Annotated in this window: 235 protein-coding genes, 3 pseudogenes and 3 riboswitches (1 of these 241 cut by a window edge); of the genes and pseudogenes, 69 read left to right on the top strand and 169 right to left on the bottom strand. The window is 50.6% G+C overall.

What is annotated here, in order from left to right; all coding sequences use genetic code 11:
- The 3 genes from ETR37_RS01575 to ETR37_RS01565 all read right to left on the bottom strand — a co-directional run.
- Positions 1–679: the 5' portion of a DUF2268 domain-containing putative Zn-dependent protease gene (locus ETR37_RS01575; RefSeq protein ID WP_129446819.1), read on the bottom strand. The gene continues 122 nt to the left of window position 1, outside the view; 679 of the gene's 801 nt are visible here — the first part of the coding sequence; its start codon is at positions 677–679; the stop codon falls past the left edge of the window.
- Between the two features lie 144 nt (positions 680–823).
- Positions 824–2,062 (bottom strand): beta-ketoacyl-ACP synthase II, encoded by a 1,239-nt coding sequence (gene fabF, locus ETR37_RS01570; protein ID WP_015374148.1) that lies wholly within the window; start codon positions 2,060–2,062, stop codon positions 824–826.
- 42 nt (positions 2,063–2,104) lie between these two features.
- Positions 2,105–3,037 carry a beta-ketoacyl-ACP synthase III gene (locus ETR37_RS01565; RefSeq protein WP_011230305.1) on the bottom strand — a complete coding sequence of 311 codons (933 nt, stop codon included), beginning with the start codon at positions 3,035–3,037 and terminating at the stop codon, positions 2,105–2,107.
- Between the two features lie 254 nt (positions 3,038–3,291).
- On the opposite strand from ETR37_RS01565, the gene ETR37_RS01560 reads away from it, so the two are divergent.
- Positions 3,292–3,540, top strand: coding sequence for a hypothetical protein (locus ETR37_RS01560; protein WP_015374147.1), 249 nt, complete (start codon positions 3,292–3,294; stop codon positions 3,538–3,540).
- 164 nt (positions 3,541–3,704) lie between these two features.
- Here the strand turns inward: ETR37_RS01560 and ETR37_RS01555 are convergent, their stop codons facing one another.
- The gene (locus ETR37_RS01555; protein WP_020753723.1) at positions 3,705–4,445 is read right to left on the bottom strand and encodes an alpha/beta fold hydrolase; all 741 of its coding nucleotides are present in this window, start codon (positions 4,443–4,445) and stop codon (positions 3,705–3,707) included.
- Between the two features lie 133 nt (positions 4,446–4,578).
- Here ETR37_RS01555 and ETR37_RS01550 point away from each other — a divergent pair, with 133 nt between their 5' ends.
- Complete coding sequence (locus tag ETR37_RS01550) at positions 4,579–4,767, top strand: YjzD family protein (RefSeq protein WP_011230302.1); 189 nt, start codon at positions 4,579–4,581, stop codon at positions 4,765–4,767.
- A gap of 307 nt (positions 4,768–5,074) precedes the next feature.
- Here ETR37_RS01550 and clpB read toward each other — a convergent pair whose 3' ends face one another.
- The 9 genes from clpB to argC all read right to left on the bottom strand — a co-directional run bounded on the left by clpB (position 5,075) and on the right by argC (position 17,590).
- Positions 5,075–7,669, bottom strand: a complete 2,595-nt coding sequence (gene clpB / locus ETR37_RS01545) for an ATP-dependent chaperone ClpB (RefSeq protein ID WP_033006384.1) — start codon at positions 7,667–7,669, stop codon at positions 5,075–5,077.
- Between the two features lie 107 nt (positions 7,670–7,776).
- Complete coding sequence (locus tag ETR37_RS01540; protein WP_011230299.1) at positions 7,777–7,956, bottom strand: YjzC family protein; 180 nt, start codon at positions 7,954–7,956, stop codon at positions 7,777–7,779.
- Positions 7,957–8,140: 184 nt separating this feature from the next.
- Positions 8,141–9,079 (bottom strand): ornithine carbamoyltransferase, encoded by a 939-nt coding sequence (argF, locus tag ETR37_RS01535; protein WP_129446818.1) that lies wholly within the window; start codon positions 9,077–9,079, stop codon positions 8,141–8,143.
- A complete protein-coding gene (locus tag ETR37_RS01530; RefSeq protein ID WP_129446817.1) occupies positions 9,076–12,204 on the bottom strand; it encodes a carbamoyl-phosphate synthase (glutamine-hydrolyzing) large subunit in 3,129 nt (1,042 codons plus the stop codon). The genes argF and ETR37_RS01530 overlap by 4 nt, the downstream gene beginning before the upstream one ends.
- Positions 12,197–13,261 (bottom strand): carbamoyl phosphate synthase small subunit, encoded by a 1,065-nt coding sequence (locus tag ETR37_RS01525; RefSeq protein WP_129446816.1) that lies wholly within the window; start codon positions 13,259–13,261, stop codon positions 12,197–12,199. The genes ETR37_RS01530 and ETR37_RS01525 overlap by 8 nt, the downstream gene beginning before the upstream one ends.
- Positions 13,262–13,349: 88 nt before the next feature.
- Positions 13,350–14,510: an acetylornithine transaminase gene (locus tag ETR37_RS01520; RefSeq protein ID WP_081132240.1), complete on the bottom strand. Its 1,161-nt coding sequence runs from the start codon at positions 14,508–14,510 to the stop codon at positions 13,350–13,352.
- 3 nt (positions 14,511–14,513) lie between these two features.
- Complete coding sequence (argB, locus tag ETR37_RS01515; RefSeq protein ID WP_129446815.1) at positions 14,514–15,293, bottom strand: acetylglutamate kinase; 780 nt, start codon at positions 15,291–15,293, stop codon at positions 14,514–14,516.
- A gap of 12 nt (positions 15,294–15,305) precedes the next feature.
- A complete protein-coding gene (gene argJ / locus ETR37_RS01510; RefSeq protein WP_129446814.1) occupies positions 15,306–16,538 on the bottom strand; it encodes a bifunctional ornithine acetyltransferase/N-acetylglutamate synthase in 1,233 nt (410 codons plus the stop codon).
- A 17-nt stretch (positions 16,539–16,555) separates the two neighbouring features.
- Positions 16,556–17,590, bottom strand: coding sequence for an N-acetyl-gamma-glutamyl-phosphate reductase (argC, locus tag ETR37_RS01505; RefSeq protein ID WP_129446813.1), 1,035 nt, complete (start codon positions 17,588–17,590; stop codon positions 16,556–16,558).
- Between the two features lie 323 nt (positions 17,591–17,913).
- Between argC and ETR37_RS01500 the strand changes: the two genes are divergently transcribed.
- Positions 17,914–18,600 carry a Crp/Fnr family transcriptional regulator gene (locus ETR37_RS01500; RefSeq protein ID WP_129446812.1) on the top strand — a complete coding sequence of 229 codons (687 nt, stop codon included), beginning with the start codon at positions 17,914–17,916 and terminating at the stop codon, positions 18,598–18,600.
- 566 nt (positions 18,601–19,166) lie between these two features.
- On the opposite strand, the gene ETR37_RS01495 is transcribed toward ETR37_RS01500, so the two are convergent.
- The 7 genes from ETR37_RS01495 to ETR37_RS01465 form a co-directional block, all read right to left on the bottom strand.
- Positions 19,167–19,421: a hypothetical protein gene (locus tag ETR37_RS01495; RefSeq protein WP_060787888.1), complete on the bottom strand. Its 255-nt coding sequence runs from the start codon at positions 19,419–19,421 to the stop codon at positions 19,167–19,169.
- Between the two features lie 114 nt (positions 19,422–19,535).
- The gene (locus ETR37_RS01490; RefSeq protein WP_020279624.1) at positions 19,536–20,270 is read right to left on the bottom strand and encodes a DUF6426 family protein; all 735 of its coding nucleotides are present in this window, start codon (positions 20,268–20,270) and stop codon (positions 19,536–19,538) included.
- Positions 20,271–21,059: 789 nt separating this feature from the next.
- Positions 21,060–21,788, bottom strand: coding sequence for a YwiC-like family protein (locus tag ETR37_RS01485; RefSeq protein ID WP_129446811.1), 729 nt, complete (start codon positions 21,786–21,788; stop codon positions 21,060–21,062).
- Between the two features lie 5 nt (positions 21,789–21,793).
- A complete protein-coding gene (gene moaD / locus ETR37_RS01480) occupies positions 21,794–22,024 on the bottom strand; it encodes a molybdopterin converting factor subunit 1 (protein ID WP_060787886.1) in 231 nt (76 codons plus the stop codon).
- Positions 22,021–22,488: a molybdenum cofactor biosynthesis protein MoaE gene (locus ETR37_RS01475; protein WP_015374131.1), complete on the bottom strand. Its 468-nt coding sequence runs from the start codon at positions 22,486–22,488 to the stop codon at positions 22,021–22,023. Before ETR37_RS01475 ends, moaD begins: the two co-directional genes overlap by 4 nt.
- Complete coding sequence (gene mobB / locus ETR37_RS01470) at positions 22,485–22,985, bottom strand: molybdopterin-guanine dinucleotide biosynthesis protein B (protein ID WP_015374130.1); 501 nt, start codon at positions 22,983–22,985, stop codon at positions 22,485–22,487. The genes ETR37_RS01475 and mobB overlap by 4 nt, the downstream gene beginning before the upstream one ends.
- Positions 22,982–24,241 carry a molybdopterin molybdotransferase MoeA gene (locus ETR37_RS01465; RefSeq protein WP_129446810.1) on the bottom strand — a complete coding sequence of 420 codons (1,260 nt, stop codon included), beginning with the start codon at positions 24,239–24,241 and terminating at the stop codon, positions 22,982–22,984. Before ETR37_RS01465 ends, mobB begins: the two co-directional genes overlap by 4 nt.
- A gap of 564 nt (positions 24,242–24,805) precedes the next feature.
- Here ETR37_RS01465 and ric point away from each other — a divergent pair.
- On the top strand, positions 24,806–25,513 hold the full coding sequence (gene ric / locus ETR37_RS01460; RefSeq protein WP_129446809.1) for an iron-sulfur cluster repair di-iron protein: 708 nt from the start codon (positions 24,806–24,808) through the stop codon (positions 25,511–25,513).
- 86 nt (positions 25,514–25,599) lie between these two features.
- Here ric and moaA read toward each other — a convergent pair whose 3' ends face one another.
- A complete protein-coding gene (moaA, locus tag ETR37_RS01455; protein ID WP_033004605.1) occupies positions 25,600–26,625 on the bottom strand; it encodes a GTP 3',8-cyclase MoaA in 1,026 nt (341 codons plus the stop codon).
- Between the two features lie 54 nt (positions 26,626–26,679).
- The gene (modB, locus tag ETR37_RS01450) at positions 26,680–27,342 is read right to left on the bottom strand and encodes a molybdate ABC transporter permease subunit (protein WP_020753617.1); all 663 of its coding nucleotides are present in this window, start codon (positions 27,340–27,342) and stop codon (positions 26,680–26,682) included.
- Between the two features lie 229 nt (positions 27,343–27,571).
- Between modB and ETR37_RS01445 the strand changes: the two genes are divergently transcribed.
- Positions 27,572–28,270, top strand: coding sequence for a Crp/Fnr family transcriptional regulator (locus tag ETR37_RS01445; protein ID WP_015374125.1), 699 nt, complete (start codon positions 27,572–27,574; stop codon positions 28,268–28,270).
- Here the strand turns inward: ETR37_RS01445 and ETR37_RS19695 are convergent.
- The 5 genes from ETR37_RS19695 to ETR37_RS01420 form a co-directional block, all read right to left on the bottom strand.
- The gene (locus ETR37_RS19695) at positions 28,210–28,695 is read right to left on the bottom strand and encodes a hypothetical protein (RefSeq protein WP_223810875.1); all 486 of its coding nucleotides are present in this window, start codon (positions 28,693–28,695) and stop codon (positions 28,210–28,212) included. The genes ETR37_RS01445 and ETR37_RS19695 overlap by 61 nt on opposite strands.
- 243 nt (positions 28,696–28,938) lie before the next feature.
- Complete coding sequence (locus ETR37_RS01435; RefSeq protein WP_033004612.1) at positions 28,939–30,114, bottom strand: MFS transporter; 1,176 nt, start codon at positions 30,112–30,114, stop codon at positions 28,939–28,941.
- 279 nt (positions 30,115–30,393) lie between these two features.
- Positions 30,394–31,473, bottom strand: a complete 1,080-nt coding sequence (locus ETR37_RS01430; RefSeq protein WP_033004615.1) for an ABC transporter permease — start codon at positions 31,471–31,473, stop codon at positions 30,394–30,396.
- Positions 31,460–32,416, bottom strand: coding sequence for an ABC transporter ATP-binding protein (locus ETR37_RS01425; RefSeq protein ID WP_129446808.1), 957 nt, complete (start codon positions 32,414–32,416; stop codon positions 31,460–31,462). Before ETR37_RS01425 ends, ETR37_RS01430 begins: the two co-directional genes overlap by 14 nt.
- Before the next feature lie 2 nt (positions 32,417–32,418).
- The gene (locus ETR37_RS01420) at positions 32,419–33,585 is read right to left on the bottom strand and encodes a COG1470 family protein (protein WP_129446807.1); all 1,167 of its coding nucleotides are present in this window, start codon (positions 33,583–33,585) and stop codon (positions 32,419–32,421) included.
- Positions 33,586–33,719: 134 nt separating this feature from the next.
- On the opposite strand from ETR37_RS01420, the gene ETR37_RS01415 reads away from it, so the two are divergent.
- Together ETR37_RS01415 and ETR37_RS01410 are read left to right on the top strand one after the other, a co-directional pair.
- A complete protein-coding gene (locus ETR37_RS01415) occupies positions 33,720–34,301 on the top strand; it encodes a sigma-70 family RNA polymerase sigma factor (RefSeq protein WP_015374119.1) in 582 nt (193 codons plus the stop codon).
- The gene (locus ETR37_RS01410; protein ID WP_205728134.1) at positions 34,291–35,040 is read left to right on the top strand and encodes an anti-sigma factor; all 750 of its coding nucleotides are present in this window, start codon (positions 34,291–34,293) and stop codon (positions 35,038–35,040) included. The genes ETR37_RS01415 and ETR37_RS01410 overlap by 11 nt, the downstream gene beginning before the upstream one ends.
- A gap of 360 nt (positions 35,041–35,400) precedes the next feature.
- Here ETR37_RS01410 and ETR37_RS01405 read toward each other — a convergent pair whose 3' ends face one another.
- From ETR37_RS01405 to ETR37_RS01360, 10 genes and pseudogenes are all read right to left on the bottom strand, one after another.
- Positions 35,401–36,519, bottom strand: coding sequence for a TIGR04053 family radical SAM/SPASM domain-containing protein (locus tag ETR37_RS01405; RefSeq protein WP_033004621.1), 1,119 nt, complete (start codon positions 36,517–36,519; stop codon positions 35,401–35,403).
- Positions 36,520–36,714: 195 nt separating this feature from the next.
- Complete coding sequence (locus ETR37_RS01400; protein WP_033004622.1) at positions 36,715–37,356, bottom strand: ABC transporter ATP-binding protein; 642 nt, start codon at positions 37,354–37,356, stop codon at positions 36,715–36,717.
- A gap of 15 nt (positions 37,357–37,371) precedes the next feature.
- Positions 37,372–38,865: a hypothetical protein gene (locus ETR37_RS01395; protein WP_020753630.1), complete on the bottom strand. Its 1,494-nt coding sequence runs from the start codon at positions 38,863–38,865 to the stop codon at positions 37,372–37,374.
- A complete protein-coding gene (locus ETR37_RS01390; RefSeq protein WP_020753631.1) occupies positions 38,858–39,637 on the bottom strand; it encodes a hypothetical protein in 780 nt (259 codons plus the stop codon). Before ETR37_RS01390 ends, ETR37_RS01395 begins: the two co-directional genes overlap by 8 nt.
- Positions 39,638–39,718: 81 nt before the next feature.
- Positions 39,719–40,096: a hypothetical protein gene (locus ETR37_RS01385; protein WP_020753632.1), complete on the bottom strand. Its 378-nt coding sequence runs from the start codon at positions 40,094–40,096 to the stop codon at positions 39,719–39,721.
- Positions 40,097–40,365: 269 nt separating this feature from the next.
- Positions 40,366–40,561, bottom strand: a pseudogene (locus ETR37_RS01380) (hypothetical protein); the annotation flags it as partial.
- 110 nt (positions 40,562–40,671) lie between these two features.
- Positions 40,672–41,040: a hypothetical protein gene (locus ETR37_RS01375; protein ID WP_033024870.1), complete on the bottom strand. Its 369-nt coding sequence runs from the start codon at positions 41,038–41,040 to the stop codon at positions 40,672–40,674.
- 19 nt (positions 41,041–41,059) lie between these two features.
- Positions 41,060–41,710, bottom strand: coding sequence for an ABC transporter ATP-binding protein (locus ETR37_RS01370; protein WP_033004627.1), 651 nt, complete (start codon positions 41,708–41,710; stop codon positions 41,060–41,062).
- A 19-nt stretch (positions 41,711–41,729) separates the two neighbouring features.
- Positions 41,730–43,712: a hypothetical protein gene (locus ETR37_RS01365; protein WP_060787874.1), complete on the bottom strand. Its 1,983-nt coding sequence runs from the start codon at positions 43,710–43,712 to the stop codon at positions 41,730–41,732.
- A 98-nt stretch (positions 43,713–43,810) separates the two neighbouring features.
- Positions 43,811–44,182 (bottom strand): lactococcin 972 family bacteriocin, encoded by a 372-nt coding sequence (locus tag ETR37_RS01360; protein ID WP_020753638.1) that lies wholly within the window; start codon positions 44,180–44,182, stop codon positions 43,811–43,813.
- 355 nt (positions 44,183–44,537) lie between these two features.
- Between ETR37_RS01360 and ETR37_RS01355 the strand changes: the two genes are divergently transcribed.
- Positions 44,538–45,140, top strand: a complete 603-nt coding sequence (locus ETR37_RS01355; protein ID WP_081823161.1) for a response regulator transcription factor — start codon at positions 44,538–44,540, stop codon at positions 45,138–45,140.
- 108 nt (positions 45,141–45,248) lie between these two features.
- Here ETR37_RS01355 and ETR37_RS01350 read toward each other — a convergent pair whose 3' ends face one another.
- A complete protein-coding gene (locus ETR37_RS01350) occupies positions 45,249–45,830 on the bottom strand; it encodes a molybdenum cofactor guanylyltransferase (protein ID WP_020753641.1) in 582 nt (193 codons plus the stop codon).
- A gap of 104 nt (positions 45,831–45,934) precedes the next feature.
- A complete protein-coding gene (locus ETR37_RS01345; RefSeq protein WP_011230264.1) occupies positions 45,935–46,168 on the bottom strand; it encodes a DUF2249 domain-containing protein in 234 nt (77 codons plus the stop codon).
- Positions 46,169–46,297: 129 nt separating this feature from the next.
- On the opposite strand from ETR37_RS01345, the gene ETR37_RS19025 reads away from it, so the two are divergent.
- Both ETR37_RS19025 and ETR37_RS01335 read left to right on the top strand, forming a co-directional pair.
- Positions 46,298–46,465, top strand: coding sequence for a hypothetical protein (locus ETR37_RS19025; protein WP_011230263.1), 168 nt, complete (start codon positions 46,298–46,300; stop codon positions 46,463–46,465).
- Positions 46,466–46,893: 428 nt separating this feature from the next.
- Positions 46,894–47,550: a hypothetical protein gene (locus ETR37_RS01335; protein ID WP_129446805.1), complete on the top strand. Its 657-nt coding sequence runs from the start codon at positions 46,894–46,896 to the stop codon at positions 47,548–47,550.
- 328 nt (positions 47,551–47,878) lie between these two features.
- On the opposite strand, the gene ETR37_RS01330 is transcribed toward ETR37_RS01335, so the two are convergent.
- A complete protein-coding gene (locus tag ETR37_RS01330; protein WP_129446804.1) occupies positions 47,879–50,242 on the bottom strand; it encodes a nitric-oxide reductase large subunit in 2,364 nt (787 codons plus the stop codon).
- A 232-nt stretch (positions 50,243–50,474) separates the two neighbouring features.
- On the opposite strand from ETR37_RS01330, the gene ETR37_RS01325 reads away from it, so the two are divergent.
- The 6 genes from ETR37_RS01325 (at position 50,475) to ETR37_RS01300 (ending at position 54,202) form a co-directional block, all read left to right on the top strand.
- A complete protein-coding gene (locus tag ETR37_RS01325; protein ID WP_033005433.1) occupies positions 50,475–51,167 on the top strand; it encodes a Crp/Fnr family transcriptional regulator in 693 nt (230 codons plus the stop codon).
- A gap of 75 nt (positions 51,168–51,242) precedes the next feature.
- Entirely contained in the window at positions 51,243–51,476 is a 234-nt protein-coding gene (locus ETR37_RS01320; protein ID WP_033005431.1) for a DUF2249 domain-containing protein, read from the top strand.
- 3 nt (positions 51,477–51,479) lie between these two features.
- Positions 51,480–51,689 carry a DUF2249 domain-containing protein gene (locus ETR37_RS01315; RefSeq protein WP_013146125.1) on the top strand — a complete coding sequence of 70 codons (210 nt, stop codon included), beginning with the start codon at positions 51,480–51,482 and terminating at the stop codon, positions 51,687–51,689.
- Positions 51,686–52,936 (top strand): hypothetical protein, encoded by a 1,251-nt coding sequence (locus ETR37_RS01310; protein WP_015374111.1) that lies wholly within the window; start codon positions 51,686–51,688, stop codon positions 52,934–52,936. Before ETR37_RS01315 ends, ETR37_RS01310 begins: the two co-directional genes overlap by 4 nt.
- A 22-nt stretch (positions 52,937–52,958) precedes the next feature.
- Positions 52,959–53,261 carry a metal-sulfur cluster assembly factor gene (locus ETR37_RS01305; RefSeq protein ID WP_015374110.1) on the top strand — a complete coding sequence of 101 codons (303 nt, stop codon included), beginning with the start codon at positions 52,959–52,961 and terminating at the stop codon, positions 53,259–53,261.
- A gap of 191 nt (positions 53,262–53,452) precedes the next feature.
- Positions 53,453–54,202 (top strand): Fic family protein, encoded by a 750-nt coding sequence (locus ETR37_RS01300; RefSeq protein ID WP_033005429.1) that lies wholly within the window; start codon positions 53,453–53,455, stop codon positions 54,200–54,202.
- An 80-nt stretch (positions 54,203–54,282) separates the two neighbouring features.
- Here the strand turns inward: ETR37_RS01300 and ETR37_RS01295 are convergent, their stop codons facing one another.
- The 4 genes from ETR37_RS01295 to ETR37_RS01280 all read right to left on the bottom strand — a co-directional run bounded on the left by ETR37_RS01295 (position 54,283) and on the right by ETR37_RS01280 (position 58,190).
- A complete protein-coding gene (locus ETR37_RS01295; RefSeq protein ID WP_015374108.1) occupies positions 54,283–54,528 on the bottom strand; it encodes a hypothetical protein in 246 nt (81 codons plus the stop codon).
- A 206-nt stretch (positions 54,529–54,734) separates the two neighbouring features.
- Positions 54,735–56,861: a heavy metal translocating P-type ATPase gene (locus ETR37_RS01290; RefSeq protein ID WP_129446803.1), complete on the bottom strand. Its 2,127-nt coding sequence runs from the start codon at positions 56,859–56,861 to the stop codon at positions 54,735–54,737.
- Positions 56,851–57,222 carry an ArsR/SmtB family transcription factor gene (locus ETR37_RS01285; RefSeq protein WP_033005425.1) on the bottom strand — a complete coding sequence of 124 codons (372 nt, stop codon included), beginning with the start codon at positions 57,220–57,222 and terminating at the stop codon, positions 56,851–56,853. The genes ETR37_RS01290 and ETR37_RS01285 overlap by 11 nt, the downstream gene beginning before the upstream one ends.
- Positions 57,223–57,422: 200 nt before the next feature.
- Entirely contained in the window at positions 57,423–58,190 is a 768-nt protein-coding gene (locus tag ETR37_RS01280) for an alpha/beta fold hydrolase (RefSeq protein WP_033005422.1), read from the bottom strand.
- A gap of 116 nt (positions 58,191–58,306) precedes the next feature.
- Between ETR37_RS01280 and ETR37_RS01275 the strand changes: the two genes are divergently transcribed.
- The 4 genes from ETR37_RS01275 (at position 58,307) to ETR37_RS01265 (ending at position 60,723) form a co-directional block, all read left to right on the top strand.
- Positions 58,307–59,113, top strand: coding sequence for a Cof-type HAD-IIB family hydrolase (locus ETR37_RS01275; RefSeq protein ID WP_129446802.1), 807 nt, complete (start codon positions 58,307–58,309; stop codon positions 59,111–59,113).
- 215 nt (positions 59,114–59,328) lie between these two features.
- Positions 59,329–59,481 carry a hypothetical protein gene (locus ETR37_RS19020; protein WP_015374103.1) on the top strand — a complete coding sequence of 51 codons (153 nt, stop codon included), beginning with the start codon at positions 59,329–59,331 and terminating at the stop codon, positions 59,479–59,481.
- A 2-nt stretch (positions 59,482–59,483) separates the two neighbouring features.
- Complete coding sequence (locus ETR37_RS01270; RefSeq protein WP_015374102.1) at positions 59,484–59,684, top strand: DUF3813 domain-containing protein; 201 nt, start codon at positions 59,484–59,486, stop codon at positions 59,682–59,684.
- Between the two features lie 175 nt (positions 59,685–59,859).
- Positions 59,860–60,723: a DegV family protein gene (locus tag ETR37_RS01265; RefSeq protein ID WP_081212623.1), complete on the top strand. Its 864-nt coding sequence runs from the start codon at positions 59,860–59,862 to the stop codon at positions 60,721–60,723.
- A gap of 56 nt (positions 60,724–60,779) precedes the next feature.
- On the opposite strand, the gene ETR37_RS01260 is transcribed toward ETR37_RS01265, so the two are convergent.
- Positions 60,780–61,172 (bottom strand): Fic family protein, encoded by a 393-nt coding sequence (locus ETR37_RS01260; RefSeq protein WP_020754817.1) that lies wholly within the window; start codon positions 61,170–61,172, stop codon positions 60,780–60,782.
- A 319-nt stretch (positions 61,173–61,491) separates the two neighbouring features.
- Between ETR37_RS01260 and ETR37_RS01255 the strand changes: the two genes are divergently transcribed.
- On the top strand, positions 61,492–61,623 hold the full coding sequence (locus ETR37_RS01255) for a DUF3941 domain-containing protein (RefSeq protein ID WP_008879040.1): 132 nt from the start codon (positions 61,492–61,494) through the stop codon (positions 61,621–61,623).
- Positions 61,624–61,675: 52 nt separating this feature from the next.
- Here ETR37_RS01255 and ETR37_RS01250 read toward each other — a convergent pair whose 3' ends face one another.
- Genes ETR37_RS01250 through ETR37_RS01225 form a run of 6 tightly spaced genes read right to left on the bottom strand, consistent with a single transcriptional unit; the run spans position 61,676 to position 67,310 of the window.
- The gene (locus ETR37_RS01250) at positions 61,676–62,953 is read right to left on the bottom strand and encodes a TRAP transporter large permease (RefSeq protein ID WP_015374099.1); all 1,278 of its coding nucleotides are present in this window, start codon (positions 62,951–62,953) and stop codon (positions 61,676–61,678) included.
- On the bottom strand, positions 62,950–63,447 hold the full coding sequence (locus ETR37_RS01245) for a TRAP transporter small permease (protein ID WP_015374098.1): 498 nt from the start codon (positions 63,445–63,447) through the stop codon (positions 62,950–62,952). Before ETR37_RS01245 ends, ETR37_RS01250 begins: the two co-directional genes overlap by 4 nt.
- A 54-nt stretch (positions 63,448–63,501) precedes the next feature.
- Positions 63,502–64,542, bottom strand: coding sequence for a TRAP transporter substrate-binding protein (locus ETR37_RS01240; protein ID WP_033005420.1), 1,041 nt, complete (start codon positions 64,540–64,542; stop codon positions 63,502–63,504).
- Positions 64,539–65,438 carry a hydroxymethylglutaryl-CoA lyase gene (locus ETR37_RS01235; RefSeq protein ID WP_015374095.1) on the bottom strand — a complete coding sequence of 300 codons (900 nt, stop codon included), beginning with the start codon at positions 65,436–65,438 and terminating at the stop codon, positions 64,539–64,541. Before ETR37_RS01235 ends, ETR37_RS01240 begins: the two co-directional genes overlap by 4 nt.
- A gap of 2 nt (positions 65,439–65,440) precedes the next feature.
- Positions 65,441–66,643 (bottom strand): CaiB/BaiF CoA transferase family protein, encoded by a 1,203-nt coding sequence (locus ETR37_RS01230; protein ID WP_015374094.1) that lies wholly within the window; start codon positions 66,641–66,643, stop codon positions 65,441–65,443.
- Between the two features lie 7 nt (positions 66,644–66,650).
- Positions 66,651–67,310 carry a GntR family transcriptional regulator gene (locus ETR37_RS01225; RefSeq protein ID WP_015374093.1) on the bottom strand — a complete coding sequence of 220 codons (660 nt, stop codon included), beginning with the start codon at positions 67,308–67,310 and terminating at the stop codon, positions 66,651–66,653.
- A gap of 288 nt (positions 67,311–67,598) precedes the next feature.
- Here ETR37_RS01225 and ETR37_RS01220 point away from each other — a divergent pair, with 288 nt between their 5' ends.
- From ETR37_RS01220 to ETR37_RS01215, 3 genes are all read left to right on the top strand, one after another.
- Complete coding sequence (locus ETR37_RS01220) at positions 67,599–68,090, top strand: YajQ family cyclic di-GMP-binding protein (RefSeq protein ID WP_033005418.1); 492 nt, start codon at positions 67,599–67,601, stop codon at positions 68,088–68,090.
- Between the two features lie 70 nt (positions 68,091–68,160).
- On the top strand, positions 68,161–68,481 hold the full coding sequence (locus tag ETR37_RS19015) for a hypothetical protein (protein WP_015374091.1): 321 nt from the start codon (positions 68,161–68,163) through the stop codon (positions 68,479–68,481).
- On the top strand, positions 68,402–68,815 hold the full coding sequence (locus ETR37_RS01215) for a peptidase (protein WP_240673863.1): 414 nt from the start codon (positions 68,402–68,404) through the stop codon (positions 68,813–68,815). The genes ETR37_RS19015 and ETR37_RS01215 overlap by 80 nt, the downstream gene beginning before the upstream one ends.
- A 576-nt stretch (positions 68,816–69,391) precedes the next feature.
- Here the strand turns inward: ETR37_RS01215 and ETR37_RS01210 are convergent.
- From ETR37_RS01210 to ETR37_RS01200, 3 genes are read right to left on the bottom strand one after another with little or no spacing between them, the layout of a single operon-like run.
- On the bottom strand, positions 69,392–70,102 hold the full coding sequence (locus tag ETR37_RS01210) for a B3/B4 domain-containing protein (protein ID WP_060787862.1): 711 nt from the start codon (positions 70,100–70,102) through the stop codon (positions 69,392–69,394).
- 19 nt (positions 70,103–70,121) lie between these two features.
- A complete protein-coding gene (locus ETR37_RS01205) occupies positions 70,122–70,763 on the bottom strand; it encodes a LysE family translocator (RefSeq protein WP_129446801.1) in 642 nt (213 codons plus the stop codon).
- A gap of 26 nt (positions 70,764–70,789) precedes the next feature.
- Positions 70,790–71,398, bottom strand: coding sequence for an FMN-binding negative transcriptional regulator (locus ETR37_RS01200; protein ID WP_129446800.1), 609 nt, complete (start codon positions 71,396–71,398; stop codon positions 70,790–70,792).
- 120 nt (positions 71,399–71,518) lie between these two features.
- Between ETR37_RS01200 and pdxR the strand changes: the two genes are divergently transcribed.
- From pdxR to ETR37_RS01180, 4 genes are all read left to right on the top strand, one after another.
- A complete protein-coding gene (gene pdxR, locus ETR37_RS01195; RefSeq protein ID WP_129446799.1) occupies positions 71,519–72,898 on the top strand; it encodes a MocR-like pyridoxine biosynthesis transcription factor PdxR in 1,380 nt (459 codons plus the stop codon).
- 165 nt (positions 72,899–73,063) lie between these two features.
- Positions 73,064–73,789, top strand: a complete 726-nt coding sequence (locus tag ETR37_RS01190; RefSeq protein WP_129446798.1) for an ABC transporter ATP-binding protein — start codon at positions 73,064–73,066, stop codon at positions 73,787–73,789.
- Positions 73,790–73,793: 4 nt separating this feature from the next.
- The gene (locus tag ETR37_RS01185; protein ID WP_240673862.1) at positions 73,794–74,573 is read left to right on the top strand and encodes an ABC transporter permease; all 780 of its coding nucleotides are present in this window, start codon (positions 73,794–73,796) and stop codon (positions 74,571–74,573) included.
- Positions 74,574–74,932: 359 nt separating this feature from the next.
- Positions 74,933–75,436 (top strand): DUF1572 domain-containing protein, encoded by a 504-nt coding sequence (locus ETR37_RS01180; protein ID WP_060787859.1) that lies wholly within the window; start codon positions 74,933–74,935, stop codon positions 75,434–75,436.
- Positions 75,437–75,563: 127 nt separating this feature from the next.
- On the opposite strand, the gene ETR37_RS01175 is transcribed toward ETR37_RS01180, so the two are convergent.
- From ETR37_RS01175 to ETR37_RS19010, 7 genes are all read right to left on the bottom strand, one after another.
- On the bottom strand, positions 75,564–75,881 hold the full coding sequence (locus ETR37_RS01175) for a hypothetical protein (RefSeq protein ID WP_015374082.1): 318 nt from the start codon (positions 75,879–75,881) through the stop codon (positions 75,564–75,566).
- A 425-nt stretch (positions 75,882–76,306) separates the two neighbouring features.
- Entirely contained in the window at positions 76,307–77,380 is a 1,074-nt protein-coding gene (locus ETR37_RS01170) for an ABC transporter substrate-binding protein (RefSeq protein ID WP_015374081.1), read from the bottom strand.
- Positions 77,381–78,184: an ABC transporter permease gene (locus tag ETR37_RS01165; RefSeq protein ID WP_015374080.1), complete on the bottom strand. Its 804-nt coding sequence runs from the start codon at positions 78,182–78,184 to the stop codon at positions 77,381–77,383.
- Positions 78,181–78,990: an ABC transporter permease gene (locus ETR37_RS01160; protein ID WP_011230227.1), complete on the bottom strand. Its 810-nt coding sequence runs from the start codon at positions 78,988–78,990 to the stop codon at positions 78,181–78,183. The genes ETR37_RS01165 and ETR37_RS01160 overlap by 4 nt, the downstream gene beginning before the upstream one ends.
- Positions 78,987–80,048 (bottom strand): ABC transporter ATP-binding protein, encoded by a 1,062-nt coding sequence (locus ETR37_RS01155; protein WP_041470407.1) that lies wholly within the window; start codon positions 80,046–80,048, stop codon positions 78,987–78,989. The genes ETR37_RS01160 and ETR37_RS01155 overlap by 4 nt, the downstream gene beginning before the upstream one ends.
- Positions 80,049–80,170: 122 nt before the next feature.
- Positions 80,171–80,821: an ABC transporter ATP-binding protein gene (locus tag ETR37_RS01150; RefSeq protein ID WP_011230225.1), complete on the bottom strand. Its 651-nt coding sequence runs from the start codon at positions 80,819–80,821 to the stop codon at positions 80,171–80,173.
- Between the two features lie 191 nt (positions 80,822–81,012).
- Positions 81,013–81,183 carry a hypothetical protein gene (locus ETR37_RS19010; RefSeq protein ID WP_015374078.1) on the bottom strand — a complete coding sequence of 57 codons (171 nt, stop codon included), beginning with the start codon at positions 81,181–81,183 and terminating at the stop codon, positions 81,013–81,015.
- A gap of 307 nt (positions 81,184–81,490) precedes the next feature.
- Positions 81,491–81,593, top strand: a riboswitch (SAM riboswitch).
- 71 nt (positions 81,594–81,664) lie between these two features.
- On the opposite strand from ETR37_RS19010, the gene ETR37_RS01145 reads away from it, so the two are divergent.
- Complete coding sequence (locus ETR37_RS01145) at positions 81,665–83,512, top strand: bifunctional homocysteine S-methyltransferase/methylenetetrahydrofolate reductase (protein ID WP_129446796.1); 1,848 nt, start codon at positions 81,665–81,667, stop codon at positions 83,510–83,512.
- A complete protein-coding gene (metH, locus tag ETR37_RS01140) occupies positions 83,505–86,915 on the top strand; it encodes a methionine synthase (protein WP_129446795.1) in 3,411 nt (1,136 codons plus the stop codon). The genes ETR37_RS01145 and metH overlap by 8 nt, the downstream gene beginning before the upstream one ends.
- A gap of 147 nt (positions 86,916–87,062) precedes the next feature.
- Here the strand turns inward: metH and ETR37_RS01135 are convergent, their stop codons facing one another.
- Both ETR37_RS01135 and ETR37_RS01130 read right to left on the bottom strand, forming a co-directional pair.
- Complete coding sequence (locus tag ETR37_RS01135) at positions 87,063–87,482, bottom strand: type II toxin-antitoxin system VapC family toxin (protein ID WP_020754586.1); 420 nt, start codon at positions 87,480–87,482, stop codon at positions 87,063–87,065.
- A 24-nt stretch (positions 87,483–87,506) separates the two neighbouring features.
- Positions 87,507–87,800 (bottom strand): AbrB/MazE/SpoVT family DNA-binding domain-containing protein, encoded by a 294-nt coding sequence (locus ETR37_RS01130; protein WP_033005228.1) that lies wholly within the window; start codon positions 87,798–87,800, stop codon positions 87,507–87,509.
- Positions 87,801–88,030: 230 nt separating this feature from the next.
- On the opposite strand from ETR37_RS01130, the gene ETR37_RS01125 reads away from it, so the two are divergent.
- The 4 genes from ETR37_RS01125 (at position 88,031) to ETR37_RS01110 (ending at position 90,676) form a co-directional block, all read left to right on the top strand.
- Positions 88,031–88,894: an SDR family oxidoreductase gene (locus ETR37_RS01125; RefSeq protein WP_129446794.1), complete on the top strand. Its 864-nt coding sequence runs from the start codon at positions 88,031–88,033 to the stop codon at positions 88,892–88,894.
- A gap of 259 nt (positions 88,895–89,153) precedes the next feature.
- Positions 89,154–89,555 (top strand): sialidase family protein, encoded by a 402-nt coding sequence (locus ETR37_RS01120; RefSeq protein ID WP_129446793.1) that lies wholly within the window; start codon positions 89,154–89,156, stop codon positions 89,553–89,555.
- Positions 89,556–89,669: 114 nt separating this feature from the next.
- The gene (locus ETR37_RS01115; protein WP_129446792.1) at positions 89,670–90,191 is read left to right on the top strand and encodes a response regulator; all 522 of its coding nucleotides are present in this window, start codon (positions 89,670–89,672) and stop codon (positions 90,189–90,191) included.
- Positions 90,192–90,271: 80 nt separating this feature from the next.
- The gene (locus ETR37_RS01110; RefSeq protein ID WP_240673861.1) at positions 90,272–90,676 is read left to right on the top strand and encodes a sensor histidine kinase; all 405 of its coding nucleotides are present in this window, start codon (positions 90,272–90,274) and stop codon (positions 90,674–90,676) included.
- Between the two features lie 296 nt (positions 90,677–90,972).
- Here the strand turns inward: ETR37_RS01110 and ETR37_RS01105 are convergent, their stop codons facing one another.
- The 6 genes from ETR37_RS01105 to ETR37_RS01080 form a co-directional block, all read right to left on the bottom strand.
- Positions 90,973–92,316, bottom strand: a complete 1,344-nt coding sequence (locus ETR37_RS01105) for an MFS transporter (protein WP_129446790.1) — start codon at positions 92,314–92,316, stop codon at positions 90,973–90,975.
- 25 nt (positions 92,317–92,341) lie between these two features.
- Entirely contained in the window at positions 92,342–93,259 is a 918-nt protein-coding gene (locus tag ETR37_RS01100) for an NAD(P)-dependent oxidoreductase (RefSeq protein ID WP_129446789.1), read from the bottom strand.
- A 27-nt stretch (positions 93,260–93,286) separates the two neighbouring features.
- Positions 93,287–94,012 carry a 4-carboxy-4-hydroxy-2-oxoadipate aldolase/oxaloacetate decarboxylase gene (locus tag ETR37_RS01095; RefSeq protein WP_013146170.1) on the bottom strand — a complete coding sequence of 242 codons (726 nt, stop codon included), beginning with the start codon at positions 94,010–94,012 and terminating at the stop codon, positions 93,287–93,289.
- Positions 94,012–94,740 (bottom strand): PIG-L deacetylase family protein, encoded by a 729-nt coding sequence (locus ETR37_RS01090; RefSeq protein WP_025950997.1) that lies wholly within the window; start codon positions 94,738–94,740, stop codon positions 94,012–94,014. The genes ETR37_RS01095 and ETR37_RS01090 overlap by 1 nt, the downstream gene beginning before the upstream one ends.
- A gap of 49 nt (positions 94,741–94,789) precedes the next feature.
- Positions 94,790–95,695, bottom strand: a complete 906-nt coding sequence (locus ETR37_RS01085; protein WP_020754598.1) for a DUF6282 family protein — start codon at positions 95,693–95,695, stop codon at positions 94,790–94,792.
- Between the two features lie 582 nt (positions 95,696–96,277).
- Positions 96,278–96,928, bottom strand: a complete 651-nt coding sequence (locus ETR37_RS01080; RefSeq protein WP_013146173.1) for a GntR family transcriptional regulator — start codon at positions 96,926–96,928, stop codon at positions 96,278–96,280.
- A gap of 210 nt (positions 96,929–97,138) precedes the next feature.
- Between ETR37_RS01080 and ETR37_RS01075 the strand changes: the two genes are divergently transcribed.
- Positions 97,139–98,110, top strand: coding sequence for a catechol 2,3-dioxygenase (locus tag ETR37_RS01075; RefSeq protein WP_013146174.1), 972 nt, complete (start codon positions 97,139–97,141; stop codon positions 98,108–98,110).
- Between the two features lie 67 nt (positions 98,111–98,177).
- Here the strand turns inward: ETR37_RS01075 and ETR37_RS01070 are convergent, their stop codons facing one another.
- The 13 genes from ETR37_RS01070 to ETR37_RS01010 form a co-directional block, all read right to left on the bottom strand.
- A complete protein-coding gene (locus ETR37_RS01070) occupies positions 98,178–98,516 on the bottom strand; it encodes an antibiotic biosynthesis monooxygenase (RefSeq protein WP_013146175.1) in 339 nt (112 codons plus the stop codon).
- Between the two features lie 35 nt (positions 98,517–98,551).
- Positions 98,552–98,920: a hypothetical protein gene (locus ETR37_RS01065; protein ID WP_013146176.1), complete on the bottom strand. Its 369-nt coding sequence runs from the start codon at positions 98,918–98,920 to the stop codon at positions 98,552–98,554.
- A gap of 4 nt (positions 98,921–98,924) precedes the next feature.
- A complete protein-coding gene (locus tag ETR37_RS01060) occupies positions 98,925–99,620 on the bottom strand; it encodes an O-methyltransferase (RefSeq protein WP_050572307.1) in 696 nt (231 codons plus the stop codon).
- Positions 99,621–99,684: 64 nt separating this feature from the next.
- On the bottom strand, positions 99,685–100,956 hold the full coding sequence (locus ETR37_RS01055; RefSeq protein WP_129446788.1) for a sensor histidine kinase: 1,272 nt from the start codon (positions 100,954–100,956) through the stop codon (positions 99,685–99,687).
- Positions 100,957–100,965: 9 nt separating this feature from the next.
- The gene (locus ETR37_RS01050; RefSeq protein WP_020755058.1) at positions 100,966–101,643 is read right to left on the bottom strand and encodes a response regulator transcription factor; all 678 of its coding nucleotides are present in this window, start codon (positions 101,641–101,643) and stop codon (positions 100,966–100,968) included.
- A 142-nt stretch (positions 101,644–101,785) separates the two neighbouring features.
- Positions 101,786–102,955 carry an ABC transporter permease gene (locus ETR37_RS01045; protein WP_013146180.1) on the bottom strand — a complete coding sequence of 390 codons (1,170 nt, stop codon included), beginning with the start codon at positions 102,953–102,955 and terminating at the stop codon, positions 101,786–101,788.
- A complete protein-coding gene (locus ETR37_RS01040; protein WP_013146181.1) occupies positions 102,933–103,637 on the bottom strand; it encodes an ABC transporter ATP-binding protein in 705 nt (234 codons plus the stop codon). Before ETR37_RS01040 ends, ETR37_RS01045 begins: the two co-directional genes overlap by 23 nt.
- 19 nt (positions 103,638–103,656) lie before the next feature.
- Positions 103,657–104,622, bottom strand: coding sequence for an efflux RND transporter periplasmic adaptor subunit (locus ETR37_RS01035; RefSeq protein ID WP_020755055.1), 966 nt, complete (start codon positions 104,620–104,622; stop codon positions 103,657–103,659).
- 199 nt (positions 104,623–104,821) lie between these two features.
- Positions 104,822–105,841, bottom strand: coding sequence for a LacI family DNA-binding transcriptional regulator (locus ETR37_RS01030; protein WP_129446787.1), 1,020 nt, complete (start codon positions 105,839–105,841; stop codon positions 104,822–104,824).
- A gap of 18 nt (positions 105,842–105,859) precedes the next feature.
- Positions 105,860–107,395 carry an alpha-amylase family glycosyl hydrolase gene (locus tag ETR37_RS01025; protein ID WP_129446786.1) on the bottom strand — a complete coding sequence of 512 codons (1,536 nt, stop codon included), beginning with the start codon at positions 107,393–107,395 and terminating at the stop codon, positions 105,860–105,862.
- Positions 107,396–107,466: 71 nt separating this feature from the next.
- Positions 107,467–108,309, bottom strand: coding sequence for a sugar ABC transporter permease (locus ETR37_RS01020; protein WP_033005605.1), 843 nt, complete (start codon positions 108,307–108,309; stop codon positions 107,467–107,469).
- Positions 108,309–109,589, bottom strand: a complete 1,281-nt coding sequence (locus ETR37_RS01015) for a carbohydrate ABC transporter permease (RefSeq protein WP_033005602.1) — start codon at positions 109,587–109,589, stop codon at positions 108,309–108,311. Before ETR37_RS01015 ends, ETR37_RS01020 begins: the two co-directional genes overlap by 1 nt.
- A gap of 69 nt (positions 109,590–109,658) precedes the next feature.
- Positions 109,659–110,933, bottom strand: coding sequence for a sugar ABC transporter substrate-binding protein (locus ETR37_RS01010; protein WP_014195041.1), 1,275 nt, complete (start codon positions 110,931–110,933; stop codon positions 109,659–109,661).
- A gap of 244 nt (positions 110,934–111,177) precedes the next feature.
- Between ETR37_RS01010 and ETR37_RS01005 the strand changes: the two genes are divergently transcribed.
- On the top strand, positions 111,178–112,944 hold the full coding sequence (locus tag ETR37_RS01005) for an alpha-glycosidase (RefSeq protein WP_015374067.1): 1,767 nt from the start codon (positions 111,178–111,180) through the stop codon (positions 112,942–112,944).
- 115 nt (positions 112,945–113,059) lie between these two features.
- On the opposite strand, the gene ETR37_RS01000 is transcribed toward ETR37_RS01005, so the two are convergent.
- Positions 113,060–113,920: a helix-turn-helix transcriptional regulator gene (locus tag ETR37_RS01000; RefSeq protein WP_015374066.1), complete on the bottom strand. Its 861-nt coding sequence runs from the start codon at positions 113,918–113,920 to the stop codon at positions 113,060–113,062.
- A 126-nt stretch (positions 113,921–114,046) separates the two neighbouring features.
- Here ETR37_RS01000 and ETR37_RS00995 point away from each other — a divergent pair, with 126 nt between their 5' ends.
- Positions 114,047–115,399, top strand: coding sequence for an MATE family efflux transporter (locus ETR37_RS00995; RefSeq protein WP_015374065.1), 1,353 nt, complete (start codon positions 114,047–114,049; stop codon positions 115,397–115,399).
- Positions 115,400–115,439: 40 nt separating this feature from the next.
- On the opposite strand, the gene asnB is transcribed toward ETR37_RS00995, so the two are convergent.
- Entirely contained in the window at positions 115,440–117,287 is a 1,848-nt protein-coding gene (asnB, locus tag ETR37_RS00990) for an asparagine synthase (glutamine-hydrolyzing) (protein WP_063192137.1), read from the bottom strand.
- A 242-nt stretch (positions 117,288–117,529) separates the two neighbouring features.
- On the opposite strand from asnB, the gene ETR37_RS00980 reads away from it, so the two are divergent.
- Complete coding sequence (locus ETR37_RS00980; protein WP_013146192.1) at positions 117,530–118,078, top strand: DUF2777 domain-containing protein; 549 nt, start codon at positions 117,530–117,532, stop codon at positions 118,076–118,078.
- Between the two features lie 153 nt (positions 118,079–118,231).
- Here ETR37_RS00980 and ETR37_RS00975 read toward each other — a convergent pair whose 3' ends face one another.
- The 3 genes from ETR37_RS00975 to ETR37_RS00965 form a co-directional block, all read right to left on the bottom strand.
- Positions 118,232–121,075, bottom strand: a complete 2,844-nt coding sequence (locus ETR37_RS00975) for an EAL domain-containing protein (protein ID WP_129446785.1) — start codon at positions 121,073–121,075, stop codon at positions 118,232–118,234.
- 123 nt (positions 121,076–121,198) lie between these two features.
- Entirely contained in the window at positions 121,199–121,552 is a 354-nt protein-coding gene (locus tag ETR37_RS00970) for a YisL family protein (RefSeq protein ID WP_041470644.1), read from the bottom strand.
- Between the two features lie 145 nt (positions 121,553–121,697).
- Positions 121,698–122,600: a fumarylacetoacetate hydrolase family protein gene (locus ETR37_RS00965; protein ID WP_129446784.1), complete on the bottom strand. Its 903-nt coding sequence runs from the start codon at positions 122,598–122,600 to the stop codon at positions 121,698–121,700.
- 313 nt (positions 122,601–122,913) lie between these two features.
- On the opposite strand from ETR37_RS00965, the gene ETR37_RS00960 reads away from it, so the two are divergent.
- The gene (locus ETR37_RS00960) at positions 122,914–123,084 is read left to right on the top strand and encodes an aspartyl-phosphate phosphatase Spo0E family protein (protein ID WP_025038859.1); all 171 of its coding nucleotides are present in this window, start codon (positions 122,914–122,916) and stop codon (positions 123,082–123,084) included.
- 10 nt (positions 123,085–123,094) lie between these two features.
- Here ETR37_RS00960 and ETR37_RS00955 read toward each other — a convergent pair whose 3' ends face one another.
- The 3 genes and pseudogenes from ETR37_RS00955 to ETR37_RS00945 all read right to left on the bottom strand — a co-directional run bounded on the left by ETR37_RS00955 (position 123,095) and on the right by ETR37_RS00945 (position 126,433).
- Complete coding sequence (locus ETR37_RS00955) at positions 123,095–124,261, bottom strand: DUF418 domain-containing protein (RefSeq protein WP_020755039.1); 1,167 nt, start codon at positions 124,259–124,261, stop codon at positions 123,095–123,097.
- Positions 124,262–124,398: 137 nt separating this feature from the next.
- Positions 124,399–125,996 (bottom strand): annotated as a pseudogene (locus ETR37_RS00950) (fatty acid--CoA ligase).
- Between the two features lie 212 nt (positions 125,997–126,208).
- On the bottom strand, positions 126,209–126,433 hold the full coding sequence (locus tag ETR37_RS00945; RefSeq protein WP_013146199.1) for a spore germination protein: 225 nt from the start codon (positions 126,431–126,433) through the stop codon (positions 126,209–126,211).
- A gap of 150 nt (positions 126,434–126,583) precedes the next feature.
- Between ETR37_RS00945 and ETR37_RS00940 the strand changes: the two genes are divergently transcribed.
- The 7 genes from ETR37_RS00940 (at position 126,584) to ETR37_RS00910 (ending at position 128,818) form a co-directional block, all read left to right on the top strand.
- Positions 126,584–126,808, top strand: coding sequence for a spore germination protein (locus ETR37_RS00940; RefSeq protein WP_013523084.1), 225 nt, complete (start codon positions 126,584–126,586; stop codon positions 126,806–126,808).
- A gap of 70 nt (positions 126,809–126,878) precedes the next feature.
- On the top strand, positions 126,879–127,100 hold the full coding sequence (locus ETR37_RS00935; protein ID WP_011230193.1) for a spore germination protein: 222 nt from the start codon (positions 126,879–126,881) through the stop codon (positions 127,098–127,100).
- 15 nt (positions 127,101–127,115) lie between these two features.
- Entirely contained in the window at positions 127,116–127,328 is a 213-nt protein-coding gene (locus tag ETR37_RS00930) for a spore germination protein GerPB (protein ID WP_011230192.1), read from the top strand.
- A gap of 83 nt (positions 127,329–127,411) precedes the next feature.
- Positions 127,412–128,008, top strand: a complete 597-nt coding sequence (gene gerPC / locus ETR37_RS00925; protein ID WP_011230191.1) for a spore germination protein GerPC — start codon at positions 127,412–127,414, stop codon at positions 128,006–128,008.
- Positions 128,009–128,010: 2 nt separating this feature from the next.
- Complete coding sequence (locus ETR37_RS00920) at positions 128,011–128,202, top strand: hypothetical protein (RefSeq protein WP_013146202.1); 192 nt, start codon at positions 128,011–128,013, stop codon at positions 128,200–128,202.
- A complete protein-coding gene (locus ETR37_RS00915) occupies positions 128,199–128,597 on the top strand; it encodes a spore germination protein GerPE (protein ID WP_063192134.1) in 399 nt (132 codons plus the stop codon). Before ETR37_RS00920 ends, ETR37_RS00915 begins: the two co-directional genes overlap by 4 nt.
- On the top strand, positions 128,597–128,818 hold the full coding sequence (locus tag ETR37_RS00910) for a spore germination protein (RefSeq protein ID WP_011230188.1): 222 nt from the start codon (positions 128,597–128,599) through the stop codon (positions 128,816–128,818). Before ETR37_RS00915 ends, ETR37_RS00910 begins: the two co-directional genes overlap by 1 nt.
- Before the next feature lie 232 nt (positions 128,819–129,050).
- On the opposite strand, the gene ETR37_RS00905 is transcribed toward ETR37_RS00910, so the two are convergent.
- The 9 genes from ETR37_RS00905 to aceA form a co-directional block, all read right to left on the bottom strand.
- Entirely contained in the window at positions 129,051–132,395 is a 3,345-nt protein-coding gene (locus ETR37_RS00905) for an SbcC/MukB-like Walker B domain-containing protein (RefSeq protein ID WP_129446783.1), read from the bottom strand.
- Positions 132,392–133,570 carry an exonuclease SbcCD subunit D gene (locus ETR37_RS00900; protein WP_011230186.1) on the bottom strand — a complete coding sequence of 393 codons (1,179 nt, stop codon included), beginning with the start codon at positions 133,568–133,570 and terminating at the stop codon, positions 132,392–132,394. Before ETR37_RS00900 ends, ETR37_RS00905 begins: the two co-directional genes overlap by 4 nt.
- Before the next feature lie 20 nt (positions 133,571–133,590).
- On the bottom strand, positions 133,591–137,319 hold the full coding sequence (gene addA, locus ETR37_RS00895) for a helicase-exonuclease AddAB subunit AddA (protein ID WP_129446782.1): 3,729 nt from the start codon (positions 137,317–137,319) through the stop codon (positions 133,591–133,593).
- Positions 137,320–140,823 (bottom strand): helicase-exonuclease AddAB subunit AddB, encoded by a 3,504-nt coding sequence (gene addB / locus ETR37_RS00890; RefSeq protein ID WP_278248157.1) that lies wholly within the window; start codon positions 140,821–140,823, stop codon positions 137,320–137,322.
- A 256-nt stretch (positions 140,824–141,079) separates the two neighbouring features.
- Positions 141,080–141,628 (bottom strand): signal peptidase I, encoded by a 549-nt coding sequence (gene lepB / locus ETR37_RS00885; protein ID WP_011230183.1) that lies wholly within the window; start codon positions 141,626–141,628, stop codon positions 141,080–141,082.
- Complete coding sequence (locus tag ETR37_RS00880) at positions 141,625–142,248, bottom strand: TVP38/TMEM64 family protein (protein WP_013146210.1); 624 nt, start codon at positions 142,246–142,248, stop codon at positions 141,625–141,627. Before ETR37_RS00880 ends, lepB begins: the two co-directional genes overlap by 4 nt.
- Positions 142,249–142,350: 102 nt before the next feature.
- Positions 142,351–142,884, bottom strand: a complete 534-nt coding sequence (locus tag ETR37_RS00875) for a competence protein ComK (protein ID WP_013146211.1) — start codon at positions 142,882–142,884, stop codon at positions 142,351–142,353.
- 120 nt (positions 142,885–143,004) lie between these two features.
- On the bottom strand, positions 143,005–143,199 hold the full coding sequence (locus ETR37_RS00870; RefSeq protein WP_013146212.1) for a hypothetical protein: 195 nt from the start codon (positions 143,197–143,199) through the stop codon (positions 143,005–143,007).
- Between the two features lie 106 nt (positions 143,200–143,305).
- Positions 143,306–144,592 carry an isocitrate lyase gene (gene aceA, locus ETR37_RS00865; RefSeq protein WP_033005585.1) on the bottom strand — a complete coding sequence of 429 codons (1,287 nt, stop codon included), beginning with the start codon at positions 144,590–144,592 and terminating at the stop codon, positions 143,306–143,308.
- 193 nt (positions 144,593–144,785) lie between these two features.
- On the opposite strand from aceA, the gene ETR37_RS00860 reads away from it, so the two are divergent.
- Complete coding sequence (locus tag ETR37_RS00860; RefSeq protein ID WP_013523073.1) at positions 144,786–145,376, top strand: SCO family protein; 591 nt, start codon at positions 144,786–144,788, stop codon at positions 145,374–145,376.
- A 63-nt stretch (positions 145,377–145,439) separates the two neighbouring features.
- Here ETR37_RS00860 and ETR37_RS00855 read toward each other — a convergent pair whose 3' ends face one another.
- A complete protein-coding gene (locus ETR37_RS00855; RefSeq protein WP_060788462.1) occupies positions 145,440–145,745 on the bottom strand; it encodes an AzlD domain-containing protein in 306 nt (101 codons plus the stop codon).
- Positions 145,738–146,454, bottom strand: coding sequence for an AzlC family ABC transporter permease (locus ETR37_RS00850; protein ID WP_020755018.1), 717 nt, complete (start codon positions 146,452–146,454; stop codon positions 145,738–145,740). Before ETR37_RS00850 ends, ETR37_RS00855 begins: the two co-directional genes overlap by 8 nt.
- A 303-nt stretch (positions 146,455–146,757) precedes the next feature.
- Here ETR37_RS00850 and dat point away from each other — a divergent pair, with 303 nt between their 5' ends.
- Positions 146,758–147,621, top strand: a complete 864-nt coding sequence (dat, locus tag ETR37_RS00845) for a D-amino-acid transaminase (RefSeq protein ID WP_033006388.1) — start codon at positions 146,758–146,760, stop codon at positions 147,619–147,621.
- 56 nt (positions 147,622–147,677) lie between these two features.
- On the opposite strand, the gene ETR37_RS00840 is transcribed toward dat, so the two are convergent.
- The 5 genes from ETR37_RS00840 to ETR37_RS00820 all read right to left on the bottom strand — a co-directional run bounded on the left by ETR37_RS00840 (position 147,678) and on the right by ETR37_RS00820 (position 153,111).
- Complete coding sequence (locus ETR37_RS00840) at positions 147,678–148,475, bottom strand: ABC transporter ATP-binding protein (protein ID WP_013146218.1); 798 nt, start codon at positions 148,473–148,475, stop codon at positions 147,678–147,680.
- Positions 148,441–149,433, bottom strand: coding sequence for an ABC transporter permease (locus tag ETR37_RS00835; RefSeq protein WP_033006390.1), 993 nt, complete (start codon positions 149,431–149,433; stop codon positions 148,441–148,443). Before ETR37_RS00835 ends, ETR37_RS00840 begins: the two co-directional genes overlap by 35 nt.
- Before the next feature lie 127 nt (positions 149,434–149,560).
- Positions 149,561–150,568, bottom strand: coding sequence for an ABC transporter substrate-binding protein (locus ETR37_RS00830; protein ID WP_129446781.1), 1,008 nt, complete (start codon positions 150,566–150,568; stop codon positions 149,561–149,563).
- A gap of 127 nt (positions 150,569–150,695) precedes the next feature.
- Positions 150,696–152,240: a fatty acid--CoA ligase family protein gene (locus ETR37_RS00825; protein WP_060788460.1), complete on the bottom strand. Its 1,545-nt coding sequence runs from the start codon at positions 152,238–152,240 to the stop codon at positions 150,696–150,698.
- Between the two features lie 136 nt (positions 152,241–152,376).
- A complete protein-coding gene (locus ETR37_RS00820; protein ID WP_033005982.1) occupies positions 152,377–153,111 on the bottom strand; it encodes an MBL fold metallo-hydrolase in 735 nt (244 codons plus the stop codon).
- A gap of 151 nt (positions 153,112–153,262) precedes the next feature.
- Here ETR37_RS00820 and yhfH point away from each other — a divergent pair, with 151 nt between their 5' ends.
- Positions 153,263–153,400 carry a protein YhfH gene (gene yhfH / locus ETR37_RS00815; protein WP_013146223.1) on the top strand — a complete coding sequence of 46 codons (138 nt, stop codon included), beginning with the start codon at positions 153,263–153,265 and terminating at the stop codon, positions 153,398–153,400.
- Between the two features lie 344 nt (positions 153,401–153,744).
- On the opposite strand, the gene ETR37_RS00810 is transcribed toward yhfH, so the two are convergent.
- The 9 genes from ETR37_RS00810 to ETR37_RS00770 all read right to left on the bottom strand — a co-directional run bounded on the left by ETR37_RS00810 (position 153,745) and on the right by ETR37_RS00770 (position 163,064).
- Complete coding sequence (locus ETR37_RS00810) at positions 153,745–154,788, bottom strand: YhgE/Pip family protein (protein WP_081132741.1); 1,044 nt, start codon at positions 154,786–154,788, stop codon at positions 153,745–153,747.
- Positions 154,764–154,961: a YhgE/Pip domain-containing protein gene (locus tag ETR37_RS00805; protein ID WP_122983941.1), complete on the bottom strand. Its 198-nt coding sequence runs from the start codon at positions 154,959–154,961 to the stop codon at positions 154,764–154,766. Before ETR37_RS00805 ends, ETR37_RS00810 begins: the two co-directional genes overlap by 25 nt.
- Positions 154,962–155,033: 72 nt before the next feature.
- Complete coding sequence (locus ETR37_RS00800; RefSeq protein WP_011230167.1) at positions 155,034–155,606, bottom strand: TetR/AcrR family transcriptional regulator; 573 nt, start codon at positions 155,604–155,606, stop codon at positions 155,034–155,036.
- Positions 155,607–155,924: 318 nt separating this feature from the next.
- Entirely contained in the window at positions 155,925–157,364 is a 1,440-nt protein-coding gene (gene hemY, locus ETR37_RS00795) for a protoporphyrinogen oxidase (RefSeq protein ID WP_014195002.1), read from the bottom strand.
- Positions 157,357–158,307, bottom strand: coding sequence for a ferrochelatase (gene hemH, locus ETR37_RS00790; RefSeq protein WP_020755633.1), 951 nt, complete (start codon positions 158,305–158,307; stop codon positions 157,357–157,359). The genes hemY and hemH overlap by 8 nt, the downstream gene beginning before the upstream one ends.
- A gap of 16 nt (positions 158,308–158,323) precedes the next feature.
- Positions 158,324–159,361 carry a uroporphyrinogen decarboxylase gene (hemE, locus tag ETR37_RS00785; protein WP_025038854.1) on the bottom strand — a complete coding sequence of 346 codons (1,038 nt, stop codon included), beginning with the start codon at positions 159,359–159,361 and terminating at the stop codon, positions 158,324–158,326.
- Between the two features lie 204 nt (positions 159,362–159,565).
- Complete coding sequence (locus ETR37_RS00780) at positions 159,566–160,966, bottom strand: hypothetical protein (protein ID WP_060788459.1); 1,401 nt, start codon at positions 160,964–160,966, stop codon at positions 159,566–159,568.
- 149 nt (positions 160,967–161,115) lie between these two features.
- Positions 161,116–162,330 carry an ABC transporter permease gene (locus ETR37_RS00775; protein ID WP_129446779.1) on the bottom strand — a complete coding sequence of 405 codons (1,215 nt, stop codon included), beginning with the start codon at positions 162,328–162,330 and terminating at the stop codon, positions 161,116–161,118.
- Positions 162,327–163,064, bottom strand: a complete 738-nt coding sequence (locus tag ETR37_RS00770) for an ABC transporter ATP-binding protein (protein WP_015374041.1) — start codon at positions 163,062–163,064, stop codon at positions 162,327–162,329. The genes ETR37_RS00775 and ETR37_RS00770 overlap by 4 nt, the downstream gene beginning before the upstream one ends.
- Positions 163,065–163,529: 465 nt before the next feature.
- On the opposite strand from ETR37_RS00770, the gene ETR37_RS00765 reads away from it, so the two are divergent.
- Positions 163,530–163,952: an HIT family protein gene (locus tag ETR37_RS00765; protein WP_014194996.1), complete on the top strand. Its 423-nt coding sequence runs from the start codon at positions 163,530–163,532 to the stop codon at positions 163,950–163,952.
- A gap of 76 nt (positions 163,953–164,028) precedes the next feature.
- On the opposite strand, the gene ETR37_RS00760 is transcribed toward ETR37_RS00765, so the two are convergent.
- On the bottom strand, positions 164,029–164,874 hold the full coding sequence (locus ETR37_RS00760) for a peptidylprolyl isomerase (RefSeq protein ID WP_033006718.1): 846 nt from the start codon (positions 164,872–164,874) through the stop codon (positions 164,029–164,031).
- Between the two features lie 255 nt (positions 164,875–165,129).
- Between ETR37_RS00760 and ETR37_RS00755 the strand changes: the two genes are divergently transcribed.
- Entirely contained in the window at positions 165,130–165,219 is a 90-nt protein-coding gene (locus tag ETR37_RS00755) for a YjcZ family sporulation protein (RefSeq protein WP_021322511.1), read from the top strand.
- A gap of 142 nt (positions 165,220–165,361) precedes the next feature.
- On the opposite strand, the gene ETR37_RS00750 is transcribed toward ETR37_RS00755, so the two are convergent.
- Positions 165,362–165,541, bottom strand: coding sequence for a hypothetical protein (locus tag ETR37_RS00750; protein WP_011230158.1), 180 nt, complete (start codon positions 165,539–165,541; stop codon positions 165,362–165,364).
- A 191-nt stretch (positions 165,542–165,732) separates the two neighbouring features.
- Between ETR37_RS00750 and ETR37_RS00745 the strand changes: the two genes are divergently transcribed.
- Positions 165,733–166,074, top strand: a complete 342-nt coding sequence (locus ETR37_RS00745; RefSeq protein ID WP_011230157.1) for a YhaI family protein — start codon at positions 165,733–165,735, stop codon at positions 166,072–166,074.
- Here the strand turns inward: ETR37_RS00745 and ETR37_RS00740 are convergent.
- On the bottom strand, positions 166,067–166,672 hold the full coding sequence (locus ETR37_RS00740; RefSeq protein ID WP_011230156.1) for an HTH-type transcriptional regulator Hpr: 606 nt from the start codon (positions 166,670–166,672) through the stop codon (positions 166,067–166,069). The two genes, ETR37_RS00745 and ETR37_RS00740, sit on opposite strands and share 8 nt — an antisense overlap.
- Before the next feature lie 154 nt (positions 166,673–166,826).
- Between ETR37_RS00740 and yhzF the strand changes: the two genes are divergently transcribed.
- The gene (gene yhzF / locus ETR37_RS20765) at positions 166,827–167,015 is read left to right on the top strand and encodes a membrane protein YhzF (RefSeq protein WP_013146234.1); all 189 of its coding nucleotides are present in this window, start codon (positions 166,827–166,829) and stop codon (positions 167,013–167,015) included.
- Positions 167,016–167,367: 352 nt separating this feature from the next.
- Here the strand turns inward: yhzF and ETR37_RS00730 are convergent, their stop codons facing one another.
- From ETR37_RS00730 to ETR37_RS00700, 7 genes are all read right to left on the bottom strand, one after another.
- Complete coding sequence (locus ETR37_RS00730; RefSeq protein ID WP_033005728.1) at positions 167,368–167,892, bottom strand: tryptophan transporter; 525 nt, start codon at positions 167,890–167,892, stop codon at positions 167,368–167,370.
- Between the two features lie 95 nt (positions 167,893–167,987).
- Entirely contained in the window at positions 167,988–169,070 is a 1,083-nt protein-coding gene (gene serC / locus ETR37_RS00725; protein ID WP_033024819.1) for a 3-phosphoserine/phosphohydroxythreonine transaminase, read from the bottom strand.
- A 129-nt stretch (positions 169,071–169,199) separates the two neighbouring features.
- Entirely contained in the window at positions 169,200–169,388 is a 189-nt protein-coding gene (locus ETR37_RS00720; RefSeq protein WP_011230152.1) for a sporulation YhaL family protein, read from the bottom strand.
- A gap of 111 nt (positions 169,389–169,499) precedes the next feature.
- Positions 169,500–169,628, bottom strand: a complete 129-nt coding sequence (locus ETR37_RS00715) for a hypothetical protein (RefSeq protein WP_013523055.1) — start codon at positions 169,626–169,628, stop codon at positions 169,500–169,502.
- Positions 169,629–169,654: 26 nt separating this feature from the next.
- Positions 169,655–170,632, bottom strand: coding sequence for a 3'-5' exoribonuclease YhaM (yhaM, locus tag ETR37_RS00710; RefSeq protein ID WP_033005724.1), 978 nt, complete (start codon positions 170,630–170,632; stop codon positions 169,655–169,657).
- A gap of 118 nt (positions 170,633–170,750) precedes the next feature.
- Positions 170,751–171,980, bottom strand: a complete 1,230-nt coding sequence (locus tag ETR37_RS00705) for an ABC transporter permease (protein ID WP_129446778.1) — start codon at positions 171,978–171,980, stop codon at positions 170,751–170,753.
- Positions 171,973–172,872 carry an ABC transporter ATP-binding protein gene (locus tag ETR37_RS00700; protein ID WP_060788464.1) on the bottom strand — a complete coding sequence of 300 codons (900 nt, stop codon included), beginning with the start codon at positions 172,870–172,872 and terminating at the stop codon, positions 171,973–171,975. The genes ETR37_RS00705 and ETR37_RS00700 overlap by 8 nt, the downstream gene beginning before the upstream one ends.
- Before the next feature lie 149 nt (positions 172,873–173,021).
- On the opposite strand from ETR37_RS00700, the gene ETR37_RS00695 reads away from it, so the two are divergent.
- Positions 173,022–173,207 carry a YhzD family protein gene (locus tag ETR37_RS00695; protein ID WP_015374028.1) on the top strand — a complete coding sequence of 62 codons (186 nt, stop codon included), beginning with the start codon at positions 173,022–173,024 and terminating at the stop codon, positions 173,205–173,207.
- A 37-nt stretch (positions 173,208–173,244) separates the two neighbouring features.
- On the opposite strand, the gene ETR37_RS00690 is transcribed toward ETR37_RS00695, so the two are convergent.
- The 4 genes from ETR37_RS00690 to ETR37_RS00670 all read right to left on the bottom strand — a co-directional run bounded on the left by ETR37_RS00690 (position 173,245) and on the right by ETR37_RS00670 (position 177,526).
- The gene (locus ETR37_RS00690; protein WP_129446777.1) at positions 173,245–174,750 is read right to left on the bottom strand and encodes a coproporphyrinogen III oxidase; all 1,506 of its coding nucleotides are present in this window, start codon (positions 174,748–174,750) and stop codon (positions 173,245–173,247) included.
- A 214-nt stretch (positions 174,751–174,964) separates the two neighbouring features.
- Positions 174,965–175,828 carry a Cof-type HAD-IIB family hydrolase gene (locus tag ETR37_RS00680; RefSeq protein ID WP_015374026.1) on the bottom strand — a complete coding sequence of 288 codons (864 nt, stop codon included), beginning with the start codon at positions 175,826–175,828 and terminating at the stop codon, positions 174,965–174,967.
- A 133-nt stretch (positions 175,829–175,961) separates the two neighbouring features.
- Positions 175,962–176,321: a YlbF/YmcA family competence regulator gene (locus tag ETR37_RS00675; RefSeq protein ID WP_013146245.1), complete on the bottom strand. Its 360-nt coding sequence runs from the start codon at positions 176,319–176,321 to the stop codon at positions 175,962–175,964.
- 71 nt (positions 176,322–176,392) lie between these two features.
- Positions 176,393–177,526, bottom strand: coding sequence for a DUF445 domain-containing protein (locus ETR37_RS00670; RefSeq protein ID WP_015374025.1), 1,134 nt, complete (start codon positions 177,524–177,526; stop codon positions 176,393–176,395).
- A gap of 126 nt (positions 177,527–177,652) precedes the next feature.
- On the opposite strand from ETR37_RS00670, the gene ETR37_RS00665 reads away from it, so the two are divergent.
- The 4 genes from ETR37_RS00665 to ETR37_RS00650 are packed head-to-tail and all read left to right on the top strand — an operon-like array spanning position 177,653 to position 182,309.
- Positions 177,653–178,729, top strand: coding sequence for a YheC/YheD family endospore coat-associated protein (locus ETR37_RS00665; RefSeq protein ID WP_015374024.1), 1,077 nt, complete (start codon positions 177,653–177,655; stop codon positions 178,727–178,729).
- Between the two features lie 6 nt (positions 178,730–178,735).
- Entirely contained in the window at positions 178,736–179,803 is a 1,068-nt protein-coding gene (locus tag ETR37_RS00660; RefSeq protein ID WP_129446776.1) for a YheC/YheD family endospore coat-associated protein, read from the top strand.
- Entirely contained in the window at positions 179,800–181,149 is a 1,350-nt protein-coding gene (locus ETR37_RS00655) for a YheC/YheD family endospore coat-associated protein (RefSeq protein WP_015374022.1), read from the top strand. Before ETR37_RS00660 ends, ETR37_RS00655 begins: the two co-directional genes overlap by 4 nt.
- Entirely contained in the window at positions 181,143–182,309 is a 1,167-nt protein-coding gene (locus ETR37_RS00650) for a YheC/YheD family endospore coat-associated protein (protein WP_081132734.1), read from the top strand. The genes ETR37_RS00655 and ETR37_RS00650 overlap by 7 nt, the downstream gene beginning before the upstream one ends.
- Here the strand turns inward: ETR37_RS00650 and ETR37_RS00645 are convergent.
- Entirely contained in the window at positions 182,269–182,670 is a 402-nt protein-coding gene (locus tag ETR37_RS00645; RefSeq protein ID WP_011230138.1) for a hypothetical protein, read from the bottom strand. The genes ETR37_RS00650 and ETR37_RS00645 overlap by 41 nt on opposite strands.
- A 115-nt stretch (positions 182,671–182,785) precedes the next feature.
- On the opposite strand from ETR37_RS00645, the gene ETR37_RS00640 reads away from it, so the two are divergent.
- The 3 genes from ETR37_RS00640 to ETR37_RS00630 all read left to right on the top strand — a co-directional run bounded on the left by ETR37_RS00640 (position 182,786) and on the right by ETR37_RS00630 (position 185,345).
- Positions 182,786–182,974, top strand: coding sequence for a hypothetical protein (locus tag ETR37_RS00640; protein WP_015374020.1), 189 nt, complete (start codon positions 182,786–182,788; stop codon positions 182,972–182,974).
- Positions 182,975–183,213: 239 nt separating this feature from the next.
- Positions 183,214–184,104, top strand: coding sequence for a PucR family transcriptional regulator (locus ETR37_RS00635; protein WP_041470640.1), 891 nt, complete (start codon positions 183,214–183,216; stop codon positions 184,102–184,104).
- A 128-nt stretch (positions 184,105–184,232) separates the two neighbouring features.
- A complete protein-coding gene (locus tag ETR37_RS00630) occupies positions 184,233–185,345 on the top strand; it encodes an ABC transporter ATP-binding protein (RefSeq protein WP_013146253.1) in 1,113 nt (370 codons plus the stop codon).
- 85 nt (positions 185,346–185,430) lie between these two features.
- Here ETR37_RS00630 and ETR37_RS00625 read toward each other — a convergent pair whose 3' ends face one another.
- Positions 185,431–185,673, bottom strand: a complete 243-nt coding sequence (locus ETR37_RS00625; RefSeq protein ID WP_081132733.1) for a hypothetical protein — start codon at positions 185,671–185,673, stop codon at positions 185,431–185,433.
- Positions 185,674–185,962: 289 nt separating this feature from the next.
- On the opposite strand from ETR37_RS00625, the gene ETR37_RS00620 reads away from it, so the two are divergent.
- Positions 185,963–186,175 (top strand): alpha/beta-type small acid-soluble spore protein, encoded by a 213-nt coding sequence (locus ETR37_RS00620; RefSeq protein ID WP_011230133.1) that lies wholly within the window; start codon positions 185,963–185,965, stop codon positions 186,173–186,175.
- Positions 186,176–186,259: 84 nt separating this feature from the next.
- Here the strand turns inward: ETR37_RS00620 and ETR37_RS00615 are convergent, their stop codons facing one another.
- The 10 genes from ETR37_RS00615 to tenA form a co-directional block, all read right to left on the bottom strand.
- On the bottom strand, positions 186,260–187,531 hold the full coding sequence (locus ETR37_RS00615) for a hemolysin family protein (RefSeq protein WP_015374018.1): 1,272 nt from the start codon (positions 187,529–187,531) through the stop codon (positions 186,260–186,262).
- A gap of 561 nt (positions 187,532–188,092) precedes the next feature.
- Positions 188,093–189,118, bottom strand: coding sequence for a thiazole biosynthesis adenylyltransferase ThiF (locus ETR37_RS00610; RefSeq protein ID WP_015374017.1), 1,026 nt, complete (start codon positions 189,116–189,118; stop codon positions 188,093–188,095).
- On the bottom strand, positions 189,115–189,882 hold the full coding sequence (locus tag ETR37_RS00605; RefSeq protein WP_013146257.1) for a thiazole synthase: 768 nt from the start codon (positions 189,880–189,882) through the stop codon (positions 189,115–189,117). Before ETR37_RS00605 ends, ETR37_RS00610 begins: the two co-directional genes overlap by 4 nt.
- 1 nt (position 189,883) lies before the next feature.
- Positions 189,884–190,087, bottom strand: coding sequence for a sulfur carrier protein ThiS (thiS, locus tag ETR37_RS00600; RefSeq protein WP_020755221.1), 204 nt, complete (start codon positions 190,085–190,087; stop codon positions 189,884–189,886).
- Positions 190,084–191,217, bottom strand: a complete 1,134-nt coding sequence (gene thiO / locus ETR37_RS00595; protein ID WP_129446775.1) for a glycine oxidase ThiO — start codon at positions 191,215–191,217, stop codon at positions 190,084–190,086. Before thiO ends, thiS begins: the two co-directional genes overlap by 4 nt.
- Before the next feature lie 3 nt (positions 191,218–191,220).
- The gene (gene tenI / locus ETR37_RS00590) at positions 191,221–191,826 is read right to left on the bottom strand and encodes a thiazole tautomerase TenI (protein ID WP_013146260.1); all 606 of its coding nucleotides are present in this window, start codon (positions 191,824–191,826) and stop codon (positions 191,221–191,223) included.
- 16 nt (positions 191,827–191,842) lie between these two features.
- Entirely contained in the window at positions 191,843–192,625 is a 783-nt protein-coding gene (locus ETR37_RS00585) for an energy-coupling factor transporter transmembrane component T family protein (RefSeq protein ID WP_015374014.1), read from the bottom strand.
- Positions 192,622–194,076 carry an ABC transporter ATP-binding protein gene (locus tag ETR37_RS00580; protein WP_081132728.1) on the bottom strand — a complete coding sequence of 485 codons (1,455 nt, stop codon included), beginning with the start codon at positions 194,074–194,076 and terminating at the stop codon, positions 192,622–192,624. Before ETR37_RS00580 ends, ETR37_RS00585 begins: the two co-directional genes overlap by 4 nt.
- Positions 194,077–194,090: 14 nt before the next feature.
- Positions 194,091–194,681, bottom strand: coding sequence for an ECF transporter S component (locus ETR37_RS00575; RefSeq protein WP_033005720.1), 591 nt, complete (start codon positions 194,679–194,681; stop codon positions 194,091–194,093).
- A gap of 23 nt (positions 194,682–194,704) precedes the next feature.
- Positions 194,705–195,388, bottom strand: a complete 684-nt coding sequence (gene tenA, locus ETR37_RS00570) for a thiaminase II (RefSeq protein ID WP_033005719.1) — start codon at positions 195,386–195,388, stop codon at positions 194,705–194,707.
- A gap of 106 nt (positions 195,389–195,494) precedes the next feature.
- Positions 195,495–195,602: riboswitch (TPP riboswitch) on the bottom strand.
- A gap of 142 nt (positions 195,603–195,744) precedes the next feature.
- Between tenA and ETR37_RS00565 the strand changes: the two genes are divergently transcribed.
- Positions 195,745–196,929, top strand: a complete 1,185-nt coding sequence (locus ETR37_RS00565) for a class I SAM-dependent rRNA methyltransferase (RefSeq protein ID WP_033005731.1) — start codon at positions 195,745–195,747, stop codon at positions 196,927–196,929.
- Positions 196,930–196,992: 63 nt separating this feature from the next.
- Here the strand turns inward: ETR37_RS00565 and ETR37_RS00560 are convergent, their stop codons facing one another.
- From ETR37_RS00560 to ETR37_RS00530, 6 genes are all read right to left on the bottom strand, one after another.
- Entirely contained in the window at positions 196,993–198,198 is a 1,206-nt protein-coding gene (locus ETR37_RS00560) for an MFS transporter (RefSeq protein WP_129446774.1), read from the bottom strand.
- Positions 198,199–198,817: 619 nt separating this feature from the next.
- Positions 198,818–199,354: a YfiT family bacillithiol transferase gene (locus ETR37_RS00550; protein ID WP_015374008.1), complete on the bottom strand. Its 537-nt coding sequence runs from the start codon at positions 199,352–199,354 to the stop codon at positions 198,818–198,820.
- 55 nt (positions 199,355–199,409) lie between these two features.
- On the bottom strand, positions 199,410–201,077 hold the full coding sequence (locus ETR37_RS00545; RefSeq protein WP_129446773.1) for a glycoside hydrolase family 13 protein: 1,668 nt from the start codon (positions 201,075–201,077) through the stop codon (positions 199,410–199,412).
- Positions 201,078–201,210: 133 nt separating this feature from the next.
- On the bottom strand, positions 201,211–202,134 hold the full coding sequence (locus tag ETR37_RS00540; protein WP_015374006.1) for a ketopantoate reductase family protein: 924 nt from the start codon (positions 202,132–202,134) through the stop codon (positions 201,211–201,213).
- A gap of 153 nt (positions 202,135–202,287) precedes the next feature.
- Positions 202,288–202,491 (bottom strand): YbdD/YjiX family protein, encoded by a 204-nt coding sequence (locus ETR37_RS00535; protein ID WP_011230117.1) that lies wholly within the window; start codon positions 202,489–202,491, stop codon positions 202,288–202,290.
- A complete protein-coding gene (locus ETR37_RS00530; RefSeq protein WP_081133094.1) occupies positions 202,484–204,559 on the bottom strand; it encodes a carbon starvation CstA family protein in 2,076 nt (691 codons plus the stop codon). The genes ETR37_RS00535 and ETR37_RS00530 overlap by 8 nt, the downstream gene beginning before the upstream one ends.
- A 301-nt stretch (positions 204,560–204,860) precedes the next feature.
- Between ETR37_RS00530 and ETR37_RS00525 the strand changes: the two genes are divergently transcribed.
- Positions 204,861–205,325: a hypothetical protein gene (locus ETR37_RS00525; RefSeq protein WP_033005688.1), complete on the top strand. Its 465-nt coding sequence runs from the start codon at positions 204,861–204,863 to the stop codon at positions 205,323–205,325.
- 24 nt (positions 205,326–205,349) lie between these two features.
- On the opposite strand, the gene ETR37_RS00520 is transcribed toward ETR37_RS00525, so the two are convergent.
- From ETR37_RS00520 to ETR37_RS00490, 8 genes and pseudogenes are all read right to left on the bottom strand, one after another.
- Positions 205,350–206,042, bottom strand: coding sequence for a TerC family protein (locus ETR37_RS00520; protein ID WP_020755169.1), 693 nt, complete (start codon positions 206,040–206,042; stop codon positions 205,350–205,352).
- A gap of 14 nt (positions 206,043–206,056) precedes the next feature.
- Positions 206,057–206,329, bottom strand: coding sequence for a YkvA family protein (locus ETR37_RS00515; protein ID WP_053414427.1), 273 nt, complete (start codon positions 206,327–206,329; stop codon positions 206,057–206,059).
- A gap of 333 nt (positions 206,330–206,662) precedes the next feature.
- Positions 206,663–206,983, bottom strand: a complete 321-nt coding sequence (locus ETR37_RS00510) for a DMT family transporter (protein WP_013523018.1) — start codon at positions 206,981–206,983, stop codon at positions 206,663–206,665.
- 58 nt (positions 206,984–207,041) lie between these two features.
- Positions 207,042–207,145: riboswitch (guanidine-I (ykkC/yxkD leader) on the bottom strand.
- A gap of 108 nt (positions 207,146–207,253) precedes the next feature.
- Complete coding sequence (locus ETR37_RS00505) at positions 207,254–207,544, bottom strand: hypothetical protein (RefSeq protein ID WP_081133095.1); 291 nt, start codon at positions 207,542–207,544, stop codon at positions 207,254–207,256.
- Between the two features lie 83 nt (positions 207,545–207,627).
- Positions 207,628–207,729, bottom strand: a complete 102-nt coding sequence (gene cydS, locus ETR37_RS20760; protein ID WP_396231578.1) for a cytochrome bd oxidase small subunit CydS family protein — start codon at positions 207,727–207,729, stop codon at positions 207,628–207,630.
- A complete protein-coding gene (locus ETR37_RS00500) occupies positions 207,729–208,757 on the bottom strand; it encodes a cytochrome d ubiquinol oxidase subunit II (RefSeq protein WP_081133096.1) in 1,029 nt (342 codons plus the stop codon). The genes cydS and ETR37_RS00500 overlap by 1 nt, the downstream gene beginning before the upstream one ends.
- On the bottom strand, positions 208,754–210,091 hold the full coding sequence (locus ETR37_RS00495) for a cytochrome ubiquinol oxidase subunit I (RefSeq protein ID WP_129446772.1): 1,338 nt from the start codon (positions 210,089–210,091) through the stop codon (positions 208,754–208,756). The genes ETR37_RS00500 and ETR37_RS00495 overlap by 4 nt, the downstream gene beginning before the upstream one ends.
- Before the next feature lie 283 nt (positions 210,092–210,374).
- Positions 210,375–211,013 (bottom strand): annotated as a pseudogene (locus tag ETR37_RS00490) (SpoVR family protein); the annotation flags it as partial.
- A gap of 223 nt (positions 211,014–211,236) precedes the next feature.
- Between ETR37_RS00490 and ETR37_RS00485 the strand changes: the two are divergent.
- Complete coding sequence (locus ETR37_RS00485) at positions 211,237–211,461, top strand: hypothetical protein (RefSeq protein WP_061912284.1); 225 nt, start codon at positions 211,237–211,239, stop codon at positions 211,459–211,461.
- A gap of 141 nt (positions 211,462–211,602) precedes the next feature.
- Here the strand turns inward: ETR37_RS00485 and ETR37_RS00480 are convergent, their stop codons facing one another.
- From ETR37_RS00480 to ETR37_RS19005, 6 genes are all read right to left on the bottom strand, one after another.
- Complete coding sequence (locus ETR37_RS00480; protein WP_061912285.1) at positions 211,603–212,643, bottom strand: type II toxin-antitoxin system PemK/MazF family toxin; 1,041 nt, start codon at positions 212,641–212,643, stop codon at positions 211,603–211,605.
- Between the two features lie 253 nt (positions 212,644–212,896).
- Entirely contained in the window at positions 212,897–214,711 is a 1,815-nt protein-coding gene (locus ETR37_RS00475; RefSeq protein ID WP_061912286.1) for an ATP-dependent helicase, read from the bottom strand.
- A 2-nt stretch (positions 214,712–214,713) separates the two neighbouring features.
- Positions 214,714–216,687 (bottom strand): AAA family ATPase, encoded by a 1,974-nt coding sequence (locus ETR37_RS00470; protein ID WP_061912287.1) that lies wholly within the window; start codon positions 216,685–216,687, stop codon positions 214,714–214,716.
- 937 nt (positions 216,688–217,624) lie between these two features.
- Positions 217,625–219,145 (bottom strand): recombinase family protein, encoded by a 1,521-nt coding sequence (locus ETR37_RS00465; RefSeq protein ID WP_129446771.1) that lies wholly within the window; start codon positions 219,143–219,145, stop codon positions 217,625–217,627.
- The gene (locus ETR37_RS00460) at positions 219,132–220,643 is read right to left on the bottom strand and encodes a recombinase family protein (protein WP_011230103.1); all 1,512 of its coding nucleotides are present in this window, start codon (positions 220,641–220,643) and stop codon (positions 219,132–219,134) included. The genes ETR37_RS00465 and ETR37_RS00460 overlap by 14 nt, the downstream gene beginning before the upstream one ends.
- Complete coding sequence (locus tag ETR37_RS19005) at positions 220,640–220,804, bottom strand: hypothetical protein (protein ID WP_011230102.1); 165 nt, start codon at positions 220,802–220,804, stop codon at positions 220,640–220,642. Before ETR37_RS19005 ends, ETR37_RS00460 begins: the two co-directional genes overlap by 4 nt.
- 164 nt (positions 220,805–220,968) lie before the next feature.
- Between ETR37_RS19005 and ETR37_RS00455 the strand changes: the two genes are divergently transcribed.
- The gene (locus ETR37_RS00455) at positions 220,969–221,316 is read left to right on the top strand and encodes a helix-turn-helix domain-containing protein (protein ID WP_020753785.1); all 348 of its coding nucleotides are present in this window, start codon (positions 220,969–220,971) and stop codon (positions 221,314–221,316) included.
- Positions 221,317–221,403: 87 nt separating this feature from the next.
- Here the strand turns inward: ETR37_RS00455 and ETR37_RS00450 are convergent, their stop codons facing one another.
- The gene (locus ETR37_RS00450) at positions 221,404–221,646 is read right to left on the bottom strand and encodes a hypothetical protein (RefSeq protein WP_025038995.1); all 243 of its coding nucleotides are present in this window, start codon (positions 221,644–221,646) and stop codon (positions 221,404–221,406) included.
- Positions 221,647–221,777: 131 nt separating this feature from the next.
- On the opposite strand from ETR37_RS00450, the gene ETR37_RS00445 reads away from it, so the two are divergent.
- The 3 genes from ETR37_RS00445 to recJ are packed head-to-tail and all read left to right on the top strand — an operon-like array spanning position 221,778 to position 225,293.
- Positions 221,778–223,235: a recombinase family protein gene (locus ETR37_RS00445; RefSeq protein ID WP_025038996.1), complete on the top strand. Its 1,458-nt coding sequence runs from the start codon at positions 221,778–221,780 to the stop codon at positions 223,233–223,235.
- A gap of 14 nt (positions 223,236–223,249) precedes the next feature.
- Entirely contained in the window at positions 223,250–223,651 is a 402-nt protein-coding gene (locus tag ETR37_RS00440) for a hypothetical protein (protein WP_025038997.1), read from the top strand.
- Positions 223,632–225,293, top strand: a complete 1,662-nt coding sequence (gene recJ, locus ETR37_RS00435) for a single-stranded-DNA-specific exonuclease RecJ (RefSeq protein ID WP_025038998.1) — start codon at positions 223,632–223,634, stop codon at positions 225,291–225,293. Before ETR37_RS00440 ends, recJ begins: the two co-directional genes overlap by 20 nt.
- A gap of 229 nt (positions 225,294–225,522) precedes the next feature.
- Here the strand turns inward: recJ and ETR37_RS00430 are convergent, their stop codons facing one another.
- From ETR37_RS00430 to ETR37_RS00400, 7 genes are all read right to left on the bottom strand, one after another.
- On the bottom strand, positions 225,523–226,014 hold the full coding sequence (locus ETR37_RS00430; RefSeq protein WP_011230097.1) for a GNAT family N-acetyltransferase: 492 nt from the start codon (positions 226,012–226,014) through the stop codon (positions 225,523–225,525).
- Positions 226,015–226,141: 127 nt separating this feature from the next.
- Complete coding sequence (locus ETR37_RS00425) at positions 226,142–226,936, bottom strand: arsenite methyltransferase (RefSeq protein ID WP_011230096.1); 795 nt, start codon at positions 226,934–226,936, stop codon at positions 226,142–226,144.
- Positions 226,937–226,949: 13 nt separating this feature from the next.
- The gene (locus tag ETR37_RS00420; RefSeq protein ID WP_129446770.1) at positions 226,950–227,816 is read right to left on the bottom strand and encodes a permease; all 867 of its coding nucleotides are present in this window, start codon (positions 227,814–227,816) and stop codon (positions 226,950–226,952) included.
- Positions 227,817–227,891: 75 nt separating this feature from the next.
- The gene (locus ETR37_RS00415; protein WP_129446769.1) at positions 227,892–228,338 is read right to left on the bottom strand and encodes a MarR family winged helix-turn-helix transcriptional regulator; all 447 of its coding nucleotides are present in this window, start codon (positions 228,336–228,338) and stop codon (positions 227,892–227,894) included.
- 148 nt (positions 228,339–228,486) lie between these two features.
- Positions 228,487–228,909, bottom strand: coding sequence for an arsenate reductase (thioredoxin) (gene arsC, locus ETR37_RS00410; protein ID WP_011230093.1), 423 nt, complete (start codon positions 228,907–228,909; stop codon positions 228,487–228,489).
- Positions 228,910–228,929: 20 nt separating this feature from the next.
- Entirely contained in the window at positions 228,930–229,991 is a 1,062-nt protein-coding gene (gene arsB, locus ETR37_RS00405; RefSeq protein ID WP_020279843.1) for an ACR3 family arsenite efflux transporter, read from the bottom strand.
- A gap of 39 nt (positions 229,992–230,030) precedes the next feature.
- A complete protein-coding gene (locus ETR37_RS00400; protein ID WP_020753779.1) occupies positions 230,031–230,378 on the bottom strand; it encodes an ArsR/SmtB family transcription factor in 348 nt (115 codons plus the stop codon).
- Positions 230,379–230,686 lie beyond the last annotated feature (308 nt).

The following is a 230,686-nucleotide window of genomic DNA, read 5'->3' as shown; positions in this document are numbered from 1 at the left end:
CGGCATAGCCCCCCATTTTCGGATGCCATCCAAGTCCGTACAAAATGCGGGAAGTATGCGGATGCGAAACGGGCAAATGTTTATTCGGGACTATATAGCGCCGCCAAAACCGTTCCATCTCCCGATCGGTGTAATACTTCGTCCATCCCGCACACTGTTCGGCGCCGACTGTCTCGGCGACGGCATGCTCCGCCAATCCTTCCATCACGACGGCATCCAGCAACGTCGCATCTTCGCCTTCGTTCGGCAACTGCTTGAGACGGCATACATGGTTGTATTCATGTGCCACCAACGCGGCGATCTCCTTGTTGCTATGATCTGGAAGCAAGAAGAAAAACAGCTTATCGGCAAACGCCACCCCGCCTTTTCCTTGAAACTCGCGCGCAAGCTTCCAGTTTTCGTCATCGGCCGGCAGCAAACATACCGGAACGTCTGGCCCCTTCCATATCCCCCGTTGCCGTTCATACAAACGGCCAAGACGTTCCCAAAGACGGCGCTCTTTCATCTCCGGCAAAAGCCGCTCGGCCTGTCGAGTGCTTCGGTACATGCCATACAGCCGTAAATAGCTGTAAATCTCACGCGCCGGCATCTTGCCAAAAAGCGGCGCCAACCGTGCGCACAACCGGAGCGGATCGCCTTCATCCTCTTCCAGCCATCGATCGGTCGGAAGCAATCCCATCGCTTTTCCCTCCTTTTCTCTTACGTTATGTCGGCAGGGAAAAGACGGTGAAACAAAACAAAAAAGAGAGCCTGACGCTGAACCGAACCCGCCGTTAGTCACGCGTTTTCAGCTCTGCTCAACCAAGGCTCTCCTTTTCATCCATTACACATATTTTTTAAAAATCAATGTCGCATTATGGCCGCCAAATCCAAATGAGTTGCTTAAGACCGCACGCACGTCTTGCTTGCGCGCTTCATTCGGCACATAGTCGAGGTCGCATTCCGGATCCGGTGTTTCGTAGTTGATCGTCGGCGGAATGATGCCGTCGCGGATCGCCAGCACGGAGAAAATCGCTTCCACCGCACCGGTCGCCCCGAGCAAATGCCCGGTCATCGACTTCGTCGAGCTGACAGCGAGCTTATAGGCATGATCGCCGAATACTTCTTTGATCGCCGCCGTCTCATACTTATCATTGTACTCGGTGCTCGTGCCGTGGGCGTTGATGTAATCGATCTCCTCCGGCTTCAGGCCAGCGTCTTGAAGCGCCTGGCGCATCGCCCGCACGCCGCCTTCGCCGCCCGGCGCCGGCGCGGTGATATGGTACGCATCAGCGGTCGCACCGTAACCGACAATTTCGGCGTAAATCTTCGCGCCGCGGCGCAACGCGTGCTCCAATTCCTCAAGAACAACGATGCCTGCTCCCTCACCCATGACGAAACCGTCGCGGTTTTTGTCAAATGGGCGGCTCGCCGTTTTTGGATCTGGATTGGTTGAAAGAGCCGTATTGGCGCAAAAACCGGCGAACGACATTTTCGTAATCGGCGCTTCCGTCCCGCCGGTGATCATGACATCGGCGTCGCCGCGCTGAATGACTTTAAACGCATCACCGATCGAGTTCGCCCCGGTCGCGCAAGCGGTCACCGTGCACGAATTGATCCCTTTCGCTCCGAGGATGATCGATACTTGCCCAGCGGCCATATCCGGGATCATCATTGGCACGAAAAACGGGCTCACTCGGCGATAACCGCGCTGCTGGAAAATCTCAAACTGCTGTTCAAACGTCTCCATGCCGCCGATGCCAGAACCAATCCAGACGCCGACCCGTTCAGCGTTGCTTTCATGAATGTCGAGATTGGCATCTTTGACCGCCATGAGCGCCGCCGCGACGGCGAATTGGGTAAATCGGTCCATCTTCCGCGCCTCGCGGCGGTCGATAAACAGCGACGGATCGAAGTCTTTCACTTCCGCCGCCACTTTCGCCGGAAAGTCGTCCGGATTGACGCGAGTGACAATGTCGATGCCGGACTGGCCGGCGATGATGTTTTTCCACGTCGTTTCTGCGTCATTCCCAAGCGGGGTGACGGCGCCTATGCCTGTCACGACGACTCGTCTTTTTTCCATCGTTTCCGTCTCTCCTTTTTTATTTCGATAATATACGTGCCGTTAACGGCCCCAGCGCAAAGCGATCGCGCCCCACGTCAGCCCGCCGCCGAAGCCGACCATAATGATGAGATCATCGTCATGGATTTTGCCCGCTTCCAACTCTTCTACAAGCGAAATCGGAATAGATGCGGCCGACGTGTTGCCATATCGACGGATGGTTGTCGATATTTTCTCTTCTGGCAGCTCGAGCCGCTGTCTGGCCGCTTCGACGATGCGAATGTTCGCTTGATGCGGAATGAGAAAGTCGACATCGTCTTTCGTGAGCCCGGCTTTTTCAAGCACACGCACGCTTGATTCTCCCATTTGCCGGACGGCGAACTTGAATACTTCACGGCCGTTCATGACGATATATTCGTCTTTGTATAAATGTTTTCCTCCTGTTCCGTCAGCTCCCAACTCGAAAGATAAAATCCCGCGCCCGGGCGACACCGGACCCATGACGACCGCTCCGGCGCCGTCGCCGAACAGCACCGCCGTGTTGCGGTCGGTCCAATCGGTGATTTTCGATAGTTTGTCTGCCCCCACTACTAATATATACTTGTAGGCGCCTGTGTCAATAAATTGGGCGGCCGTGACCATCCCGTACATAAACCCCGCGCAGGCAGCGCTAATATCAAGCGCAGCGGCGTTGACGGCGCCAAGCCGCTCTTGCAGCATGCAAGCGACCGACGGAAACGGACGGTCCGGGGTGACAGTGGCAACTAAAATGAGATCAATGTCCTTCGCCTCCATGCCAGCGTCTTGAAGCGCCCTTTTGGCGGCAAAATACGCCATATCGGACGTATCAATGTCATCCGCGGCGATGCGGCGCTCCTCGATCCCGGTGCGCGTTCGGATCCATTCATCCGATGTATCCATCATTTTTTCCAAATCAAAGTTGGTCAACACTTTCTCCGGCACATAGCGGCCGACCCCGATAATTCCTGCTCCCATATGGTCCATCTCCTCTTTCCCAAAATGGCGAAAAAATGCTCACGCTGACAACCAAACTTGAATGTACAATCAGTATACATCACCAATTATTATTACTTGGTACTAATTTTAGCCGAAAGAGCGTGGATGCGCAATAGAAAACGAAAGTTGAACGAGCGCTTTCCGTTCCCCTAAGGCATTTGTCCAAACCGCTTTTTCCTTTCTGCCATACAATACAAATACGAGCAACCATCGCATGAAAGGGAGGATCGCCCATGGCCAACGGCGAAGCGCAACAACGTCGCGAACGGCAAGACCATTTTTCCCGTCTAATGTTCGGATCTTTTCCTTCTCGCGCAACCGGCGAGCGCGAAGATCAAGGGAGCGGGGCAGAACCGCCTTTACTGCCGAACATCGATTTCATGAAGCTGTTTGAAAACGTCAATACGCTAGCCGACTCATGGCAACAATTAAAACCGCTCGTGAAAAAGATCACCTCGCTCGTCGACTTATTGAAAAAATAGCAGGGGCTGATCCAAAAAAGCGGTAATACCCCTATCTGAGGCAACATGGAAAAATAGACCACCTTGAAAACCCGGTACAACCAAGGGGTCAGAGGTGGTCTTTTCAATACTTGGGTGAAATTTCATCAAAAAGGAGCTTTTGAGTCAGCTCCTGCCCTTATCGTTTACGGGAGTTCATTGTATTGGCAGAAAAATTGCCCGATTTGCCGAGCCAGTTGGCGCCGTTTCTCCGGCAGCTCGTAAACGACGCGCACCCGGTTGTTTGTCGTTTTCATCCATTGTTCATATTTACGGCTATGCAAGGCGGATGGATACGGGCTCACTCCGGCCAGCTGCCAAATCGTCACCGGAACGTCATGAGGACTGAGAAAGAGGGACGGAACAGCCTCCGGCACCTCTTCTTCTTTCAAGCCATAGGCAGTCGCGATTTCCCTCACCATCCGCCGGTACACGAATGGATGTTCTTGTTCATAGTCAAGCTGGGCGCGTACGTCAAGGCAAGGGTTGATCATGGCGACGGCGCGGATTTGACTTGGCATGGCGCCAAGCAGTTGCAAGGCAACGAGCGCGCCCATTCCTTCGGCAACGATATAGATGCGCTGGTTCACAATTTCGCTTTTCAACACCGAGTAAATGAGCTGGCGCGCCAGCCGGACCGCTTTCGGACTTCCCCAATGCCGGCCGTACAAATGGGACGAAAAGACCGTATACCCACGTTTCAACCAATCTCCCAGCCATTGGCGCCGCCCCGGATGTTCGAGCCAAAAACTCGTCTGTTCGTTCACAAAATGGTCGCCGTCGCCCATTAAAAAAAGGGCAAACCCATTTGGGCGCTCCGGCACGTGAACGATGCACCATTGCTCATCGAGTTGAAAAAACCGCCGTTGTCCTGCCATCGTTTCCATTCACCCTTGTTTGGCAATGCATAATGGTACAGTATACGATATGCGCGGCCAAAAAAAACGTCCGGGTATATGCCTACGCGACAAATTGTGATAAGATAAGAAAAGGAATGACGAGAAGATGGGAGGAACAAAGATGCGCTTGTTTTGGACGTTTTTTTGGACGTTTTTGCTCGTGCAAATGGCAACGTACGTCATGGGCTCGATGCAAGGGATCGGCTATAACTTCGCAACCGGTGCTTTGCTTGGCGTCATCGTGACGATCTTAGTCTTCGTGATTGCAGCCCTGATTCCGGACGAGCCGGCCGGGGATCACCATCATTGATCATTCGCTTCATAAGACAACGCCTTGGGGTGAAAGTCCCAAGGCGTTGTTTTTTGTCATCTTTAACCGAGAATCCTCCCACTTCAACACCTATATATAGATGCAATTTGAAGCTTTAACATTTGTAGCTTTTACCGAGNNCTTTTCCATCAAGGATATGTTAAACTTTTTCGTTGCATCTATATAGGTGTCAATGGAGGAGCATTCCATCCCTATTGATCTAGACTTGTGTTTTCCGTCCATGCTCAAACAATGCGACCAACCCGGCAGACAGGAAGCACGTCTCTCCGCGTCGGCGGCGCCCCCTTCAGCTCGTTTGCGCCGACGGACGAATGATGATCTGCCCGTTGTCAACATCGACCGTGACGGTGCTGTAATCTTTCACCCGCCCAGCGATCAGCTCTTTCGCAAGCGGCGTTTCGATTTGCTTTTGCATAAACCGTTTGAGCGGGCGGGCGCCGTATACTGGGTCGAAGCCCGCTTCGGCGATGTATTGCTTCGCCGCTTCGGTCAGCACGAGTTCGATATGCCGATCGGCCAAACGGGCCGACAGCTCGCGGGCGAACTTTTCGACGATGCCTTTCACTTCATTCATCGACAATGGTTTAAACAAGACGATATCGTCGATCCGGTTTAAAAATTCTGGGCGGAAATGGGCGCGCAGTTGGTCAAACACTTGTTTGCGCGTTTCTTCATCGATGTCGCCCTGTTTGTTTTCCAACAACAGCGGCGATCCGATGTTCGATGTCATAATGACGACCGTGTTTTTAAAGTCGACCGTCCGCCCTTGCGAATCGGTGAGCCGTCCGTCATCCAGCAGCTGCAGCAGGATGTTGAACACGTCCGGATGAGCTTTTTCGATTTCATCGAACAACAGAACGGAATACGGCTTGCGCCGCACTGCCTCGGTCAGCTGGCCGCCTTCCTCATAGCCGACATAGCCAGGCGGCGCTCCGATCAAGCGGGAGACGGCGTGTTTTTCCATATACTCGGACATGTCAAGACGGATGAGCTGCTCCTCGCTGTCAAACAGCGCCTCGGCGAGCGCTTTGGCCAGCTCCGTTTTGCCGACGCCGGTCGGTCCGAGGAACAAAAACGATCCGATCGGGCGGTTCGGGTCTTTCATGCCGGCCCGCGCCCGCAAGACGGCGTCAGCGACAAGCTCGACCGCTTCGTCTTGACCGATGACCCGTCTATGCAGCAATTCATGAAGGCGAAGCAGCTTTTCTCTCTCTCCCTCGACGAGGCGGGTGAGCGGAATGCCCGTCCAGCGTGACACGATTTCGGCAATCTCTTCTTCCGTCACTTCCTCGCGCAGCAATTTCCCTTCACTTTGCTCACTGATTTCTTGCTCGAGCTGTTTGAGTTGCTTTTCCAACTGCGGAATGCGGCCATGGCGAAGCTCCGCCGCCTTGTTTAAATCATACTCGTTTTCCGCCTCTTCCAGTTCGCGTTTTGCCCGCTCGAGCGCCTCGCGCAAACGGCGGACGCGGTCAAGCGCCTCTTTTTCTTTTTGCCATTGCGCTTTCATGGCGTTCGCCTTTTCACGCAAATCGGCAAGTTCTTTTTGCAATGCCGCAAGCCGCTCGCGGCTCGCTTCGTCCGTTTCTTTGCTTAAGGCCGCCTCTTCAATTTCAAGCTGCATGACGCGGCGCATCACTTCGTCCAGCTCCGACGGCATCGATTCCATTTCCGTCCGGATCGTCGCGCACGCTTCATCGACCAAATCGATCGCTTTGTCAGGCAAAAAGCGGTCAGAGATGTAACGGTCGGACAAAACGGCGGCCGCGACGAGCGCGCGATCGTGGATTTTCACTCCATGGTGCACTTCATACCGTTCTTTCAATCCGCGCAAAATCGAAATCGTGTCCTCGACACTCGGCTCTTGGACAAGCACTTGTTGGAAGCGGCGCTCGAGCGCCGGGTCTTTTTCGATGTATTGCCGGTACTCATCAAGCGTCGTCGCCCCAATGCAGCGCAACTCGCCGCGGGCAAGCATCGGCTTGAGCATATTGCCGGCGTCCATCGCCCCTTCCGCTCTGCCGGCGCCGACGATTGTATGCAGTTCGTCAATAAATAAAATGATGCGGCCGTCGCTTTTTTTGATTTCATTGAGCACCGCTTTCAGCCGTTCTTCAAATTCACCTCGAAACTTTGCTCCGGCGACGAGCGCGCTCATATCAAGAGCGAAAATCGTTTTGTCTTTCAGCCCTTCCGGGACGTCTTTGCGCACGATGCGTTGAGCGAGCCCTTCGACAATAGCGGTCTTCCCGACGCCCGGCTCGCCGATCAACACCGGGTTGTTTTTCGTCTTCCGCGACAAAATGCGGATGATGCGGCGAATTTCACTGTCGCGGCCGATGACCGGGTCGATTTTTCCCGCTTTCGCTTCCGCGACAAGGTCGCGCCCGTATTTTGCCAACGCTTCATAGGTTGCTTCCGGATGTGGACTCGTCACGCGTTGATTCCCCCTTACTTTTCTCACTGCCGCTAATAGTGCTTCCTTCGTCAGTCCAAACGACGCCAGCTGCCGAGCGAACGGCTCGGCGCCATGAGGCAACGCGAGCAGCACATGTTCGACCGATATGTACTCGTCTTGCATTCGCTTCGCTTCGTTTTCCGCCTCCTCAAGCAGCCGCGCTAAGGCGGGCGCAACATACAGCTGCCCGTCCGCCCCATGCACTTCAGGCTTTTGGCGAAGCTGGTCTTGCAGCCAGCGGATCGCCTGAGCGCGGTCGGCGCCGCAAAGGGCAAACAGCCGCGGCGCCAAGCCATCTTCTTGCTCGAGGAGCGCCAGCAGAAGATGTTCGACATCAAGCTGTTGATGATGCCGCTCTTTGGCGAGCGACTGCGCCGCCATAAGTGCCTCTTGCAGTTTTTCCGTCAAACGGCTTGCGTCCATGCCGTCCCCTCCATTTGACCTTCTTTGACCATAAATCATTATAGCGGATCGCAAAGCGCACGGCAAATGAAAAGCCACTCCATGCTTGGAATGGCTTTTGTTCTGCTTCACGGTTTGCGCAAATACGTCCAATGTCGATTATGGTTCGACGTTTCTGGAAACGTATCGCCGGCTTTCAGTTTCAGCTTTTTCGGGTGCTTTACATTGTCGCCCGTTTCGCCGATTTCAATATACACGCCGTTGTTCGGCGCTTTATCGCCTGGTTTGAAATGGCGCGGTTGGCCCATTTGTTTCATCCCCCTTGCTTCGATTGCATTTGTTATCATGCCCGGTTTCATCGCTGTTCATAAGAAGGAAAATGATGGAGGATCGCAAACGGAACGCCAAGCTGTTCACAACGAAAAGGAGCTCTCCCCTCGAAATCCTTTTCAAAGTGAAAAAGGAACTCCCGAAACGGGAATTCCCCCTTTGCTATAAAACGGACAACAAAATCGCTTTTTGCGCATGAAGCCGGTTGCCGGCCTGCTCAAAGACGACCGAGTTCGGACCGTCCATGACGCCGGCCGTCACTTCTTCGCCGCGGTGGGCCGGCAGACAATGCAAAAAGAGATAATCCGGTTTTGCCGCTTTGACGAGCTCTTCGTTGACTTGATACGGCTGAAACACTTGCAGCCGCTCAGCACTTTCGCTTTCTTGGCCCATGCTCGTCCAGACATCCGTATAAATCGCATCCGCCCCCGCCACCGCTACAAGCGGGTCGTGCGTCACCACAACGGTTGCCCCGGTTTTCTCGCCGATCTGGCGCGCTGCCTCGACATATTCTGCCTTCGGCTCATAGCCTGGCGGACAGGCGATGGCGACATTCATGCCAACTTTCGCCGCGGCCACAAGCAAGGCGTTGGCGACGTTGTTGCCGTCGCCGACATAGGCGAGCTTGACGCCTTGGAACGTTTTTTTCGCCTCGTAAATCGTCAGCAAATCCGCCAGCGCCTGGCAGGGATGATCGTCGTCCGTCAAGCCGTTGATGACCGGAACGGACGCATACTCGGCCAATTCCTCGACTTTTTGATGGGCAAACGTCCGAATCATAATGACATCGACGTATTGCGACAAGACGCGCGCGGTATCCGCAATCGTTTCACCGCGGCCAAGCTGCAAATCGTTGCCGTTTAAATACATCGCCTGGCCGCCAAGCTGGATCATGCCGACTTCAAACGACACGCGCGTGCGCGTTGAGGGCTTTTCAAAAATCATCGCCATTGTTTTGCCGGAAAGCGGCGTATACGATACACCGGCTTTTTGTTTCGCTTTTAAATCGGCTGCTAGCGCCAACAAGTCCAAAATTTCTTCTGTCGAGAAATCAAGAAGCGTTAAAAAGTCTCTCCCTTTTAATGACATCACTGCATTCATGCGATCACCGCCTGTTCTGCCTGTTTTTTCTTTTCCAACCAGCCATGGATCGGCTGCACGTCAAGATGATCGACATCGAGCGCCTGCAAGAAGAGCTTCAATGTCTCACGTTCCGTGAAGACGAGCAATTGTCGGGACAACGCAGTCATTCGTTTGTTTGCCGCGTCTTCCTCTTTGCCCAAGTTGATCACCGCGAGCGCCGTGTCGCGCTTCACCCAATCGGCAAACGGGACATCTGGCACGATCACAAGCTGTTTCGCTTCGATTTCCGCGGCCAGCGTCTCATCGATGCCGCCAATCACATACATTTCATTGGCGTTTGCTTTCTTTCGCAAGTACGCGTAAAACGCTTTGTACGCCGCTTCTTCCTTCGTCGCTGCGATGCTGATGCCTTCACCGGTCGATTTCATCTCCGGTCCAACCATCGGGTCAACCCCCGGCAGCTTATGGCTCGAAAAGACCGGATACTTTAACACGGCGTACGGCATGACCGCCAATCCGCGAGCTTTTTCGTCAACGATGTCGACGAGTGATTTCCCAAGCAATAACTTTGTCGCAATTTGCGCCAGCGGCACGCCGGTCGTTTTGCTGACGATCGGCACCGTCCGGCTCGCGCGCGGGTTCACTTCAAGGACGTATACATTGCCGTCCGCAATGACGTATTGAATGTTCATGATTCCTTTAAAGCCAAGTTTTTTCGCAATCCGGCCCGCATAGTCGATGATTTTCGCTTTTTCTTCGTCTGTGAGCGTCTGCGCCGGCAGCCAAGCATAGCTGTCGCCGGAGTGGACGCCGGCTTTTTCGACATGTTCAATGATGACCGGCAGCACGATGTCTATTCCATCCGTCACAATGTCCGCTTCCGCTTCTTTCCCATCCAAGTACGCGTCAATTAAAATCGGATACGTTAACTCGCCTTGCTCCACCAATGCCGCAAGCTGGACTTCATCGCGGACGATGAACATGCCGCGGCCGCCGATGACATACGACGGGCGAAGCAGCACCGGATAGCCGATTTCGGCCGCTTTGGCGGCGAGCTCCTCAGCGTCGTTCGCCATTAGGCCAGGCACGTGCGGAATGTCAAGCTCTTCAAGCAACTGATAAAAGCGGTCGCGGTCTTCGAGCTGGTCGATCATATCATAGGTGACGCCAAGCAGCGGCACACCGGCTTCTTCAAGACCTTTGACCAAATTGATCGCCGTCTGTCCGCCAAACTGAACGATGACATGCTTGATTTGTTCCGCTTCAATGACATCGAGGACGCTCTCTAACGTAAGCGGCTCAAAGTACAGGCGGTCGGCGACGGCAAAGTCGGTGCTCACGGTTTCCGGATTGTTGTTGATCATCACCGTTTCATAGCCTTCTTTTTGCAAGGCGAACACGCTATGAACGGAGCTGTAGTCAAACTCAATGCCTTGGCCGATGCGAATAGGTCCGGCTCCAATGATCAGCACTTTCTCCTTGCCGCTCGCTTTCTTCCGCTCGTCTTCGCCGAAATAGGTCGAGTAGTAATAATCCGTTTCCGAATGAAATTCGGCCGCGCACGTGTCGACCATTTTGTATGACGGCACGATGCCAAGTTCCTTCCGCTTGTTGCGCACCTCAAGCTCCGTCACGCCCCACGTTTCGGCCAAAAAGGCGTCGCTTGCCCCTTTTTCTTTCAAGAAGCGCAACGTCGGCTCATCGATCGTATCAATCGTGGTGGCTGCCGCTTGTTTTTCGAGCGCCACGAGCCGTTCGAACGAAGCAAGGAAAAAGCGGTCGATTTTCGTCCATTCGTGAATCGCTTCGACCGCCACCCCGCGGCGGAGCAGTTCCAAAATCGCGAAAAAGCGGCGGTCGTCTTTGTCGACAAGCAGCTGTTTCAGCTCGTCATCCGTTTTCGCCGAAAGCTCTGGCAAAAACAGTCCGTTGTTTTTGCCTTCGAGCGACTGCACCGCTTTTTGGAACGCCCGCTCCATATTGCGGTCGATCGCCATCACTTCCCCGGTCGCTTTCATTTGCGTACCGAGCTTCCGGTCCGCGTGCGGGAACTTGTCAAACGGCAAGCGCGGGAACTTGACGACGACGTAGTCCAAGGCCGGCTCGAAGCTGGCGTACGTCGTTTTCGTCACCGGATTGACGAGTTCCGCGAGCGTATAGCCGACCGCCAGCTTCGCCGCAATGCGGGCGATCGGGTAGCCGGTCGCTTTGGACGCGAGCGCTGACGAGCGGCTGACGCGCGGGTTGACTTCGATTAAGTAATATTGTTTGCTGTTCGGATCAAGGGCGAACTGAATGTTGCAGCCGCCGATGATCCCTAAGGCGGAAATAATTTTCACTGCTGAAGAACGAAGCATTTGGTACTCCTCATCGGTCAACGTCTGCGACGGTGCGACGACGATCGAATCGCCCGTATGGATGCCGACTGGATCGACGTTTTCCATATTGCAAACCGTGATGCACGTATTCGACTGGTCGCGCATCACTTCGTATTCAATTTCTTTAAACCCAGCGACGCTCCGTTCGATCAAACATTGGCGGATCGGGCTTTCGGCCAGCCCTTTCTCCACGAGCGCGAGAAACTGCTCCATGTTTTCGGCAATGCCGCCGCCCGTCCCGCCGAGCGTATACGCGGGACGAATAATGATCGGAAAACCGATTTGTTCGGCAAACGCGACCGCTTCCTCGACGCTTGTAACAATTTCGCTCTCCGGCACTGGTTCGCCAAGCTCATGCATTAACGCGCGGAACGCTTCGCGGTCTTCCCCGCGCTGAATGGCTTCAATCGGTGTTCCGAGCAGTCTCACCCCGTATTTTTCGAGCACGCCGGCTTCATGAAGCGCAAACGCCAAGTTGAGCCCGGTCTGGCCGCCGAACGTGGCGAGCAGCCCATCCGGGCGTTCTTTGGCGATGACCGCTTCGACCGCCTCGACGGTGAGCGGTTCAAAATACACGGCATCGGCATGAACTTCATCGGTCATGATCGTCGCCGGATTGTTGTTCACTAAAATGACGCGATATCCTTCTTCCTTTAAGGCGATGCACGCTTGTGTGCCGGAATAATCAAACTCGGCGGCCTGGCCGATGACAATCGGCCCCGACCCGATCAGGAGAATCGACTGAAGCGAAGAATCTTTAGGCATACACGTTCTCTCCCTTGAACACGGTTTGCAAAAATTCGTCGAAAATATAGCCGGTATCTTGCGGCCCCGGATGCGCCTCCGGGTGATATTGCACCGACAAAATCGGTTTATGGCGATGAACGATGCCTTCGATCGAGCCGTCGTTGACGTTGATGAAGCGGATGTCAAACGGCTTGCCCGCCAAGCTTTCCTCTTTGACGACGTAACTATGATTTTGCGATGTCATCATTACTTTTTGCTTCCCGGCGTCCCACACCGGCTGATTGGCGCCGCGGTGCCCGAAGCGGAGTTTTTCCGTATCCGCCCCGTACGCTAAGGCGACAAGCTGATGGCCAAGGCAAATCGCAAGCGTCGGATACCGGTCGATAAGCTGACGGATAGCGGGAAGCTGATGGCTTAACTGTTTCGGATCGCCTGGGCCGTTCGAGAGGACAAGCCCGTCCGGTTTCAGCGCGTCAATCGCTTCCGGCGCCGTATCATGCGGCACGACCGTCACCCGGCAGCCGCGTGCAAGGAGCGACTGCAAAATCGACTTTTTATAGCCGAAATCGATGAGCACCAAATGCGGCCCGGCTTCGCCGTATGTTTCGATCGTTTTCGTTGACACCGCGCGCACTGGAAACGCCGCTTCCTCATCCGCAACTGCTGGAATGGGCGACAAACTTAATTCCGCCATCATCGTCCCAGCGGTGCGGATTTCTTTCACAAGGGCGCGCGTGTCCACGTGCGCAAGAAGCGGAATGTTCCAATGCTGCAAGTATTCTGCCAAGCTGTATTTCGCCCCATAATGAAATCCTGTGCTGCTCGCTTCGTAGACGACGACCGCTTCGACGTGCGGCCGCTTGCTTTCAAAATCGTCTTCATTAATGCCATAATTGCCGATCAGCGGGTACGTAAAAACGATGATTTGGTTTTTATACGACGGGTCGGTCAACACTTCTTGATAACCGGTCATGCCGGTGAAAAAAACGATCTCCCCGCTCACCTTTTCTTTAAGCGGAGCGGCGAGCTCGCCGCTGAACGTTTTTCCGCTCGCCACATGCAAGTACGCTTTCATTGGCGCCACCTCATCGTTTGAGTTTTTATAACCGTTTAAGAATTTTTATGCATGAACAGGAATAAAAATTAAGCCGTCGGCCGTCCGTTTACAAGACGGCTGAGGCGTTGGCGTTGTTCAACACGTTTGTTAAAATGTCCACCGCTTCATCGATTTCCGCTTTCGTCACGACAAGCGGCGGCAGCAGGCGGATCACCTTCGGCCCCGCCGAGAGGACAAGCAAGCCGTTTTCATGAATCAATGGCAACAGCGGTGCGACGTCCGTTTGGCACTCGACCCCGACAAGCAGCCCGAGCCCGCGCACGTCCTTGACGATGTCAAGCGGGGCGAGCGCCTCGTTTAACCGTCCGAGCAAGTAGCTCCCCTTTTCTTGCACCTCTTGCAAAAACGCCGGATCGAACACCACTTCTAACGTCGCCTTGGCAGCGGCCATCGCGATCGGGTTGCCGCCAAACGTCGACCCGTGCACGCCAGGCCCAAACGACTCTTTCAAAAACGCTTTGCCGATCATCGCACCAACCGGAATGCCGCTTCCAAGTCCTTTCGCCACGGTGATGATGTCGGGCTCCACGCCGAAATGCTGGTAAGCAAACGGCTTTCCGGTCCGGCCGATGCCGGTTTGCACTTCGTCGATGATCAGGAGCGCCCCGTACTGTTGACACAGCTCCGACGCTATTTGCAAAAACGCCGGATCCACCGGGCGGACCCCCCCTTCCCCTTGGACGACCTCAAGCATCACCGCGGCCACTTCTTCGTTCATTGCCTGCTTGAGAGCGTCGACATCATTCAGCGGCAAGTGAATGAATTCCGGAAGCAGCGGACCAAAACCGCTATGCACTTTCTCCTGCCCGGTCGCGGCCATGGTCGCGAACGTCCGGCCGTGAAACGACTGGCGGAACGTAATGACTTTGTGTCTCCCGGTATGTTTGCGCGCCAGCTTCAGCGCCGCCTCGTTCGCTTCCGCCCCGCTGTTGCAGAAAAAAACATAATCGCCGGCGCTGTGGGCGACAAGCAAGGAGGCGACCTCTTCTTGAATCGGGATCGTAAACAAGTTCGAGACGTGCCAATATTGATTCAGCTGTTGTTCAATGCCCTTTTGGACATGCGGATGGCGATGGCCGAGATTGCAGACGGCAATGCCGGAGACAAAGTCGAGATATTGTTTTCCATTCACATCGGTCACAACCGTCCCTTCCGCGGCTTGGACGGCGATATTCCAACGGTTGTAAGTCGGAAATAGCGCGCTCATTATTTAGTAGACCCCCACTTCGTTTTCTTTCCGAATCGTTGTCCCATACCATGTTCCGTTCTGGTAAAACGTCGTTTTGCCGCTGACGATCATCACCTCGGGCAGCGCATCGGACAGGGCGGACAGCGCCGCTTTCACTTTCGGAATCATCCCGCCCGTGATGACGCCGTCTTCGATCAGTCGTTCAATCGTTTCCGCCGTCGCCTCGGCCACGAGCGCGCCGTCTCGCAAAATTCCGGGCACGTTCGTCACAAACGCGAGCTGGCTGGCGCCAATGGCGGCCGCGACCGCCCCAGCCGCCGTGTCGGCGTTAATGTTGTATGTTTGCCCGTTTTGGTCGATGCCAAGCGGCGAAACGACCGGAATGTAGCCCGCCTCAAGCAGCGTGCGCAAAAGACGGGAGCGAACCGTTTTCACACGGCCGACATAGCCAAGTTTAGCAACGTCAATCGGTTCCGCTTCGAGCAGCCCCCCGTCCACGCCGGAAACGCCGACCGCCGGCAAGCCGTTCTGCCTGAGCATCGCCACAAGCTGTTTGTTCACTTTGCCGGAGAGCACCATTTCCACAACGGCAAGCACCTCTTTCGTCGTTTTCCGCAAGCCGTTGACAAACTCGCTCGGCACCGCCAGTTTTTTCAACATTTGCCCGATTTCCGGCCCGCCGCCGTGGACGATGACGACATCCATCCCTTGTTCCCGAATCGTTCTCACGCTGGCAAAAAAGGCGGGAGACAGCTCATCGAGCACGCTGCCGCCGCATTTGATGACAACCGTTTTCCCCATGGTTCTCTCTCCTTACGTCCGATAGCTGGCGTTGATTTTCACATAACCGTACGTCAAGTCGCAGCCCCACGCGACGCCGAAGCCATCGCCCAAGTGCAAATCCACCTCAATGACGACCGTCTCTTGTTGCAAATACGCCGTCGCTTCTTCTTCCGAGAACGGTTGCGGCTCGCTTCCTTTCAGCATCACAATCGGCCCGATCGTGACATCAACATTGTCCGGATCAACGTCAGCGTCCGCATAGCCGATCGCGCCGATGATCCGCCCCCAGTTGGCATCCGCGCCGTAAACGGCCGTTTTCACTAAGTTGGAGCCAACGATTTGCTTCGCGACTTTTTTCGCCTCATCGTCCGTTTTCGCACCGCGCACGCGCACTTCAATGAGCTTCGTCGCCCCCTCGCCGTCTCTGGCGATTTGCTTCGCCAAGTCTTCGCACGTTTTCCGCAGCGCCTCGTAAAAGTTCCCCCAATCCGGATGATTCGGCGTCAGCTCATCATTTCCAGCAAGACCGCTTGCCATCACCACAACCATGTCATTCGTCGACGTATCGCCATCGACCGTAATTTGGTTAAATGAAACGTCCGTAGCCGCTCGCAGCGCCGCGTGCAACACCGTCGATGAAATATTCGCATCGGTCGTAATGAACGCGAGCATCGTCGCCATGTTCGGATGGATCATCCCCGATCCTTTCGCCGCCCCGCCGACGGTGACCGTTTTCCCATCGACGGTCGTTTGGTAACAGGCGCGCTTCATCACCGTATCCGTCGTTAAAATCGCCGTTTGAAACGCCTCCGCATCCGCCATCGTCGCCCCTGGAACAAGCTTTTCGATGCCCGCGCGAATTTTTTCCATCGGCAAATATTCCCCGATCACGCCCGTTGAAGCGACAGCCACATGGTGCAGCGCCAGGCCAAACTGTTTCGCGCACAGCTCGCGCATTTCATAGGCGTCCTTGAGCCCCTGCTCGCCGGTGCAGGCGTTCGCGCATGCGCTGTTGACGATGACCGCCTGCAATTTTTGTTCTACAGCGAGGCTCGCCTGCGTCACTTTGAGCGGCGCCGCCTGGAAATGGCTTTGCGTATACACCGCCGCCGCCGAAGCCGGCACGTCGCATAGAATAACCCCTAAATCGTTTTTCGAATAGCGCAGCCCGGCGTGCACCCCAGCCGCTTGAAATCCCTTCGGCGTGACGACCGTTCCATCGGCGACCACCGTTACTTGCGCCGTTTGTTTCGTTGCTGTCATTGTTCGTTCCCCTTCCCTCACGGATAGATCGGCAAGGAGTGGAGGCCCTCAGCCTCATCCCACCCCATCATCAAATTGAAGTTTTGCACCGCCTGCCCGGCAGCGCCTTTCATCAAGTTGTCGATCACCGACACGACCGTCACCCGTCCCGTCCGTTCATCGTAGGCGAGGCCGATGTCGCAATAATTTGAGCCGTACACTTCTTTTGTCGCTGGAAACTGTCCAAGTTGACGGATGCGGACAAACGGCGAACCTTCATAACTTGTTTTATATAAATCTACCAAGTCGTTTGGCGAAATCGGTTGTTTCGCCTTCGCATAGATCGTCGCCATAATGCCCCGTGTCATCGGAATCAAATGGGTGCTGAACGTAATCGGCTCCATCGCTTCATTCCACGTTTGCAGCGTTTGCTCAATTTCCGGAATGTGCTGATGGACGTTCACTTTATAAATTTTCACGTTTTCGTTCACTTCGGAAAAATGCGTCCCAAGCCCTGCTTTCCGCCCCGCGCCCGATACGCCGGACTTGGCGTCAACGATGATCGAGTCTTCCTTAATCAATCCTTCTTTGACAAGCGGCGCCAAGCCAAGCAGCGTCGCCGTCGGATAACAGCCCGGGTTGGATAGGAGCACGGCCTCGCGCACCGCCTCCCGATTCCACTCGGTCAGCCCGTACACCGCCTTTTGCAAATATTCCGCTGGCGCCGCCTCGCGTCCGTACCATTGTTCGTACACCGCTCCGTCTTTCAAACGGAAATCCCCGGATAAATCGATCACTTTCACTCCCCGATCGACAAGCGCCGGCGCCCACTCCCCGGACACCCCGGGCGGCGTGGCGAAAAAGACCGCATCGTAACGGGAAAGCGCCTCGATTTCAAGTTTATGCAACACCGCACCATCGACCGAACCGACGTGCGGGAAACTTTCCGATACATGAACCCCGTCCTGCGACGACGAGAAAACGTCGCAGCGGCTCACATGCGGATGCCCGTGCAACAAGCGGAACAACTCCGCGCCGCTGTACCCCGTCGCCCCGATAATGGCTACGTTCATCATGTTCCCCCTCACCCGTATGCCTCATGTAGTTCTCATTATAATACTGTATAAAAATAAAATCAAATGTATATTTAATAATTTTCGAGGATTTTTTTCTTGCCCCTCCCTCCGTCTATGAGAAACGAATACCGATTTGTCCCGGCAGCCAAGGTGCATCCTTGACTCCATCGCCCTCATGTCCTCGGGATGCAAAGACTTTCACAAACGATTCCATCGATGTTCAACAAGTTTTCAATCTTTCCACTATCCTTATATTGACTTCCCTCTTTTTTCCTGTACACTTTTATATAGCGATACATTTTACGTAAGGTTGTGATCGGATGAACGAGATTGAATCTCGTGAATGGCAGAAGTGGCTTACACCGCTTGGGCGCGATCTTCGCCTTGAGAAGGGAACGTACTTGTTTCAAGAAGGGGAAAAAGCAGACGATATTTACTATATCCAATCGGGGAAAATCCAAATCAGCAAAATGGATATGGACGGACGGGAGCTCGCGCTGCGCATTTGCAGCGAGGGCGATTTGATCGGCGAGCTGACGCTGTTTTGCCCTGGCGCCCGCTACATGCTGACGGCGAAAGCGCTCGAAGACAGCGTCGTTTCCGCCATTCCGCGCGAAAGGCTCGAACAAGAGCTCGCCAACAATCCGACGCTGGCGATCGAGTTGATGAAGTGGATGAGCCTCCATTTCCGCAAAACGCAGACGAAATTCCGCGACCTCATTTTGCACGGCAAAAAAGGAGCGCTCTATTCAACGCTCATCCGTCTGTGCAACAGCTACGGCGTGATGAAGGAAGACGGCATTTTGATCGACGTGCCGCTGACGAACCAAGAGCTCGCCAACTTTTGCGGCACCTCCCGTGAAGTCGTCAACCGCATGCTCGGCGATTTGCGGAAAAAAGGCGTCATCTCCGTGGAAAAAGGAAAAATTTGCGTCCACAACTTGCAATATTTGCGCGACGAAATCGCCTGCGAAGGCTGCCCGCCCGAGCTGTGCCGCATTGACTGACGGGCAAGTGCGGCAAAAAAAGGAGCTGACCGAAAAGAGCGGTAATGTTCCTATTTAGGGCGACATGGAAAAACAGGCCACCACGAAAAACCCGGTAAAACCAAGGGTTTCAGAGGTGGTCTCTTTCACATACTTCGGTTAAATTTCACCAAAAAGGGGGCTTTTGAGTCAGCCCCTTTTGCTCTTTTCGGAGCAATCATTCACACCGCACCTTACTTCACCATATCCCGATCCATCCAACTCAGACGGCCATCGTCTCCAGTGAACTACCCACCACCTACGCTTCGCTGAGAGGTGGGGGCTTCAAGCGACTTGTGTGCGTTCGCCGAACGGTAAGCCACACACAAGAACCCTTTACGCTTCCCTTCGTTCGGAAGGTGTCCGTTCTAACCATATTCTATCCTATTCGTTGGCTAACGCCAACCGACATTCATCTCCCACCTACTCACTGAGTTACACCCTTCGCGTTCCTTGCGGTGGGAGACTTCTTTCGAAAAGATGTTAAAAAAGATAACAAAAAATGCGCAAATACAGACCTCTCGTTGCCCTGCAGGCAAATACGATGTTTACTGATGATGATTGTTAAGAAAAGAAAACAAGCCCACAAACAAAAAAATCCCCCCCATCGTTTTATAAGTGCTTATATATTCTTTTAACATTTGCAAATATTCTTGAGAATCCACAGATCCCCCCATGGATCGAACCCAGGATGAAGCAGAACGACTCCCTAATTCAGGACTATTTAACATCAACCACAATCCGATGAGAGAAAGAACGAGTGAAACAAACTTCATTTTGTTTGGGCTTTTTAAAATATTCATTTTGCATCCTCCTTTTTATAACTATCCGTTATGCTTAAACGAAACACAAAAACAGAAGCAAGTTCCATCAGGAAACTTGCTTCAATATTACTATAAATAACAGAACACAGAACATTACTCATAGTAATAAAAACATACCCCTACAGGCTTAGCGGCATATCCATACCCTACTTTAGAATCCCATCCAATAAGTGGGTCGTACCAAACTTCAAAGTTATAAACTTTGTAATACGGTCTAGCTATTATGGTATAGGTTTTTCCTGCTGGAACTTGAATTTGATAAGTGTCTGTAACTTCATAAGATTTTGTTACGTTAAATCCCAACGCTGCCGAAACTGTTTCAGCGCTTATATTTGTGTTCGATGACCATGTGGCAGAAACCCCTTGTTTTATAGACATGGTAGCTGTTGATGGTCCTTTAAAAGTAGATTGTCTTATTATTTCTGTTCCACATGCTTCACTAGTAGTAATGTTTTTTAGATAATAACCCGTTCCTAATTGTGGAGTCACCACAGGACGATCCCCTGGAAGGGATGACTCTTGTGCTTGAGTGTATGCGATTGAAACCCCAACTAGTTTTTTCCCTTTTGGTCCAGGAACAGAAGTTTCTAATCTTTTAAGAAATTCTAGGTCTGTTATTTCAATCACCTTGTTCCCGCTTTGAGATACGATCACACTCGATTCTTTCGCTCTATCTAAAAACCCATTTACTGTCACATTCGTCTTGCTACTGAGTGAACATCCTGCATTTGAAGTCCCTTCTTCGGCAGAAGCGATGATACTGCCACCCAGCAACAGACCGAAAACTAACGAAAAAGAAAGGATTGATTTGAGAAGATCTTTTATCATTATAACCTCTCTCCAATTACAAAAATGATGTCCTCCAAAAGCAACCAAGCAACGCGATCTGCCCACTATCTCTAAAGGGCTGGTGATTTAGCGCAAAATATGGCTGATTCCTGCTCTCTTTCAATTCGAAAAACGCGGCCGAATCGGCTTTCTTTTCTGATGAAATGCCATCGATTTGCAGGCCATTCTCGTTTTTCACCATCCTTCTAAGCGCGAAACATTTTGACGGCAACTATTCGCCCCCTTTTTTTAACCTTTATTTTACAATTAGATTATATTTCGCCTTTACTAAAATTATCAATAAAAATTTGAATTGTTTGTTTCTTTGTCGCATAAAGTAAGATTTTTAAGCTTTATCGAGTTGTTTTTTGGCTCATCACCAAATTTTGTGATTTAGTGACAAAAGAGAAAGCACTGACGAGATCCTGGCCATAATGTTAGCGGTGAAATCAACATTAAGGAAGTCTCGTAAGGGCTTTCGACACCACTAGGATTGCCAGAATATTGAAAACAATTGATTTCCCACTCATGTTGAGTGACTTCCACGCGAACCACTGGGAAGCCGAACACTTAGCGAATGTCTACTTGAAGTGAATCGACATGTTCTAATTTTTATTTATTTGAGAACGAGCATAGAAGAAGAGGTAGGCTTTTGAAACGACCCTTTGCAAAACCGTTACAAGGAATTCATGCCCATTTCACATCATGCTTGTGCAGTGAAAAAGCAATACCGCCTAACCAAAAGAAAAAACCCCAAACGGTCATGGATGCCTCCCGTTTGGGGTTCGCTCAAGAGTAGAGCACGATCATCGCGATGAAAAAGTACGCCGCGTTGGCGATTTCCAGCATGCCGAGTTTCATGATCGGCAGCGACTTGCCGTATAAGTAGACGGCGCGAATGACGCTCGGGGCGTAGGCCAAAACAGCGAACGGCTCGCCGATGGCGATGAGGCCGACGATCAACAAGGCGTGGTAGCCCCATGACAGCCATTTGTACCGTTCATTTTTCTTTTCCCGAATCATCGTCTTGACGTAAAACGTGCTGCCGATGAAAAAGAGGAAGGAAAACAGGGCGAGTTCAAACGCTTTGATCGTCAACGCCCCGCGTCCGGCGTAAAAGGCGGCGAGGCCGCCGATGCAAAACGCCGCGATGGCGGCTGCATCATTCCAAAAGGCGCGCTCATTCTTTTTCTTGCTGTAGTAGGTGTTTACTAGGAAAAACGGGATCATCGCCAATCCGAAGAGAACAAGGGTCGGCCGCTGCCAAAGGGAAACGGCCAGGGCCGGCGCGGCGATGGCGCCATAGCGAACGGCAGCGGGCACGTACGGCTCTTTCCGCTTCGTTTTCACCGCCATCAAGAGCGGATACGTTGCCAAATAGAGCGCAAGCCAGGCGACAAAGAGCGGCGCGTGAATCCGCGAAAGCCCACCGGCGTACGCTCCGAGCCAAAACGGGATGATGAGCATCGCCCAGGCGCCGTGTTGTTTTGGCATCACCCATTTGCTTTTGTTCGCCATCCGTCTCATCCTCCGCTTACCGGTGGAATAAAGGCGACCGTGTCGCCGGCGTGAAGCGGCGCTTCGTCGCGGACATACTCCTCGTTAACCGCTGTCATGACGCGCCCGAGCGAGACGCCATAGCGCTCTTCCACTTCGTCTTTCAGTTGTTTCACCGTTTCCGGAACGTGCGGCCACATCACTTCCCGCTCACCGATTTGTTCGCCTAAATGCGCGAAAAATAAAAGGCGGATCATTCCTCTTTCACCTCCGGTTTTCCGGACGGATACGCCGTTGTTTCAAGCTGGTCGCCCACCCAGGCGCTTCCGTCCTCCCATTGCTCTTTTTTCCAAATCGGCACGATTTGTTTGATCCGCTCAATGGCATAGCGGTTCGCCTCATACGCTTCGGCGCGGTGCGGCGAGGAAACAGCGATGACGACGGCGATGTCGCCGATCTTAAGCCGCCCGATCCGGTGGGTGATGGCGGTTTTCGCCCCTGGCCATTTCTCCGCAATTTCCGCCCCGATTTGCGCGAGCATTTTCTCGGCCATCGACACATACGCCTCATATTGCAAAAAGAGCGTCCGCTTGCCGTTCGTCCATTCGCGCACCGTGCCGGCAAAGACAGCGACCGCCCCCGCTTCCGGACGCATCACTTTTTTCATCACATCCTCGACCGAAATCGGCCGGTCGGTAATGACAAACAACGGTTCTGTCATGTTCGCGTTCTCACCTCATTTATGAGCCATGGAATATATTCATCATCGTCCGCCAGCAAAAACACCGGGTGTGACAGCGGTTCGGGAAGCGGCTCCCAGGCGATGACGGCGCGGATGTCGGCGAGGTGCTGGAGCGACGCCCAATCTTTCGCGGAGCGCACAAGCACGACTTTCGGATGCCGCTCTTGTTTGTAGCCTTCAACCAACACGAGATCGAGCTGAAGCGGCGCATAAAGCGCCAACACGTCATCCAGCCGCCATAGCGGACGGCGGAGATGCAGCTGCAACAGCCCGCCACCTTCGACCGCTGTCGCCGACGCCCCCGCCCGCTCGTGGCGGACGGAATCGACGCCTTCGGGCCGCGCGGGTTCGCCGCCATGGCCGTGATGCTTCACCGTCCCGACGCGCCATCCTTCCCGGACCGCGGCCGCCACCCATTTTTCCATCAACGTCGTCTTGCCGCTATGTTTATAGCCGACGACTTGCCAGACGTTCATTCGCTTGATCCCTCATCGTCATTCAAAAGCCACACGTCGACCTCATCGCCGGCCGCAAACCCCCGCGTTCCGCCCGGCAGCACCATTAAGGCGTTCGCTGCCGCGAGCGAAGTGACGATGTTCGATTTGTCCATGCCGACCGGCTTCACGACAAGCCGACCGTCAACCGCCTCGACCCGGCTGCGCACGAAGCGGGTGAACGGGTTCGGCTTCGGAAACTCGGCGCCAAGGGTGGCTTTCGCTTTTTTCAAATACGGCTTGGCCGAAAACAGCCGCGTGCGCACGACCGGGCGGACGAACAGCTCATACCCGACGTAGCACGCCGACGGGTTTCCGGATAGACCGAACAGCAGCTTGCCATCAATCTCGGCGACGGTCGTCACGCTCCCCGGGCGCATGGCGATTTTGTTAAACAACACGTTCGCTCCGAGCCGCTTGTAAATGGCGGGCAAATAATCGAAATCCCCGACCGAGACGCCGCCGGTCGTAATGAGCATGTCCACTTGATCGAGCGCCTGGCGCACAGCGTGAAAACACGCATCGAGGTCGTCGGCCAACTGGCCGAAATAAATCGGCTCGGCGCCGCTTTTGAACACCTGCGCCTCGATCATGTAGGCGTTGCTGTTGCGGATTTTTCCCGGCACAAGCGGTTCAGAGACGTCGAGCAGTTCGCTGCCGGTCGCAAAAATGCCAATCCGGGGCTTTTTCGCCACCTTCACTTCGGCGTAGCCGAACGTCGCCAAGAGCGCCGCCACCCCGGGATTGATGCGCGTCCCTTTTTCGATAAGCGGCTGCCCTTTTTTCGCGTCTTCCCCTTGAAATGAAATGTTGTCGCCAGGGCGGAACGAGCGCTTAATCGACATATACGTTTTTCCATCCCGCTCGTACTGTTTGGCGAGCTCGAGCATGACGACGGCATCGCACCCGTCGGGAATTTGCGCTCCGGTCATCAGGCGCACCGCTTGAAACGGGCCGACCGGCTGCTTCGCCACTTGCCCGGCGCCAATCGTTTCGATCACTTCAAACTCGACCGGATGGTCAAGTCCCGCTCCTTCCGAATCCGCGGCGCGAATGGCAAATCCGTCATACGGCGAGCGGTCAAACGGCGGCACGTCATGATCGGCGCGCAAATCTTCGGCCAAATAGCGGCCGTACGACTGGCGAAGCGGCACGATCTCCTCTTCTCCTCTCCCAGCGTAACGCATCACCCGGGTGATGGCTTCCGCTACGGGAATGGGGGTTCGTCTTTCGACCAACGGTGTTCTCCCCTTTCTTTCCCTCATTCACTTCACTAAGCCCATTTTATCGTTTTATCACAATGATTTCCAATCTTGCAGCTGCTTAATGGTTTTGTCCAATTTTTCATCAACGACGCTGGCATCATCAATATGTTGCAAAATCATCTTTTTCTTCCTCCCAGCGGCTTGCCTTGGCCAGCAGCCACATGCTGACTCCTCCTCTTTTTTCGGCCGTTCACATCTTCTATGCAGCACATTCACAATTTATAGGCTCTTCACCACAACATGTACTTGACAAGCAATACGGTTTCCTGCACAAAGATGTGCAAAAATCACTGATTTGTTGATTTTCCCTCACAAGCGTAAATAGAGTATGTTCAGAAAAAATCAAGTACCACTTTTGGTGAAGAGCCAATTTATATCGTCCGTTTTATTGTACAGGAAAGAAGGGAGCCACTGTTGTGATGTTCATCACATTTCCTTAGTTGTCCACTTTTTCGTTTGTGTGAGATGTGTCACAACGTTGGCGTCCAAAACAAGGTATGCTGAAGCTGTAACGATTTGGTGATGGAGGGATCCGAAATGGAACAGCAGTTTACCGAACAATCGTTGATTGGTGATATTGTCACGGTCTTTCCGAAAGCAGCGGATTTGTTTAAAGCGCGGCGGATTGATTTTTGCTGCGGCGGGCAGCGCCCGTTAAAAGAGGCCATCGAAGAGCGCGGACTGGACGGCGAAGCGCTCCTTCACCAGCTGAACACCTTGTATAACGAAGCGCAAAACAAGCCAACCGGAAACTGGAGTGAAGCGCCGCTAGCCGACTTGATCGAGCATATCATCAACACGCACCACCGCTATTTGAACGAGGAACTGCCGCAACTCAGCCCGTATGTCACGAAAGTGTTGCGCGTGCACGGCATGCACCATCCGCATCTTTCCCGCGTGCATAAACTGTTTCATGAGTTAAAAACAGAACTCGAGCAGCATCTCATTAAAGAGGAAACGGGAGCGTTCCCGCTCATTTTGCAATTTGCCGACAACCCGTCGCCGGAAAACCGGGAGGCGGTCGAGCAGGCCGTTCGTGAACTCGTCCATGAGCATGACGCCGCTGGCGATCTCATCAAAGACATTCGCGACATCACCAACGACTTCACCCCGCCGGAAGACGCGTGCGGCACGTACCGGCTCGTCTACAACCGACTCGCGGCGCTCGAAGACGATTTGTTTACCCACATCCATTTGGAAAACAACATCCTCTTCCCGCGCGTGTTGGCGGCGGTGAAGGTTTAAAGGAAGAAAGACGCCGATTCGCACTTCCGAAAACATAAACCAAAAACGGGATCGCTTCTTCTACGGAAAGAGCGCTCCCGTTTTTTTCACCCTCCAATATACGACATTTCAATTTTCGGCCGTTGTTTCGCCGTCTCCGCCGTCCGTTCTTCCGAATAGCGGTCCGTCCGCCGGTTCCAGACGGCTGTAATGAGCTCCTTCAGCTCCTCTTTCCCTGCCCCGGCGCGCAGTTTGTCTTTCAACGACACGCCTTTCGAGGCAAATAAACACGTATACAGCTTTCCGTCTGCGGAAATGCGCGCTCGTGTGCAGCTTTGACAAAACGCTTCCGTCACCGAGGCGATAAAGCCGACTTCCACGTCCGTGCCGACGTAGCGGTAGCGGCTCGCCACCTCCCCGAAGTACTCGTGTTCGACCGGCTCGAGCGGATGCATCGCGTTGATTTGCTCGTACATCTCTTTTTTCGTCACGACATGGGAGTAATCCCAGCCGTTCGTCGTGCCGACATCCATGAATTCAATAAAGCGGAGCGGGATGCCCAAGTCTTTAAAATAAGCCGCCATCGGCACGATTTGTGAATCGTTCCATCCTTTTTTGACCACCATGTTCACTTTGACGCCAAGCCCCGCCTCGCGCGCTGCTTCAATGCCTTTCAACACCGGAGCGACGCCGACGCCGATGCCGTTCATTTTGCGGAAAATGTCATCATCAAGCGCATCCAAGCTGACGTTAACGCGCTTCAACCCAGCCGCTTTCAGCCGTTTCGCCCATTTCACCAAATGGATGCCGTTCGTCGTAAGGGCAACGTCCCGCAAGCCGGGAATCATGGACAGCCGCTCAATGAGCGCATCGAGGTCGCGCCGAAGCAGCGGCTCGCCGCCAGTCAGGCGGATTTTTTCAACGCCAAGCTCGACGAAACATTCCGCTAAAAGCGCCATTTCCTCAACCGTCAACAGCTGGTCTTCCGCCAAAAAGCGAAAATTCGGCCCGAACACTTCAGCGGGCATGCAGTAGACGCAGCGAAAATTGCATTGGTCGATGACCGACAGCCGCAAATCACGAAGCGGGCGGGCGAGGCGGTCGGTGATCTTCATCCGGTCGCGCTCTTCCATGGCGCTCCCTCCTTTCCCTTTCATGGGCCGCGTGATATTCCAACGGCCTTCTCCTTATCGCTGCCAACGGCCTAGTTTCGCCGCACAGGACAATAAACTAAATGACAATCCAATCGTGACCGCCACCCATGCCCACGCCAGCTCCATCCGCCCCGACTCCATCGCCATATAGACGGCAGTCGGAATCGTCTGCGTTTTTCCCGGGATGTTTCCGGCAAACATGAGCGTTGCGCCGAACTCCCCGAGGCTGCGGGCAAACGACAGCACCGCTCCGGAGAATAACGCGTGTTTGGCCAGCGGCAGCGAAATATGCCAAAACACTTGGCGCTCGTTCGCCCCGTCGATGCGCGCCGCTCCTTCAATGGCGGGGTCGACGGCCTCCAGCCCCGCTTTGGCCGCCTGATACATGAGCGGAAACGACACAACAACCGCCGCCATCACCGCCGCGCCGGGCGTAAACAATATCGTTGTGTGAAACCACCTTTCCACCAGCTGTCCGATTAGGCTATGACGCCCAAACAAGACAACGAGCAAAAACCCGACGACCGACGGCGGCAATACAAGCGGCAGCATAAACACCGTCTCCACCACTGTCTTGCCGCGAAACCGGCGGCGCGCCATCCACCTTGCTGCCGCTGTTCCAAGGATTGCGACGATCACGCCGGCAAGAAGCGATACGTTTATCGATAACCAAACCGGTGACCAAAACTCTTCCATCGACGAACCTCTCTCTGTTCCGTCTCCCTTTTACCATACGAAAACAAACAGTAGAATGCTGTGATGCTATGCTACTCACATTGTAACATAGAAAANNGAAAAAGGAAAAACCAATTTAGAAAAAATTGTGACGCCTCTCAGAGAAAGTCGCAACCGGTGATTTTTTTCACTCTCTCTCGCTGTGATGATTTTTACAATAGAAATAGCTGAATGAATGGAGGTGCTATCAATGGAAGCTGCAGTGAATGGATATTTTCCCCATTTACGTTCTTTGTTGCAATCGTCGAAAAAAGTGATTCCACTTCGCAAGCACTCCTTTTTGTTCCAAGAAGGGATGCCGGCCAATGAGCTGTACTTGATTCTTTCCGGCAAAGTGCAAGTGAGCAAAATTTGTCCGGACGGAAAAGAAATGTGCTTCCGCATTTGCGGAAGCGGGGAAATCGTTGGTGAATTGACGCTGTTTACGAACGATGCACGCTACTTGTTGACGGCCAAGGTAATAGAGCCAGGCGAAGCGGCAGTCATAAACAAAGAGGAACTGGAACAGCAGCTGCTGATCAATCCGCCCCTTACCCTTGAATATATGCGCTGGATCAGCAAGCATGCCCGGCGGACACAGACAAAGTTTCGCGATTTGATCATGAACGGCAAAAAAGGAGCGCTTTACTCGACGCTCATTCGCCTTTGCAACAGTTATGGCGTCCCGCTTGAGGACGGAAGCATTTTTATTGATGTCACATTGAAAAACCAAGATTTAGCCAACTTTTGCGGCACGACGCGCGAAAGCGTCAATCGGATGCTCAACGCCTTAAAACAGGAAGGGATTATCTCGATGAAGCGGGGGAAAATTACGGTTCATGATTTAAACTATTTGAAAGCGGAAATCCAATGTGAAGATTGCCCGGCGGATATTTGCTGCATTGAGTGAGCAAAACGCCAAGGACAACAAAACGGATCGAGCCGTCTCAGGACACTGATGAAAAAAGCGCCCGACCGGCCGTTGTTCTCGGCACGCCGGACGCTCTTTTTTTCTTGTCGGTTGTGATGCGAATCACTTCTGTTTCTTTTCACCGCCGTATAATGCGTTTTCCCTTTGTCAATTTCAATGTCAGTGATTTGCGCCGTCATTTCAATGCGGACGTCATGCGGACCGATCCGCTCCATTTTTAACGACACCGGCGCTTGGTTGACGCCTTGGTGGGCGGCTAACACGTTTTCAGCAGACCGTTGCGCAGAGGCCGTTGTTCCATTTTTATGTTCCGCCTTTGCCTCTCCTCCTCCCCCGTTGCTGCATGCGGCCAAAAGCGAAGCGGCCAACGCGACGGACAATAACGAAGACATCCTTTGTTTCATCGTTCTCCCCCCTTAGATGATTTGATTTACACCTTTAACGTACGGCATTTTCACTTCTTCCCTGGTGATTTGTATCACCAACAGACAGCCATGTTTGAATGATTTGTGAAATAATGAGCAATATATTTTAATCATGTAACAATAGTGAAACGCATACTCACATTGAATAACAGAAAAACACGCCCAAATAAAAAAAGAGGCTAAAAGCGAACAAGCTTTCAGCCTCTCTATACGGTATTCCATTCAAGAAGCGAACCGCTTCGCCGGTTCGCCGGCTTTTTTGCCAAATACGAGCCGGTTCAGCAAGAAGCAAATAAGGGTAAACAAGCTAAGGAGCAGAAAACCGAGCACGTACGAACCTGTTGCATCTTTCATGATCCCCATGACAATCGGCGGAAAAAAGCCGCCAAGTCCGCCCCAGGCCCCGACAAGGCCGGTGACGGCGCCCGTTTCGGCTGGGAACAGCTGCGGCACGAGTTTGAACACCGCACCGTTGCCCAGCCCAGACATCACGGCCACAAACAAACAAGCCGCTGTCATCACCCAAATATTTTCCATTCCAAACGCGATCACCAACGCGCCGATTGTCATTCCAGCGTAGACGAACGTCAACACCCGTTCAGCGCCGATTTTATCGCCAAGATAGCCGCCGACTGGCCGCGCAAGCGTAGCGAGTACAGTAAACCCAGCCGCGCGCATCCCAGCATCCACCGGCGTCAACCCATACAAGTCAACGAGCAGCGACGGCAAGTAAATGCCAAAAGCGACAAACGCCCCGAACGTAACGAAGTAAAAGAGCGACAACGTCCACGTATGTTTATATTTCAATACCGACAGCGATTCACGCACCGTTTTTTGTTGTTTCGGTTTCGGCATATCCGGTGTGAAAAACCAAACGAGAACGAGCATGACGACAACCGGAATGATCATCCTCCAAAAAGCCCAAGGCACACCAAACGCTGCGGCAATCGATGGAACGGAAAACGCAGCAACCGCCGTGCCGAAGTTGCCCATCGCGTTAATCCCAAGCGCCGTCCCTTGCTTTTCCGGCGGAGTCAAGCGGGAAACGAACGTCACCGAAATGGCGAACGACGTTCCGGCCATGCCGATGAAAAACGCCCAAAACAGAAGCATCGCATACGAATCTGCAAACCCTGCGCCAACAAGCGGAATGACAAGAAACAAGAGCAGCAGCGAAAACAGCCTGCGCCCGCCGATCTGGTCCGTCCAAATGCCAAGCGGCAAACGCATGATCGAGCCAAGCAGCACCGGAATGGCGACCAAAATGCTTTTTTGCGTCGATGTCAGCCCGTACATTTGTTGAAACGTACTCGCAAGCGGCGAAAACACGGCCCACACAGCGAATGAAAACATCATGGCGAACGTCGTAATCGGCAGCAGCGCCTTTTGTTTATTCATGAAAAGCCCCTCCCAAACTTTCAAAATTTGTGACGTTGTTTGTACTTCCATCATACGCAGGAGAAGGAAACGGATTTGTGAGGTTGATCACATTCTTGCCTGTTGTCACCATTTTGCCACAAGCGTTGTCACGGTTTTGTCACATCCAAAAAAAGAAAAAGCCCGTCCCCAAAAGGAACGGACACGATTTGGCAGAACGTTTTTCACATACGAACGATAAGAAACGCTGTTGGGCGCACACATCTCTTCCGCCCCGTCTACGGCAAACAACTTGTTTTCTCACCCACTCGCCCGTATCTCCTGCCTCATAAACAACCAATACGCGATCGCAAAGCAGATGAGAGTGGCGGCAATGAGCGCGGTCGCCTGCGGCCAAATAAGCAGCAAACTTTGCGAGAATGGCAAGGGGGCCGCAACAGCGCCGGCCGTTTGCTCCACCGTGACGATCCCTAGCGTTCGGACGTCCGGCGAAAGCAAGGCGGTTGTTGATTCATTGAACAAGTAGCTCGGCGACAATCTCATGAGACCAAGCACCAACTCTTGACGGCCGACCGCCTGCTCGACGGACGTAATGGCGTCAGACTGCAAAAACGGTTTCGCAAACACTTCCACAATCATCGAGTAGAAGAGATTGAAAAACAGCCAAACGGCCATCGACGACAACGCGGATGTCGCCGCCTGGCGGAAGACAACAGAAAACAAAATGCCGAGATTCAGCCAAAAGGCGATATACACAAGACATAACAACAAAAAGCATATGATGCGGGCAAATTCCTCGAACGTGGGTGGAATGCCCAAGATCAAAATGCCCAATGCCGTCACAAGCAGACCGAGAGAGAAAAACAACACAGCGTTCAATAAAAGAGCCGCGACAAACTTGCCATTGATCACATAATCGCGCGGAATCGGCTGGGCCATGAGCCGGCTTAACGTCCCCCGGCTCCGCTCCGAATTGATGGCGTCAAATCCAAGAGCGATGCCGAGCAGCGGCCCGAGAAAGCTGACAAACGTCAGAAACGAAGGCAACGTTCCGTCCGAGACGGTGAATAATTTTAGAAACAAGTAGGCGCCTTTCGCGATTTCCTTGGCCTCTTCCGAGGAATCCAACGCGTCCCGGATCGTCGTCATCGCCGTATACAGCGAGCCGAAGCAAGTGAGCAAGATGAGGGCGATTAAAATGATCATGCGCCAACTCGTCAAATAATCGGCCAGTTCTTTTTTGACCATGGCCGAAAAGGCGCTGTTTGCCCCTCTTGCCCGTTTCTTCTCATCAAGCGCACCCGCCTTCAGCCGTTCGCTCCATCTTTTCACATATGAAAAAACATCGTTTGCCCATCGTCCTTCGTTACTCGCCCTCACGTACATCCCTCCCTTCAAAATAGCGGTGATAAATCTCATCAAGTCCAAAATCCCGCCGGCTGAGATGGAACAGCGAAGATCCGGCTTCGATGATCGTCTGGCTGATGGCGGCGCTCACATCCGTTTGGCAATACACATCCCATCCATTTTCCGTTTGCTCGACTTTGTTGACGCCCGGAATCGCCTCGATTTTGGACCGTAAGGAAGCGTCAAGCGGTGAAGCGACCACATGGATGACATAGGCATCCTGCAAAAACAGCTGTTGCGCCAGGCGCTCGATATTCCCTTCGGCCAACAACCGGCCGCCCACGAACAAGCCGACCCGGTCGCAAATTTGCTGCACATGGTGCAATTGGTGCGAGGACAATAGAACGGTGATGCCTTCATGGCGGCTCAAATTGCGGATCAGGCGAAGCAGCTCTCGCACTCCCTCAGGATCGATGCCCAACGTCGGCTCATCCAAAATGATCACTTCCGGCCGTTTCATCAACACATCGGCCAAACCGAGCCGCTGCCGCATCCCGCGTGAATATGTTCCCGCTTTTTTATGGGCGGCATCGGTCAACTTCACCTTCTCAAGCAGCTCCCACGCCCGCTTTTCCGCCTCGGCGCGGGGAATGCCGTTTAACGCCGCCGTATACAACAAGTTCTCCAAGCCTGTCATGTGATGGTAAAAGCCGACATCATCCGGCAAGTACCCGACTTTCCGTTTCACCTCAATCGGGTTTCGCACCGGATCGATCCCGCATACCCTCACCGAACCGGACGTCGGTTCGGTGAGCCCGAGCATCATCAAAATCGTCGTCGTTTTCCCCGCCCCGTTCGGGCCAAGGAGGCCAAAAATTTCCCCTTTTTGAATCGAAAGCGTCAAATGGTCAACTGCTCGGTGGTCGCCATACGTTTTGCACAAATTGTCAAGCTCGATGACGGCGGGTGCTGCCATGCTTACCTCCTCCCGTATGTTTTGATCAAATAGTACAGCCCTCCAGCCACCCCTGCAATGATCAACAGGGCGACAATCCCCCAAAGCGTTGACGTTTTGACAGAGACGCGGAACGCCGCCTCCGCCGACGTTTCCGCCGTTTGCGCCTGGAAGTTGACGACATAATCCCCAGCGATCGCTTCATCCGACGCTTTCACTTTCGCCTTGACTGTTTTGGAATCACCCGGGTCCAGCTGGGCGATCGTGCTTTGATCGAATTCCACTTCCCAATCAGGCGGAGCGTCAGCCGTCATATTGATGTTCAAAAGCGGGGCGCTTCCGGTGTTTTTGACGACAAGATCGATCACCCGTTCATGCCCCGCCGTCACATCGGTGCTTAAGTTTCCTGACGGCGTCGTCAGTTTGAGCGCATACGTGCCCGTAATGACCGCTTCTAACGTCAGCTCAGCCGACGTATCGCTCGTTTGCGCTTTGATCGGGATTTTGTACGTGCCCGCTTTCACATTTTCCGGCGGTTTGATCTCTATGGTAATGTCTCTTGATTCATTCGGCTCGAGTTTCACCGACGTAACGGAATTGCCTTCCGATTTGAACGTGACTTGCCAACCTTTTTCCGCCGCCGAACTTAACGCGTAATTTTGCGTCTTGGCGGTTCGGTTTTTCAGCGTGACATCATACGTGAAGCTCGAATCCGCGTGCCCCTCGAGGTTCGTTTGTTCCGACGTCAGTTCCGTTTTAAACGATCCTTGTTCCGTCACGCGGACAAGCAAGGGCAATTTGGAGACGCCGCTTTCCCCTTTCGCGACAAGGGAAAAACGATAATCCCCTTTGTCGGCATCCAGCGGCACGGTCACTTCCAACGTGACCTGTTCTTCTTTTCCGCCTCGGACGGACAGCTGCTCAATCGTTCTCCCCTCAGCGGTAATCGAAGTCGACCATCCTTTCGGCAGGTGGTCAAACGAGAAGGTGACGTTTTCAATGTTGGAACCGTTGTTGATGACATTGACCGTATAGTCGATTGTTTCCCCCGGCGTCACGGAAAGCCCGGTGTATGGCGTGAAGAGAACAACACCGCTTGCCGCCGCTGCCGGGCGGATCGGAAGAAGAAGCGAAAAGAGCGTCAAGATCATGGCGAACATCATGATGACCCTGCTTCGCACGACGTTCACTCCCTCCTTCTGTTTTCACTTCGTATACGCCAGAAATGGATCAATGGATTTGTTTTGCAGGAGAAAAATGAAATTGTAGAATAGATGCAGTAGGGGCAACAATTCCATCAAGCATGTGTCGGGAGGTGGGCAAGATGGAAGATCGACGGGAAGACATGGAACTGCTCGAGAAGATCGCCGAAGGCTCGCGCGCCGCCTTTGACCGTTTTTACGAAAAATACGCTCCGATGGTCTATCATATCGCTCTTCGAATCGTCGGCAACGAGGTGGAGGCGGAAGATGTCAGCCACGATGTGTTTCTCGAAATCTTGCAAAAACCGCACCAATTTGATCCGAAGCGGGGAAGCGTTCAAGCCTTTCTTGCCGTGAAAACGAAAAGCCGGTCGCTCGACCGCCTGCGCAAGAAACGGGATTTGCTAGTGAGCCGCCTTGAGGAAGCGGCTTTAAAAGAAAAGGGGGCGGAATTCTACTTTCTCCGCCAACTGGAACAACAAGTCATCCTCGATGCGTTAGCCCATCTCCCCGAGGAGCAGCGGCAAGCGATCATTCACTTTTACTTTCACGGGGAAACCCAGCGGGAAATCGCCGCCGCGATGAACAAACCGTTAGGCTCCGTCAAGTCGCTCATCCGCTACGGCTTGCGCAATTTGCGGAAACAAAAAGAGTTGTTCCACTGGATGGAAGCTGGCAGAGGTGAAGAACAGCATGAAGCATAGCCATATTTCGGAAGCAAAAATCGTGGACTGGCTGTTAGGGATGCTGCCAGAACAAGAAAAAGAAGACGTGTCCAACCATCTTAAGTACTGCCTTGAATGCCAACGCCTGCTTGAAGCGTGGAAAGACATGGGGCTTAAAGAGGCAGCCCAATATGAAGCATCGCCCCTTTCTCACAAAGAGCGAATTTGGGCACAAGCGGAAGCGCAAAGACAAACAGCGCGCGCGCAGCGAAAGGTCCGCATCGCTTCGGGATGGATCGGCGCCGCTTTGGCCGTCTTCCTTTTCGCCTTGTGCCTTTCCGCTTCGAACGACGGGCCGACCGCTTCCCATGGCGGATCGGATGAGCCATATCGATACCAGATTGTCAAACAACATACCGACATTCCAATTGAGCGAATCATCCGTAATCCCAAAACGAAACAAATTCCGATTGAACCATCGGCGCTCTTTCAACAGATGGACGGCACGATTTGGCTCAATAACGATACGAAGGAAATGCTGATGGAAATTGAAGGGTTGCCGCCGTTTGCGACTCGCGATTATCAATTGTGGATCATTTACACCAACAACGAGGTCAAAGGGGAGCTGTTGACGATCCGCCACGGAGCGGCGCGCATTTTGATCACCGGCGAGGATGTCAAACAGTTCAAGCAAATTAAAGCGAGCCTCGAACCAAAGGGAGGAAGCGCGGCGCCGACCGGGCCGGAGACATTTATTGTCGATTTGGACCACGAATGATATTTCAACATTGAACGCTCTCCCACCTACGCTTGAGCTTTGAGGTGGGAGATTCTTGGGAACACCCGCCCCACAGCAGGCTGTCCACCAAGCCATCCCCGTGCGTCCCACGTTTCTTTACCCCTTCTGTTCTGTGGAAGCAAGAGGAAGAGTGACGGCAAATCCCGATTCATCCCCCACTTACGCTCACGCGTGGAAGTGGGGGATCTTCTCGGTTCAGGATGATAAAAACGGGGAAGGGCGCCTGCTCCTTCCCCGTATGTTTTGGACACATCACCAACGTCCGCCGCATGCGCCCGGGCAACCGTCTCACGAACGCCGCAGCGCCGTCATTTTAAGCGGCCGTTTTTCACCGCTCTCTTACCGTTGGCTTCGCTCTTTTGTCCGCAGCGCCTTTGGAATGTAAACACAATACGGCTCGCTTTCCAAATAGTCTCCCGTCACCGCGTACGCCCGCGAGCGTGAGCCGCCGCACACATATCGGAACTCGCAGACGCCGCATTTTCCTTTATATTTGTCCGGATTGCGCAAGTCTTGGAAAATCGGCGAGTGTCGGTAAATGTCCGCCAGCGGCGTTTCCCGGACGTTCCCTGCCTTCACCGGCAGCAGCCCGCTTGGGTAGACATCGCCGATATGGGAGATAAAAACAAAGCCGTTGCCGTCGTTTACTCCTTTCGGCGCGCGGCCGAGCCCGTCGACTTGTCCGGTTAAGCCTTTGTTCAACACGTCTTCGTAACGGATGCCGCCTTTTGCCGCTTTTCCTTCACGCATTTTCGCCTGCAGCACGACGCGGCGGTAATGCTGACCCGCCGTTGTTTTGATGTCAAACGGGACGCGCTTGCTCGTCTCATACAGCCAGCGGAACACCCGCTCATGCTCGATGGGGGAAATCATATCCTCCTCTTTTCCCCTGCCTGTCGGCACAAGGAAAAAGACGCTCCAAAGGACGCATTTCAGCTTCTCCACCAACGCCGCCATCTCGTCAAGCACATGAACGTTGTATCGCGAAATGACGGTGTTGATTTGCACGGGAATGTCGAGCTCATGCAAGTAGTGAATCGCACGGATCGTCAAATCAAACGAGCCGCTCACGCCGCGGAAATGGTCGTGAATCTCGGCGTTTGGCCCGTCAAGGCTAAACGCCCAGCGCGACAGGCCGACCTCTTTTGCTTTGCGGATCGCCTCTTTCGTCACGTTCGGCGTCGCGCTCGGCGTCATGGACACGCGCAATCCTTTATCGATCGCATATTTCGCTAAATCGTACACATCCGGGCGCATGAGCGGATCGCCGCCCGTAAAGACGAGCATCGGCTGATCCATCTCGTAAATCTCATCGATCAGTTTTTTCCCTTCCTCAAACGTCAACTCGCGCGGATCGCGATGGTATTGCGCTTCGGCGCGGCAATGAAGGCACTTGAGTTGACAAGCTCTCGTCAATTCCCAAATCACAATAAACGGATTTTCATTAAAATCGCGCATGGCGGCCCCCTCCTTGGCCTCCATTGTACCGCAACATTCAGGCGCGTTATGTGATATGGATCACATTTAGACCTCAACGCTAATTCCATCTTATCTTTCGATTAGCTCAACTGAAACTCCGAAACTGTGGTCAGCCAAAATGGAGGAGACCTTTATTTCAATTTATATATGAATGTGAGCTTATAACATCGCGTTCTACTTTTTTACTTTTTCAAGTCTGAAACGATTGATTCTGTACACTTCATCACAAAGAACATCAATATCCTCTTGATTATGGCTAGTGAGCAAAATCGTCCTCCCTTCTTCCTTGAATTTCCGAAGCAAGTTTCGGATATTTTCAACGCTGTCAGCATCTAAAGCATTGAATGGTTCATCTAAAATAAGCGTTTGTTGATCCTCCATAATGGCTTGAGCAATAGCAAGCTTTTGTTTCATTCCAAGTGAGTAATGTTTGACCTTTTGCGTCGATTCTGGATCTAAACCGACCAACCTCATCGTTTGCTTTATTTTGTCATCACTGATTTTGTTTCGAATGAGAGCCAATGCTTTTAGATTATCAAACCCTGTCTTTCCCGCTATATATCCAGGCCGATCAATGATAATTCCAAAATCACTGGGAAATCGTTTATTGACCCCCAACTCTTCCCCGTCCACGATCACCCTACCGTGATTAGGGAATAGAAATCCACATATGAGTTTGAATAAGACAGACTTTCCTGAACCGTTAGGACCAATAATTCCATAAATTTTCCCCTTTTCCACTGCAAAATTCACGTTTTCAAAAATCGTTGCTCCTTTAAATGATTTACTGACTTGATCTAACAGGATATGCGGCAACTTACTCACTCCTTTTTAGAAATCGAGATCTTGTTTGGAAAAGACATACAGCAAGAAAACAATGGCGAAAACATTCCATAAGAATAGAACGGTGCTGATGCGGTAAATCGAATCATTTGTCAATAAATACGCCATGCTATTCAATCCAGATGGAATAATCCCCCAGTTATTAAAACCCGGGAACATAAAAAATGAAAGTATAGCGATCCCTACGAAACTATAAAATGTTTCTTTGCTCAGCCAAGAGATCAGAAACACAAATAGGACATAAAACGAAACTTGAAGGTAGCCGTTGACCAAAAAATGATAAAACATATCAAGCAATGTAACTGAACGGTCAATAGAAACATGGAAATCAAAAGAAAAACGTTTCAACGACAAAATGAACAAAGCGAGCAATGCTAAAGCGAATAAATATAATCCAATGTATAGCATGATCTTATGATACCACGCCCAAAACCATCGGCTGATCGACTGATAACGTACTAACTTGTAATACCCCATTTCCGACAATTCCGTCTGCAAATGCAATTGGACCAAATAGATGACCCCAAAATAAAGAACCCAATAACATAAAAACGACTTGAAATAAAACGCTTGTTTGGAACCGCCTATAAACATGAAAAGAAACTGGTCCCAAACAGTTTGTCCCACGTTCTCTCGCATTCCAGACCATAATGCTAGAACAACCAAGACAATAAAAGCGGTATATTTCCAATTGTACCCTTTCACATTCAAATCCAGTCGATTGACAATCCATATGAGCAGGATCATCCATCCTATAACCACCGAAAACGATCCCCATATATTGCTGAACTGAGCAACCCCCGAATGCAAAATCAAGTAATGGCACAAATTAAACAGGGAATGAGGAGAAAGAAGTTTAAATGACACTACGCCATACACCCATATGAACACCGCAACAAACACGACAATGTCCTTGTTTTTCCACTTTACATAAAGGATGGCCAAAACAAGGTGAATACAGCTGACACTGAAAACAAGCAAAGCTAAATGCAACACCAACGCTAAAATGGGACTGTTTATAAATTTTTGCAATATTTGCGTTTCGCTTAGAGAAGCATTCAGCCTACTAAACGGACTCCAGCCAGCAAAAGAAGGGGCGCCGATTGACAAAACGAGGCTCACTGCTCCCCAAACGATTATCGATATGCTGGCACTTTGCATCAATCGAACTAGTGTCGCATACACCCAACTTCGATAAGAACCCAACCGTATCAAAACTGCATAATCAAAATCAGACATCATAATTGAAATAGAACGGTATAGAAAGACCGGCAAGATAAAATATAAGATAAGGTAAATATCACCAAAAAACTTATGCAACAAATCCCATTTATTCAACAATAATTTTGTTTGCAACGAAGCAACATACATATGCTCTTTAGCACTTAATCCATATATGTAAATCACTACTCCGAAGAGAATCCATTTGAATGCCAATAGTTCATCCACAAAATCCTTCCATTTGTTTACTACCCTAGTCATGGTGCTTATGCAACCTTTCCTTTAAATAGAACATCAATACCATCACCACAAAACATAAGAAGAGGAATGGCACGAATACTGTCCATAAAGGTTGTTGCGATATACTGAAAGGAAAAATCGTAAAGGTAGGGGAAAATTGGTCATACCCCAAAACTTGAGTAATAAAGTTTCCCAACAAGTAATAAACAAATGGAATGGAAAGCGCTATAAAAGGCTTCTCCAAAATCATGACGAGCAATAATCCCATTGTCGCATACATCATTCCATTCAGCCCTACCCATAGTGAGTAAAGAACTCCATATGGCAGCGTGCCAAGGACAAGCAACTGCTCAAACGTTGTATAAGGGATAGGATTCCCATTAGTTGGATAGAAACGAACAATTCCTAAATAAGGTTCAATATACATAGAAAATATAAAAGGGACGAATACGATCAAAAAGGCAATCAAAAAAGATAGAATCGCATTGACGATCAATTTGCTCAAGAAGTAAGTCGTCAAAGGGATGCGGATACGTACATATGGGATAAAATGGTTTTTTTGTTCACTTGGGAAGGAAATCGAATACACAAGAACCATGATAATGGGAAACAACAGCGGCACAAAATTCGAATTCAAGCGGAGAAAAAGATCCAATTGCCTATAGTAAACGTAGCCATCCTTGATTAGCATAAATTGGATGACAGGCAGAACCAACACCAATGCAGCCCAAACAATGCACTGACGCCACGTAAAGACTCTCACAAATTCCACTTTCACTTGATGCCCCAACATGCTTTACACCCTTTCCCAAGCTTGTTTTCATGTTCAAAGAGAATGGACCATCCAAACGGTTTGGTCCATTCTCATGATAAATCAATTGCTTCTCCACTCCCCTTTTACCCTGACATCTACTAATTGAGTAAGATCCGAGCTAAACTCCACTCTCGCATCCTTGCCTGCTTTGATCGAATTAGGCAGTTTGAATGGTCCCCCAACCGTTTCGATACGGACCCAAGGTCCAGTTCCTCCGCTATAAGAATACACTCTTGCATCCAGTGCTTTCCCCAGTATCGATACTTTCAAATCTGCTGACGCGCCGGTAGTCGACTTCGTTTGCTGAGGAGTAAACGCATTATCATTGAATCTTGGAACAATCACGTCATAATCATCATACGTCGTTCCCGCCTGAGCTACTCCTCCTGCGGCCAGAAGCCCTGCTGCTAAAGCAAGCACGGCAAATTTCTTCTTCATTGAGCATCATCCTCCTCATTATTTCAGAGATCACCGGCCGGCTTCACCCTTACTGTACCAAAATAACATTAAAAAAACATCCGTATTTTCCGCAAATTTCATGGCGGAAAATACCTATTTTTGAAATTTCGTTTACAGAGATTGATCGATATTGTAAAATTTTAACGAATGAAGTTGAGAGAAATGGCCTCATGGATCAAAACAGCACATCACTTATCCCCTGTAAAACTCCATGTTTCACCGCAACGTGTGTTCCAACCAAATCAGTGTTCGACATCCAGCAGCACCAGGATATCCGTTTGGCGGCGGAATTCATCGACAAGCGACGGGTGGCTGAACGATATACAATTCATCGGCGACCGGATCAAGCGCCGCGACCGACCAAGTGAAAAACGGAGCTCCTTCGTATAGCGCAAACGCCTTTGGCCGCCAGATAAAAGACACAAAGTAATTAAAAACGTTCACAAATGAAAAAGGGGCTGATCCAAAACTCTCTCGTGTTCTGGGTCAGCCCTATTGCCATGAAAAAGCAGCTCAACCACGTCCTTTTTCAAACTTGAGAAATGAGCACCTTCTCATCTTTTGATCAGTTCAACCGGAACCCCGAAACTGTGATTGGTCAAAATGGAAGAAACAGCATCCCGTTCCTTTTTTGTATGATAAACAATGTGAATAAGCGCTTCATCCGCTTGATCTCCGCACGGTGCCCCCACTCTCACGCTGACGCCCTCTCCGATGTTCTCTAAGCGAGCGACAAGATCCCGGTGCTGACTCAATGCACGTTTCACTTCGGATTGGCTCGGCAGCTTTCCGCATTCAGGTCGAGAGAATTCTTGTTTGCCCGGAAACGGGATAAGCGACAACCCTATCCCTCCTCCTGCCACCAAAAGCCCTCCGCCCAACACTACGGCAATGCCAATGGCCCACCATCTTTTTTTCGTCATCTTGATTTGCCCTCCCTCCTTAACCATGACGAATCCCTTTTAGCGCGTGCATGGCATGAGCAGCTTGCATCATTTTCTCATCATGAGTGGCGACGATAACCGTTCTTCCTTGCTTCGCCAATAATTGAAGCAGCTCGATGACGCGATCACCGTTGGCCTCATCAAGAGAGGCCGTCGGCTCATCAGCAAAAATGACTTGTGCATCTTTATAGAGAGCGCGGGCAATGGCCAAACGTCGCTTTTCACCTCCGCTTAGCCGAGCGGCCAATTCTCGTTCTCTTCCATCCAATCCCGTTTCCGATAACACTTTGCGCACCTTCTCCTTGTCGCCAACGACTTTCGAACGAAACAAACTCGAAGCCATTGTGACATTAAACGCAACCGATTCTTCCTCAATGATTCCGTAATCTTGGAGAACGAATGCCGCATGGTGTTTCCAAAACAGACGGCGTTGCTTCGCTCCCCAATTGGTTGTGTCGACACCATCCATCAATACCCGTCCGCTTGTCGGCCGCAAAAGCAAGCCAAGCACATGGAGAAGCGTCGTTTTGCCCGCTCCGCTTGGACCGACAAGCGCCGTCAAAGCTCCAGGGGAGCATACGACACTTTCGTTCTCCATAATCGTTCGCTCATTAATCATCATCGTCACTTGATCGGCCTCAATTCTCATGGAGCCTTCCTCCTTCTTTCTACAACTGGCGCAGGGAGTTTTTCGCAAACACCCAAGCTGCCGCGCCAATATGTATGAACGGCAAAGCAAGCAGTACAAGCGCCCCTGTTAAACCGACTGGCAACCAGCTGTTTGTTCCTTGAAATAGCATGATCACCATGACCATGATCCCCCCTAAAAACCACTCTTTCACGATTCGCCCGCGCAACACCGCCCACCAAGATGCCCCAGCAAGGCGAAGAGGAAAATCGCGTTTTGCTTTTAACACAGCCATAATAAACGCACTAATGGCGGAGGCAATAGCCAAGGCCGCTAAAAGACCAACAATCGATCCAATTCTAAGCCACACGAAATAGGCATAAAGCTGCGCGCGCAAAATTCCTTCCTCCGCCATATAGTTGACGCGGATCCGGTTCTGAAGGCCGCGTTCAGATACGAGTTTCTGTGTTTCCTCTAGTCCGACAAAACTCAACTCCGACGAAGAAGCGACAGAGATCAAAAAGTTGTCATTGAATAATGAATGGACATGAGGGGCAACCAACAATAACACCTCCTTCGGCCGGGCAAACTCAAGCTGTCCGCCAAAGCGGACAAATGGAAAAGGGGACGATCCGGTCAAACGACACATCTTGACCTCATGCCATATGGCTTGAGCCTGTTGCTGGTTTCTTACATATAACGGGATGGAGAGTTCGACAAATTGTCTCACGTCCTTTGGAATCTGTTCCAGCGCAAGAGGAACCAAAGATAGCCCTTTGTTCTTTTTGCGAACGATATCCAACCATCGCTCATTCACGATAACCATGTAACGATACGGCGCAATGGTCATGCCATCGATGGCGAAATCGTCTTCCGTCCACGCTTTCGATAACACTACGCGATCGTCGGCCTCCGCTTGTCGAACCATGTCCCCCACCGATGGTTGCAACATCTGAAACAACTGCTCGATTTCCGCTCCCCCCGCTCTTCCTGGACGGGACGGGAACACCAACACCGCTTGATCAGCCAACGACTTCCACATGATTTGTTCCTGTGCTGTTTTTCTAGCATTCGTATAAGCTGAAACCGCCGGTGAGACAGCGGAAAGGACGAAAGCAAATACAGCGAGTTTCAATACAGCCGAACTTCTGGCCAAACGCTTGACAGCAGGTTCGCGCATCGCCAACATCTCTGGATTCGGCCATGAGGCAACAGAAAAAATCAACGCGCAAGCCATTGTCAAAGAGATCACCATCGCCTCAGCCAAAAGCAACACTTTACTATAGTAAGGCACGAATCCCCATCCATAGACAAAGCCGACATAAAGAGCGGCCAAGACGTCCAATATAGCGGCGGCCAAAACCATAGCCAGCAAAAAGTGGCTGAAATCCTCGCATTGGATGCGCGACGTCGGAACTCCCGCCAACACACGCAACGCGCGCCCTTTCGCTTTGACCGCCAGCCAGTATAAAGCTAATGACACCATCAGCGCCGAAACAGCCAACAGCGCCACACCAAAATCGCTTTGCACGATCAAAAATTGGAGAATGGTCAACAGAGTCTCTTCGTTCCACTTCTGATCGACCCGATGCGACGCCAGCCAATGTTTCAACTCGTCTATATGATCGGTTTTCCCTGTCACCAAATAATCGCCATTGGCAAACGAATGGGCCAACGCGCGGCGATCGCGGATCTCCGCATCTGGCTCATGGCCAAAGCGCTGAATTCTCTTTGGAAAATCCCCTTTCTCCCCCACTTGAACAAAGATCTGTCCCGACTGATCCCCCCGTAAATCTGGCGCGATTTTCATCAATCCTAGTTCCCATCGATCGCTCATCGCCCCCAACTGTTGAAACACATCTTCCTGACGCAAATCAGACTGGCTAAAATCCAATGTCACTTTCGCTTTCACATCCAGCTGTTCCGGAAAAAAGCGGTCATGGACATCCGAAACAACAATCGCTACGAAAGCTAAGAGAAGAAACTGCACAGCGGAAACAGCGACCACGATTTTTTTATGCATGAGCCTCATTCCTTCCCTAATCCATCATCCCCCGGAAGAGAAAGATCCCATCCCGCTCGGGAAGGGGTGAAAGAAAAGCTTCCAGTCAAACAGATTCATTATTTGCAAATTCTATAGTAATAGGCGTCATCAGACCATGGGAAATTTAGAGCCCCTTTCTCAGCAGCAGAGGTCAATCCTGCAGGGGTATCGACACTTCTTAACATCTCACCATTGTATACAACTGTTGAACCGTGGCACGAAGTTGGATGATAGTAATAGGAGCGAACCATAGCATTCCAGAAGCCATATGTCCATTTTCCTCCCTCACTTGGATATTGGACGGTAGGACCTGGATGCAGCCACGCTCCAGCTTGATTTGGGTTTGCCAAGCCAAAAGCGATGATGGAAAGCACCAACACACCAGCCAATGCCATGACCTTTCGCAACAATACATGGACGGTTTTAGGCGAAGCAAGAATCCCAAACATCAGTAATCCTCCTTTTTATACTTCATGCTTTGATCCAAAATACATCACCAATGATTCAGAACACAGGAATTAGCCGGCCGGCTTCACCCTTACTGTACCAAAATAACATTGAAAAAAACATCCGTATTTTCCGCAAATTTCATGGCGGAAAATACCTATTTTTTGAAATTTCATTTACAGAGATTGATCGATATTGTAAAATTTTAACGAATGAAGTTGAGAGAAATGTCCTCATGGATCAAAACAGCACATCACATCACTCATCCCCTGTAAAACTCCATGTTTTACCGCAACGTGTGTTCCAACCAAATGCGTCGCTGCTCGCTGCGTTTTACGAGGGGAGGGGGAAGAGACAATGGTGAAAATCAACATTTTGATCATAGGGGATCATGGCCTTGTCATGGATAGCATCCGTCAGCTTTTGGAACGCGAGCCCGACTTGGAAGTAGTGGGAGCCGTCTTCTCTCCAGCCGAACTAGAGAAGGAGATCGCTCACTTCCAGCCTGATATCATTGTCATCGATGCTCCGAACCAAAGGCAGAACAACCTCATTTGGACAAAGAACATCTCATCACGATTCCCTGCAAGCAAAGTGGTCATGTTATCGGGGGATGCCAGCGCAGAATATGTACATGCCGTCCATGAGGCAGGCGCCTATGCTTTTGTATCCAAATGCGATTCTGCCGAAACCCTGATTCACGCCATTCGGGAAAGCTATCGCGGGGTGAAATCGTTTCCGGCCGATCTTGCTTTCTATGATGGTTCGCCCTTGACCGACATGGAATTGGCCGTTCTCGATCTCATTGCTAGAGACAAAACAAACAGCGAAATCGGCGAACAACTGAACATCAGTAAACGAACCGTGGAACACCACGTGTCTTCCATTTTGCGAAAACTTCACGTCAAATCGCGGGCGGGAGCAGTCGGAAAAGCGTTTAGGCTCGGATTGCTTGAGTAACCCTGTTTAGTGGTGGGCGATTCAGGCAGCTGAACCATTCCATGGTCAAGGATGGCTCTTCTGATTGAAAAAAGTGTATGCTGTGTCTGCTTCGGCCACAATCCCCCTTCACCGGTACTCTTCCTCCGTATTGACATTGCGCCATACGGTTTCATCCGCGGCAAGCTGTTGGGCGTCAACATAGCGGACGCGGGCGCGGTCAAGGAGCGCCGCCATCCTCCGTTCGCCGTCATCAAGCAGTTCAGCAATCACGAGGCTGATCCGCCGGTGGTATAAGGCGACCAATGGCTCGGGGCGGCCGCCATGGAGCGGGACGATGGCATCAACCATCGGATCGATATGAGAAGCAAGCCGCTCTGTCACTTCCCTCCGCATGTACGGCATGTCGCACGGCAAGACGAATACCCAGTCGGCTCGGCTCTGTTCCATGACGGTGTAAAGGCCGGCCAGCGGCCCAGAACCACGGTAACGCTCCACATCAAGCAGCACCGGGATGTCCGTTTGCCGGCGGAATTCATCGACAAGCGACGGGTGGCTGACGATGTACAATTCATCCGCGATCGGATCGAGCGCCGCGACCGACCAAGTGAAAAACGGAGCTCCTTCGTGCAGCGCAAACGCCTTCGGCCGCCCGAACCGGCGCGACTGGCCGCCGGCGAGCACCGCTCCGGCAATCGTTTGTTTCATCATGCTTCCCCTTTCCGGACATCCATCGTTTGTTTTTACCGTACCATACCAACCGGCGAAAAAAAAGATTTCCGCCTGCAGACGGAAATCCCAATGGAGCGGATGATTTATTTTTTGCCGATGGCGACCCGCCAGACGTCCGGCCCTTCCTCTAAGTACTCCCATGTAAACTGATCCGGACGCTCCATCATAAATTGGTATTGCAACGGACGCGGATCATGGTCATTGACAAGCTCCATTACTTCCCCCGGCTTCAAATTGTCAAACAGCCGAAAAATTGCCGGATGGCGATCCCGCGGCGGATAGTCCGGGGCGTGGATTTTGGCAGCAAATTGGTTCATAACATTGGCCTCCTTTGTAGTATAATGAATTATATACTTTATCATAACCGCTTGAGCCTTGGGCGGTAGTGACGAGCGTCACAGCCCGAAGGTGAACATGTTCAATCCCCATGAAAGGAGAAATGGCGGTTGGAAGAGCTTGTTGGCTTTTGCGCGCAATGCGGCAAGCCGATCCATTGTCTGCATGGTTTTTTAAACGGCGTCGTCAGCCGAGAAACAGAGACGTTGTACTGCTTTCCATGCCATGACAAGCAAAAGGAAACCGAACACACCACGCCGGACAAATGCCACAAGTGATTGAAAACGTTCACAAACGAAAGGGGGCTGACCCAAAAATCCGCTAAAAAGCGGACTTTTGGAGCCAGCTCTTTCTTTATTAAGTAAGCCGTGTATTGATCATGAACGATTCTGAATCAAACCCTTTTATTTATAATTTTCGTCAAAACAATGCCGCTGCCGGGATTAACATGACCGTACGGGCTAAAACGCACTCCTTTTCCTGGACGGATACAAAGCGACAATGACACAAAACGTTATGTTCAAATTTCTACGAATCATTTATAATATGAATGGGGAACGATTGTCCTCATTTGTTCTGCGCTACAATCCCATCCCTTTCCTCAACCACTTACTCTACACGCTCGTTTCCCCAGTCCTCAAAAGAAAGGAGCGATTCATCATCACCCACTTTTCCATGGCTACTATATAAGAAGGGAGGATTTTCCTTGGAAGCGATATTGAACCAAATTTTGGACAAGCTCCAAATGATCGAACATGAAGTAAGCGATATCAAAACAAACATGGCAACGAAACAGGAACTCGAAGAAGTAAAGCAAAACTTCTCAACAGAGCTTGAGGATATTAAAGCCAACATGGCAACGAAACGAGAACTTGAAGAAGTGAGGAATCGTTTCACAAAAGAGTTCGAAGATATTAGAACCAACATGGCCACTAAACAAGAACTCGAAGAAGTGAAGCATAGTTTCACAAAAGAGATCGAAGACATCAAAGCCAACATGGCTACCAAGCAGGAGCTTGAAGACATCAAAGCCAACATGGCTACCAAGCAAGAACTTGAAGACATCAAAGCCAACATGGCTACCAAGCAGGAGCTTGAAGACATCAAAGCCAACATGGCTACCAAACAGGAGCTTGAGGACGTAAAGAACAACCTAATGAAAGAATTAGATCATGTCAAAGCCAATATGGTCACAAAGCAAGAATTTGTTTTCCTCCAACAAGCAGTGCTTGAAACAAATGAAATCGTTAAGAAAATAGAACAAAACATGGAAAAGCACGAACGGATTTTAGATCTTCTTTCTAGGCGTTCGATTGAACACGAAGCAGCAATTTCCAGCATTCGTCTTATAAAGACAACATGAGCAAGGAGGAAGCATCTCTCCTTGCCTTTCTGAGGTGCGGCCGCCTTTATAGTAAAGGAAGAAACATCTCCATCGGAATGCGTTCGACCATTTCGTAAACTACATGAGCCATATGATCCAGTGGAATGATATCGCCTGGCAACGTGAGATGATTCATGGTACACTCTTCAAAAATTATGATGATGTTTCATAAACGAATCGCTCCTTTTCCGGCGATAGCGGTTATGATAACTCTATTCTGCCAGAAAACGAACGATTCTCTTCTATTTTCGTGTAAAAACGGGCTAATCCCAAAACGCATTCGCGTTTTGGGTCAGCCCCGTTTTGGTTATTCTTCCTCCGCCAAATTCGCCGCCGGCAGCTCTTCCCCTTCGCCGTGCGTTGGCTTGCGCAAATGGAACAGCACCTTGATGGCGAAAACAAGCAACGCAACGACGCCGATCAAAAAGATCGTATCCGGAACGAAGCGGACAAGCAGCAAATTTTGTACGACGTCTTGTTGCAAGAACGAAGGCGAACGGGACGCCCAATAGCCGTGTTCAAACGCTTCTTTGATTTGCAGCACCCCCACCGGGAGAAGCGTGATGAGAACCATGCCAGCCAGGCCGATGTTCAGCATCCAGCAAGAGAATTTCAGCCATTTGTCGTTCCATGCTTCCGGTTTGACGATGTTGCGCAGCGAGTAAAGGAGCACGGCGATCGCAAACATGCCATACACGCCCATCATCGCCGCATGGCCGTGGGTCGGCGTTAAGAATTGCCCATGTTCAAAGTAGCTGACCGCCGGCAAATTGATGAGAAAGCCGAACACCCCGGCGCCGACCAAGTTCCAGATCGCTGTGGAGATCAAAAACCAGAATGTTGCTTTATACGGGAAGTTGACTCCGCCGTCGCGCATCATTTTGTATTGCTCGTACGCTTCCAAAATAAGGAGCGTGAGCGGAATCACTTCGAGCGCCGAGAACACCGCGCCAAGGGCGATCCAGATTTCCGGTGAACCGTTGTAGTAATAGTGGTGGCCGATGCCGATCACACCGCTGCCTAGTAAAATCGTAAATTGGAAATAGAGAGCCCGGACGGTCGATGTTTTCGTCACAAGCCGCATTTGAACGAGCAAGAACCCGATGACGACAACGGCGAACACTTCAAAAATGCCTTCCACCCATAAGTGGATGATCCACCAGCGCCAAAAGTCCGCCATCGTAAAGTTTGTGTCCGGTTGGATAAAGAACGCGAAGATGTAAAAGAACGGGACGGCGATGGCCGAATAAAACAGCAAGTGAATGAGCCCGCCTTTGTCGCTTTCTTGCTTCAGCCCTCGTTTGACGCCGCGGAAGACGATGAACAGCCAAAGCAGCATGCCCACGACTAAAATGATTTGCCAAACGCGGCCGAGCTCGATATATTCCCAACCTTGATGGCCAAGCAGGAACCATTCGTTTCCTAAGTAGCCGTTGACGCCGAGCCATTGGCCGATCATGCTGCCGCCGACAAGCACGACAAGCGCCCAGAAGAGCAGATCGACAAGCAATCCTTGCTTTTTCGGTTCTTGTCCGCCGACAAGCGGGGCAATGAAAATCCCCATGCCAAGCCATGCGGTGGCAATCCAGAAAATCGCCAGCTGCAAGTGATACCCTTTGGCAATGTTAAACGGCAACAGGTCATGGATCCATTTGATGCCAAAGAAACTGTCCGGTTCCGTATAGTAGTGGGCGAGCAGCGCCCCGAACATCGCTTGCACGAAAAAGAGCGCGGCGACGACAACGAAATATTTGCCCGCTTTCACTTGCGACGGAGTAAGCGGCTGCCGCCGTAAATCGATGACCGGAAACTTTCCTTCTGTATACGCTTCTTGCATGCTTAGTTGATAACGGTGGAAGACGTACAAAATGATCCCGATAAACAAAATCAAAATCGTGACGCTCGCGCCGCTCCACCATACCGCGGAAAATGACATCGTATTGCCGGCGTCCTCATAGTACGGCCAGTTGTTCGTATAGGTGATGTGGTCGCCAAGTCTTGGCGTGCTTGACAGCCAAGCGGTCCAGAAGAAAAAGTCGGCAATTTGCTTGATTTGGTCGCCGTCCGCGACCCAAGCACGGCCTGATTTTGGCATGTCGCTTTCTTTGATCAATCCTTTTTTCAATCCCCAACCGTCGCCATTGGTGAACACGTCGCGGTAATAGTCGCGCACTTTTTCCAACCCGTATACTTGCGCATCTGTCAGGACGAGAACATCCGTAACCGGGTTGTAGCGATTTTTTCGCATTTCCTTGATGACTTGTTCGCGGATGATCGTTTTCTCATCGGCGGTTAAATCGGCAAACGGTTCGTGATACCGCTCTTTTGCTTTGTAATCTTGCATGCCTTCCGTATAAATTTTCAACGCTTCCGCCGTATAGTCCGGCCCCATATACGACCCATGGCCAAGCACTGTGCCATAATCCATCAATCCGTATTTTTGGAAGACGGCTTGCCCACCGATGATCGTTTCTTTTGTCATCAACACTTCGCCGCTTTCACTGCGCACCTCCTTCGGCCTTGGCGCCATTTCTTTAAAAATCCAATACCCGCCGACAAGCAGGACGGTAAAGCTGATCACAATAGTGAAAATGAGAATCGATTTGAGAAAACTGTTGGTCGTTTGCCGCCCCGGCCGCATGTTGGGGCGAACGGATCGATGAACTTCCATATGAGACAACCTCCTTCTCGTTTGTTCGCCCCCATTGTAGCGTGCTGAACCGAGGACGGTTTGTGAGCTGGGGCAAATGTCTGTTATGATTTATATCACAGCTTTATGGCGTGGGAATGTATACAATGAAGGCAGAAAAGGCCAAACGACGCGGATGTTCAAAAAGAGAAAAGCATTGATGTTCCGTTGTCAGCTGTCACACGTTTGTCACATTTCCAAAGGAGAGAACGCCATGGCGAACCATTGGATGAAAGACCGCTTAAAAGCTGTTCCGTTGTTTCGTGAACTGTCCGATTACGAGCTTGATTCGCTGGTTGCCATTTCCCACGTGCGCGTTTACAAGCCGCGGACGTTCGTCTTTATGCAAGGCGATCCGCTCGAGCGAGTCTATTTCATTCATTCCGGCACGGTAAAAATTTATAAAACGGACTTCAGCGGGAAAGAGCAAATCATCTCGATTTTGCAGACGGGAGAAATGTTTCCGCATGCCGGCTTTTTCTTAAAAGGCACCTATCCGGCCCACGCCGAAGTGGTCGAGGAAGCGACATTGATCGCGATCCCGATCCACGATTTCGAACAAGTGCTGATGGCGAGCCCTGAACTTTGCATAAAACTGTTCCGCGTCATGGGCGAAAAAATCGTCGACTTGCAAAACCGGCTTGAGGCGCAAGTGCTCCATAATACGTACGAACAAATCGTGCTGCTTTTGTTGCGGTTGACGCGCACGAACGCCGTCAAGCAAGGGAAATGGCATCGGCTCACCGCCCATGTGACGAACCGCGAGCTGGCCAACATGATCGGCACCGCCCGGGAAACGGTGAGCCGCACGTTGAGCCAGCTGAAACGGAAAGGGCTGATTGACGTCGACGAACACGGCTTTTATTTGATCGACCAGGAAGGATTGGAAAAAGAAATCTTTTTCTAACGTCCATGTGTGAGCCATATCACAACATCAAACATTGAAAATGATTATCATAATAGTCAAAAAGGAGGAGGGCACATGGCTGTCACAATTGAACTCGATGTGCGCGAAGATTTGCGGCAGAAACGGGAGCCGTTTGAAAAAATTATGAACGCCATTAAGCCGCTCAAACCGGGCGATACGTTCATTTTGCACGCTCCATTCAAGCCGCTGCCGCTGTTTCCGATTATGAAAGCGAAAGGATTTACGTACGAGGCCGAACAAATCGAAAAAAAACATTGGAAAGTAACGTTTGTGAAGCAGGGGGGATGACCGATGATCCTCGATAACCGCGGACTCGAGCCGCCGCAGCCGATGATGCGGACGCTCGCTGCCCTCGCGAAGCTGAATCCTGGGGAGACGCTGACGATCATTAACGACCGCCGCCCGATGTTTTTGTACGAGCAGCTTGATGAGCTCGGCTACCGGCACGAGACGGTCGCACGCGAAGACGGCAGTTTTGAAATCCGCATTACGAAAGGATGAGCAACGTGTTTCCTACTCGCACGGGGACAGAAACAGACGTCCGTCTTCCGTTCTCGTTTATCATGTTCGCCGTGTTGGCGTTCGCCGCGTCGCAGCTTATGTTGCTTGGAGCGATTCCCTCACTTAGCAGCGGCGCGTTCCGGTTGCCGTTCGTGTGGGCGGCGGCCCACCTGGCGTTGCTTGGCTTTGCGTTGATGACGGCCATGGGGGCGATGTATCAGCTCGTTCCGGTCGCCTTTTTGACGCCGATTTGGAGCGAGCGGCTCGGCTTTTGGCAATTTGCAGTGACAGCGGCCGGCATTGTCGCATTTGCCGTAAGCCTGGCGGCGGCGCCAAACCGGGCGTTTCTTCCCAGCTTGTTGCTTTTGCTTGGCATCATCCTATTCGTCTGGCAAATGGCGATGACGTTAAGAAAACAAGAAACGAAAAACGTCATGACCCTCTTTGTCGCCACATCGCTGTTGTTTTTGCTGCTGACGGCGGCGGCCGGAGGGCTCTTGGCGTTTCACTTTTTCGCCGCCAAAGGCGCTAACAGTCATGAAGTGGTGTTCGGGCTGCATGTGCTGTTTGGGCTGTGCGGCTGGTTCACACTGCTCATCATAGGCTTTTCGTACAAAATGGCGCCGATGTTCTCGCTCGCCCACGGCTTTTCGCTGCGGCCGGCGCGTTACGTCTATGCGCTGTACATCAGCGGGATTGCGGTGGCGTTCGCCAGCTTATTCTTGCGAAGCCACGCATGGCTTGCAGCCGGTGCAGCCTTGCTCATGAGCGGATTCGTTGTTTTCGCCTGGCATATCCGCGCCATTTTGCAAAAGCGGATGAAAAAAACGCTTGACCGCCCGTTCCGCTTTTCGCTTTCGGCCATCGTCATCGGCCTTGCGCTGCACGTTGCCGCCTTTGCCGCCATCGTTGTCGGCAGCGGACGGCTGCTTGGCATCATTGTTTATCTATTCATTGTTGGCTGGATCCTGTTTAGCATCATCGGCTATTTGCTCAAAATCGTGCCGTTTTTATGGTGGACGCATCGCTACAGCGAAAAAGTCGGCCAACAAAACGTGCCGACGTTAAAGCAAATGATGAATGAGCGAGCCGTCACCGTCCAATGCCGCCTATGGCTCATCGCCCTCGCGCTGGCGGCTGTGGCGCTTGCTGTCGCGAGCGTGCCGCTGTTCGCCATCACTCAAGTGCTGTTGGCTGGATTAAGCGTTGCTTTTGCCGGAACGATTTTAACGGTCTTCCGAAAGTAAGCGAATGAGGAGGAAAAGAACGATGGATGTCCGCAAACTTGCCATTCAACAGCTGAAAACGGTCCTTGATCCGGAGCTCGGCATTAACGTCGTCGATTTAGGGTTAATTTATGACTTAAAAATCGAAGATGGGCATATCAATGTCCTGATGACGCTCACGACCCCAGGCTGCCCGCTTCACGACTCGATCGCCCGCGGCGTCAAACGGGCGCTCGAACAAATCGACGGCATCCGCGACGTGCGCGTCCAAGTGACATGGAACCCGCCTTGGACGCCGGAACGGATGAGCGAAGAAGCGCTCCGTCAGCTTGGGCATTTTTCCTGAAACGGTCCACTTTTCCATCCCTTTTCGCCGTTCGCCCGTGTTGGGCGGACGGTTGTTTCATTGTCCTGCAACTGCTGAACACTCCCCGCCCTTTATTTTCTGTATCATATAGAAAAAACGAGAGCCATCGCTTGGCTATTTAAAGGAAAAACGAATCGAGGCCGCGAATCATATACCAAGAGGTGAGAGCGATGTTTGCTAAAATCGACGAGCTGAAACAACGGTTGGATGCGTTGCGCCCTTTGCCTCCAGGGTTGGTGAAAAACTTGCGGGAATCATTTCGGATCGAATGGACATACCATTCTAACGCCATCGAAGGCAATACGTTAACCTTGTTAGAAACAAAGCTAGTCGTAGAAGAAGGGATTACCATTGGCGGGAAACGGCTTAAGGAACATTTGGAAGCGATTAACCATGCGGAGGCGATTGACTTTATTGAAGAGTTAGTCGCAAACAAAGAACATTTGACCGAGCACGTGTTGAAACAGGTCCATTATTTAGTATTAAAGAGCATTGACAATGAAAATGCCGGGAAATATCGAACATACAATGTGCGCATTTCCGGCAGCTCGTACACCCCCCCTCACTTTTTGCATGTACAAGATGAAATGAATCGATTGTTTTCTTGGTATGAAACGAATCAATATGCTCTTCATCCAATCGAACTGGCGGCTCGTTTCCATTTTCAGCTCGTATCCATTCATCCATTTGCTGACGGAAATGGACGAACTGCCCGCTTAATGATGAATTTCATTTTAATGCAGCATGGCTATCCGCCCGCTATTGTGAAAGCAAACCCAGAACAGCGCCGGAAGTATTACGAAACGCTGGAAAAAGCGAGCGTCGAGGGTGAGGTTACTCCGTTCATTCAACTGATCGCCGCATGTGTCGAAGAAAGCTTGCGCCACTATTTGTACGCGTTAGGGATGGAAGACGAATGAAACAGTACAAGAAAAAGACACGGAAGTGGACATGATTCCGTGTCTTTCTTGCTCCAATTCTAAGGTTGGCATTTGATCGGCTATTCAAGCAACACGTTCCACAACCACGCCATCAAAGGAACGATGACAAAAAAAGCGAAGGCGATGTATCCGACATATCGAATCCACCGGGGAAATCCTCGCCAATCGAGGGCTTCCCGCTTCATCGCCCCTCCCGCAGCGATCCGATCCAACTCTTCGGTCGGCGAAAACACCCGGTCGTCCACCCGTTGAACCTCTTCTATCCGTTGCGTTTCATGCCTCTCTTCTTCTCGAGATCCCTTCATGACGCCCCCTCTTCCCTATGATTTTCCTAAACAGAACAAAACATCTAACAACCGCCATCCCAAACATCCAACCGAATCCGCTTTGCTGTTTTCCTCTGCATTATACCGTCTCTCGTTGTCAGAAAGCACCACTATTTTCCACGAAGGAGGACAAATCCCCCAGAGGGGCGGAAAACGGTCCGTTCCCCGTTGCCCGGAGCCCCCGTTCATTCCTTCACCCGCAGCAGGCGCATGCTGTTGAATGTCACGAGCAGCGTCGCGCCCATATCGGCGAACACCGCGAGCCAAAGGGTGAGCCAGCCCGGGACGGCGGCCACGAGTGCCAGCACTTTAAGCCCTAAGGCGACGGCGATGTTTTGCCGGATGACGGCAAGCGTTCGGCGCCCAAGGTGGACGGTGTACGGCAGCTGGCGCAAATCATCGGCCATGAGCACAACATCGGCCGTTTCCAAGGCGGCATCCGTCCCCGCCCCGCCCATTGCCACACCAATATCGGCCGCGGCCAAGGCAGGGGCGTCATTCACCCCGTCACCGACCATGGCGGTTATGCCGCAGCGCTGTTTCAACTCGCGGATCGCCGAAAGCTTCTGTTCCGGAAGCAGCCCGGCGCGAATATCGGATACGCCCGCTTGGCGGCCAATGGCCTGTGCGGTTTGCTCGTGGTCGCCCGTCACCATCACCACTTCCGCCACTCCAAGGCGCCGCAGCGCGGCGACCGTTTCCGGTGCGGACGGCCGCAGTTGATCGGCCGCGGCGATAAGACCCAACAGCCGATCGGCCGTGCCGACGGCCATCACGGTTTTTCCTTCGTCTCGGAAGGCAGAGATTTGCTTTTCCGCTTCATCGGGCAACTTCCCGATCAAACTGGTGAACAAGGCCGGGCTGCCGATATAATACGTTTCGTTTCCGACAGCGGCCTTGACTCCTTTTCCGGTCAACGACTGAAACGCATCAACTGACGCGTCAAGAAACGGCGCTCCTTCCTCTTCCGCTTTGCGGATGATGGCCGAAGCCAAAGGGTGCTGCGACCGTTTTTCGATGGCGGCGGCGATAGCCAACAGCTGTTCACGTGTCCCTTCATATACGACGACATTGGTCACGGCTGGTTTCCCTTCCGTCAACGTCCCCGTTTTATCCAAGGCCACCGCCCGCAGCCGTCCGATTTGTTCGAGATATACCCCGCCTTTGATGAGCACGCCGCGCCGGGCCGCGTTGCCGATGGCCGTCACAATCGCCACCGGCGTTGAGATGACGAGCGCGCACGGGCAGCCGATGACAAGAACGGCAAGACCGCGGTAAATCCAATCAAGCCACTCCCCACCCATCACGAGCGGCGGCACAAGAGCGATCAGAAGCGCGGTCACGATCACAAACGGCGTATAATAGCGGGCAAACCGGTCGACAAACGCTTGCATCGGAGCCCGCTCCGCTTGCGCCTCTTCCACAAGATCAATCATTTTCGCCAATGTCGTCTCGTCCGCCCGCTTTGTCACTTCAACTTCGAGGAATCCTTCTCCATTCAGCGTCCCGGCAAACACTGCGTCTCCCACTGTTTTTTCCACCGGCAGACTTTCGCCGGTGATCGCCGCTTCATTCACTGTCGAGGCGCCGCTTATGACAATGCCGTCCAAAGCGATTTTTCCACCCGGCTTGACGATCATGACATCCCCGACGCGAACGTCTTCGACCGGAACGGTCATTTCCTCGGGGCCGCGACGAATGATCGCTTCAACGGGCGCCATCTCCATCAACGAAGCGATCGACCGCCGCGCGTTCTCCATCGAATAGCGCTCGAGCGCTTCACTGATGGCGAACAAAATGACAACAACCGCCCCTTCCTGCCATTCCCCGATCGCCGTTGCACCGAGAATGGCGATCGTCATTAACGTTTTCATATCAAACTGCCAGCTGACCAAATTCCGGAGCCCCGTCCAAAACAGTGAGTAGCCGCCGATCACGATCGCCGCCAAATACATAGCGACCGCCAGCATCCCCTTGTCTGCCGCATCCGCCGCAACGCCAAACAGAAGCAGTGCCACAGAGGCGAAGACATTTCGATTTTCTTTTCGCTTCCAAAACGGCTCTCGCTGAACCGTGCGCTCTCGTTCTTCACGAATGGTCAACTGTTCAAACGCTCCTGCCTGCTCAAGTTCATCAATCGTCGCCTCGCCCCAAACGGTGAGCTTGGCGGCGCCGAAATTCACTTTCGCCTCTTTCACGCCGGGCAAGGATTTCACGTTTTGCTCAAACTTAGCTGCGCAGTTTGTGCACGTCAGTCCTTGCACGCGGTATGTTTTGGCCTCAAGCCGATCCAATGTTTGTTCATTCCCCACGGCCGTCCCCCTCTTTCCGATGGGCGAGCGCGACAAGCAGCAGCTCGCGAATATGGTCGTCATCCAGCGAGTAAAAGGCCAGTTTCCCCTCTTTTCGATATTTCACAATTCCTTGCTTATACAAAATGCGCAAATGATGTGATGCCGTCGCCACTGTCGCCCCAATCACGTTTGCGAGGTCACAGACGCACAGCTCCTCTTCACCGCAAAGCGCATACACGATCTTCGCCCGGTTTTCATCGGCAAGCGCCTTAAAAAAAGGGACAATCTCGGCAATTGGTTCATCGCGAAGCCGCCGCTGAACCCGCTCGACCTTCTCGTCGTCATAACAGTAAACGTCGCACACATCATGACGGTGCATTCCTTCTCGCTCCTTGTCAATATTCAAATATTCATTTGAATATAGAATAGCATATCTCCCCCTTATATTCAAATATTCATTTGAATAAAAAATGTGCTCAAACGAAAAATCCGCCTTTTTTGTTTAAAAGGCGGATTCCCTCTTGTGAAGCACGCTTTAGCTGACCACAAACATGTTCGTTTCCTCATTGCCGATTTTGCTTACACATGCTCGCGAAACCAGCGCACCGTCTCCAAAAACGCTTCACGCGTCACTTTATGGCCGGCGTGCGGGTCGGCGATGAATTGCAGCCGGTCTTCGTTTCCTTCATAAAGTGGTTTAATTTGCTTGTAAAACTCATATGTATAAGCATACGGGACGACTTGGTCGGCTTTCCCGTGCCAGATGAACAACGGCCGCCCGGCGAGTGTTTCCGGCTGCTTGGATAAATCGTAGCGGGCGAGCTTTTCTTTTTCGAGCGCAAGCAGCGTCGGCGGCATCGGGATGTCAATCTGACGCCGTTTCGCTTCTTCCATCATCGCGTCAAAAAAGGCGCTGTAGTTCGGGCAGCCCATAAGCGCCACCGCCGCCTTCACCCATGGATACACAGCGAGCGCGCCAAACGTGACGATGCCGCCCATCGATGTCCCAGCGAGCCCGATCCGTTCAGGATCCGCCAATCCGTGGCTGACAAGGTCGTTTTTCATCTCCTCGATTTCGGTGATCGTGCGCACGACAATGTCCCAAAACGACAGCTGCAATTTTCGTTCGCTCAAGCCTTCGTCCCGCTCGCCGTGAAACAGCGCGTCGGGAAGCACAGCGCGGTAGCCCGCCTCCGCAAGCAAGTAGCCGAAATGCAAATTATGTTCTTTGGCGCTCGTAAAGCCGTGGATAAAGAAAATCAGCGGCAGCCGTTCGCCCCGCTTTTCCGGCTTGACAACGTGAAGAACCGGCACGCCGGCCAACTGTTCCTGTTCAATGATCACCATGGTTGCACAAACCCCTTTTCTTTTTCCATCGCTGTATAGTGTACCATATGGACAGTGATTTTGGAAAAGAGTTACACTATGTAGTGTAAAGAATAACGAGGGCAAAGGAGTCGGACATGAAGCCGTATTTAATCGCGTTGGATTTGGATGGAACGTTGCTCAAAGAGGATAAAACGATTTCTCCATTTACCAAAGACGTCATCCGCCGCGCCATCGACGCTGGCCATTTTGTTGTCATCGCCACCGGCCGCCCGTACCGGGCAAGCCGTATGTATTACGAGGAACTCGAGCTTACAACGCCGATCGTCAACTTCAACGGCGCGTTTGTCCACCATCCGCGCCAGCCGTCGTGGGGCATGCACCATTACCCGCTGCCGCTTGCGGTCGTCAAAGACATTGTTGAAATCAGCGAATCCTATGGAATCAAGAATATGATGGCCGAAGTGTTAGACAATGTTTATTTTCATCAACACGACGACGTCTTGCTTGACATCGTCCGCCTTGGCAACCCGACCGTGGAAATCGGTGATTTGCGCCGCTCGCTCGGCAAAGATCCGACGAGCGTGCTCGTGTACACAGACGATGATCATATCGAGCCGATTCAATCACACTTAGCGAATGTGTACGCCAACGTCATCCACCAACGGCGTTGGAGCGAACCGTGGCATGTCATTGAAATCATCCGCCATGGCGTCCATAAGGCCGCGGGCTTAAAACAAGTCGCCAACTACTTCGGCATCCCAAAGGAGCGCGTCATCGCTTTTGGCGATGAAGACAACGATTTCGAAATGATCGATTGGGCCGGGCTGGGCGTCGCCATGGGCAACGCTATCGAGTCATTGAAAACGGTCGCTGACGATGTGACGAAAAGCAACGAAGAAGACGGTATCGGCTTGTATTTACAAGATCTTCTAGGCCTGTAGCCCTGCCGCCCCCCTTGCTACGGGAGGCTTCTCGCGCCTCCCAACCACTTCTTTCCGCTTTTGCATTGATTTTTTCCTGTCGTGTCAAGCAGATTTCCGCTTTCAGAGCGACGAACGGCGGTTTGTAACGAATTTCCTTACTACTGTTCCCTGGCGGCGGTTACACTATACGTGACGCAACGCGCGTCTTCAACTTTTTAAAGGGGGAATCGGTCATGGGCAAACGAAACAAATCGAAGCGTTTCGTCCAGCAAAGCGTCGATGCAGTCGAACGGCATGACAAGCGAATCCCTTATCACCTGACGTACGCCGAGGCGGAAGCGCGCAAAGCGGAAAAAGCGGTGGAAACGTCGCTTGGAGGGGCATAACGATGGGCAACCGTCTGTTTCAAGAGGCGCGCAAAGCAGTCGCACAGGCGAAACAAGCCAAAAGCGGCGAGATCGACATGAGCGTCGAGCGCGCTGTTGCCATCGCCAAAAACGCCTTGTCATCCGCGTACGCGCATTCCAACACGGCAGAAAAAGCGCAGTTGCGTCAATTTCAAGCTGAGCTTGATGAGCTCACTCAATAACAGCTGCGGGCTTCCCGCAGCTCTTTTTTCTCTCGTCCCCGATTTTCCGTTGTATTCTGAGCTGAAAACCGCTACACTGAACATAGAAACATGAATCGCCGTTCACCTGCGGAAACGGTTCGTTCATCTGATAGAGCCGTGGGGAACACGAAAGGAGAAAAGAGGAGGACGAAAGATGTCCATTCAAATCATCACCGACAGCGGCGCGGATTTGCCTCAATCGTACATTCGCGAGCATCAAATCGCCTTTTTGCCGCTTGTCGTTCATTGGAACGGCCAAGATTACGAAGACGGCATCACAATCGAGCCGAAGCAAGTATATGACGCCATGCGCCAGGGGCATACGGTGAAAACGGCACAGCCAAGCCCGCTGGCGATGAAGGAGCTGTTTTTGCCATACGCCAAAGAAAACCGGCCATGCCTTTACATCGCCTTTTCATCGAAATTATCCGGTACATACCAGACAGCGATAGCGGTGCGCAGCGAGCTGCTTGATGAATATCCAGAATTTCGCCTGACAATCATCGACTCGAAATGCGCTTCGCTCGGCCAAGGGCTCGCCGTCATGAAAGCGGTCGAGCTGGCGGAGCAAAACACGCCGTACAACTTGCTTTGTGAAACGATCGAGGCGTATTGCCGCCATATGGAGCACATTTTCACCGTTGACAACTTGGACTACCTCGCGCGCGGCGGCCGCATCAGCAAAACCGCCGCGGCCTTCGGAGGCTTGCTCAACATCAAGCCGCTTCTCCATGTCGAAGACGGCGCGCTTATCCCGCTTGAGAAGCTGCGCGGGCGGAAAAAAGTGTTGAAACGAATGGTCGAGTTGATGGGCGAGCGCGGCGATGACCTGCAAAAGCAAACGATCGGCATCAGCCACGCGGATGATGAAGAAACGGCGCTTGAGCTGAAGCGGATGATCGAAGAAACACACGGCTGCACGCGCTTTTTCCTCTCCGACATCGGCAGCGCCATCGGCGCCCACGCCGGACCGGGGACGATTGCCCTCTTTTTTCTGAACAAATATATTGAGATCTGACGCCTTTTCCGCCGGACAAAACAAAGGCGCCTGCCCAACACAGGCGCCTGCCCTCATCACCGAAGTTGATCAAGAAGGTTGTAGTAGTAGTACGTTTTGGAACGCATCCGTCCATCCGAGAAAATGAGTTGCTGCTCCTCAAACCGATTCAAATAGCGCCGAACCGTTGCTTCCGGCAAACCGGTCAACGCCGCCATCATGTTCGCGGTGAAAATTGGATGCTGGAACATGACATGGACAACGGTTCGAATATGATGGCGGTTCACAAGCGCGCTTGCCTTTTCCAACTCTTCTTCATACAAATCGTTTACTTTTTGGACCAAGCGAACATTTTGTTTCGCCTGCAAATGGACACATTGCAGGAAAAATTGAATCCATTGCGTCCAGTCTCCTGTGTAGCGGGTATCATTCAAGTAGCGGTAATACTTGTGCTTATCCCGTTCCAGCACATCGCTGACAAAAAAGAAAACGCATTTGATTCACGACATCTTCGCTAAGCGGAAGCTTGAAGGGGACAAACGGGTTTCGTTTCATTTTCTATTGCCCTTTATGAACATTTTTATTAAAAAATGATCGTTAAATATCTATATTTACCCAATTACGTACATTTATCTCTATTTTTGCACTTAATTATACTCTGTGGCGAACCATTTGTGAAGAAAAATTCTCCATTTTCTTTCCACAAACTACCTTCCCCTATTTCCATATAGTTCATTTCCATTTGCCGCATACTAATGATGGACGATCAAAGCAAAGGGAGGACGACCGATGCCAAACACAAGCGACAATGACAAAAAAGCGCGCGACAACCAAGCGAAGCGCCATGAGAAAAACATGATGCGCGAAAAAAACCGCGAAGCCGGGAAGTTCGCGTATTCGAAGAAGACGGATCATTTATAAATCACAACAAAAGCTGCCTATCTTTAAATGTAGGCAGCTTCAGCTATTTTGCCTATTTCACACGGTCTATCAGGATCGTTGTCAATTCCGGAAAAATGGCCAGCACAACGATAAACAGCATCATAATGAGAGCGTAAGGCACTACGCCTTTTACGATCTCGGCAATCGTATTCGTTTTGTCCAGTCCTTTCAAAACAAACAAGTTCAGCCCTACCGGCGGTGTAATAAGGGCTAATTCCATATTGACGACCATAACGACCGCAAACCAAATGGGGTCAAACCCTAAAGCTGTGATGATAGGATACAAAATAGGCAGTGTAATCACAAGGATTGATATAGTTTCAAGAAAACAGCCTAAAATAAGCAGCACAATATTCACTAAAACGAAAATGGCCCAAGGAGATACTTGTTGTGAAGTGGCAAATTGCGTAATGGTCTGCGGAATTTGCAATATAGTCATGATGTACCCAAGAAGCATAGCTCCGACAATAATCATTAAAATCATTGCATTCGTTTTGACAGTTGATAAGACAATTGTTTTAATATTAGAAGTCGTGAAGTTTTTATATACGAAAATGGAAATCAAAATACTGGCCATAGCCCCAATGGCAGCAGCTTCCGTAGGGGTAAAGATTCCTGTATAGATTCCTCCTATGACAATGATGGGCAGTATAAGTCCCCATATGGCCTTTTTCGACGCTTCGAATCTCTCTACCCATGTCGCTGGCTTTTCCTTTATGTGGCACGTCTTCCATGAAGCATAGATCATGAATATTATCGTTAATAATATTCCTGGGATAATTCCGGCAACAAACAGTTTCCCAATCGATTCTCCTGTCACGGAACCGTATATAATCATCGGCACGCTTGGAGGAATGAGAATGCCTAATGTTCCCCCGGCAGCCAACAGGCCAAGAACTGTTCTTTTATCATATCCCCGCTTCGTCATTTCCGGAAGCGCGACCGCCCCAACAGTCACAGCAGTGGCAACACTCGAACCGGAAATCGCCGCAAAAATAGCACAGCAGAACAATGTGGCAATTGCTAGTCCTCCAGGAAGATGCCGAAACCATTTACTTGCCATTTCATATAAATCGCGCCCAACGCCGCTCACTACTAAAACTTGGCTCATCAAAACGTACATCGGCAAGGCGGTCAATGTAAAATCATCCAATGATTTGTAAGAAATGATCGGAATTTGTGAAAAAGAAAACGTCCCGCCATTGAACAGATACATGCCGCCAACTGCCAATAAGCCGAGCGCAAACGCGACAGGCAGTCCGATCAATAGCAGTACAGCCATTCCACCAAGGAAAAACGCCGCATTCATAAATGCCCATCCCCCTTTTGCGCTTCTCCGTCTACGATTTGCAATATAAAAGCAATACAAAGAAGTAAACCGCCAATCGGGAGAAACATTTCTGGAAGATACATAGGAATCCTCAATAATGATGATGAAGTTGTCCCTAGTTGATATGTGTTGACAACATGTTCGACACTGTAAATCGTAAAAATAAGACTGAAAATGAATCCACATACATTCGAGGCATACGCCAATATTTTTTGCACCTTGCTCGGCACAAGATTGATTAGTAAATCAACTGTAATATGGGAATATGTTCTCAACGTATAGGCAGAACCGAGAAAACAGCTCCCAATAATGGCGTATATGCATAATTCCGTAGCCCAAGTAGTCGGACGGTTAAACACCGACCTAGCGATAACGTCAAACGTTGTCATGCCTGTGGTTAATATGATCAATATTCCCGCTATCGCCCCGCCTGCTTGGATCAAACGATCTAAGAAATGATATAACCTCCTCATCCTTGACCTCCTTAACCAATAAGGGAGGGAGCCTTCCCTCCCCGTCTTCCCTACTCACTGGATGTTTTCCACTATATCGAGCAACTCTTTGCCTAAATCCCCAGCTCGCTCGATATACACTTCCCTTGCTGGTTGGGCGGCCTTTTTCCATTTTGGAAGATCCGATTCGGGAACAACGTACACTTCCATCCCTTTTTCTGCTAATTCTTTGGCCGTTCGTTCATCTTCCTCTTTCGCTTTCGCCCTAATCCATTGCTCCGTTTGCTGTGCAGTCTCCGTTAAGAGATGTTTCGTTTTTTCAGGAAGCCGATCCCAAAAGTTTTTATTGACCGCAAGGATGAACTCCAAGTAGGAATAATTGTTTATCGTTAAATACTTAGCGACCTCATCGTAATGCCGTTGAAGCATCGCTGTCGTCCCTGATGTCGCTCCATCAATTGTTTTTCTTTGCAGCGCTGTATAGACTTCCCCTGCTCCCAAAAATACCGGCGATGCCCCATAAGCTTTGATCATTTCCGATGGAATGTCGCCAATGCTGCGTATTTTCAATCCTTTAAAGTCTTCAGGTGACTTAAGCGGTCTGACGTTGTTGGCAAATTGTGCATAGCCATAATCGGCATACATGAGAACTTTTACCCCTTTTTCCTCCATCGCCTTGTTCAACTTTTCTCTCAACTCTCCAGACAGCGCTTTGCCAGCTGTTTCATGGTTAGGAAAAGCGTACGGGACATCAAAAATCCCCATTGCTGGAACTGTAGAAGCCCACAGTGTTGAGGAGTTGACCCCCATCTCCACCCCGCCGGTTAGTATGGCTTGGTTCATCTCTTTATCACTCAACAATTGCCCAGCAGGATATACTTGAATCTTCACCTTGCCTCCTGATTTTTCTGTCACCGTTTTGGCGAAATTTTCGACGCCAATGGAAATATGATGATCTTGCGGAAGATTGTAAGCCAGCCTGATGGTGACAGGTTCATATCCATTTTCCTCACCTTTATTCGGTTGTGGTTCCGCTGTGGAAGAACTTTTGCCGCATGCGCTTAACAGAATGGAAGCAGTCAATAAAGCTCCCACAAACAACGCTCGTTTTCTCACTTGCACTTCCCCCTTTTTTCTACTTGTCTTATTCTCCCTAATGGTTGATTGGATGTAAGACTAGCAGCGAAGTCAGCCGCCGCCAGCAATTTTTCAAAATCAATGTCTGTTCTAACCCCCATTCGTTCAAGCATATAAACCAAATCTTCGGTTGCTAAATTGCCCGCCGCTCCTGGGGCGAAAGGACATCCCCCTATGCCGCTGACAGACGTTTCAAATATGTTCACACCCGCTTCCAATGCCGCATAAGCATTGGCCAATCCCAGCCCCCTTGTATCATGGAGATGAATCGCAATAGGAATGGATGGCACCACCTGCATCACTTCAGCGAGCAGTTGTTTAACTTGTTTAGGAGTTGCGATTCCAATCGTATCGGCGATCCCAATCCGATCAACCCCGACTTCCGCCGCGCGTTCCACCAAGGATATAACTTTTGCTGGAGCTACTTCTCCCTCATAAGGACAACCAAAACTTACCGCTATGGAAAAACAGATTTTTATATTCAATGCCTTGCTTTCTTGAACAATCGTTTTGAACTGCCCGAAATTTTCGTCGATGCTCATCCCAATGTTTTTGCAATTGAATGTTTCGGTGGCGGCTGTTACCCAGTTCACCTCAGACACGTTTGTTTGTTTCGCCCGCTCGAATCCTTTTTGATTTGGAATCAATGCCACAAACTCAATTTCACCAAACGTTTCACATTGCTTTATGACTTGCTCAGCATCGGCCATTTGCGGAACTTTTCGGGGATGAACAAAAGAGGTGGCTTCAATTTTCTTCACATTGGAGTCAACAAGCATTTCAATCAGCCTTTTCTTTTTCTCAGTGGGAACGATAGCCGGTTCGTTTTGCAATCCGTCCCTAGGACTTACATCAATAATCTGGACGTCCGCCAAATTTAAATCACCCCTTCCTTTTTCAATTGTGTGAGTTGGTCATGAGAATAACCGAGCATCCTTACATACACTTCTTCATTGTGCTCTCCCAGCTTCGGTCCGACCCACTTCATTTGCCCTGGAGTGTCAGACAATTTTGGAACAATGCCGGGGAACAGGCACTCCGTCCCGTCCTCTAGTTTTACCGGCAATAACATGCCTCTCTCTTTATACTGAATATCATTCACAATATCTCGAATACTATAAATAGGTCCTGCCGGAACGGATGCTTCATCGAGGGCGTTTAGCACTTCTTCCAACGTGTGCTGTTTCGTCCATGCTTCTATTGCTTGATCAATCAACTCAGCATGTTCTGCTCTTCCTTGGTTGTTAGCGTATTGAGGATGATCAGCAAGGTCACGACGCCCAATTGTTTTCATGAGACGCTGGAATATATTATCGCTGTTTCCCCCGATAACAACATGCTTTCCATCTTTGCATTCATACGTATTCGATGGCGCCACACCCGGGAGAGTGCTGCCCGTCCTCTCCCTTACAACACCGCTTAACACATACTCTGGCAATGCGCCTTCCAATAGACTGAACACTGATTCGTAAAGGGCGACATCAATCAGCTGACCTTTTCTTTCTTTATCTTCTTGTCTGACACGCAACGCCATTAACGTTCCGATCACGGCATACAACCCTGCAACGAGGTCTCCAATCGCGATTCCCACCCTTACCGGGGGACGGTCTGGATAACCCGTCAAATATCGCAATCCTCCTATCGCCTCAGCCACACTTCCAAATCCGGCCTTATCCCGGTAAGGTCCAGTTTGGCCATACCCGGATATCCTTGTCATAATGATAGACGGGTTTATTTTCTTTAACTCTTCATAACCCAACCCCCATTTTTCGAGCGTTCCCGGTTTAAAGTTTTCCAGCACGACATCAACTTTCGGGATGAGCTCTCTAATGATCTGTTGGCCTTCCGTTTTCCTTAAATTCACTGTAATCGATTTTTTATTTCTGGCTTGTACATACCACCAAATCGAAGAGTGGCCGTACATAATCCGCCAGCTTCTCAGCGGATCTCCCGATACCGGTTCTTCAACTTTAATCACTTCTGCGCCAAATTCAGCCATGATTTTCCCCGCAAACGGCGCCGCTACAAAATTCCCCATTTCCAATACTGTTATGCCTTCTAGAGGCAATGTCTTGGACACCCTTTTTTCACTTCCTCCCTTGGTAAATGCTTATATAATACTTGTAATCGCTTTCAATATGTTTTTCCATGCATTCCCTTGCTTTGTCTGCATCTCCTCTTTCAATGGCTTCGAATATTTGAATATGTTCTTGAATAGCTGATTTCATCCGCAACATATTTTGTTTTAAGATAGCAACTCTGTACAAACTGTTTATGCCGCGGATTTGTTCGATCATCCTAATTAAAAACGGATTTCGACTAGCTTCTACGATCCCCTCATGGAATTTTGTATTCATCTCGAGAATTTCTTTTAGCCCCAACGGTTGTGCATCTATGCCAATGAGCTGTCTCCTAAGATCTTCAATTTGGTTTTTCGTTATTCTCTGTGCAGCATAGTAGGCGGCAAGTGGTTCAAGCACCACCCTGCATTCATAAAGATACTGGAAGTTTTCAATATCAGGGCTGAATACCGCCACCCCTCCCCCCTTATTCACGGTGACAAGCCCCTCTTTTTCGAGCATGCGGATCGCTTCGCGAATAGGACTTCGGCTTACTTGAATTTGTTTCGCTATTTTTTCCTCTACGAGTCTTTCCCCTGGGGCAAATCCTCCTGTAATAATTTCCTCACGTAAATATTCATACACTTGCTTTTTCAACGTTTCTTTTTTCACTATTTGCTGTTTCAACGTTAACCACCTTCATTTTCGTCGACTGTATACAGGACATGCTCAATGTTGAGCCGATTGGCTCTGTTGTCATCATATTTATGAAACAAGGGAAAAAATTATGACATTGATTTTTATAACGAAAAAGACCATAACTCAGATATACTGCTTCATCCGACACATAAGTAAAACCGCCCATTGCTTCGAACTTCTGCTTAAAGGGGAGTCTGCCTTCTCCCTTGCTTATAGTTGCCTTCCCACCCATCATTTTCTATAATGAAAGTACATCACACGCCCGGGAGGTTGCTTATGTCCAAAGAAAGTTCGTTCGATATCGTATCGAAAGTCGATTTGGCGGAAGTGGCGAACGCCATCAACATCGCCATGAAAGAAATCAAAACACGCTACGACTTCAAAGGAAGCAAAAGCGACATTTCGCTCGAGAAAGACGAACTCGTTCTCATCTCCGACGACGAGTTTAAGCTTGAGCAGCTGAAAGATGTGCTCATCGGCAAGCTCATTAAGCGCGGAGTGGCGACGAAAAACATCCAATACGGCAAAATCGAGCCGGCCGCAGGCGGCACGGTGCGCCAGCGCGCCAAGCTCGTCCAAGGGATCGACAAAGAGAATGCGAAAAAGATCAACACGATCATCAAAAACACCGGCTTGAAAGTGAAAAGCCAAGTGCAAGACGACCAAATCCGCATCAGCGGAAAAAGCAAAGACGACTTGCAAAAGGTGATCGCCGCCATTCGCGAAGCCGATTTGCCGATTGACGTGCAGTTTGTGAACTACCGCTGAAACAGGCAGAAGCGCGCTGCCTGTTTTTTCATCATATAGAAGAGTGATGTTTATAGGGGAGGAAGCAAGTGTGTCTGATTGGGGGATGGTTGTTTCGTTTCTTCTCGGCTTTTCCCTTCAATGGGCGTCCAAAAAATTGGAAAGATGGAACGCAGCCTTATACGTCCGGCTATTCGCTGCATTGATTGGAGCGGTTTGGGCATGGTGCGGTTTTGTTCAAGGCGGATTGCTGCAGTCTGTTGCGATGTTCGGCGCGTTTTGGCTCAGTTGTGAAGTCATCCCGCTGCCAAAACGAAACCGCGTGCCAACATATGACATCATGGCCGAACTGCAAGCGAAAGGAGCAAAAGAAAATTCTTGTTCCGCGCGAAAAAACGCGAGCGTTGCTTGATATCGGCTTCTCGGCCTTATTCATCGGCATCGCCATTCCGTATTTTTGGATTGGCTCTCCATCTCCCGTTGTGGAGCTGTTTCTCTTATACGGCATTTTATCGATGACGGCGGGACTTTTCAAACGGATGGCGCTTTTTCGTTCGCTCCGCCTGTTTTATGACCAACACGACCATGCGCTCTATCTCATCTCTTCCGTTGAGGTGAAGCGATATCCATTGGATCAGTGCGTTGACATCCAAATGCATACAGCCCCGGATATTTTGCAGCTATTCCATCTGTTTCACTTGTTCTCCCCTCATGCCGACTATACCGTCAACATAGGAAAAACGTAGAAACTGTCGTTTCCAGGGGAGCGAGTGTATCTCAATCCTGGATCGCTGGCATCAATGAACATTCTTCCAAAACCGTTGTCTTCACAGAAAGTGATTCGCATCCAGCCGTTTTATCATCCAAGCAATTGGAAGCGGCTGCTTGGAAAAGTGTATTTCTCCGCGGGCCGATGTATTGGCGCATTCATTCGCTCCGCACAACCGAAATCGGATGGAGCACTAAAAAACTTCGATTATGGTGGCGCGACTGTTGGCGCGAATCACTTCCTGATTTTGTGAAAGAGTGGCTGCATATATAGATGCAACGAAATCGTTTCACATATCTTTGACGGAAGACCGAACAACAACCTGGAAACAGCGTTGTTCGGTCACCCGACAGCCGGGTGCAATGACCGGCAAAAGCGATAAATGTTAAACAGACAACCATCATCAGACGCCAACCATTCTTCCGACCAGAACATCGGCAACAGTGATCACCAGCGCCGCTCCGACAATCGGCCTCACAAGGCGCATCGCCTCCCCTTCCCCGCCGGGGCGGCCGATGCAGAAGCAACCAGAGCAAAGCGGCTGAAGCGATCCTTAATCTATTATCGGTATTTCCGAATGACGGGCATCCAATAGGTGCTTCTTCACTGTACCGCCAAGATGGCGTTGTATTAAACAGGCCAGTTCCTCTAACGCTTGATGAAGCGCTTCATGCCTTGTGTCATCTATTGATTCCATGCAAAGAAAGGCGCGCTTCGTCTGTTCGGTGAGCATCGTCCGTTGGGCTTCCCGCCAATTCCAGCAGCGGCATATGACTCCCATGTCATCTTTATACACGATTTCCCCTTCATACGGTGGGTCGTTTTCCTCTCCTCCCAACGGGATGAATGGTTCATTGCCATCCGCCAGCGCCAGCCGGATGTCGCCGACAAATGTGTCGATATCCTCTCCACCACATGGAAGCCCGTAGCGCAATGAAATACAGTTATAGATATCCACAAGCGGGTTGATCGTTGGAATGTGATGGCCGTTTTTCACTCTTTTCAACAGCGCTTCAACCGAACAACGCGCCCCTTTTTTTGTTCTGAATCGTCGAAATGCCTCTCGCCAAACACTGATGACGGGGTTGCGGCTCAACTCTTCAAACTCTAGGAATTTCCGTGCCTCTTTCTCCGCCTCCCGCAGCATTTGTTCGTAAACACTGGCATTCTTGATGCTGTTGTCAATCCCTTGGGCAACGACCACACCGATTTTGGCATGGGGAAATATGGCCCAAACATCGTCTTCAACAACAAAACGTGTCATCATTCACTCCTCCATTTCCTTACGGTTTCGAAGGGTTCGCCAATGCGGAGAATAGTCCTAACAAGATATAACAACAGCCCGCCACCCGGTTCATCACCTTCACACTTCCTTTCTTGGCAGCCAGCCGTTTTCGGATGCCCGCGGCCAACATGGCATACAAGCTGTCATTCAGCAAGGCGAGAACAACAAATATCTCCCCCAAAAGCAAAAATTGACCAGCCACCGATCCAGCAGAAGGCGAAATAAATTGGGGAAAAAAGGCAAGAAAAAAGAGCGCTGTTTTTGGATTGGTCACTTCGACAAATAGAGATTCGTAAAACACTTGCGCCAATGTTTTCTCCTTGGCCTTCGTGTTCGGGATTTCCTCATCCTTGGTGGAAGCAAAAAATAACGTTTTGCCTCCCAAATAGATAAGATAAACGGCTCCTAAATATTTGATCATCGTAAAGGCAGCCGCCGATGTCATCAAAATCGCGGAAACGCCCACGGCTCCAAGGATAACATGGACAGCGCCCCCAAAAGCTACGCCGAGCACCGATACAACCCCTGCTTTCGTTCCTTGGCTCATGCTCCTAGCCATGATGTACAATACTGCCGGTCCGGGGACGATGAGCAGCGCCATGGCTGCCACTATAAACACACCGATCGCCGCAAGATCCATCACATCTCACTCCTTCATTTTCTATTTCACTGCTGTTGCTTTTTCATCAGGAAAACGATTCGCTTTTCGTTTTCAAATGGCATTTGCTCGAGCTGCTTGATGATCCGTTCTTGTCGGTGTGCAGGATGGTTTTGGCTCAACTTGGCTTTTCCTTCGATTCGTTTGATGATGATTTTGAAAGCTTGAATTCCTTTGTTCATGCCGGACAGCATCCTAGAATCGACCTCTGACAGCTGGTAACGGCTGCCCGGTGCTTCGTATTTTTCTACCATATCGTGCAGCGACTGCATGATTTCTTCTTCATCGTCGATCAACTCCACGTTCCCATACACATGGACGGCCACATAATTCCATGTTGGCACCGCCTGGTTCGTTTCATACCAAGAAGGAGAAATATAACAATGCGGACCGTGGAAAATCGCCAAGACCGTCTGATGTTGAATGTCGTTCCATTGCGGATTCGAACGGGCAAAATGGCCGTACAAACACGTTTTCTCTCGATCGAGCAACAGCGGCAAATGGGTGGCAAACAGCTCCCCTTGATGCATCGACACCAAGGTGGCAAAACTGTTCTCCTCGATCACCTCATAGACGACAGACATATCGTTGATGACAAAATGCTTCGGAATATACATCAGTCCTCTCCCCCCATCTTTTCAATTACAGCATTCCATTGTTCACAATGTATAATATAATCAAAACTGACATAAAAAAAGTGACAATAACAAAAAAATAAACATGTCAGGAGGATGAACATGAAGACGATCATTTTTGACTTGAAGGACGGCTCGCCTAAATACAAGCAAATCTACGAAAAATTGAAATCATTGATTGAACAAGGCGACATTCGAGCTAATGAGCCGCTTCCTTCCATTCGCCAACTCGCCGAATCATTAAATGTCAGCCGGAACACAACTTTAATGGCTTACGAACAACTGGTAGCGGAAGGATATATTCGCGCGGAAAAACGAAAAGGGTATTTTGCCAATGAAGTGGAACCTCTTTTCATTCCAAAAGCCCGCATTTCTGCACGCCAATCGGCAAGGGAAGCAACAACGTCCGTTGTTGTCGATTTTCGCGCCGATACCGTCGATGCCGATCATTTCCCCGTTAAAGCATGGAGAAGAATTTCCAATCAAGTATTGGCGGCCAAAGGATGTTTTCGCTATGGGGATCCGTTTGGGGAATTATGCTTGCGCAAACAAATCTCCATCTATCTTCTCGAATCCCGCGGGGTGATCACAGAGCCAAACGCCATCATCATTGGAAGCAGCACACAGCAAATGCTTCTCTCCCTTGGCCATATTCTAAAAGATGAGTTCAACAGCGTGATCGTCGAAGACCCTGGCTATGACGGCGCCAGAGAAGCGTTTTTGTTTCACCGCTTTCAGCTGGAAACGGTGCCTGTTTCCGAAACCGGCATCGATCTTTCGCCGCTCGAGAACAGGCGATCGCGGCTCATCTATGTCACCCCTTCGCATCAAAGCCCCATGGGAGTCAGCATGCCGATCCAGCAGCGGCACAGGCTCATTCAATGGGTGAACAACGTCGATGGCTATATTATCGAGGACGATTACGACAGCGAATTCCGTTACACGCAAAAGCCGTTTCCTGCTCTTTCCTCCATTGATTCGTCAAGAGTCATTTATCTGGGCAATTTCTCAAAATCGTTTCTGCCTGGGATTCGCTTAAGTTACATGGTGTTGCCGCCGTCGCTTTTGGACCGTTATCAGCAGCGGTTTCGCCTTTTCGAAAGCACTGCGTCCATCCTCAGCCAATTGGCGATGGCCAAATTTATGGAGGAGGGGGAATGGGGCCGCCATATTAAACGCATGCGCCTCGTGTATAGACGAAAAATGGAGCACTTAACATCACTGCTGCGAAAAGCATTTGGAGATATGATCTCCATTATTGGCGAACAGTCCGGTTTATACGTGTTAATCAAAGTTCAGTCGGATTGTACAGAAGAACAGTTGCTTCAGCGCGCCCTATCGTGTGGGGTAAAAGTGTATCCCACTTCGCGCTATTTTGTGAACCAACAGCCGGACCAACCCATGATCAAGATCGGTTTTAGCGGCTTGTCGCTCGAGGATATTGAGCTTGGAGTCCAACTGCTCAAAAAAGCGTGGTGTTGACGACGACTTCAAGGAAAACGACCCTCTTTTTACACAAGCTCCCGGAGTCCCTGTCTTGGCGTGTATTTTTGATCGGTTTCTAATGTCACGTTAATTTTAAATATTTACTTTTTTTCTTTTTTTGTATAATGCAATTAAATACAGGAAAAGAAAGGGTAGAAAAAAATGATCACCGTGCAAGACGTAAACAAAATCTATCCGCCAAACCGCCAAGTATTACATGATGTCTCTCTCGAACTGGTTGAAGGGGATCGGCTTATTCTGTTAGGGCCGAATGGAGCCGGAAAAACTACTTTAATAAGGTGCATCATCGGGCTTACCGCACCAGACAGCGGCAGCATCTATGTCAATGGAGTGGATGTTGTCCGCCATCCAGATGAAGCACGCGAGTCGATTGCGGTCGTATTTGAAGAAGCTGACAACTCCTATTCCTATTTAACTGTTTTGGAAAATCTCTTATACTTCGGCTTGCTGAACAAATGGAGTCGTGCTGAAGCAAAACGAAGAGCCGAACGAATGATGGCCGTGTTGAATCTAACCCCATACGCTGAGCGTCTTACCCAAACCCTTTCACGCGGGATGAAACAAAAACTGGCATTTGCGATCGCCTTAATGAAAGGAGCGCCGTTTTTGTTCCTTGATGAGCCGACTCTTGGCCTTGATGTGGAGTCGCAGCATCATATCCGAACCATGTTAACGGAAGAAAGCCAATGGTGGAAAGCCGTTCTCATCACCACCCATGACATTCCTTTTGCCCACGCCGTTGGAAATAAGTTTGTCTTTATCCAAGACGGAAAAATCGTTTGGAGCGGCACAAAAGAACATTTTTCCACTCCAGCCGACCTTGAAACTCATTTTTTGGCCGCTGTTCGTTCCAACCTATCCGTCTAAGGAGGTGAGTCGGTTGTCCCCGCAAATTTTGAATGTCGTATGGGCGTCCTTTTTGAAAAAAAGGGCAGAGTATCGCCGGTATTGGTTCGATTTTACCGTTGGACTTATCATTAAATTTGTCTTTTTTCTCGGCACGCTGTACGCAAGCCCGATACAGACCGGAAAAGAAGCGACGGTCAAACTGTTCGGTTTCAGCCTTTGGTACTTAAGCGCTCATTTGATCTCGAAGCTCGGCAACACGGTGATCGAAGAAGCGTATCTCGGCACCGCCGAGCAAGTGCTTTCCACCAAGACTGCTCCATGGAAAATTTTGATCGGCGTAGTGATCGCTGAAATCGCGTTATCGTCCATGTGGGTGACGCTCTTTTTCATTTGTGCGGCTTTGATGATCGGATTTTCCGAAATTCTCTCGGGAATCGCATCCATGATAACGGAGATCGTCATCTTTGGCGGCGTCAGCCTCATCGGGATGACGGGAATCGGCGTGTTCATTTTAGGGCTGTCCCTTCGCTTAAAGCAAGTGGGAGCCGTTACCGAGGTGCTGCTTTATTATTTATTGATCTTCTCAGGATTTTTTCTATCTTCGAATGTATTGCCGACAGCGTTTCATATTCTCAACTGCTTTTCTCCTCTTTCTTGGGCCGTGCAAGGAGTGAATGAAGGATGGCCCGTATTCTTTCCTGCTCTCGGTATCTCGCTATTCTGGCTGGCCATGGGCTCATTGGTCTTGAAGCAACAATGGCATTGGGCGAGAAAAAATGGAAAAATCGGAAGCTACGTCTAAAAGAGTGGACGTTATCCCTCACCTTTTGCACCCTTTCGGCGAAAATCGAGAGGATGTTTTCGCGACCATGCCGAATGAATCCTCGGCACTCAGGGAAAGCAAAGGAGTTTTCATAACACGGACATCTTGCGCGAAGAGAGCTCTCTTTATTCCGACGCCGGCTGCGAACATCAGTTGATCAACACGGGCAAAGAAGCGTGCCGCTATGATCAGATTATTCACTCGCCTGCTTCGAAAACATGACCCATAGTCATGTCCGCCCAAGGCGTTGCTTTTTTTTTTTTTGCCGTCACATAGAAAGAAATCACCGCATCGACGGCGAATAAAAGAGATGGCATTTCTTTGACGGAGGTGTGTGAATGAACATCGGCCAAGAATATTTGCGAGTGGTGCGCGCGCGCTTTCTCGACATGAAAAAGACCGCCGAACGGGCTATGGACCAATGTTCGGAGGAACAGCTGTTCCATTGCTTTCATGAGGAGACAAACAGCATCGCCATCATTGTCAAACATATGAGCGGAAATATGGTGTCGCGCTGGACAGACTTTTTGTCATCGGATGGGGAAAAACCGGACCGAAACCGCGATGATGAGTTTATTAACGACTTCCATACGCGCAAAGAAGTCATGGATTGCTGGGAAAAGGGGTGGTCTGCTTTCTTTCAGACGCTGAACGAACTGCAAGAAACGGATTTGTTGCGGACGGTCACGATCCGCGGCGAACCCCATTCCGTCATCGAAGCCATTGAGCGGCAAATGTACCATTATTCGTATCATATCGGGCAAATCGTCTATATCGCGAAACAGCTGAACACAAACAACTGGAAAACACTGACCATACCAAGAAATCGAAAAACAACATAGGCAACTCCTTACTCGAATCATCTTGCAAACGCCATCCACCCCTCGGAACCGTCAGCCGATAAAGGTGGATGGCTTCTTTTTGTTGCTTGTTGTTCCTTCCCAATCCTATCGCTTATCGGGATCACGGTCAGCGCCTTGAAAGTTTCACAATACCGACCAACAAACAAACCATCCCCGCTCCCCACGCCATCCCCGCCTTGCCAAGAAGGAGGGAGATTTCTTCGGATGCCTGCGCATGGGTAAGATCAAAGGAAATCGCCTTCAGCGCAAATGAAACAGCCAGAGACAGCAACAAGAAATGGGCCAATATCCACAGAAACACTCGCCCTTCTCGATTCCTTCGCCAAAGAAAAACGATTGTCACAACCGCGATCAACATCACAACCGAAAAGCCGCCGATGAGCATATCCATCACATTTTCTTCCATAGGCAAATGATTGGGCAACGTTCCCACCTCCTCTTTTTCATCATATCATGTCTTTCTATTCTTCTTCCCTGCGTCCGATCCCTTCTTGTATGTGAAGCCGCCCATGGGCTTCTTCGTTCCCGCGTGCTAGGGAAGCGGCGCAACCCTTTACGCAAACGACAAGCAGGCGCCCATCTCCCTATTACAGAGGGCGGCGCCTGCTCTGATTGTATAGATGCAATGTAAAGCTTTAACTTTACCGGTCATTGCATCCGATTGTCGAGTGACCGAACAACGCCGCTTAAAGACCCAGGAATGGGTCTGTGAAGCGAGTCGTTGTTCGGTCTTCCGTCACGCTAAAGCGTGACGGAGGCAAGCCTGTGGCTTGTGCCTTCGACAGTCAAAAATGGATAAGCCACTTTTTCGTCAAGGATATGTGAAACGATTTCGTTGCATCTATATGGTTACTTTTGCTGCATCTTAAACTCCAAAAACAGCTCGTTGTAGTAGGCGAGCATGTGTTTTCCTAAGTTTTCGTACACTTCGAGATGCCCTGCTGAATCCAAATCGGGGTAAAAGCGCCGATCGCCCGCGATGTCTTTTGGCAAATAGCGAAGCGCCTTTTTATTCGGCGTCGAATAGCCGACATACTCGGCGTTTTGCGCCGCGTGTTTCGGGTCGAGCATAAAGTTGATGAACGCGTGCGCTCCTTCGATGTTTTTCGCTGTTTTCGGAATGACCATGTTGTCAAACCATAAGTTGGAGCCTTCTTTCGGCACGACATAGTCGAGCTTATCGTTTTCGGCAATGATTTCGGCCGCGTCGCCTGACCAGACGACGCCGATGGCCGCTTCCTCGTCGGCGAGAAGCAGCTTGATTTCATCGCCGACAATCGCCTTCACGTTCGGCATAAGCCGGTCGAGCTTCCGCTTCGCTTCTTGCAAATGGGCTTTGTTCGTGTCATTCAGCGAATAGCCGAGGCTGTTCAACGCCATCCCCATCACTTCCCGCGCCCCGTCGACAAGCAAAATTTGATTGCGCAAGCTTGGATCCCATAAGTCGTTCCAGCTCGTCATTCTTTTGCCGCCAAGCATCTCGCGGTTGTAGACGATGCCGACCGTTCCCCAAAAATACGGCACTGAATACCGGTTGTGCGGGTCAAACGGCAAGTTGAGAAACCGCGGTTCGATATATTGCAAATTGGGAAGCTTTCGGTGATCAAGCGGCAGAAGCAGCTTTTCCTCGATCATTTTGCTGATGGCGTAATCGGACGGAACGGCGACATCAAACGTCGCCCCGCCTTGGGCGATTTTCGCCATCATCGCCTCGTTGGAATCGAACGTTTGGTAAATCACTTTCCACCCTGTCTCTTTTTCAAACTCTCGAATGAGCGCAGGGTCGATGTAATCGCCCCAGTTGTAAACGGTCACCGTTTTGCCTCCGCCGTACCCTTCCGCTTCGTTCAACCGGTGGGTGATGAACATGAGGACGAACGCCGCGATAAACACGGCCGCAAACCCTTGGACAAGCCGTTTCACCTACTTTCGCCCCCCTATCCCGTACATTCGGCCGCCTTTTTGGCTGAGCACATAATAACCGATGACAAGCAGCATCGTAAATAAAAATAACAGCGTCGACAGGGCGTTAATGGACAGCGAAATGCCTTGGCGCGCCCGCGAATAAATTTCCACCGACAGCGTCGAGAATCCATTTCCCGTGACAAAAAACGTCACGGCGAAGTCATCGAGCGAATACGTAAGCGCCATGAAAAAGCCCGCCCATATGCTTGGCGCCAAAAACGGCAGCACGACGCTTGACAGCACTTGCCAAGGCCCTGCTCCTAAATCTCTAGCCGCATCAATCAGCGTCGGGCTCATTTCCTCGAGTTTCGGCAGCACCATCAACACGACAATCGGCACGCTAAAAGCGATATGGGACAACAGCACAGATGTAAACCCTAGTTGAATGCCAGCGATCGTAAACAACAGCAAAAACGAAGCGCCGATGATGACGTCTGGGCTGACGATCAGCACGTTGTTGAGAGCGAGAAGAGCGTTTTTCGTTCGCTGCCGCTTGACATAGTAAATGGCGAGCGCCCCGATGACCCCAAGTATGGTCGCGACCGCCGCCGACAGCAGCGCGATGACGATTGTATTCAAAACGATGATGAGCAAGCGGTCGTCGGACAGCACGTCGCGGTACCACTTCAACGTGAACGATTGAAAATCGTGCATCGTCCCGCCGCTGTTGAACGAATAATACATCAAATACACAATCGGCGTATACATCACGGCAAACACGGCTAACAGGTACACACGTCCCCACCAATGCGTCCGTTTCATCGGCTTCCCTCTTTTCTTCCACTTCCTGTCAGGCCGACGATGACCGCCATCGCGATCATTAACACAACAGCGATCGTCGCCCCCATTCCCCAGTTTTGGGTGACAAGAAAATGCTGTTCAATGGCGGTGCCGAGCGTAATGACGCGGTTGCCAGCGACAAGGCGCGTAATCATAAACAACGACAACGACGGGATGAACACCGCTTGGCAGCCGGCCTTCACCCCACTAAGCGTGAGCGGGAAAACGACGCGGCGGAACGTCGTCCACGCTGAAGCGCCTAAATCGCGGGCGGCATCGACAAGCGATGGCGGCAGCTCCTCCAGCGCGTTGAAAATCGGCAGCACCATAAACGGAATAAAAATGTACACCGACACAAACACAAAACTGAAATCGGTAAACAACAGCTGCCGCGCTCCAATGCCAAGCGTCTGCAACAGGGCGTTGGCCAGCCCGTACGTGCCGAGCAGCCCTAAAAACGCATACACCTTCAGCAGCAAATTCACCCACATCGGCAAGATGAGCAACAACAGCCATAACTGCTTGTGCCTCGTCTTTGTCAGCCAATAGGCGGTCGGATAGCCAATCAACAGCGACACAAGAGTAATCAAAAACGCGTACCAAAACGAATACGCCATCATTTTTAAATAAATGGGCGTCAACACGTTTTCATAATTCGCCACCGTCCAATGTCCGTCTATATCCAAAAACGATTCATATAATAAAAAGACGATCGGAGCGATGACAAACAACACCAACCAAATGCCATAAGGGATTAAATACCAGTTTCGCCACGCCCGTTCCGTCATGCGCCCTCATCCTCCCTTTCGACTCGCATGACGTGAATCGCTTCCGGTTCAAAACGGAGGCCGACCGTTTCCCCGACTTCCGCCTTTTTCGTCGAATGGACAAGCCATTCGTTGCCGTTTTCATCATAGCCGCAAATTTCGTAATGGACGCCGCGGAATAAGAGCGAATCGACGCGGATGACGATCTGCCCGTCTTCCGGCGCTGCGAGTTCCAAATCTTCCGGGCGGATGACGACATCAACCGGTTCGTTCGGGGCAAAGCCGCGGTCAACGCAAACAAACCGCTTGCCCGCGAATTCGACGAGGAAATCGTCGATCATGCGCCCCGACAAAATGTTCGATTCCCCGATGAAATCGGCGACGAATCGGTTGATGGGCTCGTCGTAAATGTCTTTCGGCGTCCCGAACTGCTGAATTTTCCCTTTATTCAGAACAAAAATGTAATCGGACATCGCCAACGCTTCTTCTTGATCATGCGTGACAAAAATGAACGTAATCCCTAAGCGGCGCTGCAGTTCGCGAAGTTCATACTGCATTTCCGTGCGCAGCTTCAAATCCAAGGCCGATAGCGGCTCATCCAAGAGCAACACTTCTGGCTCATTCACAATCGCCCGCGCAATCGCGACGCGCTGACGCTGGCCGCCGGACATCTCTTGAATGCGGCGGCGCTCATAGCCTTCCAAGTTGACAAACCGGAGCGCTTCGCTCACTTTTTGGCGGATGTCCGCTTCTTTCATCTTTTTCACGCGCAAGCCAAATGCCACGTTTTCAAACACATCGAGGTGAGGAAACAACGCATAGTCTTGAAAGACAGTGTTGACTTGCCGTTTGTTCGGCGGGACGTTTTGAATCGGCTTCCCGTGGAAATAAATCGTTCCTTCCGTCGGTTCGATAAACCCGGCAATCAGCCGCAAAATCGTCGTCTTCCCGCACCCTGACGGGCCAAGCAGCGTATAAAACTTCCCGCGCTCCATCGCAAAACTGACGTCATCCAATACGACCGTTCCGTCGTATTCCTTCGTCACTCGCTCGAAGCGGATGATCTCTTCCCCGTTCACTTCCAGCCCCCCGTCTTCTTGATGTTCACTATTCCTAATTAGAACATAGGAGAGTGGAAAGTGCAACGGAAAAATCCTTGATCACACGTATGAAAACTGAATTTTTCCTGAAGATCCCGCCGTCATTTTTCTATTTTATCTTCATTGTTTGGACGTGTAAGCGAGATTATGCGGGAGCCAGGGAAGCGCTCTTGATGAACGTGAGAAGCAATGAGATAAGCATGTTGACGGTCGCCTTGAATCCACTCCGCCAACCGATCGCGACTTAGCCTATCAAGGGAATTGAACGGTTCATCCATCAAATACAATTCGACCGGGCGGGCTAAAGCAATCGCAATATGCAGTTTTTGTTTTGTTCCTAATGAATACTGATCCACCGGGAGCGGGAGCATCTCCTCCATTCCAAGCAGACTGCATAATTCGTTCGCTTTGCGGACGTACTGTTGATCCAGCTTCCATAAAAGCCGGAAACATTCGATATTTTCATAACCCGTCAATTTTGAAAACATGACAGTCTCGGATGTCACATAAGACAAATGAGCGCGCATGTCGGGAAGCTGAATCGGATTGCCTTTATAAAAGGCTTGATAATGCAGCTCTCCTTTATCGAGCAATCCCGAAATAATATGCAAAAGAGTCGTTTTCCCCACTCCATTGGGGCCGGTGAGAAGCACGGTCTCCCCTGAAAAAATGGAAAATGAGAATTGCTGAAAAATCGTGGCTCCCCCATCATAGCGATACGTCAAGTTTTGCAATGAAAATAACGGTTCCATCTATTTCTTCCCCTTTTCCTGCTTGGCTCTTCACCAAAAGTTGTACTTGATTTTTTCTGAACTCTATTTACGCTTGTAAGGGAAAATCAACAAATCAGTGATTTTTTCAAATCTTTGTGCAGGAAGCTGTATTGCTTGTCAAGTACATGTTGTGGTGAAGAGCCAAAACTTTTTTCAAAAACATTCTGTGTCTATCTCATCCTTCGCACTAAACGAGAATAAACCCCGCCGTAAAGCAGCACCAATACAATAAATCCTATTTTGATGGGCATGCTGGCCGCTTTTAGGCGAAAAGCAACTCCAATCAACACAACAAGCGGCAGGCTAATCAGAATAAAATACGGCCACGACCATTGTTTCACCCACTTCACTCCTGTCTGCGATGCGGTTTCTAGTAAATTCCTTGTTAATATCATCCATTTTAATCATACACCTTGACTCTAAAAAAAAAGAGAAATCGTTCGACAATTTTGTCTTTTTTACATATTTCGACATATTTCATGCTATTGAAATGAAACAGAGATGCTTTTAAGAGCTTGGTACAAGGTAAGCGTTGATCCGAGAAATTCTTTTTTGAAATTTCCTTGCTTCACCGTATTGAATAATTTCGAAAAATACATTAAATTATATAGTAATCATCAAAACGCTGCCGAACAATTGCATACGACATTCTTATCAAGAGAGGGGGAGGGACTGGCCCGGTGAACCCTCAGCAACCTGGCCCGCGGCCAAGGTGCTAAATCCAGACAGGCGGAAGCCTGGAAGATAAGAAGAAGCGAATGAAAAGTCTTCTTCTTATAGAAGGCTTTTTTCTTTTACTACGGAGAAACGGGGGAATCGAACGTGGGATTGCTGGATGAGTTGAAAGAGCGCATTCTCATCGCCGACGGGGCGATGGGAACGCTTTTATATTCGCACGGCATTGACCGTTGTTTTGAAGAATTGAATCTATCCAATCCAGATGAAATCGTCCATATTCATGAAGCGTATATCGCCGCGGGCGCCGACGTCATTCAGACGAATACATACGGCGCCAACTATGTGAAACTCGCCCGCTACGGCCTTGAAGATGAGGTGCCGGCCATCAACCGCGCGGCGGTGCGGCTCGCCAGGCAAGCGGCGAACGGGCGGGCGTACGTGCTCGGGACGATCGGGGGGCTACGCACGTTAAACAAAAGCGTCGTCACGCTCGAAGAAGTGAAACGGACGTTTCGCGAGCAGCTGTTTGTGCTGCTGGCTGAAGGGGTTGATGGCGTGCTGTTCGAGACGTATTACGATTTGGAAGAGTTGGAGACGGTGCTTGCCATCGCCCGCAAAGAAACGGATTTGCCGATCATCGCCCATGTGTCGCTCCATGAAGTCGGCGTTTTGCAAGACGGCACGCCGCTCGCGGACGCCCTTGCCCGCCTAGAGGCGCTCGGAGCCGATGTCGTCGGACTGAACTGTCGTCTCGGTCCATATCATATGCTTCGGTCGCTCGAGGAAGTGCCGCTGCCGAAGCAGGCGTTTTTGTCGGCGTATCCGAACGCCAGCCTCCCGGATTACCGCGATGGCCGGCTTGTCTATGAGACGAACGCGGAATATTTTGAAGAGGCGGCCAAAGCGTTCCGCGATCAAGGGGTGCGCTTGATCGGCGGGTGCTGCGGCACGACGCCGAAACATATTGAGGCAATGGCAAAGGCGCTCGCCGACCGGACGCCGGTGACGGAAAAAACGGTGAAGCGGCGCACGGCATCTGTATCGGTGCAAGCCGATCGGCCCGCGCCGACTCCGCTTCCCGAGCTCGCCCGCACGCGCCGCTCGGTCATTGTCGAACTCGATCCGCCGAAGCAACTCGGCATTGACAAGTTTCTCGCTGGGGCGAAAGCGCTCCATGACGCTGGCATCGACGCGCTGACGTTAGCTGACAACTCACTTGCCACGCCGCGCATCAGCAACGCCGCTGTCGCCACGATCATCAAGGAGCGGCTCGGCGTCCGCCCGCTTGTGCATATTACATGCCGCGATCGCAATTTGATCGGCTTGCAGTCGCATTTGATGGGCTTGCATACGCTCGGCATCACCGATGTGCTCGCCATTACCGGCGACCCGTCGAAAATCGGCGACTTCCCAGGAGCAACGTCGGTGTATGATTTATCATCGTTCGATTTGATCCGCTTGATCCGCCAGTTTAACGAAGGGCTGTCGTACTCGGGCAAACCGCTTGGGCAAAAAACGAACTTCTCGATCGGCGCTGCGTTCAACCCGAACGTCCGCCATTTGGATAAAGCAGTTGAGCGAATGGAGAAAAAAATTCAATGCGGCGCCCACTATTTCTTGACCCAGCCGATTTACTCGGAAGAGAAAATCGTTGAAGTGCACGAAGCGACCAAGCATCTTGACACACCGATTTACATCGGCATTATGCCGCTTGTGAGCGCGCGCAACGCCGACTTTTTGCATCATGAAGTGCCGGGCATTACGCTCTCTGACGAGATTCGCGCCCGCATGGCCGCCTGCAGCGGTGACCCGGTGCAAGCAGCCAAGGAAGGCATCGCTATCGCCAAATCGCTCATTGACGCTGCGTTTGATTTGTTTAACGGCATTTATTTGATCACGCCGTTCTTGCGCTACGACATGACGGTCGAGCTCGTCCGCTACATTCACGAAAAAGAAGCGGCCGCCAAAGAAAGGAAGGTTGTTCATGGCTAACGTCACCTTAGAACAGCAACTGCAAAGAAAAATTCTTGTCATCGATGGCGCCATGGGCACGATGATCCAAAGCGCCAACCTATCGGCCGCCGACTTTGGCGGCGAGGCGTATGAAGGGTGCAACGAATATTTGACCCTCACCGCCCCGCATGTCATCCGCCGCATTCATGAAGCGTACCTAGAAGCCGGTGCTGATATCATTGAAACGAACACGTTCGGAGCGACACGCATCGTGCTTGACGAATATGGCCTCGGTCATTTGGCGCTTGAGCTGAACATCGAAGCGGCCAAACTCGCCAAACAAACGGCTGAGTCGTTCTCCACCCCGGACTGGCCGCGCTTTGTCGCTGGTTCGATGGGGCCGACGACGAAAACGTTGTCGGTGACAGGCGGCGCGACCTTTGAGGAACTCGTCGCCGCCTACGAAGAACAAGCGCGCGGGCTGCTGTTGGGCGGCGTCGATCTTCTGTTGCTGGAGACGTGCCAAGATACGCTGAATGTCAAAGCCGGTTTTCTCGGCATTTCGAAGGCGTTTGAAGCGGTCGGTCGCCGCGTGCCGCTCATGATTTCCGGCACGATCGAACCGATGGGCACGACACTCGCCGGGCAGGCGATCGATGCGTTTTTCATCTCGGTGCGCCATATGAAGCCGATCGCCGTCGGCTTAAACTGCGCGACAGGCCCCGAGTTTATGACCGACCATTTGCGCACGCTCGCCTCGCTCGCTGACACGGCGGTCAGCTGCTACCCGAACGCCGGTCTGCCGGATGAGGAAGGCCGCTATCATGAAACGCCGGAGATGTTGGCAGAGAAAATCCGCCGCTTTGCCGAAAAGGGATGGATCAACATCGTCGGCGGGTGTTGCGGCACGACGCCGGATCATATCCGCGCCATTGCCGAAGCGGTGCGTGATCTCCCGCCGCGGGCGATTCCGTCTTCGTTTGATGTCCACGCCGTTTCCGGCATCGAGGCGCTCATCTATGATGAAACGATGCGTCCGCTCTTTGTCGGCGAGCGGACAAACGTGATCGGCTCGCGCAAATTCAAGCGCCTCATCGCCGAAGGGAAATACGAAGAAGCGGCGGAAATCGCCCGCGCCCAAGTGAAAAACGGCGCCCATGTCATCGACATTTGCCTCGCCGACCCAGACCGCGACGAACTCCATGACATGGAGCAGTTCGTCCGCGAAGTCGTGAAAAAAGTGAAAGTGCCGCTTGTCATCGATTCGACCGACGAGCGCGTCATTGAACGCGCCCTCACCTATTCGCAAGGAAAAGCGATCATTAACTCGATCAACTTGGAAGACGGCGAGGAGCGGTTTGCAAAAGTCGTGCCGCTGCTTCATCAATACGGCGCCGCCGTCGTCGTCGGCACGATCGATGAACAGGGAATGGCGGTCACCGCCGAACGGAAGTTGGAAATCGCCTTGCGTTCGTATGACTTGCTGGTGAACCGCTACGGCGTCCCCGAGCGCGACATCATTTTCGACCCGCTCGTCTTCCCGGTCGGCACCGGCGATGAGCAATACATCGGCGCGGCGAAAGAAACCATTGAGGGCATCCGCCTCATTAAAGAGCGGCTGCCTCATTGCTTGACGATGCTTGGCATCAGCAACGTCTCGTTCGGCTTGCCGCCGGCCGGGCGCGAGGTGCTCAACTCCGTCTTTTTGTACCATTGCACGCAAGCCGGGCTCGATTACGCCATCGTCAACACCGAGAAATTGGAGCGGTTCGCCTCGATTCCGGAAGAGGAAGTGCGAATGGCTGAGGCGCTTCTTTTTGACACAAACGACGAAACATTAAACGCCTTTATCGAATTTTACCGAAGCAAAATCACCGCCGCCAAACCGGCGCAGACGAACTTGAGCTTGGAAGAGCGGCTCGCCCGCTACGTTATTGAAGGGTCGAAAGACGGGCTCATTCCCGATTTGGAAAAGGCGCTTGAGACCTACTCCGATCCGCTGTCCATCATCAACGGTCCGCTCATGGCCGGCATGGATGAAGTCGGGCGGCTGTTCAACAACAACCAGCTTATCGTCGCTGAAGTATTGCAAAGCGCGGAAGTGATGAAAGCAGCGGTCGCCTTTTTAGAGCCGTATATGGAAAAGAAAGAAGGAAGCACAAAAGGAAAAGTCATTCTCGCCACCGTCAAAGGCGATGTGCATGACATCGGCAAAAACTTGGTCGACATCATTTTAAGCAACAACGGCTACGAGGTGATCGACCTCGGCATTAAAGTCGCTCCGCAGCAACTCATTGAAGCGGTGCGCGAACATCAGCCGGACATCATCGGGTTGTCGGGCTTGCTTGTGAAATCGGCTCAACAGATGGTCGTCACCGCCCAAGACTTGCGCCAAGCGGGCATCTCGACCCCGATTTTAGTCGGCGGCGCCGCCTTGACGCGCAAATTTACCGAAAACAAAATCGCGCCCGAATACGACGGCATCGTCTTGTACGCAAAAGACGCCATGGACGGGCTCGCCCTTGCCAACCAAATCCAGCAGGGCGAGATTGACTACAAGAAAAAAGAAACGGCCGAAAGCGAGCCAACGCGGCAAACGACGGTGGTCACAGCGGTCAAATCGAACGTCTCGACCGACGTTCCCGTCTACATCCCAGCCGATCTCGAGCGCCACGTGCTGCGAAACGTGCCGCTTGACCACATTTTGCCGTACGTCAACTGGCAAATGGTGCTCGGCCACCACCTCGGCTTGAAAGGAAAAGTGAAACGGTTGCTTGAAGAGAAAGACGAAAAAGCGTTGGCGTTAAAAGCGGTCATCGACGAACTCGTCCACGAAGCGAAAGAGCGCCGCTGGATTCAGCCTGCCGGCGTCTACCGCTTCTTCCCGGCGCAAAGCGACGGCAACCGGGTTTACATTTACGATCCGACTGACGGCAAAACAGTGCTCGAGATGTTCGACTTTCCGCGCCAGCCGCGGGCGCCGCATCTTTGCCTCGCCGATTATTTGAAATCGAAAGAAAGCGGCGAAATGGATTACGTCGGTTTGTTCGCCGTCACCGCCGGGCATGGCGTCCGCGAACTCGCCCAGCGCTGGAAGGAAGAAGGCGAATTTTTGAAAAGCCATGCCATCCAAGCGTTGGCGCTCGAGATTGCCGAAGGGTTCGCTGAACGAATCCATCAAATTATGCGCGACCGCTGGGGCTTCCCGGACGACCCGGATTTCACGATGGAAGAGCGCTTTGCCGCCAAATACCAAGGCCAGCGCTACTCGTTCGGCTACCCGGCCTGTCCGAACTTGGAAGACCAAGAGAAACTGTTCCGTCTGCTTCATCCAGAAGACATCGGCATCCGTCTCACCGACGGCTATATGATGGAACCCGAAGCATCGGTTTCGGCGATCGTCTTCGCCCATCCAGAGGCACGGTATTTCAATGTGTTATAAGCAAAATGAGAAACGAGCTGGGCTATGTGAACCAGCTCGTTTGCTTTTTTTACGCACCTTGGCGTTTCCCGTTTTGCAGCAAAAAAAGACGGGGATTGGCGCTCTGGGAAAATCGCGATGTTTGTTCAAGTGTCAACCATCATTGATTCAAATGATGGATTCAGGCATATAGCATTCCACGCCAAGCCGACGAAAATCTTTTTCGTTCCAGGTGATGATCCCTTGGATGGATGCAGTGTGCTGCGCCAGCGCCGAAAGATACGCGTCAGCAAAATCGACACTGCAACGGGCGTAATCGTCCAATGCCTTTCCAACAACTTCTTTGTCTATCGTCTTAATACAAGAAGCCTCCATGATTTGCTTCAGCTTACTTGCGATTTCTCCTTTCGTATACCCGTACCGTTTCGACTCGAGCACCCAGCAGCATTCCGCCACGACAAGAGGATGCAATAGAAACGCAAATTCACCGTTGACCGCCTTTTCAAATACCCGATAGGCAACCAAAGATTGTTCTTCATCGTCATTGGTTAAAAAACGAATGATGATGTTCGTATCTAAAATATACACCTTTCATCCTCTTCTCCCTATCATCTACTCCACGTCTTTTTCCCTCTTGGACATCCGTTCCTCTTTCGCCTGTTTGCGAATATCCTCCCATGTCATCGGACGACTGTCCCCCCTAGGCGGCATGGTGCCGAACAAAGATAGCAACGCATCTTTCTTTTTCACCTTTAACGTCACCTCTTGATTTTCCCCATAAACAAACGCGACTTGGTCTCCCGGTTCTGCCCCAAGCACTTCTCTGATCTTCATTGGAATCGTCACTTGATGTTTCGAAGAAAGTGTGGAGTAATACGTATACGTTTCATGTGAGGATGGCTTCATCACAAATCCTCCTTCCCTCTTTGCTAATCATTTTATCTTTGCTTAATCAAAAAGTAAAGATTGTCTAATCCCCCAAGACTTCTATGGCAAGAAACGAAAAAACAGAAGAGAAAAACATGTTCCCCAAATTTCCAGATCTATTGAACAGCACGGTCCATCCCCTCTTCACACATAATTCCCCTCCTCCGTCCCATACTAACGATGACAATACATGCTAAGGAGGAACAAACATGGTCACAAAGCAACAAACGACGCTGCCCCCGCAGCACCAGACGCGCCAGCCCGGCCTGCAAACGGAGATGAACCCGCAGCCGGTCACCATCAAAGACACCTATAAAGGAAGCGGCAAGCTCGAAAACAGAGTCGCCATCATCAGCGGCGGCGACAGCGGCATCGGCCGGGCGGTCGCGGTCCATTTTGCCAAGGAAGGAGCCGATGTGGCGATCATCTATCTCAACGAACATGAAGACGCCAAAGAAACGAAACGGCTTGTCGAACAGGAAGGAAGACGGTGCCTGGCGATGGCGGGAGACATCGGGGATGAAGCGTTTTGCAAAGAAGCGGTGAAACAGACGATCGAAGCGTTCGGCAAGCTCGATATCGTCGTCAATAACGCCGCTGAACAGCACCCGCAGCCGAACTTTCTCAACATCACCGCCGCGCAGCTGGAAAAAACGTTTCGCACGAACGTATTCGGCTGCTTTTTCCTAACGAAAGCGGCGCTCCCGCACTTAAAGAACGGAAGCGCCATTATCAACACCGCTTCGGTCACCGCCTACGAAGGAAACGAACAGCTCATCGACTACTCGGCGACAAAAGGGGCGATCGTCGCCTTCACCCGCTCGCTCGCCAAAGCGCTCGTCGGCCAAGGCATTCGCGTCAATGGCGTCGCCCCAGGCCCGATTTGGACGCCGCTCATCCCGTCGACGTTCAAAAGCGAGCAAGTCGCCACATTCGGCGCCAACACCCCGATGAAACGTCCCGGCCAACCGTGCGAAGTCGCCCCGTGCTACGTCTTTTTGGCGAGCGACGAATCGTCGTATATGACCGGGCAAATGCTTCATGTAAATGGCGGCAAGTTCATCAGCGATTGACCGCAGCCACCGCTGTTGCCAATCATTTTTAACAAAATCGCGTTACCTTTTCTCACAAAAATATGGCGTGATTGTAAAAAAACGAGTACGATAAAGCTACGATGTTCCTCTACTTCTTTACAAGGTGCCCCTCTTCTCTCCGTCCACTCCGGAATGGGGTGGATTTTTTTTTCACGTTAAAGGTTCACTAAAGGTAGATCGTTTATCATCATAACTGTAAGGCGGCCGCTTACAACCATAATCTCAAGGAGGTATCACCATGCTCAACAAAGTATTATCTATGAAGACAGCCAAAACGAAAGCCGTCGCGATCACGCTCGGCACAGCACTTGTCACCTCGTTAGGAGCGGTAACAGGCTTTGCTGCAAATTCAATGAACACTTTACAGATTAAAGAAGAAAACGGAGTGAGAAGCTATTCAACAGACGACGGGAAAACTTGGACCCATACAGCACCTAAAGGGGCAACAATCAAAGGCGAAGATGGCAAAATAACCATTACCAACGGAGCCCCTCCGGAGGATGGAAAAGGAAATCAAATGTTGATCAAAGTGGAAGGAGGCATCAAGTACTATTCGACGGATGGAGGCAAGAGTTGGAGCCAAAATGCGCCTAAAGGGGTGACGGTGAACAACGATGGTTCTGTAGTGAAGAAAAATTAACCATCATGCGATTATGGAAAATACAGAGGAATCAGTTATTCCTTGACACATAGGGGCTTATCAACGCTCCTATGTGTCTTCGTTGGATCGGTCATCTGGCAAGGAGGCACACCCATGAGGATATTATTGGTTGAAGATGAAAAATATATAGCAGAAGCTGTCGCTCAAGTCTTAAAAAAGAACAACTACAGCGTCGATTTGGCATATGACGGCGAAAGCGGGCTGGATTGCGGGCTTTCAGGCATTTATGACATTATGATTCTTGATATCATGCTTCCGAAAATGGATGGCATCCGTGTACTTAAAGAGTGGCGCAAACACGGAATTGAAACGCCTGTTATATTATTAACTGCAAGAGGCGCCATCGAGGACAAGGTGCGCGGCCTTGACAGCGGTGCGGATGACTACTTGGCCAAACCTTTTCATATGGATGAATTGCTGGCCCGCTTGCGTGCATTGGCACGAAGAAAAACGGAATTGTTGATGCATGACGGTGCATTCCAATATGGAGATCTTGAATTGAATCCACACACCCTTCAGCTGAAATGCGGAAATCAGAAGACTTTCTTGACATTAAAGGAAGCTCAATTACTGGAGTTGTTGATAAAAAGGAACGGAATGACCTATTGTCTCTAGCACAAATGGAAGATATAAGTTTCGAAATAAAAAAAATTCCATTCAATATAAGCAACGCGATTCATGATGTGATATTGTCCATGGAAGCTGCCGTGACTGACAAACATATTCAGCTCACGTGTTCCATTGAACCTGACGTCATGATAAAAAGTGATCCAGAAAGAATCAAACAGGTGATCGCCATTTTATTTGAGAATGCCATCAAATATACAAATGAAAACGGGAAGATCGATCTATCTCTCATGAAATCAAAACGTCATATTGTATTTTCCATAAAAAACACCGGGAAAGGGATCGGGAAACAAGACTTGCCAAGGATATTTGACAGATTTTATCGCGCCGATCCTTCTAGAACGCAAGAAACAGACGGCTATGGGTTAGGTCTGTCCATTGCAAAAGCCATCATAGAGAGGCTGGGCGGAGAAATTCGAGCGGAAAGCGTAGAAAATGAATATGCCGCTTTTACATTGACACTTGGACTTTAGTGTATGGAGCACACCTTGTCAACAAGAGAATGCGTCCCATCTTCTTCAACTGCTTGAAGGATAGCAGAATGGGGGACGTTGTTGACGGCTTTTCCTTGACAGCGTCCCCCTCATTCCGTTTTGTCGTAAAACGATGAAACAGCACACGAACATCATGAATTCATAAGACTGATCGCGAAAAAGGGAAACATCACCAGAATCGATGGATAGAACCTGAAAATGCCTCCGCGGCTCCCCCTCTGTTTTAAGCAGTCAATAGTTCGGGGAATGCCACTGCATGTTTTCTATTCACCATCTCATGTGAAGAGCGTTTCCACCTCTTGCCCAGCAATCGCTATGTCTCGTTTTTTCTTGCGCACGCAAAGAACAGCCAAAGAAGCGATAACGCCTGGCAGCGCAAAAGCAACAAAGCACATGAAAATGGGGGCTTTCATTCCTAGCAGCACCCCGCCAAGCGTCGGGCCAACCATTCCTCCTAAGCGACCGACGCCATTGGCCAATCCAATGCCCGTAGAGCGGACATGGGCGGGATAATATTGCGAGACAAATGCATTCAACAAACTTTGCGTCCCCATTGTACAAACACCAGCTACCGCAATAAGCACATAGAGCCAAACTGTGCTCCCTTTCATTCCCATTAACGACAAGCAAATTGCGCCCACGATATACAAAGCCGCAATAAGCGGTTTGGAGCTTGCCATGCGATCGGCCATTCCACCAATGATCAACGTCCCGATCAAAGCGCCGCCGTTTAGAAAAATGGCAAATACCAAGCTAGAAACAAGCGGGTAACCGGCCGCTTCCATCAATTTCGGCAACCATGTATTCAATCCATAAATCATGAGAAGTCCCATAAAGTAGATGAGGCAAAACAAAATGGTCGTGACCGCTAAACCGTTTTGAAACAAACCGATAAACGGCACCTTTTCCTCTTTAAATGTTTGCTCGCCCACATCCGGAAGCGATTCATGGCTGTATGATTCATCGATTTTCCGTAGCACCTTCTCCAATTCCTCTCTTCTTCCACTCCGAAGCAAAAACTGAGGCGATTCCGGTAGCGCTTTCAACATAAACGGAACAATGACTAACGGAATGAAAGCGAACCATAAGACTGGACGCCATCCAATGTTGGGCAAACATACGACTGCAACAAGTGGCGCCAGGATCCCGCCTATTTGATTCCCGCATAACGCCAACGTAATCGACCGATTTTTATTCTTTTGCGGCATATATTCCGTTAACAGGGAAATGACGGCAGGCAACGCTCCCCCAAACCCGATTCCAGCCAAAAAGCGGCACCATGAGAACAAGGTCGGTTCTTGGGCAAAACCGGAAAGAGTTGTAGCAACACTAAAAAGCACGATCGATGCAACGATCAGCGGTTTTCGTCCAAAGCGATCTGCAAGCGCACTGAGCAAAATGGATCCAAACAGCATGCCAAACAATCCATAGCTGCCGATCACCCCAGCCTGAACAGGACTGAGCCCCCACTCTTTCGATAAAACAGGAACGACAGAACCATAGACGACTAAGTCATACCCCTCAAATGAAATCGTAAACAGCCCCCATAGCAACAAAACGGCATGAAAACGGTTAAAATGACGCGTATTGAGAAACGCCTGTACAGCCCCTTGATTCATCGTCTTCCTCTCCCCCATTGAAGAATCAATTTTGATAGTCGTCCGTCTTTTTTCTATTTTTTCCTTCCAACATCTCCAGCAATGCATCATAATGTTGCGGAAGATGGCCATTCCACAGCTCACGTATTCGGTGGTCGGCTAGCCATTGCAATTTTGCCGCCACGGCCTCAGACATCGTCGCATCAATGCCCAGCATGCCGAGCGTGGCCATCACTTCGCTCATTTCTGCCACCCGTCGCTCCGCATGAATAGCGGTGCGCGGCAGCAGCAAATCCGCTGTTTCTTGCAGCGGCCGTGCGGTTATCGATTCATTTAGAGAAGCCAGCACCGTCTCCTCAACCCCATATATTCGGCTTGCATGCAGCGTCTCAAGCAACAATGCCGAAACCCCTTTCATAAAAATGCTGCGAAACATTTTTATGGCTGACGAACTTCCAGGAGTTTCGCCAATGAATGTGACATTCATCCCCCATCCATTGGCTTCTTCTGCAAACCCGAGCGCCTTCGATCCGCTGACATAGATTGGCACTTTATGCTTTTTCAGAGGAACAGCGTCCATCACTGCCGCATCGATAAATGAGGTTCCTGTTTCGGCAATGCGTGCCGCCACTCGCTCCATTGTCATCGGAGAAGCCGCGTTCATATCAATGTAACAATGATCAGTATGCAAAAAGGGCTGAATGTTTTCCGCGATCATTTCCGCGACTTTCGCACTGGCCGTGCAAAAAAGATGTGTTGTGTTTTCGCAAAGTTCCTTCAAGGAAGCCGTGAGCGGGATGCCGAGCGCCGCTGCCCGCTCGCGGATCATAGCTCCATATAAAGGATGGTCGCTGTTTATGTCATAGGCGAAAATAGAGGTGATCTTCTTTTCTTCCAGCAGCCCGCTTGACATGGCAAAAGCCGCTTCTCCAAATCCAATAAATCCAATCGATGGTGCTATCATTTTCCATCTCCCCATCGTTCAAAACGTTTATGTCGCCTTGATTCCAAAAGAATGCCGTTTTTGAAACGCTTCCTCGTTCTCGTAGTACACCACATTTTCTCTTTGCAATGTTGCTCGCAAATGGTAAAAATCTAAGCTCAACTCGCCTTTTTCAATTTTCTGCTTTGTTTCCGCTTCTTTGTCAACGCGTTTTTTTGCCGCCTCCAATGATGAAGCCGCCTCATCTTTGCGAATCACTACCACTCCATCATCGTCCGCCATGATGAGATCCCCTGGGTGGACGAGCACGCCAGCGCATACGGCGGGAGCGTTCACCCAACCGCCCCTCGCTTTTGTAGTGCCTTCCGGATGAACAGCTTTCGACCAAACTGGAAAGCCGAGTTCACGAATTTGTTTTACGTCGCGAATGCCAGCATCGATAATAAGCCCTTGTACGCCCCTCTTCATTAACGCACGCACAATAAGCTCACCAATCATCCCATGAATTCCTTCGCCAATCGTTGCGACGACAAGTACGTCTCCAGGCTGACACACTTCAATGGCGGCATGGATCATTAAATTATCTCCCGCGTAGCAAACGGCGGTCACTGCTGGCCCGCATATCGATATCCCCTGTTGAATCGGCTTCAGTTCAGGAGAAAGCAGCCCTTGCTTTCCTTGCGCTTCATACACGGTTGACACATCGTAATGTTTCAGTTCCTCGATGATTGACAAAGCTGGACGTTGAATGTTGCGAATGATGTATTTTTCCATCAGATAAGCTCACCCCCTACAAGAGGGAAAAAACGGCTAAACGCTTCCGCGTATTGATATTGTTGATTGCCCGAGCACCGGCGTGCATGGTTGCCGCGTAAAGCTGCTTTAGCTGCATAATAGTCAATTAAATGTTTTTGCGCCTTGAAACAATTCATCGCTGCATATTTTTGTTCATACGTATCGGTAATATCAACGATCACTTCCGGCTTGAAATCACTAATCTCCGATTGGTGCGGTTCAAAGCCAAACAGTTTCGGTTGCTTGATTTTCGGCAAATCGACATCGCGCACCCCAGCCGATGTCGCCAACACGGACGCTTCAAACACAAAACGAGAAACGGTTTCATGGTCGGGATTGAACGCATCACGCGGCCCATGTGTTAAAATCACATTCGGGCGAACCTCACGAATTTTCCTTACTAATTGCAACGTCCGCTCCGGCGTGATGGTCATATGATAATCTTCGTAATCCCAAATCTCGTAATCCTTCACTCCCAAGCATTCTGCCGCGGCTTCGATTTCACTTCGGCGCACCGCTTTAACGTTTTCAAGAGTCTGTCCTTCCACCTTCCATAAGTCGTTTGATTCACCACGCGCTCCATAGCTCAAAATCACAAGCGACACATTGGCTCCAGCCTTTACATATTTCGCAATCGTCCCGCCGCCTCGCCAGACAAAATCAGCAGCATGGGCGCTGACGACTAATAGGTTTGTGTGTTGATCCATGGCTTCTCCTCCTATCGAACACTTATTCTCTTTCTATAACCGGTTGCGCTTACACTTTCGAAGCGACTTCTTCCACGAGAATGGCTGTATTGATGACAGTCATTCGTTTGACTTCGTCCGGTGTAAAGCCGCCATGCTCAATGAGTTGACGAACAAACTCCAGCAGCCCTTCATCCGGGTAGACGTTGCTCGGCTGGCCTAAGTCGGTGGATAAAATGCAATGTTTGGAACCAACATACCGAATTTCCGCAAATACCGACTCCCACGTCGTCTTTCCTGATGCCGGTGTTGTAAAACAATGTTCCATGATCGCTCCCATCTCAGCAAGCTCTTTTTGTTCCTCTTTGGACAAAGCGATCGATGGAAAGTTTGGATGAGTGATGACGATTTTCCGCACACCGACCGCACGAGCCTCTTTCACCAGTTCATAAATTTCCTGTTTGCCCACATGTCCCGTCGCCAAAATCAAATCGTATTTTGCCATCACTTCCAAACAGTCGTACACTTCTTTTTTCAAACGATGGTTTTCATCTAAAATTCGAATGGTTGGCAACGCCTTTCCTTGCGCCTCAAATTCTAGACGCAACTTCGCCCAATGTGGCAATTTCACAGGAGGGCTGTTGATGAAATGTTCTTGTTCGTTCGCAGCGTCAAACGTCGGCATCCACACGATTTTCGCTCCGTCTCTTGCCGCCATTTCCACCGCAACAGCGTTTAACCCTCCAACTGTATTGTTTAGGCAGATTGCTCCAACCGCTTGAAATCCGGGAAACTGGCGATTGACCAAAGCTGCTCGTTCAGCGGTGCAGAAATAATGGGACTTAATGCCGTATCCCTTCATGCCAAGCCGTTGAAGCCGTGCCGCCATCTCAAAATCATCCAGTTTTCTCGGCAACACGTCAGGTCCGGTATGAACATGAAGATCATATGCATCCTTCAGCAACTCTTCATACAAACAGCATCCCTCTTTCTTTAAACAATATTGTTAAACAATTTTGTTTATGATTGAATTATAAAATACTATTCTTCATCATGTCAACAAAATCATTCAAAAATTTCGTAAAAAAAGCTGGTTTCAGCTTTGTCGCTGAATAAACCAGCATGTTCCTCCACTCTTACCAGACTTCTTTAACAATCTCTATACATGCTCATTAAAAAATTAACATTTGCCTTCTCCTGCAACGAACTGCCTTCCCCCATGGCTCAGCTCGCAGATTGAGCCTACAGGATCTTTGGAGGAAGTGCTGTAACGCTCAGGGTGTGCAGGATAACGGAGAGGTTAACTCTTCATGTTGCATGTATATCGTTGGAGGCCAGACCATTTCATCGTGGTAAACTACCTACCACTTACACTTCGCTGAGAAGTGGGGCTTCAAGCGACTTGTGCGTGTTCACCGAACAGCAAGCCACGCCCAAGAACCCTTTACGCTTCCCTTCGTTCCGAAGTTGTCCGTTCTAACCATATTCTAGGCTAAGCCAATCGAATTTCTCCTTCTTTTCCTTCGTTTCGAAGTGGGAGACTTCTTTCGGAAAGATGCTAAACTAAAAAGGCAAAGTGCTCTTCGATCGTTTTTCGGATATTGGCAATATGACGGCGAACAGCATTTTCCGCTTCCTCAGCATTTCGCTCTTTTAACGCGCGATAAATTTGCTGATGTTCTTTCGCTGAATTTTCCTTTCGTCCTGGAATCAAAATCGTCCGCAAATGGTAGCGAAGAAGTTGGCCTTTGATCAAGTTGACCATTTCCACCGCCTGTTGATTGTCGCTCGCTCGATAAATCATATCATGAAACCGTTTGTTAAGCTGTGAATATTCTTCAAAATCCCCCATATCTAAATATGTCTCCATCTTCTTACAAATATCTTCCATTTGTCGAAGGTCTTCTTCCGTCAACCGTTCCACCGCACTGCGGATGATCAGTCCTTCCAATGCTTCACGGATCTCAAAATAGTTGGAAACTTCTTTGACAGTAAATGATTTCACCGTTGCCCCCTTGTTTTCTTCCATATCTACTAAATGTTCCTGCTCCAATTTAAATAACGCTTTTTTGACCGTATTTCGGCTGACGCCGATTTGCGCAGACAGCTCGCTTTCATTTAACTTTTGCGAAGGCAAAAACGTGCCGTTCATAATTCGTTCTTTAATATATTCATAAGCTACATCCATCGGTCTTTTGGCCATTGTCATCGCTCCATCTCCATTTTGTTTAACAATATGATTATACATTTATTTTCAATGATGAAATTGAATTCGTCAATGTTTCGCAAAACGTTTTCTCTGCGCACCATTTTGAAGCGGATGACAACTGAATATGAAAGCGCTTATTGACATAACTTTTTGTATTTTGTATAGTTGAATTGTTAAACAATAATGTTTAATTAGTGCGGAGGGGAGACCATGACAACAACAAAAAAGCTCGACTTCGATATCGCCCATCTTGGTCATGTAGAACTGTTGACGCCAAAATTCGAAGAAAGTGTTCATTTTTTTACTGATATTCTCGGAATGCAAGAAGTGTATCGAAACAGCCAGTCTGCATATTTGCGTTGTTGGGGGGATTACGAAGAGTATTCCTTAAAGTTGACAAAAGCTGAACATGCTGGAATCGGCCATACGGCATTGAGAACGATAAGCCTTGAAGCCTTGGAAAGAAAAGTGTACGCCATTGAAGAAACAGGACAAGGAATCGGATGGATTGACGGCGATGAAGGACACGGGAAAGCATACCGTTTTTACAGCCCGGACGGCCATGTGATGGAATTGTACTATGAGACTAATTTTTATGAGGCGCCCGATCATCTCAAGCCTTATTGGAAAAATCAGCCGCAAAAATTCACTGGACATGGAGCCGCTGTCAAGACATTAGACCATATTAACTTTTTATCTTCCAATCCCGAAAAAGACGGGGAGTTTGCGGAAACGATCCTTGGTCTTCGTCTGACGGAACAAATCGTGATGAATGACGGCCGAAAAACAGGAATTTGGTATCGAGCCACGAACAAGTCGTATGATATTGTTTATACAAAAGATGCGACCGGATCAAGAGGACGGCTTCATCATATCGCTTTTGCTGTGGAAAGCATGGCCGATATCGTGAGAGCGGCCAATGTATTTGTAGATCACGGCGTTTACATCGAGCTTTCCCCAAGCAAGCATGCCATCAATCAAACGTATACGACATATGTGTACGAGCCCGGCGGCAATCGAATTGAAGTATGTTCCGGAGGCTATCTTGTCTTGGCTCCGGATTGGAAACCAATTACATGGACCGAAGAAGAGAGGAAACGAGGGCAGGCTTGGGGAAACAAAACAGTGGAAACATTCCATACGTACGGAACACCCAGCATTCCAAGCAACATAAAACCATAACCGCATTCAGCTCCTCTCAACGCCAATGCCATGAGCGAAAAGAGGAGCTCTTTTTCATTTCCCTTTTTCAATCTTCAGCCGACGCTGACTGTGCCGCCTGTTTCACCGCCTTCACCTCATAATGTCCGACTTCGACATTGAGGATGTACTCCGGCTTCGCTTCATTTCGTCTCTGTTTATGTCCGGCGATATGAGCGTCGCTTTTCTCCCATTTTTTCCAATGCTCCTCCGATTCCCATGTAATCAAAATGACGACTTCCTCATCGCCGCGGCGCGCTTTCTTAACCAAAATTTTCAAATCAACAAACCCCTCTTGCTGTTCGATGATTCCAGGCTTTCGAAACCGCTCAGCCACTTGGTCGGCGAATCCTTCAGCCACTGTGATTTTACGCATTTGCACGAACATAAATCCTCTCCCTTTCTCTGTTGATGATGATGCGATTATTGTTCGCTGCTGTCCTCATCGTTGCGCTGTTCATCGATAGGGGCATCTCCGTCGCGGTTTTGAACTCCCCATATACTGCTCAGCTCTTCGTCATGAATATCAAACGATTGGATGAATTCATTGATCACCATCTCGATTGCTTTCAACTCTCCTGTCAGCACGGGATGAATCGATTGAAGCTCCGGCGATTGCAGTTGCTGTTTCAATGTCTCCCGTTTGACATAAAGCCGTGCTAAAAATTCGAGCGCCCGCCCGCGACGGAACGTTTTGGCGCCGCGATGCGGCCCTTTGTGCATATGCGCGCCTTTCCATGCGGGATGGCCTTCGAATGGATGTCCATGTCCATGAAAAAAATGTCCATGCATGCCGTCATCTTTCCTCCTTCGCCGCTTTCACTCTCGCCACCGTCACACCGTCCCCAATGGGGAGAAACAAGGCATCAAGCGCTGGATGCCGAGCAACGGTCTCATTGAACTGCCTCATGATTTCCCCGCGCCGTCCCAAGGCGCGCGGAGTGCCAATGCCGCTTCCTGCCATGGTGTTGTCCGCTGCGATGATCGCGCCCGGATTGGCGAGGCGGAGGCAATAATCGAGATAATGAACATAGTTTTCTTTGTCCGCATCAATGAAGAAGAAGTCGAAGCGCGAGCCTTGGGCAACAAGCGCTTCAAGGCTTTCCAAGGCTGGTCCAACCATATACACGACTTGGCTGCCGAAACCGGCTTTTTCTAGGTTCTGTTTTGCCAAGCGGGCATAGTCCTCCACAAGCTCAAGCGACGTCAACAACCCGCCCCGCCCAAGCCCGCGCGCGAGACAAACACCGCTGTAGCCTCCAAGCGCTCCGATTTCCAACACGTTTTTGGTGCCGGAGATGGCGACAAGCATCGTCAACAGCTTTCCTGTCGCCGGCGAAACAGAAATCGGCGGAAGGCCGTTTTCCTCCATTGAGCGTCGGATGCTGGCAAGCACTTCATCTTGCGGAGCAAACTGTTCATTCATGTAACGGTTTAATTGCCGAAACAACTCCCATCCTTCATGGCGATCGTGCGGATGCTTCGGTTCCATGCTTTCCCTCCTTCTGATCCTATTCGTATACAATTGTATACAAACATAAACAGAACGTCAATGTTTAATCCCCCGACCGCTTATATTTCCATCTCGCCGCCGGGAACATCACTTGAAACCGCGTTCCTTCGCCGAGTTTGCTTTCCACCTTCACCTTGCCATGGTGTTGATCAATAATCCATTTGGCGATCGCCAATCCAAGACCGGCTCCATCCGATTGCGAGCGCGCCTTGTCGCTTTGGTAAAAGCGGTCGAAAATGCGAGGGAGATCTTCAGTTGGAATGCCGATGCCGTCATCTTCAACTTCCACCACGACCGATGAGGAAAAACGATGGCATGCAAGGCGAATGTGTCCGCCTTCCGTCGTATATTTCAAGGCATTGTCAAGCAAAATGACGATCAATTGATGGATGCGTTCACGGTCGCCCACCCACTCAATAGGGATTTGCGCTTCGACGCTCATCGTTTTCTGTTGGTACGAAGCGATCTCGCTGTACTGTTCGCCAATGTCGCGGACCAATTCATCCAGCCGAAACGCTTCTTTTTGCATTTCCAACTGATTCGAGTCTGAACGCGCCAAGGTGAGCAGTTGGGAAACGAGCCGCGACAAGCGGCGGCATTCTTTGGCGATCACAGAAATATCGACGCTTTTCTCTTCAATGGTTGCTTTCGGAGAACGAAAAAGCGCATCCGTTTTTGCCTGAATGACAGAAAGAGGCGTGCGCAATTCATGGGAGGCGTCGGAGACAAATTGCTGCTGTTTTTTCCACGCCGCTTGAATGGGAACGAGCGCCCGGCCAGCCAGAAAATAGCCTGCCGCGATGGCAAACAGAGCGCTCAGCATGCATCCTACTGCAATCATGAACATCAATTCGCCAAGCAGCTCGCGTTCAGAGTTCGTATTACGCAGCATTTGCACCGTTATCGGGCCAAACGCCGTATTCACTTCAACAGCCAACGTCCGAAAATAGAGATGGCCTACGTTCACCTCATACAGTTCATCAAGCCTTTCTGGGGGAGTGAGCGGCAGCCCGGTGAAAAAAGAAGCGTCGCGGGTCATGCCGACCATTTCTCCTTTCTCGTTCCAGATGACCACCACCAGCCGCGGGTCGCGCAACAGCGGATCATGAAAGAGCGGATCTCCTAACAGCGCATCATCCTTACGCCATGGCCCGCCCTGCCTAATCCGCTCCGCCAATCGTTCAAGCGGAACATCGGCCGCATGGTACAGACGCTCCTGCATATACACGTACAGCACGACGCCAAGCGCGCTAATCACGAAAAACACGACGAGCGAGTTGACGAATGTCAAACGCCAAAGGGTTTTGTGAAACATGGCACATTTTCACTCCTGCTCCCGCACCAGCATGTAGCCGATGCCGCGGACAGTTTGAATATCTGCATGATAGCCAAACGGCTCAAGCTTTTTCCGCAGCTGATGAACGAACACTTCGACAATGGCGATCGTCGTATCAGAGTCAAATCCCCAAATACGGTCAAAAATTTGTTCCTTCGTTAAAATGACGCCTTGGTTATGAACGAGATATTCCAAAAGCTCGTACTGTTTGCTGGTCAATTTCAGCGGTTGACCGTCAACCACGACTCCTTTTTCTTTGCCAAACAATTCGATGCCGCGGTAGCGGATCGTCTGTTTCGTCGTCAGGGCGCCGCTGCGCCGCAAAAGAGCCCGCAGACGCGCCTTCAGTTCCGGAGACTGAAACGGCTTCACCAAGTAATCGTCTCCGCCAAAATCAAGTCCCTTCACCCGATCTTCAAGCGAGTCTCTCGCCGTCAGAAACAACACCGGCGTTTCGATTCCGTCTTCACGAAGACGACGGACGATGGAAAAACCATCGATGCCGGGAAGCATAACGTCCAAGATGATGGCGTCGTAAATGTTTTGCTGCGCTAAAAACAACCCTTCATCGCCGTCACATGCCCCATCAACCTCAAACTCATCCGCCAGCATCTCGATCATAGCCTCCCGCAAGTCGTGGTGATCCTCGACAACAAGCAGCTTCAACTATCTTCCCTCCTCTTTTTTAACCTATGGCTGTAAGGAACTTCCCTTCGCAGTGAAAGGCAACAGCTAAGCACCATACATGCCGTATCGGGAAAGGAAAAACAAAGCGCCGCATGATGCGAACGCTTTGTTTTTCTTTCTTTTATTCGTAGCGCAACGCTTGAATCGGGTCAAGCTTGGCCGCTTTGTTCGCTGGAAATACGCCAAACACCACTCCGACCAACAAAGAGAACAAAAAGGCGAGCAATGACACGGAAGGGGAATAGGAGATTGTCATCCCCATCACCGACTTCAGCACTTGGCCAACACCAAATCCAAGAACGACGCCAATGGCTCCACCGCATGAGCTGAGCACCACCGCCTCAACAAGAAATTGAAGCAAAATGTGGCGGCGTTTGGCGCCGACCGCTTTGCGGATGCCAATTTCTTTCGTCCGCTCGGACACCGAGACGAGCATGATGTTCATAATCCCGATGCCGCCGACAAGCAACGAGATGCCAGCGATGCCGCCAAGCATCAGCGTCATCGTATCGGCTACGGAACTGACCGTTTCCATCAAATCCTGCTGATTAAAGACGCTGTAGCTGTCTTCATTGTTTGGGAACAAATGGGCAAGAAGCCGTTTTGCTTCCACCATCACGAAGTTGACGTCTGAAGCCTTGTCTGCCTGGATATACACGGTTTGGATGTTCATCGTCTTTGTCAGGCGCTGGGCGGTCGACAGCGGCATCAAAATGACATCGTCCCCGCTTTGTCCAAGAGAACCGCCTTTGGACGCCAAAACGCCGACAACTTTAAACGATGTCCCATCGATTTGCACGTACTGGCCAACCGGATCCCCGAATCCAAACAACGTTTGCGCTATCGTCGCGCCGAGCACGACGATTTTTTGCCTGTACTCGATATCGATGTCTGATAAAAATCGGCCGCTGCTCACATTGACATCGCGAACCGCTTCATACGAAGCTGTCGTGCCGATTAACGATACTTGCGCTGAAGCAGTCCCTTGTTTGACATTCACTCTCCCAGACACGATAGGAGCGATGTCCTTTACACCGGAAAGTTCGCGAAACTTGTTCATGTCTTCAACCGTCAGCTTTACTTCATCGCTGTTCATGACGTTGACCGTCAATAAATTCGTTCCGAGCTGATTGATTTGGCTTGTCACTTGCTCACTTGAGCCTCGACCGATGGAGACGAGCACGATGACGGACGATACGCCGATGATCATGCCCAACATCGTCAAAAAGGAGCGCAACTTGTTGCCGCGAATGCTGCGCCACGCCATTTTAATGGATGGAAGAAGCCCCAACGAACTCACCTCTTTCTTCCAACAACTCGCCATCTTGAATGCGGACGATCCGCTTCGCTTCTCTGGCGACTTCCCAATCATGGGTGATGAGTACGATCGTATGCCCTTGCTCATTGAGCTGCTTCATGATGTGCATAATCTCTTTGCTTGTTTTGCTGTCAAGCGCGCCGGTCGGCTCGTCAGCGAGCAAAATCGGCGGATGGCCGACAAGAGCGCGGGCAATGGCGACGCGCTGTTGCTGGCCGCCTGACAGCTGGTTGGGCAAATGGTGGACTCGCTCCTGCAGCCCCACTTTTTCAAGGCATTCATAGGCAATGGCTCGCCTTTCTTTCACCTTCACTCCCCGATAAATGAGGGGAAGCTCAACGTTTTCCAGCGCCGTCAGTTTGGATAGAAGATTGAAATTTTGAAATACAAATCCGATTTTTTGATTGCGAATGACGGCGAGTTCATCCTCTTTCATCGTTCTGACTTCCTTCCCGTCGAGCCGGTAGCTGCCGGAATCCGGGCGATCAAGGCAGCCGATCATATTCATCAACGTCGACTTGCCCGAACCAGAGGGACCGACAATCGCAACAAAATCCCCTCGTTTGACTTGCAATGAAACCCCGCGCAGCGCATGCACCGTTTCTCCTCCTAAACGGTACGCTTTCGTCATCCCTTGAATATCAATCATCAACATACGATTCTCCTCCTTCCTCTCATGGCTGGCCACCTGTCCGACGGTTCATTCCGCCTCCTGGCATGCCGCCCATCCCTGGCATCCCGCCCATCATTCTTTCTTGCCGCCCTGGATTATTCGTACTGGAGGAAGTAGAAACGCTCGGCAGCTGCACGATTTGCCCTTCGCTCAATCCATCGGTAATTTCAATGTTGTCTTCATTGCTAATGCCGGTTTTCACCGTTTGGCGCACAGCCGTGCTGCTCCCGTCCGCCGACTGTTGGACGACAAGCACAAACTTTTCATCATTCATCGTGTGAACCGCTTCGATCGGAACATACAACGCATTATCTTTCTTTTCGACTAAAATGCTTACTTCCGCTGTCATGCCGATTTTCACATTCGTCGGTTTATCGATGTGCACCGTCACATCGAAAGTCGACACACCGTTCGAAACCGTCCCTTCTTTGGCGATGGAGGTGACCTTTCCGGTATATGTCGCCTCAGGAAAAGCGTTGATCTTAATCGCAGCGGTTTGTCCGACCTTCACTTTTGGAATATCGAGCTCATCCACTTGCACTTTTACTTGCAAATCGCTGTAATTGGTGAGATGGGCGACGACTTGTCCGTCATTGACGCGGTCTCCTTCTTCCACGTCGAGCGAGGTGATCGTTCCAGCTGCTGGCGCTTCAATCGGATCGCTGCCATCAGTAAATGTAATGAGGTCTTCCCCCTTCGTCACGGTTTCCCCTTCGGAAACGAGCACTTCATCCACTTCTTTGCTGCCGTCAGCTTGAATGTCCGTGCTCGTTACGGACTCAACCGTTCCCGATCCACTCACTTTCACTTCCAACGTTCCTTTTTGCACTGAAGCGGTCGCCGTCTGAGCCATGGCGGGCTCGCTTTTGGCCTGCGTGAAGTACCATGCACCGCCGGCGCCGGCTGCAGCCACAATCGCGACCAACGCGATGATCCATTTTTTCACTTCGCATTCCCCTTTCTCCATTTCAAATAAGCATCGACACTCCGATTATCCAAAGGGTTGCTTAATTTTCCCTTAATTTTTTCGTTTCTTCCTTCCAAACCTGAACATACGCTGTCCACAATACTTTTGCATGGTGACCAAAATGAAAATATGATCATGCTCGAAAACAAAAAAACGCCCGCCAATACGACGGACGTCTCTTTGCCAACACCGCTTCTTTCTAACGCTGTGCACACGACCCCCGCTCCACAAGCCGGTGGGGAATGATGATGCGCTTGATCGGTTCATTCGGGTTGGTGATTTTCTCAATTAAACTTTTCGCCGCTTCATAGCCGAGCTGAAAAATGCCGATGTCAACCGACGTGAGCGGCGGACGCGACATTTCGGCGAGCAGCGTGTTGTTGAAGCTGACGATCGAAACATCTTCCGGGACGCCAAGCCCCATTTCATCAAGCGTTTTCAAGATGCCGAGCGCCATGAGATCATCAGCGACGACAAGCCCGGTCGGCGGCTCAGGCAACGAAAGAAGCTCCTTCATCGCCTCTTGGCCGCCTTCCTGCAAAAATTCTGCATGGACGACGTATTCCGGCCGGTACGGAAGCCCCGCCTCCTGCAAGGCCGCGGCGTAGCCGGTTTGGCGGTCGACGGTCACCAAATATTGCGGATTGCCGCCGACAAACGCGATGCGTTCGTGCCCGCGAGCGATCAACCAGTTTGCCGCATCTTTCCCCGCCTGGACGTTGTCGTTGTCGACATGGGTCACTTGTTCCGCTTTTTGGTGCGGTTTGCCGATGACGACGAACGGAAAGCCATGCTTTAACAAGTACTTCATGAGCTTATCGTTTTGCCGTGAGTAAAGCAAAATAACGCCGTCGACGCGCCGCCCTTGCAGCATCTCCACCACCCGTTCGTAAATATCGCTTTCTTTTTCCCCTGTCGACATTTGCAAGGCGTACCGCTTTTCATGGGCGGCTTTGCTGATGCCGCGGATGACTTCCGGGAAAAACGGGTTTTGCAGCGCTTGGTCGGCGGAGCTCGGCATGACGATGCCGATCACTTGCGTCATTTGGCTCGCGAGGCTGCGAGCAATAAAGTTCGGGTGATAGCCGAGCTCTTTCATCGCTTCGCGCACCCGCTGTTTCGTCTTCTCGCTGATGCGCGGGCTGTCGGCGATGACGCGCGAGACGGTTGACGGCGCAACGTTCGCTCGTTTCGCCACATCTTTAATCGTAACGGTCATAAGGTCCCTCCTTTCCCTCTATTCCGGCATCCGCTTCGCCCGTTTTTTCACCAAATACAAAAACAAAAGAAACAACACGTAAACCGATACGATGGCGGCGATAAACGGAACGTTGATCCCCGTTTTTTCCCGCAGCTTGTATACTTCCGCCGTTTCGCGATCGAGCACAAGGTCGTAGCCGTCATCATCGCCGCGGACGAGATCGTCCAATAAAAAGCCGCGCAGCTCTTTGTTTTTTGGCAACTGGTCGTTCGTTAGGTGAACGTGCTGCGTTTCGCCCGTGTTGTTGATGGCGATAACCGTTGTTTCATCTTCATATTGCCGTTTCCACACCGCCATGCCGTCTTTTTCATACAGGAGCGTAAAATCGCCGCGCCGCAAAGACGGCAGCTGTTGGCGGAGCGGGCCGATTTTTTTCAAGTAATCGATGATCTCCGGATCGGCGCGGAAATCCATCAAGCGGCGGTTGTCCGGGTCTTCGCCGCCGTTCATGGCGATTTCGGTCCCGTAATACATGATCGGAATGCCAGGGGCGGTGAACAAATACGTCATGGCCAGTTTAATGCGTGAAATCGGGTTGTTGCGGTTGTCAATCGCGAGCTTCGTAAACCGCACGGTATCATGGTTGTCCAAAAACGACCCGAGCAAATACGGTCGGTCGTAAAACGTTTTGTTGTATTCCCAGACATCATACAGCGGGCGCAGTGACGCATCGCGCCTAGCAAGCGACTGCTTCACCGCGCCATACAGCGGGTAATCGACAAATCCGTCGATGCCGTATTTGCCGTATTCCGCAATATAGCGCGGATCGTCGCTCCACACTTCGCCAAGAAGGAAAAAGTCTTGTTTCACCGATTTGACTTCTTTCGCAAACTCCTGCCAAAACGATTTCGGCACGTGGCGCACTGTATCGAGCCGGTAGCCGTCAATGTCGGTCTCTTTAATCCACCATTTGGCAGCGTCAATTAAATACGTTTTGACCTCTGGATTTTCCTGCGCCAAATCAGGCAACCCATACACCCAGCCGTTTTCAAGCTGTGTTTGGTCGTTCCAGTCGAAAATCTCTTTTTTCGGGTGAAACCAATCTTTTTTCGTTGGGTCATGTAACCATGGGTGATTGTAACCGACATGGTTGGCGACAAAATCCAAAATGACTTTCATGTCGCGCTTGTGCGCTTCTTTGACGAGTGTTTTCAAATCGCCCAGCGTGCCAAAGTGCGGATCGACTTGATAAAAATCTTCAATCCAATAGCCATGATAACCGCCCGGCATGTTTTTAAAAATCGGCGTCAGCCAAATGGCGGTAAATCCCATCTCCTTGATGTAATCGAGTTTCGCCGTCACCCCTTTCAAGTCGCCGCCGAAATACCCTTTCGGATCGTTCACATTCACGTTCTGGTCGTTTGTCGGATCCATATTGTTAAACCGGTCGACCATAATGAAATAAATGGCTTCATCTTGCCACGTCCGTTCTTCTTTCTCCGCCGCCGCAGCCGGCATGGCATAAAAAAGAAGGAACGGAAGGACGAGCAGCATAAAGAGCCGGTTCCCCATTTCCATTCCTCCCTTCCCGATTCATTTGCTCATTCGGAAACGGGTAAGCCCACTATTTATGATAGCGGTTCTTACCCTTTTGTGCCACCGGCCGTTAAGCCGGAAATCAAATACCGTTGCAGGAACAAAAAGACGACGGCGATCGGCGCGGCAATCAAAATCGAGCCGGCGGCAAAGCGGGTGAAGTTGTTCGCAAACCGGTCGCTGATGAAGTTAAACAGCCCGACCGCCAATGTAAATTTATCCGGGTCGCGCAAGACGATCGACGGCAGCAAAAAGTCGGTGAACGGCGCCATAAAGTTGAACAACGCGACAACGGCCAAAATCGGCTTGGCCAAAGGCAGCATAATGCGGAAAAAGACGCCGAAATGCCCGGCGCCGTCGATGCGCGCCGCCTCATCCAGCTCGCGCGGAATCGTATCAAAGTAGCCTTTGACCAGCCAGGCGTTAAACGGAATTTGTCCGCCTACATAAATGAGAATGAGCCCCCACAGCGAATCGAGCAAATGGAGCATATTGAGCAAAATATAGATCGCGACCATCGCCATGAGCGACGGAAACATTTGCAACACTAAAAACAAATACAGCCCCGTTTTCCGCCCGACGAATTTGTAGCGCGAAAACGCATAGGCGATGAGCGCCGTAAACAAGACGGACAACGCCGCATTGGCCGCCGCGACAAACAAGCTGTTTTTATACCAAAGCAAATAGTCGCTCTCTGGGCTTGTAAACAGCCACTTGTAGTGTTCAAACGACCACTTCTCCGGGATGAGCGATGCCGAATACAGGCTCGTTCCTGGATTGAGCGACATGCTGATCGTCCAAAGGAGCGGATAGGCGATGACGACAAACATGAAGGCGATAAACAAATAAATAAGCGCTACTTCCACGCGCGATTTCCATTTGCGGTTCATCAAATGTTCCCCTCCTCTTTAAAGGAACGGGTGCGCCGGAACTGGTAAATGGCAAACCCGCTGACGATCAAGCCGATGATGAGCGAGATCGCCGCCGCCATATTGTAGTTGTTCGTCGTGAACGTCAAATCGTACACCCATGAAATGAGAATGTCCGTCCCCCCGGCGTTTTGTCCGCGCACGGCGGGTCCCCCGTCGTTGAACAAATAGATGATGTTAAAGTTGTTGAAGTTGCCGGCATATTGCATAATCAACAGCGGCGCCGTCGCATACAAGACGTGCGGCAGCGTGATCGATTTGAACTTTTGCCAGCGCGTCGCTCCGTCGATGTCGGCCGCTTCGTACCAGTCGCGGGAAATGCTTTGCAAAACGCCGGTAAACAACGCAAAGACGAACGGGAAGCCAAGCCACGTTTGAATCAAAATAAGCGCCACTTTCGTCCAAAACGGATCGGTCATCCACGGGATCGACACCCCAAACAAACTCAACACTTCGCGGTTGATGGCTCCGAATTTGTCGTTGAACATCGCCGCAAACACCAAAATCGTGACAAACGCTGGCACGGCCCACGGCAAAATCAACACCGTGCGGATGAACCGCTTGAACTTGATGCGCGGGTCGTTGACAAGGAGCGCCAAAAACAGGCCAAGGGCGATTTGCGCCGTTGTCGCCACCACGGTCCAAACGATCGTCCAGGCGAGAACGCTAAAAAACGTGCTTTTCCAAATCGGAATCGACACTAAGTTTTTGAAGTTTTCCAACCCAACCCAATTCAACAAATGGCGCGGCGGCGAGTGGTACAAGTTGTAGTCGGTAAACGCGAGCGACACCATAAACAACAGCGGCAGCACCACGATAAACAACAGCATCACAAGCCCGGGCGTCACAAAGATGTACGGAAACCCCCGATCCCACGCATGACGGCACGATTCGATCAGCGATGGGAACGGCTCGCCGCGTTGCCGGCGGCGGGCATCGTTGCGCGCATCAATGATGTTCGCAATATGCAGGGCGGCGGCAAAAGCGATGATGATGACCGAAACCAATCCTTGAATCAAGAGAAAAATCGAATGATCAAGCATCGGGATTTCGCCAAGCGTGACGAGTCCCCACAGCCCGATGTTCAAAAAGTTATAAAACGTCAGCAAAAACGAAGCCTCAATGATGATGAACAAGATGCCTTTGACATACCGGCGGTTGTACAATTGCCCAAGGCCGGCAAACAACAGCGACAGCGCCATCGCCACCGCCGGCCGATGGCGGACGTTTGCTTCCGGCATTCCAATCCCCCCTATCGTATGGATAAGAATGGTGGATAGGGCCGAGCCTATCCACCACGATATCACGCGTTATTTTCCAGCACCGCTGGCGGCGATTTTATCTTGAATCGTTTTCACTGCCTCACCGAGCACCGCTTTCGGGTTGTCGCCTTTCGCGATAAATTGCAAGGCATTGCCCATCGGCTCCCACACTTGCGACATTTCCGGCACGTTCGGCATCGGCTCGCCGTATTGGATTTGCTCCGCAAAGCCGGCGATCAGCGGGTCGTTCGTAATTTTCTCATTTGTCAACGCTTTTTCATTCGCCGGCATTTCACCTGCCACTTCATAGTAATGGAGCGAATTTTCTTCGTTCGTCACAAATTTCATGAAATCGACCGCCCATTCTTTGTTTTGTGAATAGGCTGATAACATCCATGTTTTCACGCCGACGAACGATTTCGGATGCTCGCCGTTGTCTAAGACCGGCAACGGTGCGGTCGCTAATTTGTCGCCCAACGCTTCTTTATACGACGCGATGTTCCATGGTCCGGTGATGGCAACCGCCACATTTCCTTTCGTAAACAGCCCGTTCATAATATCGCCGGTGATTTCTTTCGGAATGTAGCCGTTTTTAAACCACGATTGGACGAGCTCGGCTCCTTTGACGGCTCCATCATTCGCGAGCCCAATGTCGCTTATGTCGTATTTGCCGTTTTCATTTTTAAACACATAGCCGCCGTATCCGGCGAAGAACGGATAGACAAAATAGAAGTTGGCTGCTTCCATTAAAAAGCCATATTGGTCTTTCGCTGCATTCGTTTTTTCCTTGGCGATCTTCATCAAGTCTTCCATCGTTTTCGGTGCTTCTGAAACTAAGTTTTTATTGTAGAACACGCCGTACGTTTCGACGACCATCGGCACGCCGTACGTTTTCCCGTCATAGGTGACCGCGTTGATGGCTGTCGGACTGTACTCGCCTTTCGCATCGCCAAGGTCGACTGGATCGGCCAATCCTTGCAGCACAATGTCGCCGATGCGGTCATGCGGCTGGTAGAACACATCCGGCCCTTTGCCAGCCGGTCCGTCGAGCGCTAGTTTTTTCGTTTGATCGAGCATGTTGACCCCAACCATCTCGATTTTGATTCCGGTTTTTTCTGTGTACTTTTGAAAAATATCCTTTAACGCTTGTTTTTGTTTTTCATCATCGTTCACCCACACGACGAGTTTCTCTGGCTTTTTGTCCTGTTCTGCCGTCTTTTGGTCGTTTCCTTTCGGCTGCTGGACATCGCGCTTGGGACCGCAGGCACCCAGCACGCCAATCAACAACACGGCCATGAGAAAGAAAGATAACGCTTTTCTCATAATCCCCCTCCTGTCATCATGACGGAATCTTAGCGGTACAATCATAAGGAAAACGTTTGCGCAAATAAGTTTTAATCCTTTCTATGAAAACGATTGCACCACTCATCTCCATTATAACGCTTATTTTTCATTTTACAAGCCTTTTTCTATAAAATTTGACTTTTCTTTTCTCTTAACGTACTTTTTATTATAGCTGAGCATTAATGCAAACGGTTGCTTCAGATAACAAAGGAGGAAAAAGAAAATGAGGAAAGAAGCCATCCACCACCGCTCAACCGACCATTTCGCTTATGCTTATGACAGCGAGACGCTCCATCTCCGGCTTCAAACAAAGAAACATGATGTCGACCACGTCGAGCTGCTTTTTGGCGACCCGTACGAATGGCACGATGGCGCCTGGCAGTTTCAAACGATGCCGATGCGGAAAACGGGAAGCGACGGGTTGTTTGACTATTGGCTCGCCGAAGTCAAACCGCCATATCGACGGCTGCGCTATGGGTTTGTGCTTCGAGCTGGGGGCGAACAACTGGTCTATACGGAAAAAGGATTTTACCATGAAGCTCCGAGCGACGACACCGCTTACTACTTTTGCTTCCCCTTTCTTCATCGGGTCGACCTATTCCAAGCGCCGGACTGGGTAAAAGACACCGTATGGTATCAAATTTTCCCCGAGCGGTTCGCCAACGGCAACCCGGCCATCAGTCCGAAAGGGGCGCGGCCGTGGGGAAGCGAGGACCCGACGCCGACGAGCTTTTTCGGCGGCGACTTGCAAGGAATCATCGATCACCTTGACTATTTGGCTGATCTCGGCATCACCGGCATTTACTTGACGCCGATTTTCCGCGCGCCGTCGAATCATAAATACGACACCGCTGATTATTTTGAAATCGACCCGCACTTTGGGGACAAAGAGACGTTGAAAACACTTGTCAAGCGCTGCCATGAAAAAGGGATCCGCGTCATGCTCGATGCAGTCTTCAATCATTGCGGCTATGAGTTTGCCCCGTTTCAAGATGTGTTAAAAAACGGTGCAGCGTCTAGGTATAAAGATTGGTTCCATATTCGCGAGTTTCCGCTCCAAACGGAGCCGCGCCCGAATTACGACACATTTGCGTTCGTGCCGCAAATGCCCAAACTCAATACCGCCCATCCGGAAGTGAAGCGCTACTTGCTTGATGTCGCGACGTACTGGATTCGCGAGTTTGATATTGACGGCTGGCGGCTCGATGTGGCAAACGAAATCGATCACCAATTTTGGCGCGAATTCCGTCAGGCGGTGAAGGCGCTAAAGCCCGATGTGTACATTCTCGGCGAGATTTGGCATGACGCCATGCCGTGGCTGCGCGGCGACCAATTTGACGCCGTCATGAACTACCCGTTCACGGACGGAGCGCTTCGCTTTTTCGCGAAAGAGGAAATCAGCGCCCGCCAGTTTGCCGATATCATGGTCCGGTTGCTTCATTCGTATCCGAAACATGTGAACGAAGCGGCGTTTAACTTGCTTGGCAGCCATGATACACCAAGGCTGCTTACGGTTTGCGGCGGCGACGTCCGCAAAGCGAAGTTGTTGTTTTTGTTCCAGCTCACGTTCACTGGTTCGCCGTGTATTTACTATGGCGATGAGATCGGCATGACGGGGGGAAACGATCCGGAATGCCGGAAATGTATGGTGTGGGATCCAGAGAAGCAAAACAAAGAACTGTATGAACATGTCAAGCAACTGATCGCTCTTCGCAAGCAATATCGGGCGCTTCGACGCGGCGATGTCGCTTTTCTCGCCGCCGATGATGAAGCGAACCATCTTGTTTATGAAAAAACGGATGGCAATGAAACGGTCATGATCATCATCAACCGGAGCAACGAAGCAGCAGAAATTCCCATGCCGATCGATGCGCGTGGAAAATGGCTGGTCAACCTTCTGACAGGGGAGCGATTCGCTGCAGAGGCGGAAACACTTTGCGTCTCCTTGCCGCCGTACGGGTTTGTGCTTTACGCGGTCGAAAGCTGGTAAGGCGACTGAGCGGGCGGTTACGGACAAACATATCGGTTGCCGGTGCAGCGGACAAGCTGCACCGGTTTGATCTTTTGCTGACCGTCCCCATCTATACCACCGGCATAGAAGAAGGTCAATTACGCCGCGCCATGCGCCGATATTCGGTCGGCGTGATTCCTTCCACCTTTTTAAACAGGCGCGAAAAGTAGGCGCCATCGTCAATGCCAACCCGCTTGGCGATCGCCTCAATCGTCTCGTTCGTCTCCGCCAACCATTGCTTTGCCTTTGACAACCGATAATGCGCCAAGTAGCGGCTAAATCCCATGCCCATCGTTTTTTGCATGCAGCGGGTGATGTAGTCCGGGTGGAATCGGAGCTCCTGCGCGAGCATGTCCAGTGTAATCGGCTCGCTGAAATGTTTCTCGATATACGCAACCACCGCGGCGCTGATCTGTTCAGACGCACTCGGGACGGAAAGCTCTTGTTTTTGCAAGTGCCAAAGGAATTCGATGAACAACAGCAGCTGCCGGAGTGGCTGATCGATATCCCGCCGAATGTTTTGTTCCACGATTTGACTTAGCAGCTGTTCCACCCGCTCGCGCTGCTTGACTTCGCCATATTGACGGATGGAGAGCCGGTATTGGATCGGCTCGGTGTATGTCGCCTCCTTTTCGATCACGATCTGCCGGCTGACACCGCAATCGGAAACGACCGCAAAGTCTGGCAGCAAAAAATGAAGCCAAACCAGCTCCGTCCGTTCTTCGCATGGGCGGTGTCCGTAATGTTCCCTTCCCGGAATCAACAACAAATAGTGTCCACTGCCAACCGCAAACTCGCGCCCGTTTTCTGTCATATACAAACAGCCTCGTTTCACGTAAAGCAAATCAAAGACGGAAAATGTGCGGCGGAAATGCTTCTTTCCTTCCAGAAATACACTTTCCGCCCCTTTGATGAACACCGGCAGCGGCGGCATGGAAAATGTGACCGTATCCATCGGCCTCTCCCCTCTTTTGTCGGAAATGTGCAAGCAAAATCGCTTCTTTCTCTTTCCATTATGCAACAAACTAGCTAAACTGAATATATCGTTCAAGTCGGAATAAGAAAAAGGAGTTGTCTCAACATGCGCCATGAGGCCAAAACGCGGTCACTGTTTTCCTTGACGTGGCCAATTTTTATTGAAACGCTGCTCTATATGGTGATGGGCAACGCCGATACACTGATGCTCAGCCAGTATTCAGATCACGCGGTTGCTGCCGTCGGGGTGGCGAACCAAATCATCGCTTTAACGATCGTGCTGTTCAACTTCGTCGCTTTAGCGACAGCAGTGCTTGTTGCTCAATATTTAGGCGCCCGCCGAGAGCAAGAAGCCGTTGACGTATCGCTTGTATCCCTCGTGGCCAATTTGTTGTTCGGATTGTTGTTAAGCGCCATTCTCGCCGCATTCAGCGAGCCGATTTTGCGAATGATGGATTTGCCCGCCGAGCTGCTCGATGAAGGAACCCATTATTTGGCGATTGTCGGTGGATTTTTGTTCATCCAAGCGCTGATGATGACGGTCGGCGCCATTTTGAAAAGCTATGGCTTCACCCGTGACACGATGTATGTGGCGGTTGGCATGAACGTTTTGCACGTCATCAGCAACGCGGTCCTCATTTTTGGCTTGTTTGGCCTGCCCGCCCTCGGCATCCAAGGGGCTGCTATATCGACCGCCGCCAGCCGTGGCATGGCCTTTCTCGCACTTCTTGCTTTGTTGCGCAAACGAACAAACATTCCGCTCGCACCAAGGGCGTTTCGCCGCCTTCCGTTTCACTATTTGCGCTCACTGCTGAAAATCGGTGTTCCGGCAGCCGGGGAACATCTTTCGTACAATACGGCGCAAATGGTCATTACGTATTTCATTACATGGCTTGGCGCTGAGGCATTGACCGTCCGTGTATACACGCAAAACATTATGATGTTTGTGTTTTTATTCGGCATCGCCGTCAGCCAAGGAACGCAAATTCTCGTCGGCCACTTCGTCGGGGCCGGGCGATACGAGGAAGCCTACGCCCGCTGCTTGAAAAGTTTGTACAGCGCCATCGCCATCTCAGTGTTGCTGGCCGCAGCCGCCTATTGGTTTGCCGAGCCGTTGCTGTCGCTCTTTACCGATGACCGCTCAATGATTGTTCTTGGCCGCAAACTGTTGCTGTTAACGATTATCCTTGAACCGGGGCGCTCATTTAATTTAGTGATTATCAGCTCGCTTCGTGCCGCTGGCGATGTGCAATTCCCTGTCTATATGGGCATTTTGTCGATGTGGGGCGTCGGCGTGACCATTGCTTACGTATTTGGCATCGCCCTCGGATTTGGCCTCGTCGGCATTTGGCTGTCGTTCATCGCCGACGAATGGCTGCGCGGACTGTTGATGCTTTGGCGCTGGCGGTCGCGCGTCTGGATGAAAAAAACGATGGTGCCACAAGCAAAAATGGCGTAGCGCCGCCAAATCGAATAAGAGCTGCGCGTAGGCGCAGCTCTTATTCTTTAATGCGAATGCCGTAATGATCAAACCAAACGTGCACTTGGCCAAGGTAAGCGAGCAGCTGCGGACCGGTCATGAGCTGCCCAAACCACGGCACTTGGAACGACTTCCCTTCTGTTTCAATGAGCGCCAACAATTTTTCCCGGTCGAAAAACTCGTGCAAAACCGAAGAGCGGTCATGGAGCAACTGCTCAAGCCATTGCTTGACAAGTTTCGTATATAGAGGATGGTGCGTTTTCGGATATGGGCTTTTTTTCCGGTAGAGCACCTCTTCGGGAAGCAATCCCTCGAGCGCTTTTCGCAAAAGGCCTTTTTCTCGTCCTCCATACATTTTCATATCCCACGGAATGTTCCAAACGTATTCGACAATGCGATGGTCAGCGAACGGCACGCGCACTTCCAAGCTTGCTCCCATGCTCATCCGGTCTTTTCGGTCAAGCAGTGTCGTCATAAACCAAATCATATTTAAGTAAAACAGCTCACGCCGCTTCGCCTCCTCGGCGCTTTCCCCCTCGAGACGCGGCACTTCAGCAAGCGTTTGTTCATAACGCATTTGCACATAGTCGTCAAGGCGAAGCTTTTGCCGCCACTCATCCTTTAATAGGCCCATGCGCGCGTCGACCGAACGCATCCACGGAAATCCTTTCCGAGACAAATCGTCCGGCCGATGAAACCATGGATAGCCGCCGAAAATTTCATCGGCGCACTCCCCTGATAAGCTGACGACAAACCGTTCGCGAATTTGTTTGCAAAACCAAAGAAGCGAAGAATCGACATCGGCCATGCCCGGAACGTCGCGGACGATGACGGCTTCATGCAAATGGCGGAACAGTTCTTCTTGCGTGATCACGCAGCGATGATGAACCGTTTGAAATTGGTTTGACACCTGTTCGATAAATGGCGCATCCGTGTTTGGTTGAAAATCGTTGGCTTTGAAATACTGGTCGTTTCCTTCATAATCGATCGAGTAGGTGTGCAGCGGCCCTTTTCCATCTGCCGCGAAGGCATTGGCGGCAATCCCTGTAATGGCGCTTGAATCGACTCCACCGGATAGAAATGTGCAGACCGGCACATCGGAAACGAGTTGGCGCGTGACCGCATCTGTCAATAGAAAGCGCAGCTTTTCGATCGTTTCCTCGAACGAGTCGCGGTGGACGTCGCTTTCGACATTCCAATACCGCCAAATGCGAAGCCCGCTGCGAGAGAACGTGAGCGCATGTGCCGGGCGCAGCTCTCGAATGCCGTCAAACACGCCGTGCCCCGGTGTGCGCGACGGTCCGAGGCCGAACACTTCGGCGAGTCCTTCATAATTGACTTCTGCCTTTACATCGGGATGGGCCAAAATGGCTTTCACTTCCGAGCCGAACAGCAGCCCCCCGCCATCTTCTCGATAAAACAAAGGTTTTACTCCGAGCCGGTCGCGCGCCATAAATAACAGCTCGCGCTCCTCGTCCCAAACGGCGAAGGCAAAAATGCCGTTGAGCCAATCGACGCATTTCTCCTTCCATTCCATATATGCGGCAAGCAACACTTCTGTATCGGAATGACCATCAAATCGATAGCCTTGGCGCAACAGTTCCTTGCGAATGTCTTCCGTATTATACAGCTCGCCATTATAGACGATCGTATAACGATGTCCGTTTTTTTGCCGGACCATCGGTTGTTTGCCTCCAGCCGGATCCACGACGACAAGCCGTTTATGGCCGAAGGCGACATGAGTGTCCAGCCACGTATTTGTATCATCCGGTCCACGTTTGGCGAGCGTCTCTGTCATGCTGTCAATGACCGTCCGCTCGCGGCGCAAATTGCGCCCGAAATGGACCCAGCCAGTAATGCCACACATACAAACCAATCCTTTCTTTTATCAAAGATGGCAAGTTCTCACCCGTTTCCATCATTTCATCCGTTCTTTTTTCACGATCGTTTCCAGCGATCGCCCCTTTGATTCACGATGGTTCTCCACGTCGGCATGATTCCATTTTATGCACCCCCCGTCATTTCGATGAATTGTCCGACGTCGGTCGTCGCATGAATAAATCAGCAAAAAAATGGAAAAACAGAGGAGTACAAGGAGGATGAGAGACATTGAACATCGAGGAACGACTGCAATGCATTGTGGAACAGCCGCGGGCGTATGTGTATGGAACAGTGGAGTTCGTCAACGATGAATGGATCTTCTTCGACGAAGAAGAAGAGGAAGCCTCTTTAGTAGAAGAAATTGCCGAGCAAGGCATCGAATGGTTTCACTGCGGGCATTGGCTGTCCGGGCAATGGCAGGATCAGGGCGCGGTCGCCACGGATCTTGGCGTCTTTCCCCTCGAAAACGGAGATCGCATCCGTTTCCGCAAACGGCTAACGTATGCCTATCAACAATGGCTCGCCGCGCTTTCGGATTCAACCTTTTTCCAGTTTGTTCAATGGCTGAACAGCCTCGGATTTTCGCTGTATGACTGCTTATATTGCTACAACGGCCTATTGTTTGCCAAATCGTCTGGCGTGAATTTCATCATTTACGACAACACCGAACAAATTGGCAGCATCCACCATTATTACGAGCGCGGACGGGCGTCAAGCGACCGTTTTGAAATCACATTAAACAGCGGTGAGCGAGCCATTTGCGCCCAAATCGGCTGAATCGCCTGTTGATCCTCACGTCGTCGAAGTCCAACGGCGAGCTGTCAATGTTTTTTTACCGGCCATCCTTCCGCCCGAAGCGAAGCCTAGCAGCCGTTTTGCTTCAGGCGGAGTGCCGACGGACGACAGCTGTCAACCGACGCGGGCGGGGGATCACTTTTGCTTTTCCGTCACATACCGCATCACTTCTTCAGCGAGAAGCGGCGGACAAAACACGTATCCTTGCGCATACGTGCATTGCAAATCGCGAAGCCGGTTGAGCTGTTCCGGCGTTTCCACCCCTTCGGCGATCGTCTCAAGCCCCAACCCGTGTGCCATCGTAATCATCGCCTTGACAATGGCCTCATCGGAAGCGTTGGCATGCAATTGTTCAATAAAGGCACGGTCAATTTTCAATATTGTCGCTGGCAACCGCTTTAAATAATGGAACGAGGAATATCCGCTGCCGAAATCGTCGACGGCGATGCCGACGCCAAGCTTCCTCAACTCCTCCATTGTCCGCATCGTGCTGGACAGATAACGGAGCATCGAATGTTCGGTCAATTCGAGATGCAAACAGGACGGAGACAAGCGTGACTGCTTAAGCGCTTGTTTTACATTGTCTACAAACCGCTCGTGTTGAAACTGGACAGGGGAGACGTTGACAAAAATGGCAAGTCGGTTATTTCCCGTCATTTCCTGCCATTGTTTCGTCTGTCTGCAGGCGGTTTTCAGCACCCAGCGCCCAATCTCATGAATCAACCCAGTCTCTTCCGCCAAAGGGATGAATTCATCCGGCCGCACAAGCCCAAGCTTCGGATGGCGCCAGCGAATCAGCGCCTCCGTCGCCTTCACCACACCCGTATGTACGTCGACAATTGGTTGGTAGCAAAGAAATAATTCATTCTCTTCGATCGCCCTGCGCAAATGTCCGCCCATTTCCAATCGGTGCATTGCTTCTTCGTTCATTTGCGCGCAGTAGCGCTCCACCCGGTTGCCGCCGCCTTTTTTCGCCATATTGACCGCCATATCGGCGTGCCTAAGGAGCGCATGTTCGTCCTCTCCGTCATCTGGAAACATCGCTAGACCAACGCTTGCTGTAACGAAAAATTCCTTTCCGTCGTACACAATCGGCCGCGCCACTTCGCGCACGATGCGGAGCGCCGCTTCCGTCGCCGCCTGGGCCTCTGTTTTGAGCGGAAAAAGCAAGCAAAACTTGTCGCCATGAAATCGGCCAAGCTCCGCACTAGGCGGCAAGGCGCGGCGAATGCGCTCGACAAGCTGGCGCAAAATGTCATCTCCGGCGTAATGGCCGACGCTGTCGTTAATCCATTTAAACCGGTCCAAATCGATCAAAGCAACCGCCATCTTTCGCTGCTTCTGCTTGGCTTTATCCAGCTGTTCGGAAAACAATTCCATCCACTTTGTCCGGTTGGGCAAGTTCGTATCGATGTCGTAATATGCTAAATAAGAGATTTTCTCTTCCGCCTTTTTTTGCTCGGTAATGTTGTGTCCGATTCCGTAAATGCCGACCTTTTTGCCATCCACAATGATGGGAATGTTTTTCATTTGAAACAAAAGCCGTTCTCCCGATTTCGCCGGAATTTCCAAGTTATACGTTTGGATATTCCCCTGCAGCGCTCGGTAAAAATAGCGAGTGACGCGGGGAATATCATTCGGATGAATATACTTGAGCGAATTCGTATACAAAATCTCTTCTTTCTTGTAACCGAGCACTTGCTCAAAAGCGGGGTTGACGCTTGTCAAACGGCCGTGCAAATCTGTGGAATAGACAATGTCCGTGTTATGCTCAAACAACGATTTGTAGCGTTGCTCCGACATTTGCAGGCGGACGTGCAGCCGCTCCATGTCGCGGGATGATGTTGACATGAGCTGCGCCAATGTCATCATCCCTTCTGGCGGCGATGACCACGGTGACAGTAGGCCGCTCTCCGCCGAGGCCGCTGTTTCCGCCAGCGAAATGGCCGCAAATGCGGCCGGCCGCACCGCCGTATACGCATCTTTCACCAACACCTCGACGGCCGGAAACAGCGCTGCCTGTCCAAACGCCGCAGCCACGCCGTCAAACAGCGGGCGCGTATACCCACCGAGCGCCGCACTGTAGTAAAGCAGCATTCCTTCTGCTGGTTGCTTGGCCGTTTGCATCGCCACATCACGCGCGCTCCAGTAAAGGGACGCGGCATGAATATAAGCAAATCGCACCTTTTCTCCGTTATGGACATGTCCCCTTACTGCAACCGAGCCATCCTGGTTGACAGCGACAATCGGCAGACAGACATCGCGTCCGTTCCGTTCGATAAGAAACGGAAATTCCACCCCAGAAAACGGAAGGCGTTCGACAAACTCTCTTCCTAAATACCGTTCCAAATAGCTCGACGCTTTTTGTCCGTTTAGCTCGTCAATCTGTTGATCGCGGCTTTTCGTGATGGAAAACGCCAAGCCAATCGGCTCCCATAAAAACGGTGCGGCACAGTGGCCGCGAAGCGCTGTTCCACTGAAAGAGACGGCGATTCCTCCGCGCTCAAGCCGACCGTCGGGCGAAAATAACACGCTGTCCTCGGGAAGCGCGCAGCCGATGATAACCATTCGTTCGTTTGCAAGCGGCAAATGGCGAAGCAAGGGCGGCAAAGCCGAGCGGTGATTCGTAAACAACAAAAGCAACGTCGTATCGTGACGAACGACCGCCTCCGCGATCAACGCCGCCAATCCATCCGGGCGGTCAAACTCATCAGCTGGCAGCGCCAACGACGAAACGGTTGAAGACGTCATCGACGCGACGCCAACAGCGAGATTCGCCTCCCCGGCCATTGGCAGCGGCCCTGCCATCCCAACCATATGGGCGTGCGGCCAACGACGGGCTAACGCGGCGGCCGCATGGCGCACTGCTTCCTCATCATTGCCCGCGATTTGGACAAACAACGGCTCATCCAAGGAAGAACTATGCTCCCTGAGCAAATGATCCAGCTCCTCGGCGCGGCGGCAGCAGAACCAACGCATAAACGATCATGCCCCCTCCGCTGACCAATAAGGTCAAAAAATTCAAAAAATGATATTTCTTTTACCATACCATATTTTCATCTTCAACAAAAGCGGCAACCAATAGAAGGCTGCCGCTTCGCTTTAGAATAAGTCAAAACCAAGCGGCAGCAGCAAACCAAGAAACAGCGTCACCGCAAGGGCAATGACCCATTGCGTCCATCTTGCCGCCGCGCTTTTCCCTTTTTTTTCAGCTGCTAAAACCATTTCCATCGCTCCGATCACCCACAGCCCGGCAAGCGCCTTTAGCCAATAAAGCGCAGATATCGAAGCAATGCTATGCAGCAAAAGCCCCCCCGTCGCAATCGTGAGAATGTAAAACAGCCGCAACACCATTTGCACGATCTTGGCTTTGCCCGCCCCTTGCCGCTCCATCGACACCGCAAGGAAAAACAAAACAATCGTGATGAGCCAGCTCGTAATATGGGCATGCGTCAACATCCATCCCTCCAACCATTCCTTGTTCCTTCCCATCATAGCACGGCGGGCTTACGGTTGACAAACTTCACGAAAACGAAAGACGCCCTTTCTTTTCAAGAGGACGCCTTTTGAGCATCAATGGGAGCTTCCTCACTTTCGCCGTTTACTCTCCCACTTTGTTGCGCAACATGCCGATGCCTTCCACCGTCACCTCAATGACATCACCCGTCTGCAAAAAACGCGGCGGGTTCATCCCTTTGCCGACTCCAGCCGGAGTTCCTGTCGCAATGATGTCGCCCGGCTCAAGCGTAATGCCTTTGGAGATCGTCTCGATGATCGATTCAATGGAAAAAATCAACTGTTTCGTGCTCGCGCGCTGGCGCACTTCCCCGTTCACCCGCGTTTCAATGCGCAAGTCATTAGGATTCGGGACAAAACGGCGCGGCACAATCCATGGCCCCATCGGGCAAAATGTATCCAAGCTTTTGCCGAGAAAATATTGTTGGTGCCGCTCCTGCAAATCTCTTGCTGTCACATCGTTGATGATCGTGTATCCAAATACGTAATCAAGCGCGTCTTCGCGGCGGATCGCCCGCCCTTGTTTGCCAATGACCACCGCCAGCTCCCCTTCATAGTCCATTTCATCCGTGACATCGGCATGGCGCAAAATCGTTTCCTCATGACCGATGACCGTTGTCGACGCTTTCGTGAAGACGATCAAATGCTCCGGCACATCGGCGCCGCCGAGCTCCAGCGCGTGATCAACATAGTTTTTTCCAATGCAAAAAATGTTTTTCGCCGGCCGTGGGATCGGGGCCAAAAGACGGACATCGTTGAGGCGATAAACGTACTCCCGCGTCGGATGGCCTAGCGCCCAGTCAATCACTTTTTGCGCCCGTACGAGAAACTCCTCCCCTTGGGCAATCGCTTCAACCATCGTCGTCGGCATCGTCTCCGTTCCATCCATCGCCCGTTCGGCGCGGCGCAAATGAACCGCCCGGTCGTCTCCTTGCGGCACGGCTCCAACAAACGTTTCTCCATCGAAAAGTGCGGTGATCAGTTTCATCGTGCCTCTCTCCCTTTCTTTGTTATGCAGCGGACGCTTCGTGAACTCTTCTCTTCCACCCGTCTTCGCCATTTTGGCGCGTTGAGGATGGTATTCGCCATCGAGGCGAAAAAGTCCTGCTTTTGTAGAATTTTGTCTAAATTAGGAAATTTATCACTTATTTTCCCGAATCGCTTCCTTTTTTCGTCGTGATATGTATAATAATGTTTAGTTTCCACTAGGGCGTCGATTGCGACTTTCGTCATGCAACAAACGTCTTGCATCGACGCGGCATGCCTCAACCAACATTTCAAACGAATTGATGGTGAAGGAAATGGTTCTGTTGCAAATTGAAGAAAAACGACAACAAATGATCGAATTGGCGCTCACGTATGGGTTCACGGCCAAAGAGACGATCGAATGCAGCCAAGAGCTTGACCAATTGATCAATCAATATTTGCAGCAAACAAGGATGTTGGAATCGCCTTCCCCGTCCGTTCAGTAAGCGGGGGTTTTTATTGCCCCGGCCGGCGGCGAAACGGCGGCCGCGTTCCGTATGTTCCCCACCTCCACATCCACTCAATCGGGCCATAATGAAAACGCGCAAACCAAAAGCGGCTTATCCACACTTGAGTTGCATACAAGGCAAACGCAATCAACATCTCCTGCCATGCGCTTGTGCGTCCATACCACCCAAGCCCATAACCATAAAACAGCGACGTGCAAACGAGCGATTGCGCGAGGTAATGGGTGAGCGACATTTTCCCGACGTCTTGCCACCACCGCCAAGCGCGCTGCCAACTTGGTTTCCGGCAGACAAACACGGCAGCCGCCGCGTAAAACACCGCCAAAGCGGCGCCTCCGAAGCTGTCTTGGATGTACATGGTCAAGTCGTTGGCCGCAGCCCAATACGGAATGGTTTTCAGTGCTAAACCAAAACATAGCGCCCACCTCATCAGGCGGCGCAGCTTCGCAGGCGAGTGACGGTCGGCTTCAAGCCAACGTTGGTCGGCGGCATAGCCGCCAAGCAAACAAAACGGCAGCACGGTCAACACCGTAAGCAAAAGCCCTCCATCGCCGTTGATATACATCCAGTCGTTCCACCGTTGCCAAAACACGTCACGAAACGTTCCGTTTCGATAATGGCGAACCGCCGCGGCCGCCGCGGTCTCGTGGCCGCCGGCTGTCTCCATTTCTCCGGTCAACACATTGAGAGTTAACAACAGCGCCATGAGGCCGTGAAAAAGAAAAAAGACGGCAACAGCCGCCGTCCGCCACCAACGAGGCGGGGCGGCGAAAAAGAAAAGCATGATGAACCCGGCGAGGGCGTAGGGGATTAAAATATCGCCAAACCAAAGGCCAAACGCATGAGCAATGCCAATCCCAAGCAAAAGAAAGAAGCGGCGCAACAGAATCGGAATCGGCCGCTCCCCGCGGCTTTGGAGCCGGCGGAACATCATCACGGCGCCAAAGCCGAATAAAAAGGCAAACAGCGGATACGCGCTCGCTTCAAACAACACATCCACGACGGCAACGAAAACTCGGTCAAAATCACTGCCCTTGACGCCGTCGTCGTATAACGCCGGCGAGGAAACATAACGCATGTTGACAAGCAAAATGCCAAGCAAAGCGAATCCACGCAGCACATCGGCCGCGGCGATTCGCTCGGGCGATCTGATCATCGCTTTCTCCCTTCTTTCTACCGCCTAGCCGTCTGCGCAATCGGCGACGCTTTACCGCCTTGCCGGCACGCCCGCCGCCTTATCCATTTCATTCGACGCGCTCTCCTCTGCCCGTCTGAAGGCGCATGCCTGTATCATCAGTTGACATAGCGGCCCGATTTTCCAATTGCATCCCAATATTGGCGGCGCAAGTGTACTTTCTGAATTTTTCCGGAGGCTGTTTTCGGCAGCTCATCGACAAACGTAACGCCTGTAATGGCTTTGAAATGAGCCAGTTTTTCCCGAGAAAAGGCGATCAGCTCTTCCTCTGTCACATTGTGCCCTGGGCGGACGACGACAAACGCATGCGGCGTTTCTCCCCATTTTTCGTGCGGCGCGGCAATGACGGCTGCCTCAAGCACAGCAGGGTGTTCATAAAGCGCACCTTCGACTTCAATCGACGAAATATTTTCCCCTCCGCTAATAATAATATCCTTTTTCCGGTCAACGATATCAATATGCCCGTATTCATCGACGGTCGCCATATCGCCGGTATACAGCCAGCCGTCGCGGATCGTTGCGGCGGTTGCTTCTTCGTTTTTCCAATATCCTTTCATGACGCCATGGCTGCGGACGATCACCTCGCCGATCGTCCGGCCATTATGAGGCACTTCGTCGCCGTTTTCATCGACCACTTTCACTTCACAGCCGATCATCGGATAGCCGGCTTTTGCCTTGATCCGCTGCTTTTGCTCCACAGGCAGTCCGTCAAGCTGCGGACGAATGAGCGAAATCGTGCTGAGCGGAGATGATTCGGTCATGCCGTACACCTGGATAAACTCCCAGCCGAGCTTTTCCTCAACGCGTGCGACAAATGCCGGCGGCGGCGCAGAACCGGCGATGACGACCCGCACGCCTTCCGGGACATCTGGTTGATATTGCTCATAATATTGCAGCAACATATTGAGCACAGTCGGAGCCATATGCATAACCGTCACCTGATGTTCCTTGACAAGATCAAAAATGACTTTCGGATCGACTTTACGCAAACCGATTTGCGTTGCCCCGTTGGCGGTGTAATAAAACGGAGCCCCCCAGCCGTTGACGTAGAACATCGGCAACACATGCAAATACGTATCGCGGTCGGACACACGCAAATGGTGCATCGTCACAAGCGCATGCAAATAGTTGTTCCGATGCGTCAGCATGACTCCTTTTGGGTTGCCTGTCGTCCCGCTTGTATATAGCAAGCTGCATATATCATTCTCATCGATCATCGGGCGCGGAACCGGCGCTGACGACTGGGCGGCGAGCCATTCATCGTAAGCGGTTTCATCAATCGCCGCCTCTGTTTTATGGTGGACAATGATCTCCTCGACCGTTTCAAGCTTGTTTTTGACTGGTGCAATCAGCCCATACAGCTCCTGATCCACAAACAACACTTTCGTTTTTCGCTGTGATTCAAAATAAAAACGTAATCATCCGGTTTCAGCCGCGTATTCAGCGGCACCATCACCCCTCCCACTTCAAACACACCGTAAAACCCTTCGAGCATCTCGAGCGTGTTGGGCGCCAAGTACGCCACACGGTCGCCTTTGCGAACGCCAAGCCCCCGCAGCCCGTTGGCGAGTCTCGACACCCGTTCGCCAAGCTCACGATACGTCACCGTCCGCCCCGAACAAATCATGGCTGTCTTGTCCCCATAGAGAGCCACGGCGCGATCGAAAAAGTGATGGAGCACGAGCGGCGCATTCATTCTCCCATCCCCCTGTTTTATGTTTTAGAAAATTCACAATTGTATTATATAACAAAGATGGCATAAAGAAAAAGAGGGCCATCCCAAAAGTCGTAAAATGACTTTTGAAGCCAGCCCTCTTTCTTGGCTAGTCCGCTCCATTGCGCCAAAAAAGAACCCAGTTTCTTCTTTTTTCCCAAAAACGAATGCTAGGCGAATCGTCTCGACAACCGCTAGTTATTTCCTTTCACCCCGGCGTCGGAGACGTCCGGATCGACCGTATTCGTGACGCTGCAAAACGTATTCGTTTGCAAGAAATCGCCAGTATTGCCGCCGCCGGCACCTGAGTTTGACTTCGTGGTGCTTTTCGGAGCGATTTGCAGCACATCGCCCATGTTGACAGTGCCATTGCCGCTTACGTTCGTCACTTTGAGCCCACCAATGACGATTGCTGGCATCCCCTTTCCCCTTCCTTTCTGCCCGTTCCCTTTCTTTATCATACGCGGGAGCTGCTTTCCTCAATTGGACTCTCGCCCCGCATTGAACCGTTTTTTCTCCGTTTTCATACAATAACGATAGCGACACGACGAAAAAGGAGGGGGCTCTTCATGCCTTCATTTATCAGCGGTCCAATTAAAATCACCCATGTCAGCGGCGACGGCACGGTGAATTTCGGCGACGTCTTGCAAATCACACCAAAGAGCACGTTGAAATCCAATACCGGCTCAGGCGGCGGCAACAACGGGGACTTCCTGCAGACGAATACGTTCGTCAGCTTTACAAACAACGGCGATCCGGATGTGTTCGACTCAAATAATGCCGCCAACAATTAAAGCGAACGTTTCGCAGCTTGCGCCCATACACTAGTATCAACGAAGAAAACATGGAAGGGAGCATGCCCACATGCCGGCTTTTGTCGGAGTCGTCAAACTGAACAGCATCGGAAGCAGCGGCGTGTTCCATATTGGCGATGTGTTTGCGATTTCCCCGCAAAGCGTGACGAAAACGTTCGCTGGCGCCGGTTCGTTTAACACCGGCGACGGGCTTCATATCTATAACTATTACAGCAATACCAATACGAATGACGCCGATGTCGCCGATGAAAATGTCGTCGGAAACGTTTGAAGGAGGAGAAGGAGGGTGCACGTTTACATCAGCCAAAGCATCTGCATCCACCAGTTGCGGATCGGCTCGGTCACCAATTCATCCGTTTTGCAAATCGGCAGCGCCGGAAGCATTCAAGCGCTCTCAACGCTTGCCAACACCGGCGGATTCACCGGTTCGGCCCCACAGGCGACCGTGCCGCCCGGTGCATCCGCTCCTCTCGTTCCTCTCCATTCAGCCACCCGCTAAATTCAGCGAAAAAAAGTGATGAGAGCGAAAGGCCGTCCATATATTGAAGTAAGAGGGCTCTTTGGAGAGGATGATGGTGCACAATGAGCATTTACGAGTATTTCGTCAAGCTGCACCGCTATTTATTATGGCAAACAAAAAAAATACGGGCTCTGGAACGCCGTCTCCACGCACTCGAAGCCCGGCTTCGGGAAATGGAGGCTCAGCCGCGCACATCGATCGAACGAATTGAATATAAATTTGACCAGCTCAAAGTGGAAACGCTCGAAGGAACGCTAAACATCGGGATCGCTCCGTCCGGAGCCGGCGGTACAATTGAAGACTTTGCCGTCGAACCGGTCAAAACCGTAATTCCAAAGCCGGAACCGGTGCTGATGCGCCCGATTCAAGAAAAAGTAGCCGCCTATCTCAACGGGGAAGCGTCGGAAACGTTAAAACGCCTTGAGCAGCAATACGGCCGCCGCCTCGACGATACGTACCGCCAGTTCATTTTGCAAGACATCGCCCGGCAAACAGACGAACGCATCCGCTTCTATTTGCAAGAGAAAGCCAACCATGGCTACGTTCCGTCCGGCGACCGCGATGAAGCAGTCGAAAATGAAATTTTTCAAAAAGTGAAAGCCGATATCGAACAATCGCTCGATGCGTTTTTGAAACATTTGCCTTCAAAGGAGGGATAGACGTGAATTATACAGTGATCAATCGTCATCTGCATGTTGGCGACATCCGCCTCGTGGCCGTCGCCAGTGCCTCGCTGTTTTTAATCGGCGACGCCGATGCGATTCACTTGTCATCCGCGTTTGACACACCACCGGAATCGCTTATCATCGGCCCGTTCGTCCCGCTCGTGCCGGCCCGAGGGGATACGCCGTGAAACGAACGTCAGTTGTGCAAACGTTCCATGCCGAAACGCTCATCATTAGCTCTGTGCTGCAAATCGGCGACTCAGAGCGAATTTCCGCCCGCACGCGCGCCTTTGCCGTTCAGCGGCAATATGAACTGTTTTTTGGCCCAGAAGGAGAACAAATATTCCCTGTTTTTGCGAAGCCGATCCCGCGCTGGACTTCTCCACCGCCGACAGCTGCACGCCAAACGCTCCATGAGTCCCCGGTCATTTCCGTTCAGTCTGTGCGCGTGCTCGCCATTTCTTCGTCCGCCATCGTCCATATCGGCTCGACCTCGACAGCGGAGGCAGAGGCAAGAATTAAACATATCCGCCAGCTGGTCGGCTCTGAGTCGAGCGCGCCAACAAGAGGGAGGGATTTATAATGCCTTCGTTTGTCGGCCCGATTAAAATCAACAACGTCAGCAGCGGAGCTGTCGTCCAAATGGGCGACTGTCTGTACATCGCGCCGAAAGTCGCCACGAAAACGCAAGCCGGATCCGGCGGGTTCAACACCGGCGATTTTGTGATGACGAACAACGCGATCAGCTTTACAAACGCGTTTGATCCGGATGTATCCGACCAAAACGTGGCCGCCAACAACTGAACGTTGCAGAAAACGAATCCCCTCACCTTTCATTTGCCAACATCAACCTTATCAGCCGAACGCTGCCGAAACCAAAAAGAGAAGGTGTCCCAAAAGGATCCGGACACCTTTGCTTATTTACCTCTATATCTAAAAAACCATACATTGTGCTTGATCGAAAGGAAACCAACCTTTTGCGACCGCCTCTCTCCATTATTCCCCTAAAGCCCGTTCAGCTCAACGGGCGAGCCATTCACATCATTTCCAGCCAGACACGCGTGCCGCGTCCGGACGGTTCAGCCGGTTCGACGATGAGCCGTCGCGGCAGACGGTGGCGAATTTCTTGTACATGACTGATGACGCCGACCGCCAGCCGCTCGGTATGCAGCTTTTCCAAGGCGGAAATGACCGTCTCAAGCAGCTCAGCATCGAGGGTGCCAAACCCTTCGTCCAAGAAGAAAAAGCGGAGCGGATACTCGCCGCGCAGCTGAATTTGCGCCGATAACGCCAACGCCAACGACAGTGACGTCAAAAATGTCTCCCCACCCGAGAGCGTCGATACCGGCCGTCTGACGCCGCCATTGGCATCATCACGGATCAGAAACCCGCCTTGCGAATCCAATTCGAGCGAATACCGGTGCCGTGTCAGCCGCTGCAGCCGTTCCGAAGCCATGGCGGTGACTTGCTCGAGCTGCTCTTCAGCCATAAATTCGACAAAGCTGTTGCCGCGAAGCAGCGCCTGCAGCTGTTTATACCGCTCGATGCGCCGGCTGAGCTCCGTCTGCTTCTCCTCCAGTTCAACAAAGCGGCTATGTTTTTTTCTCAACTCTTCCACCTTCGCTTGAGCCGCCCCAAGCTGCTGCGTCATCGCCTCCACTTGCCCCTTCAACTCGGCGTATACACGCTGCATCGTCTCCCATTGTTCAGCGCTCACCGTCGCCCCCCCGATGGCGGCGGCCAGCTGGGCGAGGCGATGTTCGGCTTGCCCGATTTGGCGCCAATAGCGGCGGATTGCCTCATCCCATTCATCTCGCTGCGCTTTTTCCGCCTTTGCTTGCTTGACTTGTTCGGCATCGGCAAACATGGTGTCCAAAAGCGCGCCGCGCCAGCGAGCGAGCGCCTCTTCTTCGCGGCGGACGCCTTCTTCCCACGCCTGCTTGGCTGCTTTTGTTTCGCTTTCAAGCATTTGATATTCCCGCTGGGCTCGCTGCCAGGCCTCATACGCCTGTTGCTCGCCGTTTTGCAGCTGGCGCCATTCGTCCTCCGCCTTCTGAAGCTGCACGGCCGCAGGACCTTCCCCCGCCTTCTCGCCCCGTTGCCGCTCATATTCGTTCCATTGCTGCTGTTTGGCACTAATCAGCGAGTCAAGACGCACCCGCTCCGTCTCAAGCCGGCTCCGCTCTTTGGCCGCTTCCTCTTTCGCCCGCTGTTTTTCCTCTAAAAACAGCACGCTGTCCTCCAGCCGTTTTTGCACGTCGCGCCGCACGTTTTCCAGTTCACACAGCTGTTCATACACCGTATCGATCGTCTCAAGCGAATGGAAAGGATACATCTGCCGCCATTGCTGTTCAAGTTGCCGCCGCTCTTCCTCCAGCCGCTGCTTTTCAACTTGCAGCGCTTCGATGTCCGCCGCTATCCATTGGCACGCTTTCTCCGCTTCGCGCCGCGCTGACTCGGCTTCATTCCATTGGGCAAGCACCCGGTAGGCCGCTTCTTTCAATTCAATGACATCTTGCGCAAGCGCCCGCACTTCCACAGTGAGGTCGACGACCTCCTCCACCGATCGGCTTTCGGCAAACACAGGCGGCGCTTCATGGCCTGCCGCCAGCTCGGCAAGCTGCTCGAGCTGCGCCTTGAACGAAATGATCATTTGCCAATCTTGTTCATACCGCTGCCGCTCTGCCTCAAGCTCGGACAGACGCTCAAGTTGGACATCGTGCGGTGCGGCGGCCGGATGCGGATGCTCGCGCGATCCGCACACTGGACACGGCTCGCCGGGACGGAGCCGCTCAGCCAAGGCGGAGGCGAGTTGCGCCGTCCGCGCTTCTTCGGCTCGCTGTCGCTCCGCCTCCATGGTTTTCTGCAACGTATACAATTGTTTTTCAGCGTCCTGCTGCCGCCAGCAGACGAAACGATACGTCCGCTCCACACGCCGGAACAGCTCTTGAAGCCGGGAGCCGACAGCGGCTGATCGGCGTTCCCGCTCCAACTTTTCCTCTTTCGCCCGACGCCAAACGGCCTCCTTTTGCTGAAGTTGGGCATCGACGCGAGCGATGGCTGACGCCGCTTGCTCAATATGCTGCTTCTGCCTGTACGCCCGCTCTGCCTCATCTTTTCCATCCAGCGCCTCTTCATGCTGTTTCAGTTCTTCTTTCAACTCCCGCTGCCGCTTCGCGCCGCGCTCATACCAGACCGACGCCTCTTCAAACCGGCGTGCAGCTGCCTTCTCCTGGGCAATGAGTCGCTTCCTCTCTTCACGAAGAGCTGCGAGCTCCTGTCCAAGCACTTCCATTTGCTGCTCAAGCTGCGCCGCCTGCCGCAGCCGTTCCATCTGGACGAGCAATTCCGGTTCGCGCTGCGCCTTTTCTTGGCGCGCCCGTTCATAACGCCGCGCCGCTTCTTCATAGCTCAATTGGGCTTCTTCTAACCGACGCGCCAGTCCTTCATACCGACGAAACGCCTCTGCCCGCAAGCGACATGCCTGCTCGCACTGCTCCCAATACGGCCAGATGCGCTCTGCTTGCTCGGCGCGCTCCTTTTTCGCCTCAAGCTCGCGGATGGAGGATTCATGTTGGCGCAGCGCGGCGAGCTCTTGTTCGACCGCTTCTTTTTCTTGCTGCCATGCCCATCGTTGTTTTGTTCGTTCCACATCTGCTTCGACTTCCTCAAGCTCTTTTTTTCGCTTGGCAAACAGCCCCGCGAGCTCCCGCACATCCGCCTCTGCCTGCTCGAGCGCTGCTTTTGAAGCATCGCCAAGCCCCGCTTTTTCCGCTTCGATTTTTTCCCATTCTTGCCGAGCGGCGGCAAGCCGGTCTTTCAACTTTTTATTCAACTGATCGCCATACCGCTCAAGATGGAAGAGGCGCTGCAGCATTTGCCGCCGCTCCGACCCTTTGAGCGATAAAAATTCGGCAAATTTTCCTTGCGGCAAGACGACCGCCCGGGTGAAATCCTCCATCGTCAAGCCGAGCAATTGCTCGATCGCCTTGTCCACCTCCGACAGTTTATCGGCGAGCACGACCGGCTCGGACCGATGCTCGATCAGGCGGCAAACGGCGCTGCGCGTCCGCCATTCGTCCACTTTTTTTAAGCTTCGTTCGACTGTATACCGTTTCGCTCCTGCCGCATTTTCCAGCTCAAACGTAAACGAGACAAACAACTCTTGCTCCGCGTGGTTGATGATCGCCTGCGTGCGGTTGGCCGCCCGCTCGACGCTGCCGAACAAGGCGAGCGTCATGGCGTCTAAAATCGTTGATTTGCCGCTTCCAGTCGGCCCGAAAATGCCGAACACACCGCCCTCACACAGTGCGGTGAAATCGATCGTCTGCTTTTCACGAAAGCTATGAAGCCCGGCGATCGTCAGCGAGATCGGCTTCATTCTCCCTCCCCTTCCTTCTCTTCTTCCGCCGCCAGCTCCAAAAAGAGGCGGACGAGCTCTTCATCCGGCGTTTGTCCCCCAGTCTGCCGTTCGTAAAAGCGGTGAAACATTTCTTCAAGTGAAAGCGGCTCGCGGCTCATTTCCATCATCTCTTCCACCCGATTGGGAAGCACCGGGCGAATGTGGACAAATCCGGGATGAAGCTTACGCAGCCGATCAATTTCTTCCATTGTCAACGACTCGGTCACATGAATCTCCAAATCGATCCAGCTTGATCGGTCTCTTCCTTCCTCACACCAGCGGTATACTTGAGCGAGCCCCTCTGTCGCCTTCCAACGGATGAGCGGTTTGCCGGCAACGAGCGGTATCTCCGCCACCTTGGCCGCCCCGCCTGGATGCACGTCAACGACCGTGACCGATTTGGCTTGACCGGCTTCGGAAAAGCTGTACGCCAACGGCGAGCCGGAATAGCGCGCCGCCGTCTTTGCCTGCTTGACATCCTGCGGCCGGTGCAGATGGCCAAGCGCCACATATTGCGCGGCTTTCGGCAAGCTCTCAGCCGCCACCGTATAAGCGCCGCCGACTTCAATCGGCCGCTCGGAATCGGACGTACGTCCGCCGGCAACGTAAAGATGGCTCATCGCGATATTGACGGTCTCCGCCGTGAACGAGGCGGCCATCGCCGCTAATAGGGCGCGGATGCGGTCATCGTACCGATCGCGCATCGTCGTCTCTTTACAGTCGGATGACAACAGCTCGGCGAGGCGCGATTCGGACGGATAGGCCAACGGAGCAAGCATCATCGTTTCGCCGCACGATGGAACGTCAATCCGGCAAACAGCCGCTTGCGGGCGGCCGAAAAGAAAAATGTTGTGCGCACACATCAACGTCCGGGCAGCGCTGATCCGGTCGGGGTGGTCGTGGTTGCCGCTGATGACTGCCACCGGGCGGCGTCCTTTGTCGGACAGGCGGGCGAGGCTTTCATAAAACAGTTGTTCCGCAGCCGCCGGCGGATTGACGGAGTCGAATACATCGCCGGCCACAAGGATGATGTCGATTTGTTCTTTCTTGACAATCTCCACAAGCTCATCAACAAATGCCTCTTGCTCGGCCATCCGACTCCGCCCCTCGAGCGTTCTCCCAAAATGCCAGTCCGCGGTATGCAAAATCCGCATTCTCTCTTTCCCCCCTTGCATCACTCAACAGCCACAACAAACCCGCCGTCAAACGAATACAAATAGCATTCCGCCACCGGCGCACGCCAAATTTGCTCGATGGCCCGCCGGTACAAGCGCATTTGCGTCCCGTAGCGGCCGAGCAGAAAACGAGCCGCTTCTTCCTTTTGCCCAGCAAAACGGTGGACGACTTCATCCGTTTTATAGTCAATCATCACATAGCCGCATTCGTCGGCAAACACGCAGTCGATCACCCCTTGCACGAGGACGCGCCGGCCGCTTTCCGTCCCTTCGCCGCCGTACAGTTCAGCCGCTTTAAGCCCCAAGCTGAACGGCACTTCACGGTGCACTTCGCGGGCGGCGCAAAGGCGGCGGCCAAGATCTGCAGTGAAAAAGGCAGCGATGGCCGCTGGATCGACCGCCTCTGCTTGTTCTGCCGACAGCAGCTCTTTTTCGACAAGGCGGACGATCTGACTGCGGATCCACGATTCATCAAGCGGCGCTTGCAAATCGAGATGGCGCATGACGACATGGAGCGCCGTCCCTTTTTCGGCCGGCGTCAACGTTTTCTCCTGCATAAAACGCGGCCGGGAAAACACCGGAGCCGTCCCTTGGCGCGGCCGCCATTCGTCCGCTTGCTCGCCAAAGAGCGCGCGCTGTTCTTTGAGTTCTGACACCGATTGCTTGGCGCGCACGGCCGTTTCTTTCTCATACGAATACCGCCACAACAAGCGGCGTTTGACCTCCTTCTGCCACCCTCCTTCTACGGGAACGGGTCGGCCTTGTTCGAGGGCAAGAAGCACGCCGCCATCCATCTCCTCCCTCGCAGCCTCTGCGCCGCGCAAATCGGCGGCCGGCACGATGGCGACACGCCATACAGACGGGTGAGAGGCGACCTCTTCAGGCGCCTTCGTTCCCGCAAGCGCCCCCCCATCCCGATGACGGATGAGCGCCCGGCCGATCCAATCCAAGTAGGAGCGGGCCGAAGCCCGCACATCGTCGGGGAGAAGCCAGCCGCGTTCCGAAGCAGCGCTTTTCCATTTTTCAATCTCCTTGGCCGCATCGTTGACCGACGCCAACAAATACAGCTTCTCTTTTGCCCTTGTGAGCGCGACATACAAAATGCGCATCTCCTCAGCGAGCAGTTCAAGCCGCTTTTTCGTTTGGATGGAAAGCAGCGGCAGCGTCGGATAACTGATGCGCAGCCGCGGGTGGACAAAGCGGGCGGCAAAGCCCAGCTCTTTATCGAGCAAATATGGGTGGTGCAAATCACGTGTATGAAACGGACGAGCCAGCCCAGCGAGAAACACGATCGGAAATTCCAATCCTTTGCTGCTGTGAATCGTCATGATGCGCACGACGTCTTCCTGCTCGCCGAGCGGCCGGGCCGCCCCTAAATCGTCGCCGCGCTCTTGCAGCCGCTCGATGAAGCGAAGAAAGCGAAACAAGCCGCGAAACGACGTCGACTCGTACTGCCGCGCGCGGTCGTACAAAGCGCGCAAGTTCGCCTGCCGTTGCCTGCCGCCCGGCAGTGCGCCGACAAAATCGTAAAATTGCGTATCGCGGTACAGCTGCCAAATGAGATCAGCTAATGAGCGGCGGCGCGCCATCGTACGCCAGCCCTCGAGCCGCTCTAAGAAAGCCGCCGCTTTCCTTTGGGCGTTGGCCTCCTCTTTTGTTTCCGCCGGCTTTTGCCGAAACGAACAGAGCGCTTCATAAAACGTGCCCTTTGGATCGGCGAGGCGAATCATGGCGAGCTCATTCTCGTCAAAACGAAAGAGCGGCGACCGGAGCACCGCGGCGAGCGGAATGTCTTGGTGCGGGTTGTCGATCACTTTTAACAGTGAGAGCATGATCGAAATTTCCGTCGCCTGAAAATAGCCGGATGACAAATCCGCGGCCGCCGGGATGCCTTGCGCCTGCAACTGCTCGATCATCTGCGGCGCATTCGTCATCGAGCGGACAAGGATGACGATGTCACGGTACATGGCGCGCCGCGGCTGCCCGCTCGAACGATCGTATACATAAAACGGAGCGGAAACGATCTCTTTGATTTTTTTCGCCATCAGCCGCGCCTCGAGCTCCGCCGCTTCCCATTCAGCCGCTTCCTCTTCGTCCTCTTCCGCCGCACGCTGCCGGTTGATGATCATGACTTCCGGCGCCGCATCCTCCCCTTCCGGGTAATCGGCGCCGTATTTCAGCTGCGCCGCTTCGTCGTAAACCATTTCGCCGACGGTTTCCCCCATGAGTTGCGCAAACAGAAAATTCGTCCCGTCAAGCACTTCGCGGCGGCTGCGGAAGTTGCTCGCGAGGTCGATTTTCATCCCCCCTTCTTCCCCGTCGGCGGTGAATCGTTTGTATTTGTCCAAAAACAGCATCGGCTCGGCAAGGCGGAATCGGTAAATCGACTGTTTCACGTCGCCGACCATAAACAAATTGCCTGTTCGTTCACTTCCTTTTTTTACCATCCGCAAAATCGCTTCTTGAACGAGGTTCGTATCTTGATACTCGTCAACAAGCACTTCATCAAACTGCGCCTGGTATTCCAAGGCGGCGGAGGAAGGCTGCCATTCGCCCGTTTCCGGATCGCGCCGCCGCAAAATATGCAAACAATAATGTTCCAAGTCAGAAAAATCAACGATTCCTTTTTCCCGTTTCGCCGCTTGGAACATGACGGCAAAACGGCGGACAAGGTTAGCGATCGTTTCAACGATCGGCTTCATTTCCCTCATATGGCGGAGCCAAACGGATGGATCGAGCGAAAACACATTGTCGCGCAGCGCCTCCACTTTCTTTTTCGCCTGATCGCGCAGCGATTTGGCTTCGTCGATCAGCCGCTCGTCATAGTCCTTGCCGCGGCAGGCCGGCAGCCGCCCAAACGACAGCGCCTTTAGCGCGCGATGCAGCTCGGCCCACGGCCCGGAAAGTTGCGCCTCTAACTTGACGATCATCTCCAGATCTTCGCGCAGCCGCTCGGCATACGGCCGCGGCCCGCTCGGTTCTTCGGCGAGCTCAAGCGCCCTTCGGATCAGCCGTTTGGCCGCCGCCAGCTCCATCGCGGCATGTTGCGCGATATAGCGGGCTGCTGGCAGCGTCTTGATATCCGTCCGTTCATCGACGTCATACATCGAGGCCAAACCGGCCAACCATTCATCTGGTTCCGGATGGGAGCGGGAAAATTCATAAAGGGCGACAATCATCTCCTGCAGCTCGGCGTCGCTCCGGTCGCCCGTATAGGCATCCACGACGGCGAAAAACCGCTCGTTGTCCGGCTTTCCGTATTCCTCCTCAAGCAGCTCTTCAAGGACATCCTCTTTCAACAGCTCGATTTCCGTTTCATCCGCGATGCGAAACGACGGATCCAAATCGAGCAAATAGTAATATTTGCGAATGACATCCAAGCAAAAGGAATGGAGCGTCGAGATCGCGGCGCGGGGAAGCAGGCTGAGCTGGCGCCGCAAATGGAGCGAATGCGGACGCTTGGCCAATTCCCGCTCGAGCGCCTCACCGATTCTTGCTTTCATCTCCGCGGCTGCCGCATTGGTAAAGGTAACGACAAGCAGCCGGTCGATATCGACCGCTCCTTCTTCCGCCGTCACTTTTTGAATGATCCGCTCGACAAGAACGGCCGTTTTCCCGGATCCGGCCGCCGCGGCGACAAGAATGTCTCGGCCGCCCGCGGCGATCGCCTTCCATTGTTCATCCGTCCATCGGCTCCCAGCCGGCTTCGGGCGAATCGTGGCGTTCATTTATCCTTCCTTCCCTTCCGCTAGTTTTTCGATGACCGCTTCCTTCGTTTGCGGGGCAAGCTTCCGGTATTCGTTGCCGGAGAGTGCCTCATCAAATTGGCAGACCGGTTTGAAGACGCAAAACTCGCACGCTGTTTTATCTTTCAACTTGTACGGGGCGATCGACACGACGCCGTCGGCGATTTGCCCGCCGATGTCGATGAACAAACGGCGGACATGCTGGCGGAGCGCGGCAAAGTCGGATGGACTCGCCACCGACGAACGCGAATGGATCGATCCGCTTTTCGTAAGCTGAGCGGGCACAATCAGCGACCATTGTCCGTCTTCCGTTCGGTTGTCCATCAACCGGATCGCCTCGACGTCAGCGAGCAACAGTCCGCGCATCCGAAACGGTTCAAGCAACTTTTTCGCCATTTCCACCTCATCATCCACCCATTGCTTCGCTTGAACGATCGGATTGTGGATGTGAAAATAAAGCACCCCGGCTGGCAAGGCCGGCTGGCCGACGAGCTGTTCGGCATATGTCAGCACGATGTCCAGGTAGGTGAACATTTGCAGCGCCAGGCCGTAATATACTTCCGTCAAATCGAGCGTTTTCGCGCTCGATTTGTAATCGATAATGCGCAGAAGCACTCCTTGGCTGCTTTCCGCCTTATCGACGCGGTCGATCCGCCCAACAAGCTCCATCACTGTTCCGTCGGGCAGCCGAAACCGAAGCGGCGGCAGGTCGCCATTGGGGCCGAATGACAGCTCAAGTCCGATCGGAACGAAACCGCTCGCCCGCGCATGCTCACTTAACACATGGGTTGTACGGGCAACGACGTGTTTCAATTTTCGTTTCATATATTCATAGCGATGAGAGCTTGAGAGCACTTGCTGCTGGATGAGCGGGGCGATTCGCTCGACCGCTTCGGCCGACAGCCGTTCACAGTCTGGTCTTGACAGTTCGCGCCAATCAAGATGCTGTTCGCGCAGCCGGTCGGCGATTTGCTTGATGGCGGCATGGAACAATTGCCCAACATCCGGCGCCTCAAGTCGGAAAACGTTGCGCTCTTTCAACCGCAGCCCATGCGATGCGAAATGGGCGTACGGGCATTTTTGAAACTGCTCCATGCGCGAGACGCTCGCCTGAATTTTTTTGCCGTACAGCCGCTGGCTCCACTGTTTTTTGAGCGGCGTCGCTCCGTTTGTATAAAAGAGCGCGGAGACGGCATGCCGCACCTGCTCCTTCCAGTCCCGATGGCCGATGAACGTGTTATACACATCCCACCAAAGCGGATCGATGCCGTAGTTGCGCTTCCATGCTCGGAGCTGGCTGATCAAATACGTTTGCGTCGCCCGCGGCGCGGTCACGAACGCCTCTGCTTTTTCTGCCGGGGCGTCGAACGGGTCGTTGCCGCACAGATGCACCGGCGCATGCGGAAACAGTTCCGTAAGCTGCTTGATGAGCGGCGACGGCATCAACGCTTTCCCTTCTCCATCAGCAAGCGGATATGTAACATACAGCCGCCGGCTCGGACAAACAAGTGCCAAGTAGACAAAAAACGGGTCATAAAACAGCTGCTCCCGTCCCCCTGGGGCGAGCGCCACCCCCAACTCACGCAGCTGCTCGCGCTCCACTTCCGCCATCAGCCCGTCTTCCTTCACTTTCGCTGGAATAACGCCATCGTTGGCGCCGATGACGAACGCATACTTGATGTCAATTAAACGAGAGCGATCAAGCTGAGCGACGATCACCTGGTCCATCGCCGGCGGCACAAGGGAGAACTCCAACCGATCGAGCCCAGCCTCGATAATCTTGACAAACTCAGCGAGCGGCAGTGATTCTGTCCCGAGCATTTCTACATATTGGTCAAGCAAATCGACGACGGCGTTCCACGCCTGTTCATGCTGGCGCGCTTCAACGAGGCGGCCGTCCGCTTCCGCTTGCGCGCTCATTTTCTCTAGTTTTTTTGGAATCTGCAATTCTTCCAAAAACAGATATAATGCCATACAAAACCCGCGTCCGTCCTCCGCCCGGCGCAGACGGCGCTCCAACCGGCGAAGCGGAGCGGCCAACGCCTCGCGCCATTCATTGAGCATGTCCTCAAACTGCCGCTCTTCATCCGTTTGTGGTACGTTCAAACCGTCAAGCGCCTGATAGCGCCGATACGCCCAGCGCTCATTGTTTGTCCACTTATCCCCTTTGATTCCGTAAGCAAGCACATAGTTTTCGAGCTTGTCGGCCGCCTCGCGCCACATGTGCAGATCGCCGTCCGTTGGAAAAAGCAAATCCGTTTTCACCGCCCGAAACACCGCTTCATATCGCCAACGCGTCACGACCGTCTCTAAGGCAGCGCGCACGAGTTCAATGAGCGGGTGGTGGTGCATCGGTTCTTTTTCATCCATAAAATACGGGATCCCAAAATCAAAAAACACCGTTTTTACCAGATCGCGGTACGCCTCCGTCTGGCGGATGATCAGCGCAATGTCGCGATAGCGCGCCCCTTCATCGCGGACAAGGCGGATGATTTCGCGTGCGACCGCTTCGATTTCCGCTCGGCGATTGGACGCCTCATAAAGATGGACGGCATCGGTCTTTGCACCATATGGAAGCAACGGGCGTCGGTGAAATTGCGCCTCAAGATGAACGAGCGCCCTGTCTTCATGGCGTCGGTTGGCCGAAAGCACGATCGGCTCTTCGATCGCAATGTCATTGCTTAGCGCCAACTCCCTCAGCTGGCGGTACGTTTGCGCCGGCAAATAAAAGAGATGAAGTTCGTCCGGCATTCCGTCGTCATACGGGCGGTCGATCGTCAAACAAACGGTGACGCGCCGGCAATGGCGAAGAAGCTGTTCGATGATCATATATTCTTGCGGCGCGAAATGATGAAAGCCGTCGATGTAAATATCGGCATCCCGCAAATAACTTGAGCGCGGAATATGCTCAGCGAGCAAGCGCAAATAATCTTCCGAATCAAGATAGTGGCCGGAAAGACTTTTCTCAAGTTCCTCATACACAAGCGCGACATCGCTCAACTTGTCAGCGAGCAAGCGGCGGCCCGGTTGATCAGGCCCATCCTCGAACGCCTCAGCATGTCGGCGGAGTTCGCCCGGCGTCAGGCAATACCGTTTGCATTCGGTGATCATTTCGTTCAGCTGCTCGATAAACCCATGTTTGTCCGCCGCGCGGCCAAACAGTTTCAGCTCTTGTTTGCGTTGCTCAATAATTTTGCGGATCATCATCTGCACGCCAACATCATGAATGTGGTACCGGGTCATGCCGCCTGTTTCCTGCAGCACGCGCCAAGCGAGACGGGTGAAGCTGAACACTTGGGCGCGAATCATCCCGTCCACTCCCTCGGTATGTATCAACGCGTATTCGCATTGAAATGTCATTTGCTCCGGAACGAGATAGACGATCACCCTTCCTTTTGGATCCTCTTGCAACTGGCGGCGAATTTCTTCGAGGCAGACAGCCGTTTTCCCACTTCCTGACCGTCCGAGCAAAAACCGCAGCGACATTGTATCCACCACCATTCGTTTCCTTTATTTGTTTTATTTTAGCACGTATGTTCGCTTTTGGGAAGAAAAAAACGCCCTTCCGGCCGCGGGTTATATAGAGGCAATCTGAAACGTTAACGTTTGTTTCTTTTTGTGGATCCAGCCGACATGTCAGCGACTGTCGGACGACTGAACAACCTCGCTTCGAAGGATCCATTTATTGGTCTCTGAAGCTTCACTTCGTTATAGAAGCGGAAGACTTCTTTCGAGATTAAGGTTAAAATTGAAAGGCGAACTGTTTAAACGGCCAGTAGCGAAAGTCCACCTTGCCGACAATTTGGTTGATTTTGACAAACCCAAAATGGCGGCTGTCCCAGCTGCTAAGCCGGTTGTCGCCAAGAACGAAAATGCAGCCGGGAGGCACCCGTGTTTTCCCGGTCACCTCCTCAAGCGTAAAATCCCCGGTCAGCCTGCCGTCAAGCAGCTTTTGCTTATACGGGCGCAAATACGGTTCGTCAACTTTTTTTCCGTTGACATACAAGATGTCATTTTTGTACGCGATCCGATCGCCAGGCAGGCCGATAACCCGCTTGACGTAATCTTCCTTTTTGTTGGCGTGAAAAACGATAATGTCGAACCGGCGAATAGGCCCGATGTCGTAGGAAAGCTTATTGACGATCAGCAAATTGCCGCTCTCTAGCGTCGGCATCATCGATTTTCCTTCCACCACGTAATTGCTGAACACGAACAACCGAAGCGTGGCGACAACACAAACGGCAACAAACCATGGCCATCGGCGGCCTCGTTTTTCTTTTTGCTTGGTCACTCCCCGCCCTCCTCGCCGCCTTGTTCTTCCGTCAACGAAAATCGCGCTTCCACCCGTTTTCCGGCGTACCAAAGCAACAGAACGACTGCGGCGATCATCGCCGTGCGCAGCGGCTGACGGATGAGCGCCTTCAAGTCATAGCCGATAAAACTGATGGTAAACACCATGATCATCTTTCCTAGCAGCACCGCCAATACAAACTGCTGGCGGCTGATGCGCGACAGTCCGGCAACAATATTGACAAGCGCCGATGGGGTGAACGGAAAGCAATACAACAAAAACAGCGGACCAAATCCGTGTCGCTCAATCCAATGCATAAACTGCCGCACTTTCGGGTGGCGGCGGACAAAGTGAAAAAAACGCTTCTGCCCCACTTTCCGCGTCAGCCAAAACACGATGAGCGAGCCAAGTGAAGCGCCTAGCCAAGAGATCAGAAACCCTTTCCATAGTCCAAACGCCGCTGCGTTCGCCATCACGAAGACGAACATGGGCAAAATGGGAAAAAACGACTCAAGCAACGTCGCTGCGATGCCGGGAAGCACGCCGAAAGAGCGGTATTGTTCGAGCAGGGAAAGGATGCTGTCGAGCGTGAACCATTGTTTGATTGTTTCCATATCCATGTCTATTCCCCATTCAAATGCCGTTTATATCTTTATTTTACACGTCCAGGCGCCTAATTTGAACTCATCTTTAGGAAAAACCATTTTTATCAATTTATTCAGCTAACTCTGTTTTTCTTGCTGCATGCGAAATATGTATTGGAGTTTGCGCTCCCTCGCTTCCATCCGCTCGGATAATTTTGTCCGCAGTTGAGCCGTTCGGTATAACTGGTTGATGAACGATTTGCAGGAAACATCGAGGGATATGCTTTTTCCGTTGCGGAAATAAACGATGGTCCGCTCATATTTGGCAGGCTCATACCGATAAACGTGCATGTGCGAGAGCCAAACGCAGCGGGAGTCACGCGGAGAGGCGGTTGGAAATACGTAAATTTCATTGGCTGGTTCAATGGCGATCGGCGCTTTATGGGTGATGCCAATGACGGCTTTTGTTCCTTCTTTTCTCCCTTGAAAGCTGCTTCCATAGTAATCGCAACTATGTTTAATAATGTCCATCGGCGTTTGTTTGATGATATATTCGCCGTCCTCCTCAATGACTTTCGCATACACATCGCTGTTTAAAAAGTATGGGAGAATCGCCATCGTATAACGGCTTACGATGAATTGCTCCAAGACAATGAATTCATTGACTTTCATCCGTTCGTCTCCTCTCTTAATCAACTCACCCACTACTCCTATCATACCATCAGAAGTTATATTTTTCTATATTTTGCAAAAAATCTATTAAAAAAACCCATGACAATCGTCATGGGTGTTCTAAGAGTTTTCAAACGTTTGACCGATTTCTTTGGACGCTAAATATTCATTCGCCTGTTCCAACGCGGTATGCTCGCCGACCGAGTCGCCAGCATACGTCTCTTCATCCATCAACCATTGCTCAACATGAAGATCCGTGCTGACGCGAAACTCAGCGGGCATCAGCTCCGGCAGGTCGCCTTGATTCTTTTCCATCACATCGCCTCCCTATGTCTTATAGGATGCTCCATCTTTTTCCTTTTTATACACGAAAAAAGCCCGGCCACGCCGGGCTTTCGTCTTCGTTTGTGATCGGTTTGCATTAAGCTGTCGTAAACTGTTCTTCTTCGGTCGATCCTTTCAAAGCGACTGTTGACGATTGGCCGCCAGAGATCACTTGGGCGACTTCGTCGAAATAGCCCGTGCCGACTTCGCGCTGATGGCGCGTCGCCGTGTAGCCGTACTTCTCGGCGGCAAATTCCGCTTGCTGCAGCTCGGCATACGCCGCCATGCCTCGCTCTTTGTAGCCGCGCGCCAGTTCGAACATGCTGTAGTTGAGCGCATGGAAGCCAGCCAAAGTGACAAATTGGAACTTGTATCCCATTTTGCCGAGCTCTTGCTGGAATTTGGCGATCGTTTCGTCGTCCAATTTTTTCTTCCAGTTGAACGACGGTGAGCAGTTGTACGCCAGCAGCTTGCCTGGGAATTTTTCATGAATCGCTTCGGCAAACCGGCGCGCCTCATCCAAATTCGGCTCGCTCGTCTCACACCAAATGAGGTCGGCATACGGCGCATAGGCAAGCCCGCGGGCGATCGCTTGATCCAAACCGGCTCTTGTGCGATAGAATCCTTCCGGTGTCCGTTCTCCAGTGATAAACGCTTGATCGCGCGGGTCGATGTCGCTTGTGATCAAGTCAGCAGCGTTCGCGTCGGTGCGTGCGATGAGCACCGTCGGAACCCCCATGACATCGGCGGCCAACCGCGCCGCAATCAAGTTGCGAATCGCCGTTTGCGTCGGCAAAAGCACTTTGCCGCCTAAATGGCCGCATTTTTTCTCCGATGACAGCTGGTCTTCAAAATGGACGCCAGCCGCTCCGGCTTCAATCATTGCCTTCATGAGCTCAAAGACGTTCAGTTGGCCGCCGAACCCCGCCTCAGCGTCAGCGACGATCGGCACAAAGTAGTCCACGTCCCCGCTGCCTTCTAAGTATTGAATTTGATCCGCGCGCTGCAACGCTTGATTGATTCGCTTGACGACATGCGGAACGCTGTTGGACGGATACAGGCTTTGGTCCGGATACATCTGTCCAGCGAGGTTGGCGTCGGCCGCCACTTGCCAGCCGCTTAAATAAATCGCCTTCAAGCCTGCTTTCACTTGCTGCACCGCCTGATTTCCGGTCAGCGCGCCAAGGGCCGCGACGTAATCCTCTGTATGAAGCAGCTTCCATAATTTTTCCGCCCCGCGTCGAGCGAGCGTATACTCGATGTCAAGCGAGCCGCGCAGTTTAATGACATCCTCCGCGCTGTACGGACGGACGATCCCTTTCCAGCGCTCCTCATTTTTCCAACTTTCTTCTAATTGCCGGACACGTTCAGCAAATGACGCCATTTTTCCTTCCCCCATCTCTCTATTGTTATATTACATTGTTTATATTTACGATTTTATTATATAACAGAAAAACAAAAGTGCAAGCCTTTTTTTGAAACTTTTTTTAATTGGGAAAATAGTCGCATATTGTTCATAAACATCGCGATTTTTTCGCTAATCTTTTTGATATGATCATATTGAGGAGTGATGAATAGTGAAAAAATGGTATACGTTAGCTGCCTCTCTTGTCATCATCGGCATCAGCGTCGGCATCCTGTACTTTGCTGTCTACCAGCCATCGACGATGCGGCTTCCAAATGACGTGACGATGGAAACAGCATGGGGAAAATCATACGAGTTTGGCGACCTTCCGCCGAAAGTGCGGCTTGTCGAGTTTATTTATACAAACTGTCCGGATCTTTGTCCGAATACGACAGCACAAATGGCAAAACTGCGCGATCGCCTAAAAAAAGCCGGGGTATTTGGGAGCAAGGTGGAATTCATCACGATCACGATCGACCCGGCGCGCGATACGAATGAAAAGCTGCAGACATATGCCAATGCGTTTGGAGTCATGAGCGACGGACAAGGTTGGGTGTTTTTGCGCGGCAGCGAAGCAGACACGAAAAAAGTAGCGGACGCCTTCCACTTTCAATACCGCGACCCGGGCAACGGCATGATCGTACACACGACGCTCGCCTACTTGCTTGGCCGCAACGGGCGTGTCGTCAAACAAATCGGCATGGGGACATCTCGATTTCATGTCGATGAGGTATACGAGGCGATTATGGAGGAATTGTCATAACCATGCAGCAAGTTTGCATACCTGTCGCAAAAGGAAAAGAGGAAGCGATGTCCGCTTCCCTTTTTAAACAAATAACGAATACAGGCTGAGCGCCGCAACCGCCGCAAGCACGACGATCATGACATTGGCCCCAAGCCAAGCTGTGATGACGGCCGCTACAAAACCGATGACACCGAACGAAAGATCATCTTGGATGAAAAAAACGTCCGGAATAATGAGCGCCCCAAGCACCGCATACGGCACATTTTTCAGCACTCCTTGCCAAAACGACGGCAGCTCGACGCCGCCGAGCAACACAAACGGCAACAGGCGCGGCAAATACGTCACGATCCCCATGCCGATGATCATCCATACGATCGCGCTATTCACCGCCGTTTCCCCCTTCCTTCGTCAGCCATTGAACGATGATGGCCGACAACAATGTAGCCAACACGATCGACCAGCCTTTCGACAAGTGAAGGGCAAACGTGCCGATCGAGTTGAATAAAGCCGACAGCCCCGCCAGCCAGACGATTTTCCGCTGCTTTTTCAACGCTGGAACGAGCAAGCCGATAAACATGGCATACAAGGCAATGGACATACTTTCTTGCAAACTTTCCGGCAAACCGGACCCAGCGGCATAACCAATGCCCGAGTTGACGACCCAGCTGCCATACGCCATGGCAATGAGCCCAAACATATACGAGGCGTTGATCGTTCCTTCTTTCATCGCCGCCACCGAAAACGTCTCATCGGTAATGCCAAAGGCGTACAGCGCTTTTTTCCAAAGTGCGTCCGGCTCAGCCTTTTCATTAAGGGACGCCGACATTAAAAAATGGCGAATGTTCAATACGAATGTCGTCAACACGATTTCAAACACCCCGGTGCCAGCGGCAAGCAGACTTAATGAGATATATTGCGAGGCGCCGGCGAAGACGACGATGCTCATGAGCACGGTCTCGGCGAACGTCAGTCCGGTTGTCTTGGCGAGCAGCCCAAACGCCAGCGCGATCGGCATGTAGCCGATGGCAATCGCTGCTCCTGCTTGCACCCCTTGGCGAAACGGCGCCATCTTGCCGGCTGCCCATGTCGTTTCCATTCATTCATCCCCCCATTTGACCATATAAGTTGAAACTTTGTTTTACATCCAGTAGAGCGCCCGCTGCATTCTATCAAAATGACTTGTTATGAAGGAAAACAGAATCGAACAATCGGAAAATCTTTATTGCAACTTATATAGATTGATAACTTTATTATCTAAAAATTCGTCTCATTTCGCAACCCGAACGTCCATCCATTGTTTCTGCTCACGCCAAACACGAGACAAACGCAGAGAGAGGCCAATCTATGATATAATCAAACTGATTCATGATTGACGGCAACAGAAAGGGAGTGCACGTCCATGTCAGTGAAACCGTATGTATTAACCGACCGCGGCATTTTCCGTTATGAACAAGTCACGTATCCGATGGAAGAGCGCGGCTTGCAATTCGGCGATGGCGTCTACGAAGTCGTCCGTTTATATAGAGGAACATACGTTTGGCTTCGCGAGCATCTTGACCGGCTGTACCGTTCAGCGGCCGCCATTCGCCTATCCGTTCCGTTTGGCTGCGAAGAGCTCATCGAACAGCTTGAGGAGCTTCGCCGCCTCAACGATGTGCAGGAAGATGCGATTTTGTATTTGCAAATGACGCGCGGCAGCTTCCCGCGCAACCATGCGTTTCCGGCGGAAAACCGGCCGAACTTGTACGCCTACATCCAGCCGATGGCGCGGAAAACCGAGGAAATGACACATGGGGTGCGCACGATTTTGACGAAAGATGTCCGCTGGGAATACTGTTACATTAAAAGCTTGAACTTATTGCCCAACGTATTGGCGAAACAAGAAGCGGTTGAGCGCGGAGCGTTTGAAGCGATTTTGCATCGCGACGGCGTCGTAACCGAAGGCAGCTCGTCAAACATTTTCCTTGTCAAAAATGAAACGGTGTACACCCATCCGGCCACCGCACGGATTTTAAACGGCATCGTCCGCACGAAAGTGAAGCAGTTTTGCGCTGAGCTTGGCATTCCATTTGTCGAAGAAGCGTTTTCCACCAACGACCTTAGGGAGGCGGACGAACTGTTTTTAACGAGCACGACGTCAGCGATTATCCCGATTATTCAAGTCGACGAAACGGTGATCCGAAGCGGCGCGCCGGGGGCGGTGACGAAGGCGCTGCAAGCCGCCTACCGACAAGCGACGCAGCGAGAAACCCAAAATATCTGACCGGCCGGCCGAACAGAAGAGGTGTCCCCCAGCCAAAGAAGGACACCTCATTTCCTTTATGAGCTGAGCACGGCGCGGTCGCTCGCAAACTGGCTGCCGCGGATGCGTTGGAATGCCTCAAGCAGCCGCTCGACCGTCAGCTCTTCTTTCTCCTTTCCTTCTGCGGCAAAAATGATTTGCCCGCCATCCATCATGATCAACCGGTTGCCAAGGCGAATCGCCTGCTCCATGTTGTGCGTCACCATGAGCGTCGTCAGGCGGTGCTGCTCAACAATTTGCTTCGTCAACTCCGTGACCAACTCCGCCCGCGCCGGATCAAGGGCGGCGGTATGTTCATCGAGCAACAGCACATCCGGTTTTGTAAACGTCGCCATCAACAGGGAAAGCGCCTGCCGCTCCCCGCCGGAAAGAAGTCCGACTTTGGCGGCGAGCCGGTCTTCAAGCCCTAAATGAAGCGTTCGCAGCGTCTCCCGAAACCACTCGCGCTTTTGCTTCGTGACGCCAAGGCTTAACGTGCGCCGCTTTGTCCGGTTGTAGGCGAGCGCCAAATTTTCCTCAATCGTCATATGCGGGGCGGTGCCGGCCATCGGGTCTTGAAAGACGCGGCCGATGTAGCGGGCGCGCGCATGCTCCTTGAGCGCGGTTACATCGCGGCCGTTGATCCACACTTCGCCGGTATCAGGAGACAGCCGTCCGGAAATGATGTTCATGAGCGTGGACTTGCCGGCGCCGTTGCTGCCGATGACGGTGACGAAATCGCCGGGGGCAAGCGTCAGATCAATGCCGCGCAAAGCGATTTTCTCGTCAGCCGTTCCTTCGTTAAACACTTTTGTAATTCGTTTCAGCTCCAGCAACGGTTTCCCCCCTCTCCAACTGCCGCACCCTCCGCTTTTTCCTCTGCCGTTCTTTTTGCGCCGCCAACGTGTTGGGCACGACGAGCGCCATCATCACAATGAGCGCAGTAATCAATTTCACATCGCCCGTCTCCAAAAACTCGACGCGCAACGCAAGCGCCAAAATGAGGCGATAGACGATGGCGCCGCCGATGACCGCCCACGTCGCGCGTGCGACCGAACGGGCGCCAAACAAAGCCTCCCCGATGATGACGGAAGCGAGCCCAATAACGATCATCCCGATTCCCATCCCGACGTCGCTGAATCCGCCGTACTGGGCGACGAGCGCTCCGGAAAGCGCCACAAGTGCGTTCGACAGCCCAAGGCCAAACACGATCAACCAATCGGTGTTGGCGGAAAAGCTCGCCACCATCGGCTTGTTGTCTCCAGTTGCCCGCAAGGCGATCCCCACTTCTGTTTTCAGCAGCCAATCCAACAGCCCTTTGACCATTAGCGCGACAATCGCCATTGACACAAGCACCGCCCATGTCCGCGGCGCAAAGCCGGTGAAGGAAACAAGTCGGTTGAGCGCCGCATCCAATCCGGCTTGCCGCCAGGCGGCGGTGATTTTTGTGATGACCGTTTCCTGCTGCAACAGCGGAACGTTCGATTTGCCCATAATGCGCAAATTGATCGAATACAAAGCGATCATCATTAAAATGCCGGATAACAGTGGATTGATTTTCCCTTTCGTATGCAAAAGCCCAGTCAACACCCCGGCGGCAAAGCCGGCCAAAAGCGCCGCGGCTGAGGCGGCAAACGGGTTGGCTCCATTGACAATGAGCACGGCGGCGACAGACGCGCCGGTGACGAAGCTGCCGTCAACCGTCAGATCGGGAAAATCCAAAATGCGAAACGATAGATAGACGCCGAGCGCCATCACGGCGTAAATCAAGCCGGCTTCGACGGAACTGAACATCGCTGTCCACACAGCTTTTCACCTACCTTTTCGGAAACACACCGAAGGCGCATGTGGCACGTTGCGCGCCAAAACGCACTTTCCCTGCTTTTTTGGCCCCCTCCTTCATCGAAGGAGGGACGGCCGCTTATTCAATATATTCCGCAATGGAATCCCATTCTGGATTGAGCTTGATGCCCATTTCTTGCGCTGCTTTTTTATTGATGACAAGCTTCAATTTTTGTGGATATTGCACCGGCAAATCGGCTGGCTTTTTGCCGTCTTGCAAAATTTGCGCCGCCATTTCCCCCGCTTCGTAGCCGATGTCATAATAGTCAAACCCGTACGCCGCAAAACCGCCGCGCTTGACGGAATCGAGTTCACCGACAAAAAGCGGAATGTCGTGCTCATTCGCCACCTGGATCACCGACTCGAGCGCCGAGACGACCGTGTTGTCGGTGATGATGTACAGACAATCGACTTTGCCGACGAGCGACTCGGTCGCCTGCTTCACCTCTGCTGATGTCGATACTGATGCAGGAACGATTTGCAAGTCCGTTCCTTGCATCGCCTTTTTCACCTGTTCGATTTGAGCGACGGAGTTTTGTTCGCCGGCGTTATATACCATGCCGACGCGGTTGCCTTTGATATATTTGTCAATAAACTGCACCGTTTTCGGGATCGCATCCGGGTGCGTATCGGTCGTCCCCGTCACATTGCCGCCCGGTTTTTCCATTGATTGAACAAGCTGCGCGCCGACTGGGTCAGTCACCGAAGTGAACACGATCGGAATGTCTTTTGTCGCATTGAGCGCCGCCTGCGCGCTTGGCGTTGAGTTGGCAAAAATCAAGTCGACGCCGTCCGAAACAAAATTATTGGCGATCGTTTGGTTGTTGCTTTGGTCGCCTTGGGCGATTTGCACGTCATACTCAACGGACAGCCCTTTGTCTTTTAACGCCTGCTGGAATCCCTTGCGCGCCGCATCGAGCGATGGATGCTCGACAATTTGCGTCACGCCGATTTTGTACGTCTTTTCTTTCCCGCTCTTCCCGCCGCTTCCCTGGCTGCTTCCCGTCTCTTTCGCGCCGCCGCAGCCGCCAAGCAACAAAAAGCCGGCTGCACACACCGCGGCGAACCGCCGAATCGATTGGCCCATGATCCCATCCCCCTATGTAGAGAAGTTTAGTCCTTTTAAACTTTTATGTGTTAAATTATATAAATTTATCTACTTGTTTTCAATATACTATTCAAAAAAAAGAAAAGGTGCTGAAAATTCAGCACCATCAAGCATGGGAAGACGCGAGCCGCTCTTTTAACGCTCTTCGCAAAATTTTTCCTGTCGCATTTTTCGGCAGCTCGTCCAAAAAGTCAATCGCGCTCGGCACTTTATATTTTGCCAACCGCTCACGGCAGTAAGCAATGAGCTCTGCTTCCGTCAACTCCGGATTTTTCGAGACGACATACGCCCGCACCGCTTCGCCGTAGTCCGGGTCCGGCACGCCGATCACGGCGGCTTCCACGACATCTGGATGGCTGTACAGCACTTCTTCGACTTCGCGCGGATACACGTTGTAGCCGCCGACGATAATCATCTCTTTCTTTCGGTCGACGATATAGAAATAGCCCTCCTCGTCCATGCGCGCCAAATCACCGGTGTGCAGCCAACCGTCGCGCAAGGCAGCCGCTGTTTCTTCCGGCATTTTGTAATACCCTTTCATAACGTTTGGCCCGCGAACGACAAGCTCTCCGACTTCGCCGACGGGCACTTCCTCGCCGTACTCGTTGACGACCTTATTTTCAACATTTTTAATGTTCGTTCCGATCGAACCAGGCTTGCGCGGCCGATCAAGAGGATTGAAACAGGTGACAGGGGACGCCTCCGAAAGCCCATATCCTTCTGAAATGATGACGTTGAACTTTTTCTCAAAGTTTTCAAGCAAAGCGACCGGCATTGAAGCGCCTCCTGAGATGCAAAGGCGGAGCGTCCGCAAATCGTCCGCGCTTCCACCTTCGTACTGATAAAGGAAATTGTACATCGTCGGCACGCCGGCAAAAATCGTCGCTTTTTCCTCTCGGGCCAGCTGAAACAACTTTGCTGGACTGAACTTTGGCATAATGAGCACCGTCCCGCCGTTCATTAGCGGGGCGTTGAGCGCCACGGTCAGGCAAAACACATGAAACATCGGCAGCGCAGCGATGATGCGGTCATTTTCATTGATGCCTAAATAATCGGCCGTATCTTGGGCATTGCTGTATATGTTTTTATGAGTGAGCATCGCCCCTTTCGGCTTGCCGGTCGTCCCCGATGTGTACAAAATGACGGCGACATCGTCATCACCCAGTTCAGGGCCGGTAAAATCCCGGCTGCCGTCCGCCAACACTTCTGCAAACGATTTCATTCCTTCCGACAGGGAAATGCCTTTTTCCTTCCCTTCCGGTGTTTCACAAACGATCGCATGCTCGAGCAGCGGAAGCCGCTTCTTCGCCTCCACAAACAACGGAGCGAGCAAGTCAAGGCCGATCACCGCCTTGACGTCGCCGTTGTGCAAAATATAAGAAATTTCCTCGGGCGTGTAGATGGGATTGATCGGAATGACGGTCGCCCCAAGCCGCAGCGCCCCGTACAAGCCGATGACGAACTGCGGCGAATTGCCAAGCAACAAGGCAATATGGTCGCCTCGGCGAATGCCAAGCCGCGCCAATCCGTCGGCAAATCGGGAAATGGCTTCATCCAATTGTTGATACGTGCACCGCTCTTCCCTAAACACATACGCTTCCTTGTCCGGCAACTGCTTCGCGATTTGCGCCAACCGCGCCGTGACGTTCATATACGCTCCTCCCCCCAAAATGAATGAATGACCATTCATTTTATAAATAAAAAAATTCGAACTATATCCATTATAAAAAAAAGAACAGCAAAGGGCAAGGGAAAGCGTTTCCTTTGCTGCTCTCTCTTATTTTGGCCTATTGCGCCCATGTTAGGCCGGTGCGGGCGAGGCGGATGACACCGCGGAACGTCCGGCCAGCCTCCTCAACCAGCTGCTCGTGCCGGCCAACGTGTGGCAAATGCGTCAACCATAATTCTCCGACACGTGCTCCCTCTGCGATGGCCGCCGCCTCCTCGCTCGTCATATGCCCAGCCGGCGCCGCGTTTTGCCCAGCGTAAAAGTTGCACTCGCAAATGAGCAAGTCGGCTCCTTTGGCAAACGGAAGAAACTCCGGTATATAGCTTGAATCGGCCGTATAAACAACCGTCTTGCCGCCGGCAGTAATGCGCATCGCGTAGCATGGCACCGGATGGACTGTTTTCATAAATGTGATCGAAAACGGTCCAACAGCCAGCGTCCCATTCGGGTCATAGGCAATTCCTTCCGTAATGCCGCTGTGCGTCAAGCGGGAAAACGCCGCCTCGTCTTCCACATGGCCGTAAATCGGCAAGACGGGAAGGTCAGCTCCCAAATTTTTATGAATGAGACGCGCGTATTGGAGCGGGCCGATGTCGGCGATATGGTCGTAATGGTAATGGGAGATGATGACCGCATCTAAGTTTTCCACAGCCGTATAGTTTTGCAGCTTGGCAAGCGCCCCGCTGCCGCAATCAACGAGCAGGCAAAATCCGTCATGCTCGAACAAATACGCCGATGTCGCTTCATTGGAGGCCGGGAACCCTCCCCAATAGCCGATGACCGTCACTTTCATTTTCGGTTCTCTCCTTCCATTCGTTTTGTCTTCATCATACACAACCGCGCCTATTTTTTCATCTTTGTTGATTTTTGTTTTAAAACACATATTGACATTTTGTTATGTGTTATAATACAATAAAATTACCAAGACAACGGAGGGGATCGGAATGTTGATGAAAGTGTTGGAATTTTTCAGAAACTTGCCACCTAAAAAATGTACGCACTGCGGCAAAGAGATTGACGAGCAGCATGAATGCTACGGCAACACATGTTCTGATTGCCTTGGCGCCGCTTACCGCCACTAGGTAAGCGGAATACCTTCTTGCGTCACGACGTCGGCTGCCCCGCCGGCGTTTGGCTGTTCCCTAATGCAGCCTGCCTTTTCTTTTGACTGCCTCTGGTTGAGAGGCAGTTTTTTCATTTTCGGCCGTCACCCTCATCACCCCATGTTTGAACAGCAGCCACCCGCCCCAATCACAGCAATGGTTGTTCTCTCATTGATTCCCGGTTGATGGTTTGATTCATGTGAAAAGAAGAAGGCGCCCCAAAAAGATGAGAGGGACGCCTTTCCTTCATTCTCATTTCGCATTGCTCATTTGCATGTCGGAGAAATGGCTGCTTTTGCGCCAGCCGGCAGCGCAGCCAGTCATCACGTTTGAGCTGCTGTTTCCGTTTCCCTCCATACCGCATAACGGCGGCGATACCGAAGGAGAAAATACACGAGCGTCGCCAAGGCAAAGACCGCGGCTGTCGCAAGCAATATCGCAGCTTCCTTCCACATGACCAAGAAATCGCCGCTTGAAATGACGGCTCGCAACCCACGGATCGCATGGGTCATCGGCAGCCACGGATGAAGCGACTGCAACGCACCCGGAACGAGCTCAATCGGATACGTGCCGGCGCTTCCGACCAGCTGGGCAATCAATAGCAAAATGGCAAGAAACCGGCCCGGGTTGTCAAACACGGTGACAAGGAATTGAACAATCATCATAAACGTTATGCTGATGATCCAAGTGAACACTAGAAAACGCCCGATGCTTTCTACATGCAAATCAAGCCCATACAACAGCCATGCATCGGCCAAGAGTGTTTGCGCTGCCGCAGCCAAAACGAGCACGCCCCATTTTCCAAAAAACCAGGCGACGCCTGACGATGGTCGCTCGACCGGCTCACGCAGCGGAAAGACGATCGTCAGCAGCAAAGCGCCGACAAATAACCCAAGCGACAAAAAATACGGAGCAAAACCGGTTCCATAGTTGGGCACATGATGGAGCGGCTCTTTGTCGTTTTTCACCGGATCGGCGATCATCTCATAAACGCGCTCGTTCGCCCGAACGCCAGCCGCCTCTTTCGCTCCCTCATCCAACCGATTCGCCAGCTCCACCGATCCTCGCTCCAACTGTCCCAACCCGGACGATAACGACTGCCCGCCGCCAAGGAGGCGGTCCATCCCCTGATGAAGCGACGATGCGCCTTTCGCCACGGCATCGACGCCATCTGACAGCTCGCCCGCCCCATTGGCCAATTCGCGCGTTCCGGAAACGAGCTTGCCTGAACCAAGAGCGAGCTCATGCACTCCTTCAGCCAATCGGCCGCTGCCTTCCGCAAGCGTCTGCGCCCCGCGGTAAGCCCGCTCGAGCTGCCCGGCCAGCTCGTTCGCTCCATCTGTTAATTTTTGGTGAGCAGCGACCAATCGACCAGCCGCAGCTGCGAGCTAGCGACCGGCAGGCGGTCCAAATGCCCATACGGGTCCCAAAACGCCCATAAAAACGACCCGCTGTACAGAAGAGGAATGAACAGAACAGCAAGGATCGGGACAAACACTTTCGGGCGGAGCACGATGGCCCGCAGCTCTTTTCGCAGCATATGGCGCTCCCTCCTTTGTACAGATGACCAAATTGTCCGCATGGTCAATTTCCAACAAAAAAAGAGGATCATCTATCTCGACAATCCTTGCAAAAAATAGAGCGTAAACAATTCAGCAATTTGTTCTTTTGTCAACGGTTCATGATCTTTTTCCCAATCGACGATCAAGGCGATGTACGTCTTGAGCATCAAAAATGCCGTAATTTCCGAATTGCACGGACGAATCTCCCCTTTTTCCACCGCCGCATCAATTTTTTGCCGAATGAACTCGACCATTGCCCGGTCCAGTTTGGCAAGCACTTCTTGCACCGCCGCCGTACCGATATTGCGCACTTCTTGAAGCAGCTTCGCCGTCAGCTGATGGCGCTGGCGAAATTCCAAAATGCGGTACAAGGCGCGGTGGACGTTTTCGGAAAACGGCAGCGACGAGTCCATCGCCAGCTCCGCTTCCGCCTTGATTTCCATAATCAATCCGGAGACGATTTCATCAAGCAGTTCCTCTTTGCTTTTAAAAAACGTATAGATCGTCCCCTTGCCGACGTTGGCGAGCTTGGCGATCTGCTCCATCGTCGTCGCCTTGTAGCCAAAGGCAGCAAACGATTGGGCCGCCGCTTCGATGATTTGCCGTTTGCGGTCGCTTGCCATACTCCTCATCCTTCAAACTGACTAAATGAACAATTTGGTCAATCCGTATCCATTATACTATCAAACAACATGGATGTAAAGGGCCGTCGCATTGGGGACGGAATTTCTTCCTGCTCCCTCATCCTTTCCAAGCAAATGGGTAGAAGCGCCGTTGAAGCTTCTCCCACGTTCTTTTCACATCCCTTTTGCAGCGGAAACCACTTCCACGAACCAAAAGAGACAAACAGCCATCCGCTGCTTTTCGCTTCAAACGGCGGGCGGCCGCACCGACGTCCAAATGTGAGCGGCGAACGGACCAGGGCGTTGGAAAACCGTTGGTTAACGGACGCTGCTGTACAGATCGGACGTCTGTTGAACTGGCGCTTGCTGCAAATACAGAAGCACGTCACGCACCGCTTTTTCGCCTTGGTCAATGCAATCCGGCAATCCGAGCCCTTCGTATGAGCTGCCGGCCAAAAACACCCCCGGCAACTCGGACGCCATCTGCTCCTTAATCTTCGCCAGCCGCTCGCGGTGCCCGACCGTGTATTGCGGCATGGCCCGCTTCCAGCGCGAGATGACGGCGAACTCCGGTTGGCCGGCGATGTTCATCACTTTATTTAAATCATCCAATACAACACGGACGATCTCATCATCAGGTTGGTCGACGATCTCCTCATCGCCCGGGCGCCCGACGTAGCAACGCAAGAGCGCCTTGCCAGGCGGCGCGGTGTGCGGCCATTTTTTATGCGTCCATGTGCACGCTGTCATCGTGTAATCGCTGCGGCGCGAAACGACAAACCCGGTGCCGTCAATGTCTTGGCGGATCGCCTCCTCCGGAAATGCGAGCGCCACCGTCGCCACCGACGTCAGCGGCACTGAACGGAACGGGGCGAAAAACGGATAGTCAGCGAACATGTCGGGCACAACATGATGCGGCGTTGTCACGATGATGCCGTCTGCCCCCCACACCTCTCCTGTGCTCAGTTGCAGCCGATACGCCGAATCGGTGCGAACGATCCGCTCGACACGCACCCCTTTGATGACGCTGCCCGGCTCAAGCCGTTTTTCCACTTCATCAACGAGCGACTGCAAGCCCGTTTTTAACGTCTGGAACGCCCCTTTCCGCTCTTTTTGCTCTTTCGGCGTCGTTCGTCTCGCTCCACGGACAAGGCTTCCGTATTTTTGCTCAAGCTGAAAAAACTGTGGAAACGTCGCCATTAGGCTCATCTCATCAATGTCGCCGGCGTAAATGCCGGAAAGTAGCGGTTCGATGAGATTGTCCACCACCTCATCGCCGAGGCGGCGGCGGAAGAAGCGGCCAAGCGGCATATCACCATCGACTTTCACCGGCGGCAGCACAAAGTCAAGCGCCGCCCGCAGCTTGCCGGCCGGGGAAAACAGTCCGGTCGTTAAAAACGGGGCGATGCGCGTCGGAATGCCCATCACCGCTCCGCCCGGAATGGGATAGAGTTTGCCGTTGACCAAAATGTACGATGTTCCGGTCGCGTTATGAACGATCTCATGTTCAAGGCCGACTTCCTTCACAAGGCGAAACGCGCTCGTTTTCCGCGCCAAAAACGAGTCTGGACCGCGTTCAATGACAAAACCGTCGCGGACGACCGTCTGCACTTTTCCGCCGAGCCGGTGCGTCGCCTCGACAAGTTTGCATGCAAGTGGGAGGCGTTGCTCTCGAATCGCTTTTTGCAAGTAGTAAGCAGCCGTCAAGCCGGTAATGCCACCGCCGATGATGACGACCGTCCGTTGCCCTTCATTCATGTCGATCGCCTTCTTCCGCCCACCGCTTTAACACAACCGACGCCAATGCATCAATAAACAATGGATTCGTGTTGGGCATCTCCGGTCGGTAATAGCGGGCGCCGATCTCTTCCGTCACCTGTTTGCACTCAATGTCGTTGTCATACAACACTTCCAAATGGTCGGCGACAAAACCGACCGGCGCGTAAACGAACGACGTATAGCCGCGCTCTTCGTAAAGCTGGCGCGTCAAGTCTTGCACGTCCGGCCCAAGCCATGGTTCCGGCGTCTGACCGGCGCTTTGCCAGCCGACGGCATAGTGGGCGACGCCGGCTTGATCAGCAATTCGTTTCGCTGTATCTTCGAGCTGCGTTGGATACGGGTCACCGGCTTGAATAATTTTTTCCGGCAAACTATGTGCGGATACGATCAGCACAGCTCGCTCCCGCTCACGTTCCGGCATGGCGGCAAAAATCGCCCGCACTTGTTCTGCCCAATATTGCAAAAACTTCGGCTCGTCATACCATTGATCAATCGTGTAAATGGTCGGTCCGCCGAGCTTTTTTGCTGCCGCTTTCGCCCGCTCATTGTACGAGCGAATGCTGAATGTGGAATAATGAGGGGCTAGGACGATCCCAACCGCTTCTTTGATGCCGTCATCATGCATGCGCTCGACGGCATCCTCAATGAACGGCTCAATATGTTTGAGCCCTAAATACATGCGAAACTCGACTTCATCTTGCACTTCGTTCAGCCGCTCCTCGAGCCGTTTCGCCTGCTCTTCCGTAATTTTCGCAAGGGGCGACAACCCGCCGATCGCCCGGTAACGCGCTTTTAAATCGTCGATTTGTTCCTGCGGCGGCTTGCGCCCATGGCGAATGTGCGTATAATACCGTTCAATATCATCTTCCCGGTACGGCGTTCCGTACGCCATCACGAGCAGCCCCACTGTTTTTTTCACCATTGTGCCACCCCCTCGTTTAGTTCGTTGACGTATATTCGTGGATAAAAGCGGTCAGACGCTTCAGTGTCGCCGGCTGAACATCCGGAAAAATGCCGTGGCCTAAGTTGAAGATGTAGCCCGGCCGTTCCATCCCTTCGTCCAAAATGCGCTTCACCCGTTCTTCGATCACGTCCCACGGCGCAAGAAGCACCGCCGGATCCAAGTTGCCTTGAATCGCTTTCGCAATGCCTTGGCGGCGCGCTTCGCGAATCGACAGCCGCCAGTCAAGGCCGATGACATCAAGCGGCAAATCGTTCCACTCATGCACTAAGTGGCTGGCGCCGACGCCAAACATAATGAGCGGAGCCCCTTCTTCCCGCAAAGCGGCAAAAATGCGCGCCATCGCCGGCTTGATAAACGTCCGGTAATCGTCAGCACTAACGGCGCCAACCCAAGAATCAAAAATTTGCACAGCGCTTGCCCCTGCCCGAATTTGCGCCCGCACATAACGGATCGTCATCTCAGCGAGCTTGTCCATTAAGGCGAACCACGCTTTCGGTTCAGCATACATGAACGCTTTCGTCTTATGATAATTTTTTGACGGACCGCCTTCAATCATGTAGCTCGCCAACGTAAACGGCGCCCCGGCAAACCCGATGAGCGGCACATCCAACTGTTCGTTGACAAGGAGCCGAATCGTTTCAAACACATACGGCACATCATGTTCTGGATCAATCTCCCCAAGCCGCTCGACGTCTTGAAGCGAGCGAATCGGATTTGCGATCACCGGCCCGATGCCGCCCTGAATCTCGACGTTCACGCCAATGGCCGGCAGCGGTGTCATAATGTCTTTATATAAAATGGCGGCATCGACGCCATATTGCTCAACTGGAAGTCTCGTGACGTACGCGCAAAGCTCCGGTTGATGCGTAATTTCAAACAGCGAATATTTTTCTTTCAGCGCCCGATACTCCGGCTGCGACCGTCCGGCTTGCCGCATATACCAAACCGGCACGTACGATGTTTGTTCGCCGCGGCAGGCGCGCAAAAATGTATCATTGATCTGTCTAGCCATCTCCATCCGCCTTTCTTTCCTCACAATCCCGTCAATGGTTTCGCCTTTTTTTGCCTTCAAACATTGCCTATCTCCTTTTCACTATACAGCTTTCCGTACCCAATGTATAGAGAAGAAGGCGAACTGTCAAAAAATCGACCGATTTTTAAGTCCATGCCCATTATAGCAAAAAAGCTGCCCCGGCCGCACGGGACAGCTTTCTGTTCAGATGAGAAACATGGCGACAACGGTCGTAACCACCAAGCCGACAGCAACAGGAATGAGGTTGCGGCGCGCCAGCTCAAACGGGTCAACCCCGCAGATCGCTGCGGCTGGAATGAGCGCCCACGGAACGAGCGTGCCGCCGCCGACCCAAATGGCGGCGATTTGGCCGAGCGCCGTCAACGTTGCCGCTCCGCCGCCGATCGCTACAGAAAACAAATGGGCGATCGAACCGGCGAGCGAGATGCCGGAAAACCCGGAGCCGTCAAGACCAGTAATCGCCCCGACGATCGTAAGTGTAACCGCTCCCACCTCATTGTTCAGCGGCATCGCATGAGCCAAGGCAACCCCTAAATCGTTGACGATGCCTTGCGATGCCTGCGGCAAATAGTCGCCGATGATTTTCACAAACCCCGCATCGCCAAGATAGAAAAACGCGGCGATCGGAATAACAGGGCCGAACACTTTAAACCCGAACTGAAACCCTTCAATAAAGTAATGGGTCACTTCCGCAAAACTTTCTTGCCGATGGGCGAGAACGGAGATGAGAATCAAAATGAAAATCGCCGTCCCACCGACCAAGGCGGTCGCTTCCCCGCCTTGCAACCGCAAATAAAACATCGCGATGACATCAAGGGCGAACAAAATCGGAATCAACAGCGCAAGCCATTTTTTCGTTTGTCCCGTCAGGAAATGACTTGTTTTTTCCAGCGTCGAATCGACCGTTGCAGCCATTTCCGCCTCCCCGCTTGCCAGTCGCCCTCGCTTCATGTCACGGCGCAGCAAGTAAAACGCCGTGACCGTTGTGACGGCCCCCATGACAAAAACAAGCGGCACACTGGCAGCGATGACATCGCCGACCGGCAGCCCGGCGGCATCGGCCGTTAATTTCGGCGCCCCTTGGATGATAAAATCGCCGGAAAGCGCGATGCCATGCCCGAACAAGTTCATCGCCATCGCCACTCCCAACGCCGGCAAGCCCACTCGGACCGCTGCCGGCAACAGAACTGCCCCCATGAGAGCAACAGCCGGAGACGGCCAGAAAAACCAAGAAATGATCATCATCAAAATTCCGATCGTCCAATACGCCCAAGCCGGCGTACGGATGAAACGGACAAACGGCGAAACCATGACATCATTGATGCCGGTGGCCGACAACACTTTGCTCATCGCCACAATAATAGAGATGACTAAAATCGTCGGCAATAGCTCCGTAATCGCGTAAATAAAGCTGTTAAACACTCCGCTGACCGCCGCGCTCAACGAATGGGTAGCGACCGCCGCCAATAAAAAGATGCCGGCAATGCAAATGAGCGATGTATCTTTGCGGGCGACCATAAACCCAATAATGAGCACGATGAACAGCAAGTAAATCCAGTGCAACGCTACAAGCTCTACACCCATGATTCATTCCCCTTTCTTCCCGACTTCCAGCCTGACCGCCGGACATGCGCCCAGGCCAGTGTACTACAGCATATGAAGCGGGAAAAAAGGTGTGAAAGCTTTGGCCATCCATTGAAGAATGAAAAACGCCGGCGCCAGCGCAAACAGCGCTAGCGTCCGGCTTTCTGCCCACGCTGCAGGCGCACGTACCGCCCTGCCGTCCAAAGCCCCCATATATTTCCGCCAAGCCAAGTGGCGAGCCAAAGAAGGCGCGGGGAAACAGCCAACAGTACGAGATGGAATATCGTATTTTGCCCAATCAGCAGAATGGAAAGCAACCGAACCGCCGCAGCATCCGGTTGCGCCTGCGGCAACGGGTACAGCCGCGGCCATAGCAAATAGCGATGATGGGAAGGCAGCGCGGCCAATTGAACAGCGGTCGCGTAAAGAAACAAAAATGCGATGCCCGCCCGCCCGTATTGGTGATCGATCACAGCCAGCATGACGCCTCCGATCGCAGTGAGGCGGACATATAGACCAGCATACCCGCCGGCGCGCAAAAACGTGCGGGCATACAAATGAAAAAACACATGCCGCTCGTCGTACGGTATCAAAGCGAGCAGCGGATCAAGCCAGCGCCGCCGCTTCGCCGCCTCCCGCCATTCCGGAACGTCGGTAAACAAGTTGGCCAACCGGTAAAACGCCGTGGCCGCTCGCTGTTCTTCCGCGATGATCCGTTCCCATTTCCATGTTTTACCTCTGACCAATCTTGACAAACAGATGGACAGAACAACCATCAAACCGACCAAAACGACGAAAAATGGCCATGGGGCCGCAACCAGCACCAAATAAACGAACACCGCCGCTAGGCTGAAACGGGTAAATGCGCCAAAGCGATGAAAAGACGGATCGGCGATGTAGCTTCCTTGCCAACTGGCCCATAAGCTCCATCCTTTGAAGCAGAAAAGACCGAACAAAAAAAGCGGCCATGACACCGGGGAAAAGCGAGCATGCAGTGGACCCGCCAACAGCAAAAGCAAAGAAAGGCCGTACGCCTGCCATAACCATGAGACGAAAAACGCCCGCTGAATATACGGACCCAGCCGTTCTTCCGCCGGCAACAAAAACACCGCATCCGCCTCGCGGAACAAGGTGCGCACTGATCCAGCAGCCGCCGCCCAGCCGAACACGACCGCCGCAATAGCCGGATACGGAAACGAGTCAGGAAGCGCCGCCGCAAAGCGCTCGTACATCACCGCTATGCCGCCAAGCACAATGATCAAACCGACGAGCAAATGGTCGTTGAACATATAGCGCAAGTAGCGGATCCGTTTTCGCCATTCCGCTTGGAAACGCTGCTTCCAAAGACGGCGGGCGTCAATCATGGCGCATCGTCCTTTGTCAATTCGACGTACAGTTCATCAAGCGACGCCCCCCAGAGCCCGAACTGGCGGCGAATGTCATCGAGCGTCCCTTTGGCTTTGACGCGGCCGTTGTGCAAAATCACAAATGAGTCGCAATACCGCTCTGCCGTCGCTAAAATGTGCGTCGACAGCAAAATGCCCGCCCCCTTCTCTTTCTGTTCATTCATTCGCTCAAGCAGGGCGTGAATGGCAAGCGGATCGAGGCCGAGAAACGGCTCATCGATGATATAAAGCGGCGGTTCAAGCAAAAAGGCGCATACAATCATGACTTTTTGCTTCATTCCTTTCGAAAAATGAGCCGGAAACGAGGAAAGCCGCCGCTCCAATCGAAACTCGCGAAGCAGCGGCGGAAGGCGGCGTTCATACTCTGCTTCGCTCAACCCGTACGCCATCGCCGCTAGACGCAAATGTTCCTCAAGCGTCAATTCTTCATACAACACCGGCGTTTCCGGGATATAAGCAAACTGCCTTCGATACGTTTCCCGCCCGTCCGCAAGCCGATAGCCGTTAATGGAAATCGCGCCGCGGCGCGGTTCCATCAAGCCGATAATATGTTTGATCGTCGTGCTTTTGCCGGCTCCATTCAGGCCGATCAAGGCGACCATTTCGCCGCGGTCGACCGCAAACGTCACGTCTTCAAGCACGTTTTGCGCCGTGTAGCCTCCGGATAGATCCTTCACTTCTAAAAGCGTCATCGTCCGCTCCCTTTCCGTTCTGGCCTTTGTCCCCATTGTACCAAACGATAGCCTCGCTTACCAAAAAAGATCACACCGTTCTTTTGCATAAACTCACTCAAGCCGGGCATGATAAATAGCGAAGAGGGGATGAGGAATCAAAAAGTTGATGAACGATCCATCCGAAATGGGGTGTTCGTCAAAGACACCGTTGTGAGCCGCAAAACGTTGTAAACGTTCCTAGGAAGCGACCATCGCATTCGTTGCTGGGAAGCAACGAGCCTGTCCAAAGGGGATGGTCACGTTGAACAAAGGAAGCGCTCACGCCGAACCAATTTTTGCTGCAAATGGGGTGTTCATCAAACGCACATTTGCTTGAATCATCCTCTCCCCTTTTCACCAACTGGGATGTAACCTGCGTTGCGGGATTACATCCCGGTTTTTTTATGGTAAAATGAAGAAAATAGGAAGGAAAGGGTGACCACAGTGAGCGATTGCATTTTTTGCAAAATCATTAACGGCGAATTGCCTGCGGCGAAAGTGTACGAAGACGACCATGTGCTCGCGTTTTTGGACATCAGCCAAGTGACAAAAGGGCATACGCTTGTCATCCCGAAAGTACATACGGAAAACATTTTCACCCTCACGTCGGAGGCGGCCGGCCAACTGTTTCGCGCAGTGCCGACGATTGCCAATGCACTCAGGCGAGCATTTTCCCCGGTCGGGCTCAACTTACTGAACAACAATGGCGAGCAAGCGGGGCAGACGGTGTTCCATTACCATCTTCACCTCATTCCACGCTACGGCAAAGGGGATGGGTTTGGCGCGGTCTGGAAGTCGCATGCAAGCGACTATACGCCCGCTGACCTGCAGGCGATCGCGGCCGCCATTCGCGAGCAGCTCGGCTGATCTCCCGTTGTTGAACAGCAGAAAGGTCAAGCCCACAAATAAAAAAACGGAAGCAGGGATGTTCTGCTTCCGTTTTTTACTGTTTTCCTTGCTGCTCGATCACATCTTGCAAATCTTTGTCTTTGATCTCAACACCGGCATCTTTCACCAATTTGTCCACTTTTGACTGCATCGTCGTAGGATCAAGCTTGTTCCGTTTGACTTCAAACGCAATTTCGTCTTTCATTTCGTTGAACGACTTTTTCTTTTCTTTGTCCGTCACTTTAATGATATGGTAGCCGTAATCCGTTTTCACCGGATCGCTCACTTCGCCGACTTTCAGCTTATAGGCGGCTTCTTCAAACTCCTTGACCATTTTCCCTGGGCCAAACCAGCCTAAATCGCCGCCGTTGGACGCCGAGCCTGGATCTTGGGAGTATTCTTTGGCCAACTTGGCGAAATCCTCGCCTTTATCAAGCTTCGCCTTTACTTCTTTTGCTGTTTTTTCATCTTTGACCAAAATATGGCTGGCACGAATTTTCGGTTTGTAGTTGTCATAATACTCCTTCAGCTCTTTCTCCGTCACTTTTATGTCTTCAACGGCCGCTTTCGTCCGCAGCAAATCGAGCTTGACCATTTCGCGGATCACTTTTTCTCCGTTCTGCTGCACGGCCAAATCATATTGCGTTCCATACGCCTCCTTGATTCGTTCGATTTCGCGGTCGATCTCTTCATCGGTTACCTTGTATTTTTTGCTCAACACTTTTTCGTCAATCAAATCACGAAGGACGGATTTGCCGACGCGCTCTTTCATCTCATTATAAAATTCGTCTTTCGTAATATTGCCGTTTTTCGTTTCCACAATCGCTTCCGAACCGTCGTTGCTGCAGGCCGACAAAGCCATGAGCGAAACGACGGCAGCGGCCATCATCCATTTTTTCATTCGCTTCACAACTCCTACATCTTTTTTCGATTGAATGTTCCCACGCTTTCAAGCGGCGCAGATCGAATGGCGCCCAAGCGCGCCCAAGAAACAACATGCTCGCCTCTTCAGCCACGACAATAACTATACCATATTTCCAACGAAAAAAAAACCTCTTTCCGCTTTAGTCATCCGCCCATAACATGCACGCTTGCCATACATATGATGAGGATGAAGCGCTCGACAGGCTTCTTCTTGCCGAAAGGGGGTGTTACGATGAGCGCACCTTATTCCGGAGGCTTTGCGTTGATTGTTGTGCTGTTTATTTTGCTAATCATTGTCGGCTGCGCCTGCGTCATCTACTAAACGAAAGAGGGTGCTCCCGCAAAAGGAGCACCCTTTTTTTGCCGCCTTCCTTGAAACGAAGGGAGAGGCAACGACAATGGAACTCGCTCCATCAAAAGGAAAACATAACAATCCCCGCATCAACCGTTAGAAGAGAGAAAAGTTATGTAAACAACACTTCAAAGTAAGAAGAGATTAATAAAATCGTAATAAGGACATTGATCGTGCGAAAAACCGCCGGCTGCTGCTCCTCCGGGATGTCACGCTGCGCGCAAAGCGAGTGTGTGAGCTGGTTGATAAAAAATAAGACCGTAACCGCCAGGAGGATGAAATAAAGCACCAAAACTGTTCCCCTCCTCTTTGATTCTTCGCCAAACGCCGCCCATGGCTTTAACTTTACATCGTTCATGGCGGGAAATCAATCATTTTTCTTTTTCCGGACACAAACCGATTTTTCTATTGGTGAATGCGCACAAATTCGGTAAAATATACGTAAAAACGGTCACATTTTCGTCACCAAAAGGAGCACGATATATGGAATCGTTGGAAAAGCGAGTGGCCAAGCTGGAATTTCACCAGTCTCTGCTGATGGAAATGATCGACGAAACGAAAAAACCATTTTATTCCCTCATCATCCGCGCGGATTTGACCAAAGAAGAAGTCGACGCCTTCTTGGCGTTTTGCCAAGAGCTTGCCGACCAATACGAACAGCAAAAAGCGGAAGGGTTGACGATTTTCACTCCCCTGCTCGTGCAGTTTGCTGGGATGCTTCATCCGAACCTTCCGCTGGAACAGACAGTTGACGCTCTTTTGGCCCAACAAATGTTTGTCCCGCTGATGACCGAGCTGAAAACGCTCATTCGCACCATCAGTTAGCCTGGCTGGCCAATTCTTTCTCGTGCTCTTCCGTTTTCGGCTTTCGCTTGACAAGTTTGCCGTCCTGCTCGATAAAGTCTTCTTTAATGTTTTCAAACGCCCGCTCAAAAATTTCCATGAAATCATCGCCATAAATATTGCGGACGATGCACATCATTTCTAAAATTTCTGGAAACTTTCCGTACAACTCGCGCAACGGCAACGCCCCATTGAAAACGGCATTTTTCGTCGGGTCATACGTCTCCATCAGCTTCATCAACACTTCTTCGCCTTTTTCCGTCAACTCAATGTACGTATTGCGCTTGTCATCCTGTTTTTTGGAAAACGAAAGCAATCCTTTTTCTTCTAATTTCTTTGAGAAGTTGAACGCCGTCGACACATGCATCACACCGAACTTGGCGATTTCCGAAATCGAGGCCCCTTTGAAGTGGTAGGCGATCCATAAAATGTGATGTTCGTTAATGTTCAAGTCAAACGGCTTGATCCACCGTTGCCAATCTTTTTCAATGGATTTCCATAGCGCTTTGCTCAGCTGGGCAATTCGTTGGCTGAATAACATCGCCTCTTTGATGGAATAATGCTGTTCTGTCGCTTTCATCGTTCCACCCACTCTTCCCTCACCGTATTTTTTACTCTCCATTATATCAATAAAACAAAAAGGAATAAAGACAAAAGTATTTATTTTTATGATTTTTTTTGCATATTCATAGTAGTAAGCATAAGGCGCTTAGCGCATACAGGAGGAGAATGCCATGGTGTATATACAATGGCTGCTTATCGCTGTCGGATTCTTATTTTTCTGTCTTTTTATAAACGCATTTTTCGCCTTATGGAAAGCGCGGGCGTACCCGCCGAAAGCATTGCTGAAAGAACGGACTTTGCGCTATATTGGAATAGCGTTCATTTGCTTGCTCACCGCTTGGCTTCTCAGCTATGTCTAATACGCGTTAAAAACAAATGGAGCATAACACGAGTGTTGATGATCCATTATTTTACTAAAAGCACAGAATCATTTGACTGAACACAAGCTTTTCTGCCTCTTCCCTCGAACAAGAACGCCGGCGGGCAAATGTCATTTGCCCGCAAAGCGTTCATTGTTCGAGGAAGGCATGCGTACAGCATGCCCAGTCGGCAAGCGGTTCGCTTGCCGACTACGGCAGAAAAAGCTGATAATAGAGCGATTTCAACTGGTTTTTAATGGTTAATCAACACGCCTGAGAGCATAAGTATTTTTTTCCTACTCTCTCTTTGATAGCAAAAAACCCGACCAGCCATGATCGGGTTTTTTGCCGTTTACACGTGTGCTGTGACGTTCATCCGCCGGAAAATGGACGCCGCAATCGGATAGATAATGGCCATGGCCACCGCATTTAACGCCGCGGTTGGCAGCACAATCGTGACAAACAGCGCAGAAAAGGTCGTTCCACCCGGCAACCCAACAATAAGGAGCGCCGCGGTTAAAAACACCGCCCCGGAAATGACGGTGCCGACAGCCGCCAGCACTGAAGCCCCAATGACCGTTTGGCTGTATGCTTTCATCAAAGTCGCTAGGGCAAACACGACAAAGGCGGTGATGATCTTATCGATCATATTCGGCAGCTGTCCGCCCGGGAACGTCGTCGTCATGGCTGAGATCAAGCCAGTGACGACGCCGACAAGGCCGACCGCTTTGACGTTCGGAAAAAGCAAAATCGCCAAAAACATCATCGCCAGCATCATATCCGGCTTCATTCCGAAAAACAACCCCGGAATGACCGCGTGCAACACGGCTCCGATTCCGACTAACAGCGCCATCGATACTAATGCTCTCACATTCATGCTCATCTCTCCTCATCTCTCCTCGTCTATATCTTTTGCTCGAGAATTTTTCTATCATTATATCACTTTGCAGTGTAAAAGTGAAGAAGAAATTTTCAGGCAAAACGGCGGCGGAACTCGTTCATGAACGACGCGAGCGCTTCGCACGCCTCAAGCGGCACCGCGTTGTAAATCGACGCCCTGCAGCCGCCGACCGATCGGTGCCCGCCGAGCCCGACAAACCCGCGTTCTTTCGCCTCGGCGAGGAACGTTCTCGTCAGCTCCTCATTTGGAAGCGTAAAGGTGACGTTCATGAGCGAACGGCTCCCCTTTTCGGCGTGCGGTTTGTAAAAGCCGCCGCTTTCATCAATCGCCTCATACAGCACGGCTGCCTTTTGCTGGCTGCGCTCTTCCATCGCCGCCACACCGCCTTGCTCTTCGACCCATTCGAGCACGAGCGACAGCATGTAAATCGCAAACGTCGGCGGCGTGTTGTACAGCGAATTGCTCTTCTGGTGCGTCCGGTAATCAAGCATCGTCGGCAGCCCGTCCGGAATGCGCTCAAGCAAATCGTTGCGGAGAATGACAACCGTGACTCCTGACGGGCCGAGATTTTTCTGCGCCCCGGCGTAAATGAGGGCAAATTGACTGACATCGAACGGACGGCTTAAAATATCGCTCGACATATCCGCGACCAAGTCAACCGGCGTGTTCGGAAATTCCTTCCATTGAGTGCCGAAGATCGTGTTGTTTGACGTAATATGGACATAGGCGGCGTTTTTCGGCCATTGGACGTCATCAAGCGGCGGAATGTATGTGTAGTTCGCTTCTTTGCTCGAAGCGACGACCGTTGTCAAACCGATTTTTTGCGCTTCTTTCAGCGCTTTCTCCGACCACGCCCCGGTCAGCACATAACAGCCGATTTTCCCTTCCGTGAGGAGGTTCATCGGCACCATGGAAAACTGCAGGCTCGCCCCGCCTTGCAAAAATAAAATGTCATATCCGTCCGGCACATTTAGAAGCCGCTTGAGCCGCTCTTTCGCCGCATTATGGACAGCCTCGTATTCCTTGCTTCGGTGGCTTAATTCCATCACCGACATGCCGGTGTTTTGAAAATTAAGGAGCTCTTTTTGCGCCCGCTCAAGCACCGGAAGCGGCAGCGCTGACGGGCCGGCGTTGAAGTTGTACGCGCGTTTCATTGTCATCCCTCACTTTGCCTCCTGGTAGTCCATTGATATTATTATCCTAACACGATTCGCAAAAAAAGAAAGAGAATTTTTCGAAAAAAACGCTTTCAAATGAAATCTTCCAAAAAAAGAAAGTCCCTGCTATTGCAAGGACTTCGCTTGTTTCCGCCGCTCGCGCTCCTTTCGGATGCGCTCCATGTAAATCTCCCCTTCTTTTTCAATAAATGCTTCGTCAATTTCCCGCTCGCGCGCCGCCGTTTTTACGGTCATATAGCCGCTGAAAATAATACCGGCAACAACCAAATACACCCACCAAGGCAAACTGAGCATCGCCATTCCCCCTTGTATGCTTGTCTTGTCTTAGTACACTATACGCGCAACAAGGGGGCAGTATGCATGGAGAAAGAGGCGGGAAAGCCGCCTCTTTCTTAGGGACAACGCTTATGCTTCGTTTCGCTTCTTCTTTGTTTTCTTCTTCGCTTTCTTCCACTGTCGGCGCAGCTCGTTCAACTCTTCTTTCGCCTGTTCATACTGAGCCGTCGGGACGATTTCAATGATCGGTTCGATCATGATCCATCCCTCCCTTGGTCCGCCCCTTACTCTTTACTACCCGCGTTTTTTGGCTTTGAAACAGACAAAAACGCCGGTTTGTAAAACGAGCGGTTGTCAAGGGCAAAGACGCGTTCAGTGAATTCACCTGGTTTCACTTTCTCAAGCGCGCGGTCGATCATCGTAATTTTCGCATCCAAATTGTCAATGTAATGAAGCACCTCGGCTTCTTTGACAAGCGGCGGCTTCGGGCTGCCCCATTCCGCCTTGCCATGATGCGCGAGCACAAGATGCTGCAAAATGACAACTTCTTCACCTTGAATGCCGAGCTGTTCCGCCGCCTTGCTGATCTCGCTCACCATGATCGAAATGTGTCCGAGCAAATTCCCTTCAAGCGTATACGCCGTCGATACCGGACCAGATAATTCCATCACTTTGCCAAGGTCATGCAAAATGACGCCGGCATAAAGCAAGTCTTTATTGAGCGACGGATAGAGATGGACGAGCGCCTTGGCGAGTTCAAGCATCGACACGACATGATACGCCAGTCCGGAGATGAATTCATGATGGTTTTTCGTCGCCGCTGGGTACTCAAAAAACGCCTTTTCGTATTTTTTCAACAAATAGCGGGTAATGCGCTGGATGTTTGGATTTTCCATCGCAAATATGTATTCCATCACTTTCGCCTTCATTTCCTCGCGCCCGAGCGGAGCCGTCTCCAAAAAGTCATCGATGCGCACCGCATCGCCCGGATGAGCAGGACGGATCGAACGGATGCGCAACTGCAATTTGCCGCGGTAGTTATGGATGTCTCCCGCCACTTTGACGATGCACTCCGGCACATACCGCTCTTCGTCATCCGGCGAGACATCCCACAGTTTGGCTTCAATGTCGCCGCTTTTATCTTGCAAAATCAACGTCAAGAACGGCTTGCCGTTGCTGGCGATGCCTTTCGTTGCGGATTTGATGAGCAAAAAGAGATCAACTTGTTCCCCAACCTCATAATGGATGATGCCTTTCGCCACTTCGTTCTCCTCCGTTTCTCTGTACGTACTTTCTAGTATATCATAACGGGCAAAGGGCAAAAAGAAAGCCTTGCCGAAACGGCAAGGGAACATTAGCCCAAACGTCCCGTCACGCTGTTTATTTTTTTGTCAGCTGGATGGCCTGTTTTATATCCTTGAAAATGTTCATTCGTCCATACATCAGCACGCCGCCTCGATACACTTTGGCGCCAAAATAGATCAGCAAAACAATCGTCGCCACCAAAAGCACAAGGCAAAGCGCCACTTCCCACCCCGGCACGGACACGAGGCCGATGCGCAAAAACATGAGCATCGGCGCGAAAAAAGGAACGAACGAAGCGCCGGTCACGAACGCCGACTCTGGGGCATTCAAGCCAAACATCGCGATCATAAAGGCAGCGACAACCAACATCATGACCGGCGTAATCGCCGGCTGCACGTCCTCAACCCGGCTGACGAGCGAACCGAGCACGGCAAACAGCACCGCGTACAAGAGGTAACCGAGCAAGAAAAAAACGAGTGCATACACAAAGATCGAGGCCGGCAGGTGGTCCAATCCGAGGAAACGCCACACTTCCTGCCCGCTCGTTTTTAACGCGGCGAACGCAACGGCGAAAAACACGAAAAATTGCGTCAAGCTGACAAGCGCAACGCCGATGATTTTGCCAAACAGCTGTTGGACCGGCGGGACGCTTGACACTAAAATTTCCATCACGCGCGACGATTTTTCCGTCGCCACCTCCGTCGCGATCATGCCGCCATACATCAAAACGAACATATACATCGCGAAAAGAAGGACATAAACAAGAGCGCGCGCTTGGTTCAACTCCTCTTCCGTCTTCGCGTTTTTTTCCAATGCCACCTTTTGGAACGGAACAGGTTTGTAAAGCTCCGCCATTTGTTCATCCGTCAGGCCAAGCTTAGCGGCTGAAAGCGCTGTTTTCAGCTGGCTCAGCGCTCGTTCCAGCTCCTCAGGCGTCTGATTGTCCACAATCGTATTGGCATAATACACCGCTTCCGGCAATCCTTCCGCATCCCTGGACAATACGAGCAATCCGTCCCATTTGCCTTCTTTGACTGCTTCTTTCGCTTCGTTTTCCATATCCGTAATTTTTGTCAACGCGATTTGATTATGGTTTGCCTGCTTCTCAAGCGGACCGTACAAAGATCCCGTGCGGTCAATGACCGCGACATGAGGCTTTTCATCACCGGTGAAAAACTCAATGATCGGCTGAATGTTGGCCACCCCGATGATCAACAGGCAAGTGATGGCAGTGGTCACCAAAAATGCTTTCGCCTTCAGCTTCGTCTGATACGTATGTACCGCCACAAGGAAAAACTTATTCATACGCCGCACCTACTTTTTCAATAAAGATATCATTCAGAGACGGTTCCTCCAAGGCAAACAGACGAACCGCGAATTTTCCTGCTATATGACCGAGTATCGCTTGTGCCGTCTCCTCATTGGCGATTTGCAGCCGCACCCCTTCCGCCGTCCTCTTCCACTGCAAAACGCCAGGAAACCGCGCCAATTCTTCAAACGGCCCGTCGCCTTGAATAACAAGTATTTGTTTGCCAAACGAGCGTTTCAGTTCACGCAGCGCTCCAGCCACCACCGCGCGGCCGCGGCGCAAAATGCAGACATGTTCGCACAGCTCTTCCACATGTTCCATCCGATGACTCGAGAAGACAATGGTCGTGCCGTTCCGTTTTAAATCAAGCACCGCTTCTTTCAACAGTTCAACATTCACCGGATCAAGACCGCTGAATGGCTCATCCAAGATTAATAGCTTCGGTCGATGAAGCACAGCAGCGATAAACTGGATTTTTTGCTGGTTGCCTTTCGACAGCTCCTCCACCCGCTTGTGGGCGTAATCGCGGATATGGAAGCGCTCGAGCCAGCGGTCGATTTCCGGAAGAAGATCCGTCTTTTTCATTCCGCGCAACCGCCCTAAATACAGAAGCTGCTCTTGCACTTTCAGCTTCGGGTACAACCCGCGCTCTTCCGGCAAATAGCCGATCAGATGGCTTTTCGAGTCATCAATTGGTTCGCCTTGCCAACGGATCACCCCTTCCGTCGGGAGCAGAAGGCCTAAAATCATGCGAAAGGTCGTCGTTTTTCCCGCTCCGTTCGCCCCAAGCAATCCGAACATCTCCCCTTCTGGAACCGTCAACGTTAAATGGTCGACGGCCGTCGCCTGACCAAACCGTTTCGTCACCTCAATGATCTCTAAACTCATCCACATTCCCCCAACGTAAAACAAATTTTCCACCCACATTATTAAAACGTACAATCTTAAAAAAAGTTTCAGATAAAAGCAGGAATTTGTCGATTCAACCTCTAAATGAAAGAGAAATGAATGATGATTCAGCGAAAGGAGATGGTGACATGCCGACGTATACGTTGACCGCGTTTGAGCGCGACGGGGAAAAATTGCTCGATGAAACGTTTGAAGCCGCCAATGATGAAGAAGCGAAAAAAATCGGTGAACAAAAGCTGCGCGAGCGCGGCTGTTGGGACAAAACACACCGTTGCGTCAATGCCAGCGGCAAGCTCATTTTATTTCACCGCTAATCAAAACACCCCGGGGTTGTTCCCGGGATGTTGTTATTTATCCAAATATTTCCTTTAATATATTGATTTTCTCTTCCGTATATTCGGCGAAATGCTCGTTGTACACTTTCGGCTCTTTTGGGTTCGCCTGGCGGGTGATTTTCCGCGTTTTCGGATCAACGAATTTGCTTGATGCCCCGCAGCCAAGGCCGATGATCGACTGTTGCTCTTCCATAATCATGATGTTGTAGATGCTCTCATTCCCCGGCAGCGCGTAGCCGACGTTTTCAAGGTTGCCGAGAATGTTTTTTTGTCGATACAAATAGTAAGGGACATAACCGTGTTCCTTTGTCCATTCTTGGGCCGCCTTCATCATCGCCTGCACTTCCTCGCGGCTGGCGACTTTGTACTTTTGTTTGTTCTTTGTCATTTCCGACGCCCGCTTGAACGACAGCGTATGAACGGTCAGCGACTCGGGCAGAAGCCGTTCCGTCTGTTCAAGCGTATACACAAACTCCGGCAGCCCCTCGCCCGGCAGTCCGATGATTAAGTCCATGTTGATGTTGTTCATCCCCATCTGCCGCGCCAAGTGGAACTTCTCAATCGTTTCTTCAACGGTATGATGGCGCCCGATCGCTTTTAACGTCTCCTGAATGTAGGATTGCGGGTTAATGCTGATGCGGTCGATCCGCCATTTTTTCAACACTTCGAGCTTCTCCGGCGTAATCGTATCCGGACGCCCGGCTTCGACCGTGATTTCGCGGACGCGGTCGACGTCTGGAAATACGTCATACATATGAGCGTACAGCCGGTCCATCTCGTCGGCCGTAATGCTCGTCGGCGTCCCGCCGCCGTAGTAAATCGTTGTGATGCGGATGCCGCGCTCGCGCAAAAAGCGGCCGACCGCCTCCATTTCGTAATGAAGGCCGGCCAAAAAGGCGTCGACCGACCCTTGGCGGCCGTTGATGGCGTACGCCGGAAATGTGCAATAGGCGCATTTCGTTGGGCAAAATGGAATGCCGATATAGATGCTCACTTCGTGGGCCAAATCGTACAAATCCGGCACGACCGTGAGCTGGCGGTCCACGATCGCTTGCATCAATTCGATTTTTTCGTTTGTCACTAAATACTCTTCAGCCAGCTTCCGGTGCGCCTCTTCTTTCGAAAGGCCTGAGCGCAAAAGCTGATGAAGCAGCTTGACCGGACGCACGCCGGTCAGCACGCCCCACGGCTGAATGAGGCCGGTAGAACGCTCAAGCAACGTCAAATAGACATGCAAAACGGCGTTTTTCAGCTGTTTTTCGTACGTTTTCCCGTCAGCATCCGCCGGCGTGCTGCATTCATGACGCGCTTCCTCCACGCGCCCGGACGTCTTGTCGAGAAGCGTCCCAGAAACAGCGATGCACCCGTCTTCCTTGACGGAAAACATAGCGGCCATATCGGCCTCGGGAAGCGGCGCGAACGACAGCTCCGGCGCTTCGAAGAACAGCTCGGTCATCACTTCGAGCGGGCGCTGAAACCGTTCCGGATGCGGCAGTCCTTGAATTTCGATCCGCACGTTCATCACCTTTTCTTTCAAACTTCTTTCAGTGTACTGAACGGCTGTTTCCTTCGTCAAGCGGAAGAATGCACCTTTGCCACCGACTTTATGGAAATGACTCCCGCCCGGCCAACTAGATTAAAAAAGCCGGGCATTCGCTCCGGCCTCATTTTTATGATTTTCGTGAAAACGGCAAGCGCCAGTTGTCCGCTCACGGTTCGCTCCCCGCTCAAGCTTCTTACTGTTTCGTTTTGAGTTTTTGCAAAAACTCGATCCGTTGCTGTTTGCGGAAATGTTCTTTCACCATGTAGGCGACGCCGAGCTGTTCGTTCGAACGCGTCACCCAGTCGGCCGCCCGCTTCACCTCAAGCGGCGCGTTCCCCATGGCGACGCCGAGCCCAGCCGCTTCAATCGCCGGCAAATCGTCAAGGCCGTCACCGATCATCACCGTTTCTTTCAACGATACGCCGATATGTTGAGCCAACCGGCGCAACCCCGCTAGTTTAGACACTCCTTGCGGGACAATTTCCATTTTTCCGTTTGGCTGCATAATCATATCAATGGACGGAATCGATTTCGTCAATAAAGCGGCCGCTGCATCCCTCTCTTCGTCTGTAGCAAAATATACATCAATTTTCGGCACAGCGATCGGTTCGTCCATCAACACGTCGCCAAGCGAGTCGACAAATTGGGTCGGATAGAAAAACGGGTCGCTTGAGGAGAGAACCGTTTGCACGACAAGGTTTTTCTTCACTTTCTTCCGATTGCCGAGCGAATACCGCTCATGCATGAGGCGGATGTTGCAGTTGAAGTTTTCCAAAATTTGCACGATATTAAACGTCCGCTCCTCAGGGATCACGGCGTCAAACAGCCTATCATCAAGCGTTCTGGCAATCATCGCTCCTTGGAATGCAATGAGCATCCCATCAAGCCGCAGCGCTTTCGCCACTTTGCGGGCGGAAAGCAAATTGCGGCTCGTGATTAACGTAACATAAACTCCTTTTTTCTTCACATAGTCGACCGCCTCTTTCGTTTCGCGCGGCAGGCGGCCGTTGTTTTTTAAAATCGTTCCGTCAATGTTGAGCGCCAACAGCTTATACACGGCTGTCTCCCCCTTTTGTCCGTCTCAACCTCTCTTGCCGCCGCCAGCAAGCTGGCGGCGGCTTTGCATTCCTTATCATTTTCATGACTATGACGAAACGGACAAAAAAAGAACACCCGACCGGGTGTTTTTCCTATCTTCCTTCCATGAATGAACGGTGCAACTCCTCAAGCGGCTTCATGGCGATTTGCTGAACCTCGGCAATGGTTATGCTCATTTGCTGCTCGAGCGCCATCAGGCGGGCGAGTTTCTCGTTTTGCTGGGCGAGCGCCATCGCCTTTTGCGCCTGTTCGATTTCATCAGGCAAAATGGCCGCCCCGCGCATCTGTTTTTCATGGAGCCGAAGCTGGATGTCGCGGACATTCGCGAACATTCGATAGGCGATTTCATCTCGGCGGACATCTTCGTATGCCCGTTTCAGCTGCTGAAACGGCTCGCTCGCCCGAATCGCCTGCTCAAGCTGTCTAGCGAGCGCATGAAGGGGTTCAGACATAAAAAGAGCCTCCTATACGAATATCGTTCACGTTCTAACGTATGCGCCATCTGACGGCGATATGCCACAGCCTACAGCCATAAGCCAATGACGCCTTGAACGGCGCCGATCAGCCCGCCAAGCAAGGCGCCCAAATACGTAATCATCTTTAGTTCACGGCGGGCGATCGATAAAATGATCGCTTCCAACCGTTGCAACGAAAATGACTCTACTTGTTCACGGACGATATCTTCAAGCCCAAGCTGCGCCACGATTGCCTCAATCTTGCCGCTAAGCAGGCGGCTGGCTGCTTCCGCCGCCTGCGGGATGAGACGACCAAACAAGGGCTGTTCGTATGGGGCGAGCAGTTCGGCAAGCGGACGGTTCAGCCATCCGCCGCTTTGCACCAAGCGGCGGACAGCCGACCGCACCGCTTCATCGATGCGCCGGCGGCCGATCATCTCTTCCACGGTTGCGAGCGGATAGTCCAACCATTTGTTCCACTCCGTCCAAAGAAGGCGGGAGAGCACCTCTCTTGTGCCAGCATGGCGCAAAAATTTACCGAGCTCCGCCTGCACCTTATCGACGAAATGGACATTGCCAAGCAGCATCTGCAGCATATTTCCAACCATCCCGCGCTCTTGGAAAAAACGCTCGATCATGCTGGAAATCTGCTGCTTTCCCTCCTCGCTGCGAAAGTAGTCAAGCGTCCTGTCGGCCAAATAACCCGCTAGACTTTCGACGCGCGCTTCCATCGTCTGCTTCAACTCCGCTGGCAATACATCGCGTATCGGCCGCAGACGCCACGTTTCGCTCCACCGTTCGTACGCTCGCTCAGCTTGCTCGGCCGCCATCGCTTCGAGCCGCTCGGCGGGAGAGCGAATACCGAGGCGTTCAAGCAACTCAGCCGGCGTTTCTTTGCGCGCAAGCCACTTTCGAAGCCATTCCCGCCCCCACTCGGCCATCTCGGCCGTAAAGGACGGATCCATGAGTTTGCGCCGCAATCCTTCCGGCGTCACCAAATGCTCCACGACCGTTTTCCCGAGCTGTTCGGCCAGCTCCCGCCGCCGCTTTGGAATCAATCCCGGCGTAAACGGCAGCCGTTTGCCAAACACGTACATCGGCTCATATGGGCGAAACAGCATCACGATGGCGATCAAATTCGTCACCCCGCCAATGAGCGCCCCGACCGCCACCATAAACAGCAAATAAACGAACGTTTCCATCCTCTTCTCCTTCCGTCCCCGCCGCTGTCACCAAACGGCGTCCGTCATCATACGATGGCGATATAAACGTTTGCCTAATTGTTCATTATAGAGCTTGCCTGACGAATGCGCAAATGAGGGACTGCGATGAGCAAACAACGAACGATGGCTGTGCTGACGGAAATCAATGAAACAAGTGAACGGGCTGCCTTTGGATCCATCCATCATTTTTGCGAGGAATTGGCGGCATATGCTAGAAAGCGTGGTCTCTTTTTTTACGTATCCTCGCCGGCGCTTTACTTAGAGGGAGTCGGCTATCAGTGGACCGAAAGCGGATGGGGCAAGCGGGACGTGCCTCCAGCCGATGTCGTTTACAATCGCCTTCACTCGCGCAAGCTCGAACGCTCCCCTTTGTTTGCCGAGCTGCTCGCCCGGCTTGCCGAAGAAAACGGGATGATGTTCAACCATCGCTTTTTGCATAAATGGGAAGTGCACTGCCATTTTGAGCGGCACGAGTACTTGCACCCGCACTTGCCGAAAACGGCGCTCTGGAGCGGTCAACATACGCTTGAGGCGTTCCTTGACGCTTTCCCATCCGTCTTTCTCAAGCCGATCTATGGCAGCCAAGGGCGAGGGATTTTCTGCCTCCAACATTCGGACGACGGAATTTGTCTTCGCCATTCCACTTCCGCTTCAACGGCCGTATATCGTTCGATGGACGCTTTAGCTTCCGCTTTGCGGCAACAAATCCGAACGCCGATGATCATCCAACAAGGGCTTGAACTTCGCACCCTCGACGGCCGCCCGGTCGATTTTCGCCTGCTTTGTCATCGCGTCCGCCACCATGATTGGCGCGTCACTTCCGCCGTCGCCCGCATCGCGCCGCCCGGCCAATTCGTGGCCAACCTTGCCCGCGGCGGGGAGCTCATGGCGGTCAATGATGTCTTGCGGAAGTGGTACACGAGAGTTGACGCGTTCCAGCAAAAACAGCTTCTGAGAGAAATCGCACTGGAATCCGCTGCCGTTCTCGCCTCGGAAGCGGAAGGACTGTATGGAGAGTTTGGCGTTGATCTTGCCATTGACATCCATGGCCAGCCGTGGATCATCGAGGTGAATACGAAGCCGTCGAAACAGACGGATATGGCCGCTTCCTACCAATCGGTCCGCCCGTCGGCGAAGGCGATCATCGACTATAGTTTGACATTGATGGAAGAAAAGGAGTGAACCGTTTTGCTTTCACTCGGTTTTGTCACCCTTGACGAACAGCAAGACCACACGTATTGCACGGAGGTGGCGAAACGCGCCAGACGCTACGGCATTTCCGTCTGCCGCTTTTCACCGCTATCGATCGATCCGCAGACGGAAAACGTCCGCGGCTTTCTCTTTCAAAAGGAAACGAACGAATGGACAAACGCCGTCTTTGCCATTCCGCCATTTTTATATGACCGCTGCTTTTACGGCCATGATGAGCGGTCCAAAAAAGCAAAACCGATTATGAACTGGTTGAAGCAGCGACCTGACCTCACGTTTTTAGGCTATGGCCTGCCGGGCAAATGGGACGTATATGAAGCGCTCTCCTCTCACCCGCTCTTGTCCGCATACGTGCCTCCGACTGTCCGTCTTGAGCGCGCCGATGATGTGCTTGCGCTTCTCCGCCGCGAACAAGCCGCCATCGCCAAGCCGGTGCACGGCTCCGGGGGACGCGGTATTGGCATCTTTCAAAAGAAAGGGAAGGCGCTGTCCGTCCAAGACAGTCACGGTCAAGAACAGGCCGTCATTGCCCGCCGAAGCGAGCTGGAACAACTCCTCGCCTCTTGGAGCCGCCGCGGCGAGTATGTCCTGCAGCCATTGCTTCAGCTATCGACCCCGGAGGGTGAACCGTTTGACCTCCGCATTCTTTTGCAAAAGGATGAAAACGGACACTGGGTGGAGCGGGTGCGGGCCGTGCGAGTCGGCCGACCGGGGGCATGGGTGGCCAACGTCTGCGCCGGCGCGGACATTCGTCCGTTTTCCGAGTGGCTCGACCGCCTTTCCTCTTCAAAACGTCTCTTCGTGCTCGATGGCGTTGAGACGATCATCCGCACGCTGCCAGTTTATATAGATCACATGTTCGGACCTTTGTTTGAAATCGGCTTGGATCTTGGTGCGACCGACAACGGGGCGGTGTGGATTTTGGATGTCAATTCCAAGCCGGGGAGAAAAGTGGCGCATCTTCTGCCCCCGGAGCAACAAAACGAACTGTACGAAGCGCCGCTTCGGTATTGCTTGTTTTTGGCCAGAGGGGGAAAAAGCCAATGACCTACACGTTGATCATTGACGAAAAACAAACAAATACAGTGATTCTTCCCGCCACGCTCCAAGCATCTAGGCAAACATCAGCCGCGTTCGGCAGCCTTGTCACCCCATGCCGGGTCATTTCTTCCCCCCGTCTTGTCGACCGTGTGATTGTGTCGCATGACGTTGCCCGATGCTTGTCGATCCCATTTGCCGCTGACGTTCATGTCTTTTTGACCGATGAAGCTGTTCACTTCGGGCCGCTTGTCGGCATTTTGACCGCCGGATTCACAAAGTCGCTCCACCGCCCGGTCGGCAGCCGGAGCTTCTTTTTTGCCAAGCTGCTGGCGCAAGAAAAGCAAGTCGGCGGATTTGCCTTTTTGTTTGGCGCGCCCCATATTGACTGGGAAAACGGCATGACGAACGGCTATTTTTACACGGAGCGCGGCTGGGAACGCCATACGGTGCCGTTGCCGAATGTCGTTTACAACCGGCTGCCAAACCGGCGCGTCGAAAAGGAGGAAGCGTTTCAAACGATGACGAAGACGTTGCAAACCACCTACGGCATCCCGATCTTTAACGGGTGTTTTTTCAACAAATGGGACATTTACCGCCGGCTCGCTCTTCATCCGAAGGCGCAGCCGTATTTGCCGGCGACGTCCGCCCACGTGACGCAGCACACCATTGAGCAGTTTCTTGCCCGCTACCGTGAAGCGTACATCAAGCCGGCCGACGGCAGCCTCGGCCGCGGCATTTATCATGTAGCGAAAAAAAACGCCTATGAATGCCGGTTCCGCGATGAAAGCGGAGAAATCCAAACAGTGCTGTTTCCGACCGCCATGGCGGTGTGGCATCATTTGCTCGCCCATGCGCCGCTTCACCGCTATGTCATCCAACAAGCGGTTCCGCTTCTTGCCGTCAACGGCCGACCGGCTGATTTCCGCGTTCACGTTAACAAAAACGAACACGGCATATGGCAAGTGAGCGCCATCGCCGCCAAAATTGCTGGAAAACAAAGCATCACGACCCATATGAACAGCGGAGGCATCGTCAAAACGCTGGAAGAAATTTTCCCGGATGCCGTCGAGCGCGAAATCATGCTTGCCCGTCTTTCTGACGCCGCCCTTACGCTCAGCCGTTGCCTTGATGAAGCATCAGAAACGTTGATCGGCGAAATCGGTTTTGACCTTGGTGTTGACCAACAAGGAAGGATTTGGATGTTTGAAGCCAATTCCAAACCCGGACGGTCGATTTTTAAGCATCCAAAATTAAAGGACGCAGACGAACGAACAGCGCGGTTGCCGCTCGCTTACGCCGTCCACCTCAGCAAAACAGCCATCACCGAACCCGAGGCGCTTTGGCCATGCTGACGATCGGCTACCGTCCTGACATCGGGGAGTGGGTGTGCAACAGTCCGGGCAGCCCTTATCGATTCGGCAGCGGCTGGGTTGCTCCCGCCGCTGTCCTTCCCGATCTCGTCTTTCCCGTAAGCGAGCAATATGGACGGGTGGGACCGCTCGTCGGCGTGCTGGTCAGCGCCTCGTCCCTTTCCGCTTTGCTGGCTGGGAAAAAGCCGTGGCTTGAAACCGTCATCCGCTCCATCCACAAAGCCGGCGGCATCTCCGTCGTCAGTGCGGCCGCCGGCATCGGAGAGAAAACGGTCTCCGGATATGTATTCGTTCCGACGATTCATCGTTTCATCGAAGCGGCCGCTCCACTGCCCGATGTCGTCTACAATCGAGTAAAAAGCCGCGAAGAAGAAGAAAGCGAGCCGTTTCAAACGGCGGCTGCCCAGTTGAGCGCCCATGGCGTTCCACTTGTCAACCGCTCTTTTTTCCGCAAATCGGACGTTTATGACGCGCTGCGGTCCGACCGCCGGCTCTGGCCGCATCTATTGCCGACGGCGCCTGTCCAAACAGCGGCCGATCTTCGCGCTTGGCTCCGCCAATACAGCTGCATTTACTTGAAGCGGGATGACGGCGCCAGAGGAATGGGGCTGTTTCGTCTCACCGCCTTGTCGGAGACGGAAGCCATTTGCGAATATCCGGGCGGCCAAAAACGGTTCTGCTCGCTCGATGCGCTCGCATCACTCATTCAGTCCGGCCGCTACATCGCCCAAGCATTGGCTGAAACGGACGAGTGGAATGGACGCCGCTACGATTTGCGCGTGCTCGCCCATTGGCACAACGGCCGCCATACGATCACCGGCATCGGTGTTCGTTCGGCCGACGTCGAGTCAGTGACGACCCATGTGTTTCATGGCGGAACCATCCTCCCGTACAAAGAAGTCAAGGAACGCATCGATGAAGCGGCGCTCGAGCGGCTTATTGCCTTGAGCGGCGCACGCCTTGGCGAACGGTTTGGCTTTGTCGGCGAGTTTTCCGCCGACATCGGCGTCGGAAGCGAACGCGAGCTTTACATTTATGAAATCAACGCCAAGCCGATGGTGTTTGATGAGCCGGAGATCGAAACGCGGCGGCTCGAGAGGCTCAATCAGCTGTTTGCCGAGCTCGCTCATCGTACGCCATAGCGAGAAACTGGCCGCTGTAGCGAAGCGCCTGGCGGAACACAGCATCAACCGCTTGTTTGGCGGCTCCATTTAAGCTTTGGCAGACGTTCTGGCATAACATCGCTTTTTCCCACTCAGCCGCCGCCATGGCTTGCAAGAGATCACAACGAGGTGCGCCTGCTTTGCTTTGCTCTCTTTCCGCTCGACCGTCGGCGTTAGCCCCAGCAACTAAATAATGCACGTATTGCCAAAGTTTACGCTGCCGCTCGGCTTCAGCCAAATAGACCGCCCATGCCTCATCCGTTTCCATCTCAGCGAGCTGCCGGGCTTTTTCTTCCGCCGCGGCGGTTGTTTCGAGCAATTTTTTGATCAGCATGATCATCGCGTGCCGCCCCTTTCTTGCCGCTTGTCCTCTTTCATCCATATGAATGGCATGGATAGCGTATGCCTCTTTTGGACAAACTTTAGGAAAAACGATGAGAGGAAGGAGCGAGATGATGGAACGAAATGAAGCCAAGCGCCGGGATTCATTGTACGAAGGGCGCGATGAATACTATATGGACATCGACCGCATGATCAACGAAGGGATGGCCGGAGGTGCTGTGTACGGCCACGGCGATGACGTCAACATGGAGGAAGCGCGCGATCTTGTCAAAGAAGAGCCGCCGTACGAAGCCGGCCAGTAAACGGAGCCGATTTTCCCGCCTCGGGAAAGTCGGCCTTTTGTTTTATGAAGCCTCTCCGCCAATGCGTTAGGCAGGGATCGTTCGAAACGACCGCTGTTGGCCAAGCCGCCCGTTCATCCTGCGGCTTTCCCGCTTTCATCCATTGTCTTTCTTTCCATTCGCGGGGATTTGGTATAATGAAAACAACGCCGATTCCTCTTCGGCGTGACATCATCCTTGACGGAAAGTGGTGCGCCGCGATGCTAAAAGAGCTCGAATCGCTTTATGAAGGGGACATCGTCATCAACGGTCAGCCGGAACACCCCGAAGATTACGAATGGTTTTATACCGCCGATGGTGATGAGATCGGCATCGCCAAGCATCGATTGACAGAGCAGGAGCGGCGATTGCTGGCGCTTTTTTTCACCCCCGCCGAGCGCCGACGCGAACCGGAAAGCGAAGAGGAGCGGGCATGGAAACGATGGATGGCAACCGGCGACCCAGCCGCGCTCGCTCGGCTCGCTGCTCCGTATTGCCGGTTCATTCATTTTACAGCCAGCCGGCCGATCGCCAACAAAGAGGAGTTTGCTGACGCCGTTCGCGGCTTATTTTCCTCCCCGGTTGCCATCGTCTGGGAACAAGATCGGCGCGGGCTGATCGTCGAAGCGAAACAAAAGCGGACGACGGAGCCGCCTTCGTTAGCGGACATGGCTGAGGCGCTCGCCGCTGATTTTTATACTGCCCTTCATTTATTGATCGGCCCAATCCGCTCCGTCGATGAACGGCTATATGAATCGTTTCTCCTTGAAAAAGAGTGTTTTTCCGCCGCTCGGCGCTTTTGGCCGAAACGAACGGTGTACGAATGGGAAGACGTCATTCCGCTTCCGCTCTTTGAAGAAGGAGCAGTCAGTGAGAAAGCCCGCCGGACCCTCTCGTTTCTTGACGGATTCGACGAGGAGGAAGTGCGGGCGATGGAGACGTTTTTGCAATGCAACTTAAACGTCTCGATGGCAGCGAAAAAGCTGTATATGCACCGCAATAGTTTGCAATATCGAATCGATAAATGGACGGAGCAAACTGGTGTTGACATCAAACGGTTCAAAGGGGCGGCAGCCGTCTATTTGGCTATCTTGCACCGGCGCCGTTCGTAATCCCCCGCTTTTTTGTCATGTCGCCGAAAATCGGCGGCATTTTTTGTGCACCTCGTCCATTTACGAATGTTCCTATTTTTCTATACACTAATGGCAAGAAAACGATTTCGGCGATGAGGAGGATGGTTATGGCAGAACTCATTCTTGATCATATTTACAAAATTTACGACAACAATGTGGTCGCCGTCAAAGACTTCAATTTACATATTCAAGACAAAGAGTTTATCGTATTTGTCGGCCCGTCCGGCTGCGGCAAATCCACCACGTTGCGGATGATCGCCGGCCTTGAGGAAATTTCCAAAGGCGATCTTTACATCGACGGCAAACGAATGAACGATGTGCCGCCGAAAGACCGCGACATCGCCATGGTGTTCCAAAACTACGCCCTGTATCCACATATGAGCGTCTATGACAACATGGCGTTCGGTTTAAAACTGCGCAAATTCCCGAAAGCGGAAATTGAAAAACGCGTCCGCGAGGCGGCGCGCATTCTTGGGCTCGAGCAATATTTGGACCGCAAACCGAAAGCGCTCTCCGGCGGGCAGCGGCAGCGCGTGGCATTGGGACGGGCCATCGTCCGCGATGCAAAAGTGTTTTTAATGGACGAGCCGCTCTCGAACTTGGATGCGAAACTGCGGGTGCAAATGCGCTCGGAGATCGCGAAGCTCCATCAGCGCTTGGAAACGACGACCATTTACGTCACCCACGACCAAACGGAAGCCATGACAATGGCCACCCGTCTTGTCGTCATGAAAGACGGCGTCATCCAGCAAGTCGGAACGCCGCGCGAGGTATACGAAAAACCGGAAAACATTTTTGTCGGCGGCTTTATCGGTTCACCAGCCATGAACTTCCTTCGTGGAACGCTGCAAGACGGCAAGTTTGTCGTCGGCCAAACATCATTTGGCATTCCGGAAGGAAAAATGAAAGTGTTGCGTGAGCAAGGGTATGTCGGCAAGGAAGTGATTTTAGGCATTCGTCCGGAAGACATTCACGACGAACCGCTCTTCCTTGAAGCATCTCCGGCGACGAAAGTTACCGCTCTCGTCGAAGTCGCCGAGCTGCTTGGCGCTGAATCGATGATCTATTTTAGCATCGACAACCAAGAATTGGTCGCTCGCATCGACGCCCGCACGGAAATCAAGCCGGGCCACCGGATTGACCTGGCGCTTGATATGAACAAAGCGCATTTCTTTGACGTTGAAACGGAACGGCGCATCCGAGCGGCGGATGAAAAGTAACCCCCCATTGTTGTTCATATAGATTCATTCGAAGGCGTTCCGAAAAAAAACAAGGAACGCCTTTCTTTTCACTCCATCAACAGCCTTATTCCTTGATAAAACGCACTTCCTCCTCATGGCAAGTCGGACAGTAAAACAAATGAACACATTCATGATTCGTATACGTGCGCAAATAGCCGTCGACAAGCTTCATGACGTCGTCATCCATGTACGGGCTGTAGTCATCGAAATAATCTGTAACTTTCCCATGATCTTCCATTGGTTGCCGGCAGTAGCTACAATACACCGTCACCCGGCGCAGCCCGTTGCACAGCGGGCATACATTCATGTTGCTTCCTCCTCTAGGATGTTCCTTATCTTTACATATTCCCTAATGGTGACAGCGGTAAAACGTTAAAAATTCCCATATTCTCCCCATGCATAACAGGCAAAAAACGTCCCAAACTATGAGTACCGCCAGCGAAACCACCCATCCGTTGCAACAGTGACGCTGGCGAAGCCAAAAGCGGGTGGGCCGGTGGGTTCAGCCAAGCTTGGCACATGCCTTGCAGCGTGAAGTGTTGGTGCAAATCCAACCACCCCAACCATCAAAAATTTTTAAGAGGAGATGATCAACGATGGCACGCAACAATAACAACAACCAATTGTTAGTCGCTGGTGCTCAACAAGCCATTGATCAAATGAAGTACGAAATCGCCCAAGAATTTGGTGTGAACCTCGGCGCTGACACGACTTCTCGCGCGAACGGTTCGGTCGGCGGCGAAATTACGAAACGTCTTGTCGCCATGGCTCAGCAACAACTTGGCGGCCAATTCGGCAACATTCAATAACCGCCTTAACGAACAACTTCATATAGATGGCAAACGCCCCGGGCCGTCAGCCCGGGGCGCTTTCATATGGAAACGGGGAGCGAATCAGGCGCCTCCCGCCTGCTCGGCAAGCGGTTGGCTCAATGAGACAAGCACTTTGCGAATACGGCGATTGTCGACTTGGCGGACGGTGAACGTCAGCGATCCATATTGCAACGTTTCGCCGACGGCTGGAATGCGCTCAAACATCTCAAAAATCCAGCCACCCAACGTATGCGATTCACTCTTTGGCACGTCGATGTTCATCACTTCGCAAAATTCATCCAGCGGCAGTTCGGCGCTGAACTCGAAGCTGTGCTCGTCGATTTGACGCACCGTTTTCACCGCCTCATCATGCTCATCCCATATTTCGCCGACAATTTGCTCGAGAATATCTTCGAGCGTAATCAAGCCAGCGGTGCCGCCAAACTCGTCGACGACGATCGCCATATGCACTTTGCTTTTTTGCAGCTCCGGCAGGAGATCGGACACTTTCATGGACTCGACAACGAACAACGGCTGGCGCAACAAATCGCGGATGCGCACCTCCCGCTTTTGCACAAGCTCGCTGAAAAAGTCGCTTTCCGACAAAATGCCGATCACGTTGTCAATATCCCCTTCATAAACCGGGATGCGGGAATATTTCTCTTCCAAAAACACGTCGCGAATCTCTTCAATCGGCTGGTTCACTTCCACCGCCACCATATCAGCGCGCGGCGTGAAAATTTCTCCGACCAAAATTTCATCAAAATCGAGCGAACGTTGGATCAATTCTTTTTCTTTGTTGTCAATGACCCCTTCCTCTTCACTCAGCTCAACCATCACTTTAATATCTTCCTCCGTCACAGCCGGCACAGCCACCCCATTGGCGAACCTCTTGGCGATTCGATCTTTTAAGGCTTGGAGCGACGCCGTAACCGGCGTCATCAACTTCATCAGCGCATAGGCAAGACTGGCGTATCGGATGGCGAGCTGCTCCGCATGCTCTTTCGCCATCGATTTTGGCAAAATTTCACCGAAGACGACAAATAATACGGTCATCACCGCCAGCGTGGCAAACAAGCCCATCTGTTCCCCAAGCAACGAAACGGCGATGTCCGTAAACAGCACGACCGTCACGACGTTGGTGAAGCGGTTGGCCACAGCAAGCGCCAACAACACGCGGTCAAGCTGACCGATCACCGCTTGGAGGCGCTTATTGTGCAGATGCTCTTCCGCATAATGCCGCAACCGTGCCTTGCTTGCCAGGGAAAACGCGGCTTCTGCTGAAGCGAACAGCACATTGGCAAGCAGGGAGAGGAAAAACCACCCGAATAACCTTAACGGCCACTCTTCCAACGAATCTTCACACTCCTATGGATGGTGACGATGTTATTCATATCCATTTTTCCGCCGAATCATGCTTATGGAAACAACGTTGGCTGCACGGAGCGCGCGGCCGGCGGAAGCCGGCGTTGCCCTCCTTACTTTAAATATAACAAATTTTTCGCCAACTGACTACAGCTGGCGGTTTTTCTTCCACCATAAATCCAGTTTCTTGAATGAAAACATGGCTGTCTTAAAAGACCGTGCTCTCCTAAGCAGGGAGCAATAGATCGTTTTGATCGTGTTGAATTTATACAGCAAATAACAAATAAGAAAAGGTGTCCCGATCCTTTTGGGACACCTTCACATCATGACTCAAACCAACAAGAACCAATGAAATACACAAGAACAAGCAATGAGGCAATGTTGAACGTCACCGACCACTCGTCCATTCCTTCTCCCTCCCTTTCCATCCCCGCTTTCATCATACCATATAGATGGCGAAAAAAAGGGGAGAGGAAGGACATGGATTTGACAGTTTGATGACATTGCCATATTAAGACGAAAGCGGCCGCCAATGCATGGGGTCTCGCTTTAGCCTAAATAGCGATAATAAATGGCTTTGGCTTCCTGCACATCTTTCGTGCCGTGCACAAGCGCACGGCCGTCGCGAAAGACAACCAATCGCTTGTCACCGAGCGAAACGGAGACAAGATACGGGTTCGCTTCCGCTTGAAGCCCTTGGCGGCGAAACAGCTCCGCCAATTCATTCAAGTCGTACTGGCGCAAAGCAGGCGGACGGATTTGCACGGAATCGCGCCCGCACAAGACGGCAGTCTTCGTCCGTTGTTCATAGGAAAGAAACGGATAAGATGGATAACGTCCGCACGTCGGGCAACTGTCCTTTTTCACCCCATCAATCCGAATGGCGGCATATTCGTTCGTCCAAAGGTCAAACGAAACGAGCTTGCCGCGGAGCGCCGACCAGTCCTCCACTAAAATTTTTAACACCTCAGCCATCTGATAGCTGACAACCATTTGCACCGCTGGGCTGATAATGCCGGCCGTATCGCACGTCAATCCCCCTTGCGGCACCGTTTCAAGCAAGCAATACAAACAAGGCGTGCGGTTCGGAATGAAGGCGCAGCTTAAACCGTAACTGCCGACACAAGCGCCATAAATCCACGGAATGTTGTACTTGTAGGCAACGTCATTGATGACAAGGCGCGTATCAAAATTGTCTGTCGCATCGATCCATAAGTCAGGACGTTGCTTGAGGGCGATCGTTTCCAATTCTTCCGGGCCGGCGTCGCCGACAATGGCCTCGATCTCAACCTCGCTGTTGATTTGTTCAAGGCGCCGTTTGGCGGCGATCGCCTTTGGCAGCCGCTCCTTCGCATCCGCTTCGCTGTAAAGCTGCTGGCGCTGCAAGTTGCTCCATTCGACGTAATCGCGGTCAATGATCGTCAATTTGCCGATGCCGGCGCGAACGAGCGCTTCGGCGTTGCCTGTGCCGAGCGCTCCGGCGCCGACTAACACGACATGCTTTCCCCGTATTTTCTTTTGCCCTTCCACGCCAATCGGTGCAAACAATTGCTGCCGGGAATACCGTTCGTTCAAACAACACTCATTCCTTCCGTTGGGCTGCTCGCTGACGCGTACCGTTTTTTCGGGATGCGTCCGGCTTCATAGCCGAGCCGGCCCGCTTCCACCGCCAGCTTCATCGCTTTCGCCATTTTCACTGGATCGGCCGCGCCGGAAACAGCGGTGTTCAAGAGCACCCCATCCGCGCCAAGCTCCATCGCCAGCGCCGCGTCCGCCGGTCCACCGATGCCAGCGTCCACAATGACCGGCACGTTCGCCTGCTCAATGATAAAGCTCAAATTGAGCGGATTGATGATGCCTTGTCCGGACCCGATCGGCGAGGCGCCTGGCATGATCGCATGGCAGCCAAGCTCCTCTAGCCGCTTCGCCAGCACGACATCATCGGATGTGTACGGCAACACAATAAACCCTTCCTCAAGCAGCATTTCCGCCGCTTTCAACGTCTCGATCGGGTCTGGGAGGAGCGTTTTGTCGCAGCCGATCACTTCTACTTTTATCATATCACACAATCCGGATGCCTTGGCGAGCCGGGCGATGCGCACCGCTTCTTCGGCCGTTTTCGCCCCGGCGGTGTTCGGCAAAAGCTTATATTTGCTTAAATCGAGCTGCTCTAAAAAGTTCGGCTGCTCCGGAGAAAAGATGTTCATCCGCCGGACGGCGAACGTTAAAATTTCCGCCCCTGATGCTTCCACCGCTTCTTTTTGCACGTCCAAGCTCGGATATTTGCCCGTGCCGAGCAACAGCCGCGAAGAGAATTCATATGGGCCAATTTTCAACATCTCAACCGCCTCCTACAAAATGAACGATTTCCACGCGATCGCCATCACATAGCGCCTTCGTCTCATACTCATGTTTTTGGATGATGCGGACATTGACTTCGACGATGCAAAGCTTGTTCTCAAGCCGGAAATGGGCAAGCAAATCGCCCACCGTTTTCACCTCGTCGGGCACGGCGACTGCCTCCCCGTTAATCACTAACGTCATTCCACCCCCACCTTTCCGATATGGCGTGTCAACGAAAATGGCGCAAGGTCAAACGCCGTCTCTTTCCGCTCCACTAAGTCGGCGACAAGCAGACCGGTCAACGGGCTGAGCAAAATGCCGTTCCGGTAATGGCCGGCAGCGACGAATAAGCCGCGCCGCTCCGGATGCTCGCCTAGATAAGGCAAGCCGTCTTCGGTCTGCGGCCGAATGCCGCTCCATGCCCCCACCCATTCCGCCTGTTCAATGTCCGGAACAAGACTGGCGGCGCGGTGAAGCAAGTTCATCACCCCACCGGCCGATACGCGCCGATCGAACGTGCCGGGCGTGGTCGTCGCTCCGATGAGCAGCCGGTTTCCTGATTTCGGAACGATGTAGCAGCCGTTTTTCGCAAATACAGTCGTTTTTAACAACGGAACCGGAGTGCGCACCATGACGCATTCCCCTTTGACCGGATAAACGGAAAGCGAAAGCCCGACCCGCGCGCCGAGCCGCGCCGCCCAAGCGCCGGAAGCGATGACGACCGCCTCGGCGGCAAACGTCCCGCCTGTTGTGTCTACCACATGCCCACTGCTGTCGGAACGGATGTCGAACACTTCCGTATACTCGTACAGACAAGCGCCGGCGGAGGCGGCGGCATAGGCGAGAGCGGCGGCCAAATCCGGAGCGCTCACTTGCCCATCGCCAGGGATGTACATCGCGCCGGCAAGCGCTTCCGCCGCAAGACGCGGCTCCATTTCAAGCTCCTCCCCTTTCGTGAGCCACTGCACCGGTTCGCCTATGCCCCGCCAAAATGTATAATGGCGATAGAGATCGTCTGCTTCCTCTTCCGTTGTCGCTAGTTTGATCAATCCTTTTTCGACAAGGCCGATATCGATGCCGGTCCTCTCCCTCAGCTCTTCAGCCAAGGCCGGCATGAGAGCTCGGCTTTGCAAGGCAAGCGGCACAAGCGGGCTTGACGTCGAAAACTCGGATTGCGCCCCAAGCATGCCGGCTGCCGCGCTTGACGCCCCGCTTCCCATCGTTCCTTTTTCAAAAATGGCGACGCGATGCCGCCGCTTGGCGAGCTCAAAACCGATGGCCGCCCCAATCACTCCGCCGCCGACGATGGCGACGTCATACCAATGCGTCATCCCCTATCCCCTCCCTTTCACGATGTCTGCCAGCCGTTTGGCCTCAGCAACGGGGTCAGCAGCGAAAAAAACAGCCGACAATACTGCCACCCCGGCTGCGCCCGCTTCCAGCACCCGACGGGCGTTGCCGGCGTGAATGCCGCCGATGGCGATGACTGGAATGGACACGGCGGCCACGATTTCCGCAAGCGAGTCCAGACCGCGCGGCGGCAAACCGGGCTTGCTGTCCGTCGGAAAAATATGGCCATACAAACAAAAGTGAGCGCCATCCTGTTCGGCTTGTTTCGCCTCCTCCGACCCGTGCACCGAGCAACCAACCGTCAAGTCCGGAAACGAGCGGCGGACGGCGCGGACCGGCAGGCTGTGATAAGCAAGCTGCACACCTTTGACACCGTAGACAGCGGCGACATCAACCCGGTCATTGACGATGATTTTTTGCAGCGGCACCCCGACGCGAAGCAGTGCCGCGACAAACGCCGCCACTTCACGCGCCGTCTTCCCTTTTTCGCGAATATGAATCAGGTCGGCATACGGATGGGTGTGCGCACAAATCGCGGCGAATTCGTCAACCGTCTGACGCCCGGTGGAAACGAAATGGAGAACCCCCATCGCCATCCCTTTCTTTCTACCGTACATCGCTTATAGAAATATACGGATAATGAACACCGACATAGTAGGCGGCGAACATCAAAGCGGCAAACAAGGCGACAAGCCAAATATCATATTTGCCGAACCCGATTTCATAATAAAACGTGCGCCGCCCGCTGCCGGAAAATTGTTTCGCTTCCATCGCCACGGCGATGCGCTGGGCGCGGCGGATGCTTTGCGACAACAGCGGAATGGCGTAGCGCTTCATTTTGCTGAGGACGCCCTTATTCGGCACGCCGCGCACTGTTAACGCATAGCGGATCGCCTGAAACTCTTCAAGCATAATCGGCAATAGGCGAACGGCCGCCAAAAAACTGTACGCATACTTTGGCTTCAGTCTCAACTGCTGCATGAGCGAATAAAACAACGGAACCGGCCGGGTCGTCAGCGAAAAAATCAAGCCGAGAAGCCCAAGCGCCAAAGCGCGAAACCCGATGTGCACCCCGCGCCAAAAACTTTCCGCTGTAACATGGATGAGCCCCCAGCGAAACCATGTCGTCGTTCCCTCGCCAAACATCATCATCGATGAAGCCGTCGAAACAAACACGAGGAAAAACGGCAAAAACAGCCAAAACAACACATTCGCCGGATAGCCGGTGCCAAAGCAAAACAAAACGAAGAGAGCGAGCGAAACGTTAATCAGCACGTTCGGGTTATGAATGAACAACACCGCAAAAAAGAGCATGACGAGCACAATGAGCTTCAAACTCGGGTTCGCTTCATAAAGCCATGTTTCACGGCGCTGAATGTCCCAGTTCATCGCCATGTTCCTCCTTCGGCCAATACAGGCTCCACAGCAGCAAGGCGCTCATCGCGAACAAGCGCTCCATCTTCAACGACCCACCGTCTCGTCGCAAAACGACGGACAATTTGCTCGTCGTGGGTGACCATGATGATCGCCGCCCCTTGCTCACGGTATGATTCAAGCATCGCCAGCAACGCGAACGTGTTTTTCGCATCCTGCCCAAATGTCGGCTCATCAAGCAAAAAGAGGCGTTGGCCGGCGACGATCGAAGCAGCCACGCTCAGCCGCCGTTTTTGCCCGACTGACAGCTGGTACGGGTGCTGGTCTTGCTGCTCAACAAGGTCAAATTCACGCAACAGGCGGGTGATGGTTTCCTCGATTTCCGCTTCCGGCCGCCCTTCAAGCCGAAGCGAGTAGGCGAGCTCTTCGCGGACGGAATGGGCGACAAATTGCCACTCCGGATTTTGGAAAACAAACGCAATATGGCGGTAGAGCGGGTGTTGCCGCTTGATGTCGGCGCCTAGCAGCATATACTCTCCGTCCGTGCGGATGAGTTGCATAAGCGCGTGCAGCAACGTGCTTTTACCGGCGCCGTTTTTTCCGGTGACGGCAATCCATTCGCCGGCGTGCACCGTTGCTTTAGGAACATAGATTTTCGCCTCCCGGCCGCGGAACCCGCGAAAACGGTCGAGGCGAAGAAGCTCCTCGCCTTGATGGCGAGTTCGCTGCCTTGCCGTCCGGTCATAGTCGTCCCAGACGCCTGGATACCAGATCCCTTCAGCGGCAATGACGTCTTTATAGTCGGAAAACACCGCCTTCGCCTCGCCGTCGGCGATGATGCGCCCATCGCGGCCGAACAAGACAATGCGATCCACAAAGTCGAGCACATGGTCAATTTTATGCTCGACGATGATGACCGTTTTGCCGCGGCCCACCTTCTTCACCGTTTGCCATACCGCCTTCGTCCCTTCTTCATCAAGCAGCGCCGTCGGCTCATCCAAAAACAAGACATCCGGCTCAAGCGCCAGCACCGAAGCGAGCGCCAACCGCTGTTTCATCCCGCCGGAAAGCGTATGAATATCAGTATGCGGAGCGATCTCCAAACCGACTTGGTTCAGCAGCGCACGGATGCGGACGGGCATCTCGTGGCGCGGCACGCTTCGATTTTCGAGGGCAAAAGCGATTTCCTCGTCCGCATACGGCATGCAAAATTGCGCATCAGGATCTTGGAAAACATAGCCCCACCGTTCCGGCCGCTTAAGGCGCTCCGCTTTCATCGGCACATCGATCGAGTGGGGAATGATGCCAGCCATCACTTGCAATAATGTCGACTTGCCGCATCCCGACGGACCAAGGAGGAGCACTTTCTCCCCCTCGGCAATCGAAAGCGACAAGTCGCGAAACAGCAGCCCGTCGCTCCCGGGAAATTTCAGGCGCAGCCGATCAATCGCAATTGCTTGTTTCATCGCCATTCGCCGCCTTACCGGTTCAATGCATCGTAATCGTCTTTCGAGGCCGGCCGCCACATTTGCGTCACTCCGGTTTTTTCGAGCGCTTTCGCCAATGAAACAGCAAGCACGCCGGAGATGAGGATGGCGCCGATAAAACGCGCCAGCAAAAAGAGCGCCATATTCCATGGGGCGAGCGCCTCAATATAGCCTTTGTAAAAGTCCATGATGAGCGAGCCAATCGTCGCCCCGACCGCGCCGAGCGATACAACGAACACATCAAAGCGCCGATAGCGGAAGGCGGCAAAGACGAGCTCGGCAAACAGCCCTTGAACGACCCCGTAAATGAGCACTTCAAGCCCCCATTGCGATCCCATGATCAGCTCGCCGGACGAAGCCGCAATCTCCGCGAGCAACGCCACCCCTGGCTTGCGAATGAGCAAATAAGCGAGCGAGGAGGCGATAAACCACATGCCGTAAATGAGTTGATCGAGATGAAACCCTACTGCTCCCACCGCGCTATATAGCGGGGCCCATAATTTGTAAATAATGCCAAACACAATCGCAATGACGATCGTCGTTAAAATATCCGCCAATTTTAACCCTTTTGTCTTCACTTCCATCCTGTTCTCCTCCTTGTCTTGCGTCAACGGCTCGCCGCCAATTCAGCCGACGGCCACTGCTCAAGCCGATACGCCATCTCCCAAAACTCGTACTCATATTCGCTGCTGATGAGGAAATGCCGCTTCATCCGATGGCGATCCTCTTCGGTGACCTCGTCAGCGATGTCGTCAAGCCGCGCGATTTGCTCTTCCACAAGCGAGCGGAACCAGTCCGAACTGTAGGTGCCGATCCATTTTTCATAAATCGGATCATTCGGGCGGCACATTTTCAAGCGCTCGCCAATTTCGTAATACAGCCAGTAGCACGGCAAAATGGCGGCGATAACATCACCGAGATGCCCTTCGTACGCCGCGCGGTACATGTGCGACGTATAGGCGTACGCCGTCGGCGCCGGAATGAACGCCGCCCTTTCCTCTTCCGTAATGCCCAAGAGCTCGGCGAACGTTTCATGCAGCGACAGCTCGGCTTCGCACGTGCTTTGTGCATGGTGCGCCAACCGGGCTGTCGTCGCCAAATCCGGCGATTTCGCCGCCCCGATCGCCTGCACGCGGGCAAAATGGCGCAAATAATAGGCATCTTGCATCACGTAATAGCGAAACTTCTCGCGCGCAAGCGTCCCTTGGCCAAGCTCCTGAACAAACGGATGGCGGAAACTCGCCTGCCAGATCGGATCGGCCGCTTGACGCAATTGTTTGGCAAATGACATTCGTTTTCCCCCTTTTTGGCAAAATAAAAACGCCGCTTCCTTTGCCGATTGGCGTAAAGAAAGCGGCGTGGGCATGCGACGTTGGCAAGGCAAAGCCTAGCCTTGCTGTGCTGCTCCTCCACTTCCCTACGCTGGCATTACCCAGATCAGGTGCTAAGGGTCTCAAAGGCACACTTTGATCTCAGCCTTTCTAAAGGCCCCCCTAGTGGATGATGGTGCAATTTTCAGTTTTCTTTACACTTAATCATACCATGGCACGAACGATTGTCAATCTTTTTTTCTCCGACGTTGCGCTATGCGTTGCAATCCGCTATGATGGAAACGCAGCAATTGACGACGGAATGGGAGTGGAAACGATGGCGAAGGTCATCCTGAAAAGAGAACGGAAAAAACGGCTTGAGCAAGGGCATCCATGGATTTTTCGAAGTGAAGTCGACCGCATCGAAGGCGATGCGACGCCGGGCGACTTCGTTGACGTTTACAATCATCAAGGTTATTGGCTGGCGAAAGGATATATCAACCCCGCTTCGCAAATCATCGTCCGCGTCTTGACGCAAAACCGAAACGATGAACTCGATGAGCGCTTTTTCATCGACCGCATCCGTCAGGCGTGGGCGTACCGTGAACGGATGATTCCCGGCGTTCGCTCCTGCCGCGCCGTCTATGGCGAAGCCGACTTTTTGCCCGGATTGATCGTCGACAAATATGAAGATGTGCTTGTTGTGCAAATTTTGGCGCTCGGCATGGAAAGGCGGAAAGACTGGATTTTGCGCGGCTTGCTTGACGTGTTTGCCCCAAGGGCCATTTATTTGCGCAACGATGTGTCCGTCCGCGAGCTTGAAGGCCTCAAACAAGAAAAAGGCTTTTGGTACGGAGAAGCGGAAACGGAAATCGAAATCGAGGAAAACGGCGTGAAATACATCGTCGATATTGAAAACGGACAAAAAACCGGCTTTTTCTTCGACCAACGGCAAAACCGCGCCGCTCTTCGTCCGCTCATCGGCCCGGAGACGACCGTGCTCGACTGCTTCACCCATACCGGCTCGTTTATGCTAAACGCTTGTCTGTATGGGGCAAAACATGCTACTGCCGTCGATATTTCTGAACATGCCATCGAAACGGCGAAACGGAACGCCGCGTTAAACGGATTCACGAACGTTGAATTTGTCGTCGCCAACGCTTTCGACTATTTGCGCGAGTCGGTGCGCGCCGGCAAACAGTGGGATGTTGTCATCATCGACCCGCCGGCGTTCGCGAAATCGGCCCATGCCGTCCCGAAGGCGCTGCGCGGCTATAAAGACATTAACTTAAACGGATTGAAGCTTGTCAAAGACGGCGGCTTTTTCGTCACATCAAGCTGCTCGTACCACGTCCGCCCGCACCTATTTCAAGAGATGATCGCTGATGCCGCATTTGACGCGAAAAAAGTGCTGCGCCAAGTATATTGGAACGGCGCCGGCTACGACCACCCGAAACTCCTTGCCGCGGAAGAAGGCGACTACTTAAAATTCGCCATTTACGAAGTGCATTCCCGGCGGTGACGAGCCGCTCTCAAAGGCCGTTTCGATGCGCCGCTGGGCAGAAAAAACGCCTAGGGGTTATCCCTAAGCGTTTTTTCGTTCCCTGGGGCGAAGCGATTGTTCTTTATGCAAGACCGACAGATAGACAAGCATCGAAAGGAGCACCGAACCGCTAGCAGCTAAATAAATGCTCGGATAGCCGAACCAATGGCTGATTTGGCCAAACACCATCGCCCCGACGCCGACCCCTAAATCAAAAAACGAGAAAAATGTCGCGTTCGCCATTCCCTTGCGGTGGGCAGGCGCCCGCTCGACGGACCACGCCTGCAGCCCCGGTTGCACCATGCCAAAGCCGAAACCGTACAGCACCGCCGCCAAAAGCAACGCCCATTCTCCCGGCAGCCAAGCGAGAAGAAGCATCGCCAGCAAAATAAGCCCCGCACCAGGGAGAAAGACGGCTCGATGCCCTTTTCGGTCATACAACTGGCCAGCGAACGTTCGCGTCACCATCAAGGCCAGCGCGTAAAGCAAAAAGTACAGCTGCAGGCCGCCGATCTGTTTTTGCGCCGTATATAGAGGCAAGAATGAGGCGATGCCGCCGAACGTCACCGTCAAGAAAAACAACAGCAACGACGGGGTCAAAGCGCTTTTTTCATACAAATCCCATCTGTTCGCCCCTTTGCCATGCACGGCTTCCGCTTTTTTATACGTGATCGCGGCGGCAAACAGCACCGAAGCGACTCCAAGCGCCGCACAAATGGCAAACAGATGGCTAAACGGAATCATAGCGGCAAGCACAAGTCCAAGCGACGGACCAAACGCCAAGGCGATATTCCCCGACAGCCCGTAATAGCCCATTCCTTCCCCGCGGCAGCTCGCTGGAATGATGTCCGTCGCCACCGTTCCGGAAGCGGTTGTCGAAAACCCCCAGCCAATTCCTTGGACGACCCGCATCAAAAAGAGAAGGAAAATGCTTGAGATCAAGCTGTAGGAACCGACAGAAATGACAAAAATGAGAAGCCCCAATAAAAACACAAACCGGCGCCCTTTCGTCTCAAGCGCATGGCCGGCGAACGGACGGACGATGAGCGCCGAAAACGTAAACACACCGACGACAACGCCAATCAGCTGATCGTTGCCGCCCAAATGCTCGACAAACAGCGGAAGGGTCGGCAGCGTCATTTGAAACCCAAGAAACACAAAAAAATTGGCCAAACAAATCAAAACAAAATCTTTCGTCCATATTTTTTCTTTTTGTTCTGCCATAAGCGGCTGCTGCTCCGCTCCCATACCGATCCCCCTTGCGAACGATGTATTTCGTGTCCCTTAATATTTGTTAGTATAACATAATCCTATGCCGCCGTTTAAGCAAAATGTGATTTCACCGTTCTCCCGGCAAGATGACGACAAAAAAGCCCCGCCCAGCCGGCGGTTCCCGGGTGTTGTTTGCGCAGCACCATCCTTCTATGATGCGTCAACTACCCCCACTTCGCGCACGCTTGAAGTGAGGGCTTGCAACTCCCCAGAAGTGCAAACGGACTTCGTCCTCCTTCCTTGACTTGGGGTTGCATCAGGGGCAGGTTGACAACTGCCCAACCACGCAGGTCATGCCTGCATCGTTACCGATTCTCTCGGTGTGTCTGTTGGCAGTACTTGGCTTCCACACACAACAGACGGACCTACGATCGATGTTTGACGGTTGCAACGTTTCCTGCAACCAACTCCATACATCGAGCAGCCGTTATGGGAGTGCCTTTATTGAACGGTTTTCTCCACGCCTTTATTCGATCATACACAAAAGAAAGGGGGAACGCGCATTCCTCTCCCACTTACTCCCTTTGGTCGTTGAAGTGGGAGTCTCCTGCGCGAAATAGGATGAAGAAAAAAGCCGCCGAACAATCGGCAGCCTTTACCATCCTTTTCGTTTGCGCAACGACACAATTTGTGCGGTATGATGTTTCCCATGCCATGCATACAACGCGGTCAATACATACAGCGGCATCTCCCCCGCTGCCCCTTCCGGCCGAATGGTTCGGTGAAAATCCACCTCCGTCATCGATTCAAGCAACACCGTCCAGCGCGCATGCAGCCCGTCAAGCAGTAAAAGCGACGATTCAATCGACAATGTACGGGCATCAGCTGTTTTCGCCCATTCACTTTCCGCAAACGGCTTCACCGTTGGGCCGTCTTCCGTCACTCCCCATTTCGTGCGCAAAAACGCATTCATGCTTGCATCAGCCAAATGATGGACGACTTGGGCCACCGTCCAGCCGCCGTCGCGATACGGCGTGTTCAGCTGCTCATCGTTCAAGCCGGAAACAGCGGTTCTTAAGTCGTTCGGCAGTCCGCGGATGGCAGCAATCCACTTTTGCACCTCCTCAGCCTCAAAACGCTCCGGCTCTTGAAACGTTCCGATCGGGTAGCGAATCGGATCGACCGTCGCCATGTTGATCATCTCCCTTCCGTATTCATTCATTCCACACAGAAAGGCAAATTCCTTCTTATTCTTTCCAGATGTATACGCGCGCCTCGTACGGCTTCAGCTTAAAACGCGTCGCATTTTTATGCGGACGGACCGGGTAGTTCGAGAGCGCCAAATCGCTTGACTGAAGGCGGAAGCCGTCATAGCGGTAAAGTGAAGGACGATCAGATACGTTGACCATGATAAGCGCCCGATCGCGGCCAAGCGTTCTTGTGTACGCGTAAATGGATGGGTGGTTTTCCAAAAGCAGATCGTACGTTCCGTAAACAAACAGCTCGTTCGCTTTCCGAAGCTGAATCATTTGTCGATAAAACGACCATACCGAGTTCGGGTCGCGCCGCTCGGCCTCGACATTGATCGTACGATAGTTTTCGTTCACCTTGATCCATGGCGTACCTGTCGTGAATCCAGCGTTTGGGGCACCAGACCATTGCATCGGGGTGCGCGAGTTGTCGCGCCCGGTTTGCCAAATGATCTTCATCACTTCCTCATGCGTCCGGCCGTTCGCCCGTTCGAGTTCATACAGACGCAAGGCAGCGACATCGCGGTAGTCGCGAATGTCGGAAAATTGCACGTTCGTCATCCCGATCTCTTGCCCTTGGTAAATGAACGGCGTCCCTTGCATGAAAAAGTAGAGCGCGCCAAGCGCCTTCGCGCTCTCCGCCCAATACTCGCCGTCATTTCCCCATGTCGACACTGATCGAGGCAAGTCGTGGTTTTCCAAAAAGAGCGCGTTCCACCCACGGTTTTCCAATCCTTTTTGCCATTTCGTCAACGTCCGCTTCAGCCGGCGGACATCGATCGAACCATCGGCTTTCCTTTTCCAAAGCCCTAAATGCTCAAACTGAAAAATCATATGAAACACGCCGTTTTCTTCCCCGACCCATTGTTCGGACTCATCAACCGTTACTCCGTTCGCCTCGCCGACCGTCATAATGTCATATCGTGCAAACGTTTGCTCTTTCAACTCTCGCAAATACTCCATAATCCCTGGCTGGTTCATGTGCGCAGCAAATGACGGCACGTACTTCAGCCCCTTCGGATTTGGCAAATCGGGAAGACCCGGCTTTTTCTTAATGTGGGAAATCGCGTCGATGCGAAAGCCGTCGATGCCTTTATCCAGCCACCAGTTGATCATGTCATACAGCGCTTCGCGCACCTCTCTGTTTTCCCAGTTCAAATCGGGCTGTTTCACATCGAAAAGATGTAAATAGTACTGCCCCGTCCGCTCGTCATACTGCCATGCCGAGCCGCCGAAAATGCTTTCCCAGTTGTTCGGTTCGCGCCCGTCTTTGCCGTCGCGCCAAATGTACCAGTCGCGCTTCGGATTGTCTCGCGATGACCGCGATTCGATAAACCACGGATGCTCATCACTCGTATGATTGATGACCAAATCCAAAATGACTTTCAACCCGCGCCGATGGGCTTGGGCAAGCAATTCATCGAAGTCATCCATCGTTCCAAACTCATCCATAATGGCATAATAATCGCTGATGTCATATCCGTTATCGGCGTTCGGCGACCGGTAAATCGGACAAATCCAAATGATGTCGACTCCAAGCTCCACCAAATAATCCAGCTTTTCGATGATGCCGCGAAGATCACCGATGCCGTCGCCGTTGGCATCCATAAAGCTGCGAGGATAAATTTGATACGCAACGCCTTCTTTCCACCATGTTTTTTTCAAGGCTGCCTCCTCCTTGTGCACACGTTTTCACTATTAACTGTACACGATATTGGTGCGATAAACAACTTTTCTTTTTCTCAAAAAAACAGCCGGTTGACGGGGCTGCACGCTCCTGCCAACCGGCTGGGGTTGATCAACTCGTTGCGCGGCTCGCTTCATAAATTTTTAAATTGTGATATACTGCCTCAAGCATCGGGGCATGGATGCCATGCCGTTTCGCCAATGCCAGCAAATACCCTTGCAAATGGTCGGCTTCGATGAGCTGTCCTTTTTCCATATCGCGCTGCATGGACGATTTCATCGTTGGGGCGATCTGTTCGAGCTGGGTGCGTTGCCGCTCGGCCATTTCATCGGTCAACGGCGCCCCATGCGCTTGGATGATCGTTTTGATTTCGCGAAACAGCCGGTCGATGATGACGCTCCCGTACTCGCCGGAGCGAATCGGCCCGATCGGGGCGCGGAACAGCGTCGTCACGCCCGACATCGTCGCGATAAACAAATATTTGTTCCACATATCAGCCGCAATTTGTTCGCTTAGGCGAAAACGGGCATTGGCGCCGGCAAACAGCGATTCGAGCGCCTTCACCCGTTCAGTCCGTCCTGCGGGCCATTCGCCGAAACGCATCTCATGCGCCGGGCTCGTTTGGATGATCTCCCCTCTCTCGTTTAACGTCGTTTCGATAAAGCAAAGCCCGCCTAAGACATTCTCGCGGCCGAACGCCTTCCATAACGCCTCCATATGGGCCATGCCATTTAACAACGGCAAAATCATCGTCGCCTCTCCAACATACGGTTTCGCGTCGGCGATGGCGCCGTCTAAATGGTACGCTTTGTTTGAGAACACGACAAGATCAAATGGCTCGGCCGATTCACCGGCAACAAGCAATCTCGGCGCCAATACCGCATCGCCATGGATGCTGTGGATGACAAGCCCGTATTTCTCCAGTTCCTGTTTTCTGCGCTCGCGGACAAGAAACGTTACGTCCACCCCTTTTTCAAGAAGACGGCCGCCGAAATACCCGCCGACCGCTCCCGCTCCGACAAACAGAATGCGCATCGTATGTACAGCTCCTTTCTCTACTTGAGGGTTGATCCTACGCTTCCAACGTCTTTCACAAAAGCCATGCCGCCAATCGAACATGTTTCTCCACGATGATAAACAAGAAGAAAAAAGGAAGAAGGGAACGCGCCCCTCCTTCCTTCTCGTCCGCTAGCAGCAACGCGACACTTTGCCGCCTTTGGCATTGTAGCGCGCCTCTTGCGCCTCGCAGAAAAACTCTTTCCGCGACTTAATCGGCTCGCCAGGGTGATGGGTTTTCATATGCTCAACATATTTTTCATAACTCGGCACGCCGACAAGCAAGTCAAGAAACTGCCGGCGATAAGCCAAAACGTTTTGCAGCCATTTAGGCATAGTGCTTCGCTCCTTCTCCATCGCGCGGCACATACGGCGCTTCTTTGAGCGGCACATGTTTGTTTTGAAGCACTTTGATCCAGATGTTCAATGCGGAAATGAGCATGGCGATCACCACGAGCATGAAAATCGCGCACAATGTCGCATCAATGTAGTCGTTCATAATAATTTGCCGCATTTGCGCCTCATTCGTTGCCGGCGCCAAAATTTTGCCTTGGCTCAAGCTGTCTTGGAACATTTTTGCATGCGACAAGAAACCAATTTTGACGTTTTCATGGAACAGCTTTTGATACCCGGCCGTCAGCGTGACGACCAAAAGCCATGTTGTCGGCACGAGCGTGACCCAAACATATGCCTTTTTGCCCATTTTAAATAGAACCGTCGTCGCAAACAACAAGGCGATGCCCGCCAACATTTGGTTGGCGATGCCAAACAGCGGCCATAGCGTGTTGATGCCGCCCAGTGGATCGACGACGCCTTGGTATAGGAAGTAACCCCATGCCAATACGCAAAGGGTCGTGGCGATCAAGTTCGAGGCAAGCGAATCCGTTTTGCCAAGCGGTTTGTAAAACGTGCCCATAATATCTTGGATCATGAAACGGCCGACGCGCGTGCCGGCGTCAATCGTCGTCAAAATGAACAGCGCTTCAAACAGGATGGCAAAGTGATACCAGAACGCCATAAGCGCCTTGCCACCGATGACGCTCGATAAAATGTGCGCCATCCCGATCGCCAACGTCGGCGCCCCGCCCGTGCGTGACAACACCGTTTGCTCGCCGACGTCTTTCGCCAGCTGCGCAAGCATATCCGGCGTTACGGTGAAACCCCATGACGATACCACTTTTGCCGCCTGTGCCACATCTTGGCCAATCACCGCCGCCGGGCTGTTGATGGCAAAATACGCCCCTGGCGTCAAGACGCAAGCCGCCACCATCGCCATGACAGCGACGAACGACTCCATCAACATCGCACCGTAGCCGATCGGCCGCGCATGGCTTTCAAGCTCAATCATCTTCGGCGTTGTACCGGATGAAACGAGCGCGTGGAATCCAGACACCGCGCCGCAAGCGATCGTAATGAACAAGAACGGGAACAAGTCGCCGGCGAACACCGGCCCGGTGCCGTCGATAAATTTCGTCACCGCCGGCATTTGCAAGTCCGGCATGACGACGAAAATGCCAAGCGCCAGTCCAACGATCGTACCGATTTTCAAGAACGTGCTCAAATAGTCGCGCGGCGCAAGCAACAGCCATACCGGCAGCGCCGAGGCAACGAAGCCATAAATGATCATTAAGATGGCGATCGTTTCCCCTTTGAGCGTAAACATCGCCGAGAGCGTCGGGTGCTCTGCGACGTACTGACCGGCCACAATCGACAAAATCAACAGCACAAATCCCCCAAGCGACGCCTCTGCCACACGCCCCGGGCGGATAAAGCGCATGTAAATGCCCATCAAAATCGCAATCGGAATCGTCGCGGCGATCGTAAACATCCCCCACGGGCTTCCGACAAGCGCTTTCACAACAACGAGCGCCAATACGGCCAATAAAATAATCATAATGCCCAAAATGCCAAGCGCTGCGATCAAGCCCGTCACCGGTCCCATTTCTTCCTTGATCATTTCGCCAAGCGACTTCCCGTTTCGGCGCATCGAAGCGAACAAAATGACAAAGTCTTGCACCGCTCCGCCGAGCACAACGCCGATCACAATCCAAAGCGTCCCCGGCAAGTACCCCATCTGCGCGGCCAGAATCGGTCCGACAAGCGGTCCCGCACCCGCAATAGCGGCGAAGTGATGCCCGAACAGCACCCATTTGTTCGTCGGAACATAGTCTTTTCCGTCATTGAACACCTCAGCCGGCGTTTTCCGGTTATCATCAAGACCGAACACTTTGCGGGCGATAAACCGGCTGTAAAAACGATAGGCGACCGCATACGTGCAGACAGCGGCGACGATCAGCCACATGGCGTTGACCGATTCGCCGCGGCTTAAAGCCAAAATGGCAAACGCTGCGGCCCCGAGGACGGAAATCAGGCCCCATAACAAAATCGATTTTAGCCCCTTCACACGGCTTCCTCCTTTTTTATTTGTCAAAATCCTTTACGCTACTATTATATTCATTATTCTGAAAAATTTAAAGATATTTTTTCATCTTCAACTAACGTATCGTTTGGTTCTATAGGAACGTTTTTCCCCATTCCTATTTCACAAAAGTATAAAACAAGTCTTTGGCGCAAAAAATGTAATTGCACCCATCGGCTTAACCAGCAACTGACTATGAAGCACCCATTGATTGTCTCCAGCTCCATCTGACGGCGCAATGGACAAAACAACGATCAACTACTATTTCAGTAAAGGGTTCGAGAAGGTGAAGGCGATCGAAGCATTGTTATGGAGCATTGCTTTGCCTGGATTCGGGCAACTGTTGAACAAAAAGTATATAAAAGGAATTTTGTTTATTGCGTTGGAATTTGTGATTAACACCCAATCTCATTTCAATGAAGCCATCCGCCTCAGCTTCTTGGGGCGCACGGATGAGGCCGCCCGCATCATCGATATTGGATGGCTGATGTTTTACCCATGTTTATACTTTTTCGCCATGTGGGATGCGTTTAAAGACGCTGGCGGCGGACGGACGCCGTACTCGTTTTTGCCGTTTGTCTTCTCCGCCTATTTTGTGACAGTCGGCTTGATGTACTCGGCGCACGTGACGATTGGCGGTGTATTTTTTGGACCGATTTGGCTGCCGATCTTATCGGTCATCCCAGGGCTGACCGTCGGATGGCTGCTTCAGTTTCTTTTATTAAGATGGAGGCGGCCATCCGTTCCGTAGCTGTCTAATGAACAAAGCCGCCAATTATTCATTGGCGGCTTTCGGTTGCGGCTCTTTAGCGCTTTTTCGTTTTTTCATCGTTCCCACCGCAATGACCGCAGCGACAACGAACAACTCAAATCCATACTTCACAACAGGATTGGCAAAATACGCCTTTAAAAACGGCTCATCGACGATCATTTTCGCCGCCGTCCAGGCGAGGACACCGGCGCCGATCGTAATAATGATTGGGAAGCGCTCGATCCATTTTAAAATGAGCGTGCTGCCCCACACCATGATCGGCACAGAAATGAGCAGCCCAAGGAGCACGAGGAGAAAACTTCCGTGCGCGGCTCCGGCAACCGCCAATACGTTGTCAAGCCCCATCAACGCATCGGCAATGATGATCGTGCGAATCGCCTCCCATAAACTCCCCCCGGCTTCAACATCGTCATGGCCCTTCCCCTCAACAAGCAGCTTATAGGCGATCCAGACAAGCAACACGCCGCCGACAAGCAAAAGCCCTGGGATTTTCAGCAGCCAGACGACAAAAATCGTCGCCAGCGCCCGGATGACGACAGCGCCTACCGTCCCCCAGACAACGGCCTTTTTTTGCTGGTGTTTGGGCAAGTTGCGCGCCGCCAACCCGATCACAATGGCGTTATCCCCTGCCAGCAAAAGATCAATAATGACGATCGACAGCAACGCCGTCCAAAACTCTGCTGACAATAGATCCATGGAACAATCCCCCTTTACAAGTTATATTTTTCTTTTAATGAAATAGGTGCCATGTTAATGATTTGTTGCAAAATAAATAGGAAGACGGCCAAATCATCGATCAAACCAAACAACGCAAGCCAATCTGGAATGAGGTCAAGCGGCAGCGCTATATACAAAAGCAGCAAACCGACGGAAAACAATTTTTTTCGCATTGGCACTTCATGAGAAACGAAAAATTCGAACAAAAACGGTAGAAAACGCCGGACATGGACGATGAACCGAAGCCGTTTCCACCATTTGCGCATGTCATCCCCTCCGCTTTTTGTTCTTTTTGAAGCCGAACCTATCTTCTTTTACGATTATCTTCCCCCCTTTTGTTTCATGACATGAAAGAAGGCCTTTACCATCCTTGGTAAAGGCCTTCATAAGTAAAAGAGACCTTTACCCACATCGGTAAAGGTCTCGCTAACAACGTCGCCGTTGCCAACAAAGCCGAGGGCGTGCGCCCTGAACTGACGACTTTGCTGTTAAAGCTACTCCCCTTTAACAAAAGAAACTATATTCGTTTTTATATTTCCATGATATTCAATATTTATACCTGTTGTCAACTCTTTTTCTTGACAAGAAATGAATCCAATTTATTGCCCCGCCGTAAACTTCAAACCAATGACTCCGACAAGAATGCAAAGCAAAAACGTCACCCGCGGCGCGTTGACCGGCTCGTTTAAAAACAACATGCCGACCAAGGCCGCCCCGAGCGCTCCGATTCCCGTCCACACCGCATAGGCGGTGCCGATCGGCAACGTTTTTATCGCCAGTGATAAAAAGTAAAAGCTCGCCGCCATCCCCGCAATCGTCACAACAGAAGGCCAAAAGCGGGCAAACCCGTTCGTATATTTCAGCGCGATCGCCCATACAACTTCGAACAAACCAGCAACTATTAAACAAACCCACGCCATGCCCCGTCCTCCTTTTTTAGCGAAAATAAAAAAGCCGCGAGAACGATCGAAACGATGCTCCTCCCGGGCTTTTGTCCCTCCGTGTACGCGAGCCGCGCCGCGCGTTTTCTCTCGGTCACAGGCCAGCCGTCTGGCAGCTGCGGAACCCTAGAAAACATTCCCTGTATTTACTTGGCTGCCAATCAGTATAACACGTCAGCCAAACGCTTGCAATCCATCCGCCTTCCGCGTATTTCCGACAGATGAAGGCCGAGGGGGCCCCCATCCGTCTTACACCGGGTCGTTATCGACGCCGCTGTACGATTCAATCGCTTGATCCAGCGCCCGATACGCCTCAGCGAAGGCGTTCGTCGCCGATTCATCTCCAGCCTCGGCCAGCTCCATTCGTGCATTGCGCGCATGGGTGACGGCGCGAATGACGTCTTCAATCATTTGTTTCTTCTCCCCAGAGCTCGCCTTCAATTGTTCAAGCTCATGGAGCGCCCCGTCAAGGCTCGTCGAACGCGGCTCTTCAAATGCCTGCTCCAATTGTTCTTTTACACGTTGCAGCACTTCTTTCATGATCGCCCACCCTTCCTTGATTCGTTGTCATCCGCTAGTGTGAGCGATTGGCGGCAAACTATGCATCCTTGTCTCCATCGCGTTCAGTCATTGATCCGTGCATCTTTCAATCCGGCCCAAAAGGCGGCAACGACGGAAAGGGCAACAATCATCAGCGGCGCATACATGATCAAAAACGTTTGCATCATCCTTTCCCTCCTTCCCATTTCCCTTTGACGTACGCTTTATTGAACAAAAAGAGGCGCATCAACAAATACAAAGACGGGATGAGCAGCAACAGCCCCGCGATAAACGCCGCAATTAACGCCACCGCCATCGTTTCATTGGTGAACCCATCGTAAATCGTCAAGTGCGGGTAAAGCAAATACGGATAATGCGAAATACCGTACGCATAAAATGCAAACGCGTATTGACACACCAGTGCGATAAACGCCCGGCCGAACCGTTGCTTTTTCCAAAGCCAATACACGGTAGCGGCAAAAAACAAAAATGAAACAGCCAACATCCATGCCATCTTCCATAAGTTGGCGTAATGCTCCGGATTATGGTAGCGCAGCTGGTAAATAATGAGCAGCGCCGACAACATCGTCGGCCCGCTCCAAAGAAGGGCATAGCGGCGCAGCAGCTCCCGCGCCCGCTCATCCCCGGCCGCGTTCGCATAATACGTCAAAAACACGGCGGAAATGTAAAGGACGCTTGTAACGCTCAGTAACACGACGCTCCACGACAGCGGGCTGGCAACCAACGCACCGTAATCAAGCGCCAATGCATGGCCGTTTTTTTCAACAAATCCGCCTTCCGAAATCGTCAAAACGATCGACAGCGAGGCAGGAATCAACAAGCCTGTCAATCCGTAAACAAGCAAATACCAGTTCCGCTCCGTCCCTCCGTAGGTGTGAAACGCATAGTACGAGCCGCGAATGGCGAGCAAAACAATCGAAATGCTGGCCGGAACAAGCAACACCGAGCCATAATAATACGCCGTTTTCGGGAAAAAGCCGACGATTCCGACAAAGAAAAAGACGAGAAAGACGTTTGTCACTTCCCATACTGGCGACAGATAGCGCTGGATGATGCGATGCAAAATATGTTGTTTGTTCGCCCAATGGCTGTAGGCGCTGAAAAACCCAGCTCCGAAGTCGATTGAAGCCACGATAATGTAGCCGAACAAAAACAGCCATAGCACCGAAATCCCGACCACTTCGAGCGTCATGGCGCCACCTCCCCGCGCTCCGCCAGCTCCCGCTCAATCGGGTTTTGGCGAAACAAACGGACAAGGACGATCACGCTTGCGATTCCTAATACGAGGTATAACGCACAAAACAACACAAGCATCACATCGACATGGGCAGACGATGTTGCGGCCTCGGCCGTTTTCATATAACCGCGCAAAATCCATGGCTGCCTGCCGACTTCCGCCAAGTACCATCCGGCTTCAATCGCGATCATCGACAACGGCCCCCCTGCGGTCAACAATCCAAAAAACCAGTTTTTCGCTGTCCATTTCCAACGAAAAATCGATCCAAGCCAATAAGCAGCCGATAAAATCATTAAAAACACGCCAATCGTCACCATGGCATCAAACAAATAGTGGATATAAAGCGGCGGGCGCTCATCTTTCGGAATGTCGTTCAGCCCCGTCACGACCGCCCCCGGGTGGTTGTGCGCCAAAATGCTTAACGCATATGGAATTTCAATGGCATACTTCACTTCCCCATCCTCCGTCAGCGTGCCAAATAACAAGAGCGGCGCGTGGGAGCTCGTTTCAAAATGCCATTCGGCCGCCGCCAGCTTTTCCGGCTGGTATTCGGCCAAAAACTTGCCTGACAAGTCGCCGACAAGAGCGCTCGCTACGGAAAAAATGAGCGCCGTTTTCATCGTCAAATGAAGCGCCTTGCGATGGTACACGTGTCGGTTGCCCTTCCATAAATGCCACGCCGCGATCGAAGCGAGCACGAACGCCGACGTCATATACGCCGTCGCCAGCACGTGGGCGACTTTTGTCGGCATGGCCGGATTGAACATCGCGGCGATCGGGTCGATGTTGACGAGCTCGCCGTTTTTCATCTCAAACCCTTGCGGCGTGTTCATAAAGGCGTTCACCATCGTAATAAACATGGCCGAAGCCGAAGAGCCGACCGCCACCGGAATGAGCAACAGCAAATGTTTTTTCTGGTTTTCAAATCGGTCCCATGTATACAAATAAATCCCGAGAAAAATGGCTTCAAAAAAGAAGGCGAACGTCTCCATAAACAGCGGCAAGCTGATCACTTGGCCAGCCAGCTGCATAAAGTTCGGCCATAAAAGCGACAGCTGCAAGCCGATCGCCGTTCCGGTCACAACCCCGACCGCCACCGTGATGACAAAGCCGCGCGTCCAACGACGGGCAAGCAAAATATAATGCATATCATGTTTCCGAATCCCAATCCACTGGGCAATGGCGATCATAAGCGGAATCCCAACGCCGATCGTGGCGTAAATGATGTGAAACGTCAGCGTCAACTCTGTCAGCACACGGCTGAGCCACACTGAATCATACTCGCGCATATTTCATCCCCCCTGTGAAAACAGCCGTCCCATCAACGAAACGAACACGGCGGCCGCCGCCAAAAAACTAATCCATATGAGCCACGTTTCTTGCCGTTTCCACACGTTCATTCCCCTCCGTAAAGTCCTACATGACATAATTGTGATAAACATCACAAACCAGTTGTGTTTATTATCCCATAAACTTCCCGCTCTTATCCATCGCAAATTCGAATAATTTGTGACATTTTTCACATATCTGCCGTGACAAACAAAAAAAGCAGGATGCCCCTGCCGTTCGTGATCACAAATACTTCCGATGCACCGTCTTCCCGTCATACGTAAACAACATCGGCTTCTCTTCAACAACCGTCTCCATATGGACCGGACGGCCCCACAACTGATAAATGTATGGCAGCACTTTTTCCAAATACTTCAGATCGAGTTCGATCCCTTCATACCAATGTTTTAAATACAGCTCTCCGTTGCGCATATAATCGCCGTCATTGACCGTGATATACGGGAATCCGCCGTTCACCCGCATGCTGACGAGTTGGTCGCGGATATGTTCCCAATGCTTGTCGACAATTTTGTAATCTTTCCCTTGTTTTTGGAATAAGTACATATCTTCCCGCATGATCAGCTCTTTCGTCAAATAGTTGCGCAAAAACGAAATATCGGATTCCAGCTCGCGCACTTCAAAAATTTTCGCCCGTCCTGAGCCTGGCTTGACACCGTATTTTTTCATCTCTTCCGTCGGGTTGTTCCAGCGCTCTTCGATGTCCTCAAAAATTTTCAGCCCTAAATAGTACGGATTGATGCCGGTGCGCGACGGCTGCACAACGTTGGCATTTAACTTCGCGAATTCAATGGCTTCATCGCTCGTTAAGTCCATTTCCCGCAAAATGCGCTGATGCCAATACGTCGCCCAACCTTCGTTTAGCTAAGGTGCTTAGACGATAAAACCTTAATAGTTTTTGTTTTCTCATAATTACCTAAACAATACATTACGTCTAGTGTATGCTCAATTAAATTCTTTAAAACCATATACCAAAAACCCCTAACCTTTAACTAATCAAAAAATCAGTTTTCATATACATGTAACCGAAGAATATATTTCTAAATAAGAGGTAAAGTAAATAATAAATAAAAGAGGGGTATTCAAGATGTCAAGATATAACATCGTTGTTGGCTGTGGAAATATCAACTGTGCTAATAATAAGTATAAATTTGTTGTTCAGGCACTTTCTTTAGATGCAGCTCAAAAAACTATCCAATTATTGAATAACCGATACAAAAACAGATGTTCACATTGTGGAAACACCTTAAATTTCTATATAAATGAAGTTTCAGACAAGGATTTTTTTGATGAAGACATAATAATAAACTAAAAAGGACTCAAAAATGAGTCCCTTTTAGTTTTTAGTTACCCGATCCACAGGCTAAAATTATGTAATATTTTATGCCGGATCCACCAGCAGAGTTATTTCTACTTAAATCTTATAACATTAATTACTGAATGTCAACATTTTTTAAATTATTTTTGTACCCAAAAGTTGTCTGTAGAGCTCTTGTTGTTTTGTATCTCGATCCTTAATAACCGATTTACTAATTGGATCAATCTCTGCTATTGAATATGCCCAAGACTTCAACATTTTTTTTCTGTCACTCCTATTTAACTTTGTTCTATGCCATTTTATTTCATATTGATTAAGGTCATTAAATAATTGATATTTTGTAATAAGTTTAGAACTGTCAAAACTCACATTTCTTATTGGTCGATGTAAATGTTTTACTTGTACACTGTAATTGATAAATTCAGGTACATAATCTTTTCTCTGATTAATTAACTCGTCTAAAAGTGTTTTTTGTCTTAACAGGGTTACCCTGAATCCATCTTCAATTCTGCGCCTTTGATCTTGGTTTATTATTGCCTGTACCATATTACCCCTTCCGTCATTAAAAAGGTATTCCACTATTCTTTTCCGGCTTACACAGGTTAACTGTTCAAGACTCACTACTGTCTGTTTACTAAATGGAGGAATCTTACCGATATTAAAAAAGTTTTTAGTTTCCCTTGTCGTTGGTTTGAGACTCGTAGTAGGAATAACTACAACTTGATCTCGATTGGACTTAGTCTCCCACACTATAGCAAAATGCTCATTATCGATTTCACTTCCAACCCCAGAAAATAATACTTTGACAACCTGTCCAGAAACTAATGGATGCTTATATTCAGTAGGTACCATTGGGTCATTAACTTCATCTGTTTGTAAAGAACAGTTAATAAAACGAATAATTCTTTCTAGAATCATATCTTTAGTAAGGGTTTGTTTATGAATTGGTCTATATTCATCTTTTACTAAATCTGCTTGTTTTACTATTTCATTAAAATTTCTGTCATTTATAATCTTATCAACTATCCTAGTCAAGTCATTATCTACTGAAATTTTTTCTAGCACATTTAACATTGTTGTATCCGAAACAATTTTTTTTAAACTTTCTTGATTCTCTGTTGATAAATATGTAGAACATCTAGAACTTTCTACTTCCTTCAATATATTTTTAATCATACATTTACCCCCCCCCCTAAATTAAGACGGTATAAATTTTAACATAATAATTAGATTTAATTAATTTTACAAGCATAAATTTATTAAAAATAAATCCGTTATCACCAAACTCCCCATTACAAACATTAATTTGGAAGACAAGTGAGCCAATGACCAAAGACAACGTTTGCTGTTTTTTTAACTATAACAAATAAAAGTAAAATACTTAGATGACAAAATATCTATTCAGCGTACAAAAAAAATTAAGATAAACCTACGAACTAGGAACTTTTTCACCATATTTGGAATACAATATCTCCCAAAATTCAGAAGGCTTATAATTAAATGTCTTTATTCCGTATTGAGTTTCCTTTGTATATTTTTTAGATCTTAAAAGATAACAAACTCGTTTTGCTCGACTGATACAAACAAAAAACACTCTGCGGTCTTCGCTTAATTTCCTTGGATCTCGTTTATTTTTATATGACGGAAAGTGATCATCCTCCATCCCCAACAAAATAACCACCTCAAATTCCAATCCTTTTGAGCCATGCCTTGTAGTAATAGTCACCTGATCTTCCGGCTTTCCTAATTTACTAAATTTATCCAAATTGTAATTAGAGAATTCACCTTTAGTAGATGTTTTGATTAATTGCTTTAGATTATCAACTTCATCAGGATAAATATGAGAATCTTTTAAGAGCGATAACAGTTCAAGGTTATGAATCACAAATGTTAACCATTTGCTTAAGCAATGGTTGTGCTTTATGCTTGAAGTTAAAACATCAAATAATTTTCTTCTAAAAAAAATCAATTCATTTGTAATGATAAATTTCTGATGCTGTCTATTAAGATGAATCCAAAATTCAACTAAATCATCGAATGATTCTTTGCTTTTATCTATACACCATAAAGCGCAACGTTCTAGCCACATAACTACATCAGTCCGTTGAAATTCAAACTTTGTTATATAATACGGAATTCCCTCGCGACTCAGAATAGCTCCAAGCTCTTTTGCTTGGTTATTATAACCAACCATAATCGCTATTTCCTCTAAAGGTATTCCAGCTTTCATGCAGGAAGGGATTATTTCTTTTGCAACTTTAACATATTGATCATACATTTCTTCTTCACATGTAATAAAATGAAATTCGGCATTTTCGTTTAACCTTGCTCCAGCCTTATACTCTCGCTTATCTCCAAGTGCTAATTCTGAAGCATCAATAATATCTTGATTACTTCTATAATTAGTTTTCAATCTCACTTTATTGATATTTGGTAAACCATATAATTCATTTAAGTAATCAGGAATTGCTCCATTATAACTATGTATAGATTGATCAGGATCCCCTACCGCAAAGAATTTTATATTTGTATTCTTCAACAGGGAAAGTACCATCTCATGAAGTGGTTTTCCAAGATCTTGATACTCATCAATTAGTATCCAAGGAAATTTTGCTTCCAAACACCTTCTTACATATTCATGATTTTGAATTAGTAAGGTGGCATATTTTACAATGTCAACAAAATCAACAAAACCTTCAGCATGAAGACGTTTTTCATACTCAATAGCCACTTTTAAAGCGAGATCATATGTAGGAATTTCCACCTCACTAATCCCTTTTATGTTAAGTGTTCTTTCCTTGTCCATATCTTCAATTCTTATATTTGTGTTTTCTAATTGAAAGTCCTGAATTATTTTTTTAAAAAGAGATTTCTTCTTTTTTTCAGCTACAATCTTTATAGGTAATGGTATATCGTAATTGTATAAGTGAGCGAACGGAGAAATAATTTCCGAAATACAGAACGAATGGACTGTACCCAAAAAAACATTCTCTCGTTTCTGATATCCTAAGTCATTTAAGCGATCTTTGAATTCTTTTGCAGCTGCCCTACTGAATGTAACGCAAGCTAATCCTCGCGGAGGTTTAATTTCTTCCATTAATAATTTCATTATTTTTAAAGTCAATACTGTTGTCTTGCCACTACCTGGTCCTGCAATAACGACAGTATTATTTTCTGATAAAAAAGCTTCGTATTGATCTTTATCTTTTTTAATTTGATTCAGTTTTTCCTTAAATAAATCCATTGTTAAATCTCACTCACTCTTTTATAAATTTCATCAATTGCGTTCTTTATATAATCTGGAATTTGTTCCTTTATACATATACTAGATAACCGTTGTGCAAAACGCCCTTTTCCAATATTATCTTCAATTTTTCTTAAGCATTTAAAATACTCTCCTTGATCTAACTCTTCTGCAAAGTTTCTTTTTTGTTTATCGCCACCAGTAGTCAACTCATTAAATACTTCACAGATTATTTTCTTAGCATCTTGATTACTTTGACTTTTCTCCATAATATCTACTTCTAAAGTGTAGTTTCCAACAAAAAATCCTTTCTCGCTAAATGCATCCCTTTGTTTTTTTAAGCAAGAAGGGAGTTGACTTTGTTCAATCTTTTGTAAATCTATGATTAATTCAGCAATTTTCTCAAGCCCTAAAAATCCATAGGACTTATGACTTCCATCATGTAAAACATGATATTCTTTTTTTGCATCTTCCTTCATTACATAATAATCACCGTCTGTAATTACAACATAAGGGATTCCTAATACATCCAAAAATTTCACATAAGGTTTAAAATTAGTACAGTTAATGTTACATACTACAATTCCTTTTTGATCTAAAGGTTTTCCCATTAATTCAGCAAATCTCGGTATTAAATACTCTTCCGCAATCCCCTCAACTAATATAACACCTTTACCAAAATATATTTCGCCACGTTTAACATCAAGATATCTCTCAAGATCCCTTTTTTCTAAGGAAGTAAGGTTAATATTTGAACTGGTATAAACTTTTGTTCCACTACTTGTCCAGCGCATATGTACAATTGAGTCAATCGGAGCAACTGAAGTAATATGTGGTGAATGTGTCGTCATAAGAACCGAAGAATTTCCATGCATAACGTCCTTGTAGATAATTCTCTGTAATGTAGGGTGAAGATGTGCTTCTGGCTCTTCAATAGCTAAAATGGTAAATCCTTGATTAACCGGGTTATATGTATCCATAAAAGAATATAGTTGTTTTATCTCATCATTCGATAAGTCACTTTTTAAAAAATAATTGCCGTTCCCATTTTCTTCGTAAGAAGAAATAAGGATTTCTCTTCCCTCTTTTTTGGATAGTTCTTCAAATTTTTCTTTTTTTAAAAACGTTGGTATTGTTCTATCCTCTAATTGCAAAAGAATTAATGCAATATACAATATATTGTTTATTCCTAAACTAGTCTCGCTTGTAGGTCTTTTTTTATCTCCCATCATTAGTTTAAGGGTATTTAAAATGCGATTTGGATCGATATCAATCGTTTCCAACGATACAATTGAATCTGGTTGAACACCAATAATTTTTTTGAACCGTGTATTAATTTTATTAGTTAAATCTTTTATTTCATCTAATGTTAAAACTTCATCACTTTTCTGTTTAAGCTTCTCAGCAAGCTCTTTAAGTTCTGTTTTGTCAATTTCATATTGTTTAAGTAGCTGGTTAATAGGAGATTTTCGTGAATTTCTCAATTCGCTCTCCACATCACGAATTGCATTAATAATCCTCATATTAAGATATTTTCGATGGCTATGTTTGAAAATTTTATCAGGTTTATCTCCTTGAAAAATGATGTATTCATAATCTTTAGTTCCATCCTCTTTTTCAACAGGATAATAGCGGTAAGTTAATCTTAACGTTGGTGGAGCGTCAGAAACAGTAGCATCTGATAAAACTGACAAAATATTTTTGTTATGTTCGAACCCGCGAATTTCTATAACTATTTCAATTTCTTCACCTTTTTCCATAGGATTTTCGATACCCTCATAAAAATCTGATTCAGTCAAATAACGATCTTCATCGGATAGTGTTGGGTCTAATATTAGCTGAATTGCTTTTAAAAAATTGGTTTTCCCTACATTATTTTCACCAATAATGACTTGTTTATGACTTAAAGAAATATCTACACTTTGGAAATTTCTAAAATTCTTTATTTTTACCCTCGAAATGTATGGAGAATTCATCGTCTTTCCCTCCTCAAAAATTCAACCTCTAACTAACAGTAATTATAAACTCATTTAGAAAAAAAAGTAATATTTACCTAGACTAATAAAATAAGCCAAGATTACATACATAAATTTACTAGAGTAAACACTACATTACCGAACTCCTTTACTTCCATTACTACCCCGACACCGAACTTCCGATCACGAACGTGAATTCACGAAATTACAAAGAGTTCGAAACTCCTTGATACCAAAGGGGACAAGCCTTCTTTTTGTCCCACTTAGTTCGGCAAAGGGATAGTTGAGGGATCACTGAACTATCTCCTTACCGAACTGCAAATTCTTAGATTTTCCTTGTTACTACTCCAAAACCGAACAATTTTGCTTGTTCGCCTAATCTAATTTTGAATCAAGGTAAATTTATGATCATAACATTAGTGATGTAACTTTATTTTAGTCGCTAAAAAACAAGGAAGTTCTCTCCTCCTTGTTTAAAGTTGTAATGAGAATAGAATTGGATCTTGTTGTTTAGTTTCGATTTCTTTTTCTAATTCTCATTATTCAGTTTTAAGCATTGACACGGTATTGCACTAACATATTCTTCAACGCAGTTGGTCTAATCATCTTTGACATTGGATCGATAAGATGTAACAGTAATACTTAACCAACCTAATTACCGAGTTTACAAATCTCCTCTATCCAAATAACCGAGAACTTTTAAAAAAGGACTTTCTTGTCCATAATAAAATTAGGACAAACCCCAGCTTGTCCCTTGAAATCAAAGGTTTTTCTTGAATTTCAGTCGTATCAATATCGGTAATTTGGGGTTAATTCCGATCGGGTCCTACCCTTAATTACCGAGAAAAATTGCTTTACCTACCAATATATGCACCTAATCACCGAGATATGTTATTACATAAATAAAAAATCTCCTGCAAATGAGGAGATTTTTGTATCATTTATCATCTAAATTGAAGCGTAGTTTACATTGCAAATGTCCTTTTTTATTAACCATGATTTCTTCAAATAAATACAGGAACAATGCTCGCATATCTTCATTGCAACTAGAGACAGGCGCCTGAAATTGTTTTAAATGATCTTTAATTAAATTTTCATTTTTTTGAACCCCTTCTAAGAATTTCATTTTTGCCTCTTTTTCCTCAATCCAACGTTCAATTTGATGAACTTTGTTTAGGATTCGATCTTTTGTAATGATCAATATTTTGATGTGAGGTTCCTTTTCTTCCTCCCTTTTAAAGGCTTTTTCAATTTCAATATCGCAAAGCTGGAGTTTTCGTTTTTCTGTTTGCCATGACACTTTTAAATCCTCAATACTTTTCATGATGCTGCTAATTTCTGTTTCCACTTTTTCCTGAACAGCCGAGATCAGTTTCTCCGTATCTATACCTTGATAACTTTTGAATACTTTTAATACCGTTTGATGTGCATCATCTGCATCTATTTTATAATTGCATGATTTGCATAAATACACTTTCTTTCCATATACTTTTCCCTGGTTGCTCGTCGTTCGCTGATCTTTTCCAATTAACCCCCCATTACAATTTTGGCACTTTAACAAACCTGTTAACAGAAAAGATGTTTTAAAGTGTTTCGGTGGAATTTTTCTCTCGTTCTTTGTTTTGTATAGATTCCAGCAATATTCCCATTCTTCAATCGTTAAAACCGCCGGAATAAGTGGACTTTTTTTCATTATCCACTCACTTCTGTCTTTTAACGCATTGTGTTTCTTTTCGTGTTTTCTTCTGATTGCGATATAACCTGCATAAAAGGGATTCGTAATGATGTTTTTTACACGGTCCTTAGTCCATGCTTTTCCACGATAACTGTTTTCAGGAAGCTGTCTGGCAATAGATGAAAAACCATGATGATTTTTATATAACTCAAACACTTTTTTCACCAATTCTATTTCAGCTTCCACTATATCAAACTTTTCAGTTCCTCCTTCCTTTTTGGAAGTATACTGATACCCAAACGGAGCCCTGCCACCTGTCCATCGTCCATTTTTCGCCAACGTTTCAATTGCATTTTTTGTATTGATCCGGATTTTATCCAGCTCATATTTGGCTATTCCATCTTTAATCGCTCTAAAAATAGTGTCGCCAAAATCATATAAACTTTCTGTTTCACTTTCGATGATTGGGATATCTAATATATGCATCGTTGCGCGTATCAGATCATGTTCTTCAGGTATGCGTGCAATGCGGGAATGTGAGTAGATAATAACGAAGTCAAATTTCTTTTCATAAGCTGCAGCAATCAATCTCTTATATCCTTCACGATCTTTTTTTCGTGAAGACACTCCCTCGTCCAGAATTTCCTCCACAATTGTACACTGATATTTTTCGGCTAAATCATAGGCGCTACGACGCTGTGTTTCCATTGTCTGCTTATGCGTGGAATGCCGACCATAAAAAACCCCTTTCATGCCTGGTGTCAAAATCTTAGATAAGTCCAATTTCTTCCCTTCCCTCCAATCCTGTAAATAATGGATGACGGAAAATAATTTCAATTTTCTCTTTACTGACCCGAACACGAGAGATAATGTCCTGCAGCAATTCTATTTTTTGATCGTCTTCCATGTCCGGATCAATCATTTTCAACGATGATTCCTGTTTCCAATCATGTATCGTCTTAAACTTTTCGTTCATTTCGAAAATCCTGGATTCTAATTCGGATTTAACAAACAAGCTTTGTTCATATTTCTTTAACATCTGTAACATCGACTTGTTTAATTGAAGTTCTTCTTCCTTTGCCAGAGCATGCTCCACTCTCTGTACCATACTTTCCTCTAACTGTTTCAGTTCACGGTCAATTTGCTTAATGGCTTCGATATATCCCTTCGTTTCTCCCTTGTATATTTTCTCAATAACCTCCGCAAATTGCGTATGAATAATTTGGTTAAAGAACTCATTCGCATGTTCAATAACTGTGTTTTCTAACCAATCTTTTGATGCTCGCACTTTGGAATGTTTTTTACATTTATACACTAAAAACGTTTTACCCTTTAATTGATGTGGCTTGCCATGCATTACTTGATTACATTCATCACAATAAACAAGCTCTTTTAATAAAAATACATGGTTTTCATTTTGATTTTCTTTTGATTTTTTGCGTCTCTTTACAACCTTACTCATTTTCTTTTGAACGTTTTCCCATACTGTTTCATCGACAATCTTAAGATGCGGCACATCTTTTTCAATTTCTTCTCCCTTTATGTGAGATATTCTTTTTCCTTTGTAAATAGGGTTTGTAAGAACGTTTTGCATATTAGAATAGTTCCATTCCTTATTATCTTTAAAGCGCAGTCCCAATTCGTTTACTATCTCTACAAATTTTGTGAGGGAGCTAAAATCTTTTTGCAAAAATAAATCATAAACGTTTTGGATTGTCTTTACTTCCTCTTCAACTAAAATCCAATCAGACTCCTCCTTATCCTCTTCAAGATCCTCTCGGGGTGATCGATACCCAAATGGAATACGTCCCCCAGCATGTTTTCCTTCTCTTGCTACAGTTACTTTAGAATCTTGCAATTTTTGAACCAATTTTTCAGCATCTTCCTGGTTCATGGCGGCGACAATCCGTTCAATTAATTCAGCCTCCGCCGTATACATCATAGGAAATTCAAAGTCCGCTGCGAAAATGACATTTACCTTATGCTGCCTTAGTAAATCATATAAACTCATATACTGTTGTACATTTCGTGCCAAGCGGCAACGGCTGTACACAATTAAATTTTTTACGCGCCCCTTTTTTATTTCCTCGATTAGCTGCGCCATGCCCTTTCTCTCTTCCATTTTCTTTTTTCTGGCGGACGTTTCTCGATCCATAAACTCATCATCGATCAATAAACGGTTTTTTGCTGCTACCTCATGCACATGCTGCATTTGCATTTCAATGGATAACTTCTGCTTTTCTTTGCTAATCGAGTTGCGGTAGTAAGCAACCGTTTTCAATCATCCAACACCTCCGAGTCCCTTTTCGTTTCTTGCCTGTTCTGTATTTGCTTCAAAATAATATCTGTGTACAAGTCAAACCACTTTTCAGCTGCCTCTGGATCATGAACATATTGAATAGAAACGACTTGGCAAGTTACTTTTGGGATTTTTCTTTTCATTTCTATCTCTCCTCAAAAAATTTATGATGTTTTTCTAAAACTTAAGCTTACAAACAGGATTTTTTTAGATGAATGTTGAAATACAATAAAGCCTTTGTTTCTAACCAAACCTGTATTTCTTTGAAAATACATGCGTCTAGCCATTTTTATGGAGGAATTCGAATATGTTGCAACATATAGGAGAACGAATTCGTGTGCTAAGAAAACAAAAAGGAATCAGTTTAAATGCTTTCGCTGAACGGTTAAATGTTTCTCCCGCTTATCTCAGCAATTTAGAAACGGGTAAAACAGACACCATTCAGCTTTCACTTCTCGAAAAACTTCAAGAAGAACTCTCACTCCTTCCTGTTGAAACAACACATTCCACTGATAGCGAATTCGATATTCGGATCCAACATGTCATGCGACAACTAAAGGAATTGGAACAAAAGCACCCAGAAATTGCTGATTACCTCCTTTCCACACTGGAGCGAGGAGTTCATTTGTTTTTGAATGAAAACTCCACTCGCTAATTTTATGATGAACAAATTTTGGTAATTTTATTCATAATAATAAACATCTGTTCATAATAATGAATAAAATTAACAAAAAAGGAGAGCCTAACCATCGACCGGTTGGCTCTCTTTTTGTTGGAAGGCAACTTGAATCTGTTTTGCTTGTTCCTGACCGATTTCTTTATGCAATAAGTGATGAATTGCGCTTCCCTTAAACTTCTGTTCCCATGCAACCATTTTTTCTTGGATCATTTGAGCAACAGGGTGGCTATGAAGATCGTGGATGTCGTCAAATGAAAATTTTCCTAAACTGCTATTTACGGAGAAGCGGACTTTCACATCTTCCATCGGTATTCCCCCTTTGCTCATACATATGCGAAGAATGGGATAGGACAACCCTGTTAATCGTTCAAACTCATTGTTTGCTTCATCCAAACATATATATGGGATATGGACAAACAGAGTTGGAGGCAATCTGTATGAAAGACACTTTTCAAGAAAGATCGATTGCTTTATATTGCCGCGTTTCTACGGACGAACAAGCTCGGGAAGGGGTTTCGCTCGATGAACAACAAGAACGGTTAAAAGCTTACTGCCGGGCAATGGGTTGGAATGAGGAACCACTACTTTTTATAGATGACGGTTATTCTGCTAAAAATCTTGATCGTCCGGAGTTAAACCGTTTATTACAGGAAGTAAAAAAAGGTACGATTTCAAAAATATTAGTCACGAAATTGGACCGTTTGAGCAGGCGATTATTGGATCTTTTGAAATTAATTGATACGTTCCAAGAATATAACGTTTCATTTATTTCGATTAGCGAATCGTTTGACACCAATACTCCGTCCGGACGTCTTACACTCCAAGTCCTAGGTGCGGTTGCCGAGTTTGAACGGGAACGAATTCGGGAACGTGTTTTTGAAAACATGCTGCACGCAGCCAGACAAGGAAAATGGTTAACACAAAGCCCTTACGGTTACAGATTAGATGTAAATAAAGAATTAGTTATTTATGAACCAGAAGCACAAATCGTTCGAAACGTTTATGATTGGTATCTAAATAAAGGGCTCGGCTACTATGCGATTGCTAAAAAGCTAAATGAAGAAGGAATAGCTTCTCGTCAAAAAAAGGAATGGTCGATTCGTGCTATTAAACGAATGCTTACCAATCCCGTATATAAAGGAACTCTGGTTTGGAACCGTATCGACTCCAGTAAATCGAAGCGGGTAAAAAAAGATGATGCCGATTGGGTTGTCGTTGAAGACGCTTGTCCAGCTATTATTGATCAAGTTACATGGGAACAAGTACAAAAAAGAGTAAATAAAAAACAAATGGCACCTCGAGCACAAACAAGTCCCCATTTGCTTGGTGGACTATTAAAATGCGGCAGATGTGGTTCAGGAATGAGCATTGGTTGGTCAGGTTCACCGAAAAATCGCTATCGTGTTTATCGTTGTTCCGCTAACAAAAACAAAGGAACGTGTACAAGCAAACAGTACCGCGCTGACGATGTGGAGTCATGGTTTAAACATGGGTTATTAAAGTTAGCCGATTCGATTAACACCCAAATGATTCCTCATCTTATTCAAAGGGCTGCTGAAAACGAAGAGAGCACAATCGAGCAAAAAATTCGAGCCGCCAAAAACCGTTATAAACGAAAAGTGGAAGCGTACACGGCAGGACTCATTGAGTTAGAGGATTTAAATGAAGAAAAAAAGCGGATGGAACAAATCATTGCAGAAGCTCAAAAAGCGGAAAATGCTTCTTTAGTGGATGTAAAAAAGCTTGAGGCAATGGTGAAAGAAAAAATAAACAATGTGATCGATGCAATCGATGTTTTACCAGTCCAGGAAGCAAAATCATTCATTAAAACGATTGTTGAAAAAGTGATTTTACTTGATGAAAAGGATATTGAAATCGTATTAAACATTCAGTAAATGGAGTTGACAGCATGAAACCGATCACCTTACGCCAATTGCTCGATACTAATCAATTTCAGAATCTGCTTCATCTAAAAAAAGAACTGATCTCTTACAAAAATTCGGGTGTCATTTTTTATAAAGAAGTAATGAGTTCGCTTGAAATCGACACGCCATTTGAGTTGTATTTTGTGTTGTCAAAAGGAGGAATTGAATACGAAAACGCATTCCCAATACCAATCGATCTTTACAGAGAGTATTTAACATATAACCGTCCTCCAGAGTACCTTTTGCGCTTTTACCAAGAATACTACGGAACAAAAAACATCCCATCCGACCGATTTTTTCAAACATTAAACGTTTTTCAAGCTAAAAAATATGCTTGGTTTTACAACTCACGAGAGGACGGTAAGTATGGATTGGGTACCGTTTGATACACCACTAGAAAAACATCCAAATAAAGCTTTAATCACCTATATGGCAAGACAGTTTGATATCGAACCTGTACTGATGCACCATTTGTTTATTCACGGCATCGACAATTGCGAAAAAGTATCACGATTCTTATTTCCGACTATAGATGATTTTCATGATCCATTTCTCATGAATGACATGAAAAAAGCGATTATACGCATTATTAAAGCTTTGATACAAAAAGAAAAAATTCTGATTTATGGTGATTATGATGTAGATGGAATGACAGCAACAGCTATCCTGTACAAAGCTTTAAAGAAATTTAAAGCAGATGTCCATTATCGATTGCCGCTTCGTAATGAAGGGTACGGTTTGTCACCGAAAGCAATAGAAAAAATTCCGGAAGATGTCTCTTTAATTATTACAGTAGATAATGGATCAAGTGCCCACTCTGCCATGGAAGTCGCAAAAAGAAGAGGAATGGATGTCATTGTTACGGATCATCACGAAGTTTTAGGTCCGCATCCTGACTGTTATGCGTTTATTAATCCGAAACGACATGACAACACTTATCCGTTTCCGCATCTATCCGGTGCGGGAGTCGCTTTAAAAGTCGTACAGGCACTATTTATGGCGGGAAAAATTCCATGGGATAAACATGTTTACGAATTTATTGAGTTTGCGACATTAGGTACGATTGCGGATCTAATGCCTCTCAAAGGAGAAAATCGTATTATTTGTAAACTTGGATTGCAGAAAATGAACTATACACCAACCCCTGTATTAAAAAAACTCTTTGAAATGTTACGAATTAAATATGTCGATAGTTCCACCATTAGCTTTCAAATTGGACCGATTTTTAACTCGTCGGGACGAATTGGAGATCCAAACGAAGCTGTCGATATCCTAGTCAACCCTTTATGTACAAAAGCAGATCTTTACGCATTAATTACTTTAAATAAAAAGCGGCAACAAATGACAAAAGAACAATTCCAACGTATTGAGGAACAAATTATTCAAAACCAATGGTACAAACAAAATGTTATTGTCGTTTGCGATGATTTTCACAGCGGAATAATCGGTCTCATCGCCGCAAAAATAGCAAATAAATTCAAAAAGCCAGCGGTTGTGATTTCCTTGACAGGAGCCGGTTCTGCCAGAAGTGTAAACACGACTGATTTTTCCATCATTAATGTGATTAAGAAGTGCTCCCACTTCTTAACCAAATACGGTGGTCATCGAGCCGCTGCTGGTTTTTCGATGCCACTCGATTTCGACCATATCCATGCTTTTAAAGAAGCGATTCAACTAGCAGCCTTAGACGAACCGCCACTAACTCCAAAATTAAAATATATTAGTACAATTCCCTTACATCAGTTCCCTATGCATATTTTTGATGACTTAGGCGTTTTAGAACCATTCGGAATGTCATTTCCAAAGCCGTTGTTTTATTGCTCACCGCTGGTAATCAAGCAATTCCAAGTATTCGGAAAAAACAATGAACATTTAAAATTAATAACAAATGATAAAAAAGCCATTGCCTTCTTTAAAGGAGCAATGGCAAACAAACTCCAACAACAATCGTTAGCTGAATGTCTTTACACTCCTAGCTGTCCGATAAAAAAAGATTTTTTAATTCATGATCTTCGTTTCATCCAATAACAAAAGAGCCTTGGAAAAAGTTAAATACAATTAACAAAATATACTGTTTTTTGCAGAGGAGGACATAACCCACAACGAGGGGCTGTACATTGACAGAATGGTATATGGAAACGGCACAATTGTATTTGGATCTAATTTTAGTGGCAGATTTATTTTGGTCCGCTATGAATCCAAGAATAATCTGCCACTTTTTTATATACAAAGTAATTACATAATCTAAAAGTCATGATCAATCTATACCTACAACTGGACTGCGGCGCTCAAGCAATACCACATCACGCCATACCCCATTTAACTTTCCTATACGTTGTCGGATACCAACTTCACGAAATCCAACACTTTGATGTAAACGTAAACTTGGTATGTTTTCAGGGAAAATCCCTGCTGTTAATGTCCAAAATCCTTTTGCCTCGGATTCTTTGATCATAGCTTGTAGAAGTTTTTTTCCCACTCCTTTTCCTCGACTCACATCTCGAACATACACACTCACCTCTCCCACCCCTTCATACACGCAGCGATCCGATACTTTACTTATCTTACACCAGCCTTGAATGCCTTCTTCGTTTTCAGCGACCAAACATAAATTTGCGGCAATGGTCGATTCCCATTTTTCAAACGATGGTGCTGTCGTTTCAAACGTTGCTTGTCCTGTCGCAATTCCTTGCTCGTAAATTTCCTTCACTTGCATCCAATCCTCTTTGCGAAAGCTACGAATGTTCATATGAAAAATCCCTCCTTATTTTCATACAGAAAAGGCACTAGGAATCGCCTAATGCCTTTTCCATGTAACATTAGCAACACTCACGCTTTTCTTCCCCAACGAGTTCCGATCTGTTACACCACATTTTTTAAGGTTTCATTGCTTTAATGATCGCAGAAACAATGTAATCCTCGATGTTCGCTCCAGGCACCCAATCTTTGATAAACTCCTTCGATTCATCTTTTGGTTCAATGGTGATCTGTGTGAATCCACTCTGTTGTAACATGGATTCCAGTTCACCAATCGATGCTGCTCCTGATACGCAGCCCGAATACAAGACATCCATATTGTTTTTGATTTCCGATGGAAGTTCTGCCGTCGCCACAACGTCGGAAATGACAAGGCGCCCTCCTGGTTTCAGCACACGATAGGCTTCCTTGAACACCTGGGGCTTATCTGGAGAAAGATTAATGACGCAATTGGAAATAATGACATCCACCGAACCATCTGCCACCGGTAAATATTCGATTTCTCCTAACCGAAATTCAGTATTGGTAAAGCCACCCTTGGCAGCATTGTTGCGTGCTTTGCTGATCATTTCTGGTGTCATATCCACACCAATGACGCGCCCGGTTTCTCCGACCTGACGAGCAGCCAAAAAGCAATCGAAACCGGCACCACAACCAAGATCCAACACCACATCTCCGGGGTTCAATTCCGCAATTGCTAGCGGGTTGCCGCAACCAAGTCCAAGATTAGCTCCTTCTGGCACGGCAGATAATTCCTCATCCGAGTATCCTAGTTTTGCTGATACCTCATTAGGTGTACCACAACATCCGGAAGAGTCTGAACAACAGCTTCTAGAATTTACTTCCTGCAGCGCAATTTGCTTATAGCGGCTGCGGACATTTTGTCGGATTTGATCGTTATTAACGTGATTCATAAGTTATCACTCCTTAAATGATATAGAATAAAAATCCTGATAACGTTGCCATCGTCATGACAGAACCTACAAACGCAAAGACCAGCTTCTTTCTAAAGATACTGTGTAATAATGTGATCTCCGGTAAGCTTGCTCCTGCTGAGCTAATCATCAACGCCATGACTGGTCCTAATGCCATGCCTTTTGTAATCAACATTTGCGAAATGGGAATCATCGTGGAAAGACGGATATACAAAGGAATTCCGATGATTGCTGCAAGTGGAACAAGCCACCACTTATCACCTCCCATATAGGTTGAAATCCATTCTGTCGGTACAGCACCATGAATAATGGCTCCAATGCCTGCACCCAAAAGCAAATATGGATAAACCGTTTTCATTAAGTGAAAGGTCTCCTGTAAAGCTTCTTTCATGTTTCGTTTTTTTCCGATCTCCACCTCTCCTTTCACCATCACTTGCTTTATTTGATTTTCAAATCCGAGTTTTTCAAGCGTGAAACCAATCAGTATGGATAAAATGGTTGTGATAATGGTATAAGAAATCGCCACTTTTACTCCGAGTGTCGCAGCCATGAGTGTCAATATGGTTGGATCGAGTACAGGGGAAGCAAATAGAAAAATCATCACAATACCGAAACGGACTTTCTGATTTAAAAGCGATACGACAACCGGGATCGTAGAACAGGAGCAAAACGGTGTCACAAAGGCAAATGCGACGGCAATCAGTGCTCCGAATAACGGATGGCGCTTTGTTAACAAACTTTGCATTTTATCATAAGGAATATATCCTTCTAGAAAGTTAATGACGAACGAAATAGCCAAAAACAAAAGAGTTAATTCTAACGCAATATAGAGAAAGTCTTGAAAAATCGCTATGCTCATTAATTATCTCTCCTTATTTTATTTGTAAATTGCAACTATCAATTTAACAAATAGGCAAGCCTAGATATACTTGCCTCAAAATAACGGTTTACAACATACACTTGATTTTGCCATGCACTCATTCAACAATTTAATCGAACGAATCACGGTTTCTTTCTCAAATTCCGTCATATGCGAAAACACTTCTTCTAGATATCGATTTATTTCTCGATCAATGGTTGTTGCGATAAACTTTCCTTCGGTGGTTAACGATAACGTATATACCCTTCGATCTTCAGGGAGTGGCGTTTTTTTTACTAATCCCTTTTTCACTAAATTTTGAATCTGTCTACTGAACGTGGTAATATCCATTCCCAATACTTCAGCCACTTGTTGCATGGAAGGAGATTCTCTTTTGTCAATTTCATAAAGAATATGGCTTTGAACGAGAGAAATATCTACATCATCAATCGAACAGCAATTTTTATTTAGCAATCCAAAACGACGTGTCATCACTTGAAACAACTCTCTAATGTTTTCCATTTTTTCACCTCTATAATTATTTATATCACATTATTTGCATATTGCAACTTTTTAATTTAGAAAATAGAATAAAATTTCACCAATTTTTATCATGATTTCCCCTCCTGTAAAATCAGCCGAGAAGATTCTTCTCGGCTGTCATTTTGTCTTATTCGCCTGTTTCAGCAAATTTTTTGATGCGCGCGCCGATTTCATCGCGAACACGACGGAATACAGCTAATTTTTCCTCCTCCGTTCCTTCCGCCTTTGCCGGATCATCAAATCCCCAATGAACACGTTTCACATTTGGTGGGGTTACTGGACAATGGTCCGCTGCATGACCACATAATGTTACTACCAAATCCGCTTTATTTAAAATTTCCGGATCAATGATATCCGATGTCTGGTTCGAAATATCAATTCCTACTTCTTTCATGACTTTTACCGCGTTTGGATTTAGTCCATGCGCTTCAATACCGGCGCTGTACACTTCCCACTCGTCGCCAAGATATTTTTTTGCCCATCCTTCTGCCATTTGGCTGCGGCAAGAGTTACCTGTGCATAAGAAGTAAATGATCTTTTTGTTTTTCATGTTTCCTTCCACCTCTGTTGTTAGTATGATACTGATTCTGTTTTAAAGTATTTTCGTTGAAACCATAGTGCCACGTTGACTAACGCAATCATGACAGGCACTTCCACCAGTGGTCCAATAACAGCTGCAAATGCTGCACCAGAATGGATCCCAAACACGCCAACAGCTACGGCAATCGCTAACTCAAAGTTATTACTGCCGGCTGTAAAGGCAAGTGTTGTGGTTACAGGGTAGCTCGCTCCAAATTTCCTCCCTAAGAAGAAGGAAACGAAGAACATCAACACAAAGTAAATCAACAATGGAATGGCAACTCTCACTACATCCAACGGCAAGCTTACAATGACGTCTCCTTTTAAAGAGAACATGACGATAATCGTAAACAACAAAGAAATCAATGTAATCGGGCTGATTTTTGGAATAAATACTTTTTCATACCATTGTCTGCCCTTTGCTTTTACCAACAAAAAGCGCGTCAACATTCCGCCAAGAAACGGAATTCCTAAGTAAATGAACACCGACTTAGCGACTTCCATCATTGTAATATTAACGACAGCACCTTCTAGTCCTAACCATTCTGGAATGATCGTCACAAACACATACGCATAAACAGAGTAAAATAGCATTTGGAATACAGAGTTAAACGCCACCAATCCAGCTGCGTACTCCCTGTCTCCTTTCGCTAAATCATTCCAGACAATCACCATCGCAATACAACGTGCCAGACCGATTAGGATGAGTCCGACCATGTATTCCGGTTTATCCGGTAAGAATATGATCGCCAACAAAAACATAAGAATCGGTCCAATAATCCAGTTTTGTACGAGCGATAACACTAATACTTTCACATCTTTAAAGACGCGCCCAATCTCCTCATAACGAACTTTTGCTAACGGAGGATACATCATTAAAATTAAGCCAATCGCAATTGGAATTGATGTGGTCCCTACCTGCAAACTGTTCATTCCGTCTACAAAGCCTGGAAAGACAAATCCTAAGCCAATTCCTGCTGCCATAGCAAGGAAAATCCAAAGCGTGAGGTATCGATCCAAAAACGATAGACGTTTTTTCCCCGTATTATTCATTTTTTCCCCCCTAATAATTTAAATTAGTAGATTAGTAGGTTAACAACCGCAACGGAGCGTAGGGTTGGTTTCCTCAATCTTACGAATATTCTCTGTTTGATCTGGAATATGTTGCAGAATATCTTGGATGAAATCATATAACTCATTTTGTGAATTGAGGGAATAATAAATCCACTGTCCCCTCTTATCTTCTTTTACTAATCCTGCATCTTTTAACTTGCGAAGATGCTGACTAATAGCCGGCTGACTCATGTCAAACACCTCAAGAAGCTCGCATACACAACACTCACGTTGTTTTAAAATTGCCATGATCGTTAAACGTGTTTTATCACCAAACAACTTTAAAACGTGTGATGCTTTTTCTATTTCCACTACTGTCTTTTGCATGGAAACACCTCCTATTCTTTTATGATTATATAGTTATTTACTTATATATATGAGCGAAAATGAAATATGATACTCCTAAATCCCTTTATTTGCAATTTTGTTCCTCTCACACTAAATAATGATGTCACATCTTTCATATCCACGAAATGGATATGGTAGTATAACCATACTTACTCTTCCCTTTAATAAGTATATAACTACATACTTATATAAAACAAGAGAAAAAAACGACTTTAACATAATCTTTACAAATTCAAACGAAAGTCAGGCGTGTTGATTATCCAATAAAATCCAAAGGGTATAGAAAA

The sequence above is a fragment of the Geobacillus sp. PK12 genome, assembly GCF_004123125.1.
Lineage (GTDB): Bacteria > Bacillota > Bacilli > Bacillales > Anoxybacillaceae > Geobacillus > Geobacillus zalihae.
This window is presented reverse-complemented; position numbering and strand designations above follow the sequence as displayed.

Bases quoted from the DNA above. Each gene is read 5' to 3' on its own strand.
- ETR37_RS01525 (WP_129446816.1), bottom strand. From the start codon at position 13,261: ATGAAAGCGTACTTGCATGTGGCGAGCGGAAAAACGTTCAGCGGCGAG.
- ETR37_RS01310 (WP_015374111.1), top strand. From the start codon at position 51,686: ATGAGCAACGTGTTTCCTACTCGCACGGGGACAGAAACAGACGTCCGT.
- ETR37_RS00400 (WP_020753779.1), bottom strand. From the start codon at position 230,378: ATGCAAAAGACAGTAGTGGAAATAGAAAAAGCATCACACGTTTTAAAG.
- ETR37_RS00715 (WP_013523055.1), bottom strand. From the start codon at position 169,628: ATGATCGAACCGATCATTGAAATCGTCCCGACGGCTCAGTATGAACAG.
- ETR37_RS00955 (WP_020755039.1), bottom strand. From the start codon at position 124,261: ATGATCAGATCGCCCGAGCGAATCGCCGCGGCCGATGTGCTGCGTGGA.
- hemH (WP_020755633.1), bottom strand. From the start codon at position 158,307: ATGGTGAAAAAAACAGTGGGGCTGCTCGTGATGGCGTACGGAACGCCG.
- recJ (WP_025038998.1), top strand. From the start codon at position 223,632: ATGGATTGGGTACCGTTTGATACACCACTAGAAAAACATCCAAATAAA.
- serC (WP_033024819.1), bottom strand. From the start codon at position 169,070: ATGAAACGCGCGTACAACTTCAACGCCGGCCCGTCAGCGCTGCCGCTT.
- thiO (WP_129446775.1), bottom strand. From the start codon at position 191,217: ATGACGCATTGGTATGACGTCGCCATCGTCGGCGGCGGAGTGATTGGG.
- ETR37_RS00495 (WP_129446772.1), bottom strand. From the start codon at position 210,091: ATGCGCGAGTATGATTCAGTGTGGCTCAGCCGTGTGCTGACAGAGTTG.
- ETR37_RS00645 (WP_011230138.1), bottom strand. From the start codon at position 182,670: ATGATCATGCTGATCAAAAAATTGCTCGAAACAACCGCCGCGGCGGAA.
- mobB (WP_015374130.1), bottom strand. From the start codon at position 22,985: ATGAACGTCTGGCAAGTCGTCGGCTATAAACATAGCGGCAAGACGACG.
- ETR37_RS01220 (WP_033005418.1), top strand. From the start codon at position 67,599: ATGTCCAAAGAAAGTTCGTTCGATATCGTATCGAAAGTCGATTTGGCG.
- ETR37_RS19005 (WP_011230102.1), bottom strand. From the start codon at position 220,804: ATGAAAAGAAAAATCCCAAAAGTAACTTGCCAAGTCGTTTCTATTCAA.
- moaA (WP_033004605.1), bottom strand. From the start codon at position 26,625: ATGGAAGAGCGCGACCGGATGAAGATCACCGACCGCCTCGCCCGCCCG.
- ETR37_RS00875 (WP_013146211.1), bottom strand. From the start codon at position 142,884: ATGAAAGTCAATGAATTCATTGTCTTGGAGCAATTCATCGTAAGCCGT.
- ETR37_RS00500 (WP_081133096.1), bottom strand. From the start codon at position 208,757: ATGACGCTCGAAGTGGTCGGGATTTCGGTGCTATGGCTGTTTTTGTTC.
- ETR37_RS00455 (WP_020753785.1), top strand. From the start codon at position 220,969: ATGTTGCAACATATAGGAGAACGAATTCGTGTGCTAAGAAAACAAAAA.
- ETR37_RS00850 (WP_020755018.1), bottom strand. From the start codon at position 146,454: ATGGAAACGACATGGGCAGCCGGCAAGATGGCGCCGTTTCGCCAAGGG.
- ETR37_RS00655 (WP_015374022.1), top strand. From the start codon at position 179,800: ATGACCTACACGTTGATCATTGACGAAAAACAAACAAATACAGTGATT.
- ETR37_RS01015 (WP_033005602.1), bottom strand. From the start codon at position 109,589: ATGCCGGAAGCAAACGTCCGCCATCGGCCGGCGGTGGCGATGGCGCTG.
- ETR37_RS00620 (WP_011230133.1), top strand. From the start codon at position 185,963: ATGGCACGCAACAATAACAACAACCAATTGTTAGTCGCTGGTGCTCAA.
- ETR37_RS01445 (WP_015374125.1), top strand. From the start codon at position 27,572: ATGGAAGCTGCAGTGAATGGATATTTTCCCCATTTACGTTCTTTGTTG.
- asnB (WP_063192137.1), bottom strand. From the start codon at position 117,287: ATGTGTGGCATTACTGGCTGGGTCCATTTCGGGCGCAATTTGCGCCGC.
- aceA (WP_033005585.1), bottom strand. From the start codon at position 144,592: ATGGCGTCATTTGCTGAACGTGTCCGGCAATTAGAAGAAAGTTGGAAA.
- ETR37_RS01500 (WP_129446812.1), top strand. From the start codon at position 17,914: ATGAACGAGATTGAATCTCGTGAATGGCAGAAGTGGCTTACACCGCTT.
- cydS (WP_396231578.1), bottom strand. From the start codon at position 207,729: ATGCAAACGTTTTTGATCATGTATGCGCCGCTGATGATTGTTGCCCTT.
- ETR37_RS00420 (WP_129446770.1), bottom strand. From the start codon at position 227,816: ATGAGCATAGCGATTTTTCAAGACTTTCTCTATATTGCGTTAGAATTA.
- ETR37_RS00485 (WP_061912284.1), top strand. From the start codon at position 211,237: ATGTCAAGATATAACATCGTTGTTGGCTGTGGAAATATCAACTGTGCT.
- ETR37_RS01475 (WP_015374131.1), bottom strand. From the start codon at position 22,488: ATGACAGAACCGTTGTTTGTCATTACCGACCGGCCGATTTCGGTCGAG.
- ETR37_RS01035 (WP_020755055.1), bottom strand. From the start codon at position 104,622: ATGGAGAAAGGGGAATGCGAAGTGAAAAAATGGATCATCGCGTTGGTC.
- yhfH (WP_013146223.1), top strand. From the start codon at position 153,263: ATGTTGATGAAAGTGTTGGAATTTTTCAGAAACTTGCCACCTAAAAAA.
- ETR37_RS01565 (WP_011230305.1), bottom strand. From the start codon at position 3,037: ATGGGAGCAGGAATTATCGGGGTCGGCCGCTATGTGCCGGAGAAAGTG.
- ETR37_RS01385 (WP_020753632.1), bottom strand. From the start codon at position 40,096: ATGAAGAAGAAATTTGCCGTGCTTGCTTTAGCAGCAGGGCTTCTGGCC.
- ETR37_RS01110 (WP_240673861.1), top strand. From the start codon at position 90,272: ATGGAAGCTGCCGTGACTGACAAACATATTCAGCTCACGTGTTCCATT.
- ETR37_RS01070 (WP_013146175.1), bottom strand. From the start codon at position 98,516: ATGTTCGTGCAAATGCGTAAAATCACAGTGGCTGAAGGATTCGCCGAC.
- ETR37_RS00940 (WP_013523084.1), top strand. From the start codon at position 126,584: ATGCCTTCATTTATCAGCGGTCCAATTAAAATCACCCATGTCAGCGGC.
- ETR37_RS01365 (WP_060787874.1), bottom strand. From the start codon at position 43,712: ATGCATAAAAAAATCGTGGTCGCTGTTTCCGCTGTGCAGTTTCTTCTC.
- ric (WP_129446809.1), top strand. From the start codon at position 24,806: ATGGAACAGCAGTTTACCGAACAATCGTTGATTGGTGATATTGTCACG.
- ETR37_RS00770 (WP_015374041.1), bottom strand. From the start codon at position 163,064: ATGACGCTTTTAGAAGTGAAGGATCTATCCGGAGGCTACACGGCGCAA.
- ETR37_RS01280 (WP_033005422.1), bottom strand. From the start codon at position 58,190: ATGGTGATCATTGAACAGGAACAGTTGGCCGGCGTGCCGGTTCTTCAC.
- ETR37_RS01215 (WP_240673863.1), top strand. From the start codon at position 68,402: ATGACATCATGGCCGAACTGCAAGCGAAAGGAGCAAAAGAAAATTCTT.
- ETR37_RS01325 (WP_033005433.1), top strand. From the start codon at position 50,475: ATGGCGAACCATTGGATGAAAGACCGCTTAAAAGCTGTTCCGTTGTTT.
- ETR37_RS00450 (WP_025038995.1), bottom strand. From the start codon at position 221,646: ATGGAAGATGTGAAAGTCCGCTTCTCCGTAAATAGCAGTTTAGGAAAA.
- ETR37_RS01345 (WP_011230264.1), bottom strand. From the start codon at position 46,168: ATGAACCAATTTGCTGCCAAAATCCACGCCCCGGACTATCCGCCGCGG.
- ETR37_RS01360 (WP_020753638.1), bottom strand. From the start codon at position 44,182: ATGTTTGGGATTCTTGCTTCGCCTAAAACCGTCCATGTATTGTTGCGA.
- ETR37_RS01355 (WP_081823161.1), top strand. From the start codon at position 44,538: ATGGTGAAAATCAACATTTTGATCATAGGGGATCATGGCCTTGTCATG.
- ETR37_RS01350 (WP_020753641.1), bottom strand. From the start codon at position 45,830: ATGATGAAACAAACGATTGCCGGAGCGGTGCTCGCCGGCGGCCAGTCG.
- ETR37_RS01410 (WP_205728134.1), top strand. From the start codon at position 34,291: ATGAAGCATAGCCATATTTCGGAAGCAAAAATCGTGGACTGGCTGTTA.
- ETR37_RS00565 (WP_033005731.1), top strand. From the start codon at position 195,745: ATGGCGAAGGTCATCCTGAAAAGAGAACGGAAAAAACGGCTTGAGCAA.
- ETR37_RS01040 (WP_013146181.1), bottom strand. From the start codon at position 103,637: ATGTTGATGATTGATATTCAAGGGATGACGAAAGCGTACCGTTTAGGA.
- ETR37_RS01540 (WP_011230299.1), bottom strand. From the start codon at position 7,956: ATGGGCCAACCGCGCCATTTCAAACCAGGCGATAAAGCGCCGAACAAC.
- ETR37_RS01320 (WP_033005431.1), top strand. From the start codon at position 51,243: ATGGCTGTCACAATTGAACTCGATGTGCGCGAAGATTTGCGGCAGAAA.
- ETR37_RS01285 (WP_033005425.1), bottom strand. From the start codon at position 57,222: ATGCACCGTCATGATGTGTGCGACGTTTACTGTTATGACGACGAGAAG.
- ETR37_RS01080 (WP_013146173.1), bottom strand. From the start codon at position 96,928: ATGACAATGGCCAAAAGACCGATGGATGTAGCTTATGAATATATTAAA.
- ETR37_RS00800 (WP_011230167.1), bottom strand. From the start codon at position 155,606: ATGGCAAGCGACCGCAAACGGCAAATCATCGAAGCGGCGGCCCAATCG.
- ETR37_RS00675 (WP_013146245.1), bottom strand. From the start codon at position 176,321: ATGTCTGAACCCCTTCATGCGCTCGCTAGACAGCTTGAGCAGGCGATT.
- ETR37_RS00650 (WP_081132734.1), top strand. From the start codon at position 181,143: ATGCTGACGATCGGCTACCGTCCTGACATCGGGGAGTGGGTGTGCAAC.
- ETR37_RS00540 (WP_015374006.1), bottom strand. From the start codon at position 202,134: ATGCGCATTCTGTTTGTCGGAGCGGGAGCGGTCGGCGGGTATTTCGGC.
- ETR37_RS00805 (WP_122983941.1), bottom strand. From the start codon at position 154,961: ATGCTGCGAAAAGAGCTGCGGGCCATCGTGCTCCGCCCGAAAGTGTTT.
- tenA (WP_033005719.1), bottom strand. From the start codon at position 195,388: ATGTCATTTGCCAAACAATTGCGTCAAGCGGCCGATCCGATCTGGCAG.
- hemE (WP_025038854.1), bottom strand. From the start codon at position 159,361: ATGGCTAGACAGATCAATGATACATTTTTGCGCGCCTGCCGCGGCGAA.
- ETR37_RS00575 (WP_033005720.1), bottom strand. From the start codon at position 194,681: ATGGAAGTGAAGACAAAAGGGTTAAAATTGGCGGATATTTTAACGACG.
- ETR37_RS00695 (WP_015374028.1), top strand. From the start codon at position 173,022: ATGCCGACGTATACGTTGACCGCGTTTGAGCGCGACGGGGAAAAATTG.
- tenI (WP_013146260.1), bottom strand. From the start codon at position 191,826: ATGGGGGTTCTCCATTTCGTTTCCACCGGGCGTCAGACGGTTGACGAA.
- ETR37_RS00975 (WP_129446785.1), bottom strand. From the start codon at position 121,075: ATGCGTTGGTTCTGCTGCCGCCGCGCCGAGGAGCTGGATCATTTGCTC.
- ETR37_RS01405 (WP_033004621.1), bottom strand. From the start codon at position 36,519: ATGCGCGATTTTAATGAAAATCCGTTTATTGTGATTTGGGAATTGACG.
- ETR37_RS01020 (WP_033005605.1), bottom strand. From the start codon at position 108,309: ATGAACCGCAAATGGAAATCGCGCGTGGAAGTAGCGCTTATTTATTTG.
- ETR37_RS00640 (WP_015374020.1), top strand. From the start codon at position 182,786: ATGGAACGAAATGAAGCCAAGCGCCGGGATTCATTGTACGAAGGGCGC.
- ETR37_RS00935 (WP_011230193.1), top strand. From the start codon at position 126,879: ATGCCGGCTTTTGTCGGAGTCGTCAAACTGAACAGCATCGGAAGCAGC.
- ETR37_RS01520 (WP_081132240.1), bottom strand. From the start codon at position 14,510: ATGAGCGCGCTATTTCCGACTTACAACCGTTGGAATATCGCCGTCCAA.
- ETR37_RS01255 (WP_008879040.1), top strand. From the start codon at position 61,492: ATGCCAAACACAAGCGACAATGACAAAAAAGCGCGCGACAACCAAGCG.
- ETR37_RS01275 (WP_129446802.1), top strand. From the start codon at position 58,307: ATGAAGCCGTATTTAATCGCGTTGGATTTGGATGGAACGTTGCTCAAA.
- ETR37_RS01190 (WP_129446798.1), top strand. From the start codon at position 73,064: ATGATCACCGTGCAAGACGTAAACAAAATCTATCCGCCAAACCGCCAA.
- ETR37_RS01425 (WP_129446808.1), bottom strand. From the start codon at position 32,416: ATGGCAGCACCCGCCGTCATCGAGCTTGACAATTTGTGCAAAACGTAT.
- ETR37_RS01495 (WP_060787888.1), bottom strand. From the start codon at position 19,421: ATGAATATTTTAAAAAGCCCAAACAAAATGAAGTTTGTTTCACTCGTT.
- ETR37_RS01490 (WP_020279624.1), bottom strand. From the start codon at position 20,270: ATGATAAAAGATCTTCTCAAATCAATCCTTTCTTTTTCGTTAGTTTTC.
- ETR37_RS00835 (WP_033006390.1), bottom strand. From the start codon at position 149,433: ATGTTCAGTTCCGTCGAAGCCGGCTTGATTTACGCCGTGATGGCGCTC.
- ETR37_RS01205 (WP_129446801.1), bottom strand. From the start codon at position 70,763: ATGGATCTTGCGGCGATCGGTGTGTTTATAGTGGCAGCCATGGCGCTG.
- metH (WP_129446795.1), top strand. From the start codon at position 83,505: ATGGCTAACGTCACCTTAGAACAGCAACTGCAAAGAAAAATTCTTGTC.
- moaD (WP_060787886.1), bottom strand. From the start codon at position 22,024: ATGATCCGCCTTTTATTTTTCGCGCATTTAGGCGAACAAATCGGTGAG.
- ETR37_RS00470 (WP_061912287.1), bottom strand. From the start codon at position 216,687: ATGAATTCTCCATACATTTCGAGGGTAAAAATAAAGAATTTTAGAAAT.
- ETR37_RS00755 (WP_021322511.1), top strand. From the start codon at position 165,130: ATGAGCGCACCTTATTCCGGAGGCTTTGCGTTGATTGTTGTGCTGTTT.
- ETR37_RS01180 (WP_060787859.1), top strand. From the start codon at position 74,933: ATGAACATCGGCCAAGAATATTTGCGAGTGGTGCGCGCGCGCTTTCTC.
- ETR37_RS01560 (WP_015374147.1), top strand. From the start codon at position 3,292: ATGGCCAACGGCGAAGCGCAACAACGTCGCGAACGGCAAGACCATTTT.
- arsC (WP_011230093.1), bottom strand. From the start codon at position 228,909: ATGAAAAACAAAAAGATCATTTACTTCTTATGCACAGGTAACTCTTGC.
- ETR37_RS00535 (WP_011230117.1), bottom strand. From the start codon at position 202,491: ATGCCTAAATGGCTGCAAAACGTTTTGGCTTATCGCCGGCAGTTTCTT.
- ETR37_RS19020 (WP_015374103.1), top strand. From the start codon at position 59,329: ATGGGCAAACGAAACAAATCGAAGCGTTTCGTCCAGCAAAGCGTCGAT.
- ETR37_RS00690 (WP_129446777.1), bottom strand. From the start codon at position 174,750: ATGAACGTGCGGATCGAAATTCAAGGACTGCCGCATCCGGAACGGTTT.
- argB (WP_129446815.1), bottom strand. From the start codon at position 15,293: ATGGGGAAAACGGTTGTCATCAAATGCGGCGGCAGCGTGCTCGATGAG.
- argF (WP_129446818.1), bottom strand. From the start codon at position 9,079: ATGAATGCAGTGATGTCATTAAAAGGGAGAGACTTTTTAACGCTTCTT.
- ETR37_RS00745 (WP_011230157.1), top strand. From the start codon at position 165,733: ATGGAATCGTTGGAAAAGCGAGTGGCCAAGCTGGAATTTCACCAGTCT.
- ETR37_RS19695 (WP_223810875.1), bottom strand. From the start codon at position 28,695: ATGAAACAAAGGATGTCTTCGTTATTGTCCGTCGCGTTGGCCGCTTCG.
- ETR37_RS00960 (WP_025038859.1), top strand. From the start codon at position 122,914: ATGGTTCTGTTGCAAATTGAAGAAAAACGACAACAAATGATCGAATTG.
- pdxR (WP_129446799.1), top strand. From the start codon at position 71,519: ATGAAGACGATCATTTTTGACTTGAAGGACGGCTCGCCTAAATACAAG.
- addA (WP_129446782.1), bottom strand. From the start codon at position 137,319: ATGAACGCCACGATTCGCCCGAAGCCGGCTGGGAGCCGATGGACGGAT.
- ETR37_RS00550 (WP_015374008.1), bottom strand. From the start codon at position 199,354: ATGGCGACGGTCGATCCGATTCGCTACCCGATCGGAACGTTTCAAGAG.
- ETR37_RS00870 (WP_013146212.1), bottom strand. From the start codon at position 143,199: ATGGAAAAGAATCAAGGCGACCTGCCGGAGCTGATGCCCGCTGAGTTT.
- ETR37_RS01105 (WP_129446790.1), bottom strand. From the start codon at position 92,316: ATGAATCAAGGGGCTGTACAGGCGTTTCTCAATACGCGTCATTTTAAC.
- ETR37_RS01150 (WP_011230225.1), bottom strand. From the start codon at position 80,821: ATGGAACCGTTATTTTCATTGCAAAACTTGACGTATCGCTATGATGGG.
- ETR37_RS01090 (WP_025950997.1), bottom strand. From the start codon at position 94,740: ATGGATCAACACACAAACCTATTAGTCGTCAGCGCCCATGCTGCTGAT.
- fabF (WP_015374148.1), bottom strand. From the start codon at position 2,062: ATGGAAAAAAGACGAGTCGTCGTGACAGGCATAGGCGCCGTCACCCCG.
- ETR37_RS00820 (WP_033005982.1), bottom strand. From the start codon at position 153,111: ATGAAAGTGACGGTCATCGGCTATTGGGGAGGGTTCCCGGCCTCCAAT.
- ETR37_RS00505 (WP_081133095.1), bottom strand. From the start codon at position 207,544: ATGAAAGAAGTGCTGCAACGTGTAAAAGAACAATTGGAGCAGGCATTT.
- ETR37_RS00910 (WP_011230188.1), top strand. From the start codon at position 128,597: ATGCCTTCGTTTGTCGGCCCGATTAAAATCAACAACGTCAGCAGCGGA.
- ETR37_RS00730 (WP_033005728.1), bottom strand. From the start codon at position 167,892: ATGAATGTGAGAGCATTAGTATCGATGGCGCTGTTAGTCGGAATCGGA.
- ETR37_RS00625 (WP_081132733.1), bottom strand. From the start codon at position 185,673: ATGAATGTATGCCCGCTGTGCAACGGGCTGCGCCGGGTGACGGTGTAT.
- ETR37_RS00945 (WP_013146199.1), bottom strand. From the start codon at position 126,433: ATGCCAGCAATCGTCATTGGTGGGCTCAAAGTGACGAACGTAAGCGGC.
- yhzF (WP_013146234.1), top strand. From the start codon at position 166,827: ATGGTGTATATACAATGGCTGCTTATCGCTGTCGGATTCTTATTTTTC.
- ETR37_RS00740 (WP_011230156.1), bottom strand. From the start codon at position 166,672: ATGAAAGCGACAGAACAGCATTATTCCATCAAAGAGGCGATGTTATTC.
- ETR37_RS01010 (WP_014195041.1), bottom strand. From the start codon at position 110,933: ATGAGAAAAGCGTTATCTTTCTTTCTCATGGCCGTGTTGTTGATTGGC.
- clpB (WP_033006384.1), bottom strand. From the start codon at position 7,669: ATGGACGCAAGCCGTTTGACGGAAAAACTGCAAGAGGCACTTATGGCG.
- ETR37_RS00665 (WP_015374024.1), top strand. From the start codon at position 177,653: ATGAGCAAACAACGAACGATGGCTGTGCTGACGGAAATCAATGAAACA.
- ETR37_RS01435 (WP_033004612.1), bottom strand. From the start codon at position 30,114: ATGAATAAACAAAAGGCGCTGCTGCCGATTACGACGTTCGCCATGATG.
- ETR37_RS00580 (WP_081132728.1), bottom strand. From the start codon at position 194,076: ATGAAACAAGCAATTGCGATTGATCGGCTGCGCCTGAAATTTCCCGGG.
- ETR37_RS01025 (WP_129446786.1), bottom strand. From the start codon at position 107,395: ATGGGGAACCGGCTCTTTATGCTGCTCGTCCTTCCGTTCCTTCTTTTT.
- ETR37_RS01295 (WP_015374108.1), bottom strand. From the start codon at position 54,528: ATGAAGGGATCTCGAGAAGAAGAGAGGCATGAAACGCAACGGATAGAA.
- ETR37_RS00670 (WP_015374025.1), bottom strand. From the start codon at position 177,526: ATGGAAACGTTCGTTTATTTGCTGTTTATGGTGGCGGTCGGGGCGCTC.
- ETR37_RS00445 (WP_025038996.1), top strand. From the start codon at position 221,778: ATGAAAGACACTTTTCAAGAAAGATCGATTGCTTTATATTGCCGCGTT.
- ETR37_RS00635 (WP_041470640.1), top strand. From the start codon at position 183,214: ATGCTAAAAGAGCTCGAATCGCTTTATGAAGGGGACATCGTCATCAAC.
- ETR37_RS01005 (WP_015374067.1), top strand. From the start codon at position 111,178: ATGAGGAAAGAAGCCATCCACCACCGCTCAACCGACCATTTCGCTTAT.
- ETR37_RS01100 (WP_129446789.1), bottom strand. From the start codon at position 93,259: ATGATAGCACCATCGATTGGATTTATTGGATTTGGAGAAGCGGCTTTT.
- ETR37_RS01550 (WP_011230302.1), top strand. From the start codon at position 4,579: ATGCGCTTGTTTTGGACGTTTTTTTGGACGTTTTTGCTCGTGCAAATG.
- ETR37_RS00905 (WP_129446783.1), bottom strand. From the start codon at position 132,395: ATGAAGCCGATCTCGCTGACGATCGCCGGGCTTCATAGCTTTCGTGAA.
- ETR37_RS00830 (WP_129446781.1), bottom strand. From the start codon at position 150,568: ATGGGCCAATCGATTCGGCGGTTCGCCGCGGTGTGTGCAGCCGGCTTT.
- argJ (WP_129446814.1), bottom strand. From the start codon at position 16,538: ATGACAGCAACGAAACAAACGGCGCAAGTAACGGTGGTCGCCGATGGA.
- ETR37_RS00415 (WP_129446769.1), bottom strand. From the start codon at position 228,338: ATGGAAAACATTAGAGAGTTGTTTCAAGTGATGACACGTCGTTTTGGA.
- ETR37_RS01485 (WP_129446811.1), bottom strand. From the start codon at position 21,788: ATGGCGAACAAAAGCAAATGGGTGATGCCAAAACAACACGGCGCCTGG.
- ETR37_RS01115 (WP_129446792.1), top strand. From the start codon at position 89,670: ATGAGGATATTATTGGTTGAAGATGAAAAATATATAGCAGAAGCTGTC.
- argC (WP_129446813.1), bottom strand. From the start codon at position 17,590: ATGAACGTAGCCATTATCGGGGCGACGGGGTACAGCGGCGCGGAGTTG.
- ETR37_RS01315 (WP_013146125.1), top strand. From the start codon at position 51,480: ATGATCCTCGATAACCGCGGACTCGAGCCGCCGCAGCCGATGATGCGG.
- ETR37_RS01555 (WP_020753723.1), bottom strand. From the start codon at position 4,445: ATGGAAACGATGGCAGGACAACGGCGGTTTTTTCAACTCGATGAGCAA.
- ETR37_RS01075 (WP_013146174.1), top strand. From the start codon at position 97,139: ATGACAACAACAAAAAAGCTCGACTTCGATATCGCCCATCTTGGTCAT.
- ETR37_RS00480 (WP_061912285.1), bottom strand. From the start codon at position 212,643: ATGATTAAAAATATATTGAAGGAAGTAGAAAGTTCTAGATGTTCTACA.
- ETR37_RS00995 (WP_015374065.1), top strand. From the start codon at position 114,047: ATGCGCCATGAGGCCAAAACGCGGTCACTGTTTTCCTTGACGTGGCCA.
- ETR37_RS00630 (WP_013146253.1), top strand. From the start codon at position 184,233: ATGGCAGAACTCATTCTTGATCATATTTACAAAATTTACGACAACAAT.
- ETR37_RS01060 (WP_050572307.1), bottom strand. From the start codon at position 99,620: ATGGAACCGAAGCATCCGCACGATCGCCATGAAGGATGGGAGTTGTTT.
- ETR37_RS00605 (WP_013146257.1), bottom strand. From the start codon at position 189,882: ATGTTGAAAATTGGCCCATATGAATTCTCTTCGCGGCTGTTGCTCGGC.
- ETR37_RS01330 (WP_129446804.1), bottom strand. From the start codon at position 50,242: ATGGAAGTTCATCGATCCGTTCGCCCCAACATGCGGCCGGGGCGGCAA.
- ETR37_RS01300 (WP_033005429.1), top strand. From the start codon at position 53,453: ATGTTTGCTAAAATCGACGAGCTGAAACAACGGTTGGATGCGTTGCGC.
- ETR37_RS00775 (WP_129446779.1), bottom strand. From the start codon at position 162,330: ATGATTGACGCCCGCCGTCTTTGGAAGCAGCGTTTCCAAGCGGAATGG.
- ETR37_RS01120 (WP_129446793.1), top strand. From the start codon at position 89,154: ATGCTCAACAAAGTATTATCTATGAAGACAGCCAAAACGAAAGCCGTC.
- ETR37_RS00585 (WP_015374014.1), bottom strand. From the start codon at position 192,625: ATGAACTGGGACATTCAGCGCCGTGAAACATGGCTTTATGAAGCGAAC.
- ETR37_RS00700 (WP_060788464.1), bottom strand. From the start codon at position 172,872: ATGAGTTTAGAGATCATTGAGGTGACGAAACGGTTTGGTCAGGCGACG.
- ETR37_RS01265 (WP_081212623.1), top strand. From the start codon at position 59,860: ATGTCCATTCAAATCATCACCGACAGCGGCGCGGATTTGCCTCAATCG.
- ETR37_RS01390 (WP_020753631.1), bottom strand. From the start codon at position 39,637: ATGTTGGGGCATCAAGTGAAAGTGGAATTTGTGAGAGTCTTTACGTGG.
- ETR37_RS01095 (WP_013146170.1), bottom strand. From the start codon at position 94,012: ATGGAAAAATACATCATTCGCAACATTCAACGTCCAGCTTTGTCAATC.
- ETR37_RS01165 (WP_015374080.1), bottom strand. From the start codon at position 78,184: ATGAAACGGACGCATTGGTGGGGACGTGTGTACCTGTTAGCCGTGTTT.
- arsB (WP_020279843.1), bottom strand. From the start codon at position 229,991: ATGAATAATACGGGGAAAAAACGTCTATCGTTTTTGGATCGATACCTC.
- ETR37_RS01305 (WP_015374110.1), top strand. From the start codon at position 52,959: ATGGATGTCCGCAAACTTGCCATTCAACAGCTGAAAACGGTCCTTGAT.
- modB (WP_020753617.1), bottom strand. From the start codon at position 27,342: ATGGAAGAGTTTTGGTCACCGGTTTGGTTATCGATAAACGTATCGCTT.
- ETR37_RS00520 (WP_020755169.1), bottom strand. From the start codon at position 206,042: ATGGATCTATTGTCAGCAGAGTTTTGGACGGCGTTGCTGTCGATCGTC.
- ETR37_RS00825 (WP_060788460.1), bottom strand. From the start codon at position 152,240: ATGAACGTCACGGCGCGGTTGGCGCAAATCGCGAAGCAGTTGCCGGAC.
- ETR37_RS01200 (WP_129446800.1), bottom strand. From the start codon at position 71,398: ATGTATATTCCGAAGCATTTTGTCATCAACGATATGTCTGTCGTCTAT.
- ETR37_RS01210 (WP_060787862.1), bottom strand. From the start codon at position 70,102: ATGACACGTTTTGTTGTTGAAGACGATGTTTGGGCCATATTTCCCCAT.
- ETR37_RS00880 (WP_013146210.1), bottom strand. From the start codon at position 142,248: ATGGATATGGAAACAATCAAACAATGGTTCACGCTCGACAGCATCCTT.
- ETR37_RS00760 (WP_033006718.1), bottom strand. From the start codon at position 164,874: ATGAAAAAATGGATGATGGCCGCTGCCGTCGTTTCGCTCATGGCTTTG.
- ETR37_RS00560 (WP_129446774.1), bottom strand. From the start codon at position 198,198: ATGGGAGCGGAGCAGCAGCCGCTTATGGCAGAACAAAAAGAAAAAATA.
- ETR37_RS00430 (WP_011230097.1), bottom strand. From the start codon at position 226,014: ATGAACATTCGTAGCTTTCGCAAAGAGGATTGGATGCAAGTGAAGGAA.
- ETR37_RS01245 (WP_015374098.1), bottom strand. From the start codon at position 63,447: ATGAGGAGGTTATATCATTTCTTAGATCGTTTGATCCAAGCAGGCGGG.
- ETR37_RS01160 (WP_011230227.1), bottom strand. From the start codon at position 78,990: ATGACGGAACGGGCGTGGCGAAACTGGTATTTAATCCCTTATGGCATT.
- ETR37_RS01030 (WP_129446787.1), bottom strand. From the start codon at position 105,841: ATGACCGTTACGATTAAAGATGTGGCGAAACGAGCGAACGTTGCGCCG.
- ETR37_RS00720 (WP_011230152.1), bottom strand. From the start codon at position 169,388: ATGCTCAGTTTGCCTTGGTGGGTGTATTTGGTTGTTGCCGGTATTATT.
- ETR37_RS01415 (WP_015374119.1), top strand. From the start codon at position 33,720: ATGGAAGATCGACGGGAAGACATGGAACTGCTCGAGAAGATCGCCGAA.
- ETR37_RS00425 (WP_011230096.1), bottom strand. From the start codon at position 226,936: ATGAATCACGTTAATAACGATCAAATCCGACAAAATGTCCGCAGCCGC.
- ETR37_RS00475 (WP_061912286.1), bottom strand. From the start codon at position 214,711: ATGGATTTATTTAAGGAAAAACTGAATCAAATTAAAAAAGATAAAGAT.
- ETR37_RS01250 (WP_015374099.1), bottom strand. From the start codon at position 62,953: ATGAATGCGGCGTTTTTCCTTGGTGGAATGGCTGTACTGCTATTGATC.
- thiS (WP_020755221.1), bottom strand. From the start codon at position 190,087: ATGACGTTAGTGATTAACGGGGAGGCAGTCGCCGTGCCCGACGAGGTG.
- ETR37_RS01125 (WP_129446794.1), top strand. From the start codon at position 88,031: ATGGTCACAAAGCAACAAACGACGCTGCCCCCGCAGCACCAGACGCGC.
- ETR37_RS01065 (WP_013146176.1), bottom strand. From the start codon at position 98,920: ATGCATGGACATTTTTTTCATGGACATGGACATCCATTCGAAGGCCAT.
- dat (WP_033006388.1), top strand. From the start codon at position 146,758: ATGTCAGTGAAACCGTATGTATTAACCGACCGCGGCATTTTCCGTTAT.
- ETR37_RS01395 (WP_020753630.1), bottom strand. From the start codon at position 38,865: ATGACTAGGGTAGTAAACAAATGGAAGGATTTTGTGGATGAACTATTG.
- ETR37_RS01530 (WP_129446817.1), bottom strand. From the start codon at position 12,204: ATGCCTAAAGATTCTTCGCTTCAGTCGATTCTCCTGATCGGGTCGGGG.
- ETR37_RS00780 (WP_060788459.1), bottom strand. From the start codon at position 160,966: ATGGGTGTAGAGCTTGTAGCGTTGCACTGGATTTACTTGCTGTTCATC.
- ETR37_RS01270 (WP_015374102.1), top strand. From the start codon at position 59,484: ATGGGCAACCGTCTGTTTCAAGAGGCGCGCAAAGCAGTCGCACAGGCG.
- ETR37_RS00510 (WP_013523018.1), bottom strand. From the start codon at position 206,983: ATGGCGTGGGTTTGTTTAATAGTTGCTGGTTTGTTCGAAGTTGTATGG.
- ETR37_RS01000 (WP_015374066.1), bottom strand. From the start codon at position 113,920: ATGGATACGGTCACATTTTCCATGCCGCCGCTGCCGGTGTTCATCAAA.
- ETR37_RS00440 (WP_025038997.1), top strand. From the start codon at position 223,250: ATGAAACCGATCACCTTACGCCAATTGCTCGATACTAATCAATTTCAG.
- gerPC (WP_011230191.1), top strand. From the start codon at position 127,412: ATGAGCATTTACGAGTATTTCGTCAAGCTGCACCGCTATTTATTATGG.
- hemY (WP_014195002.1), bottom strand. From the start codon at position 157,364: ATGAATGAAGGGCAACGGACGGTCGTCATCATCGGCGGTGGCATTACC.
- ETR37_RS01130 (WP_033005228.1), bottom strand. From the start codon at position 87,800: ATGAAGCCATCCTCACATGAAACGTATACGTATTACTCCACACTTTCT.
- ETR37_RS01375 (WP_033024870.1), bottom strand. From the start codon at position 41,040: ATGACGAAAAAAAGATGGTGGGCCATTGGCATTGCCGTAGTGTTGGGC.
- ETR37_RS00515 (WP_053414427.1), bottom strand. From the start codon at position 206,329: ATGCGCAAATGGTGGAAACGGCTTCGGTTCATCGTCCATGTCCGGCGT.
- ETR37_RS00900 (WP_011230186.1), bottom strand. From the start codon at position 133,570: ATGCGGATTTTGCATACCGCGGACTGGCATTTTGGGAGAACGCTCGAG.
- ETR37_RS00965 (WP_129446784.1), bottom strand. From the start codon at position 122,600: ATGAAACTGATCACCGCACTTTTCGATGGAGAAACGTTTGTTGGAGCC.
- addB (WP_278248157.1), bottom strand. From the start codon at position 140,823: ATGTCGCTGCGGTTTTTGCTCGGACGGTCAGGAAGTGGGAAAACGGCT.
- ETR37_RS01055 (WP_129446788.1), bottom strand. From the start codon at position 100,956: ATGTTTCACAAAACCCTTTGGCGTTTGACATTCGTCAACTCGCTCGTC.
- ETR37_RS01370 (WP_033004627.1), bottom strand. From the start codon at position 41,710: ATGAGAATTGAGGCCGATCAAGTGACGATGATGATTAATGAGCGAACG.
- ETR37_RS00705 (WP_129446778.1), bottom strand. From the start codon at position 171,980: ATGAATAAGTTTTTCCTTGTGGCGGTACATACGTATCAGACGAAGCTG.